This is a genomic window from Burkholderia vietnamiensis LMG 10929, assembly GCF_000959445.1.
GTDB lineage: Bacteria > Pseudomonadota > Gammaproteobacteria > Burkholderiales > Burkholderiaceae > Burkholderia > Burkholderia vietnamiensis.
On the sequence record NZ_CP009630.1, the window covers coordinates 1,030,518 to 1,260,281 of the forward strand.

Genomic DNA, 229,764 nt, shown 5'->3' on the forward strand with positions numbered 1-229,764 from the left:
GGTTGGCCGCGAACAAGTGTGCATCCAGCACGATCTGGCCGTCGGTAATCGAGATCAGATTGGTCGGAATGTATGCCGCCAGGTTTCCGGCGTCGGTTTCCGCAATGGGGAGCGCGGTCAACGAGCCGCCGCCGCGTTCCGAGGAGAGCTTGGCGGCACGCTCCAGCAGACGGGCGTGCAGATAGAAGATGTCGCCCGGATACGCCTCGCGCCCCGGCGGATCTCGTGCAAGCAATGCCAGTTCCCGATGGGTGGCGGCATGCTTGGTCAGGTCGTCGATGACGACGAGCGCATGCTCGCCCCGATCCCTGAAGTACTCCGCGATGCTGAACGCGGCAAATGGGGCAATCCATTGCAGGCCGGGCGGATCTGCCGCCGACGCGACGACGAAGATGCAGCGTTCCGGTGCACCGTGCAGTCGAACCGCATCGATCACGCGCTCGACCGCGGTGGCCCGCTGACCGATCGCCACGTAGACGCAGATCATGTCGGAATGTTTCTGGTTGACAATCGCATCGACCGCGATGGACGTCTTGCCCGTTGCGCGATCACCGATGATCAGTTCGCGCTGCCCACGGCCGATCGCGAAAAGCGCGTCGATCAGGAGAATGCCCGTTTCGACCGGTTGAGAGACCGGTGCGCGTTCGATGATCGACGGTGCGGCGCGTTCGATCGGGAGGGATAGCGTGCATTTCGGCGGCTGTCCGCGATCGAGCGGCCTCCCGAGTGGGTCGACGACGCGTCCGAGCAGGTCCGGACCTACCGGAACCTCAACCACGCGGCCGGTGCCGGATACGCGCGTGCCGGCGGCAATGCCGCTGCTGTCGTCGAGCAGCACGCAACTTAGCGTGTCGACGTCCAGCTTGAGCGCGAAGCCGTACTGTCCGTCCCCGAACTGCAACAACTCGTTCAGACGAACATTCGGGAGGCCGCTCACCCGTGCGATGCCGTCAGCGATATGCTCCACGCGCCCAACCGATTCCGCCTGTGGCGCAAGATTCAGCGACGCCAGCACGGCTCGGCCGTCCGTCAGCCATGCGTCGTCGGAGTCGTTATGCATGTCGTTCGTCGCCACGGGAGATGAGTCCGCTTCTCAGGGATTCCAGGCTATGTCGAAAACTGTTTCGCACGATCAGGTGAGGTGCGACGAGCTCGAGTCCCGCGATCAGGGTGGGATCGACTTCGGTTCGAATGGAGAGGGCGTGGCCCGATGCTGTCGCGAGCATCGAACGGCAATGAGCCAGTTCGTCGTCGTTCAACGTGCGCGGGGCTATCAAGCGCAACGTTTCGCCTTCGCGGCCGAGGCAAGCGCGGTCCACCGCGGGCAGGGCGCGGACTGCGTCCGCGAGCGGCGCAATGAATCCTTCTACCAGCGTGCTCGACGGGAGCGTCGCGAGCAACCGCGCCGCGATGTCGACGGCAAACTGGCCGGCTCGCTCGGCATTGGCACGCAGCGCATCGTCCTTCATTGCCGCGGCTTCAGCCTCAGCCGTCTTTCTGAGCGTATCGGCCTCGGCGTGCGCATCGGCGAGCAGGGTCGCCTTGAGGCGCTCTGCCTCCGACGCCACCGAACTCAATCGATCAAGGCGCTCTGCATCCTGCGCGGCGCTTTCCCTTGCAGCCTTGTCGCGATCCTGCCGCGCAGCATCGCGGGCAGCCGACGCCTCTTGCAGGAGGCGTGCGGCGGCCTGCTGACGATCCGCCATGATCTTGGCGACCGGCTTGAACAGCAAGCGCGACAGCAGCCAGATCAGGACGAGGACGTTGATCGTCTGAAAGCCGAGTGTCCACCAGTCGATTCGCATGGCTAACGCCTACTTGATAAACGGATTGGCGAACAGAACGAGCAGGGCGACCACGAGACAGTAGATCGCCATGGTTTCGATCATGGCCAGACCGACAAACAACGTCCGCGAAATCGTGCCTGCCGATTCCGGCTGACGCGCGAGCGCGTCCATCGCGGCCGCGACGGCGCGACCTTCGGCCAGCGCCGGCCCAATCGCGCCGAATGAAACGGCAAGGGCTGCCGCGACGATGCTCACCAGCTGAATCCAGTTGCTCATGATGCTCCTTGCCGTGGATGCGGCGTGGCTGCGCGCTCGTCGCCGAGCGCGGCGCCAATGAATACCGCCGCGAGTACCGTGAAGATGTACGCCTGAACCGCACCTGTCAGCAGATCGAGCGCCATGAGGGGGATCGGCACCAGAAGACCCGCAAGCGACAGCACGATACCGATCACGAACACGCCGCTCATGACGTTGCCGAAAAGGCGCACGATCAGTGAAAAGGTACGGGTTATCTGTTCGACCAGATTGAGCGGAATCATGATCCAGGTCGGTTGAGCGAACGAGGCGAGATAGCGGGCGAGCCCGCGTTCGTGGACGCCGTAAAACACCGTCGACGCGAACACGACGGCTGCGAGGGCCGCATCGGTTTCGAGATGGGCGGTAGGCGGCTCGACGCCGGGAATCAAGCCGGACCAGTTGGAAGTCAGGATGAACAGAAACAACGTTCCGAGCAGGGCGCGGCAACGTGCAGGGTCGATTTGCATCGTGTCTTGCAACTGGCTGTCGAGCGTGGAGACGAACAGTTCCACCGCCGTCTGGAGTTTGCCCGGGGTCAACGACAGTCGCCTGCGCATCGCGGCCGCGGTGAGGGCGACGAGCGCCATCAGGGCCCAGGTGGTCGCGACCGGCGTCGACACGGGGATCGCCCCGATGCGAAACAGCGGTTCGGTCACGAGCGGTGAATGCATCATGACGAACCTCCCGGCAAGCGGATCATCGCGCGGCGAGCGAGCATGATGCCGGCGAGGCCGCTCAGCAACGCAACGTATCCAATATGCGCCAGACCGAACAGCACCAGGGCGAGCGCCCCGAAACGAATGAGATGCACGATGATGGCGACGCTGATTGCATCCCTGACGTACCAGCGCACATTAGCGAATAGCGACGCAAAATAGGCGAGCCCGACGACGCCACCGGTCACACCACCGGCAACCATCTGCAGGGGAATCGACAATAAATGGACTGGCATCATGTTTCAGCTCCCTGGGCCTTGGCGATGCATCCAGCGCCACGCGGACCACAAACCGAATGCAGCGCCCAGCATCAGTAACGGCGCTGAGAAGAACACGCCGGTATGAAAATGTCGGTCGAGCCAATGTCCCGCCCAGAGTGCCAGTAAGGCCGGAATCACGATCATCCAGCCAAGCATGCCGATCTGCCCCAGTCTGGAGCCCAGTGTCGGCTCCGGTACATCGCGCGCCTGCCGGTCTCGCCGGACGGCGCGTTGCGTGGTTTGCTCGAGTACCCCCGCAACGGGCTTGGGCGCTTTCACGTCCCGGTCGCGCGGGCCAGGAGCGGGTTTTCGTGAGTTACTGGCCATGACCGTCGCCTTCATTCGTGCCATCCGCATGTCCGGCCGCAGCCGGGGCGCCGGGGCGCAAGTACTTCAGTACCTGCCTGATCGCCTGGGCGTTGAGGCGCGTTTGCTCGACTCGCACGCGGCGGGCCGCATCGATTCGCGATTCGCGGGCTTCCCGGACGCGGGATTCGAGCGTCTCGAGCGCGTCCCCGAGTTCGCCGTCACGACACGCGATATTGATGTCTTTTCCGTTGACGACTCGCAACACGCCACCGCTTACGGCGCAAAACCTGCGCGTGCCATCCGCAGTGCGCCAACGCATGACGCAGGGCGACAGCACGGTGAGAAAATCCGCGTGGCCGGGCAGAACACCGAAGCTGCCGGTCGCATCCTCCGCACGGAAGGCAACGACATCAGGTGCGTCGACCAGCATCCCGGCGGGCGTCGCGATGGTCATGTGAAGCGCCGTGCTCATGACGTTTCCCGCTCCCGCTCGCGTGCTTCGTCCAGCGTCCCGACCATGTACAGCGATTGTTCCCGCCACGCGTCGCATTCGCCGTCCAGAATCGCGCGGCATCCTGCAATCGTGTCGTCAACCGCGACGGAACGGCCGGGCACACCCGTGAACGCTTCGGTGACGGCGAACGGCTGGGTCAGAAACCGCTGCAGACGGCGGGCCCGGCCGACGATCCTGCGGTCATCCGCTCCCAGTTCCTCGATCCCGAGCAGCGAGATGACATCCTGCAGTTCGCGGTAGTGCTCGATCGTGCGCCGAACGTCGGTTGCGACCTGAACGTGTTCGGCACCGACCACCAGCGGATCGAGCAGGATCGACGACGAGGTGATCGGATCGATCGCCGGATACATGCCTTCGGCGGCCATCGCGCGGGACAGAACGACCATGCTGTCGACGTGCGCGGCGATGGTCGTGACGGCTGGGTCCGTGAAATCGTCCGCCGGAACGTAGACGGCCTCGATCGCCGTGATCGAGACGCCGCCGACAGATACGATGCGCTCCTGCAACGCAGCCACTTCGGTCGCGAGCGTCGGTTGATAGCCGACGCGTGACGGGAGTCTGCCGAGTAAGCCCGACACTTCGGCGCCGGCCTGAACGAAGCGGAATACGTTGTCCATCAGGAGCAGCACGTTCTGGTGCTGCTCGTCGCGAAAGTACTCGGCCAGAGTCAGGGCGGTCAGCGGAACGCGCCAGCGCGCTCCCGGGGGCTCGTTCATCTGACCATACACGAGCACGGTCTTCGGCAGCACACCGGAATGCTGCATGTCCACCAGCAGTTCGTGGCCTTCTCGCGAGCGCTCCCCGACGCCGGCAAACACCGAGATTCCCTTGTATCGCTCGACCATCGCATGAATCAACTCCATGACGAGGACGGTTTTGCCCACGCCGGCACCGCCGAACATCGCCGCCTTGCCGCCCCGCGCGAGCGGGGCAAGGAGATCGACGACCTTGATGCCCGTCGCGAAGATGCCGGTTGCGCTGTCCTGTGAGGACAATGCAGGCGGCGTTTGATGGATGGGGCGGCGCTGAACATCGACCGGAAGCGGCTCGCCCCGGTCGCCCGGCGTGCCCATCACGTCGATCAGGCGACCGAGTACGGCATTGCCGACCGGAACCGCGATCGGTTGACATGACGCTTGCGCCGACGCGCCTCTGGGCAATCCGCTGGTCGACTGCATCGCCAGTGCCCGCACGGTCCTCTCATCGAGGTGGGCTTGTACTTCCGCAACGATCGAACTGCCGCCATCGACTTCGATCGAGATCGCGGTGTCCACCGGGGGCAGTGTCCCTGCCGGGAACGCGAGATCGACGACGGCGCCGCGCACCGCGACGACGCATCCGGGAAGCTGCGGGCTGGAGACATTGGCGATCGTGGCGGTATTCATCGGTTTTAGTCGCTGTTGGAGGGCACCCGTGCACCGGTCATCGCCGTACGAGCCCGCGTCACTGGCAAAAGCCACGAGCCAATATTTACTGCGATGCATCCTGTCGACGATTGATCGTGATCAAGAGGCCTGTCGCCGAGCTGGCTGAGAGGTGGGAGTGGGGATGGGGTCGTTCACGCCAAAACTCCGCCGATACCCGGCAATGTGCGCTGTGCAAGCCAGATTGATGCACATCAACGAGCCGGTGTGCTCGTCACCTAATCTCGATATTGGAAACGCAGGCAAGCGCCGGCTATTGGCGCATGACTGAAACAGGTGCGAGGAGGCTGACAATGCACGCCATTGACGTCATGACACCCTCGGTCGTTTCCGTGAAACCGGATATGACCGTTCAACAAACGGCGGCGCTTCTCGTCGAGAATGGAATAAGTGGTGCGCCCGTGATCGACGCGAATGGACGGTTGGTCGGGATGATCAGCGAGTCGGACCTGGTGCGACGCGTGGAGATCGAAACGGACAGGCCACATCGCGCCTGGTGGATGGAACTGCTGACTGCCCGCCGCGACGATGCCGCCGACTATGTGAAAACGCATGCGCATCTCGTCAAGGATGTCATGACGAAGCACGTCGTCACTGTTCAGGAGATGACGCCGATCGACGAGGTGGCCCGTATTCTCGAAAAGCTGCACATCAGACGCGTTCCTGTCGTGCGCGGCAATGAGGTCGTGGGGATCGTGAGCCGCGCCAATCTGGTCCAGGCACTCGCTATTTCGGCGTCTACGCCGAACCTGCAGCAGGTTCTGAGTGATCGCGAGATTCGAGGCATGCTGCTGGCCGAGATTGCAGGTCACAAATGGAGCTTTCCCGGTCGCAATGTGATCGTCAAGAACGGGATTGTCCATCTTTGGGGCTACTACGCTTGGGCGCCGAACGAGGTGCAGGCGATGCGGGTAGCGGCGGAGGGCATTCCAGGCGTCAGGGGGGTGGAGGATCACACTGGCGCATCGCATTCAGATGCGTAGGATGGGAAGCAGGGGCTGTGCGTGGAGCACGAACCTGGTTGACGTTGCATGGGAGACCAACGGTTGCTTTGAGCCTCGAGAGAATTGCTCGACGCCTGCTCACAGTCGGTGAAGGCGTGACGCATATCCTTGTAGCCACGAGACCGGAATAGCCCGGTCACTGCGAGTCATATTTCTGGCTTCATGCAATATCCTCTGTCCGAGCCTCATGCTGGCCGGCGCGCGTCGGCCAGGGAAGGATGCGGGGGAGAATGCTTTCCGTCCGGATCACCCGATGCGCCAGTGCGCCGAGCACGTGGATGCCAACCAATGCGGCAAGTCCATATGCCGTCAATGCATGCACTTCTCCTAGCCACTGCGACAGGGCACGACTTTTCGGCGCTAGCGTTGGCAACGAAAAGAATCCGAAGCAACTGGCCGTATGCCCGGCGGCGTTCGTCTTCATCCATCCGAGCAGCGGGATGACAAGCATCAGCACATAAAGCAGGCAGTGAACTGTGCGTTCGACCAGGCGGGCCGCCGTGCCGCCTGGGTTGATCGACGGCGGCAACACGCGTCGCTTTCGGACCCGATTCCCGAGACGAACCAGTACAAGGCCGAGAATGACGATGCCGATCGACTTGTGCAGACCGACGAGATCCTCGTTGTCGTCCAGCAGCAGGCCAACGATCAAGTTGCCGATCAGCGCGATGGCCAGCAGCCAGTGCAGCACGCTTATCGACAGTGGATAGCGGGTGACGATTTTCATGACGGGAATATCGTTTCAGTAGCAAAAGCGTGGTCGGTCGCAGTCAGCCGAGCAGATCGTGATAGTGCTTCTTCGTGCCGTTGATTCGTCGTAGCGACTGCTTGGCGGCTGACAGATCGTTGGCCTGGATCGCATGGTCGACATCGGCCAGTTGACCCTGCAAGGTGCGCATTCCTTCGTCATAGGTCGACTGGTCATCACGATACTTCTGGCGGCTAGCCTGTTGCACATCGCTTTCGAGCCGGGCCATATAGGCTTTCATTTCGGGAATCGTCTGGCTGTTCGCCGCACCTTGCATCGCGTGCTTCATGTCCCTCATCAATGTCTTGATCTCGCCGGCGCAGGCCGGCGCGGCAGCGATGGAAAGCAGCACGGCCAGCGCTGCGCAGAAACGGAGTCGGAACGAGAGGCTGTTCATGGTCATCGATTCGATTGCGGATGTCAGTGATCGCGACCTTATGGCGCCGACGTTAACGAATTCTTAAGGCCCGGATTTTTTCGCGACCGGCTTGATGACGGCCCGCGCCTGCGGTTATCGTGCGGCAATGGACGGCCATGTCCGGAACTGACAGGAACACGACGCCATGCGGGTGCTACTCGTGGAAGACGACAAGCTGATCGGAAGCGGGGTGGAAGACGGCCTGATCGATGCAGGCATGACGGTCGACTGGGCGCATGACGGCAGGCAGGCCCAGCTCGCGCTCGAAACCACGCCGTATGATCTCGTCGTGCTCGATCTCGGTCGGGGGTTGAATTGCTGGACTGGCTCCGCAAGCGCCGCGACCATACACCGGTGCTCGTCATGACCGCGCGCGATACGGTGGCCGACCGCGTGAGCGGTTTGAGCGCGGGTGCCGACGATTATCTCGGCAAGCCGTTCGACCTGATCGAGATGATCGCCCGCTGCCGGGCGCTCGTGCGCCGTTCGCAAGGCCGCGGCACCGACACGATCGAATACGGCGACTTGTCGGTCGATCCTGCGCTGATGACGGTGACGCGCGGTACTGAACGGATAGCGCTGACGTCGCGCGAATGCGCGTTGCTGGTCGAATTGCTGGCGAACCAGGGCCGTCCGCTGTCACGTGCGCGGCTCCAGGACAGCCTCTACGGCTGGAACGAAGAGATCGAAAGCAATGCGATCGAAGTGCATGTCTCGAATCTGCGCAAAAAATTGGGGGCCGAACTTATCAGGACGATTCGTGGCGTCGGGTATGTGGTGGAGAAGACGTCGTGATGGGCTCGATCAGGCAACGGCTCACCTTGCTGGTGCTGTCGGGCGTTGTAGCTGTCTGGGCTTATTCGCTGGTTTCCAGCTATCGCCAGGCAATACACGAGGCAGAGGAATGGGACGATGCCCGCATTGAGCAGATCGCCAGGGCGTTCGCCGGACTCCATGCATCAGATCTCCCAGTCTTTGCGGACATCGCGCTCGGTTCGTCCGAAGACGACGACGGCGACAACGATGCCTCGCCGCGGATGCTGTATCAGGTCAGCGATGCCGGCGGACGCATCCTGGCCGCGAGTCCCGGGCTTGCCTCGCTCGATTTGCCGGTGTTTCCCGCAGCAACATCGAGCCCGATTCGGCTCAGCAATCCGAAGTGGCACGCCTACGTGCTAACCGATGCCGCGCGCGGCCGTACGGTGCGCATCTTCGAACAACGCACGCACCGTTCCGATCTGTCTGCCGAGGTTGCGCGCCGCGTCGCCCGGCCGCTTGCATTCGCGTTGCCCGTGCTGGCTGTTTTGGTCTGGTTGGCGATCGGTCGCAGTCTGACACCGCTGCGGACGCTGTCCGAGGCGATCGCAGCGCGCTCGCCCGAGAGTCTCGACGCCATCGGCACGAAGGGCATTCCCGACGAGGTGCGACCGCTGGTCGCCGCACTCAACACGTTGTTGCTGCGCCTGCGCGATTCGCTGGATCGCGAACGCGCGTTCACCAGCGACGCTGCACACGAGCTCAAGACCCCGCTCGCCGCGCTGAAGGTTCAGGCGCAAGTCGCGCTCACGGCACGCGATCCGGACCGTCAGCGGCGTGCGATGCAACGGGTTGTCGAGGGAGTCGACCGGAGCACACATTTGGCGGACCAACTGCTTGCGCTGGCGAGGCTTGACGAGACGGTACCGATGCCCGGCGAGGACGTCGACCTGGCGCGCGTAGTACACGCCTGCGTGATGGATTTTCAGGCGCGAGCCGACCTCAAGCAGATGTTGCTGACATCACGTTCCGACGAGCACACGATCGTGCACGCTCCACCGACATTGATCCGCGTGCTGCTCGACAACCTCGTCGATAACGCTATCAAATACGGTCGTGAACGCGGAAGTGTGGAAATCGCAACCTGGCAGGACGCCGGCGCGGTTTGCCTTCAGGTACGGGACGACGGTCCAGGGGTTTCGGACGAAAACCTGTCTCGATTGCAGGATCGCTTCTTTCGCGGCGGCGATCATAGCGAAAGTGGGAGTGGACTCGGATTGTCCATCGTCGCGCGCATCGTGACCAAGCTCGGTGGTGGTTTCGCGTACATCAACGGGCTGAATGGGGAGGGGTTCGGCATCCGTGTCACGTTTCCCGCGTCATCGTGACCTCGCATTGAGGATACAGCGATTGACGTGACTGGGTAATCGGACGCCTGCGAAACGTCGCATCATCACGAACGGCACACTCTATCGATGACGCACGTCATTGATAGCAAGTCCAACGCCACAGCGGCCAGGCCGCTTTCGTCGCGCCATTGGCTATTTCGCTGGAAGATGATCGCTTACTTCTGAAACTGGAGACCACCGATCATCTTCGAACGAAACGCCACGTCATCGCTAACCTGAACACGGATCGCCGTTGGCGCAGTACGCGCAATCACGACTGCGATAAGGAAACCTTAAGGTGCGAATCCTACGCTGATGACATCGGCTGGACATTCGTGTTGTGCATTGCGGTGCCAGTTCGGATGAACATGGGATGAAGTGTCATTGGAGGGCTTGCGATGAAATCTTTGCTCCTGATCGCTAGCGCGCTTGCCGCCACGGTGCCGCTCTACGCGTCAGCAACACCACCCGGAATACGCGGTGCCCACCAGTGGGGGGAGACTCAGCGGGAGTCGACCGATCAACATGGGGTGCCGCCTCAAGCCAGAAATAATCCTCCAGGGCCGGACGAGTCGGGCTACGGCGGAATGGAGGCCGGCCAACAAACCGGCAGGATGTCGTTGAGCAAGTCGCAACACGCGTTGTACGCGCATCACTAGCGCCGTGGGCGACGCGGCGTGCACACATGCGATTCAACAAAATCAATGCATCTCTATGAAGGAGGCAGCCCATGTTGCCGAAAATCTTGTTTATGGGGACCCGAGTCATCGCACTCGCGATTATCTCGTCGTCGGTATGGGCCGCCGAGCCGGCTTCGGTTAGGGTGAGGCTTTCAGACGGGGAAAATGGAAGGATGTCGCTGAGTCTAAGCCCGTCGAAGGTCGCGGCCGGTCCCGTCGAGTTCACGATAGAGAACGAGTCGCATACGATGAAGCACGAGTTTATGATCATTCGATGGTCCGGCTCCGATGTAGCGTTGCCCTACTATTCAAAAACACAGCAGGTGGCCGAAGACAAGCTGAAAGGGCTACAGGGTATCGAGGACCTGAATCAGCGCGAGATCGTAACAGCGCGATTTTCACTGAAGCCTGGAAGATACCTCGTGTTTTGCAACGAGCCGGGACACTACCGCTCTGCGATGTATAGCGATCTCATCGTCGGCCCTGAAAACTAACATGCAACCGATGGCGCTCATCGGTTTGCTCCGCGTGACTAATGCGGGCAGCGAGTGCTTCGAATCGACGAGGTTGTGTCATAGCTGGCCAAAGCGAATATCCGAGCGGCAGTGGGAAAAATCAGGATTTCATCCATGCTTTGATGCTTGCCGTGACGTCGGTGAATCTGCACCTACTATGATCGGATCGCATTTCACGGAGCCACACCAGGACTGAGCTGGTGTCGCCGAGATGCGGCGTGAAAGTCCGACACCAAGATAAGTGGCGCGCGGCGATCCGCCGTGTGGCGTCGGCACAACGAGGGTCTATCTTGACTGGTGCGACTCGATCCTTGGGCGCTATTGACGGTGCGTGCGGTCGTGCGCGGAGCCGCCGCGCGCGAGCTCGGCAATACTGTCCCGAAACTGTCACATGTGACCGCTATCGTCCCGCGCTACCACACTCGGAAGGAATGGAAATGAAATTGAAAGCGATCCCGGTTCTGATGCTGACGATGCTCTCCTCGTCGCTTGTTCATGCGGTGGACATCACCGGTGCGGGCAGCACGTTCGCTGCACCGATTTACGCCAAATGGGCGGATGCTTATCACAAGTCGGGCGGTGGAAAAATCAACTACCAGGGGATCGGCTCGTCGGGCGGAATCAAGCAGATACAGGCCAAGACCGTCGATTTCGCGGGCTCGGACGCACCGCTCAAGGATGACGAACTGGCGAAAGACGGGCTGTTTCAGTTCCCGACCGTCGTTGGCGGTGTCGTGGCGGCGATCAATGTGCCGGGGATGAAGGCTGGAGAAGTCACGTTGTCCGGCCCGGTGCTTGGCGACATCTACCTCGGGAAGATCAAGAAGTGGAACGATCCGGCCATCGTTGCGCTGAACCCCAAGGTCAAGCTGCCTGACCTCGACATCGCCGTCATTCGTCGCGCCGACGGTTCGGGTACGAGTTTCATCTGGACGAACTACCTGTCGAAGGTCAGCCCCGAGTGGAAGAGCAAGGTTGGGGAAGGCACGACCGTGGCATGGCCGACCGGTTCGGGCGGCAAGGGCAACGATGGCGTCGCCGCCTTCGTGCAGCGTCTGCCGGGCGCGATCGGTTATGTCGAGTGGGCGTACGCCAAGCAAAACCGGATGATCTACACGGCGATGAAGAACGAATCGGGTGCGGTGGTCGAGCCGACGACCGAAACCTTCAAAGCTGCCGCGGCCGGTGCAGACTGGAAGAAATCGTTCTATCAGATTCTGACGAACGAGCCTGGCAAGAATGCGTGGCCGGTGGTCGGCGCGACGTTCGTGCTGTTGCATACGGTACAGGATAAGCCGGAGCAGGCGAAGGAAACGCTCAAGTTCTTCGACTGGTCATTCAGGAACGGCACTGCGGCCGCCGACAGTCTCGACTACATTTCGCTGCCGCAATCGGTGATCAGCGAGATCGAGGGCCAATGGAAGGTCAAGGTCAAGGATACGACCGGCAACCCCGTCGCCCCCTGATCACGCCACGCATCCCCCTGAAGCGCTCAAGGGCGTATCAGGGGGAGATGGACATATACAGGCGCGACATGGCGGGAATCGGGTCGTTTCTTCTCAGCTTGCTCTATGAGGAAAAACGACTCGAACGCTGAGTCCCCGTGTGTCTTCCCGATTGGTCAAATGCAACTCCGCTTGGTGATGCTCCGCGATACTTTGCACGATTGAGAGGCCCAGGCCTGTACCCGAAGCGGGCTGGCCCGCACCGCGATAGAAACGCTCCCACACTCGCGTCAACTCGTTATCGGGGATACCGGGCCCGGTATCTCGAACTTCCAGTACTGGACGATCTCCGTCCTTCTCGACCACGACATCGATGCATGCGCCCGCGCCAGCGTACCGGATCGCATTGTCGACCAGATTGTTAAGCAAAATCCGCAGCTCTTCCTGACTTCCACGAACGATCACGGCGCGCGGGGCAACCAACCCCAGGTCGACATGATGCGCCTGCGCAACGCGTTCCCGATCGCTCACGACGGAAAGCGCGATCGCGGCAATGTCGATCCGTTCGGACAGGGCCTCCGGGGCCTGCGGCGCGAGGCGCGCCAGCGTCAGCAGTTGCTCCGCCAGATGCGCGAGCCTGGACGTACCGATTCGAATCTGCGTGACTATCGCATCGCGTTCCTGTTCGTCCCGGACAAGGGGAAGCAGTTCGGCCTGGATGCCGAGCCCCATGATCGGTGTGCGCAGTTCATGAGCGGCGTCGGCGATAAAGCGGCGCTGTATGGAAAACGACTGGTCGAGTCGGCGCAGGAGATCGTTGATGGCGTCGGCCAAGGGAACGACTTCGCCGGGCATCGTTGCCGTGTCGATCGACTGCATGTTGTCGGCGTCGCGCCGTCGAAGTGTCGATGCGATCTCGCGAAGCGGGTGCAATCCGTAGCCGATGCCGAACCATAGAAAGAGCGCAAGAACGGGGAGCAACGATAGAACCGGCCACAGCAGATGCATTGCGATTTCCGCGACTGCCTCCCAGCGTGCGCGCTGCACCTGCGCGACACGAATCAGGGTGTCACCGCTCCGATACACGTAGGTATGCCATAGCTGCCCTCGACTGGCGACGTCCGCGAGCCCGGGGCCTTGTGGCGGGGGCAGCAACGAGTCGGGGTCGGTGCTGAAAAGAACACCCGATCCACGCCAGATTTCAAGCAATACGCCGTGCGATTGCTGGCCCGACAAGCTGGTGTCGTCACTTTGCCTGACACCCGTCAGTGACAGGCGGCCGTTGGCATCGACGTTCACGTGCCGGGCGACCGCCTTCAACTGATCGCTCAGCAACTCGTCGATTTCGGTCAACGCACCCCAGTACGTGGTTGCGCTGGCGATTACGCCAATCAACAATGTCGCGGGCACGAGCCAGAGCAGGAGTCTGCGCCTGAGCGATTTCATCCAGGTGCTCCGATTCGATAGCCGATGCCTCGTACGGTCACGATGACGTCCGTACCGAGCTTCTGGCGCAGATGGTGAATGTGAACCTGGACCGTGTTGCTCTCGACTTCCTCGTTCCATCCGTAGAGGCATTCCTCGAGTTGCTCACGCTTAACGATCCCCTTTGGACGGCGGATCAGTTCCTCCAGGATGGCAAACTCCCGCGCCGTAAGCGGCACTTCTTCGGCCCGGAGCCAGACGCGGTGTTGCGCGGGATCGAGCCGCAGTGTGCCGGACTGGAACACGGTTTGCGGGCTTCCCGTTTGCCTGCGGAAAACGACGCGGATGCGCGCGAGCAGCTCTTCCAGCGCGAAAGGCTTGACAAGGTAGTCATCCGCACCGGCATCCAGGCCGGCCACGCGATCGCCAATGGCATCGCGGGCCGTGACGATGATGACCGGCGTCGGATCGTTTCGTTGGCGCAACCTTGCGAGAACCGATGAACCGTCTTCGCCGGGGAGTCCCAGATCGAGCAGGATCAGACCGTATTGTGTGGAGCGCAATGCGGTCGACGCGGCCTCGCCGTCCCGAACCCAGTCGACAGCAAACCCCGAATGCCGTAGCCCGCGCAGCAAACCATTGCCAATCAGCGCATCGTCCTCTACTACCAAAACGCGCATGCCGACTCCGTTTCGGTTGATCGCGATGACATGATCGCTGCATTGCCCTCTGGCAGGGCATACGAAAGCGAATCGAACCGCGGCACGGGATTGATCGCTGCCTTTTTGGCAAGGCGCCCGGAAAGTTCGCTGGAAATCGTCGCTGCCAGTACCGCATACCGCACCGTTGAATCCATCGCCATAGCCTCTCGACAGTCGCGGATCGACGCCCGCTTCGAAAGATCATGATGACGCTTGCTTAAGGAATGGTTAACGGGTGCCGCACACGACGAACGTCAATCTTGGCGGCTTGCCGCCACGCGTGCGCATTGCGAGCGAGATGGTGGGGCTGACATGCAAGCTTGGCCACTTTGCCAATTAAAGCGCCGGGGGGATGCCCTAAGCTTTCCATAAGGTTGTCGAGCTACGCTGGTCGCATCTGTCGTTCGGATCCATTTGCGACGGAGCCGATACGGCTCGATCCCGGGCAGCGAGCGGGAGCGCGAGGGGAATTGATGCGATGCCCGCATGCCCGGCGTCGAACCAAGCAACGCCGTGCCGTCGAACCGACAGCGAACAACTTGAATTTCGTCACGATGTGAAGGACAGGAGCCGCGACCGCGGAACAAATCTATGAAACCGCCTATCAATGCCTTGCTGGCTTTAGCACTTGCCGTGGTTCCCGCGTTTGCTTCCGCAAAAGTTCAGGGTACCGGTATCGCGATCGCGGATGTGACGCTCGAGCGTGTAAGGGTCGAACGTGAAGATCATGCGATTGATGACGCTCGACGCGCGGCGGAGCGACGGATGTCGACGACATCGCCCTACGGGAAGGGTGCGCCTAGCCTTGACGCCGCGAAGGCGGTGCAGCGCTAGTGCATCGGCTGAGGTTTGCCCGGTTGATCGATGGGGACGGCATTTCGCTCTTCGGGTGGATGCGCATACCGTGAACGGTCCAAATTCCCCGCCTCCCACGCTGCAGGGCAAACCGGACAACAGGATTTCCGGAATGACTGGCCGAGTCATTCCGGCACCGTGCACATTTGATCCGAAGTTCCTGAAGCGGTGCGATCGAGCTGCCAGGAATCAGTGATGCCGGTACAACTGGCTCTGGTCATTCTTCCACACATGCCGTCCCGACGCGGCCTGGTTAGCAGGCTCGCTTCCGACACCGCTACCAGTTTGTTCAGGCGAAATGCGCCGCTCGGAGGCCTGAAGCAAGTCGGGGTAGCTGGGATCCTTGCGTGACGGAAAATACCCGGCTTTTTCGATCTGAATCAATTGCGCACGCACCTGAGCGCGGGTAAGCGGAACATTGCCGGATTGGGCAAACGACATCATTGGGGGCAGCGCGGCCAGCGACACAGCGAGCAGTTTGAGTTTCACGTTCATGATCAGTCTCTCTATAAAGTTGCGTATTTCCGGTGCGAAGGAAGATGACTTGCATCCGGTAACGTAAGATTCGCATTCCAAACTTAAGATGCGGTTAACTTGATGTATAGAAAAACGACATGATCGATATACTCGATTGAGATTGTGTTCATGAAAAGTATTGCTGACCGGATCGCCTGAATTCCGTGTCCCTTGCGAGTGCTCGCCAGGCGGGCCGAATTTCACGTAGGAATCCGGCATAGCTAAGGTAAGGCTAAGTCTCTCGACGTACCGTTCGGCTTGCGCAAGTTCCTGCGCTTCGCCCAAGACGAATCATGTATCGCTATACCCGACTTCTGTTCTTACCGTTCTGGTCGCAGCGGGTGTCGCCGCAGCTTATGCCGAGAACGGCGACGGGGAAATCGCCGCAATGTCGATCGTGCACGCACCCGTGACGCTCGCACATGCAGCGACAGCCGCCGAACTGCACGTACACGGCAAGGCTGCGCGGGCGGAGTATGAAAATTCAAGGCAAGGCTGGGTGTACGACGTCGAGGTGGCCGGTGACGGCAAGGCATACGACGTTCGCGTCGACGCGAACAAGGGAACCGTCCTCGCATCCGCCGTCGACAGTGCCGATCGTGACGACCACGACACGCTCGACTGAGACGGCGCCGTGCATCGTCAAAGCATTGATGCGATGCACTGGATTCGTTGCTCGGCCGGAGCATCGTTAACGCGCACTTAAGGTGGGAAACGAGAAAATTTTCATGTACAGCGCGACGCGACACTATCGATTGCATTTCGCTTTCTAGTCTTACTACCTTGGCGTCAACAATGGTTGATTACACTCTGTCTAGCCGTTGGAAGTCGGCATCGTTATGCGTTGCGTTGTGCGGCTTCATCACCGGTTGCACGACCTATCACGCAAAGCCGCTTTTTCGAGCATCGACCGCGCTGTCTCAGCACGACCTCGATCGCTTCGAGATCGATCCCCGGAAGATGCCGTTACCCGAACTAGTGGCACATCGTTTCGATCCGTCCGCAGGCTTCGACATCGAGGACGTTGCGATGCTGGCCGTCGCAAACAACCCGGATCTGAAGCTTGCGCGCGATGATCTCGGCATTGCGCAGGCACAGGCATTTTCTGCAGGTCTCCTACCAGATCCACAGGTATCGGTTTCGAGCGACTTTCCGGGTGCCGCGGGCCTTGAGCGCGCGTTCAACTACGGACTGAGCATGGACGTGATGGCGATCATCTCGCGAAGTGCCAACCAGAGGTCCGCCGACGCGACTGTGCGAAAGACGGACCTTGGACTGCTGTGGCAGGAATGGCAAATCGTCGCTCAAGCCAAGCAGCTTTATACAAAGACGCGTTATGAAGACGCCGTACTGCCGCTGCTGAAGCAGGCGCTCGATCTCGACCAGACGCGCTACACCCGGCTCGAGCATGCCCGGCAGGCCGGGAACACGACCGATGACGTCGTGAGTGTCGCATTGACGGCATACAGCGACGCGCGCCGGCAATATGACGACATGGTCCGTGCCCGCGCGCAGACGCATCATGACTTCAACCTGTTGCTGGGGATTGCACCCGACGTCGAGCTGAAGCTCGTCGGTTCGAGCAGGACGAAACCGCTGGCGAACGCGTCGCTCGAAGCCGAATTGGCAGCGTTGCCTAAGCGACGCCCTGACTTGATTGCGCTGCAGGCAGGCTACGAAGCGCAGGAGCAGAAATACCGTGCCGCGATCCTCAACCAGTTTCCGAGCCTGACGGTCGGATTCGATCGTGCACGTGACACGTCCGGCATCTATACGACCGGTTTCCAGATCGCATTGAGCCTGCCGATCTTCAACCGCAACCGCGGCAATATCGCGATCGAACAGGCGACTCGTCAGCGTCTCGGCGACGAATATCGGGTCCGGCTGAATGCTGCGTACGCGGACATTGCGCACCTGCGCAACGATTCGCGCCTCGCGAGCGCGCAACTCGCGCAGGACGAGGCAGCACTGCCGGCGCTCATGCAAGCAGCCGGGCGCGCACGGAACGCGTTCGCGGCACACGATATCGCGATGGGGCAGTACGTCGATGCGCAGCTCGCCGCGCTGACGAGGCAGATTGATGCGGAAACCCAACGCGATGCGCTTGCCGAACAGCGTATCGGGCTGCAAGCGCTACTCGGCAGTGCGATCCCGGACGCATTCTCCACCGACTCCACTCAGCGTTGATCTCATGTCACCCGCTCCCGACTTTCCCTTATCCCGCCGTATAGCCACCGTGTCCGTCGCGCTTGCCGTGCTGGCGCCGTGTGCGGGGCCCGTGCGGGCCGACGAACCTGTGACCGCATCGGTCGATACCGTAGCAGTACACCGAGAACCGATTTCTCAGCAGGTTCGGGCATACGGCATCGTCGCGGCATCGTCGTCGAGCGTCACTTCGATCAACCTGCCTTATGCCGCGCGCATTCGAAAGGTGCTTGTGCTGCCCGGCCAGACGGTAGCCCGCAGCGCGGCGCTCGTCGTGGTAGAAGCCGACCCCGCTGCGGTACTGGCAGCATCGCAGGCCACCAGCGCGCTGACCCTTGCGCAGGGCGAACTCGAGCGTACGCGCTCGCTGTTCGACGCCGGTCTTGCAACGCAATCGCAGCTTGCCGCGGCGCGGAAGGCGCTGAATGACGCACAGCAGCGACTGGCAGCCCAGCATCAAATGGGGGTGCATGCCGGAAACGTGACGATCGCCGCGCCGTTTGCAGGCGTCGTGTCGCAGTTGACCGCACTCCCGGGCGATCAGATCCAGGCCGGCGCAACGATCGCGCAGATCGCGGCGGTCGCGAATGCGTCGAGTTGGCAAGCGAACGTGACGCTCGGTGTCGACCCGTCGGCCGCGGCGTCGATTCACGTGGGAGATTCCGTCGTGCTGAATGGGCTGTCGACCGCGCTTGAGCACGCTCATCCTGCGGGGCGAGTCGTCGTGGCGGGCGCGGCAATCGATCCGCAAAGCCAGCTCGTGAACGTCGGTGCCAACATACCGCTTGGCGGTACCGCGTTTATCCTGGGTACACGTGTGAGCGCCGATATTGCGACGCAGACCGGAACCTGGTGGGTGGTGCCGCGCGCCGCAGTGCTGAGCGACAGGAAGGGGACCTATGTGTTCCAGGTGACGCCGAAGCACACTGCGCAGCGCGTCGACGTCGTGGTGCGCGTGGAAAGCGGCAATCGCTATGGCGTTGACGGACCGCTTGACGCGGCGGAACCGCTGGTTGTCACCGGCAACTACGAGTTGCGGAACGGGATGGCAGTGCGAATGGCCGGAGGCGCGCGCCAATGAATTTCGGGCAATGGATGCAGATGCATCGACGATCGCTGCTGTTTGTCGTGGCGCTGCTTGCAGTCGCGGGCGCGCTGACGGCCTTTCGGTTACCGATCTCGTTGTTTCCGAACGTGTCGTTCCCGCGCGCGGTCGTTTCGCTCGATGCGGGTGACCGGCCGGCCGAACAGATGGCGACGCTTGTCACGATGCCGGTCGAAGAAGCGCTGCGGCGCGTGCCCAGCGTGCGCGACGTCGAGTCGAAGACCAGCCGGGGATCGGCCGAGATCTCGCTTAACTTCGACTGGGGCACAGACATGGCGCAGGCGACGCTGCAGGCGCAGTCCGCAATTTCCGAAATCCTGCCGTCGTTACCGCCCGGCACGAAGATGCAGGTGAGGCGGATGGATCCCACCGTGTTTCCGGTGCTTGCCTATAGCCTCACGTCGTCGCAGCAATCGCTTGCGCAACTTCGCGATCTCGCGCAGTTCCAGTTGCGCCCGCTGCTGTCGTCGGTCGACGGCGTCGCGCGCGTCGAAGTGACCGGGGGGGCGCAGGACGAGTTGCAAGTCGCCATCGATCCCGCCCGGCTCGCGGCGTACAAGCTGTCGGTCGAGGACGTATCAAAGGCGATCGGTGCGGGCAACGTGCTGATAGCGACCGGACGGATCGAGGACCACTACAAGCTGTACCTGGTCGTCGCAGATACCACGATTACGTCGCTCGATACGCTTCGCAACGCAGTCGTGTCGTCTGCGGGCGGCAATCAGGTACGCGTCGGCGACATCGCGACCGTGTCGCGCGGCACGGCTCCGCAATGGATACGCGTCACGGCGGACGGGCAGGACGCAGTCCTGGTCAATGTATTCCAGCAGCCGGGGGCGAATAGCGTCGCGATGGCCAAGGCGATCCGCGCGAAGTTGGCCGCTTTCGAGAAACAAATGCCACCGGGCGTGCACCTGGCGTACTGGTATGACCAGAGTCAGCTCGTGATCGCGTCAGCATCGAGCGTGCGCGACGCGATTCTGATCGGCGTGGTCTTGGCTGCATTCACGCTTTTCGTGTTCCTGCGCAACTGGAAAATCACCGCGATTGCCGTTGCGCTGGTGCCGGTCGTGATGAGCGCGACGATCCTGCTGCTCGATGTGTTCGGAATGGGTTTCAACATCATGACGCTCGGCGGGATGGCCGCGGCGGTCGGACTCGTGATCGATGATGCGATCGTGATGATCGAGCACATCGCGAGGCGCATGCGCGAGGCTGGCGCCCATGCATTCCACGGCCGCGTGATGAGCGCGGCCCTCGAATTCACGCGTCCGCTTGCGGGATCGTCGGCCGCGACGCTGATCATCTTTGTGCCTCTCGCGTTCCTGTCTGGCGTGACGGGCGCATTTTTCAAGGCGCTGTCGATCACCATGGCGAGCGCGCTGTTCATTTCGTTCGTCGTGAGCTGGCTTGCCATCCCGATCCTGTGCGATCACTGGCTGACGCCCGCCGATGCGGAGGAGCATCGCGAGTCGCGTCTGTCGCACTGGATGAACACCCGCTATGCGGCCCTGATCGAACGAGTGAGCGGCAGGCCGTTGCTTGCCCTGGCAGGTGTGGTGCCGCTTCTGATCGTGGCCGCGCTGGCGTTTACGCGTGTCGGCAGCGGGTTCATGCCGTCGATGGACGAGGGCGGGTTCGTGCTCGACTATCACACGGCGCCCGGGACATCCATCACCGAAACGGATCGTCTGATGCGTGAAATCGAGACGATCATTCGTGAGAACCCGAACGTCGCGACGTATTCCCGGCGCACCGGCGCGGGCCTTGGCGGCGACCTCAACGAACCCAACAGGGGCGACTTCTTCGTGCGCCTGAAATCGGGGTCCCGCGAGCCGATCGACACGGTGATGGAGGAGATCCGGTCGAAAATCGAAACGAACGTTCCGGGCGTGAGTATCGAACTCGCCCAACTGATGGAGGACCTGATAGGTGACCTGACTGCGGTGCCGCAACCGGTGCAGATCAAGATCTATTCGGATGATCCTCACGTGCTGGATTCGACAGCAAGGCGGGTCGCGGCGCGGATCGGAAAAATTCAAGGCATCGTCGACGTCGACGACGGCATCAATCCGGCGGGTGATGCACTCGACCTTCACATCCGGCCCGATGCGGCAGCGGCGGAAGGCATGGATCCGCAGGCGATCGCGCAGCAAGTGTCGGATCTGCTCGAGGGTAACGTCGCCACGCAATTCCAGCAGGGACCCAAGACGGTCGGGGTGCGCGTGTGGGTCGCGAATGCGATGCGCACGAATGGCACGGGGCTCGGAGAACTGCAGATCCGCGCGCCGGATGGGCACCTGTTCCCGCTCGACCGAGTGACCGATCTCGTCACGGTTAGCGGTCAGCCGGAGATCAGCCGAGACAACCTGAAGCGAATGGTAGCCGTCACCGCACGAATCGACGGACGCGACCTGGGCTCGACGATCGCGGACGTGCAACATGCGCTCGGCGAGGCGGATCTGTTGCCGCCCGGCGTGTATTACGAGCTCGGCGGGCTGTATCAGCAACAACAGATCGCATTCCGCGGACTGCTTGCCGTGTTTGGCGCCGCCGTGGCGCTAGTTTTCGGCCTGCTGCTGTTCCTCTACGAACGGTTCCGCGTCGCGCTCGCCGTGATGGCGATGCCGCTGTGCGCGACCGGCGCGGTTTTCATCGGTCTGTGGGTAACGGGTATCGAACTGAACATCTCGGCGATGATGGGGATGACGATGATCGTCGGTATCGTGACCGAAGTCGCGATCTTCTATGTTTCCGAGTTCCAGGCGCTCGTGCGCGATGAAGGAATGGCGCCCGATGTCGCGCTGCTCGCCGCCGGCCGCAACCGGTTGCGGCCGATCGCGATGACGACGATCGCCGCGATCCTGGCATTGCTGCCGCTTGCGTTCGCGCTCGGTCAGGGTTCGGCGATGCAGCAACCGCTGGCGGTGGCGATCATATCGGGGCTGATCGTACAGCTTCCGTTGGTTTTGCTGGTGCTGCCGGTTCTGTTGCGTGTGCTGGTTGCGGGATCCGGGTCGGCAGGACTGTCGGACCATTGAGCCGGTTTCCGAGGCTGGCGACGCGGGAGCCCACGCCAGTGCGGATGCAAGGTTAACTGCATAGAATTTCAGCCGCCCCATGCGCGTGCTACCGTATAGCAGTGGCACGAGCGGGCGTACCGGTGCGCAAAGACGGGCGCGCACCAGACTCCCGACGCCATGTCGCTCGACGAACTGCTCGCGGCGGACTCAACTGTCGTGATGACCGCTCGCCTCGATCCACGGCCTGATGTCGGCGTGATAGCGCCGGCCCAGTTCGTAGGCCAGCCCAACGCCCAGGATGGCTCCCAGTACCACGGATGCCAGCGTCAGCCAGCCATTGAGCACGCCGGCACCGACGAGAGCACCCGCAAAAAACACGAGAACACGCGCCAGCCTCGTCGCGATCGCGCCGACGGAGGCAATTGCCTCGGCGCACGCGACGGCAAGCAACACAGTGAGAACGGCATAGGGGTGGTGCTTGATCGCCATGAGCCAGGTCTGCACGAAACGTCCCTCCTTACCGGCGCATGCCATGTGGGTTGCGGGTGGTCTGCGCCCGGCCCCGGTTTGCCTCGCCTTGTTGCACGCTTGCGGTCACCAAAGCTGTGCCCCGGTCGGGAAATTCCGGTATCGCTGGCTGCCCGTCACTGGCTGCCTCCCGCTTCCCCCTGTGCCGACGATGGCCCGGGTCCAGCCCGTTCGTCACGCCCGAAACGCCCGTAACGCAGTGCCAGGGTTGGCAGCACGATCAGGTTCAGGGCGGTCGAGGTGAGCAGGCCGCCGAGAATGACGATCGCCATTGGCCCCTCGATTTCGTTGCCCGATGCACCGCTTGTCACGGCGAGCGGCAGCAAGGCGAGCGCGGTGACGAGCGCGGTCATTAGGATCGGCACCAGCCGTTCCGACGCACCGCGCACCGCCGTGTTCATGTCCCACGCGAGGCGGTCGATGTGCACGAGGCGCTCGTAGTGGCTGATCAGCATGATCGAATTGCGCAGCGATATGCCGAGCAGTGTGACGAAGCCCACCATGCTGCCGAGCGACAGGTTCGCACCGGTTAGCACCACGCTCAATACCCCGCCCACGAGTGCGAAGGGCAGATTGATCATGACCAGCAGCACGCCGCGACGGCTCTTCATTGCAAGGAACAGCAACAGCGCGATACCGACCAGCGCAATCCCGCCGTACGCGATCAGGTCGCGTTGCGACTGCGCGCGCGCTTCGCTCTCACCGCTGAAGACGGCATACGTGCCCGGCGGCATTTTGATCTCACGATTCACACGCCCCTGGGCTTCATTCACGAAGTCGCTGACTGGCCGATTGCCGAGATTGACCGATACTGTCTGCACGCGCTGGCCACCGTCATGGGTGATCTGATAGCGGCCAGCGACCTGACGAATCGTCGCGAGCGTGGAAAGCGGCACGGCAAAACCGTCGGCATTGCGCACCGCAAGCTTGCCGATGTTGCCGACGGTCTGACGCTGGGCCGGGTCAAGCACGACCGCGACGTCATAAGTACGGCTGCCCTCGTAGATTTGCGCTACGGTGACGCCGGCGTAGGCGGCCTGGATCGCATCGAGCACCTCGACGGGCCGGAAGCCCCAGCGGCTCAGTGCGTCGGGATTCAGCGTCACGTCCAGTTCCGGAATGCCTGGTGGCGAATCCACCTTCACGCTGGCAACGCCGTGGATCGTGCCGATCAACTGGGCGATCTGCTGCGCTGTGCGATCGATGACGTCCAGATTGTTGCCGAACACCTTCACGACCACCGGGGCTGTGGCGCCCGAAATGGTTTCGTCGATGCGCTCCTCGAGAAAGGTGTTGACCGAGGTGGATAGGCCCGGAAAGCGTGACAGCGCCTGGCGGATCCGGTAGAGCGCCCAGCTCTGGCCCGATGCGCCCATCGGCTTGAGGTCAACCTCGAACTCGGAGAGCTGCACGCCGGTCGGATCGACCACACCGTTGGCGCGGCCGGCACGTTGCGCCACGAGACGCACGCCCGGCACCTGCATCAGCGCGTTCGAGACCTGCGTGCCGATGCGTATGGATTCGGCAAGCGACGTGCCCGGCGCGAGCCCCATGTGAACGGTGTAATGGCCTTCGCGCAGTTGCGGAATAAAACTCCCGCTCATGAAAGGCAGCGACGCGAGCGCGGCGGCGCACAAGACCGCGCCGATCACCATGATTACCTTCACATGCTGCTCGACTTTCGTCAGCATGGCGATGTAGCGTGTCTTCAGGCGCCCGATCAGGCGCGGCTCCCGCTCGGGCAAGGGTCCCTTCGCCAGCAGCGCGAGCGCCATCGCCGGTGTGAGCGTCAGGGCGACGCCCAGCGACGCCAGCACCGCGAGAATGTAGGCGATGCCGAGCGGTGCGAAGAGCCGTCCGCCGATACCCGTGAGCGTGAGCACGGGCAGAAAGATCAGCATCACGATGAAGGTGGCGAACACCACGGCGCTGCGCACTTCGAGCGATGCGCGCAGCACGATGCGAAACGCTGGAAGCGGCTGGGCCAGGGTGCAGTTCTCGCGCAGGCGCCGGTAGATGTTCTCGACGTCGATGATGGCATCGTCGACCACCTCGCCCAGTGCGATGGCGAGCCCGCCCAGGGTCATGGTGTTCAGGCTAACGCCGAACGACGTCAATACGATGATCGCGACCAGCAGCGACAGCGGTATCGCGACCGCGGAGATCACTGCAGTGCGCACGTTCAGGAGGAACAGGAACAGCACGGCGATGACCAGCACGGCGCCGACGATGAGTGTCGTGCGCAGGTGAGCGACGGCGGCCTCGATGAAGTTGGCAGGCCGGAAGACGTTGGTGTTCACGTCCACGCCTTGCCGGGCGAGCGCGGGCTCAAGTCCGGCGAGTGTCCTTTCGATGGCGCGCGTCACGGCCATCGTGTTGGTCCCATACTGGGCTTCCATCACGACCATCACGCCGGGCTTGCCCATGATCGATGCGGCGCCTACCGCGGGTGCATCGCCCCATGTCACGTTGGCGATATCGCCCAGGCGAACCGCCCCGCCGTTGCTGGAGCGCAGTACGACGCTGGCGAGCTTTTGCGGTGTTGCGATCTGGCCATCGGCGTTGATGGCGATGCGCTGGTTGCTGTTCTCGATGAACCCGGCGCCGTGCACGCCGGTGGCCTGGCGCGCCGCGGCAATCACCTCCTGAATCGACAGCCCATGGCCGATCAGTTTCGCAGGGTCGACCTGGATCTGCATCTGGCGCGTCTCGCCGCCGAATACGATCACGTCGGCCACGCCGGAGGTGCCGAGCAACTGCGGTTTGACGGTCCACTGGGCGATGTCGTAGAGGTCCGCGAGCGAGCGTGTTTTCGACGTGAAGCCGATGGTGCGCACAACGCTCGTTGTCGTGGTGAGCGGCAGGAGCTGGGGGGCTGTGACACCCACTGGAAGCGCGCCCGCGAGCCCGCCAATGCGCTCGGTGACGAGCTGCCGGACCTGCATCACATTGGCGTGGTCATCGAACACAAGCGTGACCGAGGAGAGGCCCTGCATGGACCGCGAGCGAATCGACTGCAGGCCGGTCATGCCGCCCAGGGCATTTTCTACCGGCTGGGTAACGAGCATTTCCACCTGCTCGCTGGTCATGCCTGGCGCGGCCGTCTGCACGATGCTCATCGGCGGCGCGAATTCAGGAAAGACGTCGAGCCTGGCGCGCGTCAGTGTAAAGAGCCCGTAGCCGGCGGCCACGACGGCCAGCGAGAAGATGACGCCGCGAAAGCGCAGCGAAAAGCGGATGATCGCGTTAAGCATGGGACGTGGAGTCGCGTTGTTCTGGCCGACGCATGTACAGGTCGATCGCAGGATCAGTCATCACACTCAGGCGGATCCTTGCAGGCGGTGGCGATGCCCTGAGGCTTGAGCTCTTCAGAAAGCAGCAGCTGCGCCCCCTGCGTCACGATCTGGTCGCCGGCGTGAAAGCCAGACGTCACCATGAAGCCGTGGTCGCCCTCGGTGCCGGCCGGCACGTAGCGCCGCGTAAAGCGCCCGGGTGCCGTGCGCACATAGGCCCACGTCTGGCCTCCGTACCACACCACCGCCCGCTGCGGGATCATCAGGCCGGACACGGCCTGGCTCGATGTCGGCACGCGCGCGCTCGTGCGCAGATTGGCTGGCAGCGCGGCATCGGCGATGTAAAGCCATGGGTTGCCCTGCACAGCAGGATCGGCAAGCGGCGAGGCGGAAAGTCGTTGGGCCGGCACCCAGCGGCCGTCGGTCGTACCGACGACGATGCGCTCGGGCGGCGCCATGCCAAAGCTTGCGGGCAACGTGACACGCAGCACGACCGCCTGGCCCGACTGGAGGCGCTGGAACAGCTTCGAGGCGGGTGCCGCTGTGGCATTCGCGAGCGCGTCGCCGAACTGCTGCCGCACTGTGCCCTCAAGGCCGGCCAGCGTGACCCGGGCGGACTGCAGCTTTGCGTCGTCACCCTGCATCGCTGACTGTGCAGCCTGCAGACTCTTCAGCGAAACATTACGGTCGTCGGCGTATAGCGTGCGGCTGCCCTGGTACTGCGTACGCGAACTGACCGCCTGCGCGGTGAGCGTGTCGACGTTCGCGCGCGCGCTGGCGAGCCGGTTGCGCAGATCGAAGAGCGGCTGCAGGTCGATCACCGTGGCGTCGGCGCTGATGCCGGACTGGCTCGTGACAGTTGCGAGCGGCGCAACCTCGATGTGGCTGGCGCGCTGCGCTTCGGGGCTTACGACCACGACCGTTTCGCCGTTGACCGTTTGCACCGCAGACGGTGGGGACGACGGCGCATCGGCGGTTGTCGAGGCTCCCGGATCGTGAACTGCCTGATAGATGTACCAGCCCGCGCCCGAGGCGAAGGCCAGCGAAATGACGGAGAGAAGAATCAGTCGGAGTTTCATCGTGTTGTCTCCTCACCGAGGGGGTGGCTCACTGCCTCATGGCCGACGGGAGCAAGCGGGCTCTGCATTGCATCTTCGAGCGCGCCGGCGGCCTGCTGGACGGCGACCTCGGCGTCCAGCCGCGCGGTCTCGCTGGTCTGATAGTCGGCTTTCGCCTGCGTGAAGGTCAGTCGGTCCGTACTGCCGCTGGAGAAAGCGGCCGCCTGGCTGTCGAGCTGCCGGCGGGCACTCGCCAGATGGGCATCGGACAGCTGCAGCGCTTCGAGGCTCGCCTGGTAGCGCGTCAACGCGTGCTCAAGATCGCCGAGAATCCTGTCCTGCAGCGCAGCGGTACGCACTGCCGCCTCCCTGCGCTTCGCCTCGGCTTCCTTGATGCCGCCCTGGTTCCGGTCAAAGATCGGCATCGTGATACCGGCGAGTCCGAAACCGATCTTGTTGGTGCCCGTGTCGTAGGTGTAGCCGGAGCCGAGGTGAATGTCCGGATACTGTTTCGCGACCTCGAGCTGAAGCGCCGATTCGGCCGCAGCGTAACCGGCGAGCGAAGCGAGCAGATCGGCGCGATGGAAGATGGCTGTACGCTGCGCATCGGCAGCGGGCGGCGCAGGAGGAACCGTGCCGAACGCGCTGAGGTCGAGCGCCACGCTGTCGAGCGCGGCGACCGGCACGCCGATCGCGGCAGCCAGTTGGGCGCGGGCGTCCTGTTCGGCGCTGCGCGCGGCGGCCAGATCACCCTGGGCCTGGGTGTCAGAAAGGACGGCCGCCTCGACGTCGGGCTGGGAATACTGGCCGACGGCGAGTCGGTGGCGGCTCATCACGGCGATCTGCCGCTGGGCTTCAGCCCTGGCAGACACGAAGGCCATGCGTTCACGAGCGGCATAGACAGCGAGCATGGCAGCGCGCACCTGGGCACGGACCGTCCAAGCCGCGTTGAGGATGTTCAGCCGGGCGGCTTCCGACAGGTGGGTCGCCTGATCGACGCGATAGCCGCGCTTGCCCGCGGTCTCGATCGGGATGTCGAGGGCCGGCCCCCACGTGAACGGAGCGCCCGGTCCGGGGTTGGGCGTCGCGTACTGGAATGGCAGTTGCAGGACCGGGTTCGGAATCGCGTCAGCAACCCGGATACCGGCCTTGGCGGTGCCCCACTGCGCTCGCGCGATATCCAGCGCCGGGCTGTAATACCAGGCCGCCAGGGTCAGCATCTCGCGGTTCCAGCGCGCCGGCGGCCATGATTGAACGTCGTGCCCGAGTTCGTGCGCGAGGTACGTACGCAGCCCGTCGCTCGCGAGCGAGCGCTCCTCGAACTGTCGAGCCATCTGGGCCGACGCGATCGGCTGCGCGTGGTAGGTCGCACAGCCAGACAGCAGGGTAAATGCAATCAATATCGCTCGGTGCATTCCGGCATCCACGAGTCTCGCTGCCCGTTCAGGCGGCCCCAGACCCGGATGCTACGCAACCAGTTGTGAAATTTTCGTCAAGAGGGGGCCGGATAGGCACCATCCCCCGTCCCGGCAGGGCTGCCGACAGGCAGACGCAGCGACACGCGCGTGCCGCGCCCCGGTTCGCTTTCGAGTTTGATCTGCCAGCCGTAACGGCCGCAGATCTTTTTCACGATCGCGAGGCCGATGCCGAAGCCGCGTTCCGCCGCGTGCGTCCGGTCCGCCTGATAGAAACGGTCGAACACATGCGGCAGCGCGTGTTCCGGGATACCTGGGCCGGTATCCTCGATATGCAGCCAGCCATCGGCGTAGGAGACATGCACGTGCCCGTGGTCGGTATGTCGGACCGCATTGTCGATCAGGTTCGAGAGCACGATGGCGAGTGCGGACCGGTTCGCTTCTATTTGCGTACTGGGGGCCACATCGACTACCGGTTCGATGCCCCTGTCGGCCAGGCGATCCGCGAGCGGCGTCAGTGCCGTCCAGATCAAGCCCACGAGTCCGACAGGTTCGACGTCCCGCACCGAATCTTCACGTGCCAGCATCAGGAGCACATTGACCCGCTCGCGCATGCTGTCTGCCGCCCGGTCAATCTGCGCAAGCCGCGCGCGCGACTTGCCACTGATGGCGGGATCTTGCTCGAGCAACTCGCAGCTAGTCTTGATCGCGGTAAGCGGCGTGCGCAGTTCATGGCTGACGTTGCCGGTGAATTCCTTCTCCCGCTCGATCATGTCCGCCATGCCTCGATGGTAGTCATTGAACGCGTCAACCAGCCCGACGAGCTCGGCTTCGTCATACCTGCCAGGATCGATCGATGCTGTCCGTTCATGTTTGAGCGCCTTGACCTGCTTCGCAAGGCTGGCCACCTGACGCACCAGCAGGCCCGACACTCCGAACGAGAGCCAGACTGTCAGCAGCGCGAACACCCCCGTGCCGGCCATCAGCGCGTTGATCACCTTCTTGAAATGCTCTTCGTAACGACTGAAGTTGTAGACGCGGTAGAACCGCGTCGTGCCGAACGGGGCGATCGCAACGTGGATCTCTCGCCCGCCGACGATAATCTCGTGGATTCCGTCAGGCAGCGCGCCGACCGTTGCGGGCAGCGCGATCGGCGGCCTGTCCGTCGTCGAGACGTACCCCCGCAGGCGCTGGTCGAACGGCGGCAACTCGGACGGATCCGCGTTGTAGCCGCGCAGCACGCTGGCCATATCGTCCTGGATCAGCGCGGCGATCAGCTTTTCTTCCTGAGCTTCCGCGAGCACCCTGACGCCGAGCGCCTGGGCGAGGAGCAGGACAATCGCGAGCGCCGAGAAAACGAGCGCGACCTTGACGCGCAGGCTACGACGCATGGGAGTCGTCCGCGTCGAGGCGGTAGCCGATCCCGTGGATCGTCTCGACCAATTCCGTCTCGCCGGGTTGGTTCAATGCCTTGCGCAACGTATAGACGTGCGCGCGCAGCGTGTCGCTGCCCGGCAGCTCGTCGCCCCAGACCTCGCTTTCGAGTTCTGCGCGCGTGAATACGCGGGTCGGGGACTGCATCAGGATGCGCAACAGATGCAGGCATTTGGGCTGAAGCTTGATCGGACGGCCGGCGCGCTCGACGGCGAGCGTGCCCAAATCGAGCCGCACGTCCACGAAGCGAAGTTCCGGTACGGCAACCAGGCCGCGATAGCGTTTGGTCAGCGCGTCCAGACGCGCACCGACCTCCTTGAGCGAGAACGGCTTGACCAGATAGTCGTCCGCGCCATACTCGAAGCCGCTCAGCTTGTCGTCGAGCGCATCTCTGGCGGTCAACATCAGGACCGGCGTGTCGCGATGCGCTTCGTCGCGCAGCTTGCGGCACAACATCAGGCCGTCCATCCCGGGCAGCGAGATATCCAGCAAGATCGCATCCCAAGCGTCAGAAAGGGCGAGGTGCAGCCCTGCAGGGCCACTTGACGCGACGTCGACATGAAAGCCGCGGCCTTCCAGATAGTCATAGACGTTCGCGGCGATCGCTGCGTCGTCTTCGATGATGAGCACTTTCATGAGCGAATGGGCAACGGTAAGTTTCTGCGTGCTTCGGATGCATGTGCCGACCTTGCCGTGCAGGGGCGCATTCCGGTCAGCAAGCGCGTCGATCAGCTCAACCCCGCACATTATCGGAAGATGGTGGATCCTAAAGCACCGTCCCGGTGACCCGAAGGCAGGGCGAGATTACTGGTACGGAAGTAAATCGAACGAAGACACCAGGAAGGTCCCGCCAGCACTTCGGAAAGCGCGAAAGCTGCCTCGAACCAAAGGCTCGCGTCGAACACCAAGTGAAGCTTCCTTTCGTCGAGCAACGCGTTTGTGCGGATTACACGCGTATATTCATACTTTGCCGTTGTTTCGTTGACGCTGACGAGCAGGCGGCGATGAAGATTCGCCACGCATGCGGACGGTGTCGAACGGTATCGTCCGGCCGGCGATGGATCGCCGGCCGGACGACAAACAACGCCGTGGACAGCCCGTCAGTGATGAAGATAGATCGAGCGCGACGCAGCGTGAGTCGTGAGGGCATGCCCCGAGTTGCTACCTGCGGATTGTGCGGAGCCGTAACCTGTTGTGTCGGCCTGGGCAGTCGACTGGGACGAGTTCAGCCGCGCTTCTGCCTGCTGGATGGATTGCGGATAGTGAATGTCTTTGCGGGCCGGGTTGTATCCGGCGTGCTCGATCTGAACGAGTTGTGCACGAACTTCCGCTCGCGTAAGACCTTGTCCCGCGAACGCAAGTGCAGGAACCACCGCAAGTGCCAGCATGACAGTTCGAATGGCGAGTTTCATGGCCGTGATCTCCAGTGAGTTGGGAAGGGCAGTCACACGATGTGCGATGCCGTAGAAACAGCATGCGCCTTCCGAACTGAAGATAATGTTAACGATGACGTTGATGAGGCGGTTCGAAAGTGCAATGCGAATGTGCGGTGCGCGGGCCCAGGTGGGCGTTTCGCGCCGGCCTATCGCAGCGGGAAAGGTGTCGGAACAAAAAAAGACCCGGACTCGCACCGGGTCAAACGAGCGCGGCGAACGACAAGCAACGAATTTCAAGCGTCGATTGTTGCTTGCTGCGTTTACCGTCACTCTGCGTGGACGAACGAAACAAGAGCCGCACGGTATCGAACGGGCGCGGCATATGCACGTTGCCATGCCATACTTAAGTTATCCTTAAGCTTAACGGAAATGGGTAACGCGTAAACTGAACTCTTGATATGAGACTCAGCGAGCGATACGGTGCCCGAGTCCAGGCACTCGCCTGACGAGACCCCTGACTTGATCGAGGACAAGCGCGAAGCCCGCGGCAGCGATGCCGACGCCGAGCACCCACGGAAGGGGAAGCGCGGTCACGAGCACGCCTGAAAGCACGAGACCGCAGACAATCGCGGTATCGACAACCGAGGAGAAGACCAGCCAGCGACTCGGTTTCGAATCCCATAGATGGTTCTGCGCCCGGAGTACATAGATCATTGATTGATTGCCGAACGCGATGGCAAGAAAGGCCAATGTCTGTACAGCGTGCGGCGACAATTGGCCACCGAATGCACCGACTGCGACGATCCCTGCCGAAAACACAAGCTTGCATCCGCCGAAGAACGCCGCCGTAAAGACGATCTGCTTCATGTTCCAGTTCTGAGGCTCGCGTCGCGGCTCGACGTGGTCGGTGGTCAGCGACATCGTCAAGAAATCGTTGGTGACGAGCAGGATGATCATGATCATCGGTGTGATCACCGGTTGGTGTAGCGCGATGAGTCCATATGCCATCAGCAGCACGACCTCGATTTTCTTCACGAGCATGTTCAAGGTGTAGGTGAGCAACCGGCGGAATGCCATTCGGCCCTCAATGATGGCTGCAACGACTCCGGATAGTCCGGGCTCGGTAAGCACGATCGCAGCGGCTGCCTTTGCTGCATCACTGGCGCTCGCCACAGCAATGCCGACTTGTGCCTGACGCAGGGCAGGCGCATCGTTGACGCCGTCGCCGCACATGCCGACGACGTGACCGCTCGCCTGAAATGCCTGTACGAGGTGATATTTGTCTTCAGGCATCACACGCGCAAACACATCGAAACCCGATAGCGCGGCCCGGTTGAATCCATCACCGTGCGGACCGGGCTCCGGGCGCAGTCCGACGTCTCGCGCAATAGCGGTCGCCGTCGCGGCCGAGTCGCCCGTTACCATGACCGTTCGTACCCCCAGATCGCGAAGCGACGCGATCAGGCTTGCTGCATCCTCGCGAGGTGGATCGCTGAGGGCGATCAGACCGGCCAGGACGGCTTGCGTGGCAGCGGCTTCCACCGCAACTGCGATGATTCGGTTCCCCCGGCTCGCCAGGTCATCCGCTTTCCGGCGCACGTCCGGCTCGACATTCGCGATTCTCTCGATGGCCTGCAATGCTCCCTTCGCGACACGCATCTGTCCACCGTCGGAAGCTTGGAAGCAGGCCTGCGACATCTTCGTGTCCGGATCGAATGGCTCGCGACGAGTCATGTGATCCTCGACGCCGATGTTGTCTCTCAAAGCTGCCGCTCGAAGGATCGCAGCATCGAGCGGCTCGTCGCCTGTCGGCTCGCAGGTCAGCGCCGCGAGGTGCAGGATCTGCTCAGTCGTGAAGCCGGGCATCGGCACGATCTCGGCGATTTCCGCCGTGTTTTGCGTCAGCGTACCGGTCTTGTCGGAGCAAAGTACGTCCATGGCTGCTGCTTCGTGGACAGCTGACAGGCTGGTCAGCAGCGCGCCCCGTCGACTTAGCGTAAGCGCACTGAGCGCGGCGGAAAGCGTGAACGTCGCCGGTAGTGCCACGGGCACCGATGCGAGCAGCATCGTCAGCGCGAGACGAAGCAATTCCGCTGTGGCGAAGCCGAGGTGGAGGGCGTAGCCTAGCGCAGCCAGTGCGACGACTCCGTTAATTGCGCCCAGGTTACGGACTGTTGCCAGCACTGTGTGCTGTTCGGCGCTCGGTGCACGCGCGATGCGCACCAGTTCGACGGTCCTGCCGAAATATGTGCGTGTGCCGGTGGCCGCGACAACGCCGAATGCGTGACCGCGCTTCACGATTGCACCGGCATAAATCGTTGCGCCGACCGAAATGTCCACAAGCGCGGATTCTCCTGTCAGCATCGACTGATCGGCGGCGACGGATCCGCTCGTCACGCGCACGTCCGCAGGGGAGACCGAACCGATCGGGAGTTCGATCGCATCGTCGGGCACGAGTTCGGCGGCCGGAATCCGGTGCCATTTCCCGTCGCGGCACACTCGGGCCGTCGGTTCGAGCCGCTTCCGCAGAATCGATAGTGCGGCGGAGGCGCGTTGCTCTTGCGCAAGAGACAACGCGATATTGAACGCAAGGAGCAAGCTGATGATTGCTGCCTCGATATAAGCACCGAGCAAGATTTGCAGGGCAATTGCGCCTTCCAGCAGCCATGGCACTGGCGCCCACAACTTGGTCAGCAGGAGTCGTCTGAAGGAGGGCAGCGTTTCGCCAACCACGTTGGGTCCGAATCTGCCCCTACGCTGCTGCGCTTCGGCGGTCGATAGGCCCGTCGGGATGGCGGTCGTCGTGGATTCGGCTGCGGTTTCCGCGTCCGAAGTACCCGCGACCGAGGATGACGTGCTTGCGGACAATGGCATGTCGCTGTAATCGAACGGTTCGATACGCGGACAACGGCGGAAACCGCCTTCCGCACTACCGAAGCACTGAATAGTCGGCTTGTGCGAGTGGACGCTTGGAGATTATCCAGCGTCGATCCCGCGGCCATTGATGTGCGTCAATACAACTCAGGAATTCCTGCCCTCAAGCTTGTCGAACGTTTTCAGCAGGTCGCTCAACGCTGCCGTGCAATTGCCTTGAATCGGGCGATCAGCCCGCAGCGCTTCGAGGGCACGGTCGATTGCCGTGTCGAGTTCATGCCAATCCGCAGCCGCGCGCGGTTTCAAACCGGCTTCCGCGCTGTCCCACGCAACCTCCAGATCCTTGATGCGTGTCCTGCCGCCCGCGAGATCACCTTTCGCCACGAGAGTGGATACGTCGGTTGCGATTGTACGGAATTGGGAGAGGTCGCCGAGTCTCGATACGTTCGACGATGCGCCGTGCTGCGCATCGGTCGCGCTGGACGCCGGTGCCGCCACAGCAGGACTATCGGTTTGCTTTGAGCAGCCGGTGGCGAGAGCAAGCATCGTGCACGCGGAAAGCGCGACGAGCAGACGTGAAGATGCGATTCGACCATTCATGAAGAAGCCTCGCCTCGAGGTTTGTTGAGGAAGTCACTCGACCGCTTCTGCACGCGCGCGACTGCTGGCGCCGAACTGCGCGAAAGCGACGAGCACGATGATCACGGACAGGAACAGTAGGCTCGTCGATGCAGCACCCAGACCGAACCCGCCGTAATTGCGCGATTGGGTGAGCAGATCGCCGAGCGATGCACCGAACGGTCGCGTAAGGATGTACGCAATCCAGAAGGTGAGCACCGCGTTGACGCCGCTGCTCCATGCGACATACACCAGTGCGAGCAGCACGCCGAATACAACAGTACCCAGCGAGAAACCGAGCCCCAAGGCTTCGGTCGCGAGATCGCCCGCAGCGGTACCCAGTGCGAATGTGCACAGGATCGCGGACCAATAGAACAACTCACGCTGCGGCGTGTCGATTGCATCGATCGACAGCGTCCCTTCGATCCGATACCAAATCGTGAAGATCGCGGCGAGAGCGACGGCGAACACGCTCGTGCTGACATACAGACTGACGCCGAGGCCGTCAGTGAGCAGATCGGTGATCTGGGTTCCGACGATGCTTACCAGGACGACCGTGAGCCAGTAGATCCACGGAGTGCAGCGTCGCGTGCGCATCTGCAGGACAAGCGCTATTGCAAGCAAGGACATCATCAAGCCGCGCGTAAAACCTTGGCCCCAGCCCGCGTTGACGGCCAGGTAGTCGGAGGCAGTTTCACCGACGGTGGTGGACATGATTTTGATAATCCAGAACGCAAGCGTGATCTCAGGAACCTTGTTGAGCCAGCGGGAGATAGGCTTGTCGGTAGCGGGCGACATGGTGGCGATTCCTCAGGAGTTGAGTGCCACGCAGTCTAGCTGAGCAGACTTAGGGGAACCTTAGTGTGGCGGAGAAATCGGAAAACCAGGGCCGTCATATGCGCCATTTTCGAAGGCATAAATTTGACATAAGCTAAACTAGCAATTTTTTAGGGTCGCAAGAAAAATACGTCTTTCGGGCCAGATGCGGCTGCCGCACGGGCGTGCCCCGAATGACCGCGTCGCGCCCGTTTTGTTGCCCCGACTCGTTGTCGTTCTGACACCATCCTTAGGCGATCGACGGCTACAGCTGCCATCCCGACTTTCCCTGTAGCACTTCAATTTTTACCTCGCTACGCTGGGCCGCTCTCATCATCGATGCGGAGCCGCTGATGGATCACTGGCGATTGGCTTATCTCGGAATCCGGCAGGTGCCGCGCGAACTGAGCGAATTCGAGCTCGCCACATTCTTCACGTTCTCCAAGCGGGAGCGCGTCGCCATTGATTCACGACGCACGGACCTTTTTCGGCTCGCGGTCGCATTGCACATCGGCTTTCTGCGTATGACCGGCCGGCCGCTTGGCTCGTACAAGCAGATCCCCACTGTTCTTTGGCGACATCTTGGCCGACAGCTGAACGTGAAGCCGCCAGACCTCGGCACGCTACGTTCACTTTACGATGGCAACCTCAAGACCTTATCTGACCACCAGCGCTTTGCTCGGGACGCCATCAATTTTCGCGCCATCGCGGAACATCAACGTCGGTATGTGATCCGTTGGCTCAATGAACCGCACCGGGAATCGTGGAGGCTGGTTGGTTTAAGTTAATGCGGACACGTCAGCGGCATTTCTGAGTTGCCTGTAGTAGTTTGCCTCAGCTTCAGCAGGCGGGATATAGCCGAGCGGTTCCATCAGCCGATGACGGTTGTACCAGGCGACCCATTCCAGCGTTGCCAGTTCGACGGATTCCCTCGTTTTCCAAGGGGCGCGCCGATGAATCAGTTCCGTCTTGTACAGGCCGTTGATCGTCTCGGCCAGCGCATTGTCGTAGCTGTCGCCCCGGCTGCCGACCGACGGCTCGATGCCGGCCTCAGCCAGCCGTTCGCTGTAGCGGATGCTGACGTATTGAGACCCTCTGTCGGAATGATGAATCAAAGTCCCGTCCTCACCCGGTTGGCGGGCGTACAGCGCTTGTTCAAGTGCATCCAGAACGAAGTCCGTGGTCATCGACGAGCTGACGCGCCAGCCAACAATACGGCGGGCAAACACGTCGATCACGAATGCCACGTACAGCCAGCCTTGCCATGTCGAGACATACGTAAAATCCGACACCCAGAGCTGATTCGGTCGGTCAGCCTTGAACTGCCGGTTGACTCGGTCCAGCGGGCGCGGCGCGGTCACCTCGGGAATCGTCGTGCGAACACGCTTACCGCGAACTGCGCCACGCAAGCCCTGCAGTTTCATCAACCGTCCGACCGTGCAGCGTGCCACTGCAATGCCTTCCCGGTTCATCTGCTTCCAGACCTTCGGCACGCCGTAGACCTGCATGTTGGCCTGCCAGACACGCTTGATCTCCGGTTGCAAAAGCTCATCGCGTTTCGCGCGGGCGCAGCGCTTCGACGGATCGCGAAGTTGTGCTGCATGGCGTCGGTAGCCCGACGGGGCAATCCGCAAGACCTTGCAGATCGGCTCGACCCCGAAGGTGTCGCGATGCTGATCAATGAAGGCCTTCAGGACTTGAAACGGCGGTCGAGCTCCGCCTGGGCGAAAAACGCGCTCGCCAGTTTGAGAATCTCATTGGTCCGGCGCAGTTCCTTGACCTCGCGCTCCAAGGCCTTGATGCGTTCACGCTCGGCCGTACTCACGCCATCGCGCTCTCCACGGTCGACCTCGTCGCGCTTAACCCAATCCAACAACGTCTGCGGCGTGCAGCCGATCATCGGCGCAATCGATTCGACTGCCGCCCACATCGACGGGTGCTCGCTACGCTGCTCGCGTACGAGGCGCACTGCGCGCTCTCGGACTTCCGGGGAAAACTTGCTTGGCTTCTTGTTCATGGCTCCATTCTCTCAAGAGTTGGAGCCTCCACAAAACTCGGGGCGGTTCAATTCGCCCGTCCGGGTACTCCCATACATCGATATAGCGGTGAATCAGCTTCCGGTTGACCGGTGTGTCGTCCAGCAAGTAAAGCACTCGGTCGTACAGCACTGTCAGCGATTTCGATACCCGACGTGTTTCGCGCCAGGTCAACACCGTGTCCAGATTCTCGTCATCCCGCAGCGGCCGATGCGCATTGAAATCGCTCTTCGGCGGCTTCGCAAAGCGTGTGTTGTAAGCAGCGATGAAGGAGGGCGCATAGGCGTTGGCGTCGTTGACTGTGCTGATGCCGCGCAATCTCAACTCCTTGACCAGCCGATCCTGCAGCGTCAGGTGCGCACGCTCAACGCGCCCCTTGGCCGAGCTGCTGTTCGCGCAGAACGTGTCGATGTTCAACTCGAACATCGCCCGGCCAAAGTGCGTCACGCTGCTGCCGGTTTTGCCCGCGGTCGTGCTGCGAAATACGCTGGCTTTGTCGCTGTAAAACGCTACCGGCTTGCCGTGGCGCTCGATGTATGCCCGCGTCGCCTCGAAGTAGCTGAAGGTCGATTCGGTCTGCGTGAAGTGCAACATCATCAGCCGGCTCGTCGCATCGTCGACGTACACCAGCAGCATGCAGGCCTGCGCCCGTTCCTCGAACCACCGATGGTCGCTGCCATCGATCTGGATCAGCTCGCCCAGGCACGCCCGGCGTGCTCGTGGCTGATAAACCTTCGGTGGTCGCTGTCGGCGCGGAATCCACAAGCCAGCGTCCGTCATCAGCTTCCTGACCGTTTCCTTGGCCAGCCCGATACCGTGGCATTCCCGGAGCTTCTCGCACGCCAGTGTCGGCCCGAAATCGGCGTAGCGATCCCGGATGATCGTCAGGGCCCGCTGGGCCAACTCCGCATCCAGCCGCCGGTTGCCAGGACCGCCACGCTTGCGCGAGGTCAGGCCCGCCGCGCCAGACTCCCGGTATCGAATCACCAGCCGCTCGATCTGCCGGACCGTCAGGCCCAGGCGTTCGGCCGCGCGACCGGGCTTCAGCCCCAAATCCACCACGGCCTGGATTACCTTCAGACGGTCGAGTTCTCGCATGTTCAATGTCACCAGAGCTGTTCGGTGCATCGCCGGCTCCATGATCTGACGGGGAGCCGGCAAGCTTACCGAGGTCCAAAACGCGACATTTCTAAATGGCTGGAACACGACATTTCTAAAAAGCTACTACATCGCTCAGATTGATAATTCACGTTATGTAAAGTCTAAAATAGGCAACTCAAACCCAGCACCACCAACCACCGCTCAACCGCGCGCCGCGCGAAACGCGGCGCGCGCACGGCATCACCTGACCATCAAACCGCCATCACCGTCACCGACTTCGTGACGAGATACGGTTCGAGCGCTTCCGGCCCGCCTTCCGACCCATAGCCCGAATCCTTGACGCCACCGAACGGCATTTCCGGCCACGGCGTAGCCGGCTGGTTGATCCACAGCATCCCGACTTCGAGTCGCTGCGTCAGCAGATGCACGTTCGCGAACGAACGCGTGAACGCGTAGCCGGCCAGCCCGAACGGCAGACGGTTCGCTTCCGAGATCGCATCCTCGAGCTTGTCGAAGCCGCGAATCGCAGCAACGGGGCCGAACGGCTCGTTGTTGAACACGTCGGCTTCGAGCGGCACGTTCGCGATCACGGTCGGCGCGAAGAAGTTGCCTTCCGAGCCGATCCGCTCGCCGCCGGTCTCGATGCTCGCGCCGACCTTGCGCGCGTTCTCGACGACCGACGCCATCGCGGTCAGCCGGCGCGGATTCGCCAGCGCGCCGAGCGTCGTGCCTTCGTCGAGACCGTTGCCGATCTTGAGCCCCTGCGCATGCGCAACCAGCGCACGCGTGAATTCGTCGCGGATGCTGTTGTGCACGAGGAAACGCGTCGGCGAGATGCACACCTGGCCCGCGTTGCGGAACTTCGCGCCACCGGCAGCCTTCACCGCGAGCGCGACGTCCGCATCCTCGGCGACAATCACCGGTGCGTGGCCGCCCAGCTCCATCGTCGCGCGCTTCATGTGCTGGCCGGCCAGCGCCGCCAGCTGCTTGCCGACCGGTGTCGAACCCGTGAACGTCACCTTGCGGATCACCGGATGCGGAATCAGATACGACGAGATTTCCGCGGGATCGCCGTACACGAGACCGACGACGCCCGCAGGCACACCGGCGTCGACGAACGCGCGCAACAGCGCAGCCGGCGATGCCGGCGTCTCCTCCGGCGCCTTCACGAGGAACGAGCAGCCGGTCGCGAGCGCCGCGCACAGCTTGCGCACGACCTGGTTGACCGGGAAGTTCCACGGCGTGAACGCCGCGACCGGACCGACCGGCTCCTTCACGACCATCTGCTGCGCGCCGAGATTGCGCGGCGGCACGATGCGGCCGTACACGCGGCGGCCTTCGTCGGCGAACCATTCGATGATGTCGGCTGCCGACAGTACCTCGATGCGCGCTTCCGTCAGCGGCTTGCCTTGCTCCTGCGTCATCAGTTGCGCGATCGCATCGGCGCGCTCGCGCACCAGCGCGGCGGCCTTGCGCATCGTCGCCGCGCGCTCGTGCGCGGGCACCTTGCGCCACGCTTCGAAGCCGCGCTGTGCCGCGGCAAGCGCGCGGTCGAGATCGGCGATGCCCGCGTGGGCCACCTTGCCGATCGCCTTGCCGGTCGCCGGGTTCACGACGTCGATCGTCTTGCCGCTCGCGGCGTCGACCCACTCGCCGTCGATCAGCAGTTGTGTATCCGTATAAGTCACGTTAGCCATCCAGACACCCCTACTTTGCGTCGATAAATCGCGCGCTGCCGCGAACGGCCGCGCGCCGGTTGACAGAAAAAGCCGCGCTACCGCGCGCGGCATGCGGCAGCTCGACGACAGGCACGCGGTACGCGCGCCCGTCGTGGTTCGCCGCACCCGGCCGGGCTCAACGCGCGGCCGCCGTCGCCTTGCGGAGTTTCGCGACCTCCGCAGCCTGCACGGCCGGCGCGCCGTTGTTCCAGCCTGCGCGCATGAACGTCAGCACATCGGCGATCTGCCGGTCGTTCAACTGGTCCGCGAACGCCGGCATCGGATACGCCGACGGCACGCCGCCGATGACGAGCGTGTCGCTTCCGTTCAGCGTCACGTTGATCAGCGACGACGCATCGGCTTCGAGCACGTTCGGGTTGCCGGCGATCGGCGCGAGCAGCGGCGCATAACCGCGACCGTCGGCGCCATGGCAATGCAGGCAGTAAGCGTTATACACCTTCGCGCCCGGATCGTTCGCCGGCCGACCCAGCGCGACCTGCGTCGCCTTGGGATCGTAGCTGTAAGGCGGCGCACCCGTGCCGCCCGCCGCCGGCAACGATTTGAGGTAGCGCGAGATCGCCGCCAGATCGTCGTCGCTCAGCGCCTGCGTGCTGTGGTTGATCACGCCGACCATCGCGCCGAATGCGGTCGCATGCCGGTTCGCGCCGGTCTTCAGGAACTGCGCGACCTCGGCGTCGCTCCAGCGGCCGAGCCCGGTATTGGGCTCCGCCGTCAGGTTCGACGCGAACCAGTTGTCGAGCGCCGCACCGGACAGGAACGCACTGCCGCCCTCGTCCAGCGCCTTTTCCTGGAAGCCGACGCCGCGCGGCGTATGGCACGACCCGCAATGGCCGAGACCCTGCACGAGATACGCGCCGCGATTCCACGCCGCATCCTTGGCCGGCTTGTCGGTGTACGGCGTCGTGTCGAGGAACACGGCGTTCCACAGCGCCAGCGGCCAGCGCATGTTGAGCGGCCACGGAATGTCGGAAGCACGATTGGCCTGCTTCACCGGCTCGACGCCGTGCATGAAGTACGCGTACAAAGCCTTCACGTCGTCGTCGCGCAGTTTCGCGTACGACGGATACGGCATCGCCGGATACAGCCGATGGCCGTCCTTCGCGACGCCCGAGCGCAGCGCGGCCGCGAACTGCGCCTCCGTGTAGCCGCCGATGCCGGTGTCCGGGTCGGGCGTGATGTTGGTCGTGTAGATCGCGCCCATCGGCGTGGCCATCTTCAGGCCGCCGGCGAACGGCGCGCCGCGCGGCGCGGTATGGCACGCGATGCAGTCGCCGGCTTTCGCGAGATACGCGCCGCGCTCGACGAGCGCGCTGTCGGCCGGCGCGGCCGTCGCGGCGCGCGCCGCGAACGGCGTCAGCGCGGCAAGCGCCAGCAGCGACGCACCGAGCATGCGCACGGCACGATTCACGGGATTCAGAGACAGATTTTGCATGGTTCGTTCTCCCGTCAGGCCGTCTTCAACTGGCCGCCGACCGGCAGCTTGCGCAGCCGCTTGCCGGTTGCCGCGAAGATCGCGTTCGCGACGGCCGCCGCGGTGGCCGCGGTGCCCGGTTCGCCGATGCCGCCCGGCGCCTCGGCGCTCTTGACGAGGTGAACCTCGATCGGCGGCGTCTCGTTGATGCGCAGCACCCGGTAATCGTTGAAGTTGCTCTGCACGACGCGCCCGTCCTTGATCGTGATCTCGCCGTACAACGCCCCGGTGATCCCGAAGATGATGCCGCCCTGCACCTGCGCCTCGATCGTGCTCGGGTTCACCACCATCCCGCAGTCGACCGCACACACGGCGCGCTTGACCTGCACTTCGCCGTCCTCCACCGCGACGTCGATCACGATCGAGAAGAAGCTGCCGAACGCGTGCATCACCGACACGCCGCGCCCTTGCCCCTTCGGCAACGGCGAACCCCATCCGGCCGCCTTGGTCGCGACGTCGAGCACGTTGCGCGCGCGCGGCGTCTTGCCGAGCAGCGCGCGGCGGTATTGCGCGGGATCGGTGCTGGTCTGCGCGGCGAGTTCGTCGATGAAGCTCTCGACCACGAACGTGCTGCGGGTCGGGCCGACGCCGCGCCAGAACGCGGTCGGCACGTGGCGCGGCTCCTGGCGCACGTAGTCGACGAGCTGATTCGGCAGGTCGTACGGCAGATCCGCCGCCACCTCGACCGCATCGGGATCGACGCCGTTGCGGAACGCCGGCGGCGCGAAGCGGGCAAGAATCGACGAGCCGACGATCCGGTGCTGCCATGCCACCGGCTTGCCGTTCGCGTCCAGGCCGGCCGAGATCTTGTCGTAGTAGTACGGGCGATACATGTCGTGCTGGATGTCTTCCTCGCGCGTCCACACGACCTTCACCGGCGCGTTCACCTGCTTCGCGATCTTCACCGCCTGCGCGACCATGTCCGTCTCGAGCCGACGGCCGAAACCGCCGCCGAGCAGATGGTTGTGCACGACGATCCGCTCGGGCGCCAGGCCCGTCAGACCGTGCACGGTGTCGCGCACGCGCGTCGGCACCTGCGTGCCGACCCACACGTCGCAGCCATCGCCGCGCACGTGCACCGTGCAGTTGACCGGCTCCATCGTCGCGTGCGCGAGCAACGGTTGCTCGTAGACGGCATCGATGCGCGTCTTCGCGTGCGCGAACGCGTTGCCGACGTCGCCCTCCTTGCGCGCGACCGCGCCCTTGCCGTTCGCGGCGGCGTGCGCGAGATCGGCGACGATGTCCTGCGTCGACACCTTCGCGTCGGCGCCTTCGTTCCACTTGACGACCAGCGCGGACGCGCCGCGCTTGGCGGCCCACGTGTGGTCGCCGACGACCGCGACCGCGTCGTCGGCGCGCACCACCTGGCGCACGCCGGGAATCTTCTTGGCGGCCGTAGCGTCGACGCTCGCGACCGTCCCGCCGAACACCGGGCTGTTCACGATCACCGCGTACAGCATGCCGGGCAGCCTCACGTCGAGCCCGAACTGCGCGGTGCCGTCGACCTTCTCCGGCGAATCGAGCCGCTTCACCGGCTTGCCGATCAGCTTGAAATCGGCCGGCTTCTTCAGCGCGACGTCCTTCGGCACCGGCAGCTTCGCTGCGGCGTCCGCAAGCTGGCCATACGATGCGCGCCGGCCGCTCGGCGGGTGCTGCACTTCGCCGTTTTCCGCGCGGCACGCGGCCGGATCGACGCTCCATTGCTTCGCTGCGGCAGACACCAGCAACGTGCGCGCGGTCGCGCCGGCGCGCCGCAGCGGCTCCCAGGCATAGCGCACCGACGTCGAGCCGCCGGTCAGCTGGCCGCCGAGCAGCGGATCGGAGAACAGCTTCTCGTTCGGCGGCGCATGGTCGAGCGTGACGCTCGACAGCGGCACCTCGAGCTCCTCGGCGATCAGCATCGGCAGCGCCGTGTAGACGCCCTGTCCCATCTCGACCTTCGGCATCACGAGCGTGACCTGGCCGGCGCGATCGATCTGCACGAACGCGTTCGGCGCGAATACGCCTGGGCGCGCGGGTTCATCCGCGTCGCCGCCGATCACCGAGCGCCGCGCTTCGCCGCCCGCCGCCGGCATGCTGAAGCCGAGCAGCAGGCCGCCGCCCGCGGCCGCGCCGAGCGACATGCCGGCCTTCAGAAATGAACGGCGCGACACGCGCGCGCCGGCCCGCCCTGCTTCGATCAGTCCTCGCGACATCTCAGCCTCCGTTCGCGGCGTGTTTGACCGCTGCGCGAATCCGGTTGTAGGTGCCGCAGCGGCAGATGTTGCCTGCCATCGCCGCGTCGATGTCGGCGTCGCTCGGATGCGGGTTCGACGCGATCAGCGCGGTGGCCGCCATCACCTGCCCGGACTGGCAATAGCCGCACTGCACCACGTCGAGCTCGCGCCATGCTTCCTGCACCTTCTGGCCGGCCGGCGTTGCGCCGACGGCTTCGATCGTCGTGATCTTGCGGCCGGCGACGGCTGCGACCGGCAGCACGCACGAACGCGCCGCGACGCCGTCGAGATGCACGGTGCATGCGCCGCACTGCGCGATGCCGCAACCGAATTTCGTGCCGGTGAGGCCGACGACGTCGCGCAGCACCCACAGCAGGGGCATGTCGTCAGGCGCGTCGACCGTGCGGCTTTCGCCGTTGATATTGAGGGTGACCATTCAGCCTCCGGGGCCGGTTTATTGGGGAGACGGCGCGGATGATCTGCTGCGCCGCGTTATTGTCGTCATTGCCGCTGCGTGATGCGCAGCGGCTGCCGTGCGGCTCGGGGCGGGAGGCGAGCCGCACGGGTGCTGCTGCGGCGTCAGTCGGCCACGTCGAGGCCGGCCAGCACCTTGATGACCGGCGGCGCCGAGAACCAGTCCGCCGACTTCGTCCGGAACTGCGTGAAGTGCGGGCTGGCGAGGTGCGCATCGAATGCGGCCTGGTCGTCGTAGACCTCGTACAGGTGCAGGTTCGGCGAACCGTCCTGCTCGCGGAACAGGTCGTAGCGGCGGTTGCCCGGCTCGACCCGCGTCTTCGCGACCATGCTGCGCAATTCGGCCTCGGCAGCCTGGAAGTGTTCGGGTTTCACGAACAATGAAGCAATCACGTGTAGCGCCATCTTTCACTCCTTTGGAAACGGAAACGAGCATGCCACAAGCCGGCGTTGCGCGACGCCAGCGTGCAGTGGAGGTGCGGCTGCGGTGTCAGTCGAGCTGGTCTGGGCCGACACGCACGACGACCTTGCCGAAGTTCTTGCCGGCGAGCAAGCCGATCAGCGCCTGCGGCGCTTCGGCGAGGTCGGGGACGACGTCCTCGAGCGTCTTCACCTTGCCCTGCGCGACCCATTCGCTCATCTCCTTCAGGAACGGGGCATAGCCGGTCGCATAGTGGTCGAGAATGATGAAGCCCTGCATGCGGATGCGCTTGCGCAGGATCGTCCCCATCAGCGCCGGCACGCGATCGCGGCCGGCCGATACGGCGGTGTCGTCGTATGCCGCGTCGTTGTAATGCGCGATGATGCCGCACACGGGCACACGCGCGTGATCGTTGAGCAGCGGCCATACCGCGTCGAACACGGCGCCGCCGACGTTCTCGAAATAGACGTCGATGCCGTCCGGACAGGCGTCCTTCAGCCGCGCGGCGAATTGCGGATCGCGGTGATCGACGCAGGCGTCGAAGCCGAGCGTGTCCTTGACGTACGCGACCTTCTCCGCGCCGCCCGCGACGCCGACCACCCGGCAACCCTTCAGCTTCGCGATCTGGCCGACCACCGAGCCGACCGCGCCGCTCGCCGCGGCCACGACCACGGTTTCGCCGGCCTTCGGTTCGCCGATGCTCAGCAGCCCCGTGTACGCGGTGAAGCCCGGCATGCCGAGCACGCCGAGCGCATATGACGGATGCGCGAAGTCGCGGCCGAGCGGGATGAGATCGCGGCCGTCGGACAGCGCATAGTCCTGCCAGCCGCTGCCCGCGACGACCAGATCGCCTTCGCGATACGCGGGCAGGTTCGATGCGACGACGCGGCTGACCGTGCCGCCGACCATCACGTCGCCGAGCGCCACCGGCGGCGCATACGACGGCGCGTCGCTCATGCGGCCGCGCATGTACGGATCGAGCGACAACCAGATGGTGCGCAACAGCACCTGGCCGGCGCCGGGCACCGGCACGTCGGCGGTTTCGACACGGAAGTCATTCGCGGTGGGTGCGCCGACCGGGCGCGCGTTTAGGACGATTCTGCGGTTTGCTGTGTTGCTTTGCGGCATGGGAACCTCCGTCAACAGGTTGGCAAGTGCGGGTTGGCAGTTGCGATTGGCACGATCGGTTCGGTGGCCGATGCGGCGACGTCGTCGGCGAAGCCGCGGCCATCGGGATCGAGCAATGAGATTTCGGTTTAGTAGACCAGTCGTCTAGCGTTGGGGCAAAAACAAGGCGCGCCAGTGCGCGCCTGCATCACACCTGCGTCCCCTCGTCCGTGACGGGTGGCAGGTTCAGCATCCGTCGGGTTTCGCGCATCGCGTGTTCGAGCGGCTTGCGGTTGCGGTGGATCTTTTCCAGGAGCGTTGCGCCGAGCCACAGTTCGTAGAGAGTCGCGGCCGTGTGCGCGGGATCGTCGACGCCGTGCAGCGAACCGTCGGCCAATGCTGCGTCGATGCCGCCCGCGATCCGCTCAATGATCTGGCCGGTGCCGCGCCGCAGGACCGCGCGCATCGCCTCCGACAGATCGGACACCTCGGCGCCGAGCTTCACGGCCAGGCATTTGCCTTCAAGATCGTCCGCGCACTGCGTGTGTAGCCAGTTGCCCCAATACGTCATCAGGCGCTGCGCGCCGGTGCCTTCGTGATGCTTGAGCAGGTTGTCGAGATGCGCCAGATAGCCGTCGAAATACGCTTCGAGCAGCGCTTCGCCGAACGCCTCCTTCGAGCCGAAATAATGGTAGAACGAGCCCTTCGGGATGCCCGCCGCGGCGAGAATCTCGTTCAGACCGACCGCCGAAAACCCCTTGTGGAGCATGATCGGCTTCGCGATGTTCAGGATGTGCTGGCGGACTTCCGCGCCCGAAGATGCATTCATGATGGCGTATCTTAGCAACGATTAGACCGGTCGTCTAGCAAGGCCGGACCGGGGATTTCAGCGGGACTTTACCTGAAGCGCGCCGCATTACAACTTCGCTCTTACGAACAAAAATTCTCGAGAAACGATTCCGTCGAACGAGAAAAGCTGCAGAAAATGCGGTCGGCCGCCATGGCTACTTGACGTTCGCTGCCCTCGAATTCACTCGCGAACGGCCTCGGCCTGACGGTCGTCCCGCTTCGTCACCCCCACACGCCGGCCACGCCGACCACCCGACGCCACGACCCGAAACGCCACCGGCGCGAACACCAGCCCGAACACCGTCGCCGCGAGCACGCCTCCAAACGCGCCGGTCCCGATCGAGCGCCGGCTTTCCGCACCCGCGCCGGTCGCCAGCACCAACGGCACGACGCCGAGCAGAAACGCCATCGACGTCATCACGATCGGCCGAAACCGCGCGGCGGCGGCCTCGACCACCGCCTGCCGCAACGGCACGCCGCGCCCGCCCAGTTCGCGCGCAAACTGCACGATCAGAATCGCATTCTTCGCCGACAAGCCGATCACCGTAATCATCCCCACCTTGAAGTAGACGTCGTTCGGCATTCCGCGCGCGAGCGCGGCCGCCACCGCGCCGACGATCCCGAGCGGCACGATCGTCAGCACCGACAGCGGAATCGTCCAGCTTTCATACAACGCGGCAAGCGCCATGAACACCGCGAGCACCGACAACCCGACCAGCAGCGGCGTCTGTCGTTCGGCGATCCGCTCCTGGCGCGCCGCGTCGACCCAGTCGTAGCCGATCCCGGCCGGCAGCATCGCGGCAAGCCGCTCCATCTCGGCCATCGCCGCGCCCGAACTGGTGTGGGCCGCCGCCCGGCCGCTGATGTCGAGCGACGGGTATCCGTCGTAGCGATTCAGCATCACGGGCCCGACCGTCCAGTGCGGCGCGGCGATGGCCGACAGCGGCACCATGTCTCCCGTCCGGTTCGGCACCGTCAGCGCCATCAGCTCCCCGTCGGTCGCGCGCGCGGCCGGATCCGCCTCGATGATCACGCGGCGCATCCGGCCCGATGCCGGAAAGTCGTTGATGTAGTTCGAGCCGAACGTGCCGCCGAGCAGGCCCGCGATGCGCTCGAACGGCACGCCGAGCGCATACGCCTTCGCGCGGTCGACGTCTAGTTCGATTCGCGGCGCATCCGGCAAGTCCTCGAAATGCACGGACGCGAGCGCCGGGTCCGCCTTCGCGCGCGCTGCCAGTTGCTCGCGAGCGGCCTTCAGCACGTCGAGCCCGACCCCGCCACGATCCTCGAGACGGAACGTGAAGCCGTCCGCGTGACCGATGCCGGGCACCGATGGCGGCAGCGTCGCTTCTACGTCGCCGTCGAGAATCTCGCCGAAACGCCGATTGAGACGATCGCGCAGCGTCGTCGCATCGACGTCGCGCTGCGCCCAGTCCTTCAGTTCGACGAACGCCATCCCGACGTTCTGCCCGCTGCCGGCAAAACTCCAGCCGATCACGCTCGTCACGTTCGCGACGGCCGGCTCCGCCCGCAGGAGCGCCTCGACGCGCTGCACGACCGCGACCGTGCGCGCCTGCGTGGCGCCGGCCGGCAACTGGATCATCACCTGCAGTTGCCCCTGGTCCTCGGTCGGCAGGAAACCGCCCGGCATCATCCAGTACAGCAGTCCGCACACGGCCACGAATACGACGTAGATGCCCGCGACCGTGCCCGTGCGGCGCACCGCCGACACGGTCATGCGCCGATAGCCGGCCTCCGCGCGCGCGAATGCGACGCCGAAGCGGTCGGCCAGCCGCGTGCCGAGGCCGCGTCGCGGCACGCGGCGGCCCCCGTCTTCGCGACGGCCGACCGGTTTCAGCAGATTCGCGCACAGCGCCGGCGTGAGCGACAGCGCCATGAACGACGACACGAGCATCGACGCGATCATCGACACCGCGAACTGCCGGTAAATGCCGCCGACGCTGCCCGGAAAGAATGCCATCGGCACGAACACGGCCGTCAGTACCGCCGTCACGCCGACGATCGCCCCGCCAATCCGCTTCATCGCACGGCGCGTCGCCTCGCGCGGCGACACGCCCTCCTCCATCACGCGGTGCACGCTCTCGACCACGACGATCGCGTCGTCGACCAGAATGCCGATCGCCAGCACGAGGCCGAACATCGTGAACACGTTGATCGACAGCCCGAACGCCCACATCGCGACGAACGCACCCATCAGCGTGACCGGAATCACGACGGTCGGCACGAGCGTGTAGCGCAGCTCGCGCAGGAACAGCCACATCACGCAGAACACCAGCACGACGGCCTCGGCGAGCGTGAGCACGACTTCCCGGATGGCGATCGTCACGAAATGCGCGCCGTCGAACGGAATCTCGATCGCGACGCCCGGCGGCAGCGTCTTCGACAGCGCGGCAAGCCGCGCACGAATCGCGTTGGAGGTTTCGAGCGCGTTGCCGCGCGGGCCGAGCTGGATGCCGACGGTGGCCGCCGGACGGCCGTTCAGCCGGGAATAGAACGAATAGTCGTCGCGGCCGATTTCAACGCGGGCGACGTCGGCGACGCGCACCACCGAACCGTCCTGCTTCGACTTCAGCACGATCCGGCCGAACTCCTCCGGCGACGTCAGTTGTCCCTTGACGACGATCGTCGCCGTCAGCTGCTGGCCGTGCACGGACGGCGCATCGCCGATCGCGCCGGCCGTCACCGTCGCGTTCTGTGCGGCGATGGCCGCGATCACGTCGTCGGCGCCGAGGTCGTATTCGCGCAACTTGCCCGGATCGAGCCAGACCCGCAGCGCCTCGTCGGCGTCCCACAGCTGGGCCGAGCCAACGCCCGGCGCGCGCTTCAGCTCGCGCAGCACGTAACGGTTCAGATAGTCGCCGAGCTGCGCCGAGTCGCGCGTGCCGTCGGTCGACGTCAGCGTGACGAGCATCAGGAACGTGTTGGCCGCCTTGAACACGCCGATGCCCTGCTGCACGACCTGCTGCGGCAGCCGCGGCTCGACCTGCTTCAGCCGGTTGTTGACGTCGACGAGCGCGATGTCCGGATCGGTGCCCGGCGCGAACGTCACGTCGATCTCGAGATTGCCGTGACCGTCGCTGCTCGTCTCGTAGTACTGCAGGCCGTCGGCGCCGTCGAGGCTTTCCTCGATGATGCTGCCGACGTCGCCGTCGACCGTCTCGGTCGACGCGCCCGGATAGGTCGCGGTGATGACGACGCGCGGCGGCGCGAGGCGCGGATACTGCGCGATCGGCAATTGCGGAATGGCCAGCACGCCCGCGACGACGATCGCGAGCGCGACGATCCACGCAAATACCGGGCGGTCGATGAAGAACGACGGCATCGCGGTGCGTCAGCGAAGGGCCAGCGGCGCGACTGCGCTTGCCGCCGGGCCGAACGACCGGTGGCAGGCGTCGTCGCGCCGCATCGAACCTGCGTCGCTGCGCGACGCCCGGGCGGCACGGGCGCCCCGCGCCCGACTCACGTCAATCATGTGCATCCCCTTCCCTCCGCTCTGATTCAGGTTCCGGATCCGGTGCGAGCATCGACGACGCGAGCAGCGCCCGCGTATACGGATGGGACGGCGCGTGCAACACGTCGAGCGTATCGCCCTCCTCGACCACGCGTCCGGCCTTCATCACGATGACCCGGTGGGCCATCGCGCGCATCACCGCGAGATCGTGCGTGATGAACAGGTAGCTCAGTGCGTACTTCTTTTGCAGACGCGTCAGCAGATTCAGCACCTGCTTCTGGATCGACACGTCGAGCGCGCTCGTCGGCTCGTCCAGCACCAGCAGCTCGGGCTCCACCGCCAACGCGCGCGCGATCGCGATGCGCTGGCGCTGGCCGCCGGAAAATTCGTGCGGATAGCGCAGCATCGCTTCGGCCGGCAGGCCGACCTCCTGCAGCAGCGCGGCGACCCGCGCGCGCCGCGCGGCGCCGGCCACCGCCGGTTGGTGCACGGCGAGCCCCTCGCCGACGATCTGCTCGACCGTCATGCGCGGCGACAGCGAGCCGAACGGATCCTGGAACACGACCTGCATGCGGCCGTACAGCGTGCGCCGGCCGCGCGTCGTGCGCAGCGACGCCAGCGGCATGCCGTCGATTTCGATGCCGCCCGACGCCGGCCGCTGCAGCCCGAGCACGGCCGCCGCCAGCGTCGATTTCCCCGACCCCGATTCGCCGACGATGCCGAGCGTCTCGCCGCGTTTCAGGCTCAGCTTCACGTCGTGTACGGCCCGAAACGCCGTCTTGCCGAATACCCCGCGCCAGCCCTTCGTCGCGATGCGGTAATCGACGGCGAGCTGCTGCACGTCGAGGATCGTCGGCGCGCCGGCCGCCACCGGCTCGATGGCGCGTTGCGGCGCGCTGTCGAGCAGCCGGCGCGTGTATGCGTGTTGCGGCGCGGCGAACAGCGCGGCGGTCGTGTTCGTCTCGACGAGCACGCCCTGCTCCATCACGGCCACGCGCTGCGCGAAGCGCCGCACGAGGTTCAGGTCATGCGTGATCAGCAGCACGGCCATCCCGCGCGCGGCCGCCTCCTGCTCCTGCAGTTCGATCAACAGGTCGACGATCTGCTGGCGCACCGTCACGTCGAGCGCGGTCGTCGGCTCGTCGGCGAGCAACAGCCGCGGCCGGCACGCGAGCGCCATCGCGATCATCGCGCGTTGCCGCTGGCCGCCCGACAACTGGTGCGGAAAACTGTCGATGCGCCGCTCCGGCTCCGGGATCCCGGTACGCCGCAGCAGCGCGATGCCGCGTTCGCGCGCGTCGCCCGAGCGCAGCCCCTCGTGCAGCCGCAGGCTCTCGGCGATCTGCTTGCCGATCGTATACAGCGGGTTGAGCGCCGTCATCGGCTCCTGGAACACCATCGCGATATCGGCACCGCGGATGCCGCGCATCTGCTGCTCGGTCTTCGCGAGCAGATCCTCGCCGTCGAACAGCATCTGCCCCGACAGCGTCGCCTGCTGCGCGAGCCGCAGGATCGACAGCGCCGTCACGCTCTTGCCCGAGCCCGACTCGCCGACGAGCGCGACACGCTCGCCGCGCCCGACCGCGAGGCTCAGATCCTGCACGGCGGCTTTCGCGCCGAAGTGCGCGGAGAACCGCCGGATGTCCAGCAAGGGCTCGGTCATCGTTGTTCCCCGCCGAAGGCCGAGCCGCGCGCGCGCATGTCGAGCGCGTTGCGCAGCGCGTCGCCCATGAACGTGAGCAGCAGCAGCGTGACGACCAGCGCCGCGAACGCGGAGATCGAGATCCACCACGCGTCGAGGTAGTTCTTGCCTTCCTGCAGCAGCTCGCCGAGGCTCGGCGTCGGCGGCAGCACGCCGAGGCCGAGGAAGTCGAGGCTCGTCAGCGACAGGATCGCCGCGCTCATCCGGAACGGCAGGAACGTGATCACGGGCGTCAGGCTGTTCGGCAGCACGTGCCGCCACATGATCTGCCGGTTCGACAGCCCCATCGTGCGCGCGGCCTTCACGTAGTCGAGCGCGCGGTTGCGCAGGAACTCGGCGCGCACGTAGTCGGACAGCACGAGCCAGCCGAACATCGACAGCAGGATGAACAGCAGCCACAGCGACGGCTCGAAGATCGACGCGAAGATGATCAGCAGGTACAGGTCGGGCAGCGCGCTCCAGACTTCGATCAGGCGCTGCCCGACGAGATCGGTTCGCCCGCCGTAGAAGCCCTGCAGCGCGCCCGTCAGCACGCCGATCGCGACGCCCGACACCGTCAGCGCGAACGCCATCAGCACCGACAGTCGAAATCCGTACAGCAGCCGCGCGAGGACGTCTCGGCCGAACTGGTCGGTGCCGAGCCAGTTGCTCGCGGACGGCGGCGCCGGGTATGGCCGCGACGCGAAATAGTCGATCGTGTCGTAGCGGTAGCGGTTCGGCGGGTAGATCGCGAAATTGCCGTGCGACTCGATCTTGGCCCGGATGTACGGATCGAGATAATTCGTTTTCGCCGGAAAATCGCCGCCGAACTGTGTCTCCGGATAGTCCTTCACGATCGGGAAATAATAGTGGCCGTCGTAGCGCACCACCAACGGCCGGTCGTTCGACAATCCTTCGGCCAGCAGGCTGAGTGCGAACAGCGTGACGAAGATCACGAGGCTCCAGTAGCCGAGCCGCTGCGCGCGAAACCGCAGCCACGTGCGTCGCCATGGCGACGGCGACGCCGCGTCCGCGACGGCGGCCGGATCAGTGGTCCAGCCGGCTGAACTGGATACGGGGGTCGACGAGGACATAGCAGATATCCGCGATAAGCTTGGTCAGCAGACCAATCAGGGTGAACAGGAACAGCGAGCCCAGCACGACCGGATAGTCGCGGCGGATCACCGAGTCGTACGACAGTTGCCCCATCCCGTCGAGCGAGAACAGCGTCTCGATCAGCAGGTTGCCGTTCAGGAAGGCACCGACGAACGCGGCCGGCAGCCCCGTGAGCAGCGGGATCGCGGCATTGCGCAGCACGTGCTTCCACAGCACGTCGCGTTCCGGCGCGCCCTTCGCGCGGGCGGTCAGCACGTATTGCCGGCCGATTTCGTCGAGGAACGTGTTCTTCGTGAGGATCGTGACGATCGCGAAATTGCCGACCACCGACGCGGTGACGGGCATCACGATGTGCCACAGATAGTCGAGGGTCTTGCCGAGCAGCGTCAGGTCGTCGAAGTTGTCCGACGTGAGCCCGCGCATCGGAAACACCTGCCAGAACGTGCCGCCGCCGAACAGCATCAGCAGCAGCACACCGAGCACGAAACCCGGCACGGCGTAGCCGGTCAGCACCAGCACGCTCGTCACGGTGTCGAACCGCGAGCCGTTGCGCACCGCCTTCGCGATGCCGAGCGGCACCGATATCAGGTAGGTGAGGATCACCGTCCACAAGCCGAGCGTGATCGACACCGGCAGCTTCGAGCGGATCACGGCCCACACGCTGCGGTGCGCGAAATAGGACTGCCCGAGGTCGAACGTCGCGTAGCTTTTCAGCATCAGCAGATAGCGCTCGAGCGGCGGCTTGTCGAAACCGAACTGCTTGCGGATCTGCTCGATCTGCTGCGGGTCGACGCCCTGGCTGCCGTGGTAGCCGCCGCCGCCTCCGCCCGCGTCCCCGCCGCGCGCGCTGCCGTGGCGCAACTGCGCGAGCACCTGCTCGACCGGGCCGCCCGGCACGAACTGCGTGACCGCGAACGTGATCGTCACGACCCCGATCAGCGTCGGGATCATCAGCAGCAACCGCCTCAATATGTATGCCAGCATCGTAGCTCCCTTGTCAGGCCGCCGGAGCGGGTTGGGCCGCCGGCCGCTTCACGTACCAGTAGTCGATGATCCAGTCCTCGTACTGATAGGAAGCCGGCACGACCGGCGGATGGCCGAGCGCCGTCTTGTACGCGATCCGCGCGTTCGGCAGGTAGTACTGCGGGACCAGCACATACAGGTTGATCAGCACGCGGTCGAGGGCATGCACGGCCGTCTCGAGATCGTCGAGCGTACTGGCCGTGAGCGCCGCTCGAATCAGTGCGTCGACCGCCTTCGACTTCACGCCCGGATAGTTCTCCGAGCCGGGCTGCGATGCGGCCTCGCTGCCGAACCGGCGTGTCAGCTCCGCACCCGGGATCGTCACGGGCAAGTAGATATAGGTCGTCATGTCGTACTCGAAATTGTCGAGCCGCTTCTGGTAGAGCGCGCTGTCGAGCTCGTGCAGGTACGCATGGATGCCGAGCGTCTCGAGCGCCTGCGTGTACGGCAGGATCAGGCGATCCATGCCGGGCTGGTCGTCGATGATCTCGATCGTCATCGGCGTGCCGTTCGCGTCACGCAGCGCGCCGTCGCGATAGTGCCAGCCGGCCTGCGCGAGCAGGTCGCGGGCTTGCCTGAGGTTCGCGCGCAGCGAGCCGGGCGGCAGCGTCGACGGCTGTTTGATCATCGGGCCGAACACCTCCGCCGGCAGCGTCGACCGGTAAGGTTCGAGCAGCGCGAGCTCCTTCGCGCTCGGCATGCCGGACGCCGCGAACGGGCTCGCCTCCCAGAAGCTGTTGGTGCGGCGATACTGCCCGTAGAACATCATCCGGCTCATCCAGTCGAAGTCGAATGCCAGCGCGAGCGCATGCCGCACGCGCACGTCCCGGAACATCGGCTTGCGCAGGTTCATCATGAAGCCCTGCATCTGCGCGGGGCCGTCCGGGAATTCGCCCTTCTTCAACAGCCCGTTGCGGAAGTTCTTGCCGACGTACTTGCGCGCCCACTGCGTCGAGCTGTATTCCATCCGCGCGTCGACATCGCCGGCCTTGAACGCCTCGAGCGCCGTGTACTGGTCGAGATACAGCTTGAACGACACGCGCGCGAAGCGGAACATCCCGCGCCGCGACGGCAGATTCGCGGCCCAGTAGTGCGGGTTGCGCACGTATGCGATCTGCTTGTCGTTTCTGCGCTGCTCGATCAGGTACGCGCCGCTCGCGATCGGCGGCACGTTCGCGATCTGGTCGAACGGTGGGCGCGTACCGTCGGCGCGCTGCCCCCACTTCGGCGAGAACACCGGCAGGTCGCCTGCGATCAGCGCCGCGTCGCGCTCCGCGTGCTTGAATTCGAAGCGGATCGTGTGGCTGTCGACCACCACCGCGCGCTTGATGATCGAGAACTGCGCGTTGTAGATCGGCGACGCTTGGGGGCTCGCCAGTGTGTCGAGCGAATACTTGACGTCGGCCGCGGTGATCGCGTCGCCGTTCGAGAAGCGTGCGGCCGGATTGATGTGAAACGTGGCCGACAGCCCGTCGGGCGCCACTTCGACGTCGTCGGCGATCAGCGCGTATTCGGACGCCAACTCGTCCCAGCTGCGCTGCATCAGCGTGTCGAACATCAGGTTCTTGATGTCCGGCGCGGGCGAGCCGCGGGTCAGGAAGGGGTTCAGCGAGTCGTAGCTCTGGGCCGTATCGTAGTTCTCGAAGTTGAGCGTGCCGTCATTCGGCGCGTCGGGATCCGCATAATCGAAATGCGTAAAGTTGGCCGAGTACTTGGGCTGATCGTATTGAGAGATCGCGTTGGCGGCCTCGGCGGCCGAAGGCGCGAAAGCGTTCAGCGTCGACGCCACGCACACGGCAGCTGCGATGCGAGCGATTCGCCCGCGTTGCCGGCCGGCCCGCAGCGCAAAGCGAACCGATTGCGGCGCGTGCGGCAAACGCAACGTTACAAGTCTCATCTTCTGCTTGTCCTGGGATGCGCCGGTTGGCTGCCGGCACGGATTCAGTATGGTTGTCGCAACGGCTCGACGCCGCCGGATCGCACATAACGGCGTCAGGCCGGAAAGGGCCGCTCCCGGCCGGTAAAGGGAAGCGGAGCGGCCCATCGCGTGCCATTCAAACCGATTGCAGCATCAGAACTTGTAGGTCGCGCCGATCTGCGCGAATCGACCGACATACGTGTACAGCGACGTGTCATAGCCCGTCTGGTAGCTCGCGTTCATAAAGACCGGATCGAACGGCGGCGCACGATTGAAGATGTTGTCGATGCCGGCGTAGATCGTCCAATGCTTGAAGCCGGTGTAGCTGACCATCAGGTTGAACTGACTGTACGAAGCCACGCTGTCCTGCATGTTCGGATACTGGCCCGGCGACAGGATGGCCTGGCTGTACGGTCCCGTGAACATCCACGTCAACGTCGCATTCCATTGGTTGTGGTAGTTCCAGTTCAGACTCGTATTGCCCTTCCAGCGCGGGAAGCTGCCGCCGAACGGCTCGTTCAGCGAACCGTTGTTGCCCGCGAAGTCGGTCGTCTCGCCGCCCACCGGCATCTTGAAGTGCCATACGTAGGCCCAGTCACCCGACAGCGTGAACGTACCGATCTTGGTCGACACCGATTGGCGGAAGGTCGTCTCGAAGCCGTCGGTGTCGAGCGACGACAGATTCATATACGGCAGCACCACATACGCGATGGAGCCGTTCGGGTTACGGATCACCTTCGACGGATCGTTCTGGTCGACCACCGTCTGGATGTCTTCCGTGCCGATCACGTTGTCGATGTGGATCTTGTACCAGTCGAAGCCGAAATCGGTATTGCGGGTGGGCGACAGCTGGAAGCCGATGTTGTAGTTCTTGGTGCGCTCCGGTTGCAGCTTGCTGTTACCGGCCTGCACTTCCTCGACGAGGTTGTATGCGTTCGGGTTGTTGGGATCGTTCGAATCGACCGCGCCCTGCGCGCCGTAGGTCCTCGACGAAGTGTTTTCGATCAGCGTCGGTGCGCGGAAGCCGCGGTTGTAGGAACCGTACACCGTCAGCTCGCGGATCGGCTGGAAGCGCAACGCGAAGCGCGGCGAGAATGCGCCACCGAAGTCGCTGTAGTGGTCGTAGCGACCCGACTGGCTGAACGTCAGGTTCTTCAGGATGGGAATGTCGATCTGGTAGTAGACCGCCGCGACGTTGCGCTCGCCGTTGACCGATTGCAGCGACGGCTGGACGAGCGTGCCGTTCGCGTAGTCCGCGCCTGTACCGATGTACTGGCTCTGGTGCGTGAATTGCGTACCGAGACCGAGGCCGACGTTACCCGTGGGCAACGTGAACAAGTTCGGCGTCGACAGCGTCGCATCGACAGCGTCGAGCTTCGTGATGGCCTGCGTCGACGTGCTTCCATAAAGGCCGTTCAACCCGTTCGGTGTCGACGACGGATTGGCGAAGTTGAACACGCCGTTCTGGACGATGTTCTCCAGCGCGGCCGCGTTGATCAGGTTCGAATAGTTGTTCGACACCGTGTTCTGCGAATGCGTGTAGGACGCGGTCCAATCCCAGTCGCCCACGCGCGGCGTGCTGAACGAGCCTTTCACACCCGTCGCGGCACGCCAGAAGTTCGAGCTCGTGTGCACGGACTGCGTGGCCGGGAACGAGTAGACCAGCTTGGCCGGCACGCCGAACGGGTTATACGGGTTGCTGCCCGGCACGAGGTTCGAAACCGGGTTGAGACCGCCCGTCGCCGGATCGTAGGTCTGCGTGCTGTTGCCGAGGCGGCCGACGAAATTGTTCGTGACCGTCGTATTGTTGCTTTCCCAGAGATCGGCGAACGCCTGCATCGCGTCGCTGATCTTGAAGTCGGCGTGCACCTTCGCGCTCAGGCGTTCGGTCCACGGCGACAGCGACGATGCGTACGCGGTGTTGTTTGCGCAGACCGTGCCCGGACCGTTGACCTGCGCGACGGAGGTGCCCGGCACGGCCTGGCCTCCGTTCGGACACGGGCTCAGCGGCACCTTCGCGCCGGTGGTCGGATTACGCCAGTACGACACGTTCTGGTTCGACAGGCCGCCCGGGAAATTGGAGAAGTCCTGGTTCTGCGTCGTGTCGCGATCGGCGATCGAGATGCCGTTCGACTTGTAGTAGCTGAGCGCCGCCGTCACGTTGAAGCGGTCGGCGTTCAGGTCGCCGATGCCGCCGAGGACGCTGAACTGCGTCGTGCCCTGGCCGCCTTCACCGTTTGTCGCACCACCGTAGCTGCCGCCCAGTTCAAGACCCTGAAAGTTTTTCTTCGTGATGATGTTCACCACGCCCGCGATTGCGTCCGAACCATACTGGGACACCGCGCCGGTCTTGACGATTTCGATGCGGTCGATGATGTTGAGCGGCAGCGTATTCAGGTCGAAGAACTGATCGCTGCCGTTCACGGCGAACGCATACGGCGACACCCGCATGCCGTCGATCAGCACCAGCGTGTATTTCTCGCTGAGGCCGCGCAGCGCGATACCTGCGCCGCCCGGCGCGAAGCTGTTCGTCGAACCTTCGCTCCAGCTGCTTGCCGAATTCGCCGAGGTGCTGCGCAGGTAATCAGCGACGTTGGTCTGACCGCTGTTCTGGATGTCCTTGCTCGTGATGGTCTGCACCTGGTTGAAGCCGACCTTGTCGGCCTGCCGGATCAGCGAACCCGTCACTTCGAATCGCTTGATCTGCGCGACCTTGCCTTGTCCGTTCGCGCCGGGCGCGGCAGGCGTCGCCTCGGCTGCCGCGCTCGATGCCGCGGCCCCCGTGGCAGCGACAGCGCCCGCCGTGCCGTTCGCCTGCGAAACGGTCACGGGTGCGCCGTTCGCGACCGCATCCGCGATCGATGCGGCTCCCGGCGCCGGCTGGCTCTGGGCGAACGCCGGCGGCACCAGCACGGCCGTCAACGCCAGCTCCGCCCAGACTATCCTCTTGATGGCCAACGCCAAAACTTTCTGCTTCATCTTGTTCCCTCTCGCTCGTAGTAAGACCCCACCTGCTGCACGCCGGAACTTTGTGAGTTCCTTGCGCGTCCTGGGCGCCCGTGTAACGGACCCCGCCATAGCCACCCTTTCGACTGCCACGACTCGAACGGATCGGCCTCGGGCACCCGTGCCACTCGGCATCACCGTCTCTTAACGTTTTTATTCGCAATACTTACTACATGTAATGAGCGCACTTCCTGCAATTTCCAATTCGATGGACGACGGGCAGTGAAGACGTCTGCCGGCCGTACTGCGTACTGCGTGCTGCCTTCCATCGATTGGATACTTCTTCTGCGTCGCGGCGTGCGGCGCCTGCCGCCTCCGCTAGAACAGCCTCGGCGTGCCAACCCAGACAATCACCGCCTCTTCGTCGGCCGTGTTGTGCCACGCATGCGGCACCGTCGATTCGTAATGCGCGGTATCGCCCGCGTTCAGCGTGAACGTGCAATCTTCGAGCGTCAGCGCGACCTGCCCGCGCATCACATAGACGAATTCCTCGCCCGCATGGGTCGTTATCTCGGACGGCGACTGCCCCGCCGGCATCCTGACGAGAATCGCGTCGAGCTTGCGGCCATCCACCGGGTTCGTCAGCTTGGCGAACAGGTTGGCCGAGTTCGTGAACTGGAAATACTGCAGCGCGTGCGCACGGCACACCGAACGCGCTTCTGTCGGCGTGTCGATGAAGTACTGCATCGTGACGCCCAGCGCTTGCGCGATCCGGACCAGCGACGTGATCGACGGCGTCGCGCGCCCGCGTTCGACCTGAGACAGGAACGGCTTCGAAATGCCTGCGATCCCGGCCGTCTCGTCGAGCGTGAGCTTCAGACGCTGGCGCAGCGCCCGGATCTTGTTGCCTAGCGATACGGCGACCAGAACCGACTGATCAGCGGACACAGTCATGGAAGTGCGGGGCCTCGCAGTCGAAACTGGTTTGATGTCGTCGATCCTTGACCGATGCGATGACGCGACCGGCTCGGCGGGATACCCGGCCGCGCGCTGCCGCGGGCAGCCGGCGCGCGGTGCGGCGTGGCGCCGTCGTCGCCCGCCCGCGGATGTTTCGCAAATTTGATTCGCCTTGCTAATCAACAAGATCGCCCCTTTCCATCTTCATGTCCGACCTTCGACGGCTTGTCCTTCTGCCGCGCTACGCTGCTCGTCGATCGCGTGCGTGTCGCACGCCGTCGTGCCCTTACGGCGCGCTACCGGGATGCCACCGCGATCCACAGCTTCGCCAGATCCGCCGAGCCGTCGTTACCCTTCACCGTGCGCAGCACCTGGACCGCATGCGCCTTCTGGCCCGCAACGTAGTACGCCTCGCCGAGCCGCAGCCGCGCCGCATCGGGATGCTCGAGCCCGCCCTTCGCGATCACCTGCTCCATCGTCGACAGCCCCTGCGCCGCGTGGCCCGCAAACACCAGATTCATGCCGACATCGAGCGGCGCCACCGGATTGGCTGCGTCCGCACCCGCTTGCGTACGCTTGGCAGCCAGCGCCTGCAGCCGCTTCTCGCGGTCCGCCTGCCCATCCTTGCCGAGCACGCCGGACGCGAATCCCTGGTCGATCACCTGCCTGCCTTCAGCTGGCGTTCCTGCCACCAGCGCGAGCTGCGTCATCTCCATGTAGGCGTCGGCCGTCGTCAGCGTGCCCGTCGCTCTGCGCAATCGGTAGATGTCGAGGTCGAGCGACGACAGGTAGCCGGGGCTGCCGCGAATGGCCGAGATCATGTCCGCCCAGTACGCGGGGCTCGGATGATAAGCGACCAGCATGCCGAGCGCGCTGCGATAGGCACCGGCATCCTTGCTCTTTTGCGCACAGGTCGCCAGCATCTGCAACTGCCCTTCGTCGGGCGCATGGCCGGCCTTCGCCTGTGCCTCCGTGCTGGCCTTCAACTGGCTCACGACCTGACTGCAATCGTTCGACAGGTAATACGACTGTGTGAGCAGCGTGCGCATGTCCGGATCCGTTCCGCCCGCCTTCAGGTAGCGCTGCGCGACGCGGATCGCCTGCGGATAGTTCTTCTGCTGGAAGTAGATCCCGGCGAGCACCGCCGTGGTCCGCTGCTCGTCCGCGCCCGACAGGCGCCCCGAGTTCAGGACGGTTTCGTAGGCCTGCGCGGCCACGCCGGTATCGCCGGCCGCCATCGCCGCCGCGCCGCGCGTCGCTTCCACCATGTAGGTTTCATACGGCGTGCGATTCGGCACGGCGGCCGCCTGCGCGATCTTGCCGAGCGCGTCGCGATACTTGTGCGCGCGATACAGGTCCTGCGCCGCCGCCAGCGGCTTCGCCACATCGGGCCGCAACGCGTCGGCCGCCCACGCCGGCCGGCCGAGCACGCAGGCCGCCCCGAGCGCCGTCAGCGCCATCATCCGTTTCCATCGTCGCTGGTTCATCGGTCGGCCTGTTCCGTCATTGCATGAACTGCTCGTTTCCGATCAAGCCGATCTTCGTCGCGCCCACACGCTGCGCGGACGCCAGTACGGCCGCCACGTCCTTGTACGGCGCCAGCTTGTTCGCCCGCAGATGGATCTCCGCCTGCACGGGCTCGTGCGCGACCGCCGTCAGCTTCGCCTCGAGTGCCGCGCGATCCGGCACCGGCGCGCCGTTCCACGTCGTCGTGCCGTCGAAGTCGATGTCGATCTGCACGACCTCCGGCGGCGTAGCGGGCGGCGGCGGGTTGCCCACCGGCAGATCCATCTTCACCGAATGCATCTGAATCGGGATCGTGATGATCAGCATGATCAACAGCACCAGCATCACGTCGATCAGCGGCGTGGTGTTGATGTCGACCATCACGTCCGGCTCGCTGCCGCCCCCGCCCGAAGGCACGTTCATTCCCATCGTCTGCTCCTGTCGATGCTCGCTCCGATCCCATGCGTCGCCGTCAATCGGAATCGGCGCGCATGCTGTTCCCCCGCAAGGCTAACCACCCCGCGCCGGCGGTTCCGTAATGAACGACACCTTCGCGATACCGGCCCGCTCGCACATCGTGACGACCCGGCCGATGAACTCGTAGCGCGTGTTCTGGTCGCCCCGCACGTGCACGCTCGGCTGCGGTTGCTGCTGAGACGCCCCCTTCAGCTTCGCGAGCAACGTCGACGCATCCACCAGTTGCTCGCCCCAGAAGAAATCGCCGTCGCGGTTCACCGCGATCTCGACACTTTTCGGCGTCGTCTGCAGCGGCTGCACGACCTCCTTCGGCAACTGCAGCTGGATCGTGTGCGTGACGACCGGAATCGTGATCAGGAAGATGATCAGCAGCACCAGCATCACGTCGACGAGCGGCGTCGTGTTGATGTTCGCGATCACCTCGTCGCTTTCGTCCTGCCCGACGTTCATGCCCATCGCGCGCCTCCGTCAGCCGGTCAGTTCACGAGCGACGCGGCACGCGACGGCGCGCGAGCGGCACGCTTGCCGCCGGCCAGCAGCACGGTATGCAGCTGGGCGCCGAAGTTGCGGACCCGCTCCATCACCGACTTGTTGCGCCGGACGAGGAAGTTGTAGCCGAGTACGGCAGGCACCGCGACTGCCAGGCCGATCGCCGTCATGATCAGCGCCTCGCCCACGGGGCCCGCGACCTTGTCGATCGACGCCTGGCCCGCGATCCCGATCGCCGTCAGCGCGTGATAGATGCCCCAGACAGTCCCGAACAGCCCGACGAACGGCGCGGTCGAACCGACCGTCGCCAGGAACGCGAGCCCGTCCTGCATGCGGTTCGACACGTTCGTGATCGACCGCTCGACGGACACGTCGATCCACGTGTTGCGGTCCACGGCTTCGAGCAATGCCTCCTCGTGATGCTCGCCCGCCTCGATCGCCGTTTCGGCGATGAAGCGGAACGGCGATGCCTCGTCGAGCAGCTTCGCGCCCTCCGCCAGCGAAGGCGCGCTCCAGAGTTGCGCGTCGGCGAGCTTCGCGCGGCGGTTCGCCCGCAACTGCTCGACGAACTTCGTGATCATGATGTACCAGCTGCCCATCGACATGATCACGAGCAGGATCAGCACGAAGCGCGCGACGAAGTCGCCGTTCTTCCATAGCGCGCCGAGCCCGTACGGATTCTCGACTGCTTCGGTGGCGGCAGGCGCCGGCGGCGGTGCCGGCTCGGCGGCGGAAGGCGCCTGCGCAGGCGCCGCGGCCTGTGTCGACGCATCGGATGCCGCCGCGGATCCGGTCGCTTGCGCGTAAGCGAATTGCGGTGCAACGAGCCCGTCGATCGCGGCGACGGACATCAACAGGCTTGCCGCCAGCGCGGCCAGAGAACGCTTGGTCATAACCCACTCCGATTCTTTCGTATAACTTATGATTAAATTTCAGGCCGGTTTTCTCCGGTCCGGCTCCCGCCGGACCGCCCACTGCATCAATTCAGGTTGAACGAGAACGGCACCTGCACCCGTACTGCCTGGCCTTGCGCCACGCATTTGAACCGCTTCACGGTGTTGTAGGCGGCACGATCGAGCACGGGGTCGGCCGACTGGGCCACGCGTTCGTTCGTGATGTTCCCTTCCGCATCCACGACGAACTCGATCGTCACGTCACCGGTGATGTTGTTTTCCTGCGCTTCCTTCGGGTACTGCATCGATGCGCGGATCGTGTCCGAATTCGGGCAGACGACGCCCACTTCGTGACTGACCGGCTTGGCAGGTGCGGGCGGTGCGATGACGGGCGCTTGCACGGCCGGCGCGGACTGCACTGGTGCCGACTGATGCGTGATCGTCGCCTGCGGCGGCGCTTGCACCGGCACTTCAGGCGGCGGCACGAACGGCGGCGGCGGGGGCGCGAACTTCGGCGGCGGAAGCTTGACGACCGGCATCGGCGGGGGCGGCGGCGGTTTCACCGGCTCGATGATGCGGGTTTCGATTGGATGCTGGATCACCTGCACGACTTTCGTCGCGAGGCCGTTGAGCAATGCGTAGATCAGCACTGCGTGCAACAGGAGAACGACTGCGATGCCGCCGAAACGGCGCACCGGATTCTGCTGCTTCTTGCCGAATTCCCGCGGACGCCCGAGCGTGGCAAGCCCGCTGTTCGAAGCAATCAGATGCTTTTCGACTTTCATGCCCACTATCCATCCCCCAAGCGAATCGCCCAGTTTCACGATGATGGCCGGCCCCGGAACCGGGTCGGTTCCGTCGCCGCCTCAACGCGAAATCTAATTTTTAATGCAATTTGCAATCCGAATCGAAAGCATCGATTTCGGATCCGAATTCATTCAATTTCAAGGAATCGTTTCAACCGCCACGGGATAGCCGCCTTATCCGGCATCCACCCCGCACCAGCGTTCAGGCAATTGTCAGCTGCGTCGACACAGGCACGTTCGCGCATGACGATCGGACCGTCGCTACACCCCGATGGCAGCGTGGCCGTGCGTCTTGGGTGCAGACGATAGCAAGGAAAAAATCTGGCCGTCAAACTTTTTTTGATGCCCGAATACAAAGTTTGGAGGACTTGCTCGAATAACGAGTCAGGAGGCTTCACGAAACATTTTTTATTGATTCTGTAATTAATTTGTATGGTTATCGCACTCATTCGGTGCTTATGGCCAATAATCGCCAATTTAGTGCGATGCACCGAATCGACGCGGATTTAATGAAGCGTTATCGGATACGTCTCATTGTCTCCTGCATGGATGGAAGCCTATCGACCGTTGTTATGCGGGGCTACGGATTTTCAAAACAATACTCGGACGAATCCAATTAACTTATTCGTAATCGACTACAAATCAAAATAGTGACATTCAAGATGACTATCAAATATGCACGATGATCTGCATGCCGAATCTATTTTCTGATTCCGGGCACGACTGCGTCTACGAGAACTCGTTGGCCGACTGTCTGCGCGTACGGGCGTCTCTTACTTCATGGAGCGATGTGAACGCTCCATCAACGCGCATTCGGCGTCGCTGCTCACGTCCCAATCCTGGAACAAGCGATTACGGACAAATCCGGCGGGGGAAGCACCAAGCGGTGCTCGAGGCGATGCCGCAGAGACCGGACCGCCAGTTCGGTGCCATGACGACGATGCACAGTCGAACACGGGTTCGGCGCACGCAAACACCCGATGGGTGCGATTCACTTCCACACACTCAGGCGTTGCCGCGGCGCGACAGAAATGTGCATGCACGTACGGGCATACACGTCCCCAAGCGCGTCATCAGGATCGTGAGGTTGAGCGAGGCGATGTGAGCAATCGGATACCCGCTCGACCGTGCCGAGCGCAACGGGGATCATGCGACCATGATCGCGAGCTCATCCGCATACGCATTCAACCGATCCCCTACCTGCACCTTCAGGACATCGATGAACCGTTTGATTTTCGCGTCGACGAATTGACGGGACGAGTACACCGCATATACGTTGCGCTGCGCGGTGTGAAATTCCGGCAGGACGCGAACGAGCGATCCTTTGCGCAGATCGTCGATTGCCGAGAAGGCAGCGATCAATCCAATTCCCGCGCCCTCCCGCAGTACCGTGGACATCGCATCCATGTCATTCACACTGAAGTGCGATCCCGTTGGACGATACACCGCCTCGCCTGCTCTGCCTTGCAGATGCCATTCGTCCGGCGCGTAATCGACCGTGCTCAGAAGCACACATGTGTGACCGACGAGGTCTTCCACACACTCGGGAGCCGGATGCCGTGCCAGATAGTCGGGCGACGCCGCGAGAATGCAATGACTGGTTCCGATCTTCTGGCTCACGTACGCCGAGTCGGGCAGCGTGCGCGCGATCACGATCGCCACGTCGAGTTGCTCTTCGAGCAGATTCGGCATCCGCTGCGACAGCATGAGATCGACCGATACTTCCGGATATGCGCTCCGATAGGCAAGCACGGCTTGCGAAACGAGTTGGCGCCCCAATCCCGGCACCGCATGCACGCGTAATAGACCACGCGGCTCCAGCAGCGCATCGCGTGCTTCCGCTTCCGCCCGTTCGATGTCCGAGAGGATCGCAACACTGCGTTCGTAAAAACGTCGCCCCGCGTCGGTAACGACGAGCCGTCGCGTCGAGCGCTGTAGCAACCGCGTGTTGAGATTGTCTTCGAGGACAGATACCGCTCGAGAAATGTTGCCGACCGTCGTATCGAGGTGGTTTGCGACAGCCGTGAAACTGCCCATCTCGACCACTTTCACAAACACCGACATGGTGTGCACCTTGTCCATTAGTCACCCTCGCTTTGAATTTTTCGTCGAATCGCTGCGTTTCGGCCCGCGCGAGTCTGTGATCATAGGTTCCGCACCTGTTTCGTGCAGTCAGCGAGCAGCGTCGTGTCGTTTTTTTTGCATCCTTTCATTCATCTTTCATTTTGGCGGCGGATTTTCCCTCCAGAGACAAGATTCATTCTTGCCGGGCCATCTAAGTTGCCGCCTGCTTCACGCCTAGACTTGGTCCCGAAGTCAGGCAGTCGGAACGTAGACGTTTCAATCCTGAGCTCCGTCCGCCATGGTCGATGATCCAGACACGGCGTAGCGCAGGCTCCCTATCCGGCTCTAGACGAACCCGCATCAAATCGCAATCCTAACCATAAAGGCTAAACCATGGACATCACATACGACGCGCTTCATGTCTTCATCGATGGCGAATGGATCGGCGCGAGCGAACGCGAAACGGCGCCCGTGATCAATCCCGCCACGCAAATCCAGATCGGGCGCGTTCCACTGGCGACGGCAGCGGACCTCGATCGCGCCCTCCAGGCTGCGGTACCGGCGTTCGATGTCTGGCGCAACACCGTGCCGGCCGAACGTGCGCGCATTCTGAAGCGCGCGGCGGAACTAATGCGCGAGCGCGCCGAGCACATTGCTACCGTGATGACGCTGGAGGAAGGGAAACCGCTGGCAGAAAGCCGCGACGAAGTCCTGCGCGCCGCCGACTATTTCGAATGGTTCGCCGAAGAGGCGCGTCGCATCGACGGCCGCGTGGTGCCATCCAACCGTCCGGGCGTGCAACAGCTCGTGAAGAAACAGGCGATCGGGCCCGTCGCCGCATTCACGCCGTGGAATTTTCCGGCGATCACCCCGGCGCGCAAGCTCTCCGCCGCACTCGCCGCCGGATGCAGTGTCATCATCAAACCCGGCGAGGAAAGCCCCGCAACGGCGCTCGCGTTGGCACGCGCACTGGACGACGCCGGCTTGCCGAAGGGCGTGCTTCAAGTCGTGTTCGGCGTGCCCGACCAGGTGTCTACGCAACTGATCGCTTCCCCGGTAATCCGGAAGGTCACGTTCACGGGCTCGGTGCCGATCGGCCGTCTGTTGTCGGCGCGCGCAGCCGAAGGCGTCAAACCCATCACGCTTGAGCTGGGCGGCCACGGGCCCGTCCTCGTATTCAACGATGCCGACGTCGAAAAGGCTGCGGTCGAAGGCGCGGCGAATCGCTTTCGCGGCACCGGCCAGGTCTGCATCTCGTCGACGCGCTTCCTGATCCAACGCGAAGTCTACGACGAGTTCGTCGGTCACTTCGTACGTGCGACGAGCGCGCTCAAGGTCGGGAACGGCATGGATGCCGGCACGCAGGTCGGGCCGCTGGCGAACCCGCGCCAGCTTGCCAAGATGGAGGAACTCATCGCCGACGCGGTGGAGCGTGGCGCAACGATTCTGGCCGGCGGAAAGCGCATCGAAGGCGAGGGATATTTCTTCGAGCCAACGGTCCTCGCAGACGTACCGAAGGACGCGCGTGTGATGCACGAAGAACCGTTCGGCCCGATCGCGGTGCTGATGCGCTTCGATGCCCTTGCCGACGGCCTCGCCGAAGCGAACCGGTTGCCGTACGGGCTCTCTGCCTATGCGTTCACAAGCAGTGCGCGTACGGCCATCGATGCAGCGGACGGCCTCGAAGCCGGCATGATCGGCATCAACCAGTACCGCATCGTTTCGACCGAACTGCCGTTTGGCGGCATGAAGGAAAGCGGCCACGGCTCGGAAGGCGGCACCGAGGGCATCGAGTACTACCTCACGCACAAGTTCATCAGCCAGGCTTGAAAGGAGATCGCCATGTCTCATACGCATTTCGATAGTCCGCGCGAAGCCGCGCGTGCGTTCACGCCGACGCTCTCGGCATTCATCGACGACACGCTCTATCCGCGGATCTGGAGCGATCCGACGCTCTCGCCGCGCGACCGCAGCCTCGTGACTGTTGCCGCGCTGATCGCGGGAGGCCATCTCGACGAGTTGCCGGCGCACCTGCGCCGCGCGTTGACGAACGGCGTAACCCGTGAAGAGTTGTCAGCGGCAATCACTCACCTCGCGTTCTATGCCGGGTTTCCCGCCGCAATCTCCGCATCCGCCACGGCGCAGGCAACGCTCGGCGCCCATCCTCAGCCCGACGATCTCGCCGGCAATGCATCTACGACGCAGGAAGGTTTGAAATGAAAGCCATCACATTCAAGGAATTCGGCGATGCCGAGGTGCTCCAACTGGCCGAGGTCGCGGCTCCTGAAGTTCGGCCCGACGATCTACTGGTACGCGTCCATGCCGCGGGTGTGAATCGCGCCGATCTGACCCATCGGCGTGGCGGATACGGCCGGCCGAACTTCGGCGACTCGACGATCATGGGTCTCGAAATCGCCGGCGAGGTGATCGAGACCGGATCTTCCGTGCAGGGTTACAAGGTCGGTGATCGTGTCATGGGCGTCGTGGGCGGCGGGGCCTACGCAGAACGGGCGCGCATTGACTGGAGAATGGCGATGCCCATTCCGGCAACGCTCGACTATGTGCATGCGGCCGCCATACCGGAAGTGTTCGTCACTGCGCACGAAGCGTTGTTGCATCTGGGCCGCTTGCAGCGCGGCGATGCGGTGCTGATCCACGCAGCGGCGGGCGGGGTGGGTTCCGCAGCGGTCCAGCTGGCCTATGCAACCGGCGCGACGATTTTCGCAACGGCCGAAGCCTCGAAGCTGGAACGGATCGTTCAACTGGGTGTGGACCATGCGATCGACTACAAGACGCAGGACTTTTCGGAAGTCGTCGCAAGCAGGACGGGCAAACGTGGTGTCGATGTGGTCATCGACTTCGTGGGCGCACCGTATTTTTCCCGGAACGTCGCGTCATTGGCAAACGGCGGCCGGCTGGTGCAGGTCGGGATACTCGGCGGCGGCGGTGACGTCAGCGTGAGCCTCGAACAGATCCTGTACCGTCATCTGCAAATCATCGGCACGGTGATGAAGTCGCGCGACCAGAGCGAGAAACACGCGATGGTTCGGCGGTTTCGCGAACATTGGCTGGACCGCTTTGCGGGAGGCGCGGGTCTGGAGCCGGTCGTCGACAGCGTGTTTCCGCTCGCAGACGCCGCGGCCGCCCATCGACGGATGGAGTCTGCTGTGAACGTAGGAAAGATCATCCTGACGATGAGCGAAGATAGCTGACGTAGGGCCGATTCGCGTCGCGGCCCATGTACGAAGCTGGTTGATGGCAGTCAGGCGGACGGGAGCGCGTTGCTCATGGCCGGAAATAAAACCATTCGCGACGACGGGCCGGCAGCGCCGATGGTGCATGTCGCGGCTTCCCGCACCCGAATCGAACGTCCCGCACGTACCGGAACGGTATCGCTCCCTCGCAGCTTTCCGGCACGACGCTCAGAACAACACGCTCGAGGCGGTATCCGGATCCTCCGGCGTGAAGACTACCCCACCGTCGCCGGATTCGTCGCGCATCCGGCGAGGTTCGGTCTCGTCGAGCAGAGGCACCCCGCCGCACTCATGGAATTCCGCGTGCGGAGACGCCGTCTCGATCGGCAAATCCGGCCGCCGCCGGGCCATTCTGATTTTCGAAGTCATGACATCCTCCGTACATCGGCAATCGTATCGTCGCGCGACCTCGCTCACGCGCGATCGGCGGCCTCGTGCAGCGGTTCCGCGCCCTCGCACACCTCGTCCGCAGGCTGCGGCGCATCGACCCGCTTGCGAAACAATCGGGACGTCACCCACAGCACCCACGCGCCCGGACCGCTGAGCATCACAGCCATGAACAACAGGATGTGCTGGATGCCTAGCACCGGCCCCACGCTCGCGGTCAACACGCCCGCGAGCGGATACGAGAGCCCGTTGATCAGATAGAACGGCCCGATCACTTTGCCGAGGTGCTCGCGCTCGATCGCACGTACGCGCAATGTCCGGTTGAACACGTTGTACCAAGCAGCCCCCGCCATCGCGCCGAGAAACGCGATCACATAAACCCAGACACCCTGCGCCAATCCCATGCATACGAGCCCGGTGCACATCAGCGCGAAGCCGCCTGCACCGAGCCGATAGATGCTCCAACTGCGGGTCAGCTTCGGAATCAGCAACAGGTTCAGCAGCCCGAGCACGCCCGCGCCAGTGTTCATCAAGCCGAATACACTGTCGGATGCGCGGAACACGCCCGTGACGAGATATGCGTTCGCGCTCGCCGCGATCGCAAACGCGAGGTTGATGGCGAAGTTCACCAACGCAAGCAACACAACCGGCCGGTTCGCGATCAGCAATCGCCATCCCAGAACCAGGTCGTGCCGGACCCGACCGTGAGCGGTGCCGCGCGGGCTCGCCGGAAGTTCGCGCCAGCACCACGCGGCCAGCGCGAATCCGGCCGCCGCGACGAGCAGGAGCGGGAGCTTACCCAGCCATTGCGCCAGCCCCGCCGCAAGGGCTGGACCGAGGGCCATCGCGAGCAATTCGACGTTCTGCACCAACGACTGCAAATCCGACAGCTTGCCGCCGTCCGCTAGCATCGGCACCGTCTTTTCCACCGACATCCGCACCGGCGCGATCAGCAGCGACAGGAAGACGCTGTTGACCATCAGCGCAATGATCGTGGCCGACGGCATCGCGAAGCAGGCTGCCACGGCAATCGTCAGGCAGGTCATCCGGACGCGATTTGCATACCGGAACAACCGGCGGCCGCCGAGTCGGTCCGCGAACAAGCCGGCGAACGGATAAGCGATCAACGCCGGCACCCATTCGACTGCATATGCAATGCCCGAATACGCGAGGCTTCCGGTCCGCTGATAAATGAGAAGCGGCACCGCAAACAGCACCGTCTGCTCGGCGATCAATCCAAGCATCAGTCCCGACGCGAACCAGCGCAGCGAAGCGGAGCGCGATTCACCGATCAATCGCCACCTCCATGCTCGAGGCGCTCACGTCGCGACGGAACCCTGGCCGCCGTCCTGACCGATGAACACCACACGTTTCACTCGCCTCTGATCCATCATTTCGTATCACTTATCTATATCCTTGATTTTAGATTCCTGACCGGCTTTCCGATCTGGTGCGGCCGAGCCGCGCCAGTCGCGCAACATCGTGTGATCATCAGATGACGAGCGCTGCCTTGTCTTCGCTCCCGGCCGTCCGCGCTTCATACTGGCGAATCAGGGGCAGCACGTGGTGACAGAATCGCCGCATCTCTCCACGCGTCGGCCAGCCGGACAGGATGAATTCGCTGACACCGGCCTGCTTGTATTCGAGCAGATACCGTGCGACCTCGTCGTAGCTGCCCACCACACACAGGGCCGGGCCTCCGCGATAGGCGACGGCGCCCGTCCACAGCATCGGTGACAACCAGCCACCGGACGCCTGCTCGGCAAGATCGAACGACTTTTTCACCGCCTCCGAATCGCACGTCTTCACGAATGCCTGAACCTGCTGACGATGGGCTTCATCCGAGTTCGCCATCATGGCGGCCACTTCTGCATGTGCCTCTTCCCGCGTTTCGCGAGCCAGCACGTGCATGCGGATGCCGACGCTGCGCCCGGCCTCCAGGAGCTCACGAGCAGCGACCGCGATGCCCTCCGGCGTGTCGCCGTAACGCAGCCAGCAGTCCCCCGATTCGATGGTGATGCGCTTGGCCAACGCGGACGCGCCGCTCAGATAGATTCGCGGTCGCTCGCCGTCCTTGAATGGCAGGCCGAGGCGCGCGCCGTCGAACCGGTAGTGGGTGCCGTCATGCGACACCGGCGTCTCGCCGCGCCAGAACCGATGCAGCACACCGAGATATTCGGACGTGCGCTCGTAGCGCGCGTCGTGCGCCAGATAGTCGCCGTAGTACGCCTGTTCCTCCGGAGAAATGCCGGCGACGATGTTCAGCGAGATCCGTTTGTTCGACATCCACGACAGCGTATTGACTGCCTGCGCGAATAGCGTCGGCGGCAGCAGTCCCGGGCGATAGGCCAGCATGAACGACAGTCTGCGCGTCTCGCGCGCGAGTGCGCCGATCAGCGGCAACGGCTCCGGCAGATGGAAACCGATTCCCATCAGCAGCGTATCGATCTGCATGTCCTCCGCTTCCTGCGCAAAGTCCACCAGACCGTCGAGATCGAGTTCATTCGCGAGGTCCCGCTCGGACGCCTTAGTATTGCCCGCTCCGCGCGGCGCGCACCAATGAATCTTCAGGGGTTGAAATACCCGCATCGTCGCCTCTCCCGATAGTCGAATCCGGCCTGTTGCCGTAGTGACCTTCAGCTTAGGAGTCGAGCAACGAATCGAGCAAGCCCGCACCGCGCCGACGAAGAAACTTTGACGGCACACCAATTTTTTGATCCATCGCTGACATTTACCGGCCGCAATAAGTTCTCACGAATGCGCTGCGATCCGTCGCGCTCGCCTACTCTCGTCAACACGTCGAGGCCGATATCGAAGACGTATCGCGATTCCGCACGAATATGTGCCGGCCGACATTCCCGTGTGTCATTGCTGTTGCATCCGTTCTCGCATCACCGCCCTCCGGCGCGACACGACGCGGCCGGCGACGGTCACGAATGTTCATCGAAGAAAATGGAGCCACGCTGATGTTGAACCTGAGAAACAAACGCGTCGTCGTCTTCGCCGAGGGCTGCTTCGGCCCTGTGACAAGCAAGGTGGCGACCTCTTACCTGCGCTATCGCCACAGCGAATGCGTCGCCGTCGTCGACAGCCGTTGTGCCGGAAAGGACGTGGGCGAGGTACTCGGATACGGCCACGGCATCCCGGTGCTCGACTCGCTGGAATCGGCATTGCAGTTCGATCCGGACATTTTCCTGATCGGTGTGGGCCTGTTCTCCAACGCATTGCCCGATGCATGGCGCGCGCAGATAGCGCTCGCACTCGCCCGCGGGCTCGACGTCGTCAGCGGTCTGCATTTCCGAATTGCGACCGATCCTGATTTCGCCGCACTTGCGTCGGAATCCGGCGCACGGATCTGGGATACGAAAGAGCCGCCCGATACGCTCGCGACCAGTGAAGGCAAGCTCGACGCGCTCGATCGCTTCATCGTCCATACCGTCGGCACCGATTGCCGGGTTGGCAAGAAAACCACCGCCATCGAGATCGCGGAAGCTGCACGACGACGAGGCATCAACGCAGGTTTCGTCGCTACCGGCCAGAGCGGTATCTATATTAGCGGCGCCGGTGTCGCGATCGATGCCGTCCCGTCCGACTTCGTCGCGGGTGTCACCGAATCGCTCGTACTCGAATCGGCGCGTCACCACGACTGGATCGTCGTCGAGGGACAGGGATCGATTTCCCATCCCGCCTACAGCGGCGTCACGCTGGGCCTGCTTCACGGTGCCATGCCGCAGGCCCTCGTGCTGTGCCACGAGGCGGGCCTTGCACATCACAAGGGCTGGGCGCATGCGCCGCTGCGTCCGCTACCCGAACTCGTCACGCTGTATGAACAGCTTGGCTCGTTTCTGCGACCGGCGAAGGTGGTCGGCGTCAGCGTCCATACAGGTGCGCTTCCAGCCGAGCAAGCCGCGCGCGCCATCGAGGAGATCGAATGGGAAACGGGCCTGCCTGCCGTCGACGTCATCCGCTCGGGTGCTGACCGACTCGTGGACGCACTGAGCGTCCACGACCGGACCCTTCAACGCCTGGCGGCCTGACCGGCCGCCGGCTTTCGTCGTCCCGCCTGCATCGTCGCGCCATCGTCAAACACAGGAAGCGATTCAAATGACCGAACAGTCCAGCCTGCTCCATGTCGAACCCATCCACTCGCTCAAGGGTTACGCCGTCACCCCTTCGTCCAAGCCCGAGACCCAGCGCGCGATACTCGCCGCGACTCTCGCCGACGGCACGTCGATCGTCCACAACGATCTGCGCTGTGTCGAGACCAGCGCGATGAAGCAAGCATGCCGCGCACTCGGCGCGCGCATCGACGAACACGCCGGATACCTCGAGATCCGCGGTGTCGGCCGCGCGCTGCATCTGGGCCAGCGCGTCGTCGACGCGATCGGCTCGGGGCTCGTGTTTCGCACGTTCACCGCGTTGACGAGTTTCGCCGACTCGCCTGCCATCATTACCGGCGACACCATTCTGCGCACGCGGGTGATGAAGCCGTTGTTCGACGCACTCGAGGAACTCGGCGCGCGTATCGAATGCATCGGCGAGGCCGGCAAGGCGCCGGTCGTCAACTGGGGAGGCGGGTTGCGCGGCGGACGCTGCACGGTCCCTGGCAACGTAAGTTCGCAGTTCATCACCGCAATCCTGTTCGCCGCGCCGCTCGCCGACAAGCCGGTCGAAATCGCGATCGAAGGCGAATTGCTGTCGATTTCCTACATCCGCCAGACGATCGCGACGTTGCGCCATTCGGGAATCCAGGTTGACGTTACCGACGACTTCTCGCTGATCCGCGTCCAGCCGGGCAACTATCAAGCCGCGGACTACCGGATCGGCGGGGACTACACATCGTCGTCGTACCTGATCGGCGCCGCCGCGCTGTTCCCCGGCACCTTCGTGCTGGGCAACCTCGGCAGCGAGAGCCTGCAGGGCGAGCGCGCAATCATCGATGTCGTACAGGCGCTCGGCCTCTCCGTCCATTTCGACGACACGCGCAATGAGCTGACGCTCGTCAATTCCCACTCCCAGCTCACCGGCGACTACGAATTCGACGCCAGCGATTTCCCGAACATCGTACCGACGCTCGCCGCGATCGGCGCCTACGTGAAAGGAACGTTCCGCGTGGTCGGCGGCTCGATCACGCGGCTGCACAAGTCGCCTCGCATCAAGGCGATGGTTAGCGAGCTGGGCAAGATGGGCGTCGACATCAAGGGCCTCTTCAGGGACGGCGTCTACGACGGCTTCGAGATCCGCGGCACCGGCGAGCCTTATCCGGGCGGCGTCGACCTGTCGAGCTGGGGCGACCACCGGATCTTCATGTCGCTGTTCATCGCATCGCTGCGTGCGCGCCAGCCGAACCGGCTCGAGGGTTACCGCGACGTGAACTGCTCGTTCCCCGACTTCTTCACGCAGTTCGAGCATCTCGGCGCCGCCTATCGCGAAGTCGGGACCGGCGCGTCGCACGACGACGAGCGTTCGCTACTGCAGGCGGTCTGATCCCAACGGAGAATTGTCATGCTTACCAACCAGCAACTGGCGTTCTATGTGGAACATGGTTATCTCGTGATCGAAAAACTCTTCGATACCGACGAGGTTGCTCGCTCGCCGCGATCGACACGCTGCTGTCGCCCGCCAATCCCGAGAAGCCGTATGAATTCGAACCCGAGGACGGCGCAACCGTGCGCCGGATCTGGTCGCCGACGCAAAAGCATCCCGCATTCAAGGACATGGCGACTGCCCCGCGCCTGCTCGACTGCATCGAAGGGCTGATTGGCAAGAACGTGCTGTTCCACTACAGCAAGCTCAACATGAAGGGACCGAAAGTCGGCAGTGTCGTCGAATGGCACCAGGACTTCTCCTACTATCCGCACACCAACGCCGATCTCGTCACCGCGCTGATCTTTCTCGACGATGCAAGCGAAGCGAACGGCTGCCTGCGCGTCGTACCCGGGTCGCACCGGCGCGGCCTGCTGTCACACGAGGTCGATGGATTCTTCCGCGGCAAGGTCCACGACGTCGATGAAGCTCGGGCGGTCAGCATCGAGGTGCCTGCCGGCAGCGTCCTGTTCCTGCACTGCCTGACGCTCCATGCATCGGCGCGCAACGTATCGCAGCTGCCGCGCCGCACGTTCCTGCCCGCCTATCGGGCGGCCGATGCATTCCCGATTTACTTCGGACCGCACGCCGCACACAACGAACCGGGTGTCGAACTGTTGCGTGGACAACGTTCGAAAGTCGCGCGGGTCGACCAGGGCACGCATCTGCTGCCGCTCGCCGAACGCGAATTCGGGTCCCTGTACGAGGTGCAGGAAGGTTCTCACCTGCGCAAGGCACTGACGACCATGAAAACGTCCGGCTACGCAGTGACGGCAGCCTCGGGACGCTGAACACGGGAGATCCGATGGACTGGAACGCCTTTTTGGTTCCGGCGCTGCGCGGGCTTGCTCCGTACCGGCCGGGCATCACCGAGGAAAAACTGCGAGCAGAGCGAGGCTTGCACGAGATCCACAAGTTCTCGAGCAACGAGTCGCCGTTCCCGCCGCCGCCCGGAGTGCTCGCCGCGATGCAACGCGCGCTCGAGCAATCGAACCGCTATCCGGACAGCGGCGCGCTGCTCGACAAGCTTGCCCGGCACCAGCGGGTTCCGGCCGACATGCTGGCGCTCGGAAACGGCTCGATCGACGTCATCGCATCGCTGGTCCAGGCGTTCGTTCCGGCCGACCGCAACGTCGTGCTGTCCGAGTACGGCTACTGTGCGTATCCGCCGTTCGTCACCACCCAGAGCGCTGCGCTGCGCATCGCGGCAAGCGGGCCGGATTTCGGTCACGACGTCGATCGACTACTCGAACAGGTCGACTCGAACACGCGCATGCTGATCGTTGACAGTCCGACCAACCTATCCGGCCGCTCGCTCACGGCCGCGCAACTTGAGCATCTGATCGCACAGCTCCCGTCCAACGTGCTGCTCGTGCTCGACGAGGCCTACGCGGAATTCGCGGACGACGACGCGCCGCGCGATACCGGGCAGTTGCCGCTATCGCATCCGAACGTCGTCGTCACGCGCACATTCTCGAAAGCATACGGTCTCGCGGGGTTGCGCATCGGATACGCAATCGCCGCTGCGGGCCTGATCGACGCACTGTCGCGGATCCGACCGCCCTTTCCGGTCAGCCGCGTCGCGTTGGCGGGCGCCACGGCGGCGCTCGACGACGAAGCGCATCTGGCCCGTGTGGTCGAGACGACCGCGCGAGGCCGGGCACGTCTCGCTGCTGACCTGCGCACGCTCGGCGCGACGGTCGTCGACAGTTCCGCCAATTTCGTGCTCGCCGACTTCGGTCCGCACGCGGCGCATATCTACGATGCGCTGCTGTCGCACGGCTTCATCACGCGGCAGATGTCTGCCTATCGACTGCCGACGCATCTGCGCATCGCGATCGGCACGCCGGACGAGATCGACCGGCTGGTCGATCTCGTGCGTCGACTCGTCGGGGCACGGACCGGATCGGACGCCAATGGAGTACTCGCATGAACATTCTCATCATCAACAATCTCGCGCAATTCCCGGGCACCGGGCGGTGGGATTTCGACCTGGTGCGCTACGACGAATTCGTCGATCACAGGCAGCATCGGGTCAGCTATCTCGTCAACCGTCGCGGCCGCTCCGCCGTGACCGCCTCTGCCGACAGCTACCGGCTCTATGAGCTCGACCGGCTGGACGACATCGCCGCCTACCGCACGGTCATCGCCGAAATCGTCGGCGCGAGCGGCCCGATCGACCGACTTATCGTCTTTTCGGAGTCGCTTCAGGATCTGGCCGCGCAATTGCGCGCCGAGTTCGATATTCCAGGCAAGAAGCCGGATGAGAACCGGCTGGGACGCGACAAGCTATTGATGAAGCAGAAGGTTCAGGAAGCCGGGCTGCGCACGCCGCGCTACCGGTCCGTGACGTCGACGGAGGTGAGCAGCGCACTCACGTTTGCCGAACATACGGGCTACCCGCTGATCCTGAAGCCGATCGACGGCCAGTCGAGCCACGGTGTGCAGAAAATCTGCGATGCGGTGCAACTGCGCACCGCGATCGCCAACCTGCCGTCCGGCGGCGAGTGGGATCTTGAGGAGTTCGTGGCCGGTACGTTGATGCACGTCGACGGACTCGTCGATCGAAACGGTAACGTAACGCTCGTCGTACCGTCTCGCTACGTCAACACCTGCCTCGATTTCACGGCCGGCGCACCGCTCGGCGCGATCATGCTGGAGCCAGGCACCGCGCTGCACGCCTACGTATCGAAGTTCGCGACTCAATGCGTGACGGCGATCGGACTGCGCGCGTGCCCGTTTCACCTGGAACTCTTCCATACCACCGACGACGAGCTGGTTTTTCTGGAGGTCGGTGCCCGCGTCGGCGGTGCCGACGTGCCGTCGATGATTCACCGCGCGACCGGCATCAACCTGTTTCGCGAGTGGGTCAACATGAGTCTCGACCAACCCGCACAGCTGTATGCACCGACCGGGTCGGTGGGGGCGTGGCTGATGTTCCCGCGGCCGACCTGCCTGCCGCAGCGCGTGCGATCCGTCACGCGGTTCGACGGACGGCTCGACAGTCTGTATCGGCAGCTGGTACCGAACGACGGACAGCTGATCGAGCACGAGGATGGCTATTGCTCGCTCCAGTCCGGCCGCTTTCTGTTCGACTCGCCCTCCGGTACGCAGGTCGCGCGCGATGTCGCGCACGTTCTGGAAGCCTTCCGCATCGAAACCACCCAACCGTGAGCTCCGGATCATGAGTACGCCCGCCCTGCTTCTTTTCGCGCATCAGGCCCGCTCTTACGCAGCGCTGGTTCGCACATATACGGAGCGCCTGGGCATCGCGCTCGTCATCCTCAGTTCGCGCGCTCGCGATCCGCGCGACCTCGAACAGATTTCCGCCGTGGGTGCCGCCCGGCTCTGGCACGTCGACGACGATTATCTGAACGATGTGCACGTCGAGGAGACGATGGCGGAGGCACGGGCCGAGGGCTTCGCGATCGTCGCGACGCTCGCCACATTCGAAGGCTACCGATTACTGATGGCGCGCGCCAATCGCCTGCTGGGCGCCACGGATGCCGATCCCGACGCGCTGCGCGTCTGTATGGACAAATTGCAGTGCCGCACGCAACTCAACGAGCTCGGCCTGAGCGGCGCACGCACTACGCTGCTCGACCATGAGACGCTCCCCGCGCTGCTTGCGAGCGGTCGATCATTGTTCATCAAACCACGTCGCGGCGCCGGTTCGTTCGCCTGCTTCCGGCTCGATGCCGGCTTGACGCTTGCCCGCCTCGACGCGCTGCGCGAGCAGATGCGTGCCGACCTTGCGTTTCGGGCGATCTTCGACGGGCAGTTCGATTTCATCGCCGAGGATTACATCCGCGGCGACGAGTATAGCTTCGAAGTCATCGCGGCCGATGCCCGCAGCTACGTCATCGGCGTACACGCGAAATACCTCGACGACGCCACCGGCACGACGCTCGAGATGGGCAACTCGCTGCCAGCACCCGCCCTGTCCGACGCGCAGCAGCGCGAAGGCGAGCAGTTCATCGAGCAATGCCTCGCCGCACTGCGCCTCAGCGACGGGTGCTACCACATCGAGACCCGCTTCGACGGGCGAGCCGGCCGGTGGGACATCATCGAGATCAACGCTCGCATGGGCGGCGCCCTGATCAATCAGAGCGTCGGCGTGTTCACCGGCGGCATCTCGATGCTGGAGCTTTGGGTGCAAGCACTCTGTACCGAACGAACCGCCGCCGGCGCGTGGCACCGGCGCCTGGACGCGCTGCGCGAAAGCACGCGGCGGCGGGCGGGCACGCTCAGCGACGGCACCGTGTTCTTCAGCCGATACGGCGAACGCAATCGCACGCTCGAAATGCTGTCGATCGACCGGCTGACGCCCGCGCCGGACATCGTCGACATGCCGGTCCGGCCTCACACCCGTCTACCCGATTCCGAACGCGGCATCTTCATCCTGAACGCGCTTTGGAAGGTGCCCGTGTCCGACATCGCGACCCAGGTGCGCGCGCTCTCGGCGATGCTCGACGCGCAGCTCGTCGTTCGCTATTCCGACTCAGCAGTTACCGATGCAGAACCCACACCCCAGGAGAAATCATGAATCGCGTCCAGCATTGCGGCATCGACCATCCGATTCCCTTCTACTCGCTCGCAGACGGCGAAGCTGTCCGTAATCGACTCGATCGCTATCTCGACAAGAAAATGGCCGAATGGGCGGCAACCGTCCCCTACGCGAGCCATCTCGAAGGCAGCAAGCTCGATAGCCAGTGGTATCGCCGTCATACCATCGAGCACGTCTGGCGCATTCGTCTCAGCCGCTCCGCGCACGCCAAGGCTCTCCACGCGATCACGAAGATCTCTCCCGAGGCCGCGCAGCTGTATGCGGAATACCAGGCCGAGGAAATGAATCACGACACGCTGTTCAGGCAAGACTGCAAGGCACTCGGCGTAACCGACGAGGAGTTGTACGCGACCGAGCCATTCCTCGCGACGAGGCTGCTGCAGGGGTTTTTCTACTTCATCGCCGAACACGAGCATCCGATCGGCGTGGTCGCGTCCAGCTACCTGGTCGAATACACGACCGCGAAGCTCACGCCCCGCCAGATCAAGTCGATGAAGGAGACGCTCGGTGAGGACAAGATCAAGGGGCAACTCGCGCACATCAATACGGACGTCGGAGACGATCACGCGGGCGAGATGTGGCGCATCCTGCGCTACCTGATTCGCGAGGAGGCGGACGTCGACAAAGTGCTGCGCTATTTCGACGACATCCAGACCATTCTCGCGCTGTATTTCCGCGAGCTCTTCGAGGCCACAGTCGGCCACCGCGCGGCAGCCTGAGCCACTTTCGACGGAGCGGACATGCATACAGTCATCATCAGCACGACCGGCGAATCGTTCGCGCTGCCGCACGACGCGTATCTGTCGGACGCGGCGGAGCTTCAACTGGGCGGACTGACCTTCGGATGCCGCGCGGGAATGTGCGGCATTTGCGTGATCGAGGTACTGGCGGGCATGGACAATCTTTCGCATCCCGAAGACAAGGAAAGCACGTTTCTCGAATGGCTCGGTCACGACCACGGCGACAAGCGTCTTGCATGCCAGTGCCGGCTGCGCGGCGACGTAACGATTCGACAGTGTTGAGGTCTTGATCGCCATGTTCGATATCGTGATGCTGTCGGGCAGTCCCACCGAGCCGTCGCGCAGTCGGCACCTCCTCCGCATTGCGTCGGAGCGGCTGACTGCGCGCGGCCACCGGGTGCAGTGCATCGACATCCGGCATCTGCCGGCTGGTGCTCTGCTTCATGCCGACTGGAACGATCCCGCCATTCAGGCGGCGCTCGAGGCCGTGCAGCACGCGGCCGCCGTCATCGTCGCGACGCCGCTCTACAAAGCGTCCTATTCCGGTTTATTCAAGGCCTTCCTCGACCTGCTGCCGCAGGCGGCTTTCGCAAACAAGCCGGTGCTGCCGTTCGCGACCGGCGGCAGTCTCGCCCATCTGCTTGCACTCGACTATGCACTCAAACCGGTGCTCACCGCGCTCGGCGCGCGGCACGTGCTCGACAACGTGTTCGCCACCGAAGCCGACATCGCGCGCGTCGACGGCGAATACCGGATCGCAGCGCCGCTCGCGCAGCGCTTGCACGGCGCGGTGGAATCGCTGATGCACGTGCTCGACGAACGTGCGGCGCTTACCCGTCTCGGCACTCTCGCGGCGAGCGAACGAACGGAGATAGCCGTCAACCCGTAGCGGCGCAGTCGACGGATTCGCACATGCGAGCCGGTGTTACCGCTTCATGCACGTGCTCGCTCATCCCGACTCGCTCGCGGTCGTCCGCGGCCAGAACCTCGCGCGCGCGATTGACCAGTTCCTCGGACAGCGTCTCGCAGACCGGGGGGGCCGCGCGCCATCGATGCCAGTACAACGGCACAGGAAGCGGCATGTCGTGTCGCACGTCGACGAGCCGGCCGTCTTCGAGAAACGGCAGCACCGTCTGCTCCGGCAGCATGCCGTATCCCAGGCCGGACTGGATCGTCTTGAGCTGCGACGCGATCGACGGCAGCAAGTTTCTTCGATAGCGGCCGACGCTCACGCCGAATGCCGCCTCGAAATACCGTTCGAGCAGCGCCGTGCGTCTGCCGACCTCGACCGCCGGAGCCAACGATGCAGCGTGGAGATTGAAGCCTTTCTCGAAATGGCGCTCGATGAAGGCCGAACTCGCGACACATCGATAGATCATTGCGCCGAGCGGTACGGCAATGCAGCCCTGGACTGGCCTCGACACCGTCGACACGCTGCCGATGATTTCACCACGCGCCAGCGCCGGAAAGGCCGGGTCCGCATCGTCGACAACGACTTCCAGTTCGAGCACGTTGCGCTCGATAATCCGGTGCGCGACCCGGCCGAACCATGCATCGATTGAATACGCATCGACGCCGACCGCGAGTTGCATGCCGCCCCGATTGCCGCGACGGTCGATCTGGCTGAACGTATCGGCTTCGAGCAGACGCACCGCCGTGGTGTGCTTGAACAGAACTTCGCCCACCGGCGTCAGTGCCAGCGGCTTGCTGCGGACCAGCAGGGCCGCCGCCAATGCATCCTCCAGCGCCTTGATGCGTTGCGAGATGGCGGCCCTCGTAATATTCAGCCGTTCCGCCGCACGCTCGAAACTCCTCGTTTCGACGACGACGGCAAAAGCTTCGAGTTGTTGTCGATCTAGCACTGAAATCCCCTACCAAACTTCAAGCAAGTGATCCGTCCGCTCAACAGCGCGCGCGGGACGAAGGATTGCCCTCTCGTATCGCGCACGAAGAGGGGTTGAGTACCGCGCACTTGCCGTTTCGCCGCGATGCGGCACGACGACCCGTCATGCCGGGGATTAATCCAGCGGACTCTCCGTTTACCGAGGACGATCTCCGGCGATTCGACAGGGAGGCGGTAAGCCAACCTCAAATGGGATTAAGAATATTTATTTGATGAGTAACCTGCATAATTTCAAGTCACGGAGCCCATCTTACGTCTTTTTAAAAATCGTATTCACTGGCAGTTTTAACAGCTCGCTCGAAGGCTAATGCCAAAGCAGGTTATATCCAGAATGAAGATGTTTCAATCGCACGACAACCGATTTCCGCTTTAATTGGAAACAATGCTCAATCCACGCGCCGCCAGACGGAAATCGGCACATCGCCATTCGGTCGCGGCGTTACGCGATAACTCAATTCATTCCCTTTCAATTCGTAATTCCTTTTCTGTTCCTGTCCTACCCAATTCGGGAACGACGAGTTTTTGATGTGAAACGTCAGCGTGCCCTCTGCCGGATCGATCGTGATTGAACCGTAATGCGTGCTTGATCCCAGCACTGCATCTCGATACTCGTCGGGCGTGCCCTTGCTTTTGTCATTCGACGAAAAGCGCGGCCGTTCCGATTTGAAGATCTGCAGCGAATAATTTCCGCTCGTGTCGATCAACAGCAAGCCCTTCGGATCGGCACCATAGTCGCGGCCACGCGTCCCATCGGGATGTTGAACGTCGGCGGCGACGAGTGTCCAGGTACCTGCGAGCGACGGCGCAGCGGACGCGCCGGCCGGAATGATCGATGCGGCCAGTAGCAAGCCAGGGATACCTTGTCTGAGTATCGAACCGATGTTCATGGTCACTCCTTAGATGAAAGATTTGAAAGACACACCGCCTATATCGGCAACGGAATCCGCATCCATCCCCGTCGGGGGAGATGGTCGAGTTGATGGTAGCTGCGAAAATGTGCGATAAATACGATAATTCGAAACGGACCCATAAGAGAAACGACATCATGACCGTTCCTAATCTCGACATGGACGCGCTGCGCACACTGCTCGCTGCCGACCGGCTCGGCAGCCTCAATCGCGCCGCGGACCGGATCGGCCGCTCGCAATCCGCGGTCAGCCAGCAGATGCGCAAGCTCGAAACGCAGATCGGCCAGCCGCTATTTCGTCGCCAGGGGCGCGGCCTCGTCCCGACGGAGGCGGGTGATCTGATGTTGTCGTATGCACGCCGCATCCTGGAATTGAATGACGAGGCCGTGCAAGCGATCCGCGGCTCGGCGATCGAAGGCGCGGTTCGCTTTGGTCTGCCCGGAGACTTCGCCGAATCGTGGCTGCCCACCGCGCTCGGCCAGTTCAAACGCACACATCCTGCGGTGCGCGTGGAAATCGTGGTCGAACGCAACGGACAATTGCTCGAGCGGCTCGACGCAGGCGAGCTCGACGTCGTGCTCGCGATGGGTGCCGAAAGCCGTGCCGACGCCGAGCACCTGATCACCCTGCCGATGGCGTGGATCGGGCCGGCCGGCCTCGACATCCGTCCGCCATCCGGCAAGCCGCTCGATCTTGCGCTGTACAAGTCGCCCTGCATGTTCCGCAAGGCCGGCACGAGCGCGCTGGACAACGCAGGTATCCCGTGGCGACTTGCCTATACGACAGGCAGCCTGCAAAGCCTGTGGGCGGGCGTCGCGGGCGGGCTGGGGATCACGCTGAGGACGATGGCCGGCGTCCCGCCGACGCTACGCCGGCTGGGCGAACGGGACGGCCTGCCGCCGCTGCCGTCGGTCGAGCTGTGCATCCACTCGGGCGATCTCGACGCGTCGGCGGCGCTCGTCAGTCTGAAGCGCGTCGTGGTCGACAATCTGATCGCGAATCTTGCCGATGCACGACGTGCCGCGTAGCGCGATCGCAACCCTAGCCCACAAAACCGTGCCACTTGGACCAGCAGGTCATGTCATGAAGCGGCTCAGTCGCGGCGCGGCACCAACAACCTGTCGCACCGCGACTGCAACCACTGCCCATAAGGCGCGCAGCAGCCCCGTTCCACGCTCCGCCCCAGCGACTCCCCAACAGCCTATCGCTTGTTTTCGCCGAATACAGGCTACGATTTGTATCTTGCAAATACATTCGATAGACTGTATTTACCCATTACAAGCGATCGCCTGTCATTCCGCGGAGAGCCCATGGCATTCCCTGTCCAGACCTTGCCCCAATTGCGCCCGATCCTCGTCGGCTTCCGAAAGGCAGCTGGGCTCACGCAGGCGCAACTCGCGGCCCGCCTCGGCGTCACGCAGCAGTCGTACGCGCAGCTCGAGGCCAATCCCTCGGCAGTCAGTATGGAACGGCTTTTCAAGGTGCTGAATGTGCTCGGCGTGCGCGTGACGCTCGAGCCCGGCGACGCTGCGGCGCCCGCACCTTCCGCGTCCGCGCCCGAGCAGACATCGCCGCCATCTCGGCGGCGCTCGTCCGGCTCGTCAAGCCGGTCGGCTCAGCCCGCCCCGGCGCCGGCCGCCGCGAAAGCCACGCGCAAGCAGCCTGCCGCGGCCGCACCGCGCAAAGCGCGTGACGCCGGCCGCGAGGACTGGTGACGATGGTTCGCCGCCCCCGCCACGACCGTCTCGACCTGTGGATGAACGGCATTCCGGTCGGTTACTGGGAAATTCGACGCGGCGTCGAACGCCTCGTCTACCTGCCCACCTGGATCGACGATCCGCAGGGTCGGCCGCTGTCCCTGTCGCTGCCATTCACGCCGGGCAACCAGCCGCATCAGGGCGCGACCGTCGCCGACTACTTCGACAACCTGCTGCCGGACAGTCAGCCGATCCGCCGCCGCATCGCGCAGCGTTATCGGCTGGCGTCCACGGCGCCGTTCGAACTGCTCGCGTCGATCGGCCGTGACTGCGTCGGCGCGCTGCAATTGCTGCCGCCCGGCGAGATGCCGCTGGACCTCGAATCGATCGACGGCACGGTGCTCGACGAAGCGGCCGTGGCCGGCGTACTGCGCGACGCGACCGCCGCACCGCTGCCGGGCCATGCCGAATCGGGCGGCGAATTGCGCCTGTCGATCGCCGGCGCGCAGGAAAAGACCGCGCTGCTGCATCACGGCAACCGCTGGATGCTGCCGTCGGGCAGCACGCCCACCACTCATATCTTCAAGCTGCCGCTGGGCCGCGTCGGCAACATGCAGGCCGACATGCGGACGTCGGTCGAAAATGAATGGCTGTGCTCGAAGATCGTCGCCGCTTACGGCTTGCCGGTGGCCGCCTGCGACATCGGCCGGTTCGACGATCAGAAGGCGCTGGTGGTCGAGCGCTTCGATCGCAGGCCGTCCCGCGACCGCACATGGATCCTGCGGCTGCCGCAAGAGGACATGTGCCAGGCTACCGGCACGCCGTCGGGCATGAAATACGAATCCGACGGCGGTCCGGGCATCGCGGCGATCATGGGCATCCTCGCGAATTCCGCCGCCGCGCAGGACCGGATGAACTTCTTCGTCACGCAGCTGGTGTTCTGGGTACTCGCGGCCATCGACGGCCACGCGAAGAACTTCAGCATCGCGCACTTGCCGGGGAACACGTATCGCAGCACGCCGCTGTATGACGTGTTGTCCGCGCATCCGATCATCGGGACGCGCCGCAACCAGCTGTCGCCGCGGCGCGCACGGCTCGCGATGGCCGTGTGCGGGAAGAATCGCCATTACGTGATCGGCGACATCCGGCCGCGTCACTGGATCGCGCAAGGCAGCCGCGTCGGGCTGACCGAGGACGACGTGCGCGCAGCCATGGCCGACGTGGCGGCACGCACGGAAGCGGTGATCGCCGACGTCGCGTCGCACATTCCGGCGGATTTCCCGATGGATGTGGCCGACGCGATCTTCGACGGGATGCGCGCTCAGGCGCGCAAGCTGCAGGCGGCCGACTAGGCCGCCTGCACACCACGCAGCGTGCGCAGAATGCGCCCGCACCCGTGGTCCGCACGATGGTCGCCGCCGTGCTCATGCAACTGCGTGCCCAGTACGGAGCCCGTCGTACTCGATCCCGTGCTCGGCCGAGCGGCGATCGGGACCACGGCCGCCACTGCGCAACCGCACGACCGGCGCACGACCAATGCAATGCGCGAACGGCTCGAAGCGGCATGCCGCCGCGTGTGCGCGTCCGGCACTCCCTGAAAGCACCGCCGCGGCTGCCGCCCTGCTTGCGGCGGCCGCGCCTAAGCAATCCGCCGTACCGCTCAGCCGGCGTCGCGGGCGCGCGCCAGCGCGGCGAGGTTTCCTTCGCCGAACCCGTGATGCCCCTGACGCTGCACGATCTCGAAGAAGATCTCGCCGGGCCGGCGCTTGACGAAGGTCTGGAAGAACAGGCGCGGCACGCCGTCGGCGCCGATTTCGCCGTCGACCAGCACCGCGCAGCGGCGCAACGCGTCGAGATCGACGCCGTGCCCCGGCAGTCGCGCATCGACTTCGTCGTAATAGCGCGCAGGCGGCTCGACGAATTCGACGCCGTTCGCGCGCAGCGCATCGACGCTCGCGACGATATCGTCGGTCGCGAGCGCGATGTGCTGCACGCCCTCACCGGGATGATCGGGCAGATACGCGTGCATCAGCTCGGTGCGGCGCGTGCCCTCCTCGTAGACCGGAATCCGCACCGCGCCGCACGGCGACACCATCACGCGCGATTCCTCCGACACGTGCCAGTGCGCGTCGATCTCGTGGATTTCGCGAAAGTGCAGCAGGTCGTGGTAGAAGTCGAGCCACTCGCGCATGCGCCCCGCGCCGACCGTCTGCGTGAAGTGGTCGACCTGTTGCAGCCCGGTGCCCTCGCAGTGGAGATCGGCGTGCGCGGTCGCGATGTCGATCGGCCGGAAATCGATGTCGAAGATCGAGATGTCGCCCACGCCGCCGCGCTGACCGTCGCGCCCGCGCCAGCGATCGACGAAGTACAGGTGCGAATCGCCGATGCCCTGGATCGCCGGAATCTTCAGTTCGCCGACGCCGACCCGCTCGCCCTCGAACGCCCACGCCCCCAGCTCGATCGCACGCTCGAACGCACGCCGGGCGCTTGCCACGCGCAGCCCGATCGCGCACACGCCCATCCCGTACTCCTCCGCATAGCGAGCGGCGAATGAATCGGGCTCCGCATTGATCAGGAACTGCATCTGTCCTTGCCGGTACAGTGTGACGTTCTTGCTGACATGGCGCGCGACAGCCTTGAACCCGAGTTGCTCGAAGCGCTGCGCGAGCGCGTCCGGCACCGGCGCCGCGAACTCGACGAATTCGAGTCCGGCCATCCCGAGCGGATTGGCGGCCGGATCGGCAACGGGCGGCGTATCGCTGGACAGTGGGTGAGAATTGCCGGGCATTCCAGTCTCCGGAGGCATGCGGTCGGTGAGTACGCCCGACCTGCGCGGCGCCCGCCGGCCGATGCGACGGCCGAGGTCCGCCCGAGTCGGGCAAGGTTTCGATGGTCGAGATTTTAACCAGATCGTTCACGGCGGCACACCCCGGCCGTTCGGCCAGCCGGTGGCGCGTCTAGTGCAAACCCGCAAAGCGTCCGATAATCGCACATCGAAGAACGATAATCGCGCAAATCTCCCGATCGGCCAATTGCCGCCGTGTGGCGCGCGCCCTATTCTCGGTTCACCCAATCATCTCAATGCAGCATCGGACGCGGCGCCGCCGCGAATCACGATGCGCGATGCCAGGAGACACCGTCGTGACCCCAACTTTCGACACCCTCGACACCGCTGCCGGCGAGCGCGCCCGCAGCCAGGCCCGCAAGGCGGCGATCGGCAGCTTTGTCGGCGCCGTCGTCGACTGGTACGACTTCCTGCTGTATGGAATCGTCGCCGCGCTGGTCTTCAATTCCGCGTTCTTCCCGAAGGTCAGCCCGACGATGGGCACGCTCGCGGCGTTCGCGACCTTCGGCGTCGGCTTCCTGTTCCGCCCGCTCGGCGGCGTCGTGTTCGGCCATTACGGCGACCGGCTCGGCCGCAAGCGGATGCTGGTGCTCACCGTGATGCTGATGGGGCTGTCGACCGTCGCGATCGGCCTGCTGCCCGGCTTCGCGACGATCGGCTGGTGGGCGCCGGTGCTGCTCGTGACGATGCGCGCGATCCAGGGCTTCGCGGTCGGCGGCGAATGGGGCGGCGCGGCGCTGATGGCCGTCGAAAGCGCACCGAAGCAGAAGAAGGCGTTCTACAGCAGCGGCGTGCAGGTCGGCTACGGCGTCGGGCTGGTGCTGGCCACGGGCATCGTGTCGATCCTGAGCCACACGCTCGGCGACGCCGCGTTCAAGTCGTGGGGCTGGCGGCTGCCGTTCCTGTTCAGCATCGTGCTGGTTCTGATCGGACTGTGGGTGCGCAAGAGCATGGACGAGTCGCAGGAGTTCGTCGAGAAGGTCGAGCACGGCAACCGCAAGCTGCGCCTGCCGGTGCTCGAAGCGCTGACGCGCCATCCGAAGGCGTTCCTGCTGATCGTCGCGCTGCGGCTGGCCGAGCTGTTCACGATGTACATCGTCACCGCGTTCGCGCTCAGCTATTCGACGTCGAACCTCGGCATGTCGCGCGACCTGTTCCTGAACATCGGCCTGCTGGTCGGCACGGTGAGCTGCGTGACGATCCCGAGCTTCGCGTGGCTCGCCGATCGCTTCGGCCTGCGCCGCATCTATCTGACCGGCGCGCTGATCGGGCTCGCATCGGCGGTGCCGTTCTTCCTCGCGCTGGAGTCGCGCTCGGTCGCGTGGATCGTCGTGTTCTCGATCCTGCTCGCCAATGCCGCGCACGACATGGTGGTCAGCGTCCAGCAGCCGCTCTTCACCGAGTTGTTCGGCGCCGAGTACCGTTACAGCGGCGCGGGCGTCGGCTATCAGTTCGCGAGCGTCGTCGGCGGCGGCTTCACGCCGTTCATCGCGGTGGCGCTGGTCAGCTTCGCGGGCGGCGCGTGGCATCTCGTCGCCGGCTATCTCGCCGTGGGTTGCCTGATCTCGCTGGTCGTCGCCGCGCGGATGCGGGTGACCCAATGACGCCATGAGCGTCATGGCCGGCCCGGCATCGGCCGGCCATATGGGCCCGGCCATGCGCGGCGCGGCGCCCGGCCGGCCGCCAACCGCGCGTCGCGCCTGCAGCCAACGTCAAACACGGTCAAGCCCCCCACGCGCACGCCCCTTTTCCGTGCCGAACATTCCACGCCGGTCGCCGACCAATGGCATCATATGGGCCTACGTCAGTCACCGATACGCCCCCATATCATGTCGAATCTCATCGTCCACGGCGGCACCCCGCTGCGCGGGGACATCAAGCCGTCCGCGAACAAGAACGCCGTCCTTCCGATCCTGTGCGCCACCCTGTTGACCGATCAGCCGCTGCGTCTCGTCGGTGTGCCGGACATCACCGACGTGCGCAAGATCCTCGACATCTTCCGCACGCTCGGCAGCGACGTGTCGGTCGACTTCGCGACGGGCATCCTCGAGCTGCACCACCGCAACACGACGTTCGATCCGGCCGTCCACCGGTTGCCGGAGGCGATGCGCTCGTCGATCATGCTGATTCCGCCGCTGCTCGCGCGCTTCGGCGTCGCGCGGCTCGAAAACGACGTGAAGGGCTGCACGCTCGGCGTGCGCGAAATCGACCCGCACGTCGAGGTGTTCGAGCGCTTCGGCGCGCACATCGAGCGCACGCCCGATTCGCTGATCGTCCGCGCCGACGGCCCGTTGACGGCCAACGATCATTGGCTCGACTACGCATCGGTGACGACCACCGAAAACTTCGCGCTGTGCGCGACGGCGGCCAGCGGCACCTCCACGCTGATGAACGCGGCGTCGGAGCCGCACGTGCAGGAGTTCTGCCAGTTCCTCGCGATGATCGGCGTCGCGATCGACGGGCTCGGCACCTCGCGGCTGTGCGTGACGGGCGGCGGCAAGCTCGGCGGCGGCGAGTTCCGTTTCGCCGAGGACTTCCACGAGATCGCGACGTTCCTCGCGCTCGGCGCGATCACCGGCGGCGACATCACGGTGCGCAATTCGTCGCCCGAGCATTTCCCGCTGATCGACCGCACCTTCGCGAAGTTCGGCGTGACCGTCACGCACCGCGACGGCTGGTCGCGCGCGGAACGCGACGGCCCGCTGCGCGTGCGGCGTCCGTTTACGCAGAACATCCTCACGAAGGTCGAAGCCGCGCCGTGGCCGTACCTGCCGGTCGACCTGCTGCCGATCTTCATCGCGCTCGGCGTGCGCGCCGAAGGCAGCGCGATGTTCTGGAACAAGGTCTACGACGGCGCGCTCGGCTGGTCCGGCGAGCTGTCGAAGTTCGGCGCGCACGTGCTGCTGTCGGACCCGCACCGGCTCATCACGTTCGGTGGGCTGGCGCTGACGCCGGCGCGCGTCGAAAGCCCGTACATCATCCGCGTCGCGATCGCGCTGCTGATGGTGGCCGCGAGCATCGAAGGCCGTTCGGAAATCATGAACGCGCTGCCGATCCGTCGTGCCCATCCGCACTTCGTCGAAAACCTGCGTTCGGTCGGCGCGAACGTCGAGTGGACGAGCAGCGAGTAACGGCATCCCGGATGCGGCGCACGCCGCATCCGATGCTTCGTGCCCATCCCGCCGCGTCGCTGCGGCGTCCTCCATCGCAAGCCGTCGACCGCATCGACCGCCTCGCCTCCCAGCCGCGCATTCGCACGATGATCGCCCGTCCGGGCGCGGCGACCGCACGCGCCCCACTCCGCCCTCGACGATGAAAAAGCCCGAACTCGACCGACGCGACTGGATTGCCGGCCTGGAAAAAGGCCTGATGATCCTGGAGGCGTTCGACAGTCAGCATGCACGGATGACGCCCACCCAGGCCGCCGCGCGCACCGGCCTCACGCGTACGGCCGCGCGCCGCTACCTGCTGACGCTCGAATCGCTCGGCTACGTGTACACCGACGGCAAGCTCTACGGGCTGACGCCGCGCGTGCTGCGGGTCGGCTGGTCGTACTTCGACTCGGCACGCCTGCCGCGCATGGTGCAGCCGTATCTGCAGCAACTGAGCGCGTCGCTGAACGAATCGGCGTACGTGAGCGTGCTCGACGGCTGGGAACTCGTGTTCATCGCCCGCAACGGCGTGTCGCGCGTGATGACGACCGGCTTCGTGCTCGGCGCGCGCGTGCCGGCGCCGCTGACGTCGCCGGGCGTCGTGCTGCTCGCCCATCATCCCGACCGCGAGGCCGTGCGCGCGTGGCTCGACGGCACCGAACTGGCGCCGTTCACGCCGCACACGATCACGAACAAGGCGCGCCTGCTCGAACAGGTCGACCACGCGCGTGACGCGGGCTTCGCGGTGATCGAGCAGCAATTGCAGGTGGGCGTGCGCGGCATCGCGGTGCCGCTGAAGAATCGTCACGGCGAAGTGGTCGCCGCATTGAGCACCAACATGCCGATCGCCGGCGAATCGACCGACGCGGCGGTGCGGCGCGTGCTTCCGCATCTGCAGGAAACGGCGCTCGCGATGCTCAACGTGCTGTAGCGGCGCGCCGCACCGCCCTCGCGTTCAACCGATGCGCCACCAGCGCGGCAACAGATCGCGCACCTCGCGGCGCCGGTAGCGATCGTCGATCAGATGCACGACGCCTTCGTCGCGTTCGGTGCGGATCACGCGCCCGGCCGCCTGCACGACCTTCTGCAGGCCCGGATACAGATAGATGTAGTCGTAGCCGTTGCCGAAACGCGCGTCCATCGCGCGCCGCATCTGTTCATTGACGTCGTTGATCTGCGGCAGGCCGAGCGTCGCGATGAACGCACCGATCAGCCGCTCGCCCACCAAATCGACGCCTTCCGAGAACGCCCCGCCCAGCACCGCGAAGCCGACGCCGCGTCCGCCGGCGTCGAAGCGCGCCAGGAACGCGTCGCGCTCGCTTTCGGCCATGCCGGGCGACTGCGCCCAGACAGGCACGTCGGGATGGCGCGCCTGCATCAGCGCGACGACGCGCGCGAGATAGTCGAAGCTGCTCAGAAAGCCGAGGTAGTTGCCGGGACGTGTCGCATATTGCGCGGCGATCAGATCGACGATCGGCTCGAGCGAGCGGTCACGATCGCGCCAGCGCGTCGACACGTGGCTCGCCACGCGCACCGTCAACTGCTCGGCGCGAAACGGCCCTTCGACGTCGAGCCAGCCCGTGTCGGCCGGCAAGCCGAGCGTGTCGCGATAGAACCGGAACGGGCTCAACGTGCCGGAAAACAGCACGGTGGCGCGGGCGGCCTCGTAGCGCGGCGCGAGAAAACCGGCCGGTATCACGTTGCGCACGCACAGCGTCGACTGGATGCGACGGCGGCGCGCAGCCGGCACGAGCGCATCGACCGTGTCGAGTGCCGCCTGACGCGGCAGCGGCTCGCCGTGCAAGGTCGCGTCGAAGATCGACGCGCTGTCGAATGCGTCGGCGAGCACGCCGAACTGGATCGCATCGAAATGGAAGCGCAACAGCGCGTCGTCGTTCGCGCGCGGCGCATCGGTCAGGTGCTCGCCGATCGTCGCCACGAGGTTCTGCACCGCGGACACGAGCCCCGCCGGAATAGCCGGGTACGCCGCATAGCGCTCGGCCTGCGCACGATTGAGCGCGCCCCACGCGCGCGCGAGCCGGTCGAACGCCTTGCGCAGCGTCGGCGGCGCCGCTTCGCGCGCGGCGGCAAACGCGAACGGATCGAGCGACGCGCTGTACATCCGCCGGGCGCGGTCGAGCAGGTTGTGCGCCTCGTCGACGAGCACGCCGACGCGCCACTGGTTCTGCTGTGCGAGTACATGCAGCATCGCGCTGCCGTCGTAGTAGTAGTTGTAGTCGCCGATCGCCATGTCGGACCAGCGCGCCAGCTCCTGCGCGAGGTAATACGGACACACGTCGTGCGCGAGCGCGGCGGCGCGCACGGTATCGCGATCGAGCAGCCCCGCGCCGATCGCGGCGTCGCGCGCGGCCGGCAGCCGGTCGTAGAAGCCCTGCGCCAGCGGGCACGACTCGCCGTGACACGCGCGATCGGGATGCTCGCATGCCTTGTCGCGCGCGACGAGTTCGAGCACGCGCAGCGGCAGCGCCGGCGTGCCGGCACCGAGCGTCCTGGCCGCGTCGAGCGCGAGCGCGCGGCCGGGCGTCTTCGCGGTCAGGAAGAACACGTGATCGAGCTTGCCTTCGCCGCACGCCTTCAGCATCGGAAACACGGTGCCGAGCGTCTTGCCGATCCCGGTCGGCGCCTGGGCGATCAGGCAGCCTTCGTCGCGCGCCGCGCGATAGACGGACACGGCCAGCTCGCGCTGCCCGCTGCGGAACTGCCCGTGCGGGAAGGTCAGCGCACGCAGCGCCTCATCGCGGGCCGCACGATGCGCGGCCTCGCGCTCGGCCCAGCCGACGAAGCACGCGCACTGTTCGGCGAAGAACGCGGCGAGCGCCTCGGCGCTCAGCGTTTCCGTCAGCACCGTTTCGCGCTCGGACACGATGTCGAAATAGACGAGCGCGACGTCGATTTCGGCGAGGCCGCGCGTCGCGCACATCAGATGCGCATAGACCTTCGCCTGCGCCCAGTGCAGCGCGCGATGGTTGGCCGGCATCGCGTCGAGGCTGCCGCGGTAAGTCTTGATCTCCTCGAGGCGGTTCGCGACCGGGTCGTAGCCGTCCGCACGCCCGCGCACGGTCAGCGTGCCCCACGTGCCGGCGAGCGCGATTTCGGTTTCGTAGCGTGCGCCGCGCGCCGACGTGACGGCGCCGTGGCCGGCGATGCCTTCGAGCGCGGTCGGCGCGGGCGTGAAGCGCAGGTCGAGATCGCCGCGCCGCGCGGTGAACTCGCACATCGCCCGCACCGCGACGACGTAGCTCATGCGGACAGCCCTGCCGCTTCGGCGTGTTCGACGCCGGCGCCCGCCCATTCGACATCGACGACGCGCACCGGGATGCCGTGCGCCACGCAGTACGCGAGCCAGCGCGTCTGGTTGTCCTGCAGCCGGTCGCCGGGGCCCTTCACCTCGATCAGCTCGTAGCGCCGCTCGCCGGGCCAGAAGCGGACCAGATCGGGCAGCCCCGAGCGATTGCTGCGGATATCCGCGAGCAGGCGCGTGAACCACAGCCGCAAATGCTCGGGCGGCAAGCACGCAAGCGCGTCGTCGAGCAGTTCGTCGGTCAGCACGCCCCAGAACACGAACGGCGACTGCAGCCCCGTCTTGGTCGCATAGTGCCGACGGATCGTGTCCTGGTATGCGCCCGAGTCGAGCTGCGCGAAACAGGCGGCGAACGCGTCCGCGCGGCGCACCGCGAAATCGGGCGCGTGCAGGTCGGCCGGGCCGCGCTGGAACGGATGGAAGAAGGCGCCGGGCACGGCCGCGAACACGGGCTCCCAGCACAGCAGTCCGAACAGCGAATTGATCAGCGTGTTCTCGACGTAATGGACCGGCGCGCCCGGCTGCGCAAGATGGTCGCGCACCGCGTATTCGACGCTGACGGACGCGTCCGGGCGCGCCAGCACGAGCGTCTCGCGCGACACGGCCGGCGCGCTGCGCGCGCGTTCGACCGGCTGCCCCAGACGGCGCTGCAAGCGCGGCAGCATCCGCTCGACCCGCTGGCGTTCCTCGTCGCTTTCGAAGCGCTCGCGCGCGTCGAGCGCGAGCGCGAGTGCATCGGCGATGCGTTCGCAGCGTTCCAGCACGCGAATGCGCCGATGCCGGCTGCCCGGCCACGCGCTGCGCGCATACGCGTCGAGCGCGGCGTCCCAGTCGGCGCGGCGCTCGCAGGTCTGGCCGAGCGTGAACAGGAGTTTTGCGCGGCGCGTCGCGAGCCACGGCTGCGCGCATTCGACCACGTCGATCGCGTCGAGCAGCTCGTCGAACGGCAGCTCGTCCGGCCAGGCGTCGAGCGCCGCGCGGCACGCGTGCAGCGCGAGATACGCATCGACGTCGGCACGCTGCTGGAACGCGCGCGACGACGGCGCGAACGGCACGCTTTCGTACTGGAACACGCCGAGATCGGCGAGCACGAACTCGGTCCAGTCCTGATGAAGATTGCCGAAGAACATCAGCCGCAGCCGTTCGCACAGCGCGCCGACCGTCACCCGCAGCACGCGATCGTCGGCCTGGGCGCACCATGCGTCGAGCGGTTGCGCGACGTCGCCGTAAGCCGGGCGCAGGCGTTCGAGCCATTCCGGCTTGCGCTCGCCCGCATGCGCACCGAGCGACGGAAACATCTTCAGCAGATCGGCGCGCGTCGACAACGCGAACAGCGCGTCGAGCGTAAGCGCGGGCGCCGGATCGACCCAGCCGAGCGCGGCGAGCGGCGCGGCCGCGCCGAGCGGGCAGCCGATCTCGTCATACGCGAGCTTGCTCGCGCGGAAGTCCGAGCCGTTGCGCATCAGCATCCGCACGAGCAATGCGCGCGATGCCTGCGGCAGCCGCGCGAACTCGGCGACGAACGCGCGCTCGGCGGCGTCGAGCAGGTCGTCGTAGCGCTCGCCGAGCCACGCGAGCGCACGTTCGAAGTTGGTCAGGTAGTAAAACGCCGGAGGCGGCGGCGATGCAGGCGTCACGGGATCGATCACTGTACGTTTGTACAGGTCGGAATCATATCACCGTGACGCCGGATGCCACAGGCGCGCGCGGGTGCGTCATCTGCGCGCCGCGGCGTGCCGAGGCAATCAGAACTGGTAGTTGACCGACATGTCGAACACGCCGTTGGTCGACTGCTGTGTGATCGGGCTGCGTCTTGCGCGCCCGACCAGCTGCTCGATCGCGCCGTCCATCGTCACGAACCAGTTCTTGTTGACGAACCAGACCATCGTCACGCCGGCGCCGAACGACTTCATCCCCGCGCCCGACGAATAGGCCGGCAGCCCCGAACGCGCGGCTGCGCCCTGGTTCACGCCGAACCAGCTGTTCATGTAGCGCGAATCGGCGAACGATACGGTGGGCCCGGCAAACCAGAAGAAATGCTCGTTGCTGCCCGGCATCGGCATGTACGCGGAGAAATCGCCGACCCAGCCGTTCGAGCCGCCGATGCTGCGCCGCACGTCGGCGCGCAGCACGAGCGGGAAGTCCTTCGAGATCACGTAGTCGGCGGCCAGCTTCATCACCGGCGCCGCGTTGATGTTGTCGAGGCCGTTCAGATGGCCGAGGTCGTCGGCCGAGCGGCGCCCGAGGTCATAACCGACCGACATGCTCACGCGCCAGTTCGGCCCGCGCAGCACGTTCGCGCCGAGCCCCTCGCCCGTCGACAGGAAGAACAGGTCGCGATAGCGGATGTCGACGTTCGGGCCGCCCATCACCCGATAGCGATCGGAGCCCTCATAGCGCGGCTGCAGCGTCATCGCGGCGCCGACGCTCACCTGCCACGTCGGGATCGTGGGGCTGAAGATCTTCCGCAGCGGAACGCCCGCCGAATATTGCCATTCGCCGAGCGGCGAAGGCGTCTGGGCCGCCGCGTCGCGCGCGCCGACCGCGGTCAGCGCAGTGAAGGCGGACAGGCCGAACACCAGCCGGCGCATGCCGGGTGACAGCAACGGGCGGGCAACGGTCATCGGGGCAATCTCCGTCGGGTATGCGTATCGAACTCGAATCAAGATGAACTCTGATCAAAGCGCGTCGCGCGCTGCCGGCCAAGGCCGCCGGCAGCGGGCCGTGCGAACGTAGCGTGCGCTTAACAGCAAATATCCTACGCGACGCGCGCAAAGTCGCAAAGCGCCCGTTGAGCCGGGGCGCTTTGCCGGGATCCGGCGCAAGCCGGGGCTGAATGGCTGAATCAGAAACGCTCGACGTGATAGTCGCCGGCGAGCGCGGCCGTGCTGCGCGTGGACATCATGCGCGAGAAGCCGTCGGCGAGCCGGCCGAGCGCGAGCTGCTTCTGGCTGGCGTCCCAGTGCGTATACGTGTCGTAAGCCGACTCGTCGAACGACACCGTGACGGCAGCCGGCCGGCCGCTTGCGCGAAAGCCGATCTGCAGCACACCGCCCGGCAGTTCCTCGATGTGATAGCGCAACGAACGCGACTCGAAATAGCGGCCCAGCACCTGGGCGATCGCGCGCTTGTCCGGCGATTGCACGTGAATGTCCATGATGGTCCTCCTCTCAGTGAGCGCGCGGCCGGCTGCGGTGCGCCGCCCCCGCCCGGCATCCGTACCGGCGGCGGCCGCGACGGCGGGTCGCCTTGCGGCGGGCCGGCCGGCACGGGCGGGTCCACCGGATCGTCGTGCTCCGGCAGCGCCGGATCGGGATCGAGGTCGGGCGTGGGTTCCGGACGGTGCAGCAAGGATCGGCTGTTCATGTGGCTCCTGCGCGGCGGGTCGCGCGTGTCGATTGGCGCGGCGAGCGTGCGCAAACAGCGTGCCTGCTGGGCCTTGGTGGTCGTGTTTTTTGCGGCGGGCGATGCGGGCGGCGCGAGGTGGTATCGGTTGGTGAGCCGCTGCGGCGGGTTGCTGCGGAGCGCAGGGCTTGCGACGTGGGCCGTGCGCTGCGCGCGTTCGCGGCGACAAGCGATGAGCGCGCGCAGCGCGGCTTCGCGCAGAAGGTGCCGTCCCACGCAGCGCTCGTACGTTCCATTGAACTCGATAGATGCGCGGGGCGAGCTTCCTTGCGTCGAAACGCTCGCGCCACGTGCAGAAATCACCGCGTACCGTCGCCTCGCAGCGGCTTATTCGTCGGCGTTTTCCTTTCTTTGTCCCTTGGCGGATCGCGATGTATTGCCGCGTCCGCATGCGTGACGTCGCGACAAGCGACATCCCGCGCGCCGTATACAGGTACGGTCGTTGCGCCCTTCGATCCCGGAGGCTCGATCACTCGGGCTGGCGGCCGCGATGCCGTGTCAGCGGCCGCCGCTCCTTTCCGTCGCCGCATCAGCGTGTTGCGACGGCCGTGCCGGGAAGTCCATATCGACGAACCGATCGATGCAGGGCTCCCTGACAGCGCCCAACCCGCCCTCGGCGGCGCGAGCGCGATCGACGCCGCGACACCCTTCCGGCTCCGCGCGAACCACGCGCGCCGGGTGTCCTGACACCGCCGCCGCGATCACGGCTGACGGCGGCACCCGGCCCAGGCTGCGCGGCCACGCTGCGCCGGGCCGGACCGACCGGAGCAGACAGATGAAACGCATGGAACGTGCATGGAACGAGGTCAGCGGCGCCGCGGGCGTCGCGGCGCTCGCGGCCGTCGAGAGCGCGCTGGTGTTCGCCATCGTCGTGATGACGGGCGTCGGACACTGACGCACTGCTCGTCGAGCCGGCCGCGGCGGAAGCCGTGGAAGATGTACAAGCGCGCTGGCAAATTTGTCGCACCGCGCGACCCGTTCGCCGGCCGCGAGTGAACCGCGCGCGGCACGCATCCTGCTCCGCGCTCGTCTTGCTCTGAAAAAGGAGGCGTCCATGTATCGCGTCAACGAGATCATGTCGCGCGACGTCGTCTGCGTCGCGCCGAACGACACGATCCGCCATGCGGCCGAACTGATGCAGCGCTTCGACATCGGCGTGCTGCCCGTATGCGAAGGCGGCGAACTGGTCGCGATCGTGACCGACCGCGACCTCGCCATACGCGCGCTGTCGCATGGCCATTCGCCCGACACGCCGGTGAAGGCCGTCGCGTCGGCGCCGGTGCAATGGTGCATCGAGGACGACGGCGTCGGCGACGTCCAGCAGCGCATGGCCGACGTGCAGTTGCACCGGATGCCGGTCCTCGACGGCCAGCGCCGCGTGGTCGGCATCGTGTCGCTCGGCGACATCGCGACGCGCGCCGGCGGCCCGGCGCGCGACGAGCTGGCCAACACGCTCGAGGACGTGTCGCTGCCGCGCCGGCGCTGATGGCGGCTACCCAGGCACCCCCTATCGTTTCGACCAGGAGAACAGCGATGACAACCGACCGGGCGCCACGCGCGCATGCAGGGATCGTCGGCGATGACGGCCGCTCGACGGGCGGGCCGGGGCCGGACGTGATGGCCGCCGGCACGCTGCAAGACGATCGCGTGCTGACGATCGACGGCGACGACATCGGCAAGGTCACGCACATCATGCTCGATGTGCGCGCCGGCCGGATCGCGTATGCGGTCGTGTCGTCGGGCGGCTTTCTCGGCATCGGCGACAAGCTGCTCGCGCTGCCGTGGAACGTGCTGACGCTCGATGCGGCGCGTCGCTGCTTCGTGTTGCCGGTGCCGACCGAGCGCGTACGCGAGGCGCCGGGCTTCGACAAGGATCGCTGGCCCGCGATGGCCGATCCGGCGTGGGCCGAGGCGCTGCATGCGTACTACGGCGCGTCGCCCTACTGGCTGATCGAGGAAGGCGAAACGGCGCTCGATTCGCCGCCTTACGAGGCGTCGCCCGGCGGCCCGGAGAATGACGCGACGACCGGGCGGCAATGAGATGGAGATGGCGGCCTAACGCGCCGCAACGGACCGTGCAAGCTCGCGCGCCGCGCGAAGGTGTTCGTTGAGGGTGGGCAGCGCATCGGCCGCGAACGCGCGAAGCTGCGCGTCGCGGCCGTCGCGACGTTCGGCTTCGTAGAGCTTCACCGCCGCCTCCTGCGCCGTCGGCCCGGCGACCGACAGGTAGCCTTTGTCGAACGCCACGCCAGTTTCGGTGCGCAGCGCAGTGAGCGCCGGGTCGACCAGCATGCGCGTCTGCACGGGCACGCCTTTACGTGCGCCGAGCCGGCGCAGTTCGGCCGTCATGCGGCCGTAGTCGTCGACGATTCTGCGCGCGAACGCTTTCAATTGCGGATTCGACGAGCGCTCGAGCGCGAGCTGGCTCGCCTGCACCGCGGTCGTGCCGACGATGCCGGCCTTGTCGACGAACTCCGCATCGAAACCGGTGGGCCGTCGTGTCATGTCCGCCTCGTCGGGCGTCTCGCCCGGGCGCACGACGCCAGGGGCAACGCGCACCGAGGATGCCGGGGGCGGCTGCGGGAGCGCCGAGGTGGCGGCCAGTGCCAGCGCCGTCGGTATCGACAGCAGCAGCGGGATGCGAGGGGACGCCCTGCGGTGGCCTCTGTTGCCGTGATGGTTCGTGCTCGTCTTCATCGGCGTCTCCGTATTCGTCGGTCGATCGGCGCGCGAAAATCGCGACGGCTGCGGGCGTATGCGTCGCGGCGGCGCAGCGCACATTCCGAACACTTGCAACCGTCAGACGCGCTCGTCCGTCGTGCTACTTTCAGCGCACCGTCGACGCGTCTGTCGCACACGCCCTCCGTGTCACGCACGATGTAAAGCGCGCCGTGACGTGCTGCCGCATCACCACGCTGGTGCAGCGTGCTACTCCCCAGCGTACGTTCAGCGGCTCGTGCACCCCCGCCGGCCCGCCTGTCGCATTTACGACGCGAAACGCCGCCGCACGTTGCCGCTGCGTGTCGACTCGCCTACGCGCTCGGGGCGCGTCACTTCCAATGCATCTTTAGCCGTTCCAGCACCCACGCCGCGCCGTCAACTCGACCACCCCGCTGCGTCGCGCTACTTCCGGCCCACCTTCAGCCGATCCTGCACACCGCTCACGCCGCTGACGTCACGCACGACGCGGATCGCCGCCGCATGCTGCGGCTCGTCCGGCACGCTGCCCGTCAACTCGGCCACGCGGCCGTGGACCTGGACATCGATGTCGTCGGACGCGAGGCCGCGCTCGGCCACGAGCGCCGCGCGGATACGCGATGCGAGCGTCGCATCGCGCAGCTGGCCGCCCACCGCCGATGCTTCGCTCGCGAGCTTGTGCCCCACGCTTTCGTCGGCCGCTGCCGGGCGCGGCGTCGCGACGCACGCGCAGGACAGCAGCAACGCGCCGATGATCTGCGCGGCCGGCCGCATCCGCCTGCGATGCGCCGGCCGGCCGCCGATGCCGTCGCGTTGCGTGTAATTCGATCGCTTCATCGTCCGCTCCTCGGGATAGGCGCATGCAACCGCAATTCAGTGCTGTCCCCGGCCGGCCGCCGCCGCTCCGTCACCCTCGGACGACACGTCGACGATCACGCTCGCGAGCGTCGGCATATCGACCGGCTTGGGCAGATACGCGTCGAAGCCGGCCGCCATCACGCGCTTGCGCTCTTCCGCGCCGGTATGCGCGGTCACGGCAACCACGGGCATGCGTGCGTCGTCGCCCGGCAGATGACGGATGTGATCGAGCAGCCAGAAGCCGTCGCCGTCGGGCATGGCGAGATCGGACAGCACGACGCCAGGCCGCTGGCGCGACAGCGCGTTCAGCGCGTCGCGCCCAGAATGCGCCAGTGCGACCTGCGCGCCGAACGTTTCGAGCGCGGCCGCGAGACTCGCGCGCGACGTGGCGTCGTCGTCGACGACCAGCACGCGGTAGCCGTCGAGCGCGACCGCCTTCAACGCCGTGGCCGGGCGCGCCGGATCAGCGGCCGGATCGTCGGCGTCCCAGTCCACCGGCAACGTCACCGTCACGGTCGTGCCGAGGCCGGCGCCAGGGCTGCTCGCCGCCACGTCGCCGCCGTGCAGCCGCACGATATTGCGCACGATCGACAGGCCGAGCCCCAACCCGCGTTTCGGCGAGGCCGCAGCGCCTTCCGGCCGGTTGAACGTATCGAACAGATGCGGCAGCCGCTCGGCGGAAATGCCGTGGCCCGTATCGGTGACCGCCATGCGCACGCGCGCGCCGGCGCGGGCCAGCGACACGGTGATGCGACCGCCCGACGGCGTGAACTTGATCGCGTTCGACAGCAAGTTGGACAGCACCTGGCGCAAGCGCTCCCCGTCCGCGGAAATGACGCAGTTCGTCAATGCGCAGTCGGTCGACAGCGCGATGCCGTTCGCGTCCGCGCTCCCGCCGAGTTCGCGCACCGCATCGCGCACGATGCGCACCAGATCGACCGGCGCGCGCTCGAGCCGCGTACGCCCGGTCGCGAGCGACGATGCGTCGAGCAGGTCGCCGACCATCCGCGACAACGACCGCGCGCTGCGATCGATCGCATCGATCGCCTGCTGCGCGAATGCCTGACCGTCGACGCTGCGCAACACCTCGACCCAGCCGTAGATCACGTTCAGCGGCGTGCGTAGTTCGTGCGATACGGTGGACAGCAATTCGTCCTTCAGCCGGTTCGACTGGTCCGCCTGCACGCGTGCGCCGCGCAACGCCCGCAGGTGGCCGCGCTCGTCGCGCCGCCGTTGGTCGGCCTCGCGCAGCGTGATCGACAGGCCCGTACAGTTGCCGCCGGCATCGACGATCGGTGCGGCCGCGAAGCTCGCGCGGAAACGGCCGCCGTCGCCGCGCACGCACAGCACGTCGAACGGGCCGACGGCCGCGCGCGGGTGCTCGAACGACGCCGGAAGCGGCTGCAGCCGGAGCCAGCGCGGTGCGATCAACGTCGTGACGTCGCGACCGATTGCCGCCGTCGCATCGACGCCAAAGATCCGACGCGCGGCCCGGTTCCAGCTGACGATCCGCCGTCCCGCGTCGACGCCGACGATGGCGTCGGGCGACGCGTCGACCACGCTGTGCAACAACACCAAGTCGTCGGAAGGCGCATGCTCGAGCGGCGCGGCTGCGGGCTCGCGACGCGTCGGGCTGGGCGCTTCGTCGTCGCTGTCGGCGCCGCGCAAGCGGTCGTTCGCAAACAGCGGCTTGACGGCCACGACCAGTGCGCACTCGACGAAACTGATCGCGACGAACGCGACGGCCTGGGCCAGCAATTCGGAAGGCGCCGCCGGGCGCCACCACAGCGCGCCGATCACGGCGAGACTGACGGCGGTCGCAGCGAGCCCGCCGGCCAGCGAAGTCAGCCAGGCGGCGGCCGCGACGCCGGCATAGAACGGCAGCGGTGCGAAGGGCTCATGCACGCCGACGACGCGAATCGCCCACGCCTGCAGCGCGGACGCCACCCCGACAGCAAGCAGCACCCACGCGCCCTGCCGAAAGAGCTCACGGGTTAAGGTCCTCATCTTTCCCTTGCATCGCGCCGGCGACCGTCATTTCGCGGCTGCCGCCCCGGCGGAGGACTAGCCGCAAAGCATGCCGGGCGAGCCTCGACGGCACAGCAACCAGCGTACCTGCGCGGGATCTCGGGCGTAGGCCGCGGACCGCCCCGCATGTCGCAGCGGCGCATGTCGGATGGCCCGCCGCGGTGCGCGCAGGCATTCCCGGCCCTACAAATGTCTGACGAATTTGCATTCGTCGACTGTAAAAAAGCAACGATCCCGATCGCCGTAATGCGATCGGATATTTCTAGAGGCCACACGCCGCGCATTGAAATTTTCTATATCGCGGCACTGCGACGGCCATTCCGTTGTCGATGTAGATATTGCAACCGACGGAATGCGCGACGCCGATTTTCAAAACGGCGCGCGCTCTGACAGTCATGGTTGAATTCAATGCCCATCCAAAGCAACGCGGCGATGCATCGCGGCTGTCCGGCCGCTCGACCGCGGTGCGCGTATTGCAGGACCGCATCGAGCGGATCGCCCCGACCGGCGCCAGCGTGATGATCGCGGGCGAAAGCGGGGTCGGCAAGGATATCGTCGCGCGGTGTCTGCACGCGCTCAGCGCGCACCGGGACGGACCGTTCGTGCCGGTCAACTGCGGCGCCATTCCGGCCGACATCGCCGACGCGCAGATGTTCGGCCACGAGAAAGGGAGTTTCACCGGCGCGGTCGCGCGGCGCGAGGGCTTCTTCGAAGCGGCGTGCGGCGGCACGTTGCTGCTCGACGAAATTGCGGAAATGCCCGCGGCGCTGCAGGTGAAGCTGCTGCGCGCGCTCGAGTCGAACACGATCATGCGGGTCGGCGGCAGCGAGCCGATCGCACTGAACGTGCGCGTGCTGTCGTCGACGCGTCACAATCCGGCGGAAGCCGTGCGCACCGGCCGCTTGCGCGAGGATCTGTTCTACCGCCTCGCCGCCTTCGCGCTGTATGTGCCGCCGCTGCGGCAGCGCAGCGGCGACGCCGAGGCGATCGCGCATGAATTCGTCGCGGCGCTGAACGCGCGCAACCGCGCGCACAAGCAGCTGACCGATGCGGCGATCGCGGCGCTGCGCGCGTATTCGTGGCCCGGCAACGTGCGCGAACTGCACAACATGATCGAGCGCGCGTACATCCTCGCGGACGACGGGATCGAGCTCGCGCTGCCGAAGCTGGCGATGCCGCCCGAGCACACGTCGAACGACCGGATCGCGCTGCCGATCGGTGCGACGCTGCACCATGCGCAGCAGCGCTTCATCGCCGCCACGCTGCATCACTTCGACGGCAACAAGCCGCGCGCCGCGAAGGCGCTCGGCATCAGTCTGAAAACGCTCTACAACCGGCTGGCGCTGATGCGCGACGACGGCCACGCGTGAGCGCCGCCGCGCGCGGCGGGCCGCACCGCGTACCGGAGGAAGGTCAGGCGATCTTGAACTGCCCGACCGTCGTGGCGAGCGCGTTCGCCTGCGTCTGCAGCGCGGTGGCGGCCGCGGTCGACTGCTCGACGAGCGCCGCGTTCTGCTGGACCATTTCGTCGAGCTGCGTGACCGCGCGGTTCACTTCCTGGATCCCGCGGGTCTGCTCGTTGGCCGCATGGGTGATCTCCGAGATGATGGTCGTCACGTTGGCGACGTTCGCGACGATCTCGCGCATCGTGTCGCCGGCCTGCCGCACCTGTCCCGACCCGGCCGACACGCTCGCGACCGTCGATTCGACCAGCACCTTCACTTCACGCGCGGCCTGCGCGCTGCGTTGCGCGAGGCTGCGCACTTCCTGCGCGACCACGGCGAAGCCGCGTCCCTGCTCGCCCGCACGCGCGGCTTCGACGGCCGCGTTCAACGCGAGGATGTTGGTCTGGAACGCGATGCCGTCGATCACGCCGATGATGTCGCCGATCCGCCCCGACGCTTCCTCGATCTTGCCCATCGTCGCGACGACGTCCGACACCACGACGCCGCCGTGCGACGCGATCCGCGACGCCGATGCCGCGCGTTCGTCCGCCTGCGTGGCCGCAGCCGCCGACTGGCCGACCGTCGCGGTGATTTCCTCCATCGACGCGGCGGTTTCCTCGAGGCTCGCCGCGGCGGATTCGGTGCGCGACGACAGATCCTGATTGCCCGCGGCGATTTCGTTCGCGGCCGTGCGCACCGATTCGCTCGCGTCGCGGATCTGTCGCATCACGTCGTTGAGCTTGTCCACGAAGCTGTTGAACGAGCGCGCGATGTCGGACACCTCGTCGCGCCCCTCGGCCGGCAGGCGCTGCGTCAGGTCGCCGGTGCCGGAACCGATCGAGGCCATTGCCTGACGGACCTGCGAGAGCCGGCGAAACGCGGTCGTCGTGATCGCACCGATGATCACCGACGCGATGCCGACGATCACCACCAGCGTAATCAGCGACGCGGTCAGCAGCGATCGCATGCCGGCCGTCGCTTCCGCTTTGTCGAGCAGCACGAGCGCATACCAGTCGGTGCCGGGCACCGCCTGCGCGCGCACCAGCTTCGCGTCGTCGCCGACATGCACTTCGACCGGCGCGGTGGCGGTCGCGATCGACGCGGCGCTCATGCCGCCGAGTTCGGACGACACGTCGGCGACCGGCTTCAGCGTGAGCTTCGTGTCCGGATGCGCGACGACGTGGCCGCTGCTGTCGACCAGCATCCCGAAGCTCGCGGGCGTCGGGTGGATCGACTTCACGTTGGCGATCACGCTGTCCATGCCGACGTCGGCGCCGACGACGCCCTTCAGCACGCCGTCACGCAGGATCGGCACCGCGAACGAGACCACCAGCTTGCCGGTGCCCGCGTCGACGTAAGGCGGCGTGACGACGGGCTTGCCGGCCTGCGCGGCCTGCTTGTACCACGGCCGCACGGTCGGATCGTAGTCGGACGGAATGCCGGTCGGGTCGGCGAAGTGGTACACCTTGTCCGCATAGCCGGCGTACACGTTAGTGAAGCCGCCGGCTGCGGCCATCTGCTTGAACACCGGCAGCGGATCGGGCGACAGCGCCGCATCCTGCAGCGACGCGATCATCCGGCTTTTGGTCGCGACCCAGTCGCCGATGCCGACCACGTGGCCGCTCGCGACGGATGTCAGGTTGCGATCGATCGCATCGTCGTTGTACGAGCGCGCGATGAAGTAGTTGATGAGCGTGGTGGCGACGAGTGCAAATACGACGATTGCGACGCACGCGGCAAGAATGCGGGTGCGGATGGACGAGAGCATGGCAGCAACGACTCAGTAAGGAAGCGCGAACGCGCAGTGGACCAGTTCACCTGGTATACGGCAATTGCGCGGTTTACTTGAGGTTGTCGTGATGATTCGCAAACGTGTGGCGAATCGCGCGAGCGCTCGCCCATGCGCGAGCGGGCCGCCGGCATCCGGCGGCGCATCGGCGTCACGGATGCCGGCTGCTGCTCCTGTCCGACTCGTTGCGTCGCGTGCCGGACGACGCGTCGCGCTCGAGTTCGTCCTGCCTGCGCATGCGTTCGCGCAGATGGCGGATCGCGAACACGTGGATGTAATCGTGCACGCGCGCATCGGAGGACAGCGCGCGCACTTCGTCGTCGAGCATCGTGCGCAGCTGGTCGGCGTCGATCGCGCGCTGCGCGGCGGCGGCCTTCAGCGAATCAAGCAAATTGTCGGGTGACATCGACGGCTCCTGGCGGGTCGAGGAACGAAGATCAAGGGCACTACCTGAAGATTAACGACTGGACGCGCGCCCGGCGTGCGATGCACCGATGCGGGTTTGCGCGCGATCAACGGCACCTTGCGTGCCGCCGCGTCGACCGTTCGAAGGATCGATACGCGCGCAGATTCGCGGCTCAACTGGCCGCGAGCAACCGGAAGCATGACCACGTCCCCCCGAGGACGAGATATCGTGCGATCGCGCCGACGACGAACCGTCGCGATGACAGCGATACATAGAGCAAGTTAGACGGGCCGAAATGCCGCGTCAAGCAACGCGTGCAGACCGCCATTCGTCAGTTCGAAGGGGCAAGACAGGCCGCACGACGAGGCCGCACGACGCGTGCCCGTCACGGCCGCGGGATGCAGGTTCGAGCGGTATCGCGGCCGTGCATCGGCCGCACTTGTCAGTGGATTCCGATAGCCGGCGCGCATCGGCCTACAGCGACTTCAGCACGCACCGATTGGCAACGTCGTGCAGGCGGAAGATACTGACGTCATGAACCAAGCGTTCATACCGTTCATCGCGCAGCCGGCCATCGAGCCGGCACGCGGGGTCCGGCGCAGGAGACCAACCATGACATATCGCACGATCCGGGCCCGCGACGCACTGCGGCGCCCGCGCGCGCTGCCCGGCCCCGCGGGGTCGGCCGGGAATCGTCCGTACGAGGATCTCGACGCGCTGCTCGCGCTCGCCCGTGAAGCGGGCTTGCTCGTCACGCTCGATGCGCAGATCGGCCGCGAAAAGTACCAGAGCATTGCCGGTTCGGTGCGCGCGTTGCAGCGCTTTGCGGCGGCGCTGTGCGTGCGGACCGCCGCGCCCGCGCCGATCGTCACGATGCCGCGCCGCAAGCCGCGCCCCGGCTGGCCGCATCTGCGCGATCGCCGGCCGGGCTCGCGTGCGCACCTGCATGCGATGCATCGGTGCATGCGTGCATGCCGGCGTACGCGCCGCGCGCGCGATCAGCGAACGCTACGTGCCGCATGAGCGACTGAGCGCCGACGTCGGCGGCGTCGCATGACCGAGCCGCGGCCGCAGATGCATCGCTCCACGTCGCACCATCATCCGCCGTTGCACACCGCGACATCGAACCAGACCATACCTGCGAGAAAAGCCGTTGGCACGCGGCCAGGAAAGCGGACGGGGTGAACTCCACCCCGTCCGTTATCCAAGGCAGCCGCAGGCTGCCTACCCTCGTGCCAGAGAGTCCCTGACGGGATCGCGCGCTACGCGCTGCATGGCCGCACCCCGGAAAGCGGACGAATCGAACCGGCCCCAGATGCTCGCCGGATCGCGGCGTGACGGGCGCACGACACGACGCACGCCGCGTGCGCAACTATTCCGAATATCTTACAGAAAGCACGCGTCGTTTCTACCGCAGGTCGACGAAAGCATCGCCCTTGCACGCGGCGCGGTCAATCCTTTACGCCGCGCCTCGCACCAGCAACACCGGCACCTGCGCGACATGAGCAATGCGCCGCGCGACGCTGCCGATCAGCCACGCCGCGATGCCGCGGCGGCCATGCGTACCGACGACGAGCAGCTCCGCGCGCCAGTGCACGGCATCCCGCATCAGCGCGTGCGCGACGTCGTCGCTGGTCGGGCGCGTTTCGACGATGCCGCGCTTGGTTGGATTTCCCACGGCATGCAACAGCGGACCGACCCGCGCGAGTGCGTCCTCGCCTTCCGCGCGATATGCGTCTTCGAGCGCGCGCACCGGCACGATGTCCGTCAGACGAATCGCGCGGTCGACGACATAGGCAGCGTACAGCAACGTCGTCGGCGCCGCGAAGCCGAGCCCGACGCGTACCGCGTGCAGCGACGGCTCGCTGCCGTCGACCGCGAACATCAGCCGCTGCAGCGGCCCGTCCGACGGCCGCGCATAGCCGGCAGGCACGATCAGCAGCGCGCACTGCGCGCGCGCCGTGAGCGTATCGGACACCGCGCCTTCGAACAGCCTCAGCAGGCCGTGGTGCGGATTCGCGCCGACCACGAGCACATCGGCCTGCCATGCCGACGTGTCGCTCGCGAGCGCATCGGCCACCGTACCGCCGGTGACCGACGTATCGACGATCGCCTGCTCGACGGCCACGCCGCTGTCTTCGAACAACGCGGCAATGCGCGCGAGCGTCGCCTGCGCTTCACGCGTCATCTCTTCGCGCGCCGATGTCAGCAGCGCGTCGACGCGCGGGATGTCGGGCAGCACGAGGCGCGGATTGTCGATCGCGCAGACGATGCGCAACTGCATGCCGGGGCGCAGCAGCGTGCGCGTGTAGCGGGCGGCCGACAGCGCCTCGGGCGTCGGATCGACGGCCAATGCGATTCTGGCGAGCGTCGGAATGGATGGGGTGGATGGCATGGCGGCGGTCTCCTCGCGGGCACGTCGTCGGGAGCGACGACGGATGCTTCGCGCGGCGGCGGTGCACGTCGGCCGGACGGCCGGCGCGGTCGCACGAATCGACGGCTGCGCACGCGAAGCGCGGACAAGCGATTTCGACAGCATATGACGTCCGGCCCGCGCACGCATGATCGTGATCAATGCGGCCGCGGGCCGTCGCCGGTGCGCACCGGTCCGCTTACGGCTTCGTCGGCGCGGATGCGCTCGCGCGGTTCGCGTAGAACATCGCATACGCGATGCCGAGCGGCACGCCCCTCACCGGGCCGATCGCGAGCGCGGCCGGAATCCGCACTATCGGCGCGCAGCGCCCGTCACTTCACTTGCACGCCAGCACGACCACGCCGCCGATACCGCCGGCATTCGGCACCGAGCCCGCGTAGCCGACGGCGACCAGCGGCTGCGTCGCATCGTGGCCGACGACGACCGACTGAATCGACAGCTGCCCCGTTTTCGACGTCCCGTTCAACGGTGCTTGTGCGTACGTCAGCGTGTACGCGGTGTTTGCGACGTTGAGCGACAGGCGCAGGTTGTCGAGCGTGCGTGCGCCGAGATCCAGCGTAGCCGTAGTCGCGCCGAGCGTGCCGGACGCGCCGCCGTTGTCGCTCGCGACCGTATCCGCGAGCAGTTGCGTGCAGGCGAGCGTACCGCTCGTCGCCGTCAACGCCAGCGGCGTACCGACGGCGTAATGAACGCCTTGCGTGCTGGTATAGGTGTTGCCGTCGGTGTCCATCGCCTGGTTCCACCGGCCGATCGCAACGTCGGTGCCGCTGCTCTGGATCTCGGTCACGGCGCCGTGATCGAGACCGAGACAGTCGGTCGCCGCAGCGGACGACGCGAGCGTGGTGAACGCGCCGCTTGCCTGCTGAACCAGACTCGACGCAGGCGCGTTCGGCGCGGTGAAGTTGCGGTTGTTCGCATATGCGGGCGGCAGCGTGGGCACGGTCACGATGGCGAACTGCCCGTTATTCGCCGCGATTTGCGACGCGGAACCCGTGTACGTAAACTTGCCGGCCGGCCGACACGCCGCCTGGGCAGCTGGTGGCACAGGTTGCGGCGCTACGGGCGCCGGAGACGACGCCGCACCGGCGACGCCGGCGCTCATCGGATTCACGCCGTCGCCGCCACATGCAGACAGTGCCGCCGAGACGAGTGCAGTTGCCAACAGGGCCGGCAAACGAATGGATGTTTTCATGGTATTGGCCTCATGTATTCCCGTAGTTGTCGGGACTTTTTTGGTAAAGATGGGTTGCGGACTGCCGCATTGATCGACTGGTATTCGTGCTTCGTTTAGTCCGCTGAAACGTCGCACCACCGCCGTATCGTTACGCGGTCGAAACCGGTCCGGGTGGCGGCCTTCGGTGATCGCATTATCGATTTCGTATCGCGTGCCGCCGATAAACCGACCGCGCGTGATCGCTGCGTAGCGAACGAGCCTGTGTAGCGATCATCAACGGTGCCGGGAGGTTCGCATCGATCGCACCGGCTGCGTAGCGGTACATCGGGCTACGGCGGGCGGCCGATCGGTCATCGTGTGCTCCAGGCGCGGCTACACGGTGCGGCGGACGAGCGAGTGCTCGAATCGCAAGTCGCCGAAATAGTGGCGATCTGTCAATGCGCGCCCGGCCGATGCGCTGTTGCGACGCCAGGCGGGATTCCCGTATCTGGGCGCGTGCCGATTTGAATCGATCATTCTGGAATTGTCTCGGGATTACGCAGATTCGGGAGTTCGCCATCGTGTTTCGTTGATGGTTTTTCCGCGTGCGTCGCAATGTTTCATCGGCCCAGCGCATCCGCAATTGATATGGTGTTATTCACGGTGCGTGAGCGTAACAGAAAGCAGGCAAACCACAGTGTCAGAGATGATCAAACAGCTTCGGCGATCAACGTTTGTCGCTGCGACTTGCCGGGAAATACTTCTGATAAGAAATAATCGACGTTCTTGTTTGCCGGGTAAAACGCAATCCGAATATGAAGAATCGCGCCCGAAGTCACCGACATACGTGCGACGAAAGACGAAGCGAGCGCCGCCGCCTCACTTCGACAACGTCGCCCGCACCGTGTATTCGCCGGCGAGCGCGGCGCCATGGTGGTCCGGCTGCACGAAATACCGCGACGCATCCGCATCCGCCGGTAGCGGTTCGACCGGATAGCCGTGCTTTTCCCACGCATCGAGGCCACCCTTCAGCGCGCGGACGTTGTGGATCATCTTCTTGCGCTGCATCTTCGCGATCAGCCGCTTCGCGGTCGCCTCGTTCGGGCACACGCAATAGACGACGATCGGCCGCTTCAGCAATTCCGGATCGAGCAGATCCGGCGAATCGAGATCGACCGGCACCGCGCCGGCGATCCGGTACGGCTCGCGCTCGCGAATCGCGCGCGGGCGCGCGTCGAAGATCAGCGGCGGCTCGTTCGACGTCATCATCTCGACGAGTTGCGGCGGCGAGATGCGCACCTGCGCGAGGTAGCGGCGGAACTGCACGCGCCGCACCCAGCGGTACAGCAGGAACGTGATGAAGATCGCGAGAAACGCATCGAGGATCGTGCCGCCGCTCGCGCGCACCCACAGCACGAACTGGACGATCTGGTCGTGTACCGCTGCACCGCCGATGAGCCAGAACGCGGCCCACAACGACGCGCCGGCAAGATCCCAGAACAGAAACACGCCGATGCCGATCGCCGTCGTGCCGAGCAGCGGCGCCGAAACCAGCCCGAGGCCCGGCAGGAACTTCGACAGCACGAGCAGCGGCGCGCCGTAGCGTTCGAATACGTTACGCGCGAACCGCAGCGTCGTGTCGAGCGACAGCGAGAAACGCACGAGCCCGTTCAGCAGGCGCCGGCCGCGCGTGCGGCCCATGAAGAACCACAGCGAATCGGCGAGCATCGTTGCACCGATCGCCGCCGCGAACATGCTCGCCCACGACGCCTGCCCCATCGCCGCCATGGTGCCGCCGAGGATGAGCATCGGCACGGCCGGAACCGGCACGCCGAGCTGCGTGATCAGTACGCTCGCAAACACGGCCCACGGGCCGAGTGACGAGGGAATCGCAACGGGAAAGTGCCACACGGCGGCGCTCCTGGAAGACATGCGGACCGTGCGACGGGGCGGCCGTCGATACGGCAGGCAGCGATCGCCGCGGCACGTCCGCGGCCGATCCTGCACCACCGAGCATTCTAAACGGGTTTGCCGAGCGCCGCCGGGAACGTACCGGGCGCCGTCAGGCGTCGCGGCGCTGCGCGAGCGCCGCGACGTGTTCCGCGTACTGCGGGAACGCGGCGGCCAGCGCGGTCGCGTCCGCCAGCTCGAACTCGGAGAACTCGAACCCCGGCGCGACCGTGCAGCCGACCAGCGCGACGTGCTCCGGCGCGGCGCACCGCGCACCGAACCAGCGCCCGGCCGGCACGACGGCCTGGAACACGGTGCCCGGATGCGTGAGCGGGTTGCCGAGCCGGTGTATCGTCAGCCCGTCGTGCTCGTCGAGCACCCACACCTCGAGCGGGTCGCCTGCGTAGAAATGCCAGACCTCGTCCGAACGGATCCGGTGCCACGATGAATACGCACCATCGCACAGCAGGTAGTAGATCGCCGTCGACGCCGCGCGCGGCGCGCCGTCGGGGGCACGCGTGACCGCATCGGCGGCGCGGTAGGTTTCGCGGAAATAGCCGCCCTCGGGATGCGGTTGCAGATTGAACTGGCGAATCAAGTCGGCGGCGCTGATCGGCATGGTGGATGAAGTCGATGAAGGATGGAATCGGGCTGGCAACGCAGGATGGCAATGGGCCACCGCCGCGCCACCTGCCGCCGCCATGCAAACGGCGACGCGAGCGCGCGGGACGCCGCCTGCCGACGAAGCCCGGGCGAACCCGTGCCGATCCTGCCAGAAATTCCCGCGGACACGCAACCGCTGCGCCAACGCCGCTGATCGGCAACGAGCGCAGGCGGCCCGCGGACGAGCATGCCGTCGGTCCGCCGCCCACCGCAGCGCCTCACGGGGCCGCTCGTGCAACGCAGCACACGCTCGCCCGCCCTCCACGAGCGACCCTGCGCGGCCCGCATCGCCGCGTCAGGCGCCCGGAGCGGCGCTCTGCTGCCGCACCAGCAGCACCGGACGATCGGCCGCCCGCAGCAGCGATTCCGCGACACTGCCGAGCAACAGCCGGCGCAGGCCATGCCGCCCGCTCGTGCCCATCACGATCAGATCGGCGTCGGCTTCGGCCGCCGTGCGCATCAGCACCGCGGCGATGTCGTCGCCGTACGCGTCGAGCGCGCGCACGGTGCCCGGCACGCGATGCTGCGCGAGTACCGCTTTCGCGTCGTCGAGCACCTGCGTCGCCGCGTCGGCCGCCGCCGCATCGCCGTCGTGTTCGGCCGCGAAGCCCGCATCGACGTCGACGAGTTGCGGCCGATGTTCGACGACGTACGCACACGTCACGTTGCCGCCCGATGCCGCCGCGATCCGGATCGCCTCGTTCAGCGCGAGACACGCGCTCGGGCTGCCGTCGAGCCCGACGAAAATCCGTTTGTACATGGTTCTTTCCTCCGAGCAGGCACGCGCGTGGCGCGCCCGTCATCGCGGGCCGGCCCGATGCCGGCTCGCCTGCCGAACAGTCTGCCGTGTGGGCCCGAGCCTCCGCTTGACCCGCGTCAAACGCCGCGCGACGCCCGTCGCGACGCCTCGCGTCGGTTTTTTGGCTGGCCCCTATTACAAAATACGTGCAAAACGCGCACAATTTCACCTTCAAAATAGACGCCGTCCGCGGCCGGTGCGAGTTTTTTCCGGATTTGCCGCATTGCCCCGTGCCACGGGCAACCCCGACATCTGAATGGCTATCGAATGACCGCCAGTGGAACCCCGCCGCGTGACGCCCGAGGCCCGACGCGTTCGCCAAGCTTTTTACGCCAGCCGCTCGCGGCCGGTGTCGTTGCACTCTTCGCCGGCGTGGCGCTGTCCCTCGGCGTCGCGCTGCTCGTTCGCGAGCAGTGGCAAGGCGCCGTCCATACACGCTTCGAGCGTCGCACCTCGCACGTGAGCGCGATGCTGCGTCACGAGTTGCAATCAAGCGTCGCCGTGCTCGAAGGCGCGCGTGGCGCGTTCGCGCTCGCGCCGCAGATGACGCCCGAGCAATGGCGCCGGTACGTCGACACGCTCGATCTCGACAGCGGCCGCTCGCCGGTCCGGCTGATCGGCTACGCGCCGCTGTCGCCGGCAGCACTCGGTGCCCTCGCCGGCCATGCGCCGATGCCGGACGGTCCGCTCGCGGTCGCCGCACTCAGCGCCCCGGCGTCCAACGCGCCCGACGTGCATTTCGGCTCGTTCGATCAGGCGCCGCTCGCCCGCGCGCTGCGCAGCGGCGACGTCGCGCTCGGCATTCATCCCGCCGACAGCGATACGTCCCGCGATGCGCGCACCCTCACCTTGTTTCTGCGCGCCGCGGCCGCGTCCCGGACGGCCGCCACGCCAGCCGACGCCGACGGCGTGCTGTTCGCCGAACTGAACCCGAATCGGCTGGTCGAGCGCGCGCTCGACGCGGAGCGCGGGCTCGATCTGCGCATCAGCGCGGGCGACAATCCGCATCCGATCGCGAGCGCGGAAACGACGACCGACGAGGCCATGGCGTCCCCCGACCTGATGCAGCGCACCGACCAGCTGAATTTCGGCGGCACGCTGCTCACGCTGGCCTATTCCGCGGACGGCCGTCCGAGCGCGACCGGCGCGCAGCGCGCGGCGGGCATCGTGCTCACAGCCGGGCTGATCGCGTCGATCGCGTTCGCGGCGCTGGTCCATGCGCTGCTGCGCGGCCGCGCGGGCGGCGCGGATGCCGGCGCGAACAGCCGCGGCATCCTGAACGAGGCGCGGATGATGGGCATCATCCGTTCGTCGATGGAAGCGATCATCACGATCGACGAGAAGCAGACGATCGTGATCTTCAACCCGATGGCCGAGCAGGTATTCGGCGTGTCGGCAATGGAGGCGATCGGCGCGCCGCTGTCGCGCTTCATCCCCGAGCGGTTCCGCGCCGCGCATGCGAAGCACGTCGACCAGTTCGGCGTGACGGGCGTCTCGGAACGGCAGATGGGTCGTCAGCGCGTGCTGTTCGGGCTGCGCGGCAACGGCGAGGAATTCCCGATCGAGGCGTCGATCTCGCAGATCCGCGACGCATCGGGCAAGCTCTATACGGTGATGCTGCGCGACATCACCGAGCGGCTGCGCGCGGAGAACGCGGTGAAGCAATCGCGCGAGGAGCTGCGCGAACTGTCGGCGAACCTGCAGAACGTGCGCGAAGAAGAAAAGACGCGCATCGCGCGCGAACTGCACGACGACCTCGGCCAGCAGCTCACCGCATTGAAGATGGATCTGTCGGTCGTCGAGCAGCAGTTGCGCGCGCAGGGCCACACGCAGCCCGACGACGGCGTGCTGTCGCACCTGCACGGGATGCGCCGGCTGATCGACGCGACCGTCGCGTCGGTTCGGCGCATCGCCGCCGACCTGCGTCCCGTGATGCTCGACGACCTCGGCCTCGTGCCGGCGATCGAGTGGCTCGCGAACGATTTCACCAACCGCTACGGGATCGACGTCGAGCGCACCATCGAAACGGGCGGCATCGCGTTCACGAGCACGGGCGCGACCACGCTGTTCCGGATCGTGCAGGAAGCGCTGACGAACGTCGCGCGCCATGCGGATGCGACACGCGTGGCGCTGCGGCTCGACATCGAAGAAGGCTTTTGCGTGCTGCGCGTGGCGGACAACGGCCGCGGCGCGGCGCCGGGCGGTCCCGCGCACGACAAATCGTTCGGGCTGATCGGCATTCGCGAACGCGCGCACATGCTCGGCGGCAGCGTGACGATCGACACCGCGCTCGCGCGCGGCTTCTCGATCACGGTCGCGTTCCCGCTCGGCGCTGTTCAACAGGAAAACACCCTCACATGATCAAGGTGCTCATCGCCGACGACCATACGCTCGTGCGCGACGGTCTGCGGCACATTCTGCAGAACGCCACCGGATTCGAAGTGGCCGGCGAAGCGTGCGACGGCCCGTCGACGATTGCGCTGGTCCGTTCGACGCCCGCGCAGGTTCTGGTGCTCGACCTGTCGATGCCGGGCCGCAACGGCGTCGAGCTGATCAAGCAGATCAAGGACGAAAAACCCGCGCTGCGCGTGCTCGTGCTGACGATGCACGCGGAGCAGCAATACGCGGTGCGCGCGTTTCGTGCGGGAGCGTCGGGCTATCTGACCAAGGAAAGCGCGAGCGCCGAGCTGGTCGGCGCGGTGACCAAGGTCGCGACGGGCGGCGTCTACGTCAGCCTCACGATGGCCGAGCAGTTCGCGCAGAGCCTGAACGAGCCGGCCGAGACGCTGCCGCATCAGCGGCTGTCGGATCGCGAGTTCGACGTGTTCCGCCGGATCGCGGCCGGCCAGACGCTGACCGAGATCGCACAGTCGCTATGCGTGAGCGCGAAGACGGTCAGCACCTACAAGACGCGGATCCTCGAAAAGATGCAGATGCCGCACGAGGCGGCGCTGGTCCGCTACGCGATGCGGCACAAGCTGCTCGACGAAGCGGACGACGTCTAGAGCGCGCTTTCAGCGCGCCGGCACCGGGCACGCGAGATCGCCTTCCTCGCAGGACAGATAGCCCTTCAGCGTTTCGGTGCGCGTCTTCGTCAGATCGTCGAGGCAGGTCGACACGACCATCGAGTACACACTGCCGCCTTCGGCGTTCGCACTCGAGAAGCTGCACTCGGCGTCGCGGTAGGCGATCCACGCGCGTTGCGCGCTCACGAGCTTGTCGGCGAGCGGCCGGGCATCGCGCAGGCGCGCCGTGACGGCCTGGTACGTGCGGTTCAGTTCCGCGTCGGATTTCTTGTACGCGCGATCGGCACACGCCGTCATCGCGGCCTGATCCGCCGCATCGGCGCAGTTCGTCTGGGCATGGGCAAGGTTCGCCGTCAGCGCGAACGCGCACAGCAGACCGGTCGGGACACGCATGGATGCTCCTGTTTGTTTTCGTTGAAGTCGTGGAACGTGGTGCCGGGCGTGTTGCTGGTGCCCGCCGCGCCTCGGCGCGCGGCGTCGCGAATCGGCCGGCGACAAGCGCGTTGCGCCGCCGACCGCCGCGTCGATACCGACCGCGATCCTAGCGCACGCGCGACCGGTTGTCAGCGCACGCCGCGGCCGCGCAAATGAAAAAACCCGCACTCAGGGCGAGTGCGGGTTTGTCGATGCAGCCGGCGCGGCGGCCGGCGGCCGCGTGGCGACGAACGGCTCAGTGGCCGAAGTAGACCGACGAGCGATCGGTCGCGACCGGCACGACTGCGCGACGGCCGGACTGCGACGTCGCGACCGAATTCGCGCCGTAACCGCTGACGTCAGCCTGTGCGCCCGAGTCGCGCGCGGCAGCGATCTTCGCCTGCGCAGCCTGGATGTTGTCCGGATAGTTCATCCAGTCGTTCGGGTTGTAGCCGGCCTTTTCGAGCTGGACCAGTTCCGCACGCACTTGCGCACGCGTCAGCGGCTGCTGGTTCGATTGAGCGAACGACACGACCGGTGCGGCGACCAGCGCGGCCAATGCAACTGCTTGGATCAGCGATTTCATGATGCGTTACCTCCAGATTGTTTTGTCGGGCGCTTCGGACTCGGTAGTCGTTGCGCATGAGTGGAAGTCTAGGAGGCGCGACTATCAGGGTAAATACTTAAATCGCAAATTCACTGTTGACGGCATCTGTACAATCTCGGGCGTTTCAGCGGAATCTTCAGATGATTACCCACACATTCGCGCGCAATCGCGGTCGGTAAGCGCGTTCGTCAGACCTCGTGCGCGTTGCTGCCGACATGGCGCCGTGCTCGGTTGCGACGGGCGCTTCGTCATCGCGCTGGCGCACGGACCGGAAGCGATCGAACAGGACTGCTGCTGCGCGGGATCACGCAGCGTCGTCTGCATCCGCATATATCGAAACGAAGCGGCACCTCGTCGCGCGCGAGCGCGACGTGATCAGTGATGGGGCCGCATCAGAAAGGCGCGGCGTGGCCGCGCGAACTGTCGCGACAACGTGATTACGGCAGCATCGCGCGAAAACCGAACGTCCGGTTACTGCGGATTGCCGGTGATACCGACCCAGGCATCGCCCCAGGCGCGACAGCCGATCGCAAGCTCATTGCGAACCGCTGGCGCTCTCCGGCGACGCAGGCGCCGGCGCCGGCCCAGGCGCGACACCCGATGCCGCACCCGGCCCGGCGCCGCCCGCGTTCCCCGCGCTGCCGGCTGCCGGCGGCGGCAAGACCGGTGCTTGCGACGCGCCGCCCGACATCGCAGCCGCCGATGCGGCCACCTCGGATGCCGGAATCCATTGCTCGACGATGCCGCCGGACGCAGCCTCCGGCGCCGATGCTGCAGAGGCCGCCGAAGCCGCGGCCGCATCGGCGTCGGGTTGCCGCTCGATACGCTGAGTCCTGACGCGCGTCGGCGCCTTCTTCGGCTCGGGTCCGAACCAGCCGTCGAACAGGTCGGTCACGCGCTCCCGCACCGACGCGAACCACCCCGGCGACGGCTCGGTATCGAATTTCAGCTTCGCATCGACGATCCGCGCGCGCTGCGCCCGCTGGAAGAACTCGCCGACGATCGGCAGCGCGCTGTGCGCGCCCTGCCCCCAATAGTCGCTGCGCAGCGTCACGCGACCGTCGTCGAAGCCGACCCAGGCGCCGGCCACCAGTCCCGGCTGCATCAGGATGAACCAGCCGTCCGCGTTGTCCTGCGTGGTGCCGGTCTTGCCGGCGACGTCGCCGCGCACGCCGAAACGCGTGCGGATGCTGCTGCCGGTGCCGCGCGTGACGACGTCGCGCATCACGTCGAGCAGCGTCTTGTCGGTTTCGCCGTCGAGCGCGCGTTCGGGCGGCGCCGGCGCGTATTCGGCCAGCACGTCGCCCTGCCGGTTTTCGATGCGCGTCACCATCTGCGGCTCGGTGTAGAGCCCGCCGTTCGCAATCGTCGCGTACGACGCGACCATCTCTTTCAGCGTCACCGGGCTCGTGCCGAGCGCAAGCGACGGCACGCGCTCGAGCGGGCTTTCGCGCACGCCCATGTCGCGTGCGAGCCGCGCGACGGCCGCCGGGCCGACCTTCTCCATCACCTGGGCGGTGATCCGGTTGCGCGACAGCGCGAGCGCATCGCGCAACGTCATCGGCTTGCCCGACGGCGGCACGTCGTCGTTGGGCCGCCAGATCTCGCCGCCCTTCAGCGGAATCTCGACCGCCTGGTCGATGAAGGTGTCGTCGGGCGTCATCCCGCTCGCGAACGCGGCGCCATATACGAACGGCTTGAACGTCGAGCCGGGCTGACGCCGCGCCTGTGCGACGTGATCGAACGGCTCGCTCGTGAAATCGCGACTGCCGACCCACGCGCGAATCTGCCCGTCGCGCGGATCGATGGCGACGAACCCGGCCTGCACGTCGGTCTTGGCCTTGCACAGCGCGCGCATGGAGCCGCGGTCGGCCGCGAGCTGCTTCATCGCGGCCGCGTCGTTCTTGCCGGCGTCCTGCGCCGCCTTGTATTCGGGCGACTCGCGCATGAAGGCGCGAAACACCTCGTTGTCCGTGCCGCAACCGTCGCTGCCGCTCCACGCATTGTTCGCGATGCCCTGCAGCTGGTTCGCCTGCTGCGTCAGCGCCTGCGTCGCGATCTGCTGAAGCCGCGAATCGATCGTCGTGCGCACGATCAGCCCATCCGAATAGATGTTGTAATCGTTGCGGTCGGCCCAGCCGATCAGCCATTTGCGCAGCTGCTGCGCGAAGTGCGGCGCCGGCCCCGGCGGCTCCTTCTGACGCTCGAAGTCGATGCGCAACGGCCGCCGCTGCAACTGCGCGAACTGCGCCGCCGACAGCTTGCCGTACTTCACCATCTGCGCGAGCACCGTGTTGCGCCGCTGCAGCGCGCGCTCCGGATTGAGCACCGGGTTGTAGTAGCTGTTGCCCTTGAGCATCCCGACCAGCGTCGCGGCGTCGAGCACGTCGAGCTCGTCGGCCGACTTGTCGAAATAGGTGCGCGCGGCCATCTCGACGCCGTACGCGTTGTACAGGAACGGCACCGTGTTCAGGTAGGTCTCGAGGATCTGCTCCTTGCTGTACACGGCCTCGATCTTCAGCGCGGTGATCGCTTCCTTTACCTTGCGCGTGAGCGTCGGCGCGCGGCCGATCTCGTCCGGATAGAGGTTGCGCGCGAGCTGCTGCGTGATCGTCGAGCCGCCCTGGCGATCGCCCGAGAACGTATGGAGCGCCGCCGACGCGGTGCGCTTCCAGTCGAGGCCGTGGTGCTCGTAGAAGCGATGGTCCTCGGTCGCGATCAGCGCGTCGACCATGTGCGGCGAGATCTGCTTGAGCGACACCCATTCGCGGTTCGACGGCTTGAATTCCGCGAGCACCTTGCCGTCGGCGGACAGCACCTGCGCGGGCTGATCGACGCGCGCCTTGCGGATGTCGCCGATGCCCGGCGTAAACGGTATCAGCGCGAGCACGTAGAGCAGGAACAGCACGGGCACGGCGGCGGCGGCGCGCAACGCGCCGCGTCGCGTCGGATGGCGGAGATGGCGCCAGGCGCTGGCCAGTACGCGCTTGACGGGCACGGCGGCAGCGGCCGCGACGGGTTGGGCGCGCGCGGCCCATTTGGCAAGGAGCTCACGCACTGACGACACGTTTCGGCGATTCACGCGGGTGGGGGATCTGCTGGAAAGGCTGCATCGTACCAAAAGTCGGGCGCAATTCCGGGCGGCGCCCGTTTGGCGGGGTTCCGCGGGTGATTTCTTGTCGAAAAAGGCGGGTGTGCGCAGTGGGAAGCTGCGCTATGCGTCGGGGAGACGGCAAGCGGGCGCGGTCGGTGCTGCCTGCGGATTCGGCGGATTCGGCGGATTCGGCGCTTTCGGCGCTTTCGGCGCTTTCGGCGGGTTTAGCTGGTTTAGCCGGTTCGCCGCATTCAGCGCGCGTGCCGCGCCGATCGGCGGCGCCGTCACGGCGAATTGCTGCGTGGATGCCGCGCGCGACGGCCGTGGCTCGGATGGGCCAAACGCCGGGCCGCCGATAAGGTGGCCCGGCGATTGGTTATGTATCGAGCCAATCCACCATAAACCCGGTCAACCTCCGACCAGCCTCGCCCGATGTGCGTCGCCTTTGGTCGCGCTCAGAACCAAACCGCCACCGCCACCCTACTTCGGCGCGATGTCGCGTCGCACGCGGCGAATGTGCTGCTCGACGTAGAACGCAGCCGCATCGGCGTCGCCCGACACGATCGCCTCGTAGATCAGCCGATGTTCCGACACGTACAGCCGGATCCGGCCGGCATCGTAGATGCCGTCGTCCTTCAGACGCTTCCACAACGGCTGATCCATCGTCTTCGCGACTTCGTCGGCGATCTTCACGATCAACGGGTCGCCGGTCATCAACGCGAGTTGCCGGTGGAACAGCCGGTCGCTGTCGTTCCACAGCGCGCGCTGGTGCGGGTCGTCGATGTCCGCGATGGTTTCCATTTGCGCAAGATAGCCTTCGGCGACGGGATCGGCGCGGCCCTGGGCCGCCGCGAGACGCGCGATCGCCGGCTCGAGGATCAGCCGCACGTCGAGCGTCGACGTCGGGCTGAAGTCGGCATCGGCCGCGTCGCGCGCATCGCCGCGCTGCGCGAGCACGTCGAGCGGCGCCGCCACCACGTAGGTGCCCGAATTGCGCTTCGTGACGACCAGCCCTTCGTTCTGCAATGCGCCGAGCGCTTCGCGCACGGCCGGGCGGCCGACCTGGAACAGCGCCGCGAGCTCGCGCTCCGACGGCAGCCGCGAATCGGCCGCGTAACGCCCCGCGCGAATCTCGTCGCGGATCTTCTCCGCGACCTGTTCGTAGATCTGCAACGGCCGGAAACCGGCTTCGGGCGATTCGGGACGTGCGGACATCATCTGCGGCTCCTGCCCTGGGCCGGGCGTGGTCTGGAACGGGTTCGCACTATACCGGAGCGGCATCGGCGCCGACAGGTGCAACGCCCCATCTGGACGGATATTAGAACCAAATTCAGCGAAATGCCGACCTTCCAGCTTGCCGGATGCCGCCAAATTGGTATAGATTCGATCCACAATGGCGATTGCCGCTCGCCGCACGGGCCGCCGACTGCAGCACGCGCAGCATGCACCCACCGACTTCACCACCGTACCGACCCACACCATGACCGCTGCCAGCCCGATCCCCTCGTTCGACGCCACCGAAACGGCCGCCCTGCTCGACTACCCGGCGCTGCTCGCCACGCTCGCGCAGACCGTCGCCGACTACGCGGCGGGCGAAATCGTCAGCCCCGAACGCCTGGTCGTGCCGCTGCAGGCAGGCGGCGTGATGCTGTCGATGCCGTCCAGCGCGCGCGATCTGGCAAGCCACAAGCTCGTGAACGTATGCCCGGGCAACGCCGCGCGCGGGCTGCCGACGATCCTCGGCCAGGTGAGCGCGTACGACGCGACGACCGGCGCGCTGCGCTTCGTGCTCGACGGCCCGACCGTCACCGGCCGCCGTACGGCGGCCGTCACCGCGCTCGGCATCCAGGCGCTGCACGGCGCGGCACCGCGCGACATCCTGCTGATCGGCACCGGCAAGCAGGCGGCCAATCATGCCGAGGCGCTCGCGGCGATCTTCCCCGCTGCGCGTCTGCACGTGCGCGGTTCGCGCGCGGGCAGCGCCGCGGCGTTCTGCGCCGCGCATCGCGCACAGGCGCCGCAGCTCGCGCCGCTCGACGGCGACGCGATTCCCGATGCGATCGACGTCGTCGTCACGCTGACGACGAGCCGCACGCCCGTCTACCGCGAAGCGGCGCGCGAAGGCCGGCTCGTGGTGGGGGTCGGCGCATTTACCGCGGACGCCGCCGAAATCGACGCCGAAACGGTGCGCGCGAGCCGGCTCGTGGTCGACGATCCGGCGGGCGCGCGCCACGAGGCCGGCGACCTGATCGTCGCGCAGGTCGACTGGCAGCGCGTCGCGTCGCTCGCCGACGTGCTGCGCGGCGCGTTCGAGCGCAGCGGGCCGCTGCTGTTCAAGACCGTGGGCTGCGCCGCGTGGGATCTGGCCGCGTGCCGCACGGCGCGCGACGCGCTGGACGCGCGCCAGCGCGGCTGATTCGACGGCGGCGCGACGCTCCCGGCAGCGCCGCGCCGCCGACCGCACGACCAGCTGGACGACCAGCTGCACGCCCCGCCGCACTGCCGATTCCCCGACGGCGTTGTAGGAAACGCCCTACAACGCGCCGAACTCCCCTACAAAAACTTCCAGTTCGGCCGATTTCCTTTTCGGCGGCGCAACACGATACTGGCCGGATGAATGCCAGCCTGCCACCCGCCGCCGCGCTCAGGGTGTTTCTTGTCGACCACGCGAATGCCGTCCGGCAACGGATCGCGTTGCTCGTCGGCGCGATTCGCGGCGTCGTGGTCGTCGGCGAGGCGGAGGACGGCCAGGATGCGCTGACGCACATCCGCGGCACGCACGCGGACGTCGTGCTCGTCGATCTGCGCCTCGCGGACGGCAGCGGCCTCGATCTGATCGGCGCGCTGTCGAAGGCCGTGCCGCGCATCGTCACGATTGTGCTGACGAATCATTCGGCGCCCGCATTCAGAAAGGCATGCGCGACGGCCGGAGCCGACTACTTCTTCGACAAGACCGTCGAATTCGACGCCGCGTGCCACGTGATCGAATCGCTGGTGCACGCTCGCGCGCACCAGCCCTGACCGAGCCGGAGTGACTCATGCATCAAGCCACCGCCTGCGCCGCCGATCCCGCCATCGCGCCCCGGCCGAACGTTCCGCTTCCCGCGTCCACGCGTCACGACGGCGCGAAGCATTGCGCAGTCCGCTGTTCGGCCTGCGTGATGCGCTCGATGTGCCTGCCGCCGCAACTGACCGCCGCCGAGTACAGCCGGCTCGACGCGATCATCTGCGCGACGCGACAGGTGCGCCAGGGCGACACGCTGTTTCGCACCGACGATCCGTTCCACAGTCTGTACGCGGTGCGCGCAGGCTCGTTCAAGACGGTGATGATGCATCGCGACGGCCGCGAACACGTGACGGGTTTTCAGATCGCAGGGGAAACGCTCGGCATGGAGGGCGTCGGCCATGGACACCATTGCTGTGACGCGATCGCGCTCGAGGACAGCGTCGTGTGCGTGATCCCGTTCGCCGCGCTCGAGGCCGCGTGCCGCGAGCTGAGGTCGATGCAGCATTTCATCTACCAGATGCTGAGCAGCGAGATCGTACGCGGATCGAGCCAGATGCTGCTGCTCGGCACGATGTCGGCCGAACAGCGCGTTGCGCATTTCCTGCTCGATCTGTCGGCACGCTTCGAGGCGCGCGGCTACTCGGCGTCGGAGTTCAACCTGCGGATGACGCGCGAAGAAATCGGCTGCTATCTCGGGATGAAGCTCGAAACCGTCAGCCGGATGTTCTCGCGCTTCCATCGCGACGCGCTCATCGAAACGCGCGGCAAGCGCGTGCGGATCATCGACGCGCCGGCGCTCGCGCAGGTGTAACCGGTCGCGCGTGCGGCGCCGGCGCGCTCCAGCGCGTGCCGGTGCGGGTCGCACGTCAGTGCGCGGCGGTGCCCGTCTCGGCCGCCGACAATGCGGGCGACAGCGGATCGTCCGCGTGCCCCGCGGACAACACCCGCTCGGCCGCGGCGAACGCACGCCCCATCGCTTCGTTCACGTCGACGCCGCTGCAGGCGGGCACCGGCGCCACCGCACGGCCGTTCATCAGCAATTCGAGCCGTACGTCGTACAGCGCGTCGTCACCCGTCGCGCGCGATTCGATCGCCAGGCGACATTCGTCGACCCGCGCGTGAAAGCGCTCGAGCCGCACCAGTTGCGCGCCCGCTTCAGCTTCGAGCGCGGCCGAACCCGCGAATCCGACGCAGACGATCTGCATGCCCACGCCCATGTTGCTCCCTCCTGACGGGTCACACGCTGGTCGACCACGTTGCCTGTCCTACAAGTCCGCCTGTTGCCGAATCCGGCAATCGATCCACACACGATCGGCGCGCGAGGTTCACACGCTGAATGTCTGCGCCGCCTTCATTTCGATCCACGTCATCCCGGCCCGCAGCCCTTCGATCGCCGCCTCGTGCTCGGTCGGATATGCATGACTGTGCTCGAACGTATGATGAAAGTGCGTCGGCCCGGCACCGTGCTCGACCGTCACGCGGCAGCGGAATCCGCCGGATTCGCATTGCCGCGTCTCGATCTCGACGGACCAGTCGCGTTCATGAATCGTGCCTTGCAGTGTCATGCGCCCTCCTGCAGTGTCAGTCGGCCATCCGGAAGTGGCCGCTGTGCAGCAACACCGGCCGGCCGCCGATTTCGGCGAGCATCCGGGCCGCCATCGCCTCGATCGCCGGCCGGTGTGCTTCGAATGCAACCAGCAAGTCGCGCTCGAGCAGCGAGCGCGCACCGAAATGGTCTTCCAGTGCTTCCGCCGTGATCGCGCACGGCACGCCGTGGCCGTCGACCCGCGCCGAAAACGCGACGACCAGGTCACGCCCGCGATACTCGGGCGGTTCCGGTGGAAAGGCTATCTGCATTTGTGCGCCTGTCATCGTCGGGACGATTCAAGCCATGAGCATAACGGCCCGCGCCACCGTCCGATTGACCCACGTCAACCGGGCCGCAGCGCGCGCCGCCGCCGTGCCCGATCGCGCCGCCGCATGGGCTCAGTCGGCGTCCGAAGCGATCGTCGCGCCGCGCGCCTCGAGCAGTTCGCGCAGCACGCTGCGATGGCAGCGGCGCTCGTCCTCGCAGTAGCAGCCGATCGAAAATGCGCTCGTCGCCGACAACGCGGCGAGCAGGTCGAGCACCTTGGGAGCGTCGCCGTGCGCCATCTCGGCGCGGAACCGGCGCGTGAATGCGTGCCACTGCGCGTCGGTCTCGGCGGCCTGCGCGTCGGCCACGAGCTCCGCGCTCGGCGACAGCGTCGGCAGCCACACGTCATAGTAGTCGCGCGACGCGAATTCCGCCTTCGGCACGCCGCGCGGCGGCCGCCGCACCGTGCCGATCCGTGTGCCCTCGCCGGCCGCCCGCGGCGTGCCGAGCCGTACGATTCGAATTGCCATGCCGCTCCTTTGCTACGGATTCGATTCCGTATCGTACTGCCGCACCCGCGCCGCACAACAAAAAACCGGCTGCCTCCGCGCGGGAGACAGCCGGTTTCGTCAGGACGATCGGGCGTGCCCGGACGCCGCTCGGACGCCCCTCAGACGCCCCTCAGACGCCGCTCTTCAGCACCTTGCCGATCGCATCGGCGACGATGCCGACGTTCGAATCGTTCAGCCCGGCCACGCACATGCGGCCCGAACGCAGAATGTAGACGCCGTGCACGTCGCGCAGCGCGTCGACCTGCGTCTCGGTCAGCCCGGTGTACGTGAACATCCCGCGCTGCTTCACGTAGCGCGTCAGCGCTTCGCCGCTCACGTGGTCGCGCAGGCCGTCGTGGATCGCCTGGCGCATCCGCGCAATCCGGCGGCACATCGCGGCAAGCTCTTCCTCCCACTGCTTGCGCAGCGCCGGCGTGTTCAGCACGGTCGCGACGAGCTTCGCGCCATACGTCTGCGGGTTGCTGTAGTTGGAGCGCACCGCGCCGGCCAGCTGGCCGAGCACGCGCTCGGCCGCGTCCGCATCCTCGCACACGACGCTCAGCGCGCCGACGCGCTCGCCGTACAGCGAAAAGTTCTTCGAGAACGAATTCGCGACGAGCGCCGGCACGCCGCGGCGGGCCAGCTCGCGCACCGCGAACGCATCGGCGTCGAGGCCCGCGCCGAAGCCCTGATACGCCATGTCGACGAACGGCAGCAGCTCGCGCGCCTCGATCACGTCGATCAGCTTCTCCCACTGGCCTTCGTCGAGATCGACGCCGGTCGGGTTGTGGCAGCACGCATGCAGCAGCACGATGCTGCGCGCCGGCAGCGCGTCGATCGCCGCGAGCATCGCGTCGAACTTCAGGCCGCCCGTCGCCGCGTCGTAGTACGGGTAGGTATTCACCGTGAAGCCGGCGCGCTCGAAGATGAAACGGTGGTTTTCCCAGCTCGGATCGCTGAGCCACACCTGCGCGTCCGGGAAGTAGCGCTTCAGGAAATCGGCGCCGACTTTCAGCGCGCCCGAGCCGCCGAGCGTCTGCACGGTCGCGATGCGGCCGGCCGCCCGCGCCGGGTGATCGGCGCCGAACACCAGCGCCTGCACCGCGTCGCGGTACGCGGCGAGGCCGACCATCGGCAGATACGGCTTCGGGCCGACGTCGCGCTGCAGCGCGGTTTCGGCCTCGCGCACGGCGGCCATCACCGGAATCCGGCCGTCGGCGTCGAAATAGATGCCGATGCTCAGGTTGACCTTCTGGTCGCGCGGATCCTTCTGGAAGTTCTCGTTGAGCGTCAGGATCGGGTCGCCCGGGTACGCGTCGATGTGTTCGAACATGGCTATGTCGGTCTGGTTCGTAGGAGTGATCGGGTGCGGGCCTGCGTCAGCGGGCCGATGCGCCGTCGCCGAGCGCATAGCGGGCATTCTTCTGGCGGAACCGATACCCGATCGCGAGCACCGCGAGCCAGACCGGGATCAGGTACACCGACAGGCGCAGATCCGGCGTCAGGTACATCACGACGAGAATGCCGGCCATGAACGCCAGGCACAGATAATTCGTGAAAGGATAGCCGAGACTGCGGAACGAAGTCTGCTCCCCAGCGATGCGCTTGGCCTGACGGAATTTCAGGTGAATCAGCGTGATCATCGCCCAGTTGATGATGAGCGCCGACACGACCAGCCCCATCAGTACCTCGAACGCCTTGCCGGGCATGAAATAGTTGACCAGCACGCAGACGCCGGTCGCGAGCGCCGACGCGCCGAGCGCGGCGAGCGGGATGCCGCGCCGGTTCACCGAGCACAGCACCTTAGGCGCGTTGCCCTGCGTCGCCAGCCCGAACAGCATCCGGCTGTTGCTGTACACGCCGCTGTTGTAGACCGACAGCGCGGCTGTCAGCACGACCACGTTCAGCACGTTGGCGACGAGGTTGCTGCTCAGCGCATGGAAGATCAGCACGAACGGGCTGCCGCCGGTGACGACCTTCTCCCACGGATACAGCGACAGCAGCACGGCCAGCGCGCCGATGTAGAAAATCAGGATGCGGTAGATCACCTGGTTGGTCGCGCGCGGAATGCTGTGCTTCGGATCGTCGGCCTCGGCCGCGGTGATGCCGATCAGCTCCAGCCCGCCGAACGAGAACATGATCGCCGCCATCGACATCACGAGGCCCGACACCCCGTTCGGGAAGAAGCCGCCGTGCTGCCACAGGTTCGCGATGCTCGCTTCCGGCCCCGCGTGGCCGCTCACCAGCAGCCAGCCGCCGAAGCCGATCATGCCGACGATCGCCGCGACCTTGATGATCGAGAACCAGAATTCCGTCTCGCCGTACGACTTCACGCTCGCCAGATTCAGCAGGTTGATCGCGACGTAGAACACGAGCGCCGACACCCAGGTCGGCACGCCCGGCCACCAGTACTGCACGTAGATCCCGACGGCCGACAGCTCGGCCATGCTGACGAGGATGTACAGCACCCAGTAGTTCCAGCCGGACAGGAAGCCGGTGAAATGGCCGACGTATTTGTCGGCGAAGTAGCTGAACGAACCGGCGACCGGCTCGTCGACGACCATCTCGCCGAGCTGGCGCATGATGAAGAACGCCACGACGCCTGCGACCGCATAGCCGAGCAGCACGGACGGGCCGGCCATCTTGATCGTCTGCGCGATGCCGAGGAACAGCCCCGTGCCGAGCGCGCCGCCGAGCGCGATCAGCTGGATGTGCCGGTTCTTCAGCCCCCGCTTCAGGCCGTCCTTCTCGTTTCCAGAAACCATGTCTTCTCCGTTCTGTCCGCCTCCGCCCGAAGCGGTGCGGCGCGCCTCGGTGTGCCGGGCGCTGTTTTACTGTGCCGGCCACCGTTCGTGGAGGCGCCGGGTTGGGGACTGCGATCTTCGCGCGGCGGCGCCCCTTCGTCCGCAGGCCCGCCGGACCTGCCGCGGAGGGCCGCCATCGCCCGCATGGTCGCGGCCGTACGCGAAAATCCGGCGTCAGTTTAGCGTCGCGACCGCGAAATCGGGTTGCGTAACCCGCTCATGCAAACCCTACATTATGAGATAAGATTGCACGCGGGAGACAGATGAGGAAACAAAAATGCCTGAACCGGTTCTCGATCGCGTCGATCGCCACTTGCTGGCGGTGCTGCAGGAGAACGGCCGTGCGTCGAACCTCGATCTCGCGAAGGCGGTCGGCCTGTCGCCCGCGCAGACGCTCAGGCGCCATCGGCGCCTCGAGGAGATCGGCGCGATCCGCCGTTACGAAACCCGCCTGTGCCCGGACACGCTCGGCTTCGGCGTCACCGCGTTCGTGCACGTGACGATGGAGCGCGGGCATATCCGCGACCTGTCGAAATTCCAGAAGCTCGTGTCGGATCTCGCGCAGATCCAGGAATGCTTTTCGGTGACCGGCGATATCGACTACGTGCTGAAGGTGGTCGCGCGCGATCTGAAAGGCCTGTCGACGTTCCTGCTCGAGACGCTGATGCGGATTCCCGGCGTGAGCGGCGTGCATTCGAGCGTCTGTCTCGATGAAATCAAATGCACGAGCGCGATGCCGGTCGAAACCTGATGCGCTGCCGCGCAGCGCGGGCCGCCTTGCTCAGCGCACGGCTTCGAACGCGCTGATCAGCAGCGCGCCGCCGGCGATCACCGCACATCCGGCCGCGCGACGCGGCGTCAGCCGCTCGCCGAGATACACGCGCGCGATCAGCGCCGCGAATACCACGCTCGTTTCGCGCAAGGCGGACACCGGCCCCATCGGCGCACGCGCCATGGCCCAGATCACGATCGCGTAGGCGAGCGCCGCGAACACGCCGCCGCACGCGGCCTTCGCGGTGTCGGCGAGATTCTGCGCGAGCCGCAGCGGCCCCGCCCGCAGCCTGTAGTACGCGGCCATCAGCGCCCCGGTCAGCACGAACGTCCACGCCGCATAGCCGATCGTGCTGCCGCTTTCCCGCACGCCGATTCCGTCGACGACGCTGTACGCGGCGATCGAAACGCCGGTCGCGAACGCGATCGGCAGCACCTGCTTCATCCGGTGCGCCGCGCCCGCGCGCCGCTCGAGGCCGATCGCCATGATGCCCGCGCAGATCAGGACGAGTCCGCATTGAGCGCCGGCGCTCAGGCGCTCGCCCGCGAACGCCGCGGCCCCGAGCGTGACGAGCAGCGGCGCGGTGCCGCGCGCGACCGGATACGCGACGCTCAGGTCGCCGTGCTCGTACGCGCGCACCAGCAGCAGCGTGTAGACCACGTGAATCGCCGCGGACGCGACGACGCACGCCCAGCTCGCGGCCGAGATCGGCGCGGCGGCCGGCAGGAACAGCAGCGCGAACAGCCCGATCGCGATCTGCAGGACGGTGGCCGAGCGCAGCCGGTCGCCGCTGCTGCGCACCAGCGCGTTCCACGACGCATGCAGGAAGGCGGCACACAGGACGGCGAACAGGACGGGAATCGGCACGTTGGACACTCGCTGACGGCGGCGACGCGGAATGGGTGGCCGCAGGCCGATCATCGTAAGAATCCGTCCCGTGCTTGTCAAAAAAGGCTTGCGGACCGGCTTCGCCGAATGAGCGACCGGCCGCGCGACGCAGGAGGCGCACGAGGCGGGCCTCGGCGATGCCGACACATGCCGCCGCCGTCATCGCACGCGCCTGAACGCGCGCCGTTCCTTTCCACTGTCTTTCGCATCGGCGCGCGGCGTAATGGAATCGATACCGGCACGCAATGATCGCGAAACCGCTCCGCCCCCATATCTTCATACCAAGCTGTTTCAATGCCGGGGCTCTACCACGAGCGCCGCGCCGAACCGACCCGGTGACGCAGCGGCGCTCCTTCGTCGAACAACCTACCTGGAGTTTCCCGATGTTTCGTCAAGCCTTGCTCGTCACCGCCTGCGCCGGCGCCACACTGGCGCTGTTCGCCTGCGGCGGCAGCGACGGTCCCTCGTCGACGCCCGCGGTGTCGTCGCAGGATGCGCTGCAGACCGCCACGCCGATCAAGCACGTCGTCGTGATCTACGGCGAAAACGTGTCGTTCGACCACTATTTCGGCACTTACCCGAACGCGACGAACCCGGCCGGCGAGCCGGCGTTCACCGCGAAGGCCGGCACGCCGTCGATCAACGGGCTGACGGGCACGCTGCTCACCGCGAACCCGAACTTCACGAACACCGCCAACGGCACCGACGCGGCCAATCCGTTCCGCCTCGATCGCACACAGGCCGCCACGGCCGACCAGAACCACGCGTACACGGCCGAACAGCTGGCCGCGGACAACGGCCTCGCCGACCTGTTCCCGAAATACACCGGCAAGGCGTCGGCGGGCGGCGCCGGCGCGTTCGGCACGAAGGGCCAGGTGATGGGCTACTTCGACGGCAACACCGTCACGGCACTGTGGAACTACGCGCAGCGCTTCTCGATGAGCGACAACGCGTACACGACGGTCTACGGCCCGTCGACCCCGGGCGCGCTGAACCTGATCGCGGGCCAGACCAACGGGATGCAGATCGTCAAGACGTCGAAGCAGCCGTCGACGCTCGCGGCCACGTCGTACTACATCAACGACGGCCAGGGCGGCCTCACGATGATCAACGACGTCGACCCCGGCTACGACGTGTGCTCGAGCACGACCGACCAGGCGATGATGAGCGGCAAGAACATCGGCGACCTGCTGAACGCCGCGAAGATCACGTGGGGCGGCTTCATGGGCGGCTTCAACCTGTCGACGACCAACGGCAACGGCACGACGGGCTGCGCGCGCAGCACGGTCGCGACCGCGGTGAACGCGGCGACGGCCGACTACATCCCGCATCACAACTGGTTCCAATACTACGCGTCGACGTCGAACCCGCAGCACACGCGGCCGAGCTCGATCGCGGCGATCGGCTCGAGCGTCCAGACGGACGGCAAGACGGCGGAGCCGGCGAACCACCAGTACGACAGCGACGACTTCTTCGCGGCCGTGAAGGCAGGCAACTTCCCGTCGGTCAGCTTCCTGAAGGCGCCGGCTGCACAGGACGCGCACGCCGGCTACTCGGACCCGCTCGACGAGCAGGCGTTCGTGACGAAGGTGGTCAACTTCCTGCAGCAGCAGCCGGACTGGCAGAACACGGCCGTGATCGTCACGTATGACGACTCGGACGGCTGGTACGACCACGTGTACACGCCGCCGACCCATGCGTCGTCCGACGCGGTCGACCAGCTCAACGGCAACGGCAAGTGCGGCTCCGGCGGCACCACCGGCGTGAACGGCAGCACCGTGAACGGCCGCTGCGGCCCCGGTGTGCGCATCCCGCTGGTCGTGATCTCGCCGTACGCGAAGCAGAACTACGTCGACCACACGCTGATCGACCAGGCATCGGTCCTGCGCTTCATCGAGGACAACTGGCTCGGCGGCCAGCGCATCGGCGGCGGCTCGTTCGATGCGGTCGCAGGCGACCTGCGCGGGCTGTTCGACTTCTCGTCGAAGCCGAACACGGCGCCGCTGTATCTCGATCCGACCCAGGGCACCGTGCTGAGCGCGGCGCCGGCGAACTGACCGGTACCGCCTGACCGGCCTCTGTCGGCCGGCGCATCGCGCGCCGGCCGTTTCCATTTCAAGCGCCGCCGCGTGCGGCGCCCGACCGCCTCGACCCACAGCATGACAGCTCGTCCCGCGTACCCGTCCCCCGACACGCCCGGCGCCGCCGCGCCGCGCTCCCCCACCCGCGTGCTGCGCCGCGCGGCCTTCGTGCTCGCCGCGGCCGTGCTCGGCTACGGCGCCTTCGCGGTCGCGTTTCCGGCGCGCACGCCGGCCGCGATCGGCGAGGTCGTCGCGAACTGGACCGGCGCCAATCCGCATCCCGTGGTGCTGCAGCGGCCGCCCGTGCAGCCGCTGTCCGCGGTCGCGCAGCTCGGGCGCGCGCTGTTCTTCGATCCGTCGCTGTCGGCATCGGGCAAGCAGTCGTGCGCGTCGTGCCACAGCCCCGACCGCGCTTACGGGCCGCCGAACGCGCTCGACGTGCAGCCCGGCGGCCTCACGATGACGCAGCAGGGCTACCGCCCGCCGCCGTCGCTGATGTATCTGTACCGGCAGCCGAACTTCAGCATCGGCCCCGATGCGGGCGAAAACGACGCGGCGCCGAGCGTCGCGCAGCAGGCGGCGTCGGCTGCCGGCGTGGTCAAGGCGCAGAAGGTGGCCGGCACGGCGGCCGCGCCGCAACTCGTGCCGCAAGGCGGCATGTTCTGGGACGGCCGCGCCGACACGCTGCAGCAGCAGGCGTTCGGGCCGCTGCTGAACCCGGTCGAGATGGCCAACGCGAGCATCGACGACGTCGCGCGCAAGCTCGCGCAGTCGCCGCATCGCGCGCGCTTCGAGCAGTTGTTCGGCCCGCGCGTGTTCGCGAGCTCGCAGCTCGTCGTATCGGAGGCGATGTTCGCGATTGCGCGATACCAGGTCGAGGACCGGTCGTTCCATCCGTACGACAGCAAGTACGATCGCTGGCTGGAAGGCCGCGCGCGCCTCACGCAGACCGAGCTGCGCGGGCTGCGGCTCTTCAACGATCCGGCCAAGGCCAACTGTGCCGGCTGCCATCTGTCGCAGCCGGGCAAGGACGGCCTGCCGCCGATGTTCACCGACTACCAGTACGAGGCGCTCGGCGTGCCGCGCAACCGCGCGCTCGCGGCGAACCGCAACCCGGCGTTCCACGATCTCGGCGTGTGCGGGCCGTTCCGCGACGACCTGAAGGACCAGACGCAGTACTGCGGGATGTTCCTCACGCCGACGCTGCGCAACGCGGCGACGCGCCAGGTGTTCTTCCACAACGGCGTGTTCCACACGCTCGATCAGGTGATGGCGTTCTACAACGAGCGCAGCATCGCGCCGCAGAAGTTCTATCCGCGCGGCGCGGACGGCAAGGTCGACGAATACGACGACATTCCGCCGCAATACCGCGCGAACGTCGACGTGACCGATGCGCCGTTCGACCGCAAGCCCGGCGACCGGCCCGCGATGACCGAGCAGGACATCAAGGACATCGAGGCGTTCCTCGGCACGCTGACCGACGCGCCGCAGAAGTAGGCCGCGCACGACGCCGGCCGCGCATGTGGCGTCGGCGGCGTCAGCGGCGCGCGCGGATGCAGAGGAATGCAGGCGAGCGCGACAGCTCCGCATGGAGCCGTTCCGACACGGCCTTCATCTGCGGCAGCGGCGTCGGTTCGACGAAGCGGTCGAGCCGCCAGCCGGCGTCGGCGAGCGGGTTCAGTATCTCGGCCAGCGGCCGGCGCCACGCTTCGACATAGGGTTTCGGTTCGCCGAAACCCGACCAGTGGAAGCCGAACCGGCTCGTTTCGAAGTACGTGCCGTCGCCGCGCGTACGCTCGTCCATCCAGTCGCGCATCGGATGCGCCATCGAGAACACCAGCGTCGCGCCCGGCCGCGCGACGCGCACAAATTCCCGCAGCGGCACGGCGAGATCGCGCACGTAGTCGAAGGCGAGCGAGCACAGGATCTTGTCGAAGGCGCGCTCGGGCAGCCAGTCGAGCGGCGCCGCGAGATCGCCCTGCGCCACCTCGACCGCGAGCCCGGCGCAGCGCGCTCGCGCGAGCGCGACCATCTCGGGCGTGATGTCGAACGCGTGGACGGTCGCGCCGTGGCGCGCGAGGTGCTCGCTGCAGATGCCGGGGCCGCAGCCGGCGTCCAGCACCGCGAGGCCGGCGACGTCGCCGAGCAGCGCCAGCGACGCCGGGCGTTCGTACAGCGCGTTGTGCGCCTTGGTCGGCGCGATGTCCGCGTAGCGTTGCGCGAAGCTCGCGTATGCGTCGCGCGCGCACGGCTGATTCGGATCGGTCATGCGGAGTCCATCGGCAGGAAACGGAATGCCGATTCTGCCTGAACGGCGCGCGGCCGGCGCATGCGCGGCGATGCGCTGCGTACGCCCCCTAGCGAGCCGCCGTCGCGCCGACGCCCACCGCCGCGACCGCATTCGCCCGGCGTTGCGCGAGCTGCTGCGCGAACCGGTATGCGGTGAGCGAGCCGGCCACGGCCAGCAGCATCGGCACGAGGCTGTCGTGATTCGCGCGCGTGAATTCGAGCAGCAGGACGACGGCCGTGATCGGCATTTGCATCGACGCGGCGAGAAACGCGGTCGCGCCGACCAGCGCGCAGCCGCCGATAGACGCGCCCGGCCACACGGCGCTCCACAACCCGCCCAGCACGACGCCGAGCAGCGCGCCGTTCGCGAGCCCCGGCGTCAGCAGCCCGCCCTCTGCGCCCGCGCGCAGGCTGCCCGCTTCGATCAGCACCTTCAGCACGAGCAGCGTGGCCGCGAGGCCGACCGTCAGCGTGCCGTCGAAACCGAGCGACGCCGGCCCCTTGCCGTTGCCGAGCAGTTGCGGGAAGCGCATCGCGAGCAAGCCGATCACCGCGAAGTTGACGAGCGCGAGCACCGGCAGCCACGCGCCCTTCGGCGCATCGGCGCGCGCGCGGGTCGTGAGCCGCACGAAGCCGTACGCGGCGAAGCCGAACAGCGGCCCGCAGACGATCGACCACGCCACCAGCGGCGTGCTCAGCACGAACGGCGGCACCGTGTACTGATGTTCGTTGCCGAGGCCGAGCCACGCGACGGCCGCGGCGAGCGCCGACGTGACGAGCGCCACCACCAGCGCGCGCAGCTCGAACGTGCCGACGAGCACTTCGAGCACGAACACGGCGCCGCCGAGCGGCACGTTGTAGACGGCCGCGAGGCCGGCGCCGGCCCCGCACGCGACCATCAGCCGACAGTCGGCGGGCGTGAGCCCCGCGCGCTGCGCGAGCCGCCCGGCGAGCAGCGCGCCGATTTCGCGCGGCGCGACCTCGCGGCCGAGCGGCGAGCCGAGCGCGACGGTCACGATCTGCAACAGCGCATGAACCGTGGTGCTGACCAACGGCATGCGCGGATCGGCCGCGCGCACGGCGCGCCGGATGCTGACGAGCGGCCGGCCGTAACGGTACAGCGCCCACCAGCCGCCGCCGGCGACGAGCCCGCACACGATCAGCACGCCGGCCCGCCGCAGCGGCTCGGCGCGCGTCACGCCGGTCAGAAAGCTCTCGGCGCCGATCACATGCGCGAGGTCGTAGCCGTACGCGACGTGCTGGATCGCATGCAGCAGCAGCGCGAGCAGCATCCCGCCGAAGCCGGCTCCGATACCGGTCAGGACCGTGACGATGGCGATCCGCGCGAACGGGCTGGCGGGCGGCGAAACAGGCGTGGGGGCGGACGGCAGATCGGGGCGCATGGGCAGGCGAGTCAGGATCGACGCCGCGGCGCGCACCATGCGCGCCGCTGTCAGGAACGCATCGTAGGGGCCGGCCGATCATGAGGCAAACGTCTTTTTCGAATCAACTCATGCGCTTCATGACTATATCGGGGAAACGAAGCCGCGGCGCGGTGCGCCGCGCCGAACGCGTCACGCCGGATACGTGATGCGCTCGGGCTCCCGCCGCATGATGATTTTCCCGTGGCGAACCGACAGCGTCGCCTTCGCCTGCCGCCGCACCGCTTCGTAGTCGCTGTCGGCGTCGAGCACGACGAGGCTGGCCGGCCGCCCGACCTCGATCCCGTAGCGCTCGCCGAGATGCATCGTCGTCGCGCCGTGGTCGGTGACGAAGTCGAGGCAGCGCTGCAGGTCCTGGTAGCCCATCATGTGGCAGATGTGCAGGCCGGCGTCGAGCACGCGCAGGATATTGCCGTTGCCGAGCGGATACCACGGATCCTTGATCGAATCCTGTCCGAAGCACACGTTCAGCCCGGCGCGATCGAGTTCGGCGACGCGCGTGACGCCGCGCCGCTTCGGAAACGTGTCGAAGCGGCCCTGCAGATGGATGCTCTCGGTCGGGCACGACACGAAGTTCAGCCCCGCGCGCTTGAGCAGCCGGAACAGCTTCGAGCAGTACGCGTTGTCGTAGGAGCCCATCGCGGTGGTGTGGCTGGCCGTCACGCGCGCGCCCATCCCGCGCACGCGCGTCTCTTCCGCGAGCACTTCCAGAAAGCGCGACTGCGGATCGTCGGTCTCGTCGCAGTGGACGTCGACGAGACAGCCGGTGCGCTCGGCCAGCTCCATCAGGAAGCGGATCGAGCTGACGCCCTGCTCGCGCGTGTTCTCGAAATGGGGAATCCCGCCGACCACGTCCGCGCCGAGGTCGATCGCCTGCTCCATCAGCGCGCGGCCGCCGTCGAACGACTCGATGCCCTCCTGCGGAAACGCGACGATCTGCAGATCGATCAGCCCGCGCGCCTCCTCCTTCACTTCGAGCATCGCCTTCAGCGCGGCGAGCGTCGGGTCGGTAACGTCGACGTGGGTGCGCACGTGCTGAATGCCGTGATCGCGCAACATGCCGATCGCCGCATGCGCGCGCGCCTTGGTGTCGTCGTGCGTGATGGTCGCCTTGCGCTCGGACCAGCGCTCGATCCCCTCGAACAGCGTGCCGCTCATGTTCCAGGCCGGCTCGCCGGCCGTGAGCACCGCATCGAGATGAATGTGCGGCTCGACGAGCGGCGCGATCGCGAGCCGGCCGCCCGCGTCGACGTCGTCGGCGTGGCCGGGCGCGAGCGGCGCATGCTGCGCGTCGATGCGGGTAATCGTGTCGGCGTCGATGCCGATCGTGAACAGGCCGTCGCGGCCGCGCAGGCGCGCATTGATGACGTTCATGTGGGTCCAGGCGTGAAGCGGCCGCAGCGGGCCGCGGGTGGGAACGGGTGAGCGAGATGCCGCGTCGCGCTCAATGGAACGTGTGGATCGTCAGGCCGGTCGCCGCGCGCATTTCGTCGTTCGTCACGTCGCGCACGTGCTTGCCGAAGGTCCATACGTGCCGGCCGGGATCGCGCGCGCGATACGTGCGGTCGCCGTAGAACTGATCGGCCGGCGGCTGCAGGATCTCGGCGCCGGCCGCACGCGCGCGCTCGCAGTGCGCGTCGATGTCGGCGTCGTCCGGAAGATGCACGTGGACGTGCTGGGTATTGCGGCCGCCGGTGTCCTCCGGCGACGCGATGCAGTCGGCCCAGGCGCCACCGACCATGACGAGACCGTCGCCGAACGTCATTTCCGCGTGCGCGATGTCGCCGGCCGGCGTCATGACGACGATCGCGCGCTCGAAGCCGAACGCGTGCTCCAGCCAGTCCAGCGCGCCTTTCGGGTCGCGATAGCACAGCGCGCTGCTGAGGGAAGGTCGGCGGGGCGTGACCATCGGAATCTCCGGATCTCGGTATGGGCCTGTGCATTGTCCATGCGCACCGCGCGCCGATCAACTGCTCGCACCGGCGAGCCTGCATGTTGTCGATTTGCGACACGCCGCACACCCAGCCGGCGTCTTGCGGAGCGCATCGGCGACGAAAACGCGTATGGTTCCGCGGCTGCAGCGATTTGTGAACTCCGTGTGACACACTTTTGCGTAACTCGCAACAGTGTCTCCGGACGGCCGTCGCGCGAATCGGGCGCGCGCGCCCCTAAACTTGCGCCGAACTTTGGTCATCCATCCACACGCAGGAGCTGTCAGATGAAGAAAACCCTCGTTGCCGCCGCATGCACGACCGCGCTGTTCGCGCCGCTCGCCCATGCACAAAGCTCGGTCACGCTGTACGGCCTGATCGACGCCGGCATCGCCTATACCAACAACGCGGGCGGCGCATCGCTTTGGCGCATGACGAGCGGCACGATCAACGGCAGCCGCTTCGGCCTGAAGGGCTCCGAAGATCTCGGCGGTGGCCTGAAGGCGCTGTTCGTGCTCGAGAACGGCTTCAACGTGAACAACGGCGCGCTCGGCCAGGACAGCAAGCTGTTCGGCCGGCACGCATACGTGGGCCTGAGCGAAGCCGGCTACGGCACGCTGACGCTCGGCCGCCAGTACGACACGATGGTCGACTTCGTCGCGCCGCTGTCGGCGACGTCCGGCGACTTCGGTGACACGGGCTTCGCGCATCCGTTCGACAACGACAACCTGAACCACTCGGTGCGTATCAACAACGCGGTCAAGTACACGAGCGACACGATCGCCGGGTTCAAGGTCGGCGCGCTGTACGGCTTCTCGAACGCGACGAACTTCGGCAGCAACCGCGCCTACAGCTTCGCGGCCAGCTACACGAACGGCCCGCTGAAGGTCGCCGGCGCGTACCTGCAGATGAACGGCACCAAGGGCTCGACCAGCGCGAGCCCGGGCGCGACCGACGTCGCGGAAGCGAAGAGCCTGAGCCAGGGCGGCTGGTCGGTCGGCGCGGACCGCATGCGTTCGTACGGCGGCGGCCTCAGCTACGTGTTCGGCCCGGCGACCGTCGGCTTCGTCTATACGCGCTCGCAGTATGACAACTCGGGTTCGTTCGGCTCGACCGGCCAGGTCGCGTTCAACAACTACGACCTGAACGTGCGCTATGCGGTGACGCCGGCCGTGAGCCTGGGCGCAGCCTACGTCTACACGGACGCGAGCGTGTCGAATCCGGACAGCAAGCACGGCACCGATCCGAAGTGGCACCAGGTCGACCTGCAGGCCGTCTACAAGCTGTCGCGCCGCACCGACCTGTACGCGGAAGCGATGTATCAGCACGCATCGGGCCGCGGCTACCAGGCGTTCATCAACACGTCGGGCGGCGCATCGACCACCGCCAACCAGATCGTCGGCACGATCGGCATGCGCACGCGCTTCTGAGCGTCGATTCGTCTGATCTGAACGCCGCCCGCAACGATGAACCTGCCCTGACCGGCCGGTTCATCCAACGCGGGCGGCGTTCATTCATGCTGCATCCGAGAATGTTGTTCCATCTGAGAAGCTGCCTGCCTGGAATCGGGGTTTTTGCGCCTGCGTGCGCTGAATAGACTGGCATCCATGGATCGAATCGCATTGCGATCATGCATCGCGATCGTCGAACCGGCCTCACCCCGTGTACAGGAGAATCTCGTGAAATCGCTCGTCGTCACCGCCGCTGCTGCCGTGCTGCTCGTCGCTCCGGCCCTGTCGTTTGCCCAGTCGGCCAAGGTGCCCGTCACGCGCGCGCAGGTGCTTCAGGAGCTCTACGATCTCGAATCGGTCGGCTACAACCCGGCACTCGGCGACGCCGGCAACTACCCGGACGATCTCATGGCCGCCCAGCAGCGCCTCGCGGCCAAGCGGCTCGCCGCGCGCGATGCGGCGCAACGCGCGTACGGCCCGGCCGAAGGCGGCGCGACCGAATCGGGCGTGGCGGCGAAGCCTTCGCTGTAACGCGCATCAAACGACGCCGCGCCCGCACGATACGCATCATGCGGGCGCGGCACGGCGCACGGCTTCTACACGACGCCCCGCAAGCGATGCGAGCCGCGCAACCCACACAGGGCAGGCGTTCGCCGCTCGTGCAGCACGCTCAGGCTTCCTGCGGCTCGCTCTCGCGCGCGATCGCCTGCAGCATCTCGACGTCGTGCGCGATCATCCCCGGCACCTGCGCGCGCAGCATCTCGACCCAGGTGCGCACCTTCGCGTCGACGAAACGGCGCGACGGATACAGCGCATACACGTTCATCTTCTGCAGGATGTGGCTCGGCAACACGCGCACGAGCGTGCCGTCCTGCAACGCGTCGATCGCCGAATACAGCGGCAGCATGCCGATGCCGAGGCCGTCGCGGATCGCGAGCGCGAGCGACTCGGCCGTGTTGGTTTGCACCGGCCCGGCGACATGGATCTGCTCGACGCCGTCGGCGCCTTCGAGCACCCACTCGTGCGTCGGGAACGCCGGCGTGCAGAGCGTCAGGCACGCGTGCGCGCCGAGATCGGTCGGATGCTCCGGCGCGCCGTGGCGCGTCACGTATTCGGGCGACGCGCACAGGATGCTGAAGGTCGAGCCGAGCAGGTGCGACACGAGTTCCGAATCGGGCAGCGACGACGCGGTCACGACCGCCATGTCGCTCGTGCCGTCGAACAGGTCGGGCATCCGCTGCGACAGCGACAGTTCGATCGACACGTCCGGATACTGCGCGTGATAGCGCGTGAGCGTGGGCATCACGTAGTGATGGCCGACGCTCGCGAAGCTGTGCATGCGCAGCACGCCCGCCGGGCGCTCGTGCGCACAGCTCGCCTCCTCCTCCGCGCGATCGACGTCGGCGAGAATCTGGCGACAGCGCCGTAAATAATTTTCGCCGGCCGAGGTCAGCGCAAGGCGGCGGGTCGAGCGATTCATCAGACGAGTGCGCAGCCGCGCTTCGAGCTCGGACACCGCGCGCGACATCGCGCCCGTCGTCGAGTTCAGCGATTGTGCGGCGGCAGTGAAACTGCCTGTCTCGACCACGCGCGTAAACACGCGCATGTTTTGTAGCGTATCCATTCCTGTAAGCCACCTGTAGCAGAGCCGTCATTTTCCTCCAGCGGGTGCGACAGATTGTTGCCACGCCAGCAACTATCGTTTCCCTGCAACTGCGTTAATGCACACGCGCGGCGCTCCTACAATCGGTGCCTCATCAGTCGACTGGTCCTGTTCGGCCGCACGACGGCACCGCACGGACCCCTGCCTTTTCATGAAGCCACAACCTGCGATCGAGCAACCTCCCATCGAACCGCCACGATGGAGCACCTGGCTCGATCCGCTCGGCAAAGCCGCACGCGACTGGGCGACGAGCGACGGGCTGATCTGGCTGCACCTCGCCAAGACCGTGCTCGCCGCGCTGCTCGCGATGGGCATCGCGATGCGGCTCGAGATGTCGCAGCCGCGCACCGCAATGACCACCGTGTTCGTGCTGATGCAGCCGTTGTCGGGGATGGTGTTCGCGAAGAGCTTCTACCGCGTGCTCGGCACGGCGGCCGGCCTGGTGGCCGCGTTGGCGCTCGGCGGCCTGTTCGCGCAGCAGCCCGAGCTGTACATGGCCGGCATCACGCTGTGGATCGGCAGCTGCATCGCGCTCGCGGTGCGCAACCGTCACTTTCGCTGGTACGGCTTCGTGCTCGCCGGCTACACGGCCGCGCTGATCGGCCTGCCCGCGGTGATGACGCCGCAGACGCTGTTCCAGTCGGCGCTCACGCGCGCCGCCGAAGTCGCGCTCGGGATCGCCTGCTCGGGCGCGGTCAGCGCGCTGATCCTGCCGCTCAGTTCCGCGAAGGCGTTGATGCGCTCGCTGGCCGCGCGTCGCGTGAAGTTCGCCTCGTTCGCGGCCAGCGCGCTGTCCGGCGAGCTGGCGCGCGGCGACTTCGAACGGCGCTTCGCCGACTTCGTCGACGAGATCGTCGGCTTCGAGGCGAACCGTGCGTTCGCATCGTTCGAAGACCCGCACATTCGCGCACGCAGCCGCCGGCTCGCGCGGCTGAACAGCGAGTTCATGAACGCCTGCACGCGGCTGCACGCGCTGCACCAGCTCATCAAGCGCCTGCGCGTGAACCAGTCGGACGCCGTGCTCGGTGCGATCGCGCCGCACCTTGACGGCCTCGCGCAGCGGATCGCCGCCTTGCGCGACGAGCGGCAGCGCGGCATCACGACGACGACCGGCGCGCTGCTGGAACTGCGCCGCTTCCACGCGGCGCTGCCGAAGGCCGCACGCGCGTCGCGCCGCGCGATCGAGGATCATGCGGCCGGCGGCCTGCTCGATTTCGATACCGCGATCGAGCTGATGTATCGCTTCATCGGCGAGTATCTCGGCTATGCGGACACCAACGCGTCGCTCGACCGCGACGATCACGCGTTCGAGCGCTCGGTCACGCACTACGCGGTGAAGACGAATTCGTTCTTCGTCGGCTTCGCGTTCCTGCGCACGCTCGTCGCCGTGGGCGCGATGAGCGCGTTCTGGATCGCGTCGGAGTGGCCGAGCGGTTCGCTGGCCGTGATCTCCACGGCCATCGCGTGCGCGTTGAGCTCGACGTCGCCGCGCGCGCCGAAATTCGTCGCACAGATGAGCGTCGGCGCGGCGTTCGCGACGGCCGTCGGCTACGTGTGCCTGTGCTACGTCTATCCGAACATCGACGGCTTTCCGCTGCTGTGCGCGGCGCTCACGCCGGTGCTCGGCCTCGGCGCATTTCTCGCGATGCGACCGGGCCTGTCCGGCTACGGGATCGGGTTTGCGGTGTTCTTCTGTCTGCTGGCCGGGCCGGACAACGCGATTTCGTATACGCCCGAGTTGCTGATCAACAACGGCGTCGCGGTCGTCGTCGCGCTGCTCGCCTGCTCGATCATGTTCGCGGTCGTGTTTCCGACGCACATGCCGTGGCTCACGTCGCGCATCGCGCACGATCTGCGCCGCCAGGTCACGCTCGCCTGCGAAGACACGCGCGAAGGTCTCGCCGCGCGGTTCCAGTCGAGCACGCATGACCTGATGGCGCAGCTGCGCACGCTGCTCGTGAAGCGCACGCGCCAGCATCGGATTGCATTGCGCTGGATGCTGTCGACGCTCGAGGTCGGCCACGCGGTCATCGACCTGCGCGACGAGATGAACGAGTTCTGCGCAACGAAGCCGCCGCAGACGCTGCACTGGACCGCATCGGTCGACGCGGTGCTGCACGAGCTGCCGCGCTTCTTCGACGATCCGACGCCAAGTCACCACGCCCGCACGCTGAAATCGGTGAATCTGGCGATCCGCGCCGCGCAGCATACGCTGCATGCGTGGTACGCGGTGCCCGACGAGCGCCACCGCATGCAGCGCATCATCGGCTGCCTGCACTTCCTCCGCAGCGCGCTGCTGGACAAGGATGCGCCGTTCAATCGTCACTACGGCTGAAGGCGGCGGAAACCGTGTCGGCTGCGACGGCGATCGATGCGCACGCAACCTCACCCTTGTTGCGATTGGAAATAAGCTCTACACCCGCGGTGATTAATCTTTAGGCACCGCGAGCCTATAGTTTGGTCACTGCCGGCGACGCCGGTACTGACCCAGGAGAGCCCCAAATGAAGCCGCTGTATCTCGCCGTCGTTGCCCTGTCGCTCACCGCTGCCGTCGCGCACGCCCAGCCCGCCCCGGCCGACGGTGCACAGCAACCGGCGAACCGCGCCGAAACCGTCGAGGCCGCAGGCCGTGTCGATCGTACGCAATCGAAGCAGGAAGATCCGAACGCCTGCGTGGGCCCCGTCAGCTTCTGCAACGTCTACTTCGGCAGCTGAGCATGACGCCGCGTCGTCATGGCCCGGCCCGCCGCGCGCGCATCGTCCGCATTGCCTGCGCGCGCGCCCGACGAGCCGGCCGATCGCTGCAACCGCATTGCCCGTCACGCCGCTTCGATTGAAGCGGCGTGGTCGTTTCAGGCCCGCCGCCCTGGGCGCCACATCGCCTCGCCTCGCCTCACCTCGCGCACCGCATCCAGCAGCCGTCCCGCCACACCGTCACCCTGCCGACGCGATGAACCCGCCGTCGGGCGCAGGATGCGGCACGTACCAGCCGAAATACACTTCAGCCTCCACGATCCGACCATCGCGCACGCGTAATCGCTCCGCGTTCCGGAAGCGCTTGCCGCTCGTCGTGTCGGCTTCATAGACGACGAACACGTACTCGCCGTGCACGGCGACGTCGACGAACCGGAAACCGGCGAGCAGCGCGCTGTTCGGCCAGCAACGGGCCAGATACGCGTCGCGGTCGAGCCGGTTGTCGAGCGGGCTGGTGAAATGGAAATCCGGCGCAATCAGCGCTTCGATCGCGTCGCGGTCCTTGTCGACGTACGCGCGGTAGCTCGCGCGTGCAACCTCACCGGGGTCGTCGGGCATCGTCGTTACCTCCGAAGAAAGCCGGGGCGAACGCAACGGCCGTGCGTCGCCCCGAAAGCATCGGGCAGACATCATGCGGCAGCGAGGCCGCAGGCCCGCGCCGCCGCGATTGCCGGGTCGCGGGCGCGCGGGCATGATGTGGGCCAGCGTGCCGGCTGAACGCGCAGCGGTTGTCGCCGCGCGCGACCGGCATCCTGAGCAATCCGCGTGCCGGCGCGGGCCGTCTACGTCACCGAATCCATGTCACTACGCGCATTCAGAACGCTGGTCGCGATCGCCCGATACCGGACCTTCGCACGCGCCGGCGAAGCGATCGGCCTTACGCAATCGGCGGTGAGCCTGCAGATCAAGGCGCTCGAAAGCGAATACAACGTCAGGCTGTTCGACCGGTCGCGCCGTCAGCCGGTGCTGACCGAAGCCGGCAACATTCTGCTCGCGCAGGCCGAACAGGTGCTCGCGCTGGTCGACCGGATTCCCGATGCGCTCAGCGACGAGAAGAAGCTCGTCGGCCGGCTGCGCATCGGCGCGATCCAGACCGCGCTGTCGGGCCCGCTGCCCGATGCGCTGCTGGCGCTGCGCGCCGCGCATCCGTCGCTGCGCGTGCACGTGTCGGCCGGCATGTCGGCCGAACTCGCGAACCGCGTCGCCGCCGGCGAGCTCGACGCGGCGATCACGACGCGCCCGGTGCGCCCGCACCCGCCCGCGCTCACGTGGACCACCTTGTACGAAGACCGCTTCTGGCTGCTCGCGCCGCCGCACGCGACGCAGCGCGACGCGCGCACGCTGCTCGACGCGCTGCCGTTCATCCGCTTCGACGCGCAGGCTTGGGCCGGCCGAATGATCGCCGCCGAGCTGCGCCGCATCGGCGTGCGCGTGCGCGAGCAAATGGTGCTCGACAGCGCGGAGACGATCGCACGGATGGTCGCGCGCGGCCTCGGCGCGGCGATCGTCGCGCTGCCCGACGCGACGCTCGCGCGGCTGCCGCCCGTCACGCGCCTGCCGTTCGGCGAGCCGCAGATGGGCCGCGAGGTCGTGCTGCTCGAACATCAATCGCGCCCGGCCGAGCGCTTCGCGCGTGCGCTGGCGGCCGAAGTCACCGCGTCAGCGATGAGAATTTCTCATTGAACGCCCGATAATTAACCATTATTGCTGCTGGATCGGCGTGCTAACTTGGCGGCATCGTCACTCTTTCGATCGCCCGCCGTCATGTCGCCTGCCCGCTGGATTCCCGCGTCGCCGTGCTTCGCCGCCTGCCTGAGGGCGCGCCGATGATCGGCCCCGTCCTGCTCGCGCTCGCGCCGGTCGCGCTGCTCGTCGCATTCGGCCACGGGCTGCGGCGCACGGGCTTCATCGGCGACGCGTTCTGGCCGCAAGCCGAGCGGCTCTGCTATTACGTGCTGCTGCCCGCGCTGTTCGCGCACGGCCTCGCGAATGCGCGGCTGCAAGCGCTGCCGGTCGTGCCGCTCGCCGCGGCGCTGGTCGGGTCGACCGCGGTCGTCGCGGCGCTGGTGCTGCTGGTTCGCCGGTTCGTGCAGGTCGACGGCGCGGGCTTCACGTCGGTGTTCCAGGGCGCGGTGCGCTTCAACAACTATGTCGGCACGGCGCTCGCCGCCGGGCTGTTCGGCGCGCGCGGGATCGCGCTCGCGGCCGTATGCGTCGCCGCCATCGTGCCGACCGTCAACCTGATGTGCGTGCTGGTGTTCGCGCGCTTCGGCGCGACGCGACTCGGCGCATGGGCGCTCGTGCACCGGATCGTGTCGAATCCGCTGGTCGTCGGCTGCGCGCTCGGGATCGCGATGCAGGCGGGCGGGATCGCGTTTCCGCCAGCGATCGAGCCGGCCGTGCGCGCGCTCGGCGCCGCGTCGATGCCGCTCGGCCTGCTGTGCGTGGGCGCTGCGCTGCGGTTCGACGCGGCGCGCGGCTGGATGCAGCCGATGTGTATCGCGTCTGCGTTCAAGTTCATGGCGATGCCGCTCGCGACGCTCGCGGCCGGCAGCCTGTTCGGGCTCGGCGATGCCGCGCTGACGATCGCGCTGCTGTTCCAGGCGCTGCCGACGTCGTCCTCGTCGTACATCATGGCGCGCCAGCTCGGCGGCGATGCACCGCTGATGGCAGGCATCACCGCGTTCCAGACGATTGCGGCCGCATTCGCGATGCCGGTCGTGCTGGCCGCGTTCGGCGCGCTGCCGATGTAGCGCTGAACGGTCGGCGGGTGGAGGGCGACGGGTTGTCGCCGTTTCGCCGTTTCGCCGTTTCGCCGTTTCGCCGTTTCGCCGTTTCGCCGTTTCGCCGTTTCGCCGTTTCGCCGTTTCGCCGTTTCGCCGTGTCACCGTATTGCCGTGCCGCGATGCCGCGGTGCTGCGGTGCTGCGGTGCTGCGGTGCTGCGGTGCTGCGGTGCTGCGGTGCTGCGGTGCTGCGGTGCTGCGGTGCTGCGATGCTGCCGTATGCGATGCTGCCGTATGCGATGCTGCCGTCGCGGTGCTGCGGTATCGAGGCGCTACGGAGCCGCGGGCGCCTGCGGTGCTACGGGCTGCGTCGTCTGTCGCACATCGCCGCGTCAGCCGCCGCGCGTTCGCGCGTGCGCCCGACGTCGGCGCGCGCCAACGCTTCCGACCGCGAACGCTCGCACCGCTTCCGCCAATCGCCAATCGCCGCCCGCCCCACCGATGCAGCCGCACGCGCGCCTGCATACCCCCAGCGGCGCCGATGCGCGCCCGCTTCTTCTCGCAGCCGCGCCGAAAACCGCCTATGGTGAATGGAGCGTGTCGGTGCATGCGTCGCGCACGACCGTCCGACCGTCCGACGCCCGCACCGGCGGCGCCGGCGCCGCGTTCCGGCGCCACGCCCCGCAATTGCGCGCACGCCCGGCCGTGTGCGCGATTGTGCCGCCCACCGGACCATCAGGAGGTATCCATGAAAGCCGTGCTGCTCGTCAGTTCCGCCCTGCTCGCCATGGCGTCCGTTTCGGCGTCGGCTCAAGGCTCGATCACCAAAGTCGAAAACGGCGCGCTCGTCGCCGCGAACGGCATGACCGTCTACGCGTTCGACAAGGACAAACCGAACGCGGGCACCAGCGCGTGCAGCGGTCAGTGCGAAGCGCTCTGGCCGCCGTACAAGGCCAGCGCGACCGATGTGCCGGTCGGCCCCTATACGATCGTCAAGCGCGACGATGGCAGCCCGCAATGGGCATACAAGGGCAAGCCGCTGTATTTCTTCTCGAAGGACATGAAACAGGGCGACCGCAACGGCGACAACTTCAAGAACGCATGGCACGTGGTCGCGCCGTAGGCGCCGTTCGCGCGCGTTCGCCGCGCCCACACGGGCCGCACGCATGAAAAAGCCCGCGCCGATCGTCGCTCGGCGCGGGCCTGCGTTGCTTCGCACACGCGGCGCCGCGCACCGGGCGCGGCAGCCGCGAACGCGTCAGCGGTTCGACGGGAAGCTGAACACCGTCCCTTCCCGCACGCCGGCCGACGGCCAGCGCTGCGTGATCGTCTTGCGCTTCGTGTAGAACCGCACCGCGTCCGGGCCGTAAGCGTGCAGATCGCCGAACAGCGAGCGCTTCCAGCCGCCGAACGAGTGGTACGCGACCGGCACCGGCAGCGGCACGTTGATGCCGACCATGCCGATCTGGATGTTGTCGCTGAAATAGCGCGCGGCCTCGCCGTCGCGCGTGAACAGGCACGTGCCGTTGCCGTATTCGTGCGCGTCGATCAGCGCCATCGCTTCGTCGAGCGAGTTCAGCCGGATCACGCCGAGCACCGGCCCGAAGATCTCGTGCTGATAGATCGGCATGCCCGGCTTCACGTGGTCGAACAGGCACGGGCCGAGGTAGTAGCCGCCGTCGTGGCCGTCGACCTTCACGCCGCGGCCGTCGACCACCAGCGTCGCGCCGGCTGCCACGCCCGCGTCGACGAAGCCCGTGACCTTGTCGAAGTGCTGCTTCGTGACGAGCGGCCCCATGTCGACGCCCGCGCCGTTGCCGGGGCCGACCTTCATTTTTTCGATCTCGGCCTTGAGCCCGGCGACGATGCGGTCGCCCGTTTCATCGCCGATCGCGACGACGAGCGGAATCGCCATGCAGCGCTCGCCGCACGAACCGTAGGCGGCGCCCATCAGCGCGTTCACCGCGTTGTCGATGTCGGCGTCGGGCATCACGACCGCGAAGTTCTTCGCACCGCCCAGCGCCTGCACGCGCTTGCCGTTCGCGCAGCCGGTCGAGTAGATGTATTCGGCGATCGGCGTCGAGCCGACGAAGCTCACCGCCTTCACGCGCGCGTCGGTGAGGATCGTGTCGACCGCCTCCTTGTCGCCGTTCACGACGTTCAGCACGCCGGGCGGCAGGCCGGCCTCGAGCGCGAGCTCGGCCATGCGCAGCGTCGACGAAGGCGTGCGCTCCGACGGCTTCAGCACGAACGTGTTGCCGCACGCGACGGCCATCGGCCACATCCACAGCGGCACCATCACCGGGAAGTTGAACGGCGTGATGCCGGCGACCACGCCGAGCGCCTGGAACTCGCTCCACGAGTCGATCGCGGGGCCGACGTTCTTGCTGTGCTCGCCCTTCAGCAGCTCGGGCACGTAGCTCGCATATTCGACGTTCTCGATGCCGCGCTGCAGCTCGCCCATCGCATCGGCGAGCACCTTGCCGTGCTCGGCCGTGATCAGCGCGCACAGTTCGTCCGCATGCTCTTCGAGCAGCGTCTTGAAGCGGCTCATCACGCGCGCGCGCTTCAGCGGCGGCGTGTTGCGCCACGCCGGGAACGCGGCCTGCGCGGACGCGATCGCGACGTCGACGGTCAGCTGGTCGGCAAGCGCGACGCTCTTGTGCGATTCGCCGGTGGCCGGGTCGAACACCGGCTGCACGCGGCTGCCGCCGTCGACGCGCTTGCCGTCGATCAGATGGCCGAGGGTGGAAGTCACATTGCTGTCGTGTTTCATGGATGGCTCTTTCGTCGATTCGTTGGTCGCGGTCACGTCGGTGACCGCGGTGGTCGCGATGACGCGGCGCTCGCTCAGTCGACTTCGTTCAGCGCGTCGGACAGCGCGTTGACGAGGTTGTCGATCTCGCGCTTCTCGGCGATGAACGGCGGCGCGAGCTGGATCGTGTCGCCGCCGTAGCGCACGTAGAAACCCTTCGCCCAGCAACGCATCGCGATCTCGTACGGACGCCGTGCCGGCTCGCCCGGCAGCGCCGCGATCGTCAGGCCGGCCGCGAGCCCGTAGTTGCGGATGTCGGCGATATGGCGCTGACCCTTCAGCCCGTGCACGGCCGCCTCGAAATGCGGCGCGAGATCGCGCACGCGCGCGACCGCGTCTTCCTTCACGAGCAGGTCGAGCGCCGCCACGCCGGCCGCACACGCGACCGGGTGCGCCGAATAGGTGTAGCCGTGCGGGAACTCGAGCATGTAGTCGGGGCCGCCGGCCGCCATGAACGTGTCGTAGATCTCCTTCGTCGCGATCACGCCGCCGAGCGGCTGCGTGCCGTTGGTCACCTGCTTCGCGAAGTTCATGATGTCGGGCGTCACGCCGAACGCATCGGCGCCCGTCATCGCGCCGGAGCGGCCGAAACCCGTGATGACCTCGTCGAAAATCAGCAAGATGTCGTGCGCGGTGCAGATGTCGCGCAGGCGCTTCAGATAGCCCTTCGGCGGGATGACCACGCCAGCCGAACCGGAGAACGGCTCGACGATCACGGCCGCGATGTTCGACGCGTCGTGCAGCGTGATCAGGTCGAGCAGACGGTCGGCGAGGTCGGCGCCGTTATCCGGCATCCCGCGCGAGAACTTGTTTTCGGCAAGCTGCGTGTGCGGCAGGAAATCGGCGTCGATGCCCTGGCCGAACAGCTTGCGGTTCGCGCCGATCCCGCCGACCGAGATGCCGCCGAAGTTCACGCCGTGATAGCCCTTCTCGCGGCCGATCAGGCGCGTCTTCGTGCCCTTGCCCTTCGCGCGCCAGTAGGCGCGAGCCATTTTCAGCGACGTGTCGGCCGCCTCCGAGCCTGAGCCCGTGAAGAACACGTAGTCAAGGCCGGCCGGCGTCAGCTCCTTGATCTTGTTCGCGAGCTCGAACGACTTCGGGTGGCCGAACTGGAACGCCGGTGCGTAGTCGAGCTGCGCGATCTGGCGGCTCACCGCTTCGGTGATTTCCGTGCGGCCGTGACCGAGGCCCGTGCACCACAGGCCCGACAGGCCGTCGAAGATCTTGCGGCCTTCGGCGTCCGTGTAATAGGCGTCCTTGGCGGACACGATCATCCGCGGGTCGGACTTGAACTGACGGTTCGCGGTGAACGGCATCCAGTGCGCGTCGAGCCATGCGGCGTCGGTGCGGAGGTTCGTGTCTTCGTGCTGGCTGGCGGAGATCGTGTCGGTCATGTGGGTCGGCGCGGTGCGCCCCTCGTACGGGTAATGATGTTGCGCATTGTCGGGACGCCGATTAGTCTTTTGAATATCGCAATATCAATGTTCACTTGCGCAACTATGCAAGCAAAGAAACCGAAGAGCCGCGCGCTGCTCGGGCAGCTCAGCGACATGGACCTGCGGCTGCTGCGGGTGTTCAAGGGCGTGGTCCAGTGCGGCGGAATGGCGGCCGCCGAACTCGAGCTGAATATCGGCATCTCGACCATCAGCCGCCACGTGAAGGATCTGGAAACGCGCCTCGGCCTGGTGCTGTGCCGGCGCGGCCGCGCCGGTTTCACGCTGACCGCCGAGGGGCAGACCGTCTACGAGGAGACGCTGCGGCTGCTGGCGTCGATGGAGGCGTTTCGCAGCAGAATCGACGGCATTCACGACAAGATGGGCGGAGAACTGCACATCGCCGTATTCGACAAGACGGCCACCAATCCGCAGGCCCGGCTCGGCGACGCGATCCGCCAGTTCGCGGACGAGGCGCCGGACGTGGCGCTGAACCTGCATGTCGCGTCGATCAACGAGGTCGAGCGCGGGATCATCGACGGCAGCTATCAGGTCGGGATCATTCCCGCGCACCGCAACTCGGGCAGCCTCGTCTATGCGGAACTGTTCGACGAGCGGATGCTGCTGTACTGCGGCCGCCAGCATCCGCTCTACGACGCGCCGCACGGCAAGCTCACGTGGACCTCGATCCGCAACCATGCGTTCGCGGGGCTCGGTTTTCACTCGCCGAACATGGAGCTGAGTCATCGCGCGAAGCTCACGCGCAGCGCGACCGCCTCCGACCAGGAATCGATCGCGACGCTGATCCTGTCCGGGCGCTATCTCGGCTTCCTGCCCGACCATTACGCGGAGAGCTTCGAAAACAAGGGGCTGATGCAGCCGATCGCGCCGCATCGGTTCAATTACCGCTGCCGCTTCGTGAGCCTGCTGCGGCGCTCGCCGCGGCCGTCGCGGGCGGCTTTGCTGTTCCAGTCGTGCCTCGAGGCCGCGCATGCGGCGGGGCATGCGGGCGAAGGATCGGGGGAGCGGGCGTAGGCGGGGCATTGAGGCGGCCGCGTCGGGCAAAGTAGCCGGGATGTCGGCGCATGTGTGGAACCGCCGTTGGCGGTCGGCGGTTGCCCCCGTGCCCGGCGCCGACCGCCGCGCCCCCCATCGGCCGCCCGATCCGCCTCTGCGATAATGCGCACTTCCCGTTTCCGCTCCGCCTCACGCCATGATGCAGCCGTCCGCCCCGCTCTCCACCGACCTGCCGCCGATTTCCTGCCTGCCCGGCGATGCGCTGCCGTGGCTGCCGATGAGCGCCGACCTGCCGGGGCTCGCGATCAAGTACCTGCACATCAACGCGGCAGAGGACACGCTCACCGCCCTGCTGAAGATGCCGGCCGGCGGCACGCTGCCGCGTCATCGTCACGACGGCGACGTGTTCGTGCACACGCTGCAGGGCGCATGGCGCTACCGCGAATACGACTGGATCGCGCACGCCGGCTCGACGGTGCTCGAACCGGCCGGGTCGGTCCATACGCCGGAAACGCTCGGCGCGCCCGGCGACGACGTGATCACGCTGAACGTGATGCGCGGCGACCTCGTGCTGCTCGACGACGACGGCCGCGAGACCGCCCGCGAGAATTGCCGCGTCGCGCTGCTGCGCCAGCGCAAGCACGCGCGTACCGCACCGCACGACGCGACGGCCTTCGTCACCCGCTAAGACCGGCAACAGCGGCGCGCCGCGAGGCCGACCGGGCGGGCGGCGGACGGCCCCGCTCGTCCGAGTCTGCCACCCGCCCGCCGCCCATCATCGAAAACGCCGAAAGAACCGCCGAATATCGTCGGCCAGCAGGTCCGGTTCTTCCATCGCCGCGAAATGGCCGCCGCTCGGCATGTCGGTCCACTGCACGACGTCGAACACCCGTTCGACCCAGCTGCGCGGCGGCCGGCTGATCTCCTTCGGAAAGCGGGCGAACGCGATCGGCACCGTCACGCGCTGCCCGGCCGCGAAGCGCATCGGCTGCAGCCGGTTCTCCCAATACATCTGCATCGACGAGCCGATGCACGCGCTGAACCAGTAGAGCGAAATGCCGGTCAGCAGCGTGTCGTGCGAAAACCGCCGCGCGACGTCGCCGTCGCAATCGCTCCACGCGCGAAACTTCTCGGCGATCCACGCGGCGAGCCCGGCCGGCGAGTCGTTGAGCGCGGCGGCGAGCGTCTGCGGCCGCGTCATGTGCACATGCGCATAGCCGCCTTCCAGCGCGGCCCATTCGGCGCGCTCCCTGACGAACGCCCGTTCTTCGTCGGTCAGCGGCGCGGCCGCGTCGATCGCAGGCTCGTAACTGCCCGGCAGGTAGTTGAGGTGGATGCCGTCGACCACGTCCGCATGTCGCGCGCCGAGCGCGATCGACACGCCCGCGCCGAGATCGCCGCCCTGCGCGCCGAAGCGGCGATAGCCGAGGCCGGCCATCAATGCGGCCCAGCAGTCGGCGACCTGAAATGCCGCGACGCCGGGCGCCGCCGGCGGCGGCGAGAACAGGAAGCCCGGCAGCGACGGCGCGACGACGTCGAACGCGTCGTGCGGGTCGCCGCCGAACGCGGCGGGGTCGCACAGGCGCTCGATCAGCGCGTCGAATTCGAACACCGACCCCGGCCAGCCGTGCGTGATCACGAGCGGATACGGGTTCGGCCCCGCGCCGCGCCGATGGATGAAATGCACGCGCTGCCCGTCGACGTCCGCGACGAACTGCGGCAAGCGGTTCAGCGCCTGCTCGGCCGCGCGCCAGTCGAATCGTTCGGCCCAGTACGCGGTCAGATCGCGCAGCCACGCGCCGTCGACGCCCTGCTGCCAAGGCTCGGCTGGCGTCAGCAGCGGCACGCGCGTGTCGCGCAGGCGCCAGTGCAGGTCGGCGAGCGCATGATCCGGAATCTCGATGTTGAACGGGACGGCGTGCATCGTGTCTCCTCGCGAAGGATATCGACGCGATTCTGCGCGATTTTTATAACGCGCGCAGACGGCGCCGCGACGCGTCAGCCGGCTTCGCCCACGTCCGCGCGCGCATCGCGCCGGATCGCCTGCGGCGGCACGCCGAAGCCGCGCACGAACGCATCGCGCAGATGCCGCCGGTCGCGAAAGCCATTCTCCTTGGCGATCACGTCGAGCGAATGCCGGCTCTGCTCGATCATCAGCCGGGCGGCCTCGAGCCGCAGCCGCTCGATCGCCTTCGCCGGCGACTGCCCGGTTTCGAGCGTGAACACGCGGCTGAACTGCCGCGGGCTCAGGTGCACGGCGTCGGCCAGCGCCTCGACGGTCAGCGCACGGCCGAGGTTCTGCCGCGCATAGTTGAGCGCGTTCTGGATCCGGTCCGACTTCGGCGCGAGATCGAGCATTTCGGAATGCTGCGACTGCCCGCCCGCGCGGCGCTGCTGCATCACGAGCTTGTGCGCGACCGAGCGCGCGGCCTCTGCGCCCAGATCCTTCTCCACCATCGCGAGCGCGAGATCGAGGCCCGCGGTCATCCCGGCCGACGTCCACACCGGCCCGTCGACGATGTAGATGCGGTCCTCCTCGACCCGAACGTCCGGAAAACGCTTCTGCATGTCGCGGCCGAACGCCCAGTGCGTGGTCGCGCGGCGCTGTGCGAGCAGCCCGGCCTCGGCGAGCACGAACGCGCCCGTGCAGATGCCGGCGATCCGCCGCGCGCGCGGGTTGGCACGGCGCAGGAACGCGACGACCGCGGCCGGCGCGGGCGCCGCCAGCGGATCGTTGACGCCCGCGACGATCCACGTGTCGACGTCGGTGCGCCGGCCGCGCAACGGCCGCGTGGCGACCCGCAGCCCGAGCGACGAGCGCACCTCGCCGCCGTCGACCGAATAGTTGTCCATCGCGTAGAACGGCTCGCCCGCGGTCAGGTTCGCGTACTCGAACACCGATTGCGCGGCGAGCGCCATGATCTGGAAGCCGTCGCTGAGCAGAAAGCCGATGCGGTGCATGCATATCTCCGGAGGCGGGCGGGCGGGCGTCGCGATCGCGATTGACCGGCCCGATGTCCGAAATCATACCCATCTACGTCATTTGTGTCGCGGCGATTCGACGCCAGAATGCAGCCATGCACTCAACCTTTGTCCCAACACGGAGCGACATCATGACTGAAGCACATCGCGGTACGGCCGTCATCACGGGCGCCTCGTCCGGCATCGGCGCAATCTACGCGGACCGCCTCGCGCGCCGCGGCTACGACCTGATCCTGGTCGCACGCAATCGCGACCGGCTGGCCGCGCTCGCCGAGCGCATCACGAACGACACGCGGCGCAGCGTCGAGATCGTCGCCGCGGACCTCAACGATCGCGCGTCGCTCGCCGCCGTCGAGGCGAAGCTGAAGGAGGACGCGAGCATCACGCTGCTCGTCAACAACGCGGGCGTCGGCACGCACGCGGCGCTGCTGGACAGCGACGTCGACGCGATGACGCGGATGATCGACCTGAACGTCACCGCGCTCACGCGGCTGACCTATGCGGCCGTGCCCGGCTTCGTCGCACGCGGGCGCGGCGCGGTGATCAACATCTCGTCGATCGTCGCGTTGTCGCCGGAAACGCTCAACGGCGTGTACGGCGGCACCAAGGCGTTCGTGCTCGCGTTCAGCCAGTCGCTGCATCACGAACTCGCGGAGCGCGGCGTGCAGGTGCAGGCCGTGCTGCCCGGCGCGACCGCGACCGAATTCTGGCAGACCGGCGGCCTGCCGCTCGAGCACTTGCCGAAGGAGATCGTGATGTCGGCGTCCGAGCTCGTCGACGCGGCGCTGGTCGGCTTCGATCGCGGCGAGCTCGTGACGATCCCGTCGCTGCATGCGGCCGACGAATGGGAAGCGTACGACGCCGCGCGTCGCACGATGGCGCCGCATCTGTCGGCGAACGCGCCGGCGGCGCGTTATGTGGTTGCGCGGTAGCGCGGCGGCGCTCGCCCCTAAATCACCCCCGCCGCCCCGCGTCGCCCTTCACCCCCACCAGCAGCGCGACGCCGCTCAGCGCGAGCAGCGCGGCCAGCAGGTACACGGCGAGATCCATGCTGCCGGTGCGGGTGCGGATGATCCCGATCACCCACGGGCTGACGATGCCGCTCGTGATCCCGATGCTGCTGATCAGCGCGATCCCGGCCGCCGCCGCGTTGCCCGACAGGTAGCGGGTCGGCACCGCCCAGAAGATCGGCAGCGCGGCGAAGATCAGCGTCGCCGCGATCGACAGGCATGCGAGCATCGCCGCAAAGCTGTGCAGATGCAGCGTGAGCGCCGCGAGCGCAAGCGCGCCGCCGAGCGTGCAGCACGCGAAGTGCCGGCGGCGCTCGCCGGTGCGGTCCGAGCGGCGCGCGATCAGGATCAGTCCGACGGCGCCGACGGCGTTCGGCACGACCGTGTAGAGGCTCACGGCCACGACGTCGGTCACGCCGAAGTCGCGAATCATCAGCGGCATCCAGAAGTTGAGCGTGAGCGACGCGCAGGTGAGCGAGAAGTAGACGAACGCGAACAGGTAGACGCGCGGATTCGCGAGCGCGGCCGCCACGCTGCGCCGGTCGTGCGCGCCGTGCGCGCGGGCATCGCCGCAGACGGCCGCGACGCGCGCCTTTTCGTCGGGCGTGAGCCAGGCGGCGTCCTGCGGGCGATCGACCAGATACGTGAACGCGAAGCAGGCGAGCACGATCGCCGGCGCGCCCTCGATCGCGAACATCCACTGCCAGCCGTGCAGCCCGAGCACGCCGCTCATGTCGCGCATGATCCAGCCCGACAGCAGGCCGCCGAGCACGCCGGCGACCGCGACGCCGGCAAAGAACACGGAGATCGCCGCCGCGCGCCGGTTCGACGGGAACCAGTAGGTCAGATACAGCACGATGCCGGGGAAGAAGCCGGCCTCGAACACGCCGAGCAGGAAGCGCAGCACATAGAAATGCGTCGGCTGCGACACGAACATCATGCCGGTCGACGCGAGCCCCCACAGCAGCATGATGCGCATGAAGGTGCGGCGCGCGCCGAAGCGTGCGAGCAGCAGGTTGCTCGGCACCTCGCAGAACACGTAGCCGACGTAGAACACCGCGGCGCCGAGCCCGTACATCGCGTCGCTGAAGCCGAGGTCGTGCTTCATCTGCAGCTGCGCGAAGCCGATGTTGATGCGGTCGAGGAACGACACGACGTAGCAGAGGAACAGGAACGGCACGATCCGCCACGCGATCTTGCGGAACAGCAGCGCATCGCCCGCTGCGGGCGCGCCGGCGGATTCGAAGGCGGGAGCGGAAGCGGAAGCCGAGGCGCTCGCGTGCGCGAGCGTCGCTTCGGCGGGAAGCGGTTGGGGCATGTCTGTCTCCAAACGGGCCGCGCGATGCGAGCGCGCGGCAGTCTCCGAGGGCGTGCGTGCGCCCTGCTTTCTTGTGAGATCGGAACGCGGCGCGCCGATGCGCGCCGTCAGAACGACGGCCGGACGTCCGCGCGGACGCCGCGCCGCCGTGCCGCCCTCAGTCCTGCAGCGCGGCCCACATTTCCTTGTCGCGCTGCGCGGTCCAGATGCGCGGATGCGTGATGCCGCTCGCCTCGTCGAACGCGCGCGACACGTCGAACGGCAGGCAGTGCTCGTAGATGAACACGTGGCCGAACTTCGGGTCCATCGCTTCGCGCGTGAGCGCCATCGACGCCTTCAGGTCGAGCTTGCGCTCGACGGCCTTGCGGCCCTGCTCGAGCAGCGTCGTCACGAAGTCCTTCGTGTAGTCGAGGCCCTTGTTCACGTCGGCCGGGCTCAGCAGCGCGGGGCCGCGGCCCGGCACGAGCTTGTCGGCGCCGAGCGCGCGCAACGCCTCGAGCGTGGCCGGCCACTGTTCGAGCTGCGCGTCGCCGCAATAGCACGCGGCGTCGTATTCGACCAGATCGCCGGAGAACAGCACCTTCTGCGACGGCAGCCAGACGATCGTGTCGCCCTTCGTATGGCCCGAGCCGACGTGCATGATCTTCACTTCGAGCTTGCCGAGGAACAGCGTGATCTCGCGCTCGAACACGAGTGTCGGCCAGGTCAGGCCGGGCACCGTCTCGACGCCCGCGAACAGCCGCGGGAAGCGCTCGATCTCCGACTTCATGTCCGCTTCGCCGCGCTCGACGATCATCTCGTAGGTGCCGCGGCTCGCGATCACGTGCTGCGCGCCTTCGGCGAAATATGCGGACGCGCCGAGCACGCGCACCGCGTGGTAATGCGACAGCACGACGTGCTTGATCGGCTTGTCGGTCACGCTGCGGATCTTCGCGATCAGGTCTTGCGCCATCGCGGGCGTCGCGGTCGTGTCGACGATCAGCACGCTGTCGTCGCCGACGATCACGCCCGAGTTCGGGTCGCCTTCGGCGGTGTATGCGTACGCGTTCTCGGACAGCTGCGTCCAGGTGATCTTCTTCTCTTCGAGATCGGCTTGGGAGGCGAATGCTTTGGCCATGTTGCGTTCCGTGGCTGCGAGCCATGTGTTGAAGGGAGTGAGCCGATGATCGTCCTGCGTCGACAATTTGTCAATGACAAACGCGCTTGCTATTGTTTAATACGGGTAAACCTGCGGACGGGCGCGACAAGGGGCGTCGGATACCATGCGGGGTTTCGTCATCGGAAGAATCAACGCGTGCAGAACCATGAAGTCAGCGCGGACGACGCGCCGCCGAAGGCGCAGCGCGGCATCCAGAGCGTCGAGGTCGGCGGCCGGCTGCTCGACGCGCTCGCACGCCGGCGCAAGCCGCTCGGGCTGTCGGAGCTGGCGGCGGCGGCCGACCTGTCGAGCGCGCAGGCGCACACCTATCTAGTCAGCCTGACGCGGCTGGCGCTCGTGAAGCGCGACGCGCTGACCGGCAACTACGAGCCCGGCCCGCTGTCGCTGCGACTCGGGCTGATGTCGATCGAGCGCCAGCCGGCCTATCGGGCCGCGCTGCCGCATGCGGCCAGGCTCGCCGAAACGGTGGGCTTGAGCGTCGCGCTGTCGGTGCCGGGCGTGCTCGGGCCGACGATCGTGCGCATCGAGCACGGCGGCTATCCGCTGCACATGAACCTGCACGTCGGCTCGGTGATGTCGCTCGACGCGACGGCCACCGGCCGCGTGTTTCGCGCGTTCGGCGATCCTGCGCAGCTCGACGCGATGACGGCGAGCCACGCCGCCGGTGCAGATGCGCATGAATACACACACGCGGACGCGCATGCCCGGCCCGACGCGCACCCGTCGCGCGCCGAACTCGACGCGATCCGCGCACGCGGCATCGAACGCAGCGTCGATCGGCCCAGCCCCGGGGTCAGCGCGATGTGCGTGCCAGTGCTCGACGCACACGGACGGCTGCAGCTGGCATTGACGGTGATCGGCCCGAGCGGCTCGATCGATGTCGGCTGGGACGGCCCGATCGCGACCGCCCTGCGCGACGCGGCACGGCAAGCCACTGCGTCGCTCGACGCCGCGCCCGATGTGCGGCCGGGCACGCCGGCCGTGCCGCGCATCCCGCCCGCCCTCGGCGACGATGCGAAAGCACAGCGCGGCATCAACGCACTCGACAGCACGGGCGAGTTGCTGCTCGCACTCGTATCGGCCGGCCGCGGGCTGCCGTTGCGCGACCTCGCGGCGGCGGCCGGCATGCCGGCCGCCAAGGCGTTTCCGCATCTGGTGAGCCTGCAGAAGATCGGCCTGCTGAGCCGCGACGACGCCGGCTGCTTCGACGGCGGTCCGCTCGGCCTGGCGCTGGGGCTGATCGCGATGCAGCGCGTGTCGCCGACGCGCGATGCGGAGCCCGAGATCGTCGCGCTCGCGGCCGCGACCGACATGAGCGTGGCCGCGGCGACGCTCGGGCCGCTCGGCCCGACCGTGATTCGCCTGGAGGAATCGGCGCGGCCGCAGCACGTGAGCCTGCAGGTCGGCACCGTGATGTCGCTGGTGAATACCGCGATCGGACGCGTGTTCGCGTCCGGCATGTCCGACGACGTGCTCGCCGGCCTGCTGGCCGACGAGCCGGTGCGCCTGGCAGGCGGCGCGACGCAAGTGGACGACGGGTTCCGTGCGCGGCTGGCGACGATCCGCGCGGACCAGCTCGATTTCGCGTTCGACGCGCCGGTGCCCGGCATCGGGACGATCGCCGCGCCGGTGTTCGATCACACGGGCAGCATTCGGCTGGTGATCGCGATCATCGGCTCGTCGCGCGGTTTCCCGCGCGGGACGGACAGCGAACTCGCTCATACGCTGCTCGCGGCCGCGCGCCGGCTGTCGTGGCGATTCGGGTGGATCGGCGGGTGATTGCCTGCGGTTGCTTGCCGTCCCTCGGCGGTGCTCGCCGGCGTGTTGCCCGCGTCGCAATGCCGTGACGGCGCGGCCGCGACGCTACTGGCCGTCACCTCTCGGCGAAGGCGTGCAGGTCCGTTGTTGTGCAGTCGCAACGATAACCGTCAGGAATTCTCATATAACGAAATCGCATTTCACAAGGTGGCGATGTTTCTCTATCATTAGGGTTATCCCTAATCACCACCCAAATGGGGTTTCGTCATGCAAACGTCTAATGTCTCGAACCGCTCTGCCGAATCCGCTGGCTGGCTCGCACGTATTGGTGATCTGATCGCGGAAGCCTGGGCACTGCACCTCGAAAACTGCGAAATCATCGCGCAAGCACACGCACGACTGCCGCGCTAAGCGCGCGTCGAGCCGACCGGCCCGCTTGGTCTTACGAGCCGTCGGTTCAGTGCCGATAGACGTAACGACGTCCGGGCGTCTCGCGGAAACACCGAAGGCGCACCCGACAGCGCCGGCCGCCGCGTCGCGGAAGATTCATCCGCTTTCAATCGCCGTCGGTGCCCCGGATCCGCAGCCGCTGCGCCCGGTTCGAATGCCACGCGCAGCGGGCCTCGGCGGCGCGATGGTAGCCGCCTTCCCCACTTCGACCGTAGTCCGCCCGAGCCGCGCCGCGCCCGCGTCGTCACACCTGAATCGACGGCACGTCTTTCATGCACCGCAGCGCGAACATCGAGCGACTGTGGCGAATACTCGAAATCCGGTACAGCTTCTCGCGCAGGAAGCGCTCGTAGCCTGCCGTGCCGTCCACCGCGACCTTGATCCAGTAGTCGTACTCGCCCGACACCAGATACGCCTCGAGCACCTCCGGCAGCGCCGCGAGTTCCGCGCCGAAGCGGCCCAGCGCGTCGTCCTCGTGGCGATCGAGCGTGACTTCGAGGATCACGATGTCCGCGTAGCCGAGCATGCGCTGGTTGACCAGCGCGACGTAGCCGTCGATATAGCCGTCGAGTTCGAGCTGCCGCGTGCGGTTCCAGCAGGCGGTCGTCGACATGCCGATCTGTTCGGCCAGTTCGGCGTTCGACAGACGCGCGTTCTTTTGCAGTGCAGCGAGGATCTTGCGGTCCTGGTTGTCGAGGGTTTTTGGCGTGCGTTCACGGGTGGCCATGGCAAAAGGAATCTTCTACTGAGGATTTTCATTCTAGCCGAACGACGTTCCGATTTGCGCGGCCCTTCGCCGGAAAACAGGAAGCCTTTTAACCGCCGCGCTTGATACATTTTCTCCATGCCTGTCGACCGGCGCACCCGCTGCGACAACCCCCTCGCGACGGATGTCCGACCGCAATCACGAGTTGCGGCGCCGGTCACGCAGGCATGCGAAACCCGCCTCCCGTACGCCTATCCGGTTGTCCGGGCCGGCGTCCGAACCCCTGCTCCGTGATCCCTGTCATGTCGTTCCGGCTTTATCTGTCGTTCGTCGCCGCATCGGCCGTCCTCATCTACGCGCCCGGCCCCGTCAACCTCCTCACGATGAACCAGGCATTGCGCACCGGCTGGCGCCGCGCGCTGCCCTGCGTATGGGGCGGCACGCTCGCCGTGCTGCTGCAGTTGGCACTGACCGCGCTGTGTCTGAACTCGCTGGTCCACCTCGATACGCACGCGCTCGCCGTGCTGCGCTGGGCCGGCGCCGCCTACCTCGTATGGCTCGGCTGCAAGCAATGGCTGAGCCGCGCGCCGGCCGACGCTGCGGCGGCCGCGACGCCCGCGACCGGCCACGCCGCGCGCGACGCCGAATCGGGACGCGCGCTGTTCTGGCGCGGCGTCGCGACATCCGGGCTGAACCCGAAGACGCTGTTGTTCTTCCCGTCGTTCTTTCCGCAATTCCTCGTCCCGAATGCGGACTGGAGCTTGAACGGGCAATTCCTGCTGCTCGCGACGACCTTCGCGTTGCTGTTCGTCGGCGGCATGGCGTCGATGGCGCTGCTGTCGCACCGGCTCAGCCGCGCATTGCAGCGACCCGCGCGGATGCACGCGATGAACCGCGTGACGGGCGGGCTGCTGGTCGGGATGGGCGCGATCATGGCCGGTTGGAACTGAGGGCCGCGGGCGGGCGCGTCGGGGATTGCGCCGGTGTGACGCGCCGTAGCCCGGAATTTGCGGCGCGGGAGTGGCCGGGCCGCGTAGGTCCGTCGCATAGAGCAGACCGCGTGGGCAGTATCGCGTCGACTCGCCGCATCGGCTGACTCGGTTCGGCACTTTGGGACATTCGGCACCGGGACGTAGGCCGTCGACGATCATTAGCATCATATTTTTGAACCGCTATAATTTTCTGCGCCTTGCGAGACCCATTCCCGGAGCATTTCGATGCGAATCCGAAGCACTTATTTGAAAGTGAATAACCTCGAGCGGGCCGCAACATTCTGGGAAAATCTATTAGAGCAGCCGCCGAACCGCAAGACGGAGAGATGGGCCGAGTTTTCGCTAGGTGAAATCCGATTCGGGTTATTACTGAACGATTTCGGTGATGAGTTCGCCGGTAGCGGATGCGTACCGGTGTTCGAGTTCGATATATCTGACTTGCACACATTTGTGGAACGCGCGAAGGCTCTTGGAGCAAAAGTCGTTCTCGATGCGCTAAACATTGAGACCATGCAGGGCGTTGTTCTCAGCGACTCCGAGGGCCACGAATTCGAGCTGTGCAGTTGCCACGAATAGTTTGCTGTCCTCCGCAGGAACCGGTCGGCTTGCTTCCTGCAACGGACGTCGACCGACTAACCACAAGGATGGAACCCCGTGAAACACGCAGGTCTAGCAGCGCTCGGGCAGCTTGAAAGTACCCTTCGCGACTTGCGTGAGTTTCCGGACTTACGTGAACGTTCAACCGGTGTTTTTTACAGAAAATCTCGATCTTTTCTGCACTTCCACGAAGATGCGACGGGGCTTTACGCCGACCTTCGAGTCGGCCAAGAATTTGAACGATTCCCTGTGAATTCAGCAATCGATAGGGATGTTTTAATGGCAGCAGTTCATCGCGCGTTGGAATTATAGGTTCCTATCTTAAGCTATGTAACACACAAGACCCATTTGGACCGGTCAAAGTTTTGAATCACGCTTAAGAGAAACTGCATCATGAAGTGTCGGCGGTCGGAAGCTTCGACTGTCCGAATCGGATCGATCACGGCCCTCGATGAAGTGACGGAAAGAGCAATCTCAGGCCTTGTCTGACGCTGACTGAGAGATCAGGTCTCGACTTACGCAACTCTGTCGCATACATCGCGATCGCAGCGCGTAGGTCGCATCCGCGCGGCCACACCACATCAGCCTTCGCGCGTAGATCGCGTCGCATAGGCCGTATCGCGTGGGTCGCACCGCGCTGCCCACCGCCATCGCCCGCCAAGAACACTCCCCCGCTCCACGCGCCCAGTACAATCGCGCGATGTCCGAACTCCTCACCTACGGCGGCCTGTTCGCCGTGTCGATGATCGCGGCGACGCTGTTGCCGCTCCAGTCCGAAGCCGTACTCGCCGGCCTGCTGCTCGCCGCTCGCGAGCCCGCGTGGGCGCTGGTGCTCGTCGCGAGCGTCGGCAACGTCGCGGGCTCGGTGATCAACTGGGCGCTCGGCCGCGGCATCGAACACTTCCGCGAGCGCCGCTGGTTCCCGATCAAACCGGCCGCGCTCGCGCGCGCCGAGCGCTGGTACGCGCGCTATGGCCGCTGGTCGCTGCTGCTCAGCTGGGCGCCGGTGATCGGCGATCCGCTGACGATGATCGCCGGCGTGCTGCGCGAGCCGCTGTGGTCCTTCACGGCGATCGTCACGATCGCGAAAGTCGCGCGGTATCTGGTCATCGCATGGCTCGTGACGCGCTGACGGCGTCCGCCCCGGCATGCCGGCGCGCGCGCGCACTGCGCACCCGGCCGGTTTCGCATCGCTAAAGAATCCGCCGAAGCTGCCGTACTCCTTACAGTCTGCGGTGACGCGTGCGTTCCGCTCCTCTCACCCACTCAGGATTCCCATGAGATTGACCCACTTGGGCCGGGCGAGCGTCGGCGCGCGTCTGGCCGCGCTGGCGTGTGTACTCGTCGCACTGCTGTTCACTGCGTTCGCATGGGCGCTCGCCCACTTCGCCAGCGAGCAGCTGGCCGATGAAGCGCATGCACGCATCGCCGACAAGGAGCAGTCGATCCGCGCGATGGTCGAGATGTTCGACAAGGCGCTGTCGGCCGAAGCCAACCGCGCGATGTCGCTGTTCGCGAGCTTCCTGCCGGCCGATTTCTCGCTCGACCCGACGCGCACCGTCGACATCGGCGGCGTCGCCGCGCCCGTGCTGTCGGCCGGCGGCCAGCCGCTCGATCTCGACTACGCGATCCCCGACCAGTTTCTGCAGAAAAGCGGCGCGATCGCGACGATCTTCGCGCGCGACGGCGACGACTTCGTGCGAATCACGACGTCGCTGAAGAAGCAGGACGGCACGCGCGCGGTCGGCACGCGCCTCGACCGCGCCGGCCCGGCGTACGGCCCGCTCGTCGCCGGACGCAGCTACACGGGCCTCGCCAAGCTGTTCGGCCGGCCGTACATCACGCAATACAAGCCGGTCACGGACGCGACCGGCCGCGTGATCGGCGCACTGTTCGTCGGCCTCGACGTCGGCGCGGAGCTGCAGGTCGTCGAGAACGGCATCCGCGCGTTGAAGATCGGCGACAACGGCTATTACTTCGTCGTCGATGCGTCGCCGGGCGCGACGCGCGGCACGCTGGTCGTCCATCCCGACGCGGCTGGGCAGCGCGCCGACGACACGCGCGCACCGTACGCGCAGATGCTCGCCGCAGGCCAGGGCCAGCTCGCGTACACGTCGCTCGACCCGGCCGCGCACGACGCGCAGCCCACCGCGAAATTCGTGTCGTTCACGACGATCCCGCAATGGCAATGGCTGGTCGGCGGCATCGCGCTCGACGACGAGCTGCTAGCCGGCATGCGCACGCTGCGCAATCGCTTCCTGATGATCGCGGCCGTGCTGGTGGCGGCGTTCGCGGGGCTGTTCGTGCTGGTCGTGCGGCGCGTCGTGAGCCGGCCGCTCGATGCGGCGGCCCGCGCGTCGGAACGCTATGCGGCCGGCGATCTCAGCGTGCGGATCCGCGATGGCGCGACCGCGCGCGGGGTCGCCGGCAACGACGAAATCGGCCGGCTGGTGCAGGCGGTGGACGGTATCGGCGACGGCCTCGCCCGGATCGTCGCGCAGGTGCGCGGCAGCGCTTCGGACATCGCGAGCGGGACGGTCGGCATCGCGGCCGGCAGCAGCGACATCGCCGCGCGGATCGCGACGCAGGCGAGCAGCGTCGAGCAAACGGCCGCGAGCATGGAGCAGATCACGACCGCCGTGCAGCAGAACGCCGAGCACGCGGCGCAGGCCGATGCGCTGGTGGCGCACGCGTCGGCGGCGGCCACCGACGGCGACGCGGCCGTCCAGCGCGTGGTCGCGACGATGGACGACATCGGCCGCACGACGCGCCGGATCGCCGAAATCACGACCACGATCGAAGGCATCGCGTTCCAGACCAATATCCTCGCGCTGAACGCGGCGGTCGAGGCCGCGCGGGCCGGCGAGCACGGCCGGGGCTTCGCGGTGGTCGCGGCCGAAGTGCGCGCGCTCGCGCAACGCAGCGCCGCCGCAGTGAAGGAGATCGAGGGGTTGAGCGCCGAATCGGCGACCACGGTCGAACAGGGTTACCGGATCGCGGACGCCGCGCGCGGCACGATGCGCGACATCGTCCAGCGCGTCGAGCAGGTCAGCACGCTGATCGGCGAAATCAGCACCGCGTCGCGCGAGCAGTCGACCGGCATCGAGCAGGTGAATCTGGCGATCACGCAGATCGGCGACGCGACGCAGCAGAATGCGACGCTGATCTCGGCAGCCGAGCGCGCGGCGGTCGCGTTGCGCGACCAGGCCGCGCAACTGTCGGAAGCCGTCAGCGTGTTCCGGCTGGCGCGTAGCGCGTGACGCGCTACGCCGCCGCGCGACCGGCCCGTTACTTCGTTACTTCTTGTCGCCGGCCAGGTCGATCGCCTTGTCCGATCCGACTGCGTTGCGCAGCTGGAACTTCTGGATCTTGCCGGTCGAGGTCTTCGGCAGCTCGCCGAAGCGCACGACCTTCGGCACCTTGAAGCCCGCGAGCAGCTGGCGGCAATGCGCGAAGATTTCGTCCTCGGTCGCGCTCATCCCGTTGCGCAGCTCGACGAACGCGCACGGCACCTCGCCCCACTTCGGATCGGGCATCGCGACCACCGCCGCGACTTCGACGGCCGGATGCCGGTACAGCGCGTCCTCGACCTCGATGCTCGAGATGTTCTCGCCGCCCGAAATGATGATGTCCTTGCGGCGATCCTTGATCCGGATATAGCCGTCGGGCGTCAGCACGCCGAGATCGCCCGTATGGAACCAGCCGCCCTGGAACGCCTCGTCCGTCGCGTGCGGGTTCTTCAGGTAGCCCTTCATGCAGATGTTGCCGCGGAACATGATCTCGCCGAGCGTCTCGCCGTCGGCCGGCACCGGCTCCATCGTGTCCGGATCGAGCACCGTCGCGCCCGCTTCCAGGTGGTAGCGCACGCCCTGGCGCGCATTGAGCCGCGCGCGCTCGTCGTCGGGCAAGTCGTCCCAGTGCGCCTGCTTCGCGCAGACCGTCGCCGGGCCGTACACCTCGGTCAGCCCGTACACGTGCAGCAGGTCGAAGCCGATTTCCTTCATCTTGGCGATCACGGCCGGCGCCGGCGCGGCGCCCGCGACCATCGCATGCACCTTGTGGTCGATCCCGGCGCGCAACTCGGCCGGTGCGTTCGCGATCGCGCTCTGCACGATCGGCGCGCCGCAGTAATGGGTGATGCGCTCGTTGCGGATCAGGTCGAACACGGTCTTCGCGTCGAACCTGCGCAGGCAGACGTTGACGCCCGCGCGCGCGGCGATCGCCCACGGGAAGCACCAGCCGTTGCAGTGGAACATCGGCAGCGTCCACAGATACACGGCGTGCTTCGGCATGTCCCATTCGAGGATGTTGCTGATCGCCGCCAGATAGGCACCGCGATGGTGATAGACGACGCCCTTCGGGTCGCCGGTCGTGCCGGACGTGTAGTTCAGCGCGATGGCCTCCCACTCGTCGGCGGGCGGCGTCCAGGCGTAGTCGGGGTCGCCGCTCGCGACGAACGCTTCATAGTCGGTCGCGCCGGCGAAACGGGCGGGATCGGCGGGCATCGCGTCGGCGACGCTGACGATCTTCAGCCCCGGCACTTCCAGCGCCGCGCGATGCGCGAGCTCCGCATATTCGGTGTCGACGATCAGCACCTTCGCTTCGCCGTGCCGCAGCATGAACAGCATCGACGCGATGTCGAGCCGCGTATTGATCGTGTTGAGCACGGCGCCCGCCATCGGCACGCCGAAGTGCGCTTCCACCATCGCGGGAATGTTCGGCAGCAGCGCGGCGACCGTCTCGCCGCGCCCGACGCCGGCCCGGGCCAGCGCGCTCGCGAGCTGCTTGGCCCGCGTGTAGGTCTCGGCCCACGTGCGCCGCACGTCGCCATGCACGATCGCGAGCCGCGCGCCGTAGACTTCCGCCGCGCGGACCAGGAAATCGATCGGCGTGAGCGGCACGTAGTTGGCTTCGCGGCGGCCGAGTCCGGCCTCGAACATCTGGGTCATGATCCTGTCTCCGTCTTCTTTCGGCCGGCGCGCATGCACGGCGGCCTGCTTTGATGTGGTTCAATTGCCGATAGCCTAACGGGCGCTATTGTGAGCCGTCTGTCATCGAAACGACAGAGTCCCTTTCGAGCGTTTCGCGTTATCCCTATCCTCGCAAACCCGCACCCATGCACGACCATCCCGTTGCGCCGCCCGAGACGGCCGCGCCCCACGCCGAGCCGCCGGACGACCGGTCGGCCGACTTGACCGTCCCGGCCGTCACAACCGTCACGACCGTTACTCCGGCCGGACCGGGCGCATTTGACGCACCCGACTCGGCCGTGGCGGCGGCCGCCCCCATCGTCCCCGCCGAGCCCGCCCCACTCCCCGACCTCGCCACGATGTTCGGCCAGTGCGCATGGTTCCGCGCGCTGGCGCCCGAGCACCAGGCGCTCGTGCTCGCGCAGTCGCACGCCGAGCGGCACGAGGCCGGCGACGTGATCGCGCAGCGGCTCGCGCCGTCCGAGTACTGGATCGGCGTGCATCGCGGCCTGCTGAAGCTGGCGATCTTCAACGCCTCGGGGCGCGGCTGCACGTTCTCCGGCGTGCCGTCGGGCGGCTGGTTCGGCGAAGGCAGCGTGATCAAGCGCGAGCTGCGCAAGTACGAGGTCGTCGCGGTCCAGCGCTCGACCGTGCTGATGGTGCCGGTCGACACGTTCCACGCGCTGCTCGACACCAGCCTGCCGTTCACGCGCTTCGTCATTCATCAGCTGAACAACCGGATGGGCGAGTTCATCGCGTCGATCCAGAACAGCCGGCTGCTCGACGTCGACGCGCGGGTCGCGCAGTCGCTTGCCCAGCTGTTCAACGCCGCGCTGTACCCGGACACCGGCCCGTCGCTCGCGATTTCGCAGGAGGAACTGGGGATGCTCGTCGGCGTGTCGCGGCAGCGGATCAACCAGGCGTTGCAGCAGCTCGAAAAACGCGGCGTGCTGCGGCTCGCCTACAACCAGATCGAAGTCGTCGATCTGGCGGCGCTCGCGCGGGTCGGCATGGAGCAGATCTGAGCGGCGCGCATTCGGTGCGACGAACCCGACGAATCGGCGCACGCCGCCGCGCGCGATCCTGACAATTCCGCCAGTTTCGCGCCAGTAACGCGTTGCGCGCCGTCACCTATCATTCGAAGTCCGCGCGTCGATTTGCGGCTCGCGGCACGGTCGTTGCAGCGGCTAGCCATGCAGGATCGCGGCGCCGGGCGCGCACGAAGTCGCGCGAAATCGCACGCATCGCGCCGCCGTCGCAGCCATTCCCGCAGCCCGGCGCGCACGCCGGCCCTCAATCCGTTACGCGAACCTGTCCATGAAAGTCCTGATCGTCGAAGACGAACCGAAGGTCGTCGAATACCTGAAGAGCGGCCTGACCGAGGAAGGCTGGGTCGTCGACACCGCGCTCGACGGCGAAGACGGCGCGTGGAAGGCCGTCGAGTTCGACTACGACGTGGTCGTGCTCGACGTGATGCTGCCGAAGCTCGACGGCTTCGGCGTGCTGCGCGCGTTGCGCGGGCAGAAGCAGACGCCCGTGATCATGCTGACCGCCCGCGACCGCGTCGACGATCGCGTGCGCGGGCTGCGCGGCGGCGCCGACGACTATCTGACCAAGCCGTTCTCGTTCCTCGAGCTGATCGAACGGCTGCGCGCGCTCACGCGCCGCGCGCGCGTGCAGGAATCGACGCTGATCTCGATCGGCGATCTGCGCGTCGACCTGATCGGCCGCCGCGCGACGCGCGACGGCACGCGCCTGGACCTGACCGCCCAGGAATTCCAGCTGCTCGGCGTGCTCGCGCGGCGCAGCGGCGACGTGCTGTCGAAGACGACCATCGCCGAGCTGGTGTGGGACGTGAACTTCGACAGCAACGCGAACGTCGTCGAGACGGCGATCAAGCGGCTGCGCGCGAAGCTCGACGGCCCGTTCGCGGACAAGCTGCTGCATACGATCCGCGGCATGGGCTACGTGCTCGAGGCGCGCGACGACGGCGACAGCGAGAGGCACGCATGAAGCGCTCGATCACGCTGCGGCTGGCGGCGATGTTCGGCATCGTGTCGCTGCTCGTGTTCTCGCTGGTCGGCTGCGGGCTGTTCGCAGTGATGGAACGCCAGCTGTTCGCCGAGCTGCGCGCGACGATCGACACGCGCGCGAAGGTCGCGCAGATGATCGTGTCGCATGCGACCACGGCGATGCGCGGCCGGCTGATGCAGGACAAGCTCGCCGACCTCGAACCGCCCGACGGATCGACGCGCTACCAGATCGACAGCCCCGACGCCGACTTCCGCTTCGGCCGCCCGGTCGACGGCGTGCCCGTCGGCCCGCCACTCGGCGCGTTCCAGCAGTACGCGCTGAACCACAGCAGCTACGACGTGATGACGAAGACCATCCCGATCGCCGGCAGCGGCGAGCGCCCGGACCTGAAGCTGATCGTCGCGTCGTCGTGCGAACGCACGCAGCGGATGCTGCGCCGCTTCGCGTGGACGCTCGCGGCGCTGATCGCGATCGCCAGCGCCGTCACGCTGCTGCTGGGCCACGCGGTCGCGCGCTTCGGGCTCGCGCCGCTCGACCGGCTGTCGCAGGACGCGGCGAGCGTGAGCGCGACGAACCGCCGCCAGCGGCTGCACACCGACGCGCTGCCGACCGAGCTGCGCGAGCTCGCCGCGTCGTTCAACGGCGCGCTGGAACGCATCCAGCAGACCTACGCGCGGCTCGAGGCGTTCAACGCGGACGTCGCGCACGAGCTGCGCACGCCGATCAGCATCCTGATCGGCCAGACGCAGGTGGCGCTGACGAGCCGCGACCGCTCGGTCGACCGGATGCGCCAGACGCTGCAGTCGAACCTCGAAGAGTTCGAACGGCTGCGCGTGATCATCAACGACATGCTGTTCCTGTCGCGCAGCGATCGCGGCGAACGCGCGACCGACCTGAAGCACGTGTCGCTCGCCGACGAAGTGCGGCGCATGCTCGACTTCCTCGAAATTCCGCTCGACGAGGCGCAATTGCGCGTGCAGCTGCACGGCGATGCGCGCGCGGCCGTCGATCCGTCGCTGTTCCGGCGCGCGATGACGAACCTGCTGATCAACGCGATCCAGCATTCGGCGCCCGGTGCGACGCTGACCGTCACGATCGCGCGCCGCGACACGCTCGTCGACGTGTCGGTCGCGAACCCCGGCGAGCCGATCGACCGCGAGCAGCGCGCGCACGTGTTCGAGCGTTTCTACCGGCTCGAGGAAGCGCGCGCGAACAGCAAGGAGAACCACGGGCTCGGGCTGTCGATCGTCAAGGCCGTCGCGGAGATGCACGGCGGCGGCGTGTTCGTCACCTGCTCGGGCGGCGTCAACACGTTCGGCTTCTCCGTGGCGATACATGCGGACGGCCGCGCTCCCGCGCGCGGTGTCGAGGCCGACGGGCCGCCCGTGCTGGCGCAGGCATCGCGCGCGCTGCGCTGACGGTCCGCGCGCCGAGGGCAGTTTTCTTCAATACGGGCCGACGCGGCGCCCGTAGTCTCGATGCGACTTTCAACCTGTCGCATGGAGACACCTGATGAGCATGCTGGTTTCGATGGCCGCGTTCGCGCTGGCGTCGTCGATCACACCCGGTCCCGTCAACATCGTCGCGCTCAGCGCGGGCGCACGCCACGGTCTTGGCGCGAGCCTGCGCTATGCGGCCGGCGCGACGCTCGGTTTCGTCGCGCTGTTCCTGCTGATCGGCCTCGGCATGCACGCCGCGCTCGCGCGCTGGCCGATGCTGACCACGGCGATCCAGTGGTCGGGTATCGCGTTCCTGCTTTACCTCGCGTTGCGGCTCGCGCTCGACGACGGCCGGCTGCCGGCCGACCCGCATGCAGCGGACGCGGCCGGCCCGTCGGCGGCCGCAGGCGCCGCGATGCAGTGGCTCAACCCGAAGGCGTGGCTCGCCTGTGTGGCGGCGATGGGCGCCTATGCGGCCGACGGCGACCGCGCACAGGTGTGGCAGTTCGCGGCGCTGTATCTGGTGATCTGCTTTGCGTCGATCGCATGCTGGGCGTACGCGGGCGCCGCGCTGCGGGAACGGCTCGCGAACGCGCGCCGGATGCGGCTGTTCAACCGCGCGATGGCGCTGCTGCTCGCCGGCAGCGCGCTGTATCTGCTCGACGTGTAGCGGCGGCGCTTCGTTGCATGCGGCCGCCCGTCGATGATGACGGCCGCACTGCTCGCCTCAACTCGCCGCGCTTCGATACTGGCCCGGCGTCGCGGCCGCGATGCGGCGGAACGCACGCTGGAAATGCGCCTGATCCGCGAAGCCCGCATCGAGCGCGACGTCGGCGATCGGCCGGCCGCGCCGCAGCTCCGCGCGGCCGTACTGCACGCGCCGGTCGATCAGGAATGCGTGCGGCGTCATCCCGTAACGGGCGTTGAACGCGCGGATCAGATAGGACGGCGACAGGCCGGCGGCCGCGCAGATCGCATCGAGCGTGACGGCCTGACGGCAATGCGCGGCGATGTAGTCGGCCGCGCGCGCGAGCTTGGCGTTGTCGGCGCCCGGCCGGCGCCCGGCCGGCAACGCGCGGTCGAGCGCGCGATGCAGCGCGGTGAAGAACTCGACCGCCGCGCTTTCCTTGCCGAGCGGATCGACCTCGGCCGCGACGAGCGTGCGATAGAAGCCGCCGAACTGCGCGAACAGGTCGCGCCGCTGCGTCGCCTTCGCGGCGAAGCCGTGGAAATCGCAGTTCGGGCTGCGTCCCAGCGAATGCTGCAGACGCGCGAGCCACGGCACGTCCACGTAGACCATCCGGTATGCCCACGGATCGGCGCCGTCGGGATTGCACGCATGCACCTGCTCGGGATCGACGATCACGAGCACGCCGCGCCCCACGTGTTCCTTGCGCGCGCCGTTCAGATAGGTGCTCGTGCCGCCGACGATCGCGCCGAGCGAAAACGTGTCGTGCGTGTGCTTCGCGTAGCAGATCGACCGGCCGTCGTCGACGCTGCGCGCCTCGATGAACGGCAATGCGGTGTCGCGCCAGAACGGCGACGGCACGGCGGCAGGACGGGCGGAACGGCTCACGCGACAGGTTCCCGGTTCGGACGGCAAACGCACACCGTACAAGACTGCGCGGCGCGGCGCAACAGCGAACGGACGCGTTGCCGCCGAATCGCCTAAGCTTTGGGTTCCACCCGCCGCGGCGCACGCGGCGGTTCCCTTCCTTCTTTCACCGGTACGCTCATGCACATCGATCTGACAGGCAAGACCGCGGTCGTCACCGCTTCCACCGCCGGCATCGGGCTGGCAATCGCCGAGGGGCTCGCACGTGCGGGCGCGCGCGTGATCGTCAACGGGCGCAGCGACGAGTCGGTCGAAGCCGCCCTCGCGCAGTTGCGCGCCACGGTGCCCGGCGCGCAATTCGACGGCGTCGCCGCCGATCTGTCCGACGCTGCAGGCGTCGCACGTGTCACGCAGCACACGCCGGACGCCGACATCCTCGTCAACAATGCCGGCATCTACGGGCTGAAGGCCTTCTTCGACATCGCCGACGACGAGTGGTCGCACTACTTCGAGATGAACGTGATGTCGGGCGTGCGTCTCGCGCGGCACTACCTGAAGGGGATGCTCGCGCGCAACACGGGGCGCATCGTGTTCATTTCGTCGGAATCGGGCTTGAACATTCCGGTCGACATGATTCATTACGGCTTCACGAAAACCGCGCAGCTGGCGATCGCGCGCGGGCTCGCGAAGCTCGCGGCCGGCACCAACGTGACGGTCAATTCGGTGCTGCCCGGCCCGACGATGTCGGAAGGCGTGCGCGCGATGCTGAAGCAGACCGCCGACGAAACCGGCCGCAGCATCGACGACGTCGCGGTCGATTTCGTGCGCAGCCAGCGCGCCAGCTCGATCATTCAGCGGCCGGCGACCACCGAGGAAGTCGCGAATCTGGTCGTGTACGTTTGCTCGCCGCAGGCGTCGGCGACGACGGGCGCCGCGTTGCGCGTCGACGGCGGCGTGGTAGACACGATCGCGTGACGGCAGTGTGACAGCGCACGACGGCGGGCCTTGCGCCTTGCCGTCTGCCTTGCCGTCGTACTAGCGCGCGGCGGCCTTGTGCGACTGGAGCATGCCCTTGCGGTCGGCATCCATGCAGGTGTCGAAGCCGGATCGCGTGACCGCGCCGGCCTTGTCGAACACGACGAAATAAGGCCGGTGTTCGTTGCCGTGTTCGATGAAGTAGTTGTAGCAGACGCCGCTGCCGTTGCGGACCATCCACACGCTGCGCGGGTTGCCGGCAGCGCGCACGACGTCGGCGCGGGTCGCGCCGTGCCGCGATGCGGCGCGCGGCAACGGCGTGCGTGAATACGAGAACGGCAGCCACGAGTCGAACCACGCGCAGCCATGCAGCATCAGGCAACTGGCGGCCAGGGACAGCGTCGCGGCGGGACGGGACAACGGAATCAATCGCATGCTCGGGGAAACCTGCTGCGCCATGCCGGCGTGATCGAAAGCCCCATGCTACTCGACCTTTGGGTCCGGATCGAAAAGAAATCTACAGACAGGTGGCCGGCGCGCCGGCCGACGCCGCACGGCACGCGAGCGAATCGTCATGCATCGTTGCGCCGCCACGCGGCCTGCACATGCGCCCGCGCGAGCGCAGCGCGCCGACGCGCCGGCCGGCGCGTCCATCGTCATGCGACCCACTCGGACCACAGCATCGTCAGCACGGTCATCAGCGCGGGGCCGACGAACAGTCCGATCAGCCCGAACGTCTCGGCGCCGCCGAGGATCCCGAACAGCACCAGCAGGAACGGCAGCCGCGTCGAGTTGCCGATCAGCACCGGCCGCACGAAATGCTCGGCGACGAACACGACGACGATGCCGAGCGCCAGCACGACGATCGCCCATGCCGTCGCGCCCTGCACGAACAGCCAGAGCGCCGCGCCGCAGAACACGATCGGCGCGCAGAACGGCAGCATCGCCGCCACGGCCGTCACGAAGCCGAGCAGCGCCGCATGCGGCAGCCCGGCCAGCGCGTACGCGACGCCGAGAATCGCGCCTTCGCCGAGTCCGACGACGACGAGCCCCGTCACGGTGCCGTACACGGCCGCGACCATCCGCTCGATCAGCGCGGCGCCGCCGCGTCCGAACGCACGCCGCGCGCCCAGCAGCAACGCGCCCGACAGCTGGTGGCCGGCGCGCATGATGACGAACAGCGTGACCAGCATGAAGCCGAATTCGAACAGCGCGTGTGCGAGCTTCGTGCCGAATTGCCGCCCGAACGCGATGACCTTCTCGCCGTTCGCGCCATGCATCGCCGTGCCCGCGTGCAGCGGGTGACCGAGATTGGCCTGCCACCAGTCGGCGATCTGCGTGGAGCCGTAGGGCAAGCGGCTCACCACGTCGGGCAGCGCGATGCCGTTGTCCTGGATCGAGTGCAGCCAGATGCGCAGGTCGTGCGCCTGCGCAATCGCCTGGCCGAGCGCGATCGCGACCGGCAGCACGACCAGCAGCGAGACGCCCGCGGTGACGACGGTTGCAATCAGAGTCGGCCGGTCGCGAAACCAGCGGTTCGATTCGAAGCGCTTCAACAGCGGCCACAGCGCGATCGCGATCACGCAGGCCCACGCGATGGCGGGAAGAAAATCGCGGATCACCCACAACGCGAGCACCAGCAGCGCCGCATACAGCACGACGCGGGCGATCTGCTGTGCGCGCGGCCGCGCGGCGATGTCGTTTGACGGCGGGACCTGTGCGGTCATGGCACCTCGGAAAGTGGGAATGGCGGTTCGCGCAGGCCGCATGCCTGCACGAACCGCCATTCTATCCATCGATGTCGCGACGCGAGGCACGCGCCTTGCCAAGCATTGTCAAATGCACGGCGCGTGCTCGCGCTCTGGCTCAGGCCACCTTGTCGGCGACGCGGTAGCGTTCGAGCCAATGCGCGTACGGCGCGGGCAGCGTCCACGACGGCCGCTCGACGCCGAGCTGCTTGGCCGCATAGTACGGCCAGTGCGGATCGGCCAGATGGGCGCGGCCGACCATCACGAGGTCGAGCTGCTGCTCGGCCACGACGCGATTCGCGAGCTGCGGCGTGTCGATGCCCCACGCGGACGACACCGGCAGGCCGGTCTCGCGGCGCACGCGTTGCGCGATCGGCGCGAGGAACGCCGGCCCCCACGGAATCTGCGCATCCGGCGTCGAGAAGCCGACCGACACGCTCAGCATGTCGAGCCCTTCCTGCTTCATCCGCTGCACGAGCGCGATCGATTCGGCGAGCGTCTCTTCATCGCGGCCGTCGTATTCGATCACGCCGAGACGCGCGGTCAGCGGCAGATGCTCGGGCCATACCCGGCGGACGGCTTTCAGCGTGTCGACGAGGAAGCGGCCGCGGTTTTCGGCCGAACCGCCGTACTCGTCGTCGCGCTGGTTCGAGTGAACCGAGAAGAAGCTCTGGCCGAGATAGCCGTGCGCGAAATGCAGTTCGAGCCATTCGAAGCCGAGGTCGCGGGCGCGCTGCGCCGACGCGACGAAATCGGCCTGCACGCGCGCGATGTCGTCGTGCGTCATCGCGCGCGGCATCTTCGGCAAATGCGCGCCGAACGGGATCGCCGACGGCGCGATGGTCTGCCAGCCGCGCGGGTCGCCTTCCGCGATGTGGTCGTCGCCTTCCCACGGACGGTTCGCGCTCGCCTTGCGGCCCGCATGCGCGATCTGGATGCCGGGAACCGCGCCGGCCGCCTTGATCGCCGCGACCGACGGCGCGAATGCTTCGGCCTGCGCATCGGTCCACAACCCGGCGCATCCCGGCGTGATGCGGCCTTCCGGCGCCACGGCCGTCGCTTCCGCGATCACGAGACCGGCGCCGCCGCGCGCGATGCCGGCCAGATGAACGTGATGCCAGTCGTTCACGACGCCTTCCTCGGCGACGTACTGGCACATCGGCGGCACCGCAATACGGTTGCGCAGCGTGACATCCTTGAGTTTGAACGGTTCGAACAGGGCAGACATCCACCACTCCTTTGTGTTGGTCAGGCAAAACGACGGGGTGAGCCGCCGTGCGAGGCGCACGGCGGAACGTTTTGGGGCGACCGGCGCGCGAACCAAGCGCGCCGGCGCAAATTGAGCCGGCGCGACAATCGCCGCGCCGGGTACGCGCTTACTGGCGGCCGAGCTTCGCGAGCAGCGCCTCGGCCGCGGGCGCCGACGACGCGGGGTTCTGCCCGGTGATCAGCAGCCCGTCGGTGACGACGTGCGGCGCCCAGTCGGCGCTGCGCTCGAACTGCGCGCCGTTGGTCTTCAGCATGTCCTCGACGAGGAACGGCACCACTTCCGTCAGCTCGACGGCCGCTTCCTCGCTGTTGGTGAAGCCGGTCACGCGCTTGCCGCGCACGACCGACTCGCCGGTGGCCGGGTCCTTCACGTGGCGCAACACGCCCGGCGCGTGGCAGACGGCCGCGACCGGTTTGCCGGCCGACAGGGCGCGCTCGATCAGGCCGATCGAATGCAGATCCTCGGCGAGATCCCACAGCGGGCCGTGGCCGCCCGGGTAGAACACCGCGTCGTAGTCGTCGACCGACACGTCGGTCAGCTTGCGCGTGGCCGCCAGTTCGGCCTTGGCGGCGGGATCGGCGTCGAAGCGGCGCGTCGCGTCCGTCTGCGCGGACGGATCGCTGCTCTTCGGGTCGAGCGGCGGCTGGCCGCCCTTCGGCGACGCGAGCGTCAGATCGACGCCCGCATCCTTGAACGCGTAGTACGGCGCGGCCAGCTCCTCGAGCCAGAAGCCGGTTTTCTTGCCGGTGTCGCCGAGCGTGTCGTGCGAGGTCAGGACAACCAGAATCTTCATGATCGGATACTCCTTCGAATCGGGTGGATCGGGCCGCGTCGCGGCGGCGGTCGATGTCGCGCATGGCGCGTGCCGCTTGTCGCTGCCGGCGACGACTTGGCGCCTGCCGGTTAGGCCGTCGCCGCGCGGCAACGTGCCCGTCCACGCAGAATATGTTTGCCTGGCTATTAGACCAGTCGTCTAGTTGAAAGGCATAAAAAAGACGGAAGTTCCGCCCAGATCGACAGGACTTCGGCGCACAGGCCTGTATGGCGGCTGTCTCGTTGCACTGTCGAGACGGGATGATAGTCGCGAATTAGACCGGTCGTCTAGTCGCGTCGACTACACCCTGTCGATGTCATGGCTTTTGTGGACCGGACGAGATCCGCCGGGCTGACGATCGACGGCTCGCCCTCGCCTCGCCTCGCACCGCCGCGCACCGCCGCGCCGCTCAGCGTGGCGGCGGCCCGTCCGTGTCGCCGATCTCGAGCACCGCGTGCTCGAGCCGCTGCCCGTGCACGCCATCAGCAAGCAGCCCGAGCATCAACTCGGCAAGCGCACGTCCGGTCGTATGGCCGGTCGGCTGCACCACCGCGGTCACGCGATGCGGAAGCGCGACATCGGGCGGCACGCCGTCGTAGACGATCAACGACATGTCGTGACCGAGGCGCAGGCCGCGTTCGACCAGCGCGCGAAACGCACCGCAGCCGGCGATGTTGTTGTCGACGAGCAGCGCCGTCGGCGGTTCGGATGCGGCGAGAAGCGCCTCGACGCCTTCGCGTCCGCCGTCGCGCGTAAACGCGCATTCGATTTGCCATGCCGGATCAGGCTCGATGCCCGCCTCGCGCAGCGCCGCGAGATAACCGGCACGGCGCTGCATCGCGAAATTGAGCGCCAGCGGCGCGCTGATCATCGCGATACGGCGATGACCGAGGCCGATCAGCCGCCGCACGGCGTCGCGCGCGCCCGCCTCGTTGTCGAAATCGAACCACGCATAGGGCTCGCTGACGCGGGTGCGGCCGTAGGCGACGTACGGAAACGCGCTCGATCGCAGGTAGGCGAGCCGCGGATCGTCGACCAGTGTGCGCGCAACGATCAAGCCGTCGACGAGTTTGCCTTCGACGAGGCGCCGATAGGTGTCCAGTTCCGCGTTCGGCCGCGCGGCCGCGATGATGAAGTCGAGATTGCGTTCCGCGAGCCGCTCGGTCACGCCCGCGACCACTTCGCCGAAACGCGGGTCGCCCAGATCGCCCGCGCCGAACGGATAAACGATGCCGATGGTGTCGGCCCGCCCCGTCGCGAGCCGGCGTGCGGTCGGGTCGGCCACATAGCCGAGTTCGCGCGCAGCCCTCATCACACGCTCGCGGGTCGCCTCGCTCACGTCGTCATAGCCGTTCAGCGCACGGCTGACCGTCGTGCGCGACAGCCCGAGCGCATCCGACAGCGCCTTCAGATTCACCTTCACGTTGCTCCTCGCTCGAGTCGCGCCCCACCAGCGGCGCGGCAATTATTTCCGGACAGCAATTAATACCGTCAAAAAATTATCTTTTGACGACCAAACCGGTTTGAAATAGTATCCAAACCGGTTTGGACATCGATGCCACCGTCATTCGTTCACCTTTACCGTCAACGGGACAACTCACCGCCATGACACGCTTTCCCTTTTGCCGCGCGACCGCGGCCAAACGTTTGCTGTTCGCCGGCGCCGCACTGGCCGCCTTCGCGGGCGCTGCGCAAGCGCAGACCTCCGGCGCACCCGCGCCCACGCCTCACACGCAGCAGGCGCATGACCCCGAGAGCAACTTCACGATGCGCTGGACCCGTGCGGACATCCGTCAGATCGTCGCACAGTCGCACACGTCCGGCGCCGACCGGAACTCGCTGCCGCAGGCGTTGACGATGCCCGCCATCCCGCAGGATTTCCCGCTGATCAATTCGGACGTCTGGGTGTGGGACACCTGGCCGCTGGCGGACCTGCGCGCGAACCAGCTCAGCTACAAGGGCTGGGAAGTCATCTTCTCGCTGACCGCCGACCCGCACGCCGGCTATACCTTCGACGACCGCCACGTGCATGCGCGCATCGGCTTCTTCTATCGCCGCGCGGGCGTGCCGGCAGCGCTGCGGCCGGCGAACGGCGGCTGGATCTGGGGCGGGCATCTGTTCCCGGACGGGGCGAGCGTGAAGGTGTTCGGCACGTCGCCGATGACCAACAACGCCGAATGGTCGGGCTCCGCGCGCCTCACGCATGGCGACAACGTCAGCCTGTACTACACCGCGACGTCGTTCAACCGCTCGGCACCGGGCGGCGCCGACATCACGCCGCCGCAGGCGATCATCACGCGCGCCGACGGCCATATCCATGCCGACGACAAGCATGTGTGGTTCACCGGCTTCGACGACCACAAGGCGCTGCTGCAGCCCGACGGCAACTACTACCAGACCGGCCAGCAGAACACCTACTTCTCGTTCCGCGACCCGTTCGTGTTCACCGATCCCGCACACCCCGGCAAGACCTACATGGTGTTCGAAGGCAATACCGGCGGCCCCCGCGGCGCACGCACCTGCACGGAAGCCGATCTCGGCTACGCGCCGAACGATCCGTACCGTGAGGACCTCAACGCCGTGATGAACGCGGGCGCAGTGTATCAAAAGGCCAACGTCGGTCTTGCGGTGGCCACCGACCCGCAACTCACCGAGTGGAAGTTCCTGCCGCCGATCCTGTCGGCGAACTGCGTCGACGACCAGACGGAGCGCCCGCAGATCTATCTGAAGGACGGCAAGTACTACCTGTTCACGATCAGCCACCGCACCACGATGGCCGCGGGCGTCGACGGCCCCGACGGCGTCTACGGCTTCGTCGGCAACGGCATCCGCAGCGACTTCCAGCCGCTGAACGGCGGCAGCGGCCTCGTGCTCGGCAACCCGACCGACTTCTCCGCACCGGCCGGCGCCCCGTATGCGCAGGACCCGAATCAGAATCCGCGCGAATTCCAGTCGTATTCGCACTACGTGATGCCGGGCGGGCTCGTCGAGTCGTTCATCGACGCGATCGGCCCGCGCCGCGGCGGCACGCTCGCGCCGACCGTGAAGGTGAACATCAACGGCACGTCGACGGCGGTCGACCGCAGCTACGGCCGCGGCGGCCTCGGCGGATACGGCGAGATTCCGTCGAATCTGCCGGCGACGGGCGCCGGCCACAACGACGGCGGCCCCGGCACGCGGCCGTAACGGGCTCAGGCGGCACACGCCGCCTGCTGCGGAGGCGCACGTCGCGCGTGTCGCGCGTGCGCCTCGCCTTCCGTTCCCCATCACGCGCATGCAGCCGGCGCCGGCAGCGTGCGCGCTTCTCTCCCGCCCCGCACGACGACGCCCGGCCTCTCGCATGACATCGACTTTCCCCTGCTTTTTCCTCCGGCTCGCCGGACTCCTGCTCGCCTGCTCGGCCGGCGTACAGGCGGCGAGCGCCGCCTGCACCGCAACGCCCGCCGACGGCACGCCGCAATGGCGGCCCGCATTCCATTACACGCCGCAACGCAACTGGATGAACGACCCCAACGGCCTCGTCTACGAGAACGGCCGCTATCACCTGTTCTATCAGTACAACCCGCTGGGCGCCGACTGGGGCAACATGTCGTGGGGCCATGCGACCAGCACCGACCTCGTCCACTGGCACGAGCAGCCGGTCGCCATGCGCGCGAACGCGACCGAGGAAATCTTCTCCGGCTCGATCGTCGCGGACCCGCACAACACTTCCGGCCTCGGCACGCCGGGCGACACGCCGCTGGTCGCGGTGTACACGAGCGTCTACAAGGAAGGTTCGGGGCACCCGCCGGGCACCCAGGCGCAGTCGATCGCGTACAGCCTCGACCACGGCGCAAGCTGGCAACCGTACGCGCACAATCCGGTACTGACGCTCGATCCGGAATCGAAGGCGTTCCGCGACCCGAAGGTCTCGTGGTACGCACCGGGGCGCTACTGGCTGATGACGACGGTGGTCGCGGACGCGCAGGTGGTCAAGCTCTACCGTTCCGACGACCTGATCCATTGGTCGTTCCTGAGCGACTTCACGTTGCCGGGCGTGCCGCATACCGGCGCACTGTGGGAGATGCCCGATCTCGTGCCGCTACCCGTCGATGACGATCCGCGGCACATCAAGTGGGTGATGATCGTCAACGTCAATCCGTGGTCGATTGCCGGCGGCTCCGGCGCGATGTACTTCGTCGGCGAGTTCGACGGCCGCACGTTCGTTCCCGACCGTGTCGCCCCGGCCGGCTCCGACCCTGCGCAATTCCGCTGGGTCGATCACGGCGCCGACTTCTACGCGGCCGGGACGTTTTCCGGTGCGCCGGGCCGCCGCCCGCTCGCGATCGCGTGGATGAGCAACTGGGACTACGCGGCGAAATCGCCGACCGCGCCGTGGCGCGGCGCGATGACGTTGCCGCGCGAACTCGCACTCGAGACGATCGACGGGGAGCCGACGCTCGTCGTCACGCCGGCCGCTGCATTCACCGGCTGGGCCGACCGGCGGCCCGCGGTGCACGTGGGCACGCTGGAAGTCGATTCGGCCGCGCGCGCATTGCCGCCGGCCACCCGCGGCGTCGCACAGCGCATCCAGGTGACGATCGCACCTGGGCAGGCGGCCCGCGCAGGCGTCGTCGTGCGGGCGTCGGCGGACGGCTCGATCGGCACGCGCATCGTGTACGACACCGCCGCGCGCACGCTGACGCTCGACCGCTCACGCTCCGGCACACCTGACTTCGCCGCCACCTTCAGCCGCCAGCACATCGTCGCCTTGCCGCTCGAGAACGGCTTGCTGCGACTCGACATCATCGTCGATCGCGGGTCCGTCGAAGTGTTTGCCAACGGCGGCCGCACGGTGCTGACGGACGTGGTCTTCCCGCCCGCCGACGCGGACCGGGTTTCGGTATTCGTCGAACGGGGCACTGCGACGTTCTCGGGACTGACGGTGACGCCGCTCGGCGCGCACGACCGGGCCGGCGAAGGCGACTGCGTGGCTTCTGCGCGCTAGCGACACGAACGCCCGGCCGGCACAGCGGCACGCATGCCGCTGCGCCGGCCACGCGCTCAGAGCAAGCCCATCCCGCCCGACGCGATGATCTCCGCGCCCACGATGAACGCCGATTCGGGCGCGCTCAGATGCAGCACGGTCGAAGCGATTTCGTCAGGCGTGCCGAACCGGCCGAGGGGCACGAGCCCCTTGATCTTGTCGGCGGTCTCGTCGAGCGTCGCCGCGTCGAGCCCGAGCTTGCCGTACAGCGGTGTCTGGACCGGCCCCGGACTCACCACGTTCACGCGCACGCCGTTCGGCAGCAACTCCGTCGACAGCGTCTTCGCCAACGAATTGACCGCAGCCTTGCTCGCCGCATACACCGACGAGCCCGGCATGCCGATATGCGCGTTGATCGAGCCGTTGATCACGATCGACGCGCCGCGATTCAACAGCGGGACGAGCGCCTGGATCTGGAAGTACGCGCCCTTCACGTTGGTGCCGAACACGAGGTCCCACAGCGCCTCGTCGGTGTCCGCGAACGGCGCGAGTTTGGCGACGCCCGCGTTGACGAACACCGCATCGAGCCGCACGCCGGCCGCGCCGAGCGCGTCGGCCAGCGCGCGCGCCGACGCGACGCTGCCGACTTCGTTGCGGATCGCGAGCGCGCCGTGCCCGAGCGTCGCGCGGGCCGCTTCGAGCGTGTGCTCGTCGCGGCCGGTGATGACGACGCGCGCGCCTTCGGCCGCGAATGCCCGTGCGGCCGCCAGGCCGATGCCGCTGTTGCCGCCCGTGACGAGTACCGTCTTTCCTTCGAAACGTTGCATGATGTTCTCCTGTGAACCGGTGAGTTGACCGTGAACACAGGATGCGCGCGTCGCCCGGCCGTGCCGTACGAGCGGCACGACGAACACGTTCGAAAACGTCGAACGAGTCGATGGGGCCGCAATTTCCGGCGCGCGTCGCGCCCTCACCCGGTCACGTCGATTCCGTCGAGCAACCGCTGCGCGAGCCGCGGCTCGCGCAGCCGTTCCAGCCACCATTGCAGCGCGCGGCCGTCGCGGTCGCCGCGCCACGCGACGTACAGCACGTTCGGTTCGCGCGGATCGGCGGTCTCCTTCTCGAGCAGCTCGCCGCGCGCCAGCAGCGTCGCGGCGCGTCGGCGCGGCAGCCAGCCGACGCCGAGCGCGTCGCGCTGCGCGAGGATCTTCGCGCGCATCGACGGCACCGCGAGCAGCGACTGGCCGCCGAGCAGCCCGTACGCGCGGCCGACGGCCCGGCGCGACGAATCGGCGACCACGACCGCGCGATGGGCGCCGATCGCATCGCGGCTGAGCGGCCCGGCCACCGATGCGAGCGGATGGCGCGGCGCGACCGCGAACACCCATTCCATCGCCCCGAGTTCGAACCATTTGAAGCCGGGGATGGCGGGCGGCTCGTTGGTCGCACCGATGACCAGATCGGCGCGGCCGTCGCGCAGCGCCTCCCACGTGCCGCCGAGCACCTCGTGCGTGAAGCGCAGCGACACGCCCGACTCGAGCGCATCGAACGCGCGTACGACCGGCAGCAGCGTATCGAATTCGAGCACCTCGTCGCTGACGATCCACAGCCGGTCCTCCCAGCCGCTCGCGACCTGCCGCACGCGCTGCGTGAGCCGCGCGACGTCGAGCGCGAGGCGCGCCGCCTCGTCGGTCAGCAGTTGACCGGCCGGCGTGAGCTGCAGCCGGTAGCCGCGCCGGTCGAACAACAGCGCGTCGAAGCGGGTTTCGAGCTGCCGCGCCGCGTGCGAGATCGTCGACGGCGCCTTGCCGAGCCGCGCGGCGGCGCGCGACAGGCTGCCGGTCGCCCGGATCGCGTCGAGCAACGCGAGTTCGTCTTCGGACAGCATGAGGGCACTCCGGTCGCGGTAATGGAGTCGATCCTAAGGCAGCGGCGAGCGGCGGTCCAATCGGATCCACGCAGGAATCCACCGGCGGGATCCGCCGCAGTGCGACCGCCGCCTCCCCGCTCCGCAATGGCTCGTCCACGGCTCATCCGTCCGCCGGCCCGCCCGCGATCCGCTCACGCCGCTCTGCCGCCGCTGTTCCGGTATGCTGACCGACACCCCATTCCGCTACGTCGAGGTAACCACTGCGATGGACATCGCGATCCGCATCGAAGGCCGGCACGACCTGACCGGGCAAATCTTCCGGCAATTGCGCACCGCGATCGTCGACGGGCGGCTTGAAGGCGGCGCGCGGCTGCCGTCCACCCGCGATCTCGCGAAGCAGCTCGGCGTATCGCGCAAGACGACGCTCGACGCGTTCGAGCGCCTCGTCGCCGAGGGTTATCTGAGCACGCGCGCGGGCGACGGCACGTTCGTCGCCGACGGGCTCGCGCGCGTTCCGCATGCGGCCGCGGCCGCCGCGTCGCTGGTCGACGGCACGCCGCCGCCCGCCGCCGTCAGCGCACTGGCGCTGTGGGACGAACTGCCCGACACGCTCGCCATGCCGGCGCCGCAGGACTCGCCCGCGTTCGACTTCCGCGGCGGCGTGACCGACAAGGCGCTGTTCCCGTTCGACGCGTGGCGGCGCTGCCTGCATCACGCGTTGCGCCAGCAGGCGCGCGGCCCCGGCCAGTACCACGACCCGGCCGGCGACGCGCAGCTGCGCGGCGCGATCGCCCGCTACGTCGGGTTCAGCCGCGCGGTCGCGTGCGGCTGGGACGACGTGCTGGTCACCCAGGGCGCACAACAGGCGCTCGACCTCGTCGCGCGCGTGATGCTGCGGCCCGGCGACGTGGTCGCCGTCGAGAATCCCGGCTATCCGCCCGCGCGCGCGGCGTTCGCGTCACTCGGCGCCACGGTGGCGGGCGTGCCGGTCGACGCACACGGCCTCGTGATCGAGCAACTGCCCAACGACGCACGGCTCGTCTACGTGACGCCGTCGCACCAGTTCCCGCTCGGGATGCCGATGACGCTCGAGCGGCGCATCGCGCTGCTCGAATGGGCGCAGCGCCGCCGCGCGGTGATCGTCGAAGACGACTACGACGGCGAATTCCGCTTCGAGGGCCGGCCGGTGGAATCGTTGAAGAGCCTCGACCGTACGGGCCTCGTCGTGTACGTCGGCACGTTCTCCAAAACGATCTTTCCCGAACTGCGGATCGGCTATGCGATCGCGCCGCGCGCACTGCGCGGCGCGCTTGCGAAGGCGCGGCAGATCGTCGGCTGGCACAGCTGCACGCTGACGCAGGCGGCGCTCGCCCGCTTCATGCTCGAAGGCGATTTCGCGCGGCATCTGCGGCGCGTGCAGAAGCACTACGACGCGCGCCGCAAGATGCTGCTCGCGCATCTGCACGGCGAGCTGGCGCACTGGTTCGACGCGATCGTGCCGACCGCCGGCATCCACGTGGCCGCGCCGCTGAAACCGGGGCTCGACGAAGCGGCGCTGATCCGGGCGGCCCGCGCAGAAGGCATCGGGCTGTACGGAATCTCGGGCTTCCACGTCGGCGCGGGCGCACGCGCCGGGCTGCTGTTCGGATACGGCGGAATCGACGTGCTGCGCATCGACACCGCGCTCGCCCGGCTCGCCGTGCTGCTGAAATCCGGGGGTGCCGGTGCGATGCCGGTGGTCACCTGACTTTTCCCGGAATTGGTCATTCAAGCGGGCCAGTGGCACGCTTAAAGTGGGTCCTGTCGCGCCGCCGTGCGCACCAACCGAACGAGGACCCGTGATGCAACCCCGCCTGAACTTCTATACCGCCAGCCCGAACGCGATCAAGGTGATGCGCAACGCCGAGGAATTCCTCGGGAAGTGCTCGATCGAAAAGCCGCTCGCCGAGCTCGTCCGCCTGCGCGCGTCGCAGATCAACGGCTGCGCGTTCTGCGTCGACATGCACACGAGCGATGCCCGCAAGGGCGGCGAAACCGATCGCCGCCTCGCGACCGTCGTCACGTGGCGCGAGACGCCGTTCTTCACCGAGCGCGAACGCGCAGCGCTCGAATGGACCGAAGCGTTGACACTCGTCGCCGGCAGCCACGTGCCCGATTCGGTGTGGGAAGCCGTCCGGCCGCACTTCACCGATGAAGAACTGTTCGACCTGTCGATGCTGATCGCCACGATCAATTCGTGGAACCGCTTCGCGATCGCGTTCCGCAAGATGCCCGAGTGAGGAGCCGACCATGACGCAAACGAGCATGACGTTGCGCCGCGCGCTCGTCGGCGCCGCGCTCGCGCTGGGCGTCGCGCTGCCGGCCGCCGCGCAGGCGCACGACGGCGGCGACAACGTGCACGCCATCCTGCAGCAGCCGGTGCCCGAAGCGCCGGGCCGACTCGCGGTGGTCGCGACCGTCGACTACGCGCCCGGTCAGGCATCCGCCGCCCACAAGCATCTCGGCTCGGTGTTCGCGGTCGTGTCGAAAGGCGAAGTGCTGTCGCAGGTGAACGACGGCCCGCTGCGCCGTTATCGCGCCGGCGAAGGCTGGTACGAGCCGCCCGGCTCGCGCCACATGGTGTCGCGCAATGCGAGCGCGACCGAACCGGCGCAGCTCGTCGTGTTCGGGTTGACCGGCGAGCATCAGCCGCTGAAGTCGCCGATCGACCCGTGATCGGGCGCGCCACGCAAAGGCGCGCGCCGTAAACGAGAAAACCGGCCCGAAGGCCGGTTTCGTACCGCATGCCGTGAGCGGCGCTCGCGCGCCGCGCGACATCAGAAGCGGTGGATCATGCCAACGCCGGCAGCGATCTGGTTCTGCTTCGAACCTGCGCCCACGCCGTCGCCGATCGACGTCGTTGCTGCCTGGATGACGCCAGTCTTGTTCAGCGTGTTGCCGCTTGCGTGCTGGTAAGCCTCGACTGCGTACAGGCCCGTGCGCTTCGACAGGCTGTAGTACTGCGACAGCGTGACCTGGTGGTACTTGGCCGAGCTCGAGATGCCGTTCGACTGCGTTGCCGCCGTGTACGAGTAGCCTGCCGCGAAGTCCCACTGCGGCGCTGCCTTCCAATGCAGCACGGCGCCTGCCGTGTTGAAGATCGCCGTGTTGCGGAACGCCGAACCGACGCCCGGAACGTACTGGACGTTCGTGTACGACACGGACACGTCCCATGCCGGCGTGAACTGGTAGCCGGCGGTCACACCGAGGCGCTGCTGCGTTTGCGCCGTCTGGTAGCCGCTGTTGATCGACGACACGGCCGGCTGGCCGCCGCTCGTGACCGTCGAGTTGTCGCCCCACACGCCGCCGCCGAGCGTCGAGTTGTTGACCTTCTGGAAACCGACCGCGATGCCTGCCGGGCCGTTCAGGTACTGGATCGCCGCGCTCCAGGTCGAGCCGCGGTTGAAGCTGCCTGCGACGCCGCCGAGCGAGTACGAACCGCCGACCGTGAAGCCGTAGAACTTCGGCGACATGTAGACGAGCGAGTTGTTCGCGCGGTAGCTGGTGTCGAGCGAGTCGATATCGCCCGGGTGTGCGCCGTAGTAACCGGTCAGCCAGGTCGTCGGGCTATACGGCGACAGCAGCGTGTAGTACGCGGTGTACTGACGGCCGGCCGTCAGCGTACCGTACGTCTGGTTGGTCAGGCCAACCCACGCCTGACGCGTGAAGATGCCGTTCGCCCATTGCGACGAGCCGTTGTTCGCGTTGAACCCGGCTTCCAACTGGAAAATCGCCTTCGTGCCGCCGCCGAGGTCTTCGCTGCCCTTCAGGCCGAAGCGGCTGCCCGCCCAGATGCCGGTGGCCATCTGCACCTTCGAGTGGCCGCCCGAGGTCGCGCCGGTTCCCGACGAGTTGTTCTGCCAAGCGATGGCGTTGTCGACGATACCGTACAGGGTCACGCTGCTCTGAGCGTGGGCTGCGGTTGCGGCTGCGAGACCCGCTGCCGTCATGGCGAAAGCGACGCGCTTTTTCATTGATTCTCCGTCCTCAAAGAATGATTTCTTTTCTGGTGTGGTTTTATGACTGACACATGTGCGAGTACATGCCGGTGCGATTCTGACGGATTACCAATCGTTTCCCAACACGTGCGGTCGGTCATCGTATGATCGACGCAACGCGGTGGTTCACCAAGCGGTTACCTAACACCTGAAAACGCTTACGCAGCGGGCCTTTCCGGCATTTCCCGGTGAAAACCCTAGCTTTACATTTTTACGGCTGTAACGCGACCGCCCGATGTCGTCAGACGCCTTCGGCACATAGTGCCCGGCCGAGGCGCGGACCCTGCCCGAAGACTGATCACACCGCCGCGCAGGATCGCTGACATTCATGACAGCCACATTTCTGAAAACGAAATCGTGAAAACGTTTTTGTACGGAGACGCGCGCTGAATGGAAACGGCCCGCGAGCGCGGGCCGAAGAATGCTGCGGAAGAATGCCGCCGAGCGACGCTGCTGCCGGCTGCCGCCAGCCGGCCGACGGCGGCTCGGCGCGCGTCAGGACGCGCGGCCCGTCTGCGCGAGCCGCGCGTTGACCGCGCCGACGAGCGCGTTCAGGCGCGCACGAACCGCCGCGTTCGAGCCGACGAGCGCGAGCGACGCCGCCATGATCCGGTAGATGCGCTTGCGCGGCACTTTCGCCGGCCGGGCCGGATCGAGCCACGCGTCGTGGCCGGCGAGGCGTTCGAGCGTCTCGAGGCCGATCATGATCGGCCACAGGCACGCCAGCCGCAGCCGCACGAAGCGGCGCGGAATCGCGAGCGTGTACAGGCATGCGTCGCGATACAGGTCGAGCGTCACGCGCAGCAGGTCGACCAGCACGCCGCGCGCACGCGCCGACGCGTGCGGCGCCATCAGTTCGGCGACGCCGACGCCGCGCGCGGCCAGCACGTCGTCCGGCAGATAGCAGCGGCCGATCCGCAGATCCTTCGGGCAGTCGCGCAGGATGTTGGTCATCTGCAATGCCTTGCCGAAGCGGATGCCCTTCTCGCGCATGTCCGCGCAGTCCCAGCCGCGCGCGGCGCGCGTGTGCGCGGCCGTCATGTCGGTCCAGAATTCGCCGACGCAGCCGGCGACCAGGTACGTGTAGCGATCGAGCGCGTCGCGCGTCGGCAGCGACGCGACCTGCCCCGACTGCTCGTCGGGGAACGTGCGCAGGTCGAACTCCATCCCCGACGTGAGCGTCGCGACGACCTTGCGGATCGCCGCGCGATCCGCGTCCGGCTGCGCGCGCAGCAGCGCGAGCATCGGCTCCATCGAGCCGAGCAGCACGTGCTCGTGCGAATCGGCCTGCATCCGCGTCACGTCGTCGAGCGAGCGCGACAGCGCCGCGCCGTCGCCGAGCCGCTCGATCTCGTCGCGCAGGCCATTCAGCAGCGTCGCGCGCCGCTCGGGCGCGACCAGCGCGGTGTCGGCGATGGTGTCGGCCGCGCGCGCGAGCAGATAGGCGAGGCCGACGGGTTCGCGCATGCCGTCGGGCAATACGCGCAGCGTCAGGTAGAAGGAGCGGGAAACGTTTTTCAGCAGATCGCCGAGCAGGTAGGCGGGTTCGGTATGAGTCGTCATGGGTCGGTCAGGGTCGGCCGGCGCGGGCGCCGGCCGCCAACCGGCGCCGGGCGCCCGCGCCGGCCCGCGATTCGCCGCACCGCCGCGTGCGCGCGAGACGCGGCCCGACGCGGCGATGCAAAAGTCCCGCAAGTTTAGTGCATCCGGCGCGACTGCTGCCGCCGGCGCGGCGACCGAGCGCCGTGCGCGGCCCGCCGCCTCGCCTGCTTTGCCTGCCTCCTGCCTCGCCTGCCTCCTGCCTCGCCTGCCCCGCGCTTGCCGCACCGCGCTCAGATCACGCGGAAGTGGTGCGTGCCGTCGCGCTTCAGTTGCTCGACCAGCCCGTACTCCCAGTCGAGATACGCCTGCATCGCCGCGCTCGCATTGTCGGTGCCCTCGTACGGCCGCCGGTAACGGTCGACGCGCGGCGAAGCCAGATGCGTGTCGCCGTGCTCGAGCGGCAGCCCCGCGTCGATCCACGCGGCCGTGCCGCCCGTCAGCACCGAGATGGGCGCGGACGCCGGCAGCAACGCGCGCGCGTCGTCGGCCGCGAAGCGCGCGAGCAGGCTCGACCCGCACGTGAACACGTAGCGCTGCGCAGACGGGATCGCGCGGAGCGCGTCGCGCAGCTGCGCACGCACGACGAACCACGCGCCGGGGATGTGGCGCTTCACGTAGTTGGCGCTGGTCGTCACGTCGACGATCGCGATCTCGCCGGCGCCCGCTTCGCGCAGCCAGCCGGCGAGCGTCGCAGGCGCCACCTCGGCCACCTGCGGCGTGGCCGGCACGGCGCGCGGCGGCTGGCCGCGCTCGGTGAACGCGGCCGGATCGACCGGTTCGAGCACGCGCACGTCCCAGCCCATCTGCGCGAGCCACGACGCGGTCATGTCGGCGCGCACGCCGTCGTCGTCGGCCAGCACGATCCGCGCGCCGCGCACGGCCGCGTGATGATCGGTCTCCTGCACGAGCTGGCCGCCCGGCGTGCCGAGGAAGCCCGGCAAGTGGCCGGCTTCGTATTCTTCGGGCGTGCGCACGTCGAAGCGGTACAGCGTGCGGCCCGGCTCGTCGAGCGCGGCCAGTTCGGTGAGCGTGATGCGCGGCACGCCGACGCGCTCGGCCACCGCGCGCGCCGCGCGGCGCGCTTCGTCGCGTTGCGCGGGTTCGACGTCGTCCGGGAAGCGCCGCGCGGCGCCATGCTCGAGCGTCTGTCCCGCGAGCGTCCAGCCGATCGTGCCGTTGCGCAGCGCGGCCACCGGGTTCGGCAAGCCGGCGTTGATCAGCGACTGCGTGCCGATGATGCTGCGCGTACGCCCCGCGCAGTTCACCACGACCTGCGTCGCCGGGTTCGGCGCGAGCGCGCGCACGCGCAGCACGAGCTCCGCGCCCGGCACGCTGGTCGAGGTCGGGATGTTCATCGTCTGGTATTCGTCGTAGCGGCGCGCATCGACGATCACGACGTCGGCCTGCGCGTCGATCAGCGCCTGCACTTCCTCGGCGGACAGCGACGGCGTGTGGCGCTCGGCCTCGACCCATTCGCCGAACGCCTTGCTCGGCACGTTGACGTCGATGAACAGCTCGCCGCCGGCCGCGCGCCAGCCCGCGAGGCCGCCGTCGAGCACGCGCACGTCGGTGTAGCCGAGCTGCGCGAGCTTCGCGGCGGCGCGCGGCGCGAGATCCTCGCCGCCGGCTTCGCCGAAGACGACGATCGGCGTGTCGCGGCGCGGAATGCGCGTCCATGCGTCGAGTTCGAGCTTCGACAGCGGCAAGTTGGCGGCCCACAACGGATGGCCCTGTGCGTACGGATCTTCCTCGCGCACGTCGATCAGCGCGAGTTCGTCGCGTGCCAGCAGGCGTGCGCGGACGTCTTCGTACGTCGCGACGGGAAAACGGGAAAGGGAATCGGCGGATTGCGTCACGGTGTCTCGGTCGGATTCGGTTGAAGTCGTTGAAAAGCGAAGCGGGCGTCGGATGGATGCCGGGCGCGGCCCGCCGCGCTGCGGGTCATGCGTTCGAATAGCCGGAGATGAACGGCTTCACGGTGCCGTCGTCCAGGAACACGGCGCGCTCGACCTTGCCGATGTTCGCGCCATAGACGTGGATGCTGATCGACACCCGATCGGCGTACGCATTGGTCACGCGATGGATGTCGCCGATGCGCGGCGACACGGCCTCGACCTCGCCCGGCTGCAGCCGCACTGCGTCGCCCGACGGCAGCGGCTTGCCGGTCGGGTCGAGCCGGTACGGCTGCGAAAACTCGCCGCCGCGCAGCATGCCGATCAGCCCCCACACCGTGTGGTTGTGGATCGGCGTGGCCTGGCCGGGGCCCCACACGAAGCTGACGACGGAAAACCGTTCGTCGGGGTCGAGATGCAGCAGGTACTGCCGGTAGCGCTCGGGATCGGGTTGCGCGAACGCGTCGGGCAGCCAGTCGTCGCGCGCGACCAGCGCGGCGAGCAGCGCGCCGCCGTCGTCGAGGATGCGCGCCTCGTTCGCGCCGGACGCGAGCAAGGCGCCCAAGCCTTCGACGAACGGGCGCAGCGGCGTGTGCTGCAACGAAAGCGTACTCATCGGTGGTCTCCTCGAATAAAAATGCCCAGCTTGATCGATCGTCATGATGCACCTGGTGGTGCATGCAGAACAAACGTGAAAATCAGCGATATCGATGCTTTGTGGTGGTCGTGCGTTGCCGAACGCCGAACTGGGCCGAGCCGCGCCGCAGCGGGCCTCGGAATCACGCAGCCAGTGATCGCGCAACGCGTGCGAAGTCCCGCGCAAGTCTGCGGCGCCTTCGCCCGGCGCGCCGATGTGGCGGCTCGAGCCCGTCCCGCGACGCCCGCACGGCGCGGTCCGGCCTGCGCGGTATGCCCCATCGCCGTCCTTACGCATCGCTTCGATCGAATGCCCGCGCAGCGTGCGGCGCGCTGCGCGAACTCGCGGCGTCGCTCGGCGCGTTGCGCGCCACCGCTGCCGCCGCCGCCTCGAGCGCCGCGCGGCCGGCAGCCACCGCGATCGCATCGTCCTGCGGCGTATGCACGCGTCCGCACAGCACGTCTCGATAGTGACGTTCGAGCGGATTGTGGCGGCTCAACCCGTGATTGCCGGACAGCTTCAACGCATGCTCGACGACGCGGATCGCCTGCTCCGTCACGGTTCGCTTGACGAGGCCGCTCGTCGTCACCGTCGGCGCGTCGCCCGCATCGGTGCGCGCGATGTGCTCGTCGAGCAGCACGCGGTTCGCGTGCAGCCAGCCTTCGATCTCGCCGATGGCCTCCTGCACACGCGGCAGCGTCGCGAGCGGCGCGCCGAGACCGCTCGGCGCGCGGGTCGTCGCGAACCCGAGCAGCCAGTCGCGCGACGCGCGCGCGACCGCATCGTAGAGACTGCCGAGCAGCGCGACCATCCATGCCTGCTGGTCGGTCTGCGCGTCGATGTCCGCGTGGCTCGCGGCCGACACGGCCGACGCGCCGGGCGCGCGCACGTCGACCGCATGATCGGCGGGCAGCCACACGTCGTCGAACACGACCTCGTGGCTGCCCGACGCGCGCAGGCCCAGATGATCCCAGCTTTCGATCACACGAATCCGCGCGTCGTCGTGCCCGTCGCCGTCGCGCCGCACCAGGAACACGCCGACGCGCGGCTCTGGCTCGTCGGTGCGCGCCCAGACGGCCAGCCAGCGCAGCGCCGGAATCCCGGTGCTGTACAGCTTGTGGCCGGACAGCCGCCAGCCGTCGCCGTCGCGGCGCGCGATCGTCTCCGGCAGCCCGCCGCGCGACGGCGAGCCGAGCGCCGGCTCGACCCGCAACGCGTTGATCAGCGCACCTTCGTCGACGGCGCTGTCGAACACCGCGCGCCTCACGCGCGCGGGCCAGCGGCTGTCCGCACGGCCGAGCGCGCGATGCTGCAGATACGTCATCGTCAGCACCAGCGCGGTCGCCGGGTCGGCGCGCGCGATCGCGGCGACGATGCGGCTCGCCTGCGCGAGCGTCGCGCCCGCGCCGCCATGCTCGCGCGGCACGACCTGCGCGATCAGCCCGGCGCGATGCAGCCGCGCGAAGTTCTCGTGCGGGAAACGGCCGTCGACGTCGTTGCGCGCGGCGTCGGCGGCGAGTTCGGGCGCGAGCCGCTCGAGCAACGCGGCAACGCGTGCATCGTCGGCGGGCAGATGACGCAGTGACGATTGCGCCGGAAGCGGCGCGGAAGCAGCAAGGCTGGCGGACATCGGTACGGTTTCCCTTCGGTGACGGGTAGCGGGGCAGCGTTGGATCGACGCGCGAGCGCCGTGCCCGCGCCGACGGCCGTCTGCGCGCCGACTTCGCCGCTCGGCATGCGTGCGCGCCGACCGTTTGCGCCCATGCGGCAGCAAGCCCGCACAAGCGCCGGCAGACGCCCTGTCGATCCATTCGGAGCGCACAGCGTATGCGCAGCATGGTGCCCGCCCAAACCATGCAAATCTGATATTGAAATCGGCAATCGTTATTTCCGTTGCGCCTGATCCGGACGGTAATCTGCGCTGCATTCCTGCCCCGCCGGCCGCAGCTGGCACGGCGGGCCTTCCTTGCATCGGAGACCGAGATGAGCGTTGAATTCATCGGCATGATCCAGAGCCAGAAGCAGTCGGAAATTCATCCGGCCACTGGCCCGGCCGTCGACCCCGACTACGTGCGCGACTTCGCGCGCGCCCATGAAACGGCCGGCTTCGACCGAATTCTCGTCCCGCATCACTCGACCAGCCCGTCCGCGACGCTGACGATCGCGTTCGCCGCCGCCGCGACCGAGCGCATTCACTTCATGCTCGCGCATCGTCCCGGCTTCATCGCGCCGACGCTCGCCGCGCGGGAGATCGCGACGCTCGACCAGTTCAGCCGCGGCCGCCTCGCCGTGCACTTCATCTCGGGCGGCTCCGACAGCGAGCAGCAGCGCGACGGCGATTTCCTCGACCACGACGCACGCTATGCGCGCACCGACGAATATCTCGGCATCCTGCGCCGCATCTGGACCGAGTCGCAGCCGTTCGATCACGACGGCGCGCACTATCGCTTCAGGCAGGGCTACTCGGAAGTGAAGCCGCACCAAAAGCCGCACGTGCCGATCTATTTCGGCGGCGCGTCGGAAGCGGCGCTCGCGGTCGCCGGCAAGCACGCGGACGTCTATGCGCTGTGGGGCGAATCGCTCGACCAGGTGCGCGACCTCACGACCCGCGTGCGCGCCGAAGCCGCGAAACACGGCCGGCAGGTGCGCTTCTCCGTGTCGTTCCGGCCGATCCTCGCGGCCACCGAGGACGAAGCGTGGGCGCGCGCCCACCGGATCCTCGACGAAACGCGCCGGCTGCGCGACGCCGCGGGCCTCGGCACCGGCGACCCGCAGCAGAGCGAAGGCGCGCGGCGTCTGCTCGCGGCGGCCGAGCGCGGCTCGCGCGTCGACAAGCGGCTGTGGACCGAGATCGCGAAACTCACCGGCGCGCGCTCGAATTCGACCGCGCTGGTCGGCACACCCGAGCAGGTCGCCGACGCGTTGCTCGACTACTACGACCTCGGCGTGACGACGTTCCTGATCCGCGGCTTCGATCCGCTCGAGGACGCGCTCGACTACGGCCGCGAACTGATCCCGCGCGTGCGCAGCGGCGTCGCCGCCCGCGACGCCGCGCGCCGCGCCGCCTGACGCACGGAGACCATCGCCATGTCCGCCGTCCTGTCTTCCACGTCGCGCACGCGCACCGCGTCGGGCCTCGTGCTCGCCGAGGCGCCGCGCCAGCACTTCTGGTTCGATCCGCCGGCCCCGCGCATCGACGTCGCCGCCGAGCGCCGCCACCGTCAGGAGCGGCTCGCGGCCGCGTTCCGCCTGTTCGCGCGCTTCGGCTTCGCGGCCGGGCTCGCCGGCCACATCACCGCGCGCGATCCGGAGCTGCCCGACCACTTCTGGGTGAATCCGCTCGGCGTGCATTTTTCGCAGATCAAGGTGTCGGACCTGCTGCTCGTCAACGCGCGCGGCGAAACCGCGATCGGCAGCCGGCCGCTGAACAAGGCCGCGTTCGCGATCCACGCGGCGATTCACGACGCGCATCCGCATCTCGTCGCGGCCGCCCATACGCATTCGACCTACGGCAAGGCGTGGTCGACGCTCGGCCGCCCGCTCGATCCGCTCACGCAGGACGCGTGCGCGTTCTACGAGGACCACGCGCTGTTCGACGACTTCACGGGAATGGTCGTCGACACCGGCGAAGGCGCGCGCATCGCCGATGCGCTCGCGCGGCCCGACGGCTCCACGCACAAGGGCGTGATCCTGAAGAACCACGGCATCCTGACGGCCGGCCCGAGCGTCGAGGCGGCCGCGTGGTGGTACATCGCGCTCGACAACGCCGCGCATACGCAGTTGCTGGCCGAAGCGGCCGGCACGCCGCAACCGATCGATCACGCGACCGCGCGGCACACGCACGGCCAGATCGGCGGCCCGGACGGCGCGTTGCACGCGTTCGACAGCCTGTTCCAACGCGTCGTCGCCGACGAACCCGACCTGCTCGACTGAGCGCCCTTGCGCACGACCGGAACCGGAGACCACACGAATGACCGATACCACCGCATCCGCGCCGGCCGGCGCCCGCCACCACCAGCGTCGCCGGCTGCTGCGCGCGGCCGGCGCCGTCGCGCTGGCCGCGCCCGCGATCACGCTGGGCCGCAAGGCCTGGTCCGCGGCGCCGCTGAAAAAGCTCACGTTCGCATGGAACCAGAACGCGTTCTGCCTGACGCCGATCGTCGTCGCGCAGGAACGCGGCTTCTTCGAAAAGAACGGGCTGAAGGTCGACCTGATCAACTACAGCGGCTCGACCGACCAGCTGCTCGAAGCGATCGCGACCGGCAAGGCCGACGCCGCGGTCGGGATGATCCATCGCTGGCTCAAGCCGCTCGAAGCCGGCTTCGACGTGAAGATCATCGGCAGCTCGCACGGCGGCTGCGTGCGGCTCGTCGGCGCGAAGGCGGCCGGCGTCACGACGCTGCAGGCGCTGAAGGGCAAGACGGTCGGCGTCAGCGATCTCGCCGCGCCCGGCAAGCACTTCTTCTCGATCCTGCTCGCGAAGAACGGCATCGACCCCGAGCGCGACATCACGTGGCGCCAGTATCCGGCCGACCTGCTCGGCGTCGCCGTCGACAAGGGCGAGATCCAGGCGATCGCCGACGGCGACCCGAACCTCTACCTGCTCGAAAAGCGCAGCAACGGCGCGTATGCGGAACTCGCGACGAACCTGTCCGGCGAATACGCGCGCAAGGTGTGCTGCGTGGTCGGCGCGCGCGGCGAACTGGTGCGCAACGATCGGCCGGCGGCGGCCGCGCTCGCGCGCTCGATCGTGCAGGCCACCGAATACACGCATGACAACCCGAACGAAGCCGCGAAGGTGTTCGCGAAGTATTCGCCGAAGATCAGCCCCGACGACCTGCGCAAGCTGTACGCGACGCTGACCTACACGCACCATCCGACCAACGTCGACCTGCAGCAGGAAATCGCGTTCTATGCGGACGATTTCCGCCGCATCAACGTGCTGAAGAAAAGCACCGACCCGCAGCGCTTCGCGCAGCAGGTCTATGCGAACGTGCTGGGGTGAGCCGATGTCGACGATCGAACCCGCCTCCGCCGCACGCCGCGCGTCCATCGCGGGCGCATCCGCGGCCGCCGCGTCCGCGGCCGGCTGCACGGCCTGCGACGCGACGCTCGCCGCCGAAGCGCGCCGCGCGCGCAACTGGCCGACCGGCGTCGCCGCCGCGCTCGCGTGGAGCGCGCTCGGCGCGCTGACGCGGCTGTGGCCCAACCGCATCGCCGGTTTCAGCGACTGGGCGTATACCGACGCGTTCGGCGCCGCCGCATGGGCGATCGCCGCGCTGCTGCTGCTCGCCGCGACGCTCGGCCAGCGCGTGCCGGCCACGCGCGCGCAGCTCGCCCGCGTGCGGCCGGCCGGCCCGTGGCTCGTCGCGCTGCCGCTCGTGCTCGCCGCGTGGGAGGTCGCGACCGCGAAAACCGCCTGGCTGCCGACGCCGTTCTTCGCGCCGCCGCAGGCGCTCATCGAGGTCTACGTCGACGACTGGCCGCGCCTCGCCGGCAGCGCCGCCAACACGCTGAAGCTGCTGTCGCTCGGCTTCGCGTACGGCGTCGCGGTCGGGTTCGCGGTCGGCGTGTCGATCGGCTGGTCGCGCCGCATCGGCTACTGGGTGCATCCGGTACTGCGCGTGCTCGGGCCGGTGCCGGCCACCGCGCTGCTGCCGCTCACGTTCTACTTCTTCCCGACCAGCTATTCGGCCGCCGCGTTCCTGATCGCGCTGGCCACCGGCTTCCCGGTCGCGGTGCTGACGTGGTCGGGCGTCGCGAGCGTGAATCGGCAGTACTACGACGTCGCCCGCACGCTCGGCGCGAACGCCCGCTTCCTGGTGTTGCGCGTCGCGATTCCGGCCGCGCTCCCGCACGTGTTCGTCGGCATCTTCATGGGGCTCAGCGCATCGTTCACGGTGCTCGTCGTGGCCGAGATGATGGGCGTCAAGTCGGGGCTCGGCTGGTATCTGAGCTGGGCGCAGGGCTGGGCATCGTACGTGAACATGTATGCGGCGCTGATCGTGATGGCGCTGCTGTTTTCCGGGCTGATCGCGCTGCTGTTCGCCGTGCGCGACCGCGTGCTCGCCTGGCAGAAAGGAACCGTCAAATGGTAAGCGCCGCCGCTGTGGAACCGCTCGCCGCGACCACGCCCGTCGCCGGAAACGCCACGCCGCCGCGCGGCGCGCGCATCGACATCCGCCGCGTCAGTCATGCGTTCGACGGCCCCGGCGAGCCGCTGCCGGTGCTCGACGACGTCACGCTGTCGGTCGCCGCCGGCGAGTTCGTCGCGCTGCTCGGGCCGAGCGGCTGCGGGAAATCGACGCTGCTGCGGCTCGTCGCCGGGCTCGATGCCGCGCGGCAAGGCACGATCGCGCAGGACGGCGTGCCGATCGAGCAGCCCGACCCGTCGCGGATCGTCGTGTTCCAGGACCCGACGCTCTACCCGTGGCGTCGCGTGCGCGCCAACGTCGCGCTCGGCCTCGAAGCGCGCGGCGTCGCGCGCCGCGCCCAGCATCGCGTCGACGATGCGCTGGCGCGCGTCGGGCTGCAGGAATTCTCGAACGCGTTTCCGCATCAGCTGTCGGGCGGGATGGCGCAACGCGTCGCGCTGGCGCGCGCGCTCGTCAATGACCCGCGCCTGCTGATCCTCGACGAGCCGCTCGGCAAGCTCGATTCGCTGACGCGCCTGACCATGCAGGCCGAGCTCACCGCGCTGTGGCAACGCGACGGCTTCTCGGCGCTGCTCGTCACGCACGATGTCGAGGAGGCGCTGTTTCTCGCCCAGCGCGTGATCGTGTTCGGGCCGCGGCCGGCGCGCATCGTCGCGGAGCTGCGCGTCGACCTGCCCTATCCGCGCCATCGCGGCGATCCGCGGCTCGCCGAGCTGCGCCACGAGGCGCTGCGGCATCTCGGACTCGATGCGAGCTGGTAGATGCACGGCGTCGCTCGCCGAACCGGCGCTTTGCCTCGACACGCGCGGCGCGGATGAACGCGCTGCCGTTTGCCGATTGGGCGCTGCGGTTCCTGCAACTGCTGTATCGCGCGCAGCTCGCGTGTGCGCAAACGCTCCATGCGCTGGGCCTGACCGGCGACGCCGACGGCCAGGCCGCGTGGCCGTGGGCGCAGCGGGTCGCGCTCGAAACGCTGCGCATCGACGCCGGCCTCACGCGGCAGCTTGCGTTCGCCGTCGCGGCGACCGTGTTCGCCGCGGCGCTCGGCTGCGTCGCGATCGCGAGCCGCAAGTACCGTGCGGCCGCGTCGATCGCCGGGCTCGCCGGCGCTTGCTTCGCGCCGTGGCCGCCGGCTTCGCTGTGGCTCGCGCCCGCCGTGCCGACCAGCTTCCAGCGCAATCCCGAACCGTTTTCCGTCGCGAACGTGATGCACGGCGCGCGCCTGTATGGGCAGCATTGCGCGGCCTGTCATGGTGCGGACGGCCGCGGCGAGGGACCGCTCGCGGCGACGCTCGCGCATTGGCCGCCGACCTTCGCGGGCGCGCTGCTCGCGCGGCGGCTGGACGGCGAACTGTACTGGCGCGTGCGCCACGGCACCCGCGACGCGCACGGCGCGACCTCGATGCCGGGCTTTGCGGCGACGCTCGGGCCGGCCGACACGTGGGCCGTGCTCGATTACCTGAAAGCGCTGTCGGCCGGCAGCGGTGCGCGCGCCGAGGGCGCGTGGCCCGTGCCCGTCCCGCTGCCGGCGCTCGACGTGCGCTGCGGCGATGCGGCGCCGCAGCCGCTCGCGCGCTGGCGCGATGGCCAGCGCGTGCGGATCGTCGCGCTCGCCGCGGGCGCCACGCCGCCTCGCGAGGATCCGCGCTGGCAGACGCTGATCTTGACCGGGGACGACGCTCGTATGTCGGCCGCACCGGACGCGCCGGCCGGCGCACGCGCGAACTGCGTCGCGACGACGGCCGGCGCATGGCAGGCGTTCGCGACGATCGCGGGCGTGCCGCCCGATGCGTTCGGCGGCACGCAGCTGCTCGCCGACCGGCGCGGCTGGCTACGCGCCCGCGCGTTGCCGGGCAGCGGCGGCTGGTCCGCCGACGACCTGCTATGCCGCGCGCAGACGAGCACGCGCCCGTCCGACGCCGCCGCAAACGCCGATCCGCTGACCGCGCTGCTGCTGCGCGTGGACAGCGAGCCCGTGCAGGACGTGCAGGCCGGGCTGCCGCATTGACACCCCGAACCGTTTCTCCGCCCGAACCGAACCGACCCGACGATGAATCCGAACCGACGCCACTTCCTCGCGCAGGCCAGCGCACTCGCCGCCACCTTGAGCACCGCGCCGGCCGTACTGCGTGCGCAATCGGGCACGCGGCCGCTGCTGCGCGCCGGCGACCAGAAAGGCGGGCTGCGCGCGCTGCTCGAAGCGGCCGGCGAGTTGAACGGCGTCGCCTACGACATCGCGTGGACCGAGTTTCCGGCCGCCGCGCCGCTCGCCGAAGCGCTGAACGCGGCGGCCGTCGACTGCGGGCCGATCGGCGACGCACCGGTGATCTTCGCGCTCGCGTCGGGCGCGCGCCTCAAGGTGATCGGCGCGAACCGCTCGGACCCATACGGCACCGCGGTGCTCGTGCGGCCCGACGCAGCGCTGAAAGACGCGGCCGATCTGAAGGGCAAGCGCATCGGCACCACGCGCGGCTCGATCGGCCATTTCGTCACGCTGAAGGCGCTCGATGCGGCCGGCCTGCCGCCCGACGCCGTGTCGTTCCGCTTCCTGCCGCCGGCCGACACGATGCTTGCGCTCGCCACCGGATCGATCGACGCATGGGCGACGTGGGAACCGTACACCGCGCTCGCCGAAACGAGCGGCCGCGCGCGCGTGCTCGTCAACGGCCGCGGGCTGTGGTCGGGCCTCAGCTACATCGCGGCCACCGATGCCGCGATCGCGGCGAAGCGCGACGTGCTGCGCGACTTCGTGCAACGCGTGGTGCGTGCGCAGGCGTGGTCGTACCGGCACGTCGACGCGTATTCCGCGACGCTCGCGCGCATCATCGGCATCCCGCCGGCGGCGGCAAAGCTGCAGTTCGAGCGGCGCAACACGCGCTGGCAACCGATCGACGCGACGGTGATCGCGCAGCAGCAGCGCACCGCCGATTTCTATCTGAAGGCCGGGCTGCTGCGCGAGCCGCTCGACGTGCGCGCGACGTTCGACCGCGGCTTCCCGCTCGCGTGACCGGCCGGCGCCGCGCGCGCAGGCAGGCAGGCAGGCGCAGGCAAACACGCGAGCAACCGTCCAAACGGCCGGCGCACGATCTGGCACAATCGCGATTCGCCCATCCCATGTTTGCCAGCCAGCATCATGCCAGCCATTTCAGAACTGTTCGTCTACCCGATCAAATCCTGCGCCGGCATCGCGCTGCCGCGCGCGCAATTGCTGGAGACGGGCCTCGCGTACGATCGCCACTGGCTGATCACCACACCCGACGGGATGATGATCACGCAGCGCACGCATCCGCGGCTCGCGCTGATCCGCACGGCGCTCGAGCACGACGCGCTGGTGCTGAACGCGCCGGGCATGCCCGAGATCCGCACGCCGCTCGACGGCGATGCGACGCCCGCCACGCCCGCGATGGCGGCGACCGTGTGGCGCGACATCGTCGACGCGATCGACACGGGCGCCGAGACGGCCGCATGGCTCACGCAATTCGTCGGTACGCCGTTGAAGCTCGCCCGCTTCGCCGACGGCGCGCGCCGCGGCTGCAACCGCAAATGGACCGGCGACGTCGATACCCACACGCAGTTCGCCGACGGCTATCCGCTGCTCGTGATCGGCCAGTCGTCGCTCGACGACCTGAACGCGCGGCTCGCCGCGAAAGGCGCGCCCGCGATTCCGATGAACCGCTTCCGCCCGAACCTCGTCGTGTCGGACCTCGATGCGTACGAGGAAGACTTCGTCGAGCATCTCGACGCGGCCGGCGCGACGCCCGTGCGGCTGCGCCTCGTGAAGCTGTGCACGCGCTGCCCGATCCCGACGATCGACCAGGCGAGCGGCGAGCCGAACCCGCAATGGCCGCACGAGCCGACCGACACGATGCAGACGTATCGCGCGAACCCGAACTTCGACGGCGCGCTGACGTTCGGCATCAACGCGATCGTCGTCGCGGGCGCGGGCGCATGGCTCGAGGTCGGGCAGGCGCTCGACGCGCAGCTGGGGTTCGGGGACTGAGGGGAAGTGGACGCGTCGCTCGCGGCGCGTCGGTTTTGCTGCTGCTCGGCGCCAACGTTCGTTCGTAGCGCCGCCTTCTGACGCGCCGGTTCCGAGGCTCGTTCGTAACGGCCGCCTCAGCCGCTCGGCCTCCACCACCAGTCCCTACCCCGCCTCCGGCAACACCGGCAGCCACACCGTCACGATCAATCCCCCGCCGTCCGCATCGGCGAGCGTCACGCTGCCTCGATGCACGCGCGCGATCTCGCGCACGATCGACAGCCCGAGCCCGGTGCCCTCGATCGTCTGCGTGGTGCTGCCGCGATGAAAGCGTTCGAACACCGCGTCGCGCTCGCCGGCCGGAATGCCCGGCCCGTCGTCGATCACGTCGAGGCGCGCGTGCGCGCCGTCGCGCGACACGCGCACGGTGATCACCGCGCGGTCGCCCGCGTAGCGGATCGCGTTGTCGATCAGGTTGCCGATCAGTTCGCCGAGCAGGTCCGGCTGACCGAGTACGTCGACGTCGGCATCGTGCTCGAAGCCGAGGTCGATGTCGCGCGCACGCGCGACCGGCGACCAGTCGAGCGTCGCGCTGCGGGCGATCCGGTGCAGCGCGACCGGCTGATGCGCGACCGCGTGGCCGCTGTCCGAATCGAGCCGCGACAGCGACAGCAATTGCTGGACGATCTTCGCCGCCTGCCGCACGGCGCCGTTCGCGCGCCGCAGATGCGCAGTCGCGCGCGGCTGCTCGTCGGGCCGCAGCGCCAGTTCGACACCCGCCTGCACGGCGGCGAGCGGCGTCTTCAGCTGATGGGCGGCATCCGCGAAGAAACGCCGCCGCGCCAGTTGCATCCGCTGCGTGCGCGCGATGTACAGATTGATCGACTCGACCAGCGGCGCGAGTTCGCTCGGCATGCCGGCCGTGTCGAGCGGCGTCGGATCGCCGTCGCTGCGCGCGGCGACCGTCGCCGACAGCCGGTTCAGCGGTCGCAGCCCGCGCCCGACGCCGAGCCACACGATCCCGAGCGCCAGCACGACCAGCAGCCCTTCCTGCAGCAGCGAGCCGGTCAGGATCTCGCGCGCAAGCGCCTGGCGCGCCTCGATCGTCTCGCCGACCATCACCCACACGATGCGCGTCTGCGCGCTCGGCACGTCGTGGACGGGCACGCGCAGCGCGGCCATCCGCAACTGCTCGCCGCGATACACGACGTCGTAGTACTGCGTGACGAACAGCGCGCCGCCGCGCGGCGGCAGCGGCAGGTCGGGGTAGCCGGTGATCGTGCGGCCGCGATCGTCGCGGATCAGGTAGTAGATCTTGCCGCCGTCCCCGGACTCGAACATCTCGAGCGCGAGATACGGCAGGTCGACCTCGATCTCGCCGTCGTTGAGCCGCACGCCTTCCCGGATCGACTTCAGCGACGACGACAGCGTGCGGTCGAACGCGACGTGCGCGGCGCTCATCGCGCGCTGGTAGGTGAGCCACGAGTCGAGCGCGAGCAGGCCGAGCAGCGGCAGCAGCAGCCACAGCGCGACCTGCGTGCGCAGGTTCGGGCGGATCGTCACGCCGCCGCCCGCGGATGCGTCGGCGCGCGCCTCATGCGGCGGCCTTCGCTTCGAGCAGGTAGCCGAGCCCGCGCAGCGTGACGATCGCGACGCCGGTGTTCTCCAGCTTTTTCCGCAGCCGGTACACGTAGATCTCGATCGCATCCGCGTTCACCGACTCGTCGAGCCCGAAGATCTTCTCCGACAGCGTCTCCTTGTTGATCGCGCGGCCGTTGCGCAGGATCAGCACCTCCAGCACCGAGCGTTCGCGCGGCGTGAGCGACAGCGCAGCGCCGGCGAGCTGGAAGCTGCGGTCGACGCTGTCGTACGCGAGCGGCCCGCATTCGATCCGCGAGTGCTCGTGGCCGAGGCTGCGCCGGATCAGCGCGCGGGCGCGCGCCTCCAGCTCCGTCAGTTCGAACGGCTTGGCCAGATAATCGTCGGCGCCGAGATCGAGCCCCTTCACGCGGTCCTCGACCGAACCGTGCGCCGTGAGAATCAGCACCGGCACCGGATTGCGGCGCGCGCGCAAGCGGCGCAGCACCTCGAGCCCGTCGAGCTTCGGCAGCCCGAGATCGAGGATCACCAGCGCGTAGTCCTGCGTGCGCAGCACGTGATCGGCGGCTTCGCCGTCCGCCATGTGATCGACCGCGAAGCGCGCGGCGCTCAGCGCGTCGTGCAGCGACTGCGCGAGGTTCGGGTTGTCTTCGACGAGCAGCACACGCATTCGGATTCCGTAAGGTCAGCGACAGGCCGCTACATTACATGATCCTTTCCACGCCGACGCTTCGCGCAAATACCGGTTGCGCGCCCGCGCAGCCGGGCCCGACGCCCCATCGTCTCCGGGAAATCCATGACCCGCCGGACGCGATTGCTCAAGAAAATGAAAGCAGGATGAAAGTGCCGCGCACTTAACATCCGCGTCACTCGAACCACACACGCATCACTGGAGGAAGACATGCCGTTTGCACCGAAGCCGCTCGCCGCCGCGCTGGCACTCGTCGCGGGCACCGCCGTCGCACAGGTTCCCGCCGGATATCCGGGCAGCTATCAGGGCGTCGTGGACGCCGCGAAGAAGGAAGGCAAGCTGATCGTCTACTCGACCACCGACACGGGCCTCGTGCGCCCGCTGATCAAGGACTTCGAAAGCCTGTACGGCGTGAAGGTCGAATACAACGATATGAACAGCACCGAGCTGTACAACCGCTACATCAGCGAGAACGCCGCCAGCAGCACGAGCGCCGACGTGCTGTGGAGCTCCGCGATGGACCTGCAGGTGAAGCTCGTCAACGACGGCCTGATGGCGTCGTACGATTCGCCCGAAAGCCAGCACGTGCCGCAATGGGCGCAATACCAGAAGCAGGCGTACGGCACGACATTCGAGCCGCTCGCGATCGTCTACAACAAGCGCCTGATCCCCGAGAACGAGGTGCCGAAGACGCGCGCCGACCTGATCCGGCTGCTCACGACGCAGGCCGACAAGTTCAAGGGCAAGGTCACGACCTACGACATCGAGAAATCCGGCGTCGGCTTCAACTACCTGACGCAGGACGCGCACGTGAACGAAAAGGTCACGTGGGAGCTGGTGAAGGCGATCGGCGCGACCGGCCCGAAACTGCAGTCGAGCACGGGCGCGATGATGGAGCGCATCTCGTCCGGCGAGAACCTGATCGGCTACAACATCATCGGCTCGTATGCATACGCGAAGGCGAAGAAGGACAAGTCGATCGGCTACGTGTTTCCGAAGGACTACACGCAGGTCGTGAGCCGCCTCGCGACGATCTCGAAGAAGGCGAAGAACCCGAACGCCGCGAAGCTGTGGGTCGACTATCTGCTGTCGAAGCGCGGCCAGACGCTGATCGCGAACCAGGCGAACCTGTATGCGATCCGCACGGACGTCGCCGGCGAAACGTCGGCCGCGAGCCTCACGAAAGAGCTCGGCGACTCGCTGAAGCCGATCCAGATCGGCACCGGCCTGCTCGTGTATCTCGACCAGTCGAAGCGGCTCGCATTCCTGAAGCAATGGCAGCAGGCGATCAAGCGCTGATCCGCTGATGCGCTGACCCGCCGAGCCCCGGCCGCCCGCCGAAAATGCCGCGGGCCGGCCGCTTCCCGTTACCGACTTTCCGTAGGCGGCCATCCGGATGGCCGCAGGGGTGTACTCATGCTTTCAACCAGCACACGGGCAACGACGCCGGCCGTTGCGCGCACCACCGGCCCCGGCGACGCGATCCCCGCGCTCCCGGCCAACGGCCTGCAGCCGCTCGCCGGCATGCTGCGCTGGATCGTCGTCGCGGTGCTGACCATCGCGGTCGCGCTGCCGCTCGGCTTCATCCTGTTCCAGAGCCTGCTCACCGCGCCGTTCTTCGACGCGAACAAGACGCTCGGCGTCGAAGGCTTCCGCTTCATCTTCGCTGATCCCGATTTCTGGTCGGCCGTGAAGAACTCGTTCATCATCGCCGGCGGGATGCTGTTCATCTCGATCCCGCTCGGCGGCATCCTCGCGTTCCTGATGGTGCGCACCGACCTGCCCGGCCGCCGCTGGCTCGAGCCGCTGCTGCTCACGCCGGTGTTCGTGTCGCCGATGGTGCTCGCGTTCGGCTACGTCGTCGCGGCCGGCCCGGTCGGTTTCTACTCGGTCTGGTTCCGGCAGCTGTTCGGCGTGCAGGACGTGCCGTGGAACGTGTACTCGATCCTCGCAATCACGGTGATCGTCGGCCTCACGCACGTGCCGCACGTGTACCTGTACTCGTCGGCGGCGCTGCGCAATCTCGGCTCGGACGTCGAGGAAGCCGCACGCGTGACGGGCGCACGTCCGTTCCGCGTCGCGCTCGACGTGAGCCTGCCGATGACGATGCCCGCGCTGCTGTTCGCCGGCGTGCTGGTGTTCTTCCTCGGCTTCGAGGTGTTCGGGCTGCCGCTCGTGCTCGGCGACCCCGAAGGCCACCTCGTGCTCGCCACCTACCTGTACAAGCTGACCAACAAGCTCGGCGTGCCGTCGTATCACCTGATGGCCGCGGTCGCGGTGTGCATCGTCGCGATCACGTTTCCGCTGGTGCTGCTGCAGCGCCGGCTGCTGAAGACGGCGAACCGCTTCGTCACCGTCAAGGGCAAGGCCGGCCGCTCGACCGTGCTGCCGCTCGGCGCATGGCGCTGGGTCGCGCTCGCGATCGTCGCGCTGTGGCTCGCGCTGACCGTCATCGTGCCGATCTCCGGCATCGTGCTGCGCGCGTTCGTGACCAACTGGGGCGAAGGCGTGCCGCTCGCCGACGTGCTGACGCTGGCGAACTTCGTCGAACTGTTCGAGCAGGACAACCTCGTGCGCGCGATCGTCAACACGCTCGGCATCGGCGTGATCGGCGGCGCGCTCGCGGTCGGCTTCTACTCGCTGGTCGCGTTCGCGGGTCATCGCCGCCGCGACTGGGCGACCCGGCTGCTCGACTACCTCGTGCTGCTGCCGCGCGCGGTGCCGGGCCTGCTCGCCGGCCTCGCGTTCCTGTGGATCTTCCTGTTCGTGCCGGGCCTGCGCGAGCTGAAGAACTCGATGTGGAGCATCTGGATCGCGTACACCGTCGTGTGGCTCGCGTACGGGATGCGGCTGATCCAGAGCGCGCTGCTGCAGGTCGGCCCGGAACTCGAGGAAGCCGGCCGCAGCGTCGGCGCGACGCGCAGCCGCGTGTCGCTCGACGTGACGCTGCCGCTCGTGCGCTTCGGGCTGCTCGCCGCGTGGCTGCTGATCTTCATGATCTTCGAGCGCGAATACTCGACGGCCGTCTACCTGCTGTCGCCCGGCACCGAAGTGATCGGCGCGCTGCTCGTGTCGCTGTGGGCGACCGGCGCCGTCGACCAGGTCGCCGCACTGTCTGTCATCAACATCGCGATGGTCGGCGCCGGACTCGGCGTGGCCCTGCGCTTCGGAGTGAAACTTCATGGATAAGCTCATCGTCGACGACCTGCATCTCAGCTATGGCGCCAACCCGATCCTCAACGGCGTGTCGTTCGAACTGAAGGCCGGCGAAGTCGTGTGCCTGCTCGGCGCGTCGGGCAGCGGCAAGACCACGCTGCTGCGCGCGGTGGCCGGCCTCGAACAGCCGTCCGGCGGGCGCATCCAGCTCGACGGCCGCGTATTCTTCGACGGCGCACAGCGCATCGACCTGCCCGTCGAACAGCGCTCGCTCGGCCTCGTGTTCCAGTCGTACGCGCTGTGGCCGCACCGCACCGTCGCCGACAACGTCGGCTACGGGCTCAAGCTGCGCCGCGTGGCGGCTGCCGAACAGAAGCGCCGCGTGCAGGCCGCGCTCGACCAGCTCGGCCTCGGTCATCTGGCCGAACGCTTCCCGCATCAACTGTCGGGCGGCCAGCAGCAGCGCGTCGCGATCGCGCGCGCGCTCGTCTACAACCCGCCGGTGATCCTGCTCGACGAGCCGCTGTCGAACCTCGACGCGAAGCTGCGCGAGGAAGCGCGGGCGTGGCTGCGCGAACTGATCGTGTCGCTCGGCCTGTCGGCGCTGTGCGTGACGCACGACCAGACCGAGGCGATGGCGATGTCCGACCGCATCCTGCTGCTGCGCAACGGCCGCATCGAGCAGGAAGGCACGCCGGCCGAGCTGTACGGCGCACCGCGCTCGCTGTACACGGCCGAATTCATGGGCAGCAACAACCGGATCGATGCGCGCGTCGCGGCCGTCGACGGCGAGCGCGTGACGCTGGCCGGCGACGGCTGGCAGCTGCAGGCGCTCGCGCGCGACGCGTTCGCGCCCGGCCAGCCCGCGCAGGCCGTGATCCGGCTCGAACGCGTGCAGGTCGTCGACGGCCCCGGCGCGAACCGGCTGCAGGCCGATCTCGTCACGTCGATGTATCTCGGCGATCGCTGGGAATACCTGTTCCATCGCGGCGACATGCGGCTGCGCGCGTTCGGCCACGCACCGCGCGCGGCGGGCGCGCACTGGATCGAATTCCCGGCCAACGACTGCTGGGCGTTCGCGAAGGCGGGCTGAGCCGCCTGCGGCGGCCCGCGCGCCGCCGCATCCCCCACCCGTTCCACCCCGCTCCACCCCGTTTCAACCCGCATGCGACGCGCGCTCCCCGGCGTGCGCCGCGTGCCGCTGCGCGCCGCGCATCCGTTTCACCGAACCCATAACGAACCAGGAGACACCGTCAATGAAGTCATGCGTTCAACGTTTCGCCCGCACCGCCCGCGTGAGCGTGCCGGCCCTCGCGGTCGGCGTCGCGGCCGGCGCCGCGCACGCGCAGTCGTCGGTCACGCTGTACGGGATCATGGACGCCGGCATCGAATACGCGAATCACGCCGCGCCGGACGGCGGCGATTCGTTCAAGCTCAAGTCGGGCAACAAGAACACGTCGCGCTGGGGCCTGCGAGGCATCGAGGATCTCGGCGGCGGGCTGAAGGCCGTGTTCCGCCTCGAAAGCGGGATCGACCTCGCGAACGGCGCGTCGGACGACGGCCCCGACGCGATCTTCGCGCGCCGCGCGACCGTCGGCCTGAAAGGCAAATGGGGCGAGGTATCGCTCGGGCGCAACTTCACCGTCACCTACGACTACATGCTGCCGTTCGACCCGATGGGCTACGCGCAGAACTACTCGTGGGCGACGTCGTCGATGGCGACGGGCGCGCGCAAGGACGGGCTGTTCACGCGCGCGTCGAACGCCGTGCGCTACGACGGCGAGTTCGGCGGCTTCCGGTTCGGCGCGCTGTACGGCTTCGGCAACGTGCCGGGCAGCGTGAAGACCAGTTCGAAGTACGACTTCGCGCTCGGCTACGAGGCCGGCCCGTTCGCGGCGGTCGTCACGTTCGACCGGCAGAACGGCGCGGCCGACAGCGTCGCGCCCACCGATACCGTCAACTACGTTCAGGGCATACACGCGGGCGTCAGCTACGACTTCGGCAGCCTGAAAACGATGGCCGGCTATCGCAACTACCGCCGCACCTACCATACGCGCGCCGCGAACCAGTTGAGCGACATGATGTGGGTCGGCGGCACGTACCAGTTCACGCCGACGTTCTCGATGATCGCCGCCGTCTATCACCAGAACATCAAGGGCGGCAGCGACGCCGATCCGACGCTGGTGTCGGTGCGCGCGAACTACGCGCTGTCGAAGCGCACGGTGCTGTATGCGGCCGGCGCGTTCGCGATCGCGCAGCATGGCGAGAAGGTCGGCGTGTCGCGCGATGTCTCCGGATACGGGACGACGCAGGTCGGCGTGACGGCGGGGATTCAGCAGCGCTTCTGACGCGGATCCGGCCCGCGGCGCGGCTCGAGGGCGAGACGCGCCGCGGGCGCCGGCGTCGATGCCGATGCCGGTGCGAGCACTCGACGGCCGGGACGCGTTCGATGCGCGCCGTGCTCCCGCTTTATCGATCGCGCATCACGAACACCGTGCGCGTCCGGCTGTCCGTATCGGCCCAATGCTCGCCGACCGCGGCAAGCGGCACGGTGCGCGTGTCGATCGACAGCGCCGCCGGCGCGGCCGCGTCGAACACGCCGCGGATCGCCGCGAGCAGACGCGGCATCGGCACGCTGCCGAGGCCGCTGCCCATCAGCTCGATCGCCGTCGCGCGCAGCACGGCGCCCGGCAGCGAGACGTCGGCGCCGCCGATCGAGCCGATCTGCACGAAACGCAGCCGGCGCCCTTCGTCCGTCGCATTCGCCGCGGCGACGAGCCCCGCGCGGGCGCTGCCGCCCCACAGATAGTCGAGCACGACGTCCACGCCGGCGCGAAAATGCGGCTCCAGCGCGCGCACCAGCTCGGCGTCGTCCTGCCGCAACGACACGACCGCATCCGCGCCGGCGTCCAGCAGCGCATCGAGCGCAGCCGAATCGCGCCCGGTCGCGATCACCTTCGCGGCGCCCAGATACTTCGCGATCCGCACGGCGAGCCGGCCCGAGGTGCCGGTCGCGCCGTTCACGAGCACCGTCTCGCCGGCGGCAAGCCGCGCGCGTTCGGTCAGCGCGGCCCACGACGACATGCCGGGGATCGCGAGCGCCGCCGCCGAGACGTCGTCGAGATCGTCCGGCAGCGGCACCCAGCGGTCGTCGGGCACGATCGTGCGTTCGGCCATCGCGCCGAACGGAGCGGGCGCGCCGAAGAAGTACACGCGCCGGCCGTCGTCCGTGCGTCCGACGCCATCGACGCCGACGACGAACGGATAGCGACCGCTCGACGAATAATGCGTGCCCGCCGCCCGCCCCTGCGCGAGGCGGCTCAGCGCAGATGCCGCCACGTCCACCAGCCGATGGCCGGGCAGCGCGCGCGGCGCGTCGAACTCCATATACACCGGACGCTCGCCGGCGCCCGTGACGACTGCAGCTTTCATGTTCACTCCTTGAATCGGGATGGCGGCCAAGGTTGCGCGCCGGTCATCGGGCGGCGAACCACGTGCGCAGCGCGGCGTCGCGCACCTCCAGCACGTCGAACAGGCCGAGCGCACGCAACGCCGGCAACGCGGCGATCGTGTCCGCTTCCGCACGCGCGCGCTCGGCCGGCTCCGCATGCGGGTCGGCCAGCACGCGCGCATTGATCAGAAACGCCGCGACCGTGCCCTTGCGGATCGTCGTTCCGCACGCGTCGATCTGGTCGGCATGGTCGGGAAGGACCTGTTCGGCTCGCATCGTGCAGCACTCCCTTGGGTTGTCGATGCGCCCAATGTACGCGTGCAGCGCCGGCCAATCTCCGGTATAAAAGCCATTCGATACTGAAATCCGGCCATGCCCGATCCCTTGCTTCCTGCTCATCTGATCGCGTCCGACGACGGCCCGTTCGTCGCCGCCGCGCTGCTCACGCAGCGCGACCCGCGCGTGACGCCATCGCATGCGCACGCGCGCGGCCAGCTCGTCGGCACGCTGAGCGGGCTGGTGTCGATCGGCCTCGACGATCAGCAATGGGTCGTCCCCGCGATCCATGCGGTGTGGATTCCGCCGCACTTCCGGCATTCGCTGCACTCGTTCGGTCCGATCGCCGGCTGGTCGGCGTTCATCGCGCCCGCGCGATGCGCGTCGCTGCCCGCCGCGCCGCGTGCGATCCGCACCACGCCGCTGTTGCGCGAGGCCGTGCAGCGTGCGGCGAGCTGGGACGGCGCGGCGCTCGACGCGGCGCAGACGCGCATCGCCGACGTGATCCTCGACGAGATCGCCGCGGCGCCGGCGGAATCGCTCGGCCTGATCCGGCCGCAGGAGCCGCGGCTCGCGCGCATTACCGACGCGCTGGCCGCCAATCTCGCGGACAACAGGCGCCTCGAGGAATGGGCCGAATGGGCCGGCATCGGCGCGCGGACGATGAGCCGCCGCTTCGTGGCCGAAACGGGGCTCACGTTCGCGCAATGGCGTCAGCAGGCGCGGCTGCTGCGCGCGCTCGAGAAAATCGCCGACGGCGCGCCGGTGACGACGATCGCGCTCGATCTCGGGTACGACAACGTGAGCGCCTTCATCGACATGTTCCGCCGCGCGACCGGCACGACGCCGGGAAAATATCCGGTCGCGGGCAGCGCAGTGCGCGGCGCTGCATAGCGCGCGGGCGTCGCGATCCGGCGCGGGTTCCCGAATGCCGGCGCGCGGCGGCTCGACGCTTCACCGCGCCACCGCCCGCGTCGTCAATACGTTGCGTCGCCGTTCGTCGAAGCGTCGCCGCCCGTGTTCCTGAACTGCGCGGCCAGCCGTTCCGCGCTGCGCGCGAGCAGCGTCGTATCGACGCCCACCGCGACGAACGACGCGCCCGCGCGCAGATAGCGCCGCGCAGCCGCCGCATCGGCGCTGAGAATGCCCGGCGCTTTGCCGGCACGCTTGATCGCCGCGAGCGCGCCGTCGATCGCCGCCTGCACGTCCGGATGCGCGGGATTGCCCAGATGCCCGAGATCGGCGGCCAGATCGGCCGGGCCGATGAATACGCCGTCGACGCCGTCCACCCGCGCGATCGCGTCGATCGCATCGAGCCCGGCGCGCGTCTCGACCTGCACCAGCACCGCCATCGCGTCGTTCGCCCGCTGCAGATAGTCGCCGATCCGGTTCCAGCGCGACGCGCGGGCGAGCGCGCTGCCGACGCCGCGCATCCCGTGCGGCGGATAACGCGTCGCCGCCACCGCCGCGCGCGCTTCGTCGGCGCTCTGCACCATCGGCACGAGCAGCGTCTGCGCGCCGAGATCGAGCACCTGCTTGACGATCACCGGATCGTTCGACGGCACGCGCACGACCGGATGCGACGGATACGGCGCGATCGCCTGCAACTGTGCGAGGATGGTCGGCACCGTGTTCGGCGCATGTTCGCCGTCGATCAGCAGCCAGTCGAAACCGGCGCCCGCGACCACTTCCGCGCTGTACGGATTCGCGAGGCCGAGCCACAGCCCGATCTGCGCATCGCCGCGGGCGAGCGCGGCCTTGAAGCCATTCGACGGCATCTGCATCGCCTGCCCTCCCGTCACGCGAAGTGGCACTGGATCGTGCCGAGCGGGCCGTAATCGACGCTGAACGTGTCGCCCGGCCGCGCCGCGCAGGGCCGCGTAAACGATCCGCCGAGCACGATCTGGCCGGGCTCCAGCGCAACGTCGAAACGCGCCAGCCGGTTCGCGAGCCACGCGACGCCGTTGGCCGGATGATTCAGCACGCCGGCCGCGACGCCCGTCTCCTCGACCGCGCCGTTGCGCGACATGATCGCCGCGACCCAGCGCAGGTCGAGGTCGTGCGGCCGCACCGGCCGGCCGCCGATCACGACGCCCGCGTTCGCGGCGTTGTCGGCGATCGTGTCGAACACCTTGCGCGGCCGCTGCGTCGCGGGATCGATCGACTGGCTGCGCGCGTCGATGATCTCGAGCGCCGGCACCACGTAATCGACCGCGTCGTACACGTCGAAGATCGTGCAGCGCGGGCCGCCGAGCCGCTTGCCGAGCACGAACGCGAGCTCGACCTCGACGCGCGGCACGATGAAGCGGCCGGTCGGGATCGTGCCGCCGTCGTCGAAGAACATGTCGTCGAGCAGCGCGCCGTAATCGGGCTCGTCGATCTGCGAAGCGCTCTGCATCGCCTTCGACGTGAGGCCGATCTTGTGGCCCTTCAGCGTGCGGCCTTCGGCGAGCTTGAGCGCCACCCACGCGCGCTGGATCGCGTACGCGTCGTCGATCGTGATGTCCGGATGGTCGAGCGAAATCTGGCGGATCTGCTTGCGCTCGCGCTCGGCGTCGTGCAAACGCCGCGCGAGCTGGTCGATGAGGGCGGGTTCGAGCATGGTCGGTTCGGGAGCGGGGTTCAACCGGCCCGCTGATAGCGGGCGTGGATGTTGTTTTGCTTGTACGAGCCGGTTTCGCTGAACTCGATCAGCTCCATAGACAGCGCGAGGTAGCGCGTCGCGTACAACGGCGCGAAGTGCGCGGTGATCGCCGCGAACAGCGCATCGCACGCGGCCTTTTTGGTGGCGTCGCTGCGTCCCGCGGCGATCTTCAGCGTCACGTGCACGAACGCGTCGTCGTGCGTGCCGTCGGCGACGCAGTAGTCGTGCAGCTCGATCGCGCGCGAGCGGATGCCGCCCGTCGGAAACACGCCGCCCTGCGCGATCAGCGTCGCGTTGATGGTGCGCAGCAGCGCGGGAACGTGCGCGTCGTCGCGGATGTTCGCGGTGTATTCGACGACGATGTGTGGCATGGCAATGCTCCTGATGGAAAATGCGGCGCTCAGTCGAGCGGGAAGATCGCGTTGATCTGCCCGGTGCCCGAGCTCGCGAAGTAGTCGGTGACGATCTCGACCGGCCGGTCGTAGCGGTCCCAGCCGAGCAGGCCGAGCAGCATCGCCGTGTCGTGCATGCCGCCTTCGCCGTGACAATGGACGTTGTATTCGGGCAGCATCGCGCAGAACGTGCTGAAGTCGCCCTGCTTCCACAGCTCGATCACGCGCAGATCGACCTGCCGGAAGAATTCGCGGCTGATCGTGTGGATCGATTCCTCGGGGCTGCCGTTGTCGTTGAAGCGATGCGACAGCGAACCGCTCGCGAGGAACGCGACGTTCGAATCGCTGTTGCCGATCGCTTCGAGCAGCGCCTCGCCGAAGCGCCGGCTCTCGTCGAGCGTGTGCCACATGCACCAGCCGGCGATCGACACGACCTTGAAGTGCTGGTCGGCGTTCATGTAGCGCATCGGCACGAGCGTTCCGTATTCGAGCTCGAGGCTGTCGATCTCGTGCGCGCGCGTCGCGATGCCGCGCGCGCTGGCCGTCTGCGCGATCAGGCGGCCGAGTGCCGGGTTGCCCGGATACGCGTACTGCATGTCGCGGATGAAATGCGGCAACTCGTTGCTGGTGTACGTGCCGGCGAATCGCGCGTTGCAGTTCACGTGATAGCCGGCGTTGACGAGCCAGTGCACGTCCGCCACGACGATCGTGTCGACGCCGAGCGCGCGGCAGCGCTCGCCGATCAGCCGGTGGCCGCGAATCGCCGCGTCGCGACAGCCGTGATGCCGGCCCGGCAACTCGGACAGGTACATCGACGGCACGTGCGTGACCTTCGCGGCGAGGGACAGTTTGCCCATCGTGAAGTCTCCTGTTCTGGCGCGGCGAACCGGGGCGCGCGGCGGCCGGTCACACGCCCCAGCGCGGAATGTGATGCGAGCCCATCGAGATGCAGACGTTCTTGATCTCGGCGAACACCTCGAAGCTGTACTCGCCGCCCTCGCGGCCGGTGCCCGACTCCTTCACGCCGCCGAACGGCTGGCGCAGGTCGCGCACGTTCTGGCTGTTGACGAACACCATCCCGGCCTCGATCCCGCGCGCGAGCCGATGCACCTTGCCGACGTCCTGGGTCCAGAGGTAGGACGCCAGGCCGTAGCTGGTCTCGTTGGCGAGCCGCAACCCGTCGTCCTCGTCGTCGAACGGAATCAGGCACGCGACCGGCCCGAAGATCTCCTCCTGCGCGATGCGCATCCGGTTGTCGACGTCGGCGAACACGGTCGGCCGCACGAAGTTGCCGTTGCGCAGATGGGCGGCGAGGCCCGCCGGCGCTTGCGCGCCGCCCGCGACGACGCGCGCGCCCTCCTGCTCGCCGAGGCGGATATAGCCGGTCACCTTCTCCCAGTGCTGGCGCGTGATCATCGCGCCGAGCTGCGTCGCCGGATCGGCCGGGTCGCCCACCACCAGCCGGTTCGCACGCTGCGCGAACGCCTGCACGAAGCGGTCGTAGATCGTGCGCTGCACGAAGATGCGCGAGCCGGCCGTGCAGCGCTCGCCGTTGATCGAGAAGATCGTGAACAGCGACGCGTCGAGCGCGCGGTCGAAATCGGCATCGTCGAAGATCAGCACCGGCGACTTGCCGCCGAGCTCCATCGAATACTTCTTCAGGCCCGCGCGCTCCATGATGCGCTTGCCGGTGACCGTGCCGCCGGTGAACGACACCGCGCGCACGTCCGGATGGCGCACCAATGCGTCTCCGGCGGTCGCGCCGTAGCCGTGCACGACGTTCAGCACGCCCGGCGGAATGCCGGCTTCGAGCGCGAGACGCCCGAGCTGGTCGGCGGTCAGCGGCGACAGCTCCGACATCTTCAGCACGGCGGTGTTGCCGAGCGCGAGACATGGCGCCGTCTTCCACGTCGCGGTCATGAACGGCACGTTCCACGGCGACACCAGCGCGCACACGCCGACCGGCTGGTACAGCGTGTAGTTGAGCATCTGATCGTCGACCGGATACGTGCGGCCGTTCATCTGCACGCACACCTGCGCGAAGAAGTTGAAGTTCTCGGCCGCGCGCGGAATCAGCTGCTTGCTCGTCTGCGCGATCGGCAGGCCGGTGTCCTGCGTCTCGAGCGCCGCGAGCATCGGCACGTGCTTCTCGATCAATTCAGCGAGCCTGCACATCAGCTTCGCGCGCTCCCGGGCCGGCGTGTTCGCCCACTTCGGAAACGCCGCCTTCGCCGCGCGCACCGCCGCATCGACTTCGGCGTCACCGCCCGACGCGACGTCGGCGATCACGTCGCCGGTTGCCGGGTTCAGCGTCGTGAAGGTGTCGCGGCTCGCGACTTCGCGGCCGTCGATCCAGTGCTTGATGGTCATCAGTGCTCCTCGCGCGACCGGCTCAGCCGGCGCGATAGTAGTCCGCTTCGCCGACGATCGTGTTCACCAGCCGGCCGATCCGTTCGATTTCGGTCACCACTTCGTCGCCGGGCTGCGTGTCCGCGAGCCCTTGCGGCGTGCCAGTGAGAATCAGGTCGCCCGGCGACAGCGTCATGAAGCCGCTGATGTGCTCGATCAGCGCCGGCACGTCGAAGATCATGTCGCGCGTGCTGCCGCGCTGCGTCTCCACGCCGTTGACCGTCGTGCGCAGCGTGAGGTCGCCGGCATCGCCGATCTCGTCGCGGCTCACGAGCCACGGCCCGAGCGGCGTGCAGGTGTCGCGGTTCTTCACGCGCAGGTTCGGGCGGTAATAGTTTTCGAGGTAGTCGCGGATCGCGTAGTCGTTCGCCACCGTGTAGCCGGCGACGCAGTCGATGGCCTGCGCGCGGCTCACGCGGCGCGCGGGCCGGCCGATCACGACGGCCAGCTCGCACTCGTAGTGCATGTGCGTCGCGTCCGTCGGGCGCACCGTGTGCGCGCGATGGCCGATGAACGTGTTCGGTCCTTTCAGGAAGATCAGCGGCTCGCTCGGCGCGTCGAACGCGAGTTCCTTCGCGTGGTCCGCATAATTGAGCCCGAGTGCGAAGGTCGTGCGCGGCACGACGGGCGGCAGCCACGTCACGGCTGCTTCGGCGAGCACGCGGCCGGTATCGAGCCGGATCGCGCCGTCGTCGGCCGGCTCGGCCGCATGCACGGCGCCGTTGTAAATCACGCGTGCGGTCTTCATTGCGCAGGCTCCGCGATCAGCGTATGCCGCAACGTGCCGAGGCCGGCCGCGGCGATCTCGATCGCGCTGCCCGCGCGCGCACGCGGTGCGCCGCCGGCGACGCCGAGCAGCAGCACGTCGCCCGCGTCGAACGACATGAAGGCCGTCACGTCGGCGATCAGTTCGCGCACCGGGCGAATCAGCGTGGCGGTCGAGGCGGCGGCGGCCGTGGCACCGTCGATCTTCACGCTCAGCGCGATCGCGTCCGCATCGGCGAGCGCGAGCGCGTGCGCCGGCACGATCGCCGGGCCCAGCGGGCAAAAGCCGTCGCGGCACTTGAAGCGCACCGCGGGCCGGTAATAGTCGGGATGCGGAATCGACACGTCGCTCGCGAGCGTGAAGCCGTGCAGGTAATCGAACGCATGCGCGGCCGGCACGCGCGTCGCGCGCCGCGAGAACACGACGGCCACCGACGCGCCGATTTCCAGCGCATCGACGCCGGCCGGCACGACGACCGCCGCACCGTCGCACGCATGCGTATTGGCCGGCTTGATGTACAGAACCGGCGCTTGCGGCGGCCGGCCATAGGGCGGCGCATGGACGGCGTCGCCGAGCGCGTCGAGCGCGCTGCGCTGGTTCAGCAGCGCGCCGTACACGGTGCCGATCGCGACCGGCAGCGGCGGCGCCCCGGCGGTCCTGCAAGACAGCTCCATGCGTCGTTCCCCTGCCGCGCGTCGCGGCGCATCGTCGATAATTAATATCTTAAGTACGCAATGAGCGGCTCACAACCTCGATTACCCTGATACGCGAAATTCATCTCCGGCCGCTGTTAAGATTGCCGCGTACCCGCCCACTCTCCACGCCGATGAACCGTACGCTAGACCATCGCAACCTGGCCATGCTGCTGCTCGAGGCACGCGAGACGCTGATGGGCATGTTCCGCCCGATTCTCAAGGAATTCGCGCTGACCGAACAGCAATGGCGGATTGTCCGCGTGCTCGACGGCGAACCGGCGCACGCGCTCGAGGCGGGACAGATAGCGCGGCGCTGCTGCATCCTGAGTCCGAGCCTGACCGGCGTGCTGGAGCGGATGGAGCGCGACGGCCTGATCACGCGCACGCGCGCGCAGGAGGATCAGCGCCGGCTGCTGGTGAGCCTGACGCCGCAAAGCAGGAAGCTGGTATCGGAAATCGGGCCGCGCATCGACGAGCAGTATCGTCTGCTCGAAGCACGGTTCGGCGCGGACGGCCTCGACGACATCTATCGCGCACTCGACCGGCTGATCGAACTCGGCAACGCGCCGTGACGCACGCCGGGCGGCGCGCCGCGGCCGATCCGCGACGGGCCGCTGGCGCGGCCCGAGCGAAGCGCGCGAACGGCGCGAACGATCAGTGCGGCGTGCCGCGCACCAGTTCGGTTACCGCGACACCGCGCGACGTGCGCATGCATTCCTCGACGTAATCGACGAACGGCAGCGGCTCGAAATCGATCTCGTCGCGCACGCGGCTGTTGTCGAACACGCGATCGACCGTCGCGAACTCCGCGCAGCGCTGCAACGCGCGGCCGATCACGCGCTCCAGCGCCGCATCGCGCCGCCCCAGCACGTCGCGCACCACCAGCGGCAATTCGGCCGGCGCACAGGCCGCGTAGCGCGGCGCGGCCGTCATGCCGGCCGCCTCGTCCATTGCGCGCACGATCTGCGCGACCTGCGGCGCCTCGTCACCGGCCGACACGTGGTACACGTCGTGCATCAGCGTCGGCTTCACGGCGAGCAGCATCGTCGCGCGCGCGACGTCGTCGACCGACACGATGTCGATGCGCGTCATCGGCCGCGCCGTGAAGCGGCGCGCCGCATGCGCGACGCGGAAGGTCCAGAACGAATTCGGCGCGGGCCGCGTGCCCAGCACCGTATGGCCGACGACGTGCGACGGCCGCACGACCACCAGCGGCAACCCGAGCCCGCGCAGCCGCTGCTCGGTTTCCGCCTTCGCGCGCAGGTAGTCGGCGGCGAGCACCGCGCCGGGCAGCGCGTGGGCGGCCTGCGCGGCTTCGCCCGCGCTGCGCGACTCCTCATGCACGAGGCCGCCGCGGCCCGCATGCGCGTAGGCGGTGCCGACGTAGACGAAACGCTGCAGTTGCGGCGCATCCGCGAAGCGCGCGGCGAAGCCGACCGAATCGGCGAGGTCGGCCTGCAGATGCGCGCCGCCGGCCGGCGACGCATGGCCCGCACAATGGATCACGTGCGTCGCGTCGGCCAGACGCGGCGCGTCGGCGCGCTGCCACACGTCGCCGAGTGCGCCGAGCGCGACGTTCGCGTCGCTCAGACGCGACGCCCAGTACGGCGCGAGCCCCGCGCGCAGCGCGGCTTCGCGCAGCCGCGCGAGCGCGTGGCCGCGGTCGTCCGCGCGCACCACGCAGACGATGCGTTCGAGCAACCCGGCGTTGACGAGCGCCGTCAGCACGCTGCTGCCGATGAAGCCGGTCGCGCCGGTCAGCACCAGCCGTCCGACGTTGGCCGCCGCGACCGGTGCGCTGGCGGGCGAGACGAGGCTCGTGCGCCAGTTGAGCGATAGCGCGGTTTTCCAGATCAGCACGATAGTCTCCTTCGAAAAATCGGCGCGGCGCCGCGCGGCCCCGGTTCACGGAATGCGCCTCGCGCCCGGCCGGCCGGGACTGGCATGGGTCCCGGGGCTCCCGATCCCGTTGCGCTGCCGCAGGGATATGCGTCGAACGCGTCTCGGCGTGGAAGGCCGTGGGACGCCACGGCGGGGCGTCCGCGACAGAGGATCGGAAACCGGCAGTGTGGGGCCCGATCGTCCGGATGTCTGTCCTGAAAGTTTCGTGAAAGTGTGAGGATTTGTATGCGTATGTCGGGGTATGTCGTGACAGCGCCGGCGCGACACTTCGACGCCGGTCGATCCGAGTCGTCGCATGTCCGGAGCCACTCGATTTTCCGCCGCGACGCACGGATCGCGCTACGGCGGGTCTTTGCCGGCGAGATTCGGATCTCGGCCGATTGTCAGACGTCGTTTCATGGCGTATACGAATGCACGCAATTCGATTTATTGAGGATTATCACTTGCGTTTCACCACAGTCTATCTAGACTGGTCAAACCAAAACGGTCGAACGTGTGATTTTCTTCAGGAGAGGATCCAATGCGCCTCACTATTCGTATTAATGGCAGCGACTCGGCAACCCGCCACGCTTACGCAGTGCTGTGGGTGGACACGGAGGAAGGGCTGTGGTCGCGCGAGGCACACGAGGGGATCGATCTTCCGAGCTGGGGCAAGGTGCGCCACGTCGAAGGCGCGATGGCACTGTGCGCGGCGGACAGCGGCAACGCAGTATGTCAGCTGAAGGGCCTGTCGTTCAGCGCGATGCAGCGCGATCATGGCCCTGCGGTGCTCGCCGGCGAGCATCCCGACGGAGCCTGGCGGCTGCAGGCGGTCGATCGTTCCACCGCGGAGCCGGAATACGAGGAATTTATTTCCGTCGCGCGTTAGTTTTTTTGACGGCAATCGTCTGCGGTTTTAGGGATATTCCCATTTCGCGATACGCGATATTAATTTCGATATTCATCAATAAGGCGCCTCTCGACGAGGCGCTTTTTCTTTTGGCGCGAGAAAACTAATCGGGGACGGGTAAATCCGCCCAGCTCGGCAATAACGGTTGGCGCGCAGGTCGCGGCTCGCGGCTCGCGCGCGGCTACGGAGCGCGTCCTTTCCGTCGTCCTCGTTGCGTATGCTGCGCGGCCAGCAGCGGCCGGCCGGCGGCTCACACTTTCCCCACGCGATGCTTACTAATTTATTACAATCACATTATTCAGACTGACCTGCCGCCGCCCGGCGGCCCGACCCGGCCCTTGCATGAGCGCAAAGAAGAAGACCCACCCCGCCGACCCGTATTCCGCCGCGACCAAGCATCCGATGCTGGCGTCGCGCTTGCCGATGTGGCGCTCGAAGTTCGTCGTGATCATGGTGTCCGCCGGCTTCGCCGCGCTGATCGGACGCGCATTCTGGGTGCAGGTCGCGAATCAGGACTTCTACGTCGGCGAAGGCCAGAAACGCTACCAGCGCACGATCGAGCTCGATGCGATGCGCGGACGCATCGTCGACCGCAACGGCGCGATGCTCGCCGTCAGCCTGTCGACCTACGAGATCTGGGCGAACCCGAAGCAGGTCGCCGAAATCGACTATCCGCAGATCGCGAAGATTCTCGACATGCCGCTCGCCGAGGTGAAGCGCCGGCTGCGCAACGATCGTACGTTCGTGCTGCTGAAGCGGCAGGTCGACGCCGACACCGTGAGCCGGCTCGACAAGCTGGCGCTCGACGGCATCACGCAGATCGCCGATTCGAAGCGCTTCTATCCGGAAGGCGAATCGGCCGCGCACGTGGTCGGCTTCACGAACGTCGAGGACAAGGGCCAGGAAGGCGTCGAGCTCGCGGCCAACGCGCGGCTGTCGGGCACGTCGGGCCAGCGCGAGGTGATCCGCGACCGGCTCGGCCGCATCGTCTCCGACACGCGCCCGCTGGTGCCCGCGCAGCACGGCGCGACGATCGAGCTGACGATCGACCGGCGGATTCAGCAGCTCGCCTTCAGCCAGCTCAAGGCGGCGGTGATCGAGAACAACGCGGTGGCCGGCAGCGTCGTCGTGCTTGACGCGCAGAACGGCGAGATCCTCGCGCTCGCGAACTACCCGACCTTCGATCCGAACGACCGTGCGCGGCTGACCGGTCAGCAATTGCGCAACCGCGCGGTGATCGACACGTTCGAGCCGGGCTCGACGATCAAGCCGCTGGTCGTCGCGCTGTCGATCGACGAACGCAAGGTCACGCCGAACACGATCGTCAACACGTCGCCGGGCACCTACAGGATCGGCCCGGCCGTGATCCACGACACGTCGAACCACGGCTCGCTGACGGTCGCGCAGGCGCTGCAGAAGTCGAGCAACGTCGCGCTCGCAAAGCTCGCGCTGAATCTGCCCGCCGAGACGATCTGGAACAAGTACCAGGAGTACGGGATCGGCCGTGCGCCCGAGTTGACGTTCCCCGGCGTCGCGTCGGGCCGCCTGCGCGGCTACAAGCGCTGGCGGCCGATCGAGCAGGCGACGATGGCCTACGGCTACGGGCTGTCGATGTCGCTGCTGCAGATCGCGCAGACGTACACCGCGTATGCGGGCGACGGGACGCTGCATCCGGTGTCGCTACTGAAGAACGGCACCGACCCGCACACGGCCGATGCGCATCGCGGCCATCGCGTGACGTCGCCGCAAACCGCGGCGGCCATCCGCTCGATGCTCGAGCTGGCCGTCAGCGAGGGCGGCACGGGGCGCCGCGCGCGCGTCGACGGCTACCGGATCGGCGGCAAGACCGGAACCGCGCGCAAGCAGGTGGGCACGGGCTATGCGAAGGGGAAATATCGCGCGTTGTTCGCGGGGATGGCGCCGATGAGCAACCCGCGCCTGATCGTCGCGGTGATGATCGACGAGCCGCGCGGCAAGGGCTATTACGGCGGCACGGTGGCCGGCCCGGTGTTCTCGTCGATCACGAGCGGCTCGCTGCAGTTGCTCGGCGTGCCGCCGGATGCGCCGCTCGAGACGGCGCCCGATGCACCCAATGCGCCGAACCGCGCAGCGGCGCGGCAAAAGACGGCCGCGGCAGCCGACTCGGCCGCGCCGCCGAAGACGTCAACCGCGCGGAAAGCGACTGCGCCGGTGACGGCGGACGCCGGACCGCGCGTGAGCTCCCGGACCGACGCCGCGGCGGGCTGAAGCCGGCTGGCGCGGCAGCGAGAGCGTGCCAGCGCGACGCTCCGCGTCGAACGCGTTGCGCTCGGGCTTCGGATGCTGGCCGCATTGCCGACGCCGCGCCCGCAGACGGCCCGCGTCCCGCGCCGCACGATCCTGTGCCATGTGCTGCCGCCCGGCCGCACGCCCTTCGCCCTTCGCCCTTCGCCCTTCGCCCTTCGCCCTTCGCCCTTCGCCCTTCGCCCTTCGCCCTTCGCCCTTCGCCGCTCGCCGCTCGCCGTTCGCCACGATCCACGATCCACGATCCACGATCCACGATCCACGATCCACGATCCACGATCCACGATCCACGATCCGCGATCCACGAGCTACGATCCGCGATCCGCGATCCGCGATCCGCGATCCGCGATCCACGAGCTACGAGCTACGAACTACGAGCTACGAGCTACGAGCAGCGAGCTACGAACGGCGAGCCACGAGCAGCAAGACACACGCCGCCCCACGCCACGCCCCTCAATGCGCAACCGCCGCAGGCCTGGCCATTCTGCCGAGCACGTGTTCGGTCATCGCGCGCGCGAGTTCGCTCTCGCTCATGAACACCGTGCCGACGCCCTCGCTCGACAGCAGGCCGGCCTCGTCGCTGCTGTTCGTGCACAACACGACCTCGAGCGCCGGATTCAGCGTGCGCGAAATCTCGACGATCTGCCGCACGTCGAACACGTCGGGCAGCGTGACGACCAGCATCCCCGCGCGCGCGATGTGCGCCTGCACGAGCACCACCGGCTCGATCGCGTCGCCCGACACGGCCGCGACGCCGTCCGCGCGCAGTTTCTCGACGAGCTCGCGGTTCTGCTCGACCACCACATACGCGATCCCGCGCTCGTCCAGCGCATGCGCGATGCGCGTACCGACCTTGCCGTAGCCGACGATCACGACCTGCCCGGTCAGGTGCGTCTGCGGCGTCGACATCGGCAGCGCGGCGAGCGGATCGTCGCGCGCCTCGAGCCTGCGCGCGAACGCGGAACGCTTGCGAATCCATGCGAGCGCCGGATCGATCATCGCGAACAGCAGCGTGTTCATCGCGATCGAGATCAGCGCGACCGCGAGTATCAGGCTCTGCCCCTCGGCCGACAGCAAGCCGAGCGCACGGCCGAGACCCGCGAGGATGAACGAGAACTCGCCGATCTGCGCGAGCCCCGCGCCGACCGTGAGCGCGGTGTTCAGCGGATACCGGAACGCGATCACCAGCGCGACGGCCGCCAGCGTCTTGCCGATCAGCACGATCGCCGCGACCTCGATCACGTGCAGCGGCTGTTCGATCAGCACCTTCGGGTCGAACAGCATCCCGACCGAAATGAAGAACAGCACCGAAAACGCGTCGCGCAGCGGCAGCGTCTCGTCGGCCGCGCGCCGGCTGAATTCCGATTCGCGCATCATCATGCCGGCGAAGAACGCGCCGAGCGCGAACGAGACGTCGAACAGCTTCGCGGCGCCGAACGCGATGCCGACCGCCGCGGCGATCATGCACAGCGTGAACAGCTCGCGCGACCCGGTGCGCGCGACGAGCCACAGGATGCGCGGGAACACGCGCTTGCCGACCACGAGCATCAGCGCGATGAACGCCGCCACCTTCAGCATCGTGACGCCGAGCGTGCTCCAGACGCCGCCGCCCGCCGCCTGCGCATCGCCGGGCGGCGTGCCGCCGAGCAGGCCCGCGACCGGCGGCAGCAGCACGAGCACCAGCACCATCACGAGATCCTCGACGACGAGCCAGCCGACTGCGATGCGCCCGTTGACCGTCTCGACGAGCCCGCGCCCTTCCAGCGCACGCAGCAGCACGACCGTACTCGCCACCGACAGCGCGAGGCCGAACACCAGCGCCGCGCCGACGCTCCAGCCCCACGCGAGCGCGAGCGCGCCGCCGAGCAGCGTCGCGACGGTGATCTGCACGACCGCGCCGGGCAGCGCGATCTTGCGCACCGCGAGCAGGTCGCGCAGCGAAAAGTGCAGACCGACGCCGAACATCAGCAGCATCACGCCGACTTCGGCGAGCTGCTGCGCGAGCGACAGATCGCCGACGAACCCCGGCGTGCCGGGGCCGATGACGATGCCGGCGAGCAGATAGCCGACCAGCGGCGGCATCCTGAGCAGCGACGCGAGATAACCGAAGACCATCGCGAGCCCGAAACCGGCCGCGAGCAGTGCAATCAGGCTGACGTCATGTGGCATCCCCTCTCCCAAGGTCTTGTAACTATTTAGTAAGGCTCAAAAACCAAAGGATACGGGATGGGACAAGGAAATGGCGCGCCGCCGCGAAAAATTCGCGGCCTGGCGCGCCATGGCGGCGTGGCAGCACGGTGCTGCGCACGGCGGCGGCCGGCCCGTCGCCGCAGCCGCACGCCGGCGAATACCGGCGCGCAACCGCCGCGCCCGTCAGCGCGACGCCTGCGGGAAGCGTGCGCCGGGGGGCGGCTCCGGTCGCGTCGACGGCACGCGCTTGCGCAGCTTCGCGACCTGCTCGGCCGTGATCGGCGTGCCGGAATTGCCCCAACTGGTGCGAACGAAGTTGGACACGTCCGCGACTTCCTGGTCCGACAGGCGCCAGCCGAACGGCGGCATCGTGAACGTCGACGGCGCGGTATGCGTGCCTTGCAGCGCGCTGCCCTCGAGCACCACGTGAATCAGCGACGTCGGATCGTCGCCCTGCACCACCGGGTTGCCGGCCAGCGCCGGGAATACGCGCGTGTAGCCGTGGCCGTCGCTGCGGTGGCATGCCATGCAGTTGTCGCGATAGACGGCCGCACCGGGCTTGCTCGCATCGCCAGCCCGCAGCGCGGTGGCGGCCGCCGCGTCGTACACGTGCGGCTGCTCGCCCTGCACGCGCGGCGGCAACGTCTTCAGATAGCGCGCGATCGCGGTCAGGTCGTCGTCGCTCAGGTGCTGCATGCTGTGGCCGACCACGTCCGTCATCCCGCCGAACGCCGCGGTGCGGAGCGTGCGGCCGGTCTTCAGGAACCGCACGATCTCGGTCTCGCTCCACGTGCCGAGCCCGGTGCGCGGCTCGCCGCGCAGGCTCGTCGGCACCCAGCCGTCGATCGCCGCGCCGCCGGCCAGGAAATCCAGACCGCCGGCGTCGGTCAGCGCGCGCTCCTGCATCGTCGCCGCGCGCGGCGTATGGCAGGCGCCGCAATGGCCCAGGCCCTGCACGAGATACGCGCCGCGCGCGACGACCGGATCGGCGTACTGCGCCGCATCGAACGGCTTCGGCGCCGGCGCGAACATCTTGCGCCAGAACCCCAGCGGCCAACGCATCGACAGCGGCCACACGATGTCGACCGCGCGGTTCTGCTGCTCGACCGGCGCGACGCCGTGCATGAAGTACGCGTACAGCGCCTTCACGTCGTCGTCGGACAGGCGCGAGTACGACGGATACGGCATCGCCGGGTACATCGTGTCGCCGTTCTTGCGCACGCCCTCGCGCACTGCCCGCGCGAAGTCGTCGAGCGTCCAGCCGCCGACGCCCGTGTTCCGGTCGGGCGTGATGTTGGTCGAATAGATCGCGCCGATCGGCGTGTCGAATTTCAGCCCGCCTGCGAACGGCTTGCCGCCGCTCGCGGTGTGGCACGCGACGCAGTCGCCGGCGCGCGCGAGGTACGCGCCGCGCTTGACGAGGTCGGCGTCCGCCGATTGCGCGGCGTGGGTTGCGGTGGGCGCTGGCGCGACCGATTGAGAGACAGGTTGCGCGACAGCCGGCGCACCCGCGACGCCGATCGCCGCCCATGCAGCGCCGAGCAACGCGGCGCGCCGCAGCGGAAACACGCGGCGCGCCGCGTTGCGAGGGTTCATCGTGCGGTTCATGCGGTCACCAGCGGGGCGGGATTTTTCAGGTACTGCTCGCGGATCGCACGCGCCGACCAGTAGGCCAGCGCGGCGACGATCCCGGTCGGGTTGTAGCCGATGCCTTGCGGCAGCGCCGACGCGCCCATCACGAACACGTTGTGCACGTCCCAGCACTGCAGGTAGCGGTTCAGCACGCTCGTCTTCGGATCGGTGCCCATGATCGCGCCGCCGACCAGATGGGTGGTCTGGTACGCGCGCGTATCGAAGTGCTTGCCGAATTCGCGCGTCGACACGCCGATCGCCTTCGGCCCCATGGCTTCCGCGATTTTCTTCATCTGCCCGGTCACGTACTGCGCCATCCTGATGTCGTTGTCCTTCCAGTCGAACGTCATGCGCAGCAGCGGCTGGCCATACGAGTCGCGATAGGTCGGATCGAGGTCCAGGTAGACGTCGCGGTACGACATGTTGGTGCCGTGCGCGTCCATCGAGATCGTGTGCGCGTAGCTGTCCTTCACGGCCTTCTTCCACGCCGAGCCCCACTGCGGCGTGCCGGGCGGCGTCGCGATGCCGCTGACCGGCTTCACGCCCGCCTGGTTCACCCACAGCGGCGAGCCGCCGACGAAGCCGAGCGGCCCGTGGTCGAAGTTGTCCGCATTGAAGTCGTCCACCGCGACGCCGTTGCCGCCCGCGCCGACGAACGGATTCGTGTACGTATCCTTGTCGAAGTACGCCTTGATGGTCGACAGGTTCTGATACGCGAAATTGCGGCCGACGACGCCCTCGCCCGAGATCGGATCGTACGGCTTGCCGATGCCCGACAGCAGCAGCAGGTGCACGTTGTGATACTGGAACGCCGCGACGATCACGAGATCCGCCGGCTGGTGAATCTCGCGGCCGGCCGGATCGACGTAGGTGACGCCGGTCGCGCGTTTTTTCGTGTCGTCGAGATCCACGCGCAGCACGTGGCACTTCGAGCGCAGCTCGAAGTTCGGCGTCTGCCGCAGCGCGGGCAGGATGTTCAGGTTCGGCGACGCCTTCGAGTACA

The 229,764-nt window shown here is 67.0% G+C and carries 198 protein-coding genes, 4 pseudogenes and 1 other annotated feature (2 of these 203 running past the window's edge); of the genes and pseudogenes, 84 read left to right on the forward strand and 118 right to left on the reverse strand.

Annotated elements, in window-relative coordinates:
* The 8 genes in view from AK36_RS04700 to atpD are tightly spaced (at most 9 nt apart) and all read right to left on the reverse strand, a layout consistent with a single transcriptional unit that may run on beyond the window.
* On the reverse strand, positions 1-1,060 hold the 5' portion of the coding sequence (locus AK36_RS04700) for a F0F1 ATP synthase subunit alpha (protein ID WP_045578427.1). It extends 473 nt beyond the left edge of the window; 1,060 of the gene's 1,533 nt are visible here — the first part of the coding sequence; its start codon is at positions 1,058-1,060; its stop codon lies beyond the left edge, outside the window.
* A complete protein-coding gene (locus AK36_RS04705; RefSeq protein ID WP_045577977.1) occupies positions 1,053-1,805 on the reverse strand; it encodes a F0F1 ATP synthase subunit B family protein in 753 nt (250 codons plus the stop codon). Before AK36_RS04705 ends, AK36_RS04700 begins: the two co-directional genes overlap by 8 nt.
* 9 nt (positions 1,806-1,814) lie before the next feature.
* On the reverse strand, positions 1,815-2,063 hold the full coding sequence (locus AK36_RS04710; protein WP_038442209.1) for a F0F1 ATP synthase subunit C: 249 nt from the start codon (positions 2,061-2,063) through the stop codon (positions 1,815-1,817).
* A complete protein-coding gene (locus AK36_RS04715; RefSeq protein ID WP_045577978.1) occupies positions 2,060-2,758 on the reverse strand; it encodes a F0F1 ATP synthase subunit A in 699 nt (232 codons plus the stop codon). Before AK36_RS04715 ends, AK36_RS04710 begins: the two co-directional genes overlap by 4 nt.
* Complete coding sequence (locus tag AK36_RS04720) at positions 2,755-3,039, reverse strand: N-ATPase subunit AtpR (protein WP_045577979.1); 285 nt, start codon at positions 3,037-3,039, stop codon at positions 2,755-2,757. The genes AK36_RS04715 and AK36_RS04720 overlap by 4 nt, the downstream gene beginning before the upstream one ends.
* 3 nt (positions 3,040-3,042) lie before the next feature.
* Entirely contained in the window at positions 3,043-3,402 is a 360-nt protein-coding gene (locus AK36_RS30690; protein ID WP_224383342.1) for an AtpZ/AtpI family protein, read from the reverse strand.
* Entirely contained in the window at positions 3,377-3,841 is a 465-nt protein-coding gene (locus tag AK36_RS04725; RefSeq protein WP_045577980.1) for a F0F1 ATP synthase subunit epsilon, read from the reverse strand. Before AK36_RS04725 ends, AK36_RS30690 begins: the two co-directional genes overlap by 26 nt.
* The gene (atpD, locus tag AK36_RS04730; RefSeq protein WP_045577981.1) at positions 3,838-5,268 is read right to left on the reverse strand and encodes a F0F1 ATP synthase subunit beta; all 1,431 of its coding nucleotides are present in this window, start codon (positions 5,266-5,268) and stop codon (positions 3,838-3,840) included. Before atpD ends, AK36_RS04725 begins: the two co-directional genes overlap by 4 nt.
* Positions 5,269-5,600: 332 nt before the next feature.
* Here atpD and AK36_RS04735 point away from each other — a divergent pair, with 332 nt between their 5' ends.
* Positions 5,601-6,290: a CBS domain-containing protein gene (locus AK36_RS04735; RefSeq protein WP_045577982.1), complete on the forward strand. Its 690-nt coding sequence runs from the start codon at positions 5,601-5,603 to the stop codon at positions 6,288-6,290.
* A 181-nt stretch (positions 6,291-6,471) separates the two neighbouring features.
* Here the strand turns inward: AK36_RS04735 and AK36_RS04740 are convergent, their stop codons facing one another.
* Together AK36_RS04740 and AK36_RS04745 are read right to left on the reverse strand one after the other, a co-directional pair.
* A complete protein-coding gene (locus AK36_RS04740) occupies positions 6,472-7,038 on the reverse strand; it encodes a cytochrome b (protein WP_045577983.1) in 567 nt (188 codons plus the stop codon).
* 43 nt (positions 7,039-7,081) lie between these two features.
* A complete protein-coding gene (locus tag AK36_RS04745; protein WP_045578428.1) occupies positions 7,082-7,456 on the reverse strand; it encodes a cytochrome b562 in 375 nt (124 codons plus the stop codon).
* Between the two features lie 166 nt (positions 7,457-7,622).
* On the opposite strand from AK36_RS04745, the pseudogene AK36_RS04750 reads away from it, so the two are divergent.
* The 4 genes and pseudogenes from AK36_RS04750 to pstS all read left to right on the forward strand — a co-directional run bounded on the left by AK36_RS04750 (position 7,623) and on the right by pstS (position 12,282).
* Positions 7,623-8,272 (forward strand): annotated as a pseudogene (locus tag AK36_RS04750) (response regulator).
* Positions 8,272-9,621 carry an ATP-binding protein gene (locus tag AK36_RS04755; protein ID WP_021156827.1) on the forward strand — a complete coding sequence of 450 codons (1,350 nt, stop codon included), beginning with the start codon at positions 8,272-8,274 and terminating at the stop codon, positions 9,619-9,621. The pseudogene AK36_RS04750 and the gene AK36_RS04755 overlap by 1 nt, the downstream one beginning before the upstream one ends.
* Positions 9,622-10,351: 730 nt before the next feature.
* Complete coding sequence (locus AK36_RS04760; RefSeq protein WP_045577984.1) at positions 10,352-10,795, forward strand: hypothetical protein; 444 nt, start codon at positions 10,352-10,354, stop codon at positions 10,793-10,795.
* Between the two features lie 458 nt (positions 10,796-11,253).
* A complete protein-coding gene (gene pstS, locus AK36_RS04765) occupies positions 11,254-12,282 on the forward strand; it encodes a phosphate ABC transporter substrate-binding protein PstS (RefSeq protein ID WP_045578429.1) in 1,029 nt (342 codons plus the stop codon).
* A 93-nt stretch (positions 12,283-12,375) separates the two neighbouring features.
* Here pstS and AK36_RS04770 read toward each other — a convergent pair whose 3' ends face one another.
* Positions 12,376-13,707, reverse strand: coding sequence for an ATP-binding protein (locus AK36_RS04770; RefSeq protein ID WP_045577985.1), 1,332 nt, complete (start codon positions 13,705-13,707; stop codon positions 12,376-12,378).
* Entirely contained in the window at positions 13,704-14,366 is a 663-nt protein-coding gene (locus AK36_RS04775; RefSeq protein WP_045577986.1) for a response regulator, read from the reverse strand. Before AK36_RS04775 ends, AK36_RS04770 begins: the two co-directional genes overlap by 4 nt.
* 30 nt (positions 14,367-14,396) lie before the next feature.
* Here AK36_RS04775 and AK36_RS32625 point away from each other — a divergent pair, with 30 nt between their 5' ends.
* Both AK36_RS32625 and AK36_RS30695 read left to right on the forward strand, forming a co-directional pair.
* The gene (locus AK36_RS32625; protein WP_143331727.1) at positions 14,397-14,594 is read left to right on the forward strand and encodes a hypothetical protein; all 198 of its coding nucleotides are present in this window, start codon (positions 14,397-14,399) and stop codon (positions 14,592-14,594) included.
* A 384-nt stretch (positions 14,595-14,978) separates the two neighbouring features.
* Positions 14,979-15,221, forward strand: a complete 243-nt coding sequence (locus AK36_RS30695; protein WP_080938609.1) for a hypothetical protein — start codon at positions 14,979-14,981, stop codon at positions 15,219-15,221.
* A gap of 210 nt (positions 15,222-15,431) precedes the next feature.
* Here AK36_RS30695 and AK36_RS04780 read toward each other — a convergent pair whose 3' ends face one another.
* Positions 15,432-15,737 carry a DUF4148 domain-containing protein gene (locus AK36_RS04780; RefSeq protein ID WP_045577987.1) on the reverse strand — a complete coding sequence of 102 codons (306 nt, stop codon included), beginning with the start codon at positions 15,735-15,737 and terminating at the stop codon, positions 15,432-15,434.
* Between the two features lie 409 nt (positions 15,738-16,146).
* Between AK36_RS04780 and AK36_RS32630 the strand changes: the two genes are divergently transcribed.
* The 4 genes from AK36_RS32630 to AK36_RS04800 all read left to right on the forward strand — a co-directional run bounded on the left by AK36_RS32630 (position 16,147) and on the right by AK36_RS04800 (position 22,109).
* Positions 16,147-16,383 (forward strand): PepSY domain-containing protein, encoded by a 237-nt coding sequence (locus AK36_RS32630; protein WP_106919396.1) that lies wholly within the window; start codon positions 16,147-16,149, stop codon positions 16,381-16,383.
* Positions 16,384-16,553: 170 nt separating this feature from the next.
* Entirely contained in the window at positions 16,554-17,945 is a 1,392-nt protein-coding gene (locus AK36_RS04790) for a TolC family protein (protein WP_045577989.1), read from the forward strand.
* Between the two features lie 49 nt (positions 17,946-17,994).
* Positions 17,995-19,044 (forward strand): efflux RND transporter periplasmic adaptor subunit, encoded by a 1,050-nt coding sequence (locus AK36_RS04795; protein ID WP_226112360.1) that lies wholly within the window; start codon positions 17,995-17,997, stop codon positions 19,042-19,044.
* Complete coding sequence (locus AK36_RS04800; protein WP_045577990.1) at positions 19,041-22,109, forward strand: efflux RND transporter permease subunit; 3,069 nt, start codon at positions 19,041-19,043, stop codon at positions 22,107-22,109. The genes AK36_RS04795 and AK36_RS04800 overlap by 4 nt, the downstream gene beginning before the upstream one ends.
* Positions 22,110-22,298: 189 nt before the next feature.
* Here AK36_RS04800 and AK36_RS04805 read toward each other — a convergent pair whose 3' ends face one another.
* The 10 genes from AK36_RS04805 to AK36_RS04845 form a co-directional block, all read right to left on the reverse strand.
* On the reverse strand, positions 22,299-22,595 hold the full coding sequence (locus AK36_RS04805; protein WP_059889796.1) for an SNARE-associated domain-containing protein: 297 nt from the start codon (positions 22,593-22,595) through the stop codon (positions 22,299-22,301).
* Between the two features lie 140 nt (positions 22,596-22,735).
* A complete protein-coding gene (locus tag AK36_RS04810; protein WP_045577992.1) occupies positions 22,736-25,873 on the reverse strand; it encodes an efflux RND transporter permease subunit in 3,138 nt (1,045 codons plus the stop codon).
* Between the two features lie 53 nt (positions 25,874-25,926).
* Complete coding sequence (locus AK36_RS04815; protein WP_045577993.1) at positions 25,927-26,991, reverse strand: efflux RND transporter periplasmic adaptor subunit; 1,065 nt, start codon at positions 26,989-26,991, stop codon at positions 25,927-25,929.
* Complete coding sequence (locus AK36_RS04820; protein ID WP_045577994.1) at positions 26,988-28,385, reverse strand: TolC family protein; 1,398 nt, start codon at positions 28,383-28,385, stop codon at positions 26,988-26,990. Before AK36_RS04820 ends, AK36_RS04815 begins: the two co-directional genes overlap by 4 nt.
* Before the next feature lie 77 nt (positions 28,386-28,462).
* Positions 28,463-29,776, reverse strand: a complete 1,314-nt coding sequence (locus AK36_RS04825) for a sensor histidine kinase (protein WP_045577995.1) — start codon at positions 29,774-29,776, stop codon at positions 28,463-28,465.
* Positions 29,766-30,455 (reverse strand): response regulator transcription factor, encoded by a 690-nt coding sequence (locus AK36_RS04830; protein ID WP_045577996.1) that lies wholly within the window; start codon positions 30,453-30,455, stop codon positions 29,766-29,768. Before AK36_RS04830 ends, AK36_RS04825 begins: the two co-directional genes overlap by 11 nt.
* A 464-nt stretch (positions 30,456-30,919) precedes the next feature.
* Positions 30,920-31,231: a DUF4148 domain-containing protein gene (locus AK36_RS34720; RefSeq protein ID WP_080938648.1), complete on the reverse strand. Its 312-nt coding sequence runs from the start codon at positions 31,229-31,231 to the stop codon at positions 30,920-30,922.
* Positions 31,232-31,660: 429 nt separating this feature from the next.
* A complete protein-coding gene (locus AK36_RS04835; protein ID WP_052691545.1) occupies positions 31,661-34,069 on the reverse strand; it encodes an HAD-IC family P-type ATPase in 2,409 nt (802 codons plus the stop codon).
* A gap of 147 nt (positions 34,070-34,216) precedes the next feature.
* Positions 34,217-34,669: a hypothetical protein gene (locus AK36_RS04840; RefSeq protein ID WP_045577997.1), complete on the reverse strand. Its 453-nt coding sequence runs from the start codon at positions 34,667-34,669 to the stop codon at positions 34,217-34,219.
* Between the two features lie 33 nt (positions 34,670-34,702).
* Positions 34,703-35,485, reverse strand: coding sequence for a COG4705 family protein (locus AK36_RS04845; RefSeq protein WP_045577998.1), 783 nt, complete (start codon positions 35,483-35,485; stop codon positions 34,703-34,705).
* Positions 35,486-35,856: 371 nt separating this feature from the next.
* On the opposite strand from AK36_RS04845, the pseudogene AK36_RS04850 reads away from it, so the two are divergent.
* A pseudogene (locus tag AK36_RS04850) lies at positions 35,857-36,252 on the forward strand (DUF4158 domain-containing protein); the annotation flags it as partial.
* 30 nt (positions 36,253-36,282) lie between these two features.
* Here the strand turns inward: AK36_RS04850 and AK36_RS04855 are convergent.
* The 22 genes and pseudogenes from AK36_RS04855 to AK36_RS04965 all read right to left on the reverse strand — a co-directional run bounded on the left by AK36_RS04855 (position 36,283) and on the right by AK36_RS04965 (position 66,283).
* Positions 36,283-37,520, reverse strand: a protein-coding gene (locus AK36_RS04855) for an IS3 family transposase (RefSeq protein WP_106919311.1) whose coding sequence is annotated in 2 segments (ribosomal slippage) — positions 36,283-37,229 and positions 37,229-37,520 — 1,239 coding nt in all. Because the reading frame shifts where the segments join, the coding sequence is not laid out codon by codon here.
* Positions 37,123-37,239 (reverse strand) — a sequence feature (AL1L pseudoknot). It overlaps the preceding gene by 117 nt.
* Before the next feature lie 46 nt (positions 37,521-37,566).
* Positions 37,567-38,667 (reverse strand): annotated as a pseudogene (locus AK36_RS04865) (ISNCY family transposase); the annotation flags it as partial.
* Between the two features lie 224 nt (positions 38,668-38,891).
* Positions 38,892-40,337, reverse strand: coding sequence for an NAD-dependent succinate-semialdehyde dehydrogenase (locus AK36_RS04870; RefSeq protein ID WP_011882248.1), 1,446 nt, complete (start codon positions 40,335-40,337; stop codon positions 38,892-38,894).
* A gap of 157 nt (positions 40,338-40,494) precedes the next feature.
* Entirely contained in the window at positions 40,495-41,811 is a 1,317-nt protein-coding gene (locus AK36_RS04875) for a c-type cytochrome (protein ID WP_011882247.1), read from the reverse strand.
* A gap of 14 nt (positions 41,812-41,825) precedes the next feature.
* Positions 41,826-44,045: a xanthine dehydrogenase family protein molybdopterin-binding subunit gene (locus AK36_RS04880; protein ID WP_045578000.1), complete on the reverse strand. Its 2,220-nt coding sequence runs from the start codon at positions 44,043-44,045 to the stop codon at positions 41,826-41,828.
* Position 44,046: 1 nt separating this feature from the next.
* A complete protein-coding gene (locus AK36_RS04885; RefSeq protein ID WP_011882245.1) occupies positions 44,047-44,502 on the reverse strand; it encodes a (2Fe-2S)-binding protein in 456 nt (151 codons plus the stop codon).
* A 143-nt stretch (positions 44,503-44,645) separates the two neighbouring features.
* Positions 44,646-44,945 carry a putative quinol monooxygenase gene (locus AK36_RS04890; protein WP_011882244.1) on the reverse strand — a complete coding sequence of 100 codons (300 nt, stop codon included), beginning with the start codon at positions 44,943-44,945 and terminating at the stop codon, positions 44,646-44,648.
* Between the two features lie 85 nt (positions 44,946-45,030).
* A complete protein-coding gene (locus AK36_RS04895) occupies positions 45,031-46,089 on the reverse strand; it encodes an NADP-dependent oxidoreductase (RefSeq protein WP_045578001.1) in 1,059 nt (352 codons plus the stop codon).
* Positions 46,090-46,276: 187 nt separating this feature from the next.
* Positions 46,277-46,897, reverse strand: a complete 621-nt coding sequence (locus AK36_RS04900) for a TetR/AcrR family transcriptional regulator (protein ID WP_011882242.1) — start codon at positions 46,895-46,897, stop codon at positions 46,277-46,279.
* A gap of 201 nt (positions 46,898-47,098) precedes the next feature.
* Positions 47,099-50,260 carry a multidrug efflux RND transporter permease subunit gene (locus tag AK36_RS04905; RefSeq protein ID WP_045578002.1) on the reverse strand — a complete coding sequence of 1,054 codons (3,162 nt, stop codon included), beginning with the start codon at positions 50,258-50,260 and terminating at the stop codon, positions 47,099-47,101.
* Between the two features lie 142 nt (positions 50,261-50,402).
* A complete protein-coding gene (locus tag AK36_RS04910; protein WP_045578003.1) occupies positions 50,403-52,052 on the reverse strand; it encodes an ABC transporter ATP-binding protein in 1,650 nt (549 codons plus the stop codon).
* Positions 52,049-53,164 carry an ABC transporter permease gene (locus AK36_RS04915; protein WP_045578004.1) on the reverse strand — a complete coding sequence of 372 codons (1,116 nt, stop codon included), beginning with the start codon at positions 53,162-53,164 and terminating at the stop codon, positions 52,049-52,051. The genes AK36_RS04910 and AK36_RS04915 overlap by 4 nt, the downstream gene beginning before the upstream one ends.
* Positions 53,118-54,170, reverse strand: a complete 1,053-nt coding sequence (locus tag AK36_RS04920) for a microcin C ABC transporter permease YejB (protein WP_011882238.1) — start codon at positions 54,168-54,170, stop codon at positions 53,118-53,120. Before AK36_RS04920 ends, AK36_RS04915 begins: the two co-directional genes overlap by 47 nt.
* Before the next feature lie 13 nt (positions 54,171-54,183).
* Positions 54,184-56,106, reverse strand: a complete 1,923-nt coding sequence (locus AK36_RS04925; RefSeq protein ID WP_014724879.1) for an extracellular solute-binding protein — start codon at positions 56,104-56,106, stop codon at positions 54,184-54,186.
* Between the two features lie 174 nt (positions 56,107-56,280).
* On the reverse strand, positions 56,281-59,106 hold the full coding sequence (locus AK36_RS04930; RefSeq protein ID WP_045578005.1) for a TonB-dependent receptor: 2,826 nt from the start codon (positions 59,104-59,106) through the stop codon (positions 56,281-56,283).
* A gap of 345 nt (positions 59,107-59,451) precedes the next feature.
* Entirely contained in the window at positions 59,452-60,027 is a 576-nt protein-coding gene (locus tag AK36_RS04935) for a helix-turn-helix domain-containing protein (RefSeq protein WP_011882235.1), read from the reverse strand.
* Between the two features lie 299 nt (positions 60,028-60,326).
* Positions 60,327-61,517, reverse strand: coding sequence for a tetratricopeptide repeat protein (locus tag AK36_RS04940; RefSeq protein ID WP_045578006.1), 1,191 nt, complete (start codon positions 61,515-61,517; stop codon positions 60,327-60,329).
* A 16-nt stretch (positions 61,518-61,533) separates the two neighbouring features.
* Positions 61,534-61,965, reverse strand: a complete 432-nt coding sequence (locus AK36_RS04945; protein WP_045578007.1) for an ExbD/TolR family protein — start codon at positions 61,963-61,965, stop codon at positions 61,534-61,536.
* Between the two features lie 81 nt (positions 61,966-62,046).
* Positions 62,047-62,469, reverse strand: a complete 423-nt coding sequence (locus AK36_RS04950) for an ExbD/TolR family protein (RefSeq protein ID WP_045578008.1) — start codon at positions 62,467-62,469, stop codon at positions 62,047-62,049.
* Between the two features lie 20 nt (positions 62,470-62,489).
* Positions 62,490-63,395: a MotA/TolQ/ExbB proton channel family protein gene (locus AK36_RS04955; RefSeq protein WP_045578009.1), complete on the reverse strand. Its 906-nt coding sequence runs from the start codon at positions 63,393-63,395 to the stop codon at positions 62,490-62,492.
* A gap of 86 nt (positions 63,396-63,481) precedes the next feature.
* Complete coding sequence (locus AK36_RS04960) at positions 63,482-64,180, reverse strand: energy transducer TonB (RefSeq protein WP_011882230.1); 699 nt, start codon at positions 64,178-64,180, stop codon at positions 63,482-63,484.
* Between the two features lie 1,167 nt (positions 64,181-65,347).
* The gene (locus AK36_RS04965) at positions 65,348-66,283 is read right to left on the reverse strand and encodes a LysR family transcriptional regulator (protein ID WP_011882227.1); all 936 of its coding nucleotides are present in this window, start codon (positions 66,281-66,283) and stop codon (positions 65,348-65,350) included.
* Between the two features lie 375 nt (positions 66,284-66,658).
* Here AK36_RS04965 and AK36_RS04970 point away from each other — a divergent pair, with 375 nt between their 5' ends.
* From AK36_RS04970 to AK36_RS04980, 3 genes are read left to right on the forward strand one after another with little or no spacing between them, the layout of a single operon-like run.
* Positions 66,659-68,095: an NAD-dependent succinate-semialdehyde dehydrogenase gene (locus tag AK36_RS04970; protein WP_045578010.1), complete on the forward strand. Its 1,437-nt coding sequence runs from the start codon at positions 66,659-66,661 to the stop codon at positions 68,093-68,095.
* Between the two features lie 12 nt (positions 68,096-68,107).
* Positions 68,108-68,485: a carboxymuconolactone decarboxylase family protein gene (locus AK36_RS04975; protein WP_045578011.1), complete on the forward strand. Its 378-nt coding sequence runs from the start codon at positions 68,108-68,110 to the stop codon at positions 68,483-68,485.
* Positions 68,482-69,477, forward strand: a complete 996-nt coding sequence (locus AK36_RS04980) for an NAD(P)H-quinone oxidoreductase (protein WP_011882224.1) — start codon at positions 68,482-68,484, stop codon at positions 69,475-69,477. The genes AK36_RS04975 and AK36_RS04980 overlap by 4 nt, the downstream gene beginning before the upstream one ends.
* A 210-nt stretch (positions 69,478-69,687) precedes the next feature.
* Here the strand turns inward: AK36_RS04980 and AK36_RS04985 are convergent, their stop codons facing one another.
* From AK36_RS04985 to AK36_RS04995, 3 genes are all read right to left on the reverse strand, one after another.
* Positions 69,688-69,888, reverse strand: coding sequence for a hypothetical protein (locus tag AK36_RS04985; protein ID WP_043292230.1), 201 nt, complete (start codon positions 69,886-69,888; stop codon positions 69,688-69,690).
* A gap of 44 nt (positions 69,889-69,932) precedes the next feature.
* Positions 69,933-71,150 carry an MFS transporter gene (locus AK36_RS04990; protein ID WP_224383356.1) on the reverse strand — a complete coding sequence of 406 codons (1,218 nt, stop codon included), beginning with the start codon at positions 71,148-71,150 and terminating at the stop codon, positions 69,933-69,935.
* Between the two features lie 247 nt (positions 71,151-71,397).
* The gene (locus AK36_RS04995; RefSeq protein WP_045578013.1) at positions 71,398-72,495 is read right to left on the reverse strand and encodes an LLM class flavin-dependent oxidoreductase; all 1,098 of its coding nucleotides are present in this window, start codon (positions 72,493-72,495) and stop codon (positions 71,398-71,400) included.
* A gap of 347 nt (positions 72,496-72,842) precedes the next feature.
* On the opposite strand from AK36_RS04995, the gene AK36_RS05000 reads away from it, so the two are divergent.
* The 9 genes from AK36_RS05000 to ssuE all read left to right on the forward strand — a co-directional run bounded on the left by AK36_RS05000 (position 72,843) and on the right by ssuE (position 81,688).
* Positions 72,843-73,943 (forward strand): N-acetyltransferase DgcN family protein, encoded by a 1,101-nt coding sequence (locus AK36_RS05000; RefSeq protein WP_014724886.1) that lies wholly within the window; start codon positions 72,843-72,845, stop codon positions 73,941-73,943.
* A 67-nt stretch (positions 73,944-74,010) separates the two neighbouring features.
* Positions 74,011-75,393: a 3-phosphoshikimate 1-carboxyvinyltransferase gene (gene aroA / locus AK36_RS05005; protein ID WP_045578014.1), complete on the forward strand. Its 1,383-nt coding sequence runs from the start codon at positions 74,011-74,013 to the stop codon at positions 75,391-75,393.
* A 182-nt stretch (positions 75,394-75,575) separates the two neighbouring features.
* Positions 75,576-76,283, forward strand: coding sequence for a phytanoyl-CoA dioxygenase family protein (locus AK36_RS05010; protein WP_330992354.1), 708 nt, complete (start codon positions 75,576-75,578; stop codon positions 76,281-76,283).
* Positions 76,284-76,297: 14 nt separating this feature from the next.
* Positions 76,298-77,425: a histidinol-phosphate transaminase gene (gene hisC / locus AK36_RS05015; RefSeq protein ID WP_045578015.1), complete on the forward strand. Its 1,128-nt coding sequence runs from the start codon at positions 76,298-76,300 to the stop codon at positions 77,423-77,425.
* Complete coding sequence (locus AK36_RS05020) at positions 77,422-78,666, forward strand: ATP-grasp domain-containing protein (RefSeq protein WP_011882216.1); 1,245 nt, start codon at positions 77,422-77,424, stop codon at positions 78,664-78,666. The genes hisC and AK36_RS05020 overlap by 4 nt, the downstream gene beginning before the upstream one ends.
* 10 nt (positions 78,667-78,676) lie before the next feature.
* Positions 78,677-80,038 (forward strand): ATP-grasp domain-containing protein, encoded by a 1,362-nt coding sequence (locus AK36_RS05025; RefSeq protein ID WP_045578016.1) that lies wholly within the window; start codon positions 78,677-78,679, stop codon positions 80,036-80,038.
* Positions 80,035-80,778: an iron-containing redox enzyme family protein gene (locus AK36_RS05030; RefSeq protein WP_011882214.1), complete on the forward strand. Its 744-nt coding sequence runs from the start codon at positions 80,035-80,037 to the stop codon at positions 80,776-80,778. The genes AK36_RS05025 and AK36_RS05030 overlap by 4 nt, the downstream gene beginning before the upstream one ends.
* Positions 80,779-80,799: 21 nt before the next feature.
* The gene (locus tag AK36_RS05035) at positions 80,800-81,081 is read left to right on the forward strand and encodes a 2Fe-2S iron-sulfur cluster-binding protein (protein ID WP_011882213.1); all 282 of its coding nucleotides are present in this window, start codon (positions 80,800-80,802) and stop codon (positions 81,079-81,081) included.
* A 13-nt stretch (positions 81,082-81,094) separates the two neighbouring features.
* Complete coding sequence (gene ssuE, locus AK36_RS05040) at positions 81,095-81,688, forward strand: NADPH-dependent FMN reductase (protein ID WP_011882212.1); 594 nt, start codon at positions 81,095-81,097, stop codon at positions 81,686-81,688.
* On the opposite strand, the gene AK36_RS05045 is transcribed toward ssuE, so the two are convergent.
* Both AK36_RS05045 and AK36_RS05050 read right to left on the reverse strand, forming a co-directional pair.
* A complete protein-coding gene (locus AK36_RS05045) occupies positions 81,678-82,661 on the reverse strand; it encodes an HTH-type transcriptional regulator ArgP (protein ID WP_014724891.1) in 984 nt (327 codons plus the stop codon). The genes ssuE and AK36_RS05045 overlap by 11 nt on opposite strands.
* A 427-nt stretch (positions 82,662-83,088) precedes the next feature.
* Complete coding sequence (locus AK36_RS05050; RefSeq protein WP_034193539.1) at positions 83,089-83,589, reverse strand: lipocalin-like domain-containing protein; 501 nt, start codon at positions 83,587-83,589, stop codon at positions 83,089-83,091.
* A 158-nt stretch (positions 83,590-83,747) separates the two neighbouring features.
* On the opposite strand from AK36_RS05050, the gene AK36_RS05055 reads away from it, so the two are divergent.
* The 3 genes from AK36_RS05055 (at position 83,748) to AK36_RS05065 (ending at position 86,659) form a co-directional block, all read left to right on the forward strand.
* Positions 83,748-84,638 carry a LysR substrate-binding domain-containing protein gene (locus AK36_RS05055; RefSeq protein WP_014724893.1) on the forward strand — a complete coding sequence of 297 codons (891 nt, stop codon included), beginning with the start codon at positions 83,748-83,750 and terminating at the stop codon, positions 84,636-84,638.
* Between the two features lie 282 nt (positions 84,639-84,920).
* Positions 84,921-85,325: a helix-turn-helix transcriptional regulator gene (locus AK36_RS05060; RefSeq protein ID WP_045578017.1), complete on the forward strand. Its 405-nt coding sequence runs from the start codon at positions 84,921-84,923 to the stop codon at positions 85,323-85,325.
* A 2-nt stretch (positions 85,326-85,327) separates the two neighbouring features.
* Complete coding sequence (locus tag AK36_RS05065) at positions 85,328-86,659, forward strand: type II toxin-antitoxin system HipA family toxin (protein ID WP_045578018.1); 1,332 nt, start codon at positions 85,328-85,330, stop codon at positions 86,657-86,659.
* Between the two features lie 308 nt (positions 86,660-86,967).
* On the opposite strand, the gene AK36_RS05070 is transcribed toward AK36_RS05065, so the two are convergent.
* Positions 86,968-88,095: a 4-hydroxyphenylpyruvate dioxygenase family protein gene (locus AK36_RS05070; protein WP_014724896.1), complete on the reverse strand. Its 1,128-nt coding sequence runs from the start codon at positions 88,093-88,095 to the stop codon at positions 86,968-86,970.
* A gap of 353 nt (positions 88,096-88,448) precedes the next feature.
* Between AK36_RS05070 and shiA the strand changes: the two genes are divergently transcribed.
* The 3 genes from shiA (at position 88,449) to AK36_RS05085 (ending at position 92,235) form a co-directional block, all read left to right on the forward strand.
* Positions 88,449-89,756, forward strand: a complete 1,308-nt coding sequence (shiA, locus tag AK36_RS05075; RefSeq protein WP_034193537.1) for a shikimate transporter — start codon at positions 88,449-88,451, stop codon at positions 89,754-89,756.
* 225 nt (positions 89,757-89,981) lie between these two features.
* Positions 89,982-91,283 carry a UDP-N-acetylglucosamine 1-carboxyvinyltransferase gene (locus AK36_RS05080; RefSeq protein WP_014724898.1) on the forward strand — a complete coding sequence of 434 codons (1,302 nt, stop codon included), beginning with the start codon at positions 89,982-89,984 and terminating at the stop codon, positions 91,281-91,283.
* Between the two features lie 181 nt (positions 91,284-91,464).
* Positions 91,465-92,235 carry an IclR family transcriptional regulator domain-containing protein gene (locus tag AK36_RS05085; RefSeq protein ID WP_011882203.1) on the forward strand — a complete coding sequence of 257 codons (771 nt, stop codon included), beginning with the start codon at positions 91,465-91,467 and terminating at the stop codon, positions 92,233-92,235.
* A gap of 24 nt (positions 92,236-92,259) precedes the next feature.
* Here the strand turns inward: AK36_RS05085 and AK36_RS05090 are convergent, their stop codons facing one another.
* The 4 genes from AK36_RS05090 to AK36_RS05105 form a co-directional block, all read right to left on the reverse strand.
* Positions 92,260-94,569 carry an ATP-dependent DNA helicase gene (locus AK36_RS05090; RefSeq protein ID WP_045578019.1) on the reverse strand — a complete coding sequence of 770 codons (2,310 nt, stop codon included), beginning with the start codon at positions 94,567-94,569 and terminating at the stop codon, positions 92,260-92,262.
* A complete protein-coding gene (locus AK36_RS05095) occupies positions 94,566-96,263 on the reverse strand; it encodes a VRR-NUC domain-containing protein (protein WP_045578433.1) in 1,698 nt (565 codons plus the stop codon). The genes AK36_RS05090 and AK36_RS05095 overlap by 4 nt, the downstream gene beginning before the upstream one ends.
* 108 nt (positions 96,264-96,371) lie before the next feature.
* Positions 96,372-97,250, reverse strand: coding sequence for a MipA/OmpV family protein (locus AK36_RS05100; RefSeq protein ID WP_045578020.1), 879 nt, complete (start codon positions 97,248-97,250; stop codon positions 96,372-96,374).
* 221 nt (positions 97,251-97,471) lie between these two features.
* Positions 97,472-97,783, reverse strand: a complete 312-nt coding sequence (locus AK36_RS05105; RefSeq protein WP_011882199.1) for an ATP-binding protein — start codon at positions 97,781-97,783, stop codon at positions 97,472-97,474.
* A gap of 1,302 nt (positions 97,784-99,085) precedes the next feature.
* Here AK36_RS05105 and AK36_RS05110 point away from each other — a divergent pair.
* Both AK36_RS05110 and AK36_RS05115 read left to right on the forward strand, forming a co-directional pair.
* On the forward strand, positions 99,086-99,517 hold the full coding sequence (locus tag AK36_RS05110) for a CBS domain-containing protein (RefSeq protein ID WP_011882196.1): 432 nt from the start codon (positions 99,086-99,088) through the stop codon (positions 99,515-99,517).
* Between the two features lie 47 nt (positions 99,518-99,564).
* Positions 99,565-100,071, forward strand: coding sequence for a PRC-barrel domain-containing protein (locus AK36_RS05115; protein ID WP_045578021.1), 507 nt, complete (start codon positions 99,565-99,567; stop codon positions 100,069-100,071).
* A 15-nt stretch (positions 100,072-100,086) separates the two neighbouring features.
* Here the strand turns inward: AK36_RS05115 and AK36_RS05120 are convergent, their stop codons facing one another.
* The 3 genes from AK36_RS05120 to AK36_RS05130 form a co-directional block, all read right to left on the reverse strand.
* On the reverse strand, positions 100,087-100,728 hold the full coding sequence (locus tag AK36_RS05120; RefSeq protein WP_045578022.1) for a DUF4142 domain-containing protein: 642 nt from the start codon (positions 100,726-100,728) through the stop codon (positions 100,087-100,089).
* A 426-nt stretch (positions 100,729-101,154) separates the two neighbouring features.
* Positions 101,155-101,565 carry a BON domain-containing protein gene (locus AK36_RS05125; protein ID WP_045578023.1) on the reverse strand — a complete coding sequence of 137 codons (411 nt, stop codon included), beginning with the start codon at positions 101,563-101,565 and terminating at the stop codon, positions 101,155-101,157.
* A gap of 36 nt (positions 101,566-101,601) precedes the next feature.
* Positions 101,602-103,593: a hybrid sensor histidine kinase/response regulator gene (locus AK36_RS05130; protein ID WP_045578024.1), complete on the reverse strand. Its 1,992-nt coding sequence runs from the start codon at positions 103,591-103,593 to the stop codon at positions 101,602-101,604.
* A gap of 344 nt (positions 103,594-103,937) precedes the next feature.
* Between AK36_RS05130 and AK36_RS05135 the strand changes: the two are divergent.
* A pseudogene (locus tag AK36_RS05135) lies at positions 103,938-104,984 on the forward strand (sigma-54 interaction domain-containing protein).
* Positions 104,985-105,027: 43 nt separating this feature from the next.
* Here the strand turns inward: AK36_RS05135 and AK36_RS05140 are convergent.
* Positions 105,028-106,827: a methyl-accepting chemotaxis protein gene (locus AK36_RS05140; RefSeq protein WP_014724910.1), complete on the reverse strand. Its 1,800-nt coding sequence runs from the start codon at positions 106,825-106,827 to the stop codon at positions 105,028-105,030.
* A gap of 172 nt (positions 106,828-106,999) precedes the next feature.
* Positions 107,000-107,254 carry a DUF3562 domain-containing protein gene (locus tag AK36_RS05145; RefSeq protein WP_011882189.1) on the reverse strand — a complete coding sequence of 85 codons (255 nt, stop codon included), beginning with the start codon at positions 107,252-107,254 and terminating at the stop codon, positions 107,000-107,002.
* 612 nt (positions 107,255-107,866) lie between these two features.
* Here AK36_RS05145 and AK36_RS05150 point away from each other — a divergent pair.
* Positions 107,867-108,277, forward strand: coding sequence for a hypothetical protein (locus AK36_RS05150; RefSeq protein ID WP_011882187.1), 411 nt, complete (start codon positions 107,867-107,869; stop codon positions 108,275-108,277).
* Positions 108,278-108,713: 436 nt separating this feature from the next.
* Here AK36_RS05150 and AK36_RS05155 read toward each other — a convergent pair whose 3' ends face one another.
* From AK36_RS05155 to AK36_RS05175, 5 genes are all read right to left on the reverse strand, one after another.
* On the reverse strand, positions 108,714-109,649 hold the full coding sequence (locus AK36_RS05155) for a universal stress protein (protein WP_045578434.1): 936 nt from the start codon (positions 109,647-109,649) through the stop codon (positions 108,714-108,716).
* Positions 109,650-110,004: 355 nt separating this feature from the next.
* Entirely contained in the window at positions 110,005-110,634 is a 630-nt protein-coding gene (locus AK36_RS05160) for a hypothetical protein (RefSeq protein ID WP_014724914.1), read from the reverse strand.
* Positions 110,635-111,720: 1,086 nt separating this feature from the next.
* Positions 111,721-112,752: a DedA family protein/thiosulfate sulfurtransferase GlpE gene (locus tag AK36_RS05165; RefSeq protein ID WP_014724915.1), complete on the reverse strand. Its 1,032-nt coding sequence runs from the start codon at positions 112,750-112,752 to the stop codon at positions 111,721-111,723.
* Positions 112,753-112,903: 151 nt separating this feature from the next.
* Complete coding sequence (locus tag AK36_RS05170) at positions 112,904-113,410, reverse strand: cupin domain-containing protein (RefSeq protein ID WP_014724916.1); 507 nt, start codon at positions 113,408-113,410, stop codon at positions 112,904-112,906.
* Positions 113,411-113,749: 339 nt separating this feature from the next.
* Entirely contained in the window at positions 113,750-114,214 is a 465-nt protein-coding gene (locus AK36_RS05175) for a universal stress protein (protein WP_045578027.1), read from the reverse strand.
* Positions 114,215-114,520: 306 nt separating this feature from the next.
* Here AK36_RS05175 and AK36_RS05180 point away from each other — a divergent pair, with 306 nt between their 5' ends.
* Together AK36_RS05180 and AK36_RS05185 are read left to right on the forward strand one after the other, a co-directional pair.
* The gene (locus AK36_RS05180; RefSeq protein ID WP_045578028.1) at positions 114,521-116,614 is read left to right on the forward strand and encodes a PAS domain-containing sensor histidine kinase; all 2,094 of its coding nucleotides are present in this window, start codon (positions 114,521-114,523) and stop codon (positions 116,612-116,614) included.
* Positions 116,611-117,258 (forward strand): response regulator, encoded by a 648-nt coding sequence (locus AK36_RS05185; protein WP_011882179.1) that lies wholly within the window; start codon positions 116,611-116,613, stop codon positions 117,256-117,258. The genes AK36_RS05180 and AK36_RS05185 overlap by 4 nt, the downstream gene beginning before the upstream one ends.
* A 9-nt stretch (positions 117,259-117,267) precedes the next feature.
* Here the strand turns inward: AK36_RS05185 and AK36_RS05190 are convergent, their stop codons facing one another.
* The 4 genes from AK36_RS05190 to AK36_RS05205 all read right to left on the reverse strand — a co-directional run bounded on the left by AK36_RS05190 (position 117,268) and on the right by AK36_RS05205 (position 122,612).
* A complete protein-coding gene (locus tag AK36_RS05190; RefSeq protein WP_045578029.1) occupies positions 117,268-117,672 on the reverse strand; it encodes a lysozyme inhibitor LprI family protein in 405 nt (134 codons plus the stop codon).
* Positions 117,673-117,949: 277 nt separating this feature from the next.
* Positions 117,950-118,279, reverse strand: a complete 330-nt coding sequence (locus AK36_RS05195; protein ID WP_045578030.1) for a DUF4148 domain-containing protein — start codon at positions 118,277-118,279, stop codon at positions 117,950-117,952.
* A 556-nt stretch (positions 118,280-118,835) separates the two neighbouring features.
* Positions 118,836-121,367 carry a penicillin-binding protein 1A gene (locus AK36_RS05200; RefSeq protein WP_167343721.1) on the reverse strand — a complete coding sequence of 844 codons (2,532 nt, stop codon included), beginning with the start codon at positions 121,365-121,367 and terminating at the stop codon, positions 118,836-118,838.
* A 507-nt stretch (positions 121,368-121,874) separates the two neighbouring features.
* Complete coding sequence (locus tag AK36_RS05205) at positions 121,875-122,612, reverse strand: FadR/GntR family transcriptional regulator (RefSeq protein ID WP_014724920.1); 738 nt, start codon at positions 122,610-122,612, stop codon at positions 121,875-121,877.
* Positions 122,613-122,874: 262 nt separating this feature from the next.
* Between AK36_RS05205 and lhpI the strand changes: the two genes are divergently transcribed.
* From lhpI to AK36_RS05220, 3 genes are all read left to right on the forward strand, one after another.
* Entirely contained in the window at positions 122,875-123,810 is a 936-nt protein-coding gene (lhpI, locus tag AK36_RS05210) for a bifunctional Delta(1)-pyrroline-2-carboxylate/Delta(1)-piperideine-2-carboxylate reductase (RefSeq protein WP_011882174.1), read from the forward strand.
* A gap of 197 nt (positions 123,811-124,007) precedes the next feature.
* Entirely contained in the window at positions 124,008-124,415 is a 408-nt protein-coding gene (locus AK36_RS05215) for a response regulator transcription factor (protein ID WP_014724922.1), read from the forward strand.
* Between the two features lie 17 nt (positions 124,416-124,432).
* Complete coding sequence (locus tag AK36_RS05220; RefSeq protein WP_011882172.1) at positions 124,433-125,212, forward strand: helix-turn-helix domain-containing protein; 780 nt, start codon at positions 124,433-124,435, stop codon at positions 125,210-125,212.
* A 55-nt stretch (positions 125,213-125,267) separates the two neighbouring features.
* Here AK36_RS05220 and AK36_RS05225 read toward each other — a convergent pair whose 3' ends face one another.
* From AK36_RS05225 to AK36_RS05250, 6 genes are all read right to left on the reverse strand, one after another.
* Complete coding sequence (locus AK36_RS05225; RefSeq protein ID WP_011882171.1) at positions 125,268-125,618, reverse strand: hypothetical protein; 351 nt, start codon at positions 125,616-125,618, stop codon at positions 125,268-125,270.
* 108 nt (positions 125,619-125,726) lie between these two features.
* Positions 125,727-125,966, reverse strand: a complete 240-nt coding sequence (locus AK36_RS05230) for a hypothetical protein (protein WP_011882170.1) — start codon at positions 125,964-125,966, stop codon at positions 125,727-125,729.
* 16 nt (positions 125,967-125,982) lie between these two features.
* Complete coding sequence (locus AK36_RS05235; RefSeq protein ID WP_011882169.1) at positions 125,983-126,273, reverse strand: DUF1488 family protein; 291 nt, start codon at positions 126,271-126,273, stop codon at positions 125,983-125,985.
* 114 nt (positions 126,274-126,387) lie between these two features.
* A complete protein-coding gene (locus AK36_RS05240; protein WP_011882168.1) occupies positions 126,388-126,786 on the reverse strand; it encodes a DUF488 domain-containing protein in 399 nt (132 codons plus the stop codon).
* Positions 126,787-126,937: 151 nt separating this feature from the next.
* Positions 126,938-128,140, reverse strand: a complete 1,203-nt coding sequence (locus tag AK36_RS05245; RefSeq protein WP_011882167.1) for an amino acid aminotransferase — start codon at positions 128,138-128,140, stop codon at positions 126,938-126,940.
* 46 nt (positions 128,141-128,186) lie between these two features.
* Positions 128,187-129,572 carry an amino acid permease gene (locus AK36_RS05250; RefSeq protein WP_011882166.1) on the reverse strand — a complete coding sequence of 462 codons (1,386 nt, stop codon included), beginning with the start codon at positions 129,570-129,572 and terminating at the stop codon, positions 128,187-128,189.
* Between the two features lie 316 nt (positions 129,573-129,888).
* Between AK36_RS05250 and AK36_RS05255 the strand changes: the two genes are divergently transcribed.
* On the forward strand, positions 129,889-130,362 hold the full coding sequence (locus AK36_RS05255) for an Lrp/AsnC family transcriptional regulator (protein ID WP_011882165.1): 474 nt from the start codon (positions 129,889-129,891) through the stop codon (positions 130,360-130,362).
* A gap of 30 nt (positions 130,363-130,392) precedes the next feature.
* Here AK36_RS05255 and AK36_RS05260 read toward each other — a convergent pair whose 3' ends face one another.
* On the reverse strand, positions 130,393-131,250 hold the full coding sequence (locus tag AK36_RS05260; RefSeq protein WP_043292455.1) for an EamA family transporter: 858 nt from the start codon (positions 131,248-131,250) through the stop codon (positions 130,393-130,395).
* A gap of 404 nt (positions 131,251-131,654) precedes the next feature.
* Here AK36_RS05260 and AK36_RS05265 point away from each other — a divergent pair, with 404 nt between their 5' ends.
* A complete protein-coding gene (locus AK36_RS05265; protein ID WP_011882163.1) occupies positions 131,655-133,328 on the forward strand; it encodes a phospholipase C in 1,674 nt (557 codons plus the stop codon).
* 102 nt (positions 133,329-133,430) lie between these two features.
* A complete protein-coding gene (locus AK36_RS05270; RefSeq protein WP_011882162.1) occupies positions 133,431-134,849 on the forward strand; it encodes a cytochrome-c peroxidase in 1,419 nt (472 codons plus the stop codon).
* A gap of 40 nt (positions 134,850-134,889) precedes the next feature.
* Here the strand turns inward: AK36_RS05270 and AK36_RS05275 are convergent, their stop codons facing one another.
* The 4 genes from AK36_RS05275 to AK36_RS05290 all read right to left on the reverse strand — a co-directional run bounded on the left by AK36_RS05275 (position 134,890) and on the right by AK36_RS05290 (position 138,992).
* Positions 134,890-135,621 carry a class I SAM-dependent methyltransferase gene (locus tag AK36_RS05275; protein WP_014724929.1) on the reverse strand — a complete coding sequence of 244 codons (732 nt, stop codon included), beginning with the start codon at positions 135,619-135,621 and terminating at the stop codon, positions 134,890-134,892.
* An 88-nt stretch (positions 135,622-135,709) separates the two neighbouring features.
* Positions 135,710-137,044 (reverse strand): chloride channel protein, encoded by a 1,335-nt coding sequence (locus tag AK36_RS05280; protein WP_041494290.1) that lies wholly within the window; start codon positions 137,042-137,044, stop codon positions 135,710-135,712.
* Between the two features lie 171 nt (positions 137,045-137,215).
* Positions 137,216-138,457 carry a cytosine deaminase gene (gene codA, locus AK36_RS05285; RefSeq protein WP_014724931.1) on the reverse strand — a complete coding sequence of 414 codons (1,242 nt, stop codon included), beginning with the start codon at positions 138,455-138,457 and terminating at the stop codon, positions 137,216-137,218.
* A gap of 70 nt (positions 138,458-138,527) precedes the next feature.
* A complete protein-coding gene (locus AK36_RS05290) occupies positions 138,528-138,992 on the reverse strand; it encodes a VOC family protein (protein WP_014724932.1) in 465 nt (154 codons plus the stop codon).
* A gap of 309 nt (positions 138,993-139,301) precedes the next feature.
* Here AK36_RS05290 and AK36_RS05295 point away from each other — a divergent pair, with 309 nt between their 5' ends.
* The gene (locus AK36_RS05295) at positions 139,302-140,444 is read left to right on the forward strand and encodes a porin (RefSeq protein ID WP_011882157.1); all 1,143 of its coding nucleotides are present in this window, start codon (positions 139,302-139,304) and stop codon (positions 140,442-140,444) included.
* Between the two features lie 249 nt (positions 140,445-140,693).
* A complete protein-coding gene (locus AK36_RS05300) occupies positions 140,694-140,996 on the forward strand; it encodes a DUF4148 domain-containing protein (RefSeq protein WP_034193520.1) in 303 nt (100 codons plus the stop codon).
* Positions 140,997-141,135: 139 nt separating this feature from the next.
* Here the strand turns inward: AK36_RS05300 and AK36_RS05305 are convergent, their stop codons facing one another.
* Positions 141,136-142,089 carry a LysR family transcriptional regulator gene (locus tag AK36_RS05305; protein ID WP_011882155.1) on the reverse strand — a complete coding sequence of 318 codons (954 nt, stop codon included), beginning with the start codon at positions 142,087-142,089 and terminating at the stop codon, positions 141,136-141,138.
* A 190-nt stretch (positions 142,090-142,279) separates the two neighbouring features.
* On the opposite strand from AK36_RS05305, the gene AK36_RS05310 reads away from it, so the two are divergent.
* Positions 142,280-144,463: an FUSC family protein gene (locus AK36_RS05310; RefSeq protein WP_011882154.1), complete on the forward strand. Its 2,184-nt coding sequence runs from the start codon at positions 142,280-142,282 to the stop codon at positions 144,461-144,463.
* 167 nt (positions 144,464-144,630) lie between these two features.
* Positions 144,631-144,843: a hypothetical protein gene (locus AK36_RS05315; RefSeq protein ID WP_011882153.1), complete on the forward strand. Its 213-nt coding sequence runs from the start codon at positions 144,631-144,633 to the stop codon at positions 144,841-144,843.
* Positions 144,844-145,062: 219 nt separating this feature from the next.
* Here AK36_RS05315 and AK36_RS05320 read toward each other — a convergent pair whose 3' ends face one another.
* Positions 145,063-145,440 carry a nuclear transport factor 2 family protein gene (locus tag AK36_RS05320; protein WP_011882152.1) on the reverse strand — a complete coding sequence of 126 codons (378 nt, stop codon included), beginning with the start codon at positions 145,438-145,440 and terminating at the stop codon, positions 145,063-145,065.
* 240 nt (positions 145,441-145,680) lie between these two features.
* On the opposite strand from AK36_RS05320, the gene AK36_RS05325 reads away from it, so the two are divergent.
* The 3 genes from AK36_RS05325 (at position 145,681) to AK36_RS05335 (ending at position 148,729) form a co-directional block, all read left to right on the forward strand.
* Positions 145,681-146,565, forward strand: a complete 885-nt coding sequence (locus AK36_RS05325; RefSeq protein ID WP_011882151.1) for a LysR family transcriptional regulator — start codon at positions 145,681-145,683, stop codon at positions 146,563-146,565.
* Between the two features lie 143 nt (positions 146,566-146,708).
* On the forward strand, positions 146,709-147,635 hold the full coding sequence (locus AK36_RS05330) for an AEC family transporter (protein ID WP_045578032.1): 927 nt from the start codon (positions 146,709-146,711) through the stop codon (positions 147,633-147,635).
* Between the two features lie 719 nt (positions 147,636-148,354).
* On the forward strand, positions 148,355-148,729 hold the full coding sequence (locus AK36_RS05335) for a COG4315 family predicted lipoprotein (RefSeq protein WP_034193518.1): 375 nt from the start codon (positions 148,355-148,357) through the stop codon (positions 148,727-148,729).
* Positions 148,730-148,864: 135 nt separating this feature from the next.
* Here AK36_RS05335 and AK36_RS05340 read toward each other — a convergent pair whose 3' ends face one another.
* Positions 148,865-150,382 carry a CoA-acylating methylmalonate-semialdehyde dehydrogenase gene (locus AK36_RS05340; protein ID WP_045578033.1) on the reverse strand — a complete coding sequence of 506 codons (1,518 nt, stop codon included), beginning with the start codon at positions 150,380-150,382 and terminating at the stop codon, positions 148,865-148,867.
* Between the two features lie 74 nt (positions 150,383-150,456).
* Positions 150,457-151,815, reverse strand: a complete 1,359-nt coding sequence (aptA, locus tag AK36_RS05345; protein WP_011882147.1) for an omega-aminotransferase AptA — start codon at positions 151,813-151,815, stop codon at positions 150,457-150,459.
* A gap of 105 nt (positions 151,816-151,920) precedes the next feature.
* On the opposite strand from aptA, the gene AK36_RS05350 reads away from it, so the two are divergent.
* Complete coding sequence (locus tag AK36_RS05350; RefSeq protein WP_011882146.1) at positions 151,921-152,889, forward strand: LysR family transcriptional regulator; 969 nt, start codon at positions 151,921-151,923, stop codon at positions 152,887-152,889.
* Positions 152,890-153,067: 178 nt separating this feature from the next.
* Positions 153,068-153,559, forward strand: a complete 492-nt coding sequence (locus AK36_RS05355) for a 2,4'-dihydroxyacetophenone dioxygenase family protein (protein ID WP_011882145.1) — start codon at positions 153,068-153,070, stop codon at positions 153,557-153,559.
* A gap of 87 nt (positions 153,560-153,646) precedes the next feature.
* Here the strand turns inward: AK36_RS05355 and AK36_RS05360 are convergent, their stop codons facing one another.
* On the reverse strand, positions 153,647-154,795 hold the full coding sequence (locus AK36_RS05360) for an epoxide hydrolase family protein (protein ID WP_045578034.1): 1,149 nt from the start codon (positions 154,793-154,795) through the stop codon (positions 153,647-153,649).
* A gap of 74 nt (positions 154,796-154,869) precedes the next feature.
* Positions 154,870-155,832 (reverse strand): GlxA family transcriptional regulator, encoded by a 963-nt coding sequence (locus tag AK36_RS05365; RefSeq protein WP_011882143.1) that lies wholly within the window; start codon positions 155,830-155,832, stop codon positions 154,870-154,872.
* Positions 155,833-155,984: 152 nt separating this feature from the next.
* Between AK36_RS05365 and AK36_RS05370 the strand changes: the two genes are divergently transcribed.
* Positions 155,985-156,785, forward strand: a complete 801-nt coding sequence (locus tag AK36_RS05370; protein ID WP_034193514.1) for an SDR family NAD(P)-dependent oxidoreductase — start codon at positions 155,985-155,987, stop codon at positions 156,783-156,785.
* A gap of 22 nt (positions 156,786-156,807) precedes the next feature.
* Here AK36_RS05370 and AK36_RS05375 read toward each other — a convergent pair whose 3' ends face one another.
* Together AK36_RS05375 and AK36_RS05380 are read right to left on the reverse strand one after the other, a co-directional pair.
* On the reverse strand, positions 156,808-158,181 hold the full coding sequence (locus AK36_RS05375) for an MFS transporter (protein WP_034193513.1): 1,374 nt from the start codon (positions 158,179-158,181) through the stop codon (positions 156,808-156,810).
* Positions 158,182-158,338: 157 nt separating this feature from the next.
* On the reverse strand, positions 158,339-159,298 hold the full coding sequence (locus AK36_RS05380) for an MBL fold metallo-hydrolase (protein WP_034193512.1): 960 nt from the start codon (positions 159,296-159,298) through the stop codon (positions 158,339-158,341).
* 177 nt (positions 159,299-159,475) lie between these two features.
* Between AK36_RS05380 and AK36_RS05385 the strand changes: the two genes are divergently transcribed.
* Entirely contained in the window at positions 159,476-161,119 is a 1,644-nt protein-coding gene (locus AK36_RS05385) for an IclR family transcriptional regulator (protein ID WP_045578035.1), read from the forward strand.
* Positions 161,120-161,792: 673 nt separating this feature from the next.
* Here AK36_RS05385 and AK36_RS05390 read toward each other — a convergent pair.
* Positions 161,793-162,275, reverse strand: a complete 483-nt coding sequence (locus AK36_RS05390) for an Lrp/AsnC family transcriptional regulator (RefSeq protein ID WP_011882138.1) — start codon at positions 162,273-162,275, stop codon at positions 161,793-161,795.
* Between the two features lie 281 nt (positions 162,276-162,556).
* On the opposite strand from AK36_RS05390, the gene AK36_RS05395 reads away from it, so the two are divergent.
* The 5 genes from AK36_RS05395 to AK36_RS05410 all read left to right on the forward strand — a co-directional run bounded on the left by AK36_RS05395 (position 162,557) and on the right by AK36_RS05410 (position 167,103).
* Positions 162,557-163,204: a LysE family translocator gene (locus AK36_RS05395; RefSeq protein WP_034193510.1), complete on the forward strand. Its 648-nt coding sequence runs from the start codon at positions 162,557-162,559 to the stop codon at positions 163,202-163,204.
* 267 nt (positions 163,205-163,471) lie between these two features.
* Positions 163,472-163,822: a VOC family protein gene (locus tag AK36_RS05400; RefSeq protein WP_011882136.1), complete on the forward strand. Its 351-nt coding sequence runs from the start codon at positions 163,472-163,474 to the stop codon at positions 163,820-163,822.
* A 78-nt stretch (positions 163,823-163,900) separates the two neighbouring features.
* Entirely contained in the window at positions 163,901-164,155 is a 255-nt protein-coding gene (locus AK36_RS30715; protein ID WP_072465343.1) for a hypothetical protein, read from the forward strand.
* Between the two features lie 388 nt (positions 164,156-164,543).
* Positions 164,544-164,975 (forward strand): YqaA family protein, encoded by a 432-nt coding sequence (locus AK36_RS05405; RefSeq protein WP_011882135.1) that lies wholly within the window; start codon positions 164,544-164,546, stop codon positions 164,973-164,975.
* Between the two features lie 145 nt (positions 164,976-165,120).
* Entirely contained in the window at positions 165,121-167,103 is a 1,983-nt protein-coding gene (locus AK36_RS05410) for a methyl-accepting chemotaxis protein (RefSeq protein WP_045578036.1), read from the forward strand.
* Positions 167,104-167,139: 36 nt separating this feature from the next.
* Here the strand turns inward: AK36_RS05410 and AK36_RS05415 are convergent, their stop codons facing one another.
* Positions 167,140-168,792: an acyl-CoA synthetase gene (locus AK36_RS05415; RefSeq protein WP_034193507.1), complete on the reverse strand. Its 1,653-nt coding sequence runs from the start codon at positions 168,790-168,792 to the stop codon at positions 167,140-167,142.
* 167 nt (positions 168,793-168,959) lie between these two features.
* On the opposite strand from AK36_RS05415, the gene AK36_RS05420 reads away from it, so the two are divergent.
* The 4 genes from AK36_RS05420 (at position 168,960) to AK36_RS05435 (ending at position 172,956) form a co-directional block, all read left to right on the forward strand.
* Positions 168,960-169,838 carry a Crp/Fnr family transcriptional regulator gene (locus AK36_RS05420; RefSeq protein WP_330992349.1) on the forward strand — a complete coding sequence of 293 codons (879 nt, stop codon included), beginning with the start codon at positions 168,960-168,962 and terminating at the stop codon, positions 169,836-169,838.
* A gap of 292 nt (positions 169,839-170,130) precedes the next feature.
* Positions 170,131-170,826 (forward strand): heavy metal response regulator transcription factor, encoded by a 696-nt coding sequence (locus AK36_RS05425; RefSeq protein WP_014724953.1) that lies wholly within the window; start codon positions 170,131-170,133, stop codon positions 170,824-170,826.
* Positions 170,823-172,265, forward strand: coding sequence for a heavy metal sensor histidine kinase (locus tag AK36_RS05430; RefSeq protein ID WP_045578037.1), 1,443 nt, complete (start codon positions 170,823-170,825; stop codon positions 172,263-172,265). Before AK36_RS05425 ends, AK36_RS05430 begins: the two co-directional genes overlap by 4 nt.
* 94 nt (positions 172,266-172,359) lie before the next feature.
* Positions 172,360-172,956, forward strand: coding sequence for a LysE family translocator (locus AK36_RS05435; protein ID WP_011882129.1), 597 nt, complete (start codon positions 172,360-172,362; stop codon positions 172,954-172,956).
* Positions 172,957-173,013: 57 nt separating this feature from the next.
* Here the strand turns inward: AK36_RS05435 and AK36_RS05440 are convergent, their stop codons facing one another.
* Positions 173,014-173,862 carry an AraC family transcriptional regulator gene (locus AK36_RS05440; protein WP_045578038.1) on the reverse strand — a complete coding sequence of 283 codons (849 nt, stop codon included), beginning with the start codon at positions 173,860-173,862 and terminating at the stop codon, positions 173,014-173,016.
* A 159-nt stretch (positions 173,863-174,021) separates the two neighbouring features.
* On the opposite strand from AK36_RS05440, the gene AK36_RS05445 reads away from it, so the two are divergent.
* Positions 174,022-174,816: an SDR family NAD(P)-dependent oxidoreductase gene (locus tag AK36_RS05445; RefSeq protein WP_011882127.1), complete on the forward strand. Its 795-nt coding sequence runs from the start codon at positions 174,022-174,024 to the stop codon at positions 174,814-174,816.
* A gap of 60 nt (positions 174,817-174,876) precedes the next feature.
* Here the strand turns inward: AK36_RS05445 and AK36_RS05450 are convergent, their stop codons facing one another.
* The 5 genes from AK36_RS05450 to AK36_RS05470 form a co-directional block, all read right to left on the reverse strand.
* Positions 174,877-175,251, reverse strand: coding sequence for a hypothetical protein (locus AK36_RS05450; protein ID WP_011882126.1), 375 nt, complete (start codon positions 175,249-175,251; stop codon positions 174,877-174,879).
* A gap of 221 nt (positions 175,252-175,472) precedes the next feature.
* On the reverse strand, positions 175,473-176,543 hold the full coding sequence (locus tag AK36_RS05455) for an AI-2E family transporter (protein WP_043292212.1): 1,071 nt from the start codon (positions 176,541-176,543) through the stop codon (positions 175,473-175,475).
* Between the two features lie 139 nt (positions 176,544-176,682).
* Positions 176,683-177,792 carry an NADH:flavin oxidoreductase/NADH oxidase gene (locus AK36_RS05460; protein ID WP_014724959.1) on the reverse strand — a complete coding sequence of 370 codons (1,110 nt, stop codon included), beginning with the start codon at positions 177,790-177,792 and terminating at the stop codon, positions 176,683-176,685.
* A 148-nt stretch (positions 177,793-177,940) separates the two neighbouring features.
* Positions 177,941-178,627, reverse strand: coding sequence for a type 1 glutamine amidotransferase domain-containing protein (locus AK36_RS05465; RefSeq protein ID WP_041494292.1), 687 nt, complete (start codon positions 178,625-178,627; stop codon positions 177,941-177,943).
* 430 nt (positions 178,628-179,057) lie between these two features.
* Positions 179,058-180,071 carry a LacI family DNA-binding transcriptional regulator gene (locus AK36_RS05470; RefSeq protein ID WP_045578039.1) on the reverse strand — a complete coding sequence of 338 codons (1,014 nt, stop codon included), beginning with the start codon at positions 180,069-180,071 and terminating at the stop codon, positions 179,058-179,060.
* 182 nt (positions 180,072-180,253) lie between these two features.
* On the opposite strand from AK36_RS05470, the gene AK36_RS05475 reads away from it, so the two are divergent.
* Both AK36_RS05475 and AK36_RS05480 read left to right on the forward strand, forming a co-directional pair.
* On the forward strand, positions 180,254-181,834 hold the full coding sequence (locus AK36_RS05475) for a glycoside hydrolase family 68 protein (RefSeq protein ID WP_045578040.1): 1,581 nt from the start codon (positions 180,254-180,256) through the stop codon (positions 181,832-181,834).
* 154 nt (positions 181,835-181,988) lie between these two features.
* Entirely contained in the window at positions 181,989-183,635 is a 1,647-nt protein-coding gene (locus AK36_RS05480) for a glycoside hydrolase family 32 protein (protein WP_045578041.1), read from the forward strand.
* A gap of 56 nt (positions 183,636-183,691) precedes the next feature.
* On the opposite strand, the gene AK36_RS05485 is transcribed toward AK36_RS05480, so the two are convergent.
* Both AK36_RS05485 and AK36_RS05490 read right to left on the reverse strand, forming a co-directional pair.
* On the reverse strand, positions 183,692-184,441 hold the full coding sequence (locus tag AK36_RS05485; protein WP_041494144.1) for an SDR family oxidoreductase: 750 nt from the start codon (positions 184,439-184,441) through the stop codon (positions 183,692-183,694).
* Between the two features lie 143 nt (positions 184,442-184,584).
* Positions 184,585-185,502 carry a LysR family transcriptional regulator gene (locus AK36_RS05490; protein WP_011882118.1) on the reverse strand — a complete coding sequence of 306 codons (918 nt, stop codon included), beginning with the start codon at positions 185,500-185,502 and terminating at the stop codon, positions 184,585-184,587.
* A 247-nt stretch (positions 185,503-185,749) separates the two neighbouring features.
* Here AK36_RS05490 and pdxR point away from each other — a divergent pair, with 247 nt between their 5' ends.
* The 3 genes from pdxR (at position 185,750) to AK36_RS05505 (ending at position 188,199) form a co-directional block, all read left to right on the forward strand.
* Entirely contained in the window at positions 185,750-187,231 is a 1,482-nt protein-coding gene (gene pdxR, locus AK36_RS05495) for a MocR-like pyridoxine biosynthesis transcription factor PdxR (RefSeq protein ID WP_045578042.1), read from the forward strand.
* A gap of 94 nt (positions 187,232-187,325) precedes the next feature.
* Positions 187,326-187,763: a carboxymuconolactone decarboxylase family protein gene (locus tag AK36_RS05500; RefSeq protein ID WP_045578043.1), complete on the forward strand. Its 438-nt coding sequence runs from the start codon at positions 187,326-187,328 to the stop codon at positions 187,761-187,763.
* Positions 187,764-187,773: 10 nt separating this feature from the next.
* On the forward strand, positions 187,774-188,199 hold the full coding sequence (locus AK36_RS05505; RefSeq protein ID WP_045578044.1) for a cupin domain-containing protein: 426 nt from the start codon (positions 187,774-187,776) through the stop codon (positions 188,197-188,199).
* A gap of 101 nt (positions 188,200-188,300) precedes the next feature.
* Here AK36_RS05505 and AK36_RS05510 read toward each other — a convergent pair whose 3' ends face one another.
* From AK36_RS05510 to AK36_RS05535, 5 genes are all read right to left on the reverse strand, one after another.
* Positions 188,301-189,497: a porin gene (locus AK36_RS05510; RefSeq protein ID WP_045578045.1), complete on the reverse strand. Its 1,197-nt coding sequence runs from the start codon at positions 189,495-189,497 to the stop codon at positions 188,301-188,303.
* A gap of 519 nt (positions 189,498-190,016) precedes the next feature.
* Positions 190,017-191,084 (reverse strand): phytoene/squalene synthase family protein, encoded by a 1,068-nt coding sequence (locus AK36_RS05520; RefSeq protein WP_045578046.1) that lies wholly within the window; start codon positions 191,082-191,084, stop codon positions 190,017-190,019.
* A 269-nt stretch (positions 191,085-191,353) separates the two neighbouring features.
* Complete coding sequence (locus AK36_RS05525) at positions 191,354-192,979, reverse strand: rhodanese-related sulfurtransferase (RefSeq protein ID WP_045578047.1); 1,626 nt, start codon at positions 192,977-192,979, stop codon at positions 191,354-191,356.
* 85 nt (positions 192,980-193,064) lie between these two features.
* Positions 193,065-193,631 (reverse strand): cysteine dioxygenase family protein, encoded by a 567-nt coding sequence (locus AK36_RS05530; RefSeq protein WP_045578048.1) that lies wholly within the window; start codon positions 193,629-193,631, stop codon positions 193,065-193,067.
* 310 nt (positions 193,632-193,941) lie between these two features.
* Positions 193,942-195,282, reverse strand: coding sequence for an acyl-CoA dehydrogenase family protein (locus tag AK36_RS05535; RefSeq protein WP_045578049.1), 1,341 nt, complete (start codon positions 195,280-195,282; stop codon positions 193,942-193,944).
* Between the two features lie 353 nt (positions 195,283-195,635).
* On the opposite strand from AK36_RS05535, the gene AK36_RS05540 reads away from it, so the two are divergent.
* From AK36_RS05540 to AK36_RS05575, 8 genes are all read left to right on the forward strand, one after another.
* Entirely contained in the window at positions 195,636-196,721 is a 1,086-nt protein-coding gene (locus tag AK36_RS05540) for an LLM class flavin-dependent oxidoreductase (RefSeq protein WP_014724970.1), read from the forward strand.
* Between the two features lie 18 nt (positions 196,722-196,739).
* Positions 196,740-197,585: a class II aldolase/adducin family protein gene (locus tag AK36_RS05545; protein ID WP_045578050.1), complete on the forward strand. Its 846-nt coding sequence runs from the start codon at positions 196,740-196,742 to the stop codon at positions 197,583-197,585.
* Between the two features lie 37 nt (positions 197,586-197,622).
* Positions 197,623-198,657, forward strand: a complete 1,035-nt coding sequence (locus AK36_RS05550; protein ID WP_045578051.1) for an ABC transporter substrate-binding protein — start codon at positions 197,623-197,625, stop codon at positions 198,655-198,657.
* A gap of 4 nt (positions 198,658-198,661) precedes the next feature.
* Positions 198,662-199,750 carry an ABC transporter permease gene (locus tag AK36_RS05555; protein ID WP_014724973.1) on the forward strand — a complete coding sequence of 363 codons (1,089 nt, stop codon included), beginning with the start codon at positions 198,662-198,664 and terminating at the stop codon, positions 199,748-199,750.
* The gene (locus AK36_RS05560; protein WP_045578052.1) at positions 199,744-200,568 is read left to right on the forward strand and encodes an ABC transporter ATP-binding protein; all 825 of its coding nucleotides are present in this window, start codon (positions 199,744-199,746) and stop codon (positions 200,566-200,568) included. Before AK36_RS05555 ends, AK36_RS05560 begins: the two co-directional genes overlap by 7 nt.
* Positions 200,569-200,621: 53 nt before the next feature.
* Positions 200,622-201,815 carry a c-type cytochrome gene (locus AK36_RS05565; protein ID WP_045578053.1) on the forward strand — a complete coding sequence of 398 codons (1,194 nt, stop codon included), beginning with the start codon at positions 200,622-200,624 and terminating at the stop codon, positions 201,813-201,815.
* Positions 201,816-201,857: 42 nt separating this feature from the next.
* The gene (locus tag AK36_RS05570; RefSeq protein WP_045578054.1) at positions 201,858-202,814 is read left to right on the forward strand and encodes an ABC transporter substrate-binding protein; all 957 of its coding nucleotides are present in this window, start codon (positions 201,858-201,860) and stop codon (positions 202,812-202,814) included.
* 126 nt (positions 202,815-202,940) lie between these two features.
* Positions 202,941-203,807 (forward strand): MOSC domain-containing protein, encoded by an 867-nt coding sequence (locus AK36_RS05575; RefSeq protein WP_045578055.1) that lies wholly within the window; start codon positions 202,941-202,943, stop codon positions 203,805-203,807.
* A gap of 144 nt (positions 203,808-203,951) precedes the next feature.
* Here the strand turns inward: AK36_RS05575 and AK36_RS05580 are convergent, their stop codons facing one another.
* Both AK36_RS05580 and AK36_RS05585 read right to left on the reverse strand, forming a co-directional pair.
* On the reverse strand, positions 203,952-205,349 hold the full coding sequence (locus AK36_RS05580) for a sensor histidine kinase (protein ID WP_011882101.1): 1,398 nt from the start codon (positions 205,347-205,349) through the stop codon (positions 203,952-203,954).
* A 31-nt stretch (positions 205,350-205,380) separates the two neighbouring features.
* Positions 205,381-206,055 (reverse strand): response regulator, encoded by a 675-nt coding sequence (locus AK36_RS05585; protein ID WP_011882100.1) that lies wholly within the window; start codon positions 206,053-206,055, stop codon positions 205,381-205,383.
* Positions 206,056-206,286: 231 nt separating this feature from the next.
* Here AK36_RS05585 and AK36_RS05590 point away from each other — a divergent pair, with 231 nt between their 5' ends.
* The 4 genes from AK36_RS05590 to AK36_RS05605 all read left to right on the forward strand — a co-directional run bounded on the left by AK36_RS05590 (position 206,287) and on the right by AK36_RS05605 (position 211,580).
* Positions 206,287-207,375 (forward strand): ABC transporter substrate-binding protein, encoded by a 1,089-nt coding sequence (locus tag AK36_RS05590; RefSeq protein WP_011882099.1) that lies wholly within the window; start codon positions 206,287-206,289, stop codon positions 207,373-207,375.
* Between the two features lie 117 nt (positions 207,376-207,492).
* Entirely contained in the window at positions 207,493-209,265 is a 1,773-nt protein-coding gene (locus AK36_RS05595; RefSeq protein WP_045578056.1) for an ABC transporter permease, read from the forward strand.
* Positions 209,258-210,325: an ABC transporter ATP-binding protein gene (locus tag AK36_RS05600; RefSeq protein ID WP_045578057.1), complete on the forward strand. Its 1,068-nt coding sequence runs from the start codon at positions 209,258-209,260 to the stop codon at positions 210,323-210,325. The genes AK36_RS05595 and AK36_RS05600 overlap by 8 nt, the downstream gene beginning before the upstream one ends.
* A 163-nt stretch (positions 210,326-210,488) precedes the next feature.
* Complete coding sequence (locus AK36_RS05605) at positions 210,489-211,580, forward strand: porin (RefSeq protein ID WP_045578058.1); 1,092 nt, start codon at positions 210,489-210,491, stop codon at positions 211,578-211,580.
* Between the two features lie 121 nt (positions 211,581-211,701).
* Here AK36_RS05605 and AK36_RS05610 read toward each other — a convergent pair whose 3' ends face one another.
* A complete protein-coding gene (locus AK36_RS05610; RefSeq protein WP_034193490.1) occupies positions 211,702-212,664 on the reverse strand; it encodes a quinone oxidoreductase family protein in 963 nt (320 codons plus the stop codon).
* 43 nt (positions 212,665-212,707) lie between these two features.
* The gene (locus tag AK36_RS05615) at positions 212,708-212,959 is read right to left on the reverse strand and encodes a hypothetical protein (protein WP_011882094.1); all 252 of its coding nucleotides are present in this window, start codon (positions 212,957-212,959) and stop codon (positions 212,708-212,710) included.
* A 96-nt stretch (positions 212,960-213,055) separates the two neighbouring features.
* Here AK36_RS05615 and AK36_RS05620 point away from each other — a divergent pair, with 96 nt between their 5' ends.
* Positions 213,056-213,853: an AraC family transcriptional regulator gene (locus AK36_RS05620; RefSeq protein WP_011882093.1), complete on the forward strand. Its 798-nt coding sequence runs from the start codon at positions 213,056-213,058 to the stop codon at positions 213,851-213,853.
* A gap of 83 nt (positions 213,854-213,936) precedes the next feature.
* On the opposite strand, the gene hpaI is transcribed toward AK36_RS05620, so the two are convergent.
* The 7 genes from hpaI to AK36_RS05655 are packed head-to-tail and all read right to left on the reverse strand — an operon-like array spanning position 213,937 to position 219,844.
* Complete coding sequence (gene hpaI / locus AK36_RS05625) at positions 213,937-214,743, reverse strand: 4-hydroxy-2-oxoheptanedioate aldolase (RefSeq protein ID WP_011882092.1); 807 nt, start codon at positions 214,741-214,743, stop codon at positions 213,937-213,939.
* A gap of 14 nt (positions 214,744-214,757) precedes the next feature.
* Positions 214,758-215,561 (reverse strand): 2-oxo-hept-4-ene-1,7-dioate hydratase, encoded by an 804-nt coding sequence (hpaH, locus tag AK36_RS05630; RefSeq protein WP_045578059.1) that lies wholly within the window; start codon positions 215,559-215,561, stop codon positions 214,758-214,760.
* Positions 215,562-215,581: 20 nt separating this feature from the next.
* Positions 215,582-215,974, reverse strand: a complete 393-nt coding sequence (locus AK36_RS05635) for a 5-carboxymethyl-2-hydroxymuconate Delta-isomerase (RefSeq protein ID WP_014724986.1) — start codon at positions 215,972-215,974, stop codon at positions 215,582-215,584.
* 29 nt (positions 215,975-216,003) lie between these two features.
* On the reverse strand, positions 216,004-216,852 hold the full coding sequence (gene hpaD, locus AK36_RS05640) for a 3,4-dihydroxyphenylacetate 2,3-dioxygenase (protein ID WP_011882089.1): 849 nt from the start codon (positions 216,850-216,852) through the stop codon (positions 216,004-216,006).
* Positions 216,853-216,901: 49 nt separating this feature from the next.
* Positions 216,902-218,365 (reverse strand): 5-carboxymethyl-2-hydroxymuconate semialdehyde dehydrogenase, encoded by a 1,464-nt coding sequence (hpaE, locus tag AK36_RS05645; protein ID WP_045578060.1) that lies wholly within the window; start codon positions 218,363-218,365, stop codon positions 216,902-216,904.
* Between the two features lie 22 nt (positions 218,366-218,387).
* Entirely contained in the window at positions 218,388-219,152 is a 765-nt protein-coding gene (locus AK36_RS05650) for a fumarylacetoacetate hydrolase family protein (protein WP_045578061.1), read from the reverse strand.
* Positions 219,149-219,844, reverse strand: coding sequence for a fumarylacetoacetate hydrolase family protein (locus tag AK36_RS05655; protein WP_045578062.1), 696 nt, complete (start codon positions 219,842-219,844; stop codon positions 219,149-219,151). Before AK36_RS05655 ends, AK36_RS05650 begins: the two co-directional genes overlap by 4 nt.
* Before the next feature lie 152 nt (positions 219,845-219,996).
* Here AK36_RS05655 and hpaR point away from each other — a divergent pair, with 152 nt between their 5' ends.
* Positions 219,997-220,437 carry a homoprotocatechuate degradation operon regulator HpaR gene (gene hpaR, locus AK36_RS05660; RefSeq protein WP_011882085.1) on the forward strand — a complete coding sequence of 147 codons (441 nt, stop codon included), beginning with the start codon at positions 219,997-219,999 and terminating at the stop codon, positions 220,435-220,437.
* Positions 220,438-220,519: 82 nt separating this feature from the next.
* Here hpaR and AK36_RS05665 read toward each other — a convergent pair whose 3' ends face one another.
* Entirely contained in the window at positions 220,520-221,725 is a 1,206-nt protein-coding gene (locus AK36_RS05665) for an SDR family oxidoreductase (RefSeq protein WP_045578063.1), read from the reverse strand.
* A 562-nt stretch (positions 221,726-222,287) separates the two neighbouring features.
* On the opposite strand from AK36_RS05665, the gene AK36_RS05670 reads away from it, so the two are divergent.
* Positions 222,288-222,635 carry a DUF3564 family protein gene (locus tag AK36_RS05670; RefSeq protein WP_045578064.1) on the forward strand — a complete coding sequence of 116 codons (348 nt, stop codon included), beginning with the start codon at positions 222,288-222,290 and terminating at the stop codon, positions 222,633-222,635.
* Positions 222,636-222,998: 363 nt separating this feature from the next.
* Positions 222,999-224,903, forward strand: a complete 1,905-nt coding sequence (locus AK36_RS05675; protein ID WP_045578065.1) for a peptidoglycan D,D-transpeptidase FtsI family protein — start codon at positions 222,999-223,001, stop codon at positions 224,901-224,903.
* A 489-nt stretch (positions 224,904-225,392) separates the two neighbouring features.
* Here the strand turns inward: AK36_RS05675 and AK36_RS05680 are convergent, their stop codons facing one another.
* The 3 genes from AK36_RS05680 to AK36_RS05690 form a co-directional block, all read right to left on the reverse strand.
* On the reverse strand, positions 225,393-227,108 hold the full coding sequence (locus AK36_RS05680) for a cation:proton antiporter domain-containing protein (protein ID WP_045578066.1): 1,716 nt from the start codon (positions 227,106-227,108) through the stop codon (positions 225,393-225,395).
* A gap of 204 nt (positions 227,109-227,312) precedes the next feature.
* Entirely contained in the window at positions 227,313-228,737 is a 1,425-nt protein-coding gene (locus tag AK36_RS05685) for a c-type cytochrome (RefSeq protein WP_045578067.1), read from the reverse strand.
* Positions 228,734-229,764, reverse strand: the 3' portion of a protein-coding gene (locus AK36_RS05690) for a GMC family oxidoreductase (RefSeq protein WP_034193481.1). The gene runs 748 nt beyond the window's last position; the window shows 1,031 of its 1,779 coding nt (coding positions 749-1,779); the start codon falls outside the window, past its right edge; its stop codon occupies positions 228,734-228,736. The genes AK36_RS05685 and AK36_RS05690 overlap by 4 nt, the downstream gene beginning before the upstream one ends.

Excerpts from the sequence above, each read along its gene's own strand:
- AK36_RS04705 (WP_045577977.1), bottom strand. The coding sequence starts at position 1,805 with ATGCGAATCGACTGGTGGACACTCGGCTTTCAGACGATCAACGTCCTC.
- AK36_RS04710 (WP_038442209.1), bottom strand. The coding sequence starts at position 2,063 with ATGAGCAACTGGATTCAGCTGGTGAGCATCGTCGCGGCAGCCCTTGCC.
- AK36_RS04715 (WP_045577978.1), bottom strand. The coding sequence starts at position 2,758 with ATGATGCATTCACCGCTCGTGACCGAACCGCTGTTTCGCATCGGGGCG.
- AK36_RS04720 (WP_045577979.1), bottom strand. The coding sequence starts at position 3,039 with ATGATGCCAGTCCATTTATTGTCGATTCCCCTGCAGATGGTTGCCGGT.
- AK36_RS30690 (WP_224383342.1), bottom strand. The coding sequence starts at position 3,402 with ATGAAGGCGACGGTCATGGCCAGTAACTCACGAAAACCCGCTCCTGGC.
- AK36_RS04725 (WP_045577980.1), bottom strand. The coding sequence starts at position 3,841 with ATGAGCACGGCGCTTCACATGACCATCGCGACGCCCGCCGGGATGCTG.
- atpD (WP_045577981.1), bottom strand. The coding sequence starts at position 5,268 with ATGAATACCGCCACGATCGCCAATGTCTCCAGCCCGCAGCTTCCCGGA.
- AK36_RS04735 (WP_045577982.1), top strand. The coding sequence starts at position 5,601 with ATGCACGCCATTGACGTCATGACACCCTCGGTCGTTTCCGTGAAACCG.
- AK36_RS04740 (WP_045577983.1), bottom strand. The coding sequence starts at position 7,038 with ATGAAAATCGTCACCCGCTATCCACTGTCGATAAGCGTGCTGCACTGG.
- AK36_RS04745 (WP_045578428.1), bottom strand. The coding sequence starts at position 7,456 with ATGAACAGCCTCTCGTTCCGACTCCGTTTCTGCGCAGCGCTGGCCGTG.
- AK36_RS04755 (WP_021156827.1), top strand. The coding sequence starts at position 8,272 with ATGGGCTCGATCAGGCAACGGCTCACCTTGCTGGTGCTGTCGGGCGTT.
- AK36_RS04760 (WP_045577984.1), top strand. The coding sequence starts at position 10,352 with ATGTTGCCGAAAATCTTGTTTATGGGGACCCGAGTCATCGCACTCGCG.
- pstS (WP_045578429.1), top strand. The coding sequence starts at position 11,254 with ATGAAATTGAAAGCGATCCCGGTTCTGATGCTGACGATGCTCTCCTCG.
- AK36_RS04770 (WP_045577985.1), bottom strand. The coding sequence starts at position 13,707 with ATGAAATCGCTCAGGCGCAGACTCCTGCTCTGGCTCGTGCCCGCGACA.
- AK36_RS04775 (WP_045577986.1), bottom strand. The coding sequence starts at position 14,366 with ATGCGCGTTTTGGTAGTAGAGGACGATGCGCTGATTGGCAATGGTTTG.
- AK36_RS32625 (WP_143331727.1), top strand. The coding sequence starts at position 14,397 with ATGATCGCTGCATTGCCCTCTGGCAGGGCATACGAAAGCGAATCGAAC.
- AK36_RS30695 (WP_080938609.1), top strand. The coding sequence starts at position 14,979 with ATGAAACCGCCTATCAATGCCTTGCTGGCTTTAGCACTTGCCGTGGTT.
- AK36_RS04780 (WP_045577987.1), bottom strand. The coding sequence starts at position 15,737 with ATGAACGTGAAACTCAAACTGCTCGCTGTGTCGCTGGCCGCGCTGCCC.
- AK36_RS32630 (WP_106919396.1), top strand. The coding sequence starts at position 16,147 with ATGTCGATCGTGCACGCACCCGTGACGCTCGCACATGCAGCGACAGCC.
- AK36_RS04790 (WP_045577989.1), top strand. The coding sequence starts at position 16,554 with ATGGTTGATTACACTCTGTCTAGCCGTTGGAAGTCGGCATCGTTATGC.
- AK36_RS04800 (WP_045577990.1), top strand. The coding sequence starts at position 19,041 with ATGAATTTCGGGCAATGGATGCAGATGCATCGACGATCGCTGCTGTTT.
- AK36_RS04810 (WP_045577992.1), bottom strand. The coding sequence starts at position 25,873 with ATGCTTAACGCGATCATCCGCTTTTCGCTGCGCTTTCGCGGCGTCATC.
- AK36_RS04815 (WP_045577993.1), bottom strand. The coding sequence starts at position 26,991 with ATGAAACTCCGACTGATTCTTCTCTCCGTCATTTCGCTGGCCTTCGCC.
- AK36_RS04820 (WP_045577994.1), bottom strand. The coding sequence starts at position 28,385 with ATGCACCGAGCGATATTGATTGCATTTACCCTGCTGTCTGGCTGTGCG.
- AK36_RS04825 (WP_045577995.1), bottom strand. The coding sequence starts at position 29,776 with ATGCGTCGTAGCCTGCGCGTCAAGGTCGCGCTCGTTTTCTCGGCGCTC.
- AK36_RS04830 (WP_045577996.1), bottom strand. The coding sequence starts at position 30,455 with ATGAAAGTGCTCATCATCGAAGACGACGCAGCGATCGCCGCGAACGTC.
- AK36_RS34720 (WP_080938648.1), bottom strand. The coding sequence starts at position 31,231 with ATGAAACTCGCCATTCGAACTGTCATGCTGGCACTTGCGGTGGTTCCT.
- AK36_RS04835 (WP_052691545.1), bottom strand. The coding sequence starts at position 34,069 with ATGCCATTGTCCGCAAGCACGTCATCCTCGGTCGCGGGTACTTCGGAC.
- AK36_RS04840 (WP_045577997.1), bottom strand. The coding sequence starts at position 34,669 with ATGAATGGTCGAATCGCATCTTCACGTCTGCTCGTCGCGCTTTCCGCG.
- AK36_RS04845 (WP_045577998.1), bottom strand. The coding sequence starts at position 35,485 with ATGTCGCCCGCTACCGACAAGCCTATCTCCCGCTGGCTCAACAAGGTT.
- AK36_RS04870 (WP_011882248.1), bottom strand. The coding sequence starts at position 40,337 with ATGGCTAACGTGACTTATACGGATACACAACTGCTGATCGACGGCGAG.
- AK36_RS04875 (WP_011882247.1), bottom strand. The coding sequence starts at position 41,811 with ATGCAAAATCTGTCTCTGAATCCCGTGAATCGTGCCGTGCGCATGCTC.
- AK36_RS04880 (WP_045578000.1), bottom strand. The coding sequence starts at position 44,045 with ATGTCGCGAGGACTGATCGAAGCAGGGCGGGCCGGCGCGCGCGTGTCG.
- AK36_RS04885 (WP_011882245.1), bottom strand. The coding sequence starts at position 44,502 with ATGGTCACCCTCAATATCAACGGCGAAAGCCGCACGGTCGACGCGCCT.
- AK36_RS04890 (WP_011882244.1), bottom strand. The coding sequence starts at position 44,945 with ATGGCGCTACACGTGATTGCTTCATTGTTCGTGAAACCCGAACACTTC.
- AK36_RS04895 (WP_045578001.1), bottom strand. The coding sequence starts at position 46,089 with ATGCCGCAAAGCAACACAGCAAACCGCAGAATCGTCCTAAACGCGCGC.
- AK36_RS04900 (WP_011882242.1), bottom strand. The coding sequence starts at position 46,897 with ATGAATGCATCTTCGGGCGCGGAAGTCCGCCAGCACATCCTGAACATC.
- AK36_RS04905 (WP_045578002.1), bottom strand. The coding sequence starts at position 50,260 with ATGCCGTCGTTCTTCATCGACCGCCCGGTATTTGCGTGGATCGTCGCG.
- AK36_RS04910 (WP_045578003.1), bottom strand. The coding sequence starts at position 52,052 with ATGACCGAGCCCTTGCTGGACATCCGGCGGTTCTCCGCGCACTTCGGC.
- AK36_RS04915 (WP_045578004.1), bottom strand. The coding sequence starts at position 53,164 with ATGTCCTCGTCGACCCCCGTATCCAGTTCAGCCGGCTGGACCACTGAT.
- AK36_RS04920 (WP_011882238.1), bottom strand. The coding sequence starts at position 54,170 with ATGCTGGCATACATATTGAGGCGGTTGCTGCTGATGATCCCGACGCTG.
- AK36_RS04925 (WP_014724879.1), bottom strand. The coding sequence starts at position 56,106 with ATGAGACTTGTAACGTTGCGTTTGCCGCACGCGCCGCAATCGGTTCGC.
- AK36_RS04930 (WP_045578005.1), bottom strand. The coding sequence starts at position 59,106 with ATGAAGCAGAAAGTTTTGGCGTTGGCCATCAAGAGGATAGTCTGGGCG.
- AK36_RS04935 (WP_011882235.1), bottom strand. The coding sequence starts at position 60,027 with ATGACTGTGTCCGCTGATCAGTCGGTTCTGGTCGCCGTATCGCTAGGC.
- AK36_RS04940 (WP_045578006.1), bottom strand. The coding sequence starts at position 61,517 with ATGAACCAGCGACGATGGAAACGGATGATGGCGCTGACGGCGCTCGGG.
- AK36_RS04945 (WP_045578007.1), bottom strand. The coding sequence starts at position 61,965 with ATGGGAATGAACGTGCCTTCGGGCGGGGGCGGCAGCGAGCCGGACGTG.
- AK36_RS04950 (WP_045578008.1), bottom strand. The coding sequence starts at position 62,469 with ATGGGCATGAACGTCGGGCAGGACGAAAGCGACGAGGTGATCGCGAAC.
- AK36_RS04955 (WP_045578009.1), bottom strand. The coding sequence starts at position 63,395 with ATGACCAAGCGTTCTCTGGCCGCGCTGGCGGCAAGCCTGTTGATGTCC.
- AK36_RS04960 (WP_011882230.1), bottom strand. The coding sequence starts at position 64,180 with ATGAAAGTCGAAAAGCATCTGATTGCTTCGAACAGCGGGCTTGCCACG.
- AK36_RS04965 (WP_011882227.1), bottom strand. The coding sequence starts at position 66,283 with ATGGACAAGGTGCACACCATGTCGGTGTTTGTGAAAGTGGTCGAGATG.
- AK36_RS04970 (WP_045578010.1), top strand. The coding sequence starts at position 66,659 with ATGGACATCACATACGACGCGCTTCATGTCTTCATCGATGGCGAATGG.
- AK36_RS04975 (WP_045578011.1), top strand. The coding sequence starts at position 68,108 with ATGTCTCATACGCATTTCGATAGTCCGCGCGAAGCCGCGCGTGCGTTC.
- AK36_RS04980 (WP_011882224.1), top strand. The coding sequence starts at position 68,482 with ATGAAAGCCATCACATTCAAGGAATTCGGCGATGCCGAGGTGCTCCAA.
- AK36_RS04985 (WP_043292230.1), bottom strand. The coding sequence starts at position 69,888 with ATGACTTCGAAAATCAGAATGGCCCGGCGGCGGCCGGATTTGCCGATC.
- AK36_RS04990 (WP_224383356.1), bottom strand. The coding sequence starts at position 71,150 with ATGCTTGGATTGATCGCCGAGCAGACGGTGCTGTTTGCGGTGCCGCTT.
- AK36_RS04995 (WP_045578013.1), bottom strand. The coding sequence starts at position 72,495 with ATGCGGGTATTTCAACCCCTGAAGATTCATTGGTGCGCGCCGCGCGGA.
- AK36_RS05000 (WP_014724886.1), top strand. The coding sequence starts at position 72,843 with ATGTTCATCGAAGAAAATGGAGCCACGCTGATGTTGAACCTGAGAAAC.
- aroA (WP_045578014.1), top strand. The coding sequence starts at position 74,011 with ATGACCGAACAGTCCAGCCTGCTCCATGTCGAACCCATCCACTCGCTC.
- hisC (WP_045578015.1), top strand. The coding sequence starts at position 76,298 with ATGGACTGGAACGCCTTTTTGGTTCCGGCGCTGCGCGGGCTTGCTCCG.
- AK36_RS05020 (WP_011882216.1), top strand. The coding sequence starts at position 77,422 with ATGAACATTCTCATCATCAACAATCTCGCGCAATTCCCGGGCACCGGG.
- AK36_RS05025 (WP_045578016.1), top strand. The coding sequence starts at position 78,677 with ATGAGTACGCCCGCCCTGCTTCTTTTCGCGCATCAGGCCCGCTCTTAC.
- AK36_RS05030 (WP_011882214.1), top strand. The coding sequence starts at position 80,035 with ATGAATCGCGTCCAGCATTGCGGCATCGACCATCCGATTCCCTTCTAC.
- AK36_RS05035 (WP_011882213.1), top strand. The coding sequence starts at position 80,800 with ATGCATACAGTCATCATCAGCACGACCGGCGAATCGTTCGCGCTGCCG.
- ssuE (WP_011882212.1), top strand. The coding sequence starts at position 81,095 with ATGTTCGATATCGTGATGCTGTCGGGCAGTCCCACCGAGCCGTCGCGC.
- AK36_RS05050 (WP_034193539.1), bottom strand. The coding sequence starts at position 83,589 with ATGAACATCGGTTCGATACTCAGACAAGGTATCCCTGGCTTGCTACTG.
- AK36_RS05055 (WP_014724893.1), top strand. The coding sequence starts at position 83,748 with ATGACCGTTCCTAATCTCGACATGGACGCGCTGCGCACACTGCTCGCT.
- AK36_RS05060 (WP_045578017.1), top strand. The coding sequence starts at position 84,921 with ATGGCATTCCCTGTCCAGACCTTGCCCCAATTGCGCCCGATCCTCGTC.
- AK36_RS05065 (WP_045578018.1), top strand. The coding sequence starts at position 85,328 with ATGGTTCGCCGCCCCCGCCACGACCGTCTCGACCTGTGGATGAACGGC.
- AK36_RS05070 (WP_014724896.1), bottom strand. The coding sequence starts at position 88,095 with ATGCCCGGCAATTCTCACCCACTGTCCAGCGATACGCCGCCCGTTGCC.
- AK36_RS05080 (WP_014724898.1), top strand. The coding sequence starts at position 89,982 with ATGTCGAATCTCATCGTCCACGGCGGCACCCCGCTGCGCGGGGACATC.
- AK36_RS05085 (WP_011882203.1), top strand. The coding sequence starts at position 91,465 with ATGAAAAAGCCCGAACTCGACCGACGCGACTGGATTGCCGGCCTGGAA.
- AK36_RS05090 (WP_045578019.1), bottom strand. The coding sequence starts at position 94,569 with ATGAGCTACGTCGTCGCGGTGCGGGCGATGTGCGAGTTCACCGCGCGG.
- AK36_RS05100 (WP_045578020.1), bottom strand. The coding sequence starts at position 97,250 with ATGACCGTTGCCCGCCCGTTGCTGTCACCCGGCATGCGCCGGCTGGTG.
- AK36_RS05105 (WP_011882199.1), bottom strand. The coding sequence starts at position 97,783 with ATGGACATTCACGTGCAATCGCCGGACAAGCGCGCGATCGCCCAGGTG.
- AK36_RS05110 (WP_011882196.1), top strand. The coding sequence starts at position 99,086 with ATGTATCGCGTCAACGAGATCATGTCGCGCGACGTCGTCTGCGTCGCG.
- AK36_RS05115 (WP_045578021.1), top strand. The coding sequence starts at position 99,565 with ATGACAACCGACCGGGCGCCACGCGCGCATGCAGGGATCGTCGGCGAT.
- AK36_RS05120 (WP_045578022.1), bottom strand. The coding sequence starts at position 100,728 with ATGAAGACGAGCACGAACCATCACGGCAACAGAGGCCACCGCAGGGCG.
- AK36_RS05125 (WP_045578023.1), bottom strand. The coding sequence starts at position 101,565 with ATGAAGCGATCGAATTACACGCAACGCGACGGCATCGGCGGCCGGCCG.
- AK36_RS05130 (WP_045578024.1), bottom strand. The coding sequence starts at position 103,593 with ATGAGGACCTTAACCCGTGAGCTCTTTCGGCAGGGCGCGTGGGTGCTG.
- AK36_RS05140 (WP_014724910.1), bottom strand. The coding sequence starts at position 106,827 with ATGCTCTCGTCCATCCGCACCCGCATTCTTGCCGCGTGCGTCGCAATC.
- AK36_RS05145 (WP_011882189.1), bottom strand. The coding sequence starts at position 107,254 with ATGTCACCCGACAATTTGCTTGATTCGCTGAAGGCCGCCGCCGCGCAG.
- AK36_RS05150 (WP_011882187.1), top strand. The coding sequence starts at position 107,867 with ATGACATATCGCACGATCCGGGCCCGCGACGCACTGCGGCGCCCGCGC.
- AK36_RS05155 (WP_045578434.1), bottom strand. The coding sequence starts at position 109,649 with ATGCCATCCACCCCATCCATTCCGACGCTCGCCAGAATCGCATTGGCC.
- AK36_RS05170 (WP_014724916.1), bottom strand. The coding sequence starts at position 113,410 with ATGCCGATCAGCGCCGCCGACTTGATTCGCCAGTTCAATCTGCAACCG.
- AK36_RS05175 (WP_045578027.1), bottom strand. The coding sequence starts at position 114,214 with ATGTACAAACGGATTTTCGTCGGGCTCGACGGCAGCCCGAGCGCGTGT.
- AK36_RS05180 (WP_045578028.1), top strand. The coding sequence starts at position 114,521 with ATGACCGCCAGTGGAACCCCGCCGCGTGACGCCCGAGGCCCGACGCGT.
- AK36_RS05185 (WP_011882179.1), top strand. The coding sequence starts at position 116,611 with ATGATCAAGGTGCTCATCGCCGACGACCATACGCTCGTGCGCGACGGT.
- AK36_RS05190 (WP_045578029.1), bottom strand. The coding sequence starts at position 117,672 with ATGCGTGTCCCGACCGGTCTGCTGTGCGCGTTCGCGCTGACGGCGAAC.
- AK36_RS05195 (WP_045578030.1), bottom strand. The coding sequence starts at position 118,279 with ATGAAATCGCTGATCCAAGCAGTTGCATTGGCCGCGCTGGTCGCCGCA.
- AK36_RS05205 (WP_014724920.1), bottom strand. The coding sequence starts at position 122,612 with ATGATGTCCGCACGTCCCGAATCGCCCGAAGCCGGTTTCCGGCCGTTG.
- lhpI (WP_011882174.1), top strand. The coding sequence starts at position 122,875 with ATGACCGCTGCCAGCCCGATCCCCTCGTTCGACGCCACCGAAACGGCC.
- AK36_RS05215 (WP_014724922.1), top strand. The coding sequence starts at position 124,008 with ATGAATGCCAGCCTGCCACCCGCCGCCGCGCTCAGGGTGTTTCTTGTC.
- AK36_RS05220 (WP_011882172.1), top strand. The coding sequence starts at position 124,433 with ATGCATCAAGCCACCGCCTGCGCCGCCGATCCCGCCATCGCGCCCCGG.
- AK36_RS05225 (WP_011882171.1), bottom strand. The coding sequence starts at position 125,618 with ATGGGCGTGGGCATGCAGATCGTCTGCGTCGGATTCGCGGGTTCGGCC.
- AK36_RS05230 (WP_011882170.1), bottom strand. The coding sequence starts at position 125,966 with ATGACACTGCAAGGCACGATTCATGAACGCGACTGGTCCGTCGAGATC.
- AK36_RS05235 (WP_011882169.1), bottom strand. The coding sequence starts at position 126,273 with ATGACAGGCGCACAAATGCAGATAGCCTTTCCACCGGAACCGCCCGAG.
- AK36_RS05240 (WP_011882168.1), bottom strand. The coding sequence starts at position 126,786 with ATGGCAATTCGAATCGTACGGCTCGGCACGCCGCGGGCGGCCGGCGAG.
- AK36_RS05245 (WP_011882167.1), bottom strand. The coding sequence starts at position 128,140 with ATGTTCGAACACATCGACGCGTACCCGGGCGACCCGATCCTGACGCTC.
- AK36_RS05250 (WP_011882166.1), bottom strand. The coding sequence starts at position 129,572 with ATGGTTTCTGGAAACGAGAAGGACGGCCTGAAGCGGGGGCTGAAGAAC.
- AK36_RS05255 (WP_011882165.1), top strand. The coding sequence starts at position 129,889 with ATGCCTGAACCGGTTCTCGATCGCGTCGATCGCCACTTGCTGGCGGTG.
- AK36_RS05265 (WP_011882163.1), top strand. The coding sequence starts at position 131,655 with ATGTTTCGTCAAGCCTTGCTCGTCACCGCCTGCGCCGGCGCCACACTG.
- AK36_RS05270 (WP_011882162.1), top strand. The coding sequence starts at position 133,431 with ATGACAGCTCGTCCCGCGTACCCGTCCCCCGACACGCCCGGCGCCGCC.
- AK36_RS05275 (WP_014724929.1), bottom strand. The coding sequence starts at position 135,621 with ATGACCGATCCGAATCAGCCGTGCGCGCGCGACGCATACGCGAGCTTC.
- AK36_RS05280 (WP_041494290.1), bottom strand. The coding sequence starts at position 137,044 with ATGCGCCCCGATCTGCCGTCCGCCCCCACGCCTGTTTCGCCGCCCGCC.
- codA (WP_014724931.1), bottom strand. The coding sequence starts at position 138,457 with ATGAACGTCATCAATGCGCGCCTGCGCGGCCGCGACGGCCTGTTCACG.
- AK36_RS05290 (WP_014724932.1), bottom strand. The coding sequence starts at position 138,992 with ATGGTCACGCCCCGCCGACCTTCCCTCAGCAGCGCGCTGTGCTATCGC.
- AK36_RS05295 (WP_011882157.1), top strand. The coding sequence starts at position 139,302 with ATGAAGAAAACCCTCGTTGCCGCCGCATGCACGACCGCGCTGTTCGCG.
- AK36_RS05305 (WP_011882155.1), bottom strand. The coding sequence starts at position 142,089 with ATGGATACGCTACAAAACATGCGCGTGTTTACGCGCGTGGTCGAGACA.
- AK36_RS05310 (WP_011882154.1), top strand. The coding sequence starts at position 142,280 with ATGAAGCCACAACCTGCGATCGAGCAACCTCCCATCGAACCGCCACGA.
- AK36_RS05315 (WP_011882153.1), top strand. The coding sequence starts at position 144,631 with ATGAAGCCGCTGTATCTCGCCGTCGTTGCCCTGTCGCTCACCGCTGCC.
- AK36_RS05320 (WP_011882152.1), bottom strand. The coding sequence starts at position 145,440 with ATGCCCGACGACCCCGGTGAGGTTGCACGCGCGAGCTACCGCGCGTAC.
- AK36_RS05325 (WP_011882151.1), top strand. The coding sequence starts at position 145,681 with ATGTCACTACGCGCATTCAGAACGCTGGTCGCGATCGCCCGATACCGG.
- AK36_RS05330 (WP_045578032.1), top strand. The coding sequence starts at position 146,709 with ATGATCGGCCCCGTCCTGCTCGCGCTCGCGCCGGTCGCGCTGCTCGTC.
- AK36_RS05335 (WP_034193518.1), top strand. The coding sequence starts at position 148,355 with ATGAAAGCCGTGCTGCTCGTCAGTTCCGCCCTGCTCGCCATGGCGTCC.
- AK36_RS05340 (WP_045578033.1), bottom strand. The coding sequence starts at position 150,382 with ATGAAACACGACAGCAATGTGACTTCCACCCTCGGCCATCTGATCGAC.
- aptA (WP_011882147.1), bottom strand. The coding sequence starts at position 151,815 with ATGACCGACACGATCTCCGCCAGCCAGCACGAAGACACGAACCTCCGC.
- AK36_RS05350 (WP_011882146.1), top strand. The coding sequence starts at position 151,921 with ATGCAAGCAAAGAAACCGAAGAGCCGCGCGCTGCTCGGGCAGCTCAGC.
- AK36_RS05355 (WP_011882145.1), top strand. The coding sequence starts at position 153,068 with ATGATGCAGCCGTCCGCCCCGCTCTCCACCGACCTGCCGCCGATTTCC.
- AK36_RS05360 (WP_045578034.1), bottom strand. The coding sequence starts at position 154,795 with ATGCACGCCGTCCCGTTCAACATCGAGATTCCGGATCATGCGCTCGCC.
- AK36_RS05365 (WP_011882143.1), bottom strand. The coding sequence starts at position 155,832 with ATGCACCGCATCGGCTTTCTGCTCAGCGACGGCTTCCAGATCATGGCG.
- AK36_RS05370 (WP_034193514.1), top strand. The coding sequence starts at position 155,985 with ATGACTGAAGCACATCGCGGTACGGCCGTCATCACGGGCGCCTCGTCC.
- AK36_RS05375 (WP_034193513.1), bottom strand. The coding sequence starts at position 158,181 with ATGCCCCAACCGCTTCCCGCCGAAGCGACGCTCGCGCACGCGAGCGCC.
- AK36_RS05380 (WP_034193512.1), bottom strand. The coding sequence starts at position 159,298 with ATGGCCAAAGCATTCGCCTCCCAAGCCGATCTCGAAGAGAAGAAGATC.
- AK36_RS05390 (WP_011882138.1), bottom strand. The coding sequence starts at position 162,275 with ATGGCCACCCGTGAACGCACGCCAAAAACCCTCGACAACCAGGACCGC.
- AK36_RS05395 (WP_034193510.1), top strand. The coding sequence starts at position 162,557 with ATGTCGTTCCGGCTTTATCTGTCGTTCGTCGCCGCATCGGCCGTCCTC.
- AK36_RS05400 (WP_011882136.1), top strand. The coding sequence starts at position 163,472 with ATGCGAATCCGAAGCACTTATTTGAAAGTGAATAACCTCGAGCGGGCC.
- AK36_RS05405 (WP_011882135.1), top strand. The coding sequence starts at position 164,544 with ATGTCCGAACTCCTCACCTACGGCGGCCTGTTCGCCGTGTCGATGATC.
- AK36_RS05410 (WP_045578036.1), top strand. The coding sequence starts at position 165,121 with ATGAGATTGACCCACTTGGGCCGGGCGAGCGTCGGCGCGCGTCTGGCC.
- AK36_RS05415 (WP_034193507.1), bottom strand. The coding sequence starts at position 168,792 with ATGACCCAGATGTTCGAGGCCGGACTCGGCCGCCGCGAAGCCAACTAC.
- AK36_RS05420 (WP_330992349.1), top strand. The coding sequence starts at position 168,960 with ATGCACGACCATCCCGTTGCGCCGCCCGAGACGGCCGCGCCCCACGCC.
- AK36_RS05425 (WP_014724953.1), top strand. The coding sequence starts at position 170,131 with ATGAAAGTCCTGATCGTCGAAGACGAACCGAAGGTCGTCGAATACCTG.
- AK36_RS05430 (WP_045578037.1), top strand. The coding sequence starts at position 170,823 with ATGAAGCGCTCGATCACGCTGCGGCTGGCGGCGATGTTCGGCATCGTG.
- AK36_RS05435 (WP_011882129.1), top strand. The coding sequence starts at position 172,360 with ATGAGCATGCTGGTTTCGATGGCCGCGTTCGCGCTGGCGTCGTCGATC.
- AK36_RS05445 (WP_011882127.1), top strand. The coding sequence starts at position 174,022 with ATGCACATCGATCTGACAGGCAAGACCGCGGTCGTCACCGCTTCCACC.
- AK36_RS05450 (WP_011882126.1), bottom strand. The coding sequence starts at position 175,251 with ATGCGATTGATTCCGTTGTCCCGTCCCGCCGCGACGCTGTCCCTGGCC.
- AK36_RS05455 (WP_043292212.1), bottom strand. The coding sequence starts at position 176,543 with ATGACCGCACAGGTCCCGCCGTCAAACGACATCGCCGCGCGGCCGCGC.
- AK36_RS05460 (WP_014724959.1), bottom strand. The coding sequence starts at position 177,792 with ATGTCTGCCCTGTTCGAACCGTTCAAACTCAAGGATGTCACGCTGCGC.
- AK36_RS05465 (WP_041494292.1), bottom strand. The coding sequence starts at position 178,627 with ATGAAGATTCTGGTTGTCCTGACCTCGCACGACACGCTCGGCGACACC.
- AK36_RS05475 (WP_045578040.1), top strand. The coding sequence starts at position 180,254 with ATGACACGCTTTCCCTTTTGCCGCGCGACCGCGGCCAAACGTTTGCTG.
- AK36_RS05480 (WP_045578041.1), top strand. The coding sequence starts at position 181,989 with ATGACATCGACTTTCCCCTGCTTTTTCCTCCGGCTCGCCGGACTCCTG.
- AK36_RS05485 (WP_041494144.1), bottom strand. The coding sequence starts at position 184,441 with ATGCAACGTTTCGAAGGAAAGACGGTACTCGTCACGGGCGGCAACAGC.
- AK36_RS05490 (WP_011882118.1), bottom strand. The coding sequence starts at position 185,502 with ATGCTGTCCGAAGACGAACTCGCGTTGCTCGACGCGATCCGGGCGACC.
- pdxR (WP_045578042.1), top strand. The coding sequence starts at position 185,750 with ATGGACATCGCGATCCGCATCGAAGGCCGGCACGACCTGACCGGGCAA.
- AK36_RS05500 (WP_045578043.1), top strand. The coding sequence starts at position 187,326 with ATGCAACCCCGCCTGAACTTCTATACCGCCAGCCCGAACGCGATCAAG.
- AK36_RS05505 (WP_045578044.1), top strand. The coding sequence starts at position 187,774 with ATGACGCAAACGAGCATGACGTTGCGCCGCGCGCTCGTCGGCGCCGCG.
- AK36_RS05510 (WP_045578045.1), bottom strand. The coding sequence starts at position 189,497 with ATGAAAAAGCGCGTCGCTTTCGCCATGACGGCAGCGGGTCTCGCAGCC.
- AK36_RS05520 (WP_045578046.1), bottom strand. The coding sequence starts at position 191,084 with ATGACGACTCATACCGAACCCGCCTACCTGCTCGGCGATCTGCTGAAA.
- AK36_RS05530 (WP_045578048.1), bottom strand. The coding sequence starts at position 193,631 with ATGAGTACGCTTTCGTTGCAGCACACGCCGCTGCGCCCGTTCGTCGAA.
- AK36_RS05535 (WP_045578049.1), bottom strand. The coding sequence starts at position 195,282 with ATGTCCGCCAGCCTTGCTGCTTCCGCGCCGCTTCCGGCGCAATCGTCA.
- AK36_RS05540 (WP_014724970.1), top strand. The coding sequence starts at position 195,636 with ATGAGCGTTGAATTCATCGGCATGATCCAGAGCCAGAAGCAGTCGGAA.
- AK36_RS05545 (WP_045578050.1), top strand. The coding sequence starts at position 196,740 with ATGTCCGCCGTCCTGTCTTCCACGTCGCGCACGCGCACCGCGTCGGGC.
- AK36_RS05550 (WP_045578051.1), top strand. The coding sequence starts at position 197,623 with ATGACCGATACCACCGCATCCGCGCCGGCCGGCGCCCGCCACCACCAG.
- AK36_RS05555 (WP_014724973.1), top strand. The coding sequence starts at position 198,662 with ATGTCGACGATCGAACCCGCCTCCGCCGCACGCCGCGCGTCCATCGCG.
- AK36_RS05560 (WP_045578052.1), top strand. The coding sequence starts at position 199,744 with ATGGTAAGCGCCGCCGCTGTGGAACCGCTCGCCGCGACCACGCCCGTC.
- AK36_RS05565 (WP_045578053.1), top strand. The coding sequence starts at position 200,622 with ATGAACGCGCTGCCGTTTGCCGATTGGGCGCTGCGGTTCCTGCAACTG.
- AK36_RS05570 (WP_045578054.1), top strand. The coding sequence starts at position 201,858 with ATGAATCCGAACCGACGCCACTTCCTCGCGCAGGCCAGCGCACTCGCC.
- AK36_RS05575 (WP_045578055.1), top strand. The coding sequence starts at position 202,941 with ATGCCAGCCATTTCAGAACTGTTCGTCTACCCGATCAAATCCTGCGCC.
- AK36_RS05585 (WP_011882100.1), bottom strand. The coding sequence starts at position 206,055 with ATGCGTGTGCTGCTCGTCGAAGACAACCCGAACCTCGCGCAGTCGCTG.
- AK36_RS05590 (WP_011882099.1), top strand. The coding sequence starts at position 206,287 with ATGCCGTTTGCACCGAAGCCGCTCGCCGCCGCGCTGGCACTCGTCGCG.
- AK36_RS05595 (WP_045578056.1), top strand. The coding sequence starts at position 207,493 with ATGCTTTCAACCAGCACACGGGCAACGACGCCGGCCGTTGCGCGCACC.
- AK36_RS05600 (WP_045578057.1), top strand. The coding sequence starts at position 209,258 with ATGGATAAGCTCATCGTCGACGACCTGCATCTCAGCTATGGCGCCAAC.
- AK36_RS05605 (WP_045578058.1), top strand. The coding sequence starts at position 210,489 with ATGAAGTCATGCGTTCAACGTTTCGCCCGCACCGCCCGCGTGAGCGTG.
- AK36_RS05610 (WP_034193490.1), bottom strand. The coding sequence starts at position 212,664 with ATGAAAGCTGCAGTCGTCACGGGCGCCGGCGAGCGTCCGGTGTATATG.
- AK36_RS05615 (WP_011882094.1), bottom strand. The coding sequence starts at position 212,959 with ATGCGAGCCGAACAGGTCCTTCCCGACCATGCCGACCAGATCGACGCG.
- AK36_RS05620 (WP_011882093.1), top strand. The coding sequence starts at position 213,056 with ATGCCCGATCCCTTGCTTCCTGCTCATCTGATCGCGTCCGACGACGGC.
- hpaI (WP_011882092.1), bottom strand. The coding sequence starts at position 214,743 with ATGCAGATGCCGTCGAATGGCTTCAAGGCCGCGCTCGCCCGCGGCGAT.
- hpaH (WP_045578059.1), bottom strand. The coding sequence starts at position 215,561 with ATGCTCGAACCCGCCCTCATCGACCAGCTCGCGCGGCGTTTGCACGAC.
- AK36_RS05635 (WP_014724986.1), bottom strand. The coding sequence starts at position 215,974 with ATGCCACACATCGTCGTCGAATACACCGCGAACATCCGCGACGACGCG.
- hpaD (WP_011882089.1), bottom strand. The coding sequence starts at position 216,852 with ATGGGCAAACTGTCCCTCGCCGCGAAGGTCACGCACGTGCCGTCGATG.
- hpaE (WP_045578060.1), bottom strand. The coding sequence starts at position 218,365 with ATGACCATCAAGCACTGGATCGACGGCCGCGAAGTCGCGAGCCGCGAC.
- AK36_RS05650 (WP_045578061.1), bottom strand. The coding sequence starts at position 219,152 with ATGAAGACCGCACGCGTGATTTACAACGGCGCCGTGCATGCGGCCGAG.
- AK36_RS05655 (WP_045578062.1), bottom strand. The coding sequence starts at position 219,844 with ATGGAGCTGTCTTGCAGGACCGCCGGGGCGCCGCCGCTGCCGGTCGCG.
- hpaR (WP_011882085.1), top strand. The coding sequence starts at position 219,997 with ATGAACCGTACGCTAGACCATCGCAACCTGGCCATGCTGCTGCTCGAG.
- AK36_RS05670 (WP_045578064.1), top strand. The coding sequence starts at position 222,288 with ATGCGCCTCACTATTCGTATTAATGGCAGCGACTCGGCAACCCGCCAC.
- AK36_RS05675 (WP_045578065.1), top strand. The coding sequence starts at position 222,999 with ATGAGCGCAAAGAAGAAGACCCACCCCGCCGACCCGTATTCCGCCGCG.
- AK36_RS05680 (WP_045578066.1), bottom strand. The coding sequence starts at position 227,108 with ATGCCACATGACGTCAGCCTGATTGCACTGCTCGCGGCCGGTTTCGGG.
- AK36_RS05685 (WP_045578067.1), bottom strand. The coding sequence starts at position 228,737 with ATGAACCGCACGATGAACCCTCGCAACGCGGCGCGCCGCGTGTTTCCG.